Source organism: Kribbella sp. NPDC026611 (assembly GCF_040638345.1).
Lineage (GTDB): Bacteria > Actinomycetota > Actinomycetes > Propionibacteriales > Kribbellaceae > Kribbella.
This window is the reverse complement of the sequence record NZ_JBEZYC010000001.1, coordinates 446,167-669,465: the sequence shown is the minus strand read 5'-3', so window position 1 is coordinate 669,465 and position 223,299 is coordinate 446,167. Positions and strand designations below refer to the sequence as shown.

General features: G+C 68.8%; 226 protein-coding genes, 4 tRNA genes and 1 pseudogene (2 of these 231 cut by a window edge). 92 read left to right on the top strand and 139 right to left on the bottom strand.

Annotated elements, in window-relative coordinates; genetic code table 11:
- A protein-coding gene (locus tag AB0E69_RS03370; protein ID WP_360140381.1) for an epoxide hydrolase family protein crosses the window boundary here: on the top strand, nt 1-977 show its 3' portion. It extends 169 nt beyond the left edge of the window; only the last 977 of its 1,146 coding nucleotides appear in the window; its start codon lies beyond the left edge, outside the window; the stop codon is at nt 975-977.
- Here the strand turns inward: AB0E69_RS03370 and AB0E69_RS03365 are convergent.
- The 3 genes from AB0E69_RS03365 to AB0E69_RS03355 form a co-directional block, all read right to left on the bottom strand.
- Nucleotides 964-1,656, bottom strand: a complete 693-nt coding sequence (locus AB0E69_RS03365; protein ID WP_360138783.1) for a DUF4097 family beta strand repeat-containing protein — start codon at nt 1,654-1,656, stop codon at nt 964-966. The two genes, AB0E69_RS03370 and AB0E69_RS03365, sit on opposite strands and share 14 nt — an antisense overlap.
- The gene (locus tag AB0E69_RS03360; RefSeq protein WP_360140378.1) at nt 1,656-2,300 is read right to left on the bottom strand and encodes a response regulator transcription factor; all 645 of its coding nucleotides are present in this window, start codon (nt 2,298-2,300) and stop codon (nt 1,656-1,658) included. The genes AB0E69_RS03365 and AB0E69_RS03360 overlap by 1 nt, the downstream gene beginning before the upstream one ends.
- An 81-nt stretch (nt 2,301-2,381) precedes the next feature.
- Nucleotides 2,382-3,659, bottom strand: coding sequence for a sensor histidine kinase (locus AB0E69_RS03355; protein WP_360138780.1), 1,278 nt, complete (start codon nt 3,657-3,659; stop codon nt 2,382-2,384).
- 184 nt (nt 3,660-3,843) lie between these two features.
- Between AB0E69_RS03355 and AB0E69_RS03350 the strand changes: the two genes are divergently transcribed.
- Nucleotides 3,844-4,404 (top strand): hypothetical protein, encoded by a 561-nt coding sequence (locus AB0E69_RS03350; protein ID WP_360138777.1) that lies wholly within the window; start codon nt 3,844-3,846, stop codon nt 4,402-4,404.
- Here AB0E69_RS03350 and AB0E69_RS03345 read toward each other — a convergent pair.
- Nucleotides 4,401-5,519, bottom strand: a complete 1,119-nt coding sequence (locus tag AB0E69_RS03345) for a hypothetical protein (RefSeq protein WP_360138774.1) — start codon at nt 5,517-5,519, stop codon at nt 4,401-4,403. The two genes, AB0E69_RS03350 and AB0E69_RS03345, sit on opposite strands and share 4 nt — an antisense overlap.
- A 225-nt stretch (nt 5,520-5,744) precedes the next feature.
- On the opposite strand from AB0E69_RS03345, the gene AB0E69_RS03340 reads away from it, so the two are divergent.
- Both AB0E69_RS03340 and AB0E69_RS03335 read left to right on the top strand, forming a co-directional pair.
- A complete protein-coding gene (locus AB0E69_RS03340) occupies nt 5,745-6,788 on the top strand; it encodes an alpha-hydroxy acid oxidase (protein WP_360138771.1) in 1,044 nt (347 codons plus the stop codon).
- 16 nt (nt 6,789-6,804) lie between these two features.
- Nucleotides 6,805-7,665, top strand: a complete 861-nt coding sequence (locus AB0E69_RS03335; RefSeq protein ID WP_360138768.1) for a formyltransferase family protein — start codon at nt 6,805-6,807, stop codon at nt 7,663-7,665.
- A gap of 60 nt (nt 7,666-7,725) precedes the next feature.
- Here the strand turns inward: AB0E69_RS03335 and rplA are convergent, their stop codons facing one another.
- The 5 genes from rplA to AB0E69_RS03310 form a co-directional block, all read right to left on the bottom strand.
- Entirely contained in the window at nt 7,726-8,448 is a 723-nt protein-coding gene (rplA, locus tag AB0E69_RS03330) for a 50S ribosomal protein L1 (protein ID WP_360138765.1), read from the bottom strand.
- Nucleotides 8,449-8,534: 86 nt separating this feature from the next.
- Nucleotides 8,535-8,966, bottom strand: a complete 432-nt coding sequence (rplK, locus tag AB0E69_RS03325) for a 50S ribosomal protein L11 (RefSeq protein ID WP_141854886.1) — start codon at nt 8,964-8,966, stop codon at nt 8,535-8,537.
- A 12-nt stretch (nt 8,967-8,978) separates the two neighbouring features.
- Nucleotides 8,979-10,088, bottom strand: coding sequence for a transcription termination/antitermination protein NusG (nusG, locus tag AB0E69_RS03320; protein ID WP_360138761.1), 1,110 nt, complete (start codon nt 10,086-10,088; stop codon nt 8,979-8,981).
- Between the two features lie 74 nt (nt 10,089-10,162).
- Nucleotides 10,163-10,405 carry a preprotein translocase subunit SecE gene (gene secE / locus AB0E69_RS03315; protein ID WP_130384685.1) on the bottom strand — a complete coding sequence of 81 codons (243 nt, stop codon included), beginning with the start codon at nt 10,403-10,405 and terminating at the stop codon, nt 10,163-10,165.
- 55 nt (nt 10,406-10,460) lie between these two features.
- A tRNA-Trp gene (locus AB0E69_RS03310) sits at nt 10,461-10,533 on the bottom strand.
- Nucleotides 10,534-10,856: 323 nt separating this feature from the next.
- Here AB0E69_RS03310 and AB0E69_RS03305 point away from each other — a divergent pair.
- From AB0E69_RS03305 to AB0E69_RS03295, 3 genes are all read left to right on the top strand, one after another.
- Nucleotides 10,857-14,159 carry a S8 family serine peptidase gene (locus AB0E69_RS03305; RefSeq protein ID WP_360138758.1) on the top strand — a complete coding sequence of 1,101 codons (3,303 nt, stop codon included), beginning with the start codon at nt 10,857-10,859 and terminating at the stop codon, nt 14,157-14,159.
- 61 nt (nt 14,160-14,220) lie between these two features.
- Complete coding sequence (locus AB0E69_RS03300; RefSeq protein ID WP_360138755.1) at nt 14,221-15,255, top strand: adenosine deaminase; 1,035 nt, start codon at nt 14,221-14,223, stop codon at nt 15,253-15,255.
- A gap of 100 nt (nt 15,256-15,355) precedes the next feature.
- Nucleotides 15,356-16,726: a TrpB-like pyridoxal phosphate-dependent enzyme gene (locus tag AB0E69_RS03295; protein WP_360138752.1), complete on the top strand. Its 1,371-nt coding sequence runs from the start codon at nt 15,356-15,358 to the stop codon at nt 16,724-16,726.
- 12 nt (nt 16,727-16,738) lie between these two features.
- Here the strand turns inward: AB0E69_RS03295 and AB0E69_RS03290 are convergent, their stop codons facing one another.
- Nucleotides 16,739-17,242: a hypothetical protein gene (locus AB0E69_RS03290; protein WP_360138749.1), complete on the bottom strand. Its 504-nt coding sequence runs from the start codon at nt 17,240-17,242 to the stop codon at nt 16,739-16,741.
- 283 nt (nt 17,243-17,525) lie between these two features.
- Here AB0E69_RS03290 and AB0E69_RS03285 point away from each other — a divergent pair, with 283 nt between their 5' ends.
- Nucleotides 17,526-18,872, top strand: coding sequence for a hypothetical protein (locus AB0E69_RS03285; RefSeq protein ID WP_360138746.1), 1,347 nt, complete (start codon nt 17,526-17,528; stop codon nt 18,870-18,872).
- The gene (locus AB0E69_RS03280) at nt 18,853-19,464 is read left to right on the top strand and encodes a hypothetical protein (RefSeq protein WP_360138743.1); all 612 of its coding nucleotides are present in this window, start codon (nt 18,853-18,855) and stop codon (nt 19,462-19,464) included. The genes AB0E69_RS03285 and AB0E69_RS03280 overlap by 20 nt, the downstream gene beginning before the upstream one ends.
- On the opposite strand, the gene AB0E69_RS03275 is transcribed toward AB0E69_RS03280, so the two are convergent.
- The 5 genes from AB0E69_RS03275 to AB0E69_RS03255 form a co-directional block, all read right to left on the bottom strand.
- Nucleotides 19,428-20,228, bottom strand: coding sequence for a helix-turn-helix transcriptional regulator (locus AB0E69_RS03275; protein WP_360138740.1), 801 nt, complete (start codon nt 20,226-20,228; stop codon nt 19,428-19,430). The genes AB0E69_RS03280 and AB0E69_RS03275 overlap by 37 nt on opposite strands.
- The gene (locus AB0E69_RS03270) at nt 20,225-20,470 is read right to left on the bottom strand and encodes a hypothetical protein (protein ID WP_360138737.1); all 246 of its coding nucleotides are present in this window, start codon (nt 20,468-20,470) and stop codon (nt 20,225-20,227) included. The genes AB0E69_RS03275 and AB0E69_RS03270 overlap by 4 nt, the downstream gene beginning before the upstream one ends.
- Nucleotides 20,471-20,771: 301 nt before the next feature.
- Nucleotides 20,772-21,797 carry a UDP-N-acetylmuramate dehydrogenase gene (locus AB0E69_RS03265; RefSeq protein WP_360138734.1) on the bottom strand — a complete coding sequence of 342 codons (1,026 nt, stop codon included), beginning with the start codon at nt 21,795-21,797 and terminating at the stop codon, nt 20,772-20,774.
- Nucleotides 21,794-22,201, bottom strand: a complete 408-nt coding sequence (locus AB0E69_RS03260) for a MaoC family dehydratase (RefSeq protein WP_360138731.1) — start codon at nt 22,199-22,201, stop codon at nt 21,794-21,796. Before AB0E69_RS03260 ends, AB0E69_RS03265 begins: the two co-directional genes overlap by 4 nt.
- The gene (locus AB0E69_RS03255; RefSeq protein ID WP_360138728.1) at nt 22,198-22,620 is read right to left on the bottom strand and encodes a MaoC family dehydratase N-terminal domain-containing protein; all 423 of its coding nucleotides are present in this window, start codon (nt 22,618-22,620) and stop codon (nt 22,198-22,200) included. Before AB0E69_RS03255 ends, AB0E69_RS03260 begins: the two co-directional genes overlap by 4 nt.
- Nucleotides 22,621-22,689: 69 nt before the next feature.
- Here AB0E69_RS03255 and AB0E69_RS03250 point away from each other — a divergent pair, with 69 nt between their 5' ends.
- Complete coding sequence (locus AB0E69_RS03250) at nt 22,690-23,436, top strand: hypothetical protein (protein WP_360138725.1); 747 nt, start codon at nt 22,690-22,692, stop codon at nt 23,434-23,436.
- Nucleotides 23,437-23,510: 74 nt separating this feature from the next.
- On the opposite strand, the gene rpmG is transcribed toward AB0E69_RS03250, so the two are convergent.
- The 3 genes from rpmG to AB0E69_RS03235 all read right to left on the bottom strand — a co-directional run bounded on the left by rpmG (nt 23,511) and on the right by AB0E69_RS03235 (nt 23,934).
- Complete coding sequence (gene rpmG / locus AB0E69_RS03245; RefSeq protein ID WP_130384703.1) at nt 23,511-23,678, bottom strand: 50S ribosomal protein L33; 168 nt, start codon at nt 23,676-23,678, stop codon at nt 23,511-23,513.
- 62 nt (nt 23,679-23,740) lie between these two features.
- Nucleotides 23,741-23,817 (bottom strand) — tRNA-Met (locus AB0E69_RS03240).
- Between the two features lie 44 nt (nt 23,818-23,861).
- Nucleotides 23,862-23,934: transfer RNA gene (locus AB0E69_RS03235), tRNA-Thr, on the bottom strand.
- A gap of 184 nt (nt 23,935-24,118) precedes the next feature.
- Here AB0E69_RS03235 and AB0E69_RS03230 point away from each other — a divergent pair.
- Entirely contained in the window at nt 24,119-24,742 is a 624-nt protein-coding gene (locus tag AB0E69_RS03230) for a DUF899 family protein (RefSeq protein WP_360138722.1), read from the top strand.
- A gap of 256 nt (nt 24,743-24,998) precedes the next feature.
- Nucleotides 24,999-25,901: a M23 family metallopeptidase gene (locus tag AB0E69_RS03225; protein ID WP_360138719.1), complete on the top strand. Its 903-nt coding sequence runs from the start codon at nt 24,999-25,001 to the stop codon at nt 25,899-25,901.
- A 14-nt stretch (nt 25,902-25,915) separates the two neighbouring features.
- On the opposite strand, the gene AB0E69_RS03220 is transcribed toward AB0E69_RS03225, so the two are convergent.
- On the bottom strand, nt 25,916-26,422 hold the full coding sequence (locus AB0E69_RS03220; protein ID WP_360138716.1) for a GNAT family N-acetyltransferase: 507 nt from the start codon (nt 26,420-26,422) through the stop codon (nt 25,916-25,918).
- Nucleotides 26,423-26,526: 104 nt separating this feature from the next.
- Here AB0E69_RS03220 and AB0E69_RS03215 point away from each other — a divergent pair, with 104 nt between their 5' ends.
- A complete protein-coding gene (locus tag AB0E69_RS03215; RefSeq protein ID WP_360138714.1) occupies nt 26,527-27,093 on the top strand; it encodes a M15 family metallopeptidase in 567 nt (188 codons plus the stop codon).
- Here AB0E69_RS03215 and AB0E69_RS03210 read toward each other — a convergent pair.
- On the bottom strand, nt 27,090-27,596 hold the full coding sequence (locus AB0E69_RS03210) for an N-acetyltransferase family protein (RefSeq protein ID WP_360138711.1): 507 nt from the start codon (nt 27,594-27,596) through the stop codon (nt 27,090-27,092). The two genes, AB0E69_RS03215 and AB0E69_RS03210, sit on opposite strands and share 4 nt — an antisense overlap.
- Before the next feature lie 39 nt (nt 27,597-27,635).
- On the opposite strand from AB0E69_RS03210, the gene AB0E69_RS03205 reads away from it, so the two are divergent.
- On the top strand, nt 27,636-28,199 hold the full coding sequence (locus AB0E69_RS03205; protein ID WP_360138708.1) for an XRE family transcriptional regulator: 564 nt from the start codon (nt 27,636-27,638) through the stop codon (nt 28,197-28,199).
- Here the strand turns inward: AB0E69_RS03205 and AB0E69_RS03200 are convergent.
- Both AB0E69_RS03200 and AB0E69_RS03195 read right to left on the bottom strand, forming a co-directional pair.
- Nucleotides 28,166-29,668, bottom strand: coding sequence for an FAD-dependent monooxygenase (locus AB0E69_RS03200; RefSeq protein WP_360138705.1), 1,503 nt, complete (start codon nt 29,666-29,668; stop codon nt 28,166-28,168). The genes AB0E69_RS03205 and AB0E69_RS03200 overlap by 34 nt on opposite strands.
- 72 nt (nt 29,669-29,740) lie before the next feature.
- Nucleotides 29,741-30,343 carry a TetR family transcriptional regulator gene (locus AB0E69_RS03195; RefSeq protein ID WP_360138702.1) on the bottom strand — a complete coding sequence of 201 codons (603 nt, stop codon included), beginning with the start codon at nt 30,341-30,343 and terminating at the stop codon, nt 29,741-29,743.
- A 101-nt stretch (nt 30,344-30,444) separates the two neighbouring features.
- Here AB0E69_RS03195 and AB0E69_RS03190 point away from each other — a divergent pair, with 101 nt between their 5' ends.
- Nucleotides 30,445-31,653 (top strand): TerC/Alx family metal homeostasis membrane protein, encoded by a 1,209-nt coding sequence (locus AB0E69_RS03190; RefSeq protein WP_360138699.1) that lies wholly within the window; start codon nt 30,445-30,447, stop codon nt 31,651-31,653.
- Here AB0E69_RS03190 and AB0E69_RS03185 read toward each other — a convergent pair.
- The 5 genes from AB0E69_RS03185 to AB0E69_RS03165 are packed head-to-tail and all read right to left on the bottom strand — an operon-like array spanning nt 31,650 to nt 37,348.
- The gene (locus tag AB0E69_RS03185) at nt 31,650-32,492 is read right to left on the bottom strand and encodes a hypothetical protein (protein ID WP_360138696.1); all 843 of its coding nucleotides are present in this window, start codon (nt 32,490-32,492) and stop codon (nt 31,650-31,652) included. The two genes, AB0E69_RS03190 and AB0E69_RS03185, sit on opposite strands and share 4 nt — an antisense overlap.
- 14 nt (nt 32,493-32,506) lie before the next feature.
- On the bottom strand, nt 32,507-33,337 hold the full coding sequence (locus AB0E69_RS03180; protein ID WP_360138693.1) for a carbohydrate ABC transporter permease: 831 nt from the start codon (nt 33,335-33,337) through the stop codon (nt 32,507-32,509).
- A gap of 2 nt (nt 33,338-33,339) precedes the next feature.
- A complete protein-coding gene (locus AB0E69_RS03175) occupies nt 33,340-34,221 on the bottom strand; it encodes a sugar ABC transporter permease (RefSeq protein ID WP_360138690.1) in 882 nt (293 codons plus the stop codon).
- A complete protein-coding gene (locus AB0E69_RS03170; RefSeq protein ID WP_360138687.1) occupies nt 34,218-35,528 on the bottom strand; it encodes an extracellular solute-binding protein in 1,311 nt (436 codons plus the stop codon). The genes AB0E69_RS03175 and AB0E69_RS03170 overlap by 4 nt, the downstream gene beginning before the upstream one ends.
- 2 nt (nt 35,529-35,530) lie before the next feature.
- A complete protein-coding gene (locus tag AB0E69_RS03165) occupies nt 35,531-37,348 on the bottom strand; it encodes a beta-L-arabinofuranosidase domain-containing protein (RefSeq protein WP_360138684.1) in 1,818 nt (605 codons plus the stop codon).
- 100 nt (nt 37,349-37,448) lie between these two features.
- Here AB0E69_RS03165 and AB0E69_RS03160 point away from each other — a divergent pair, with 100 nt between their 5' ends.
- The 4 genes from AB0E69_RS03160 to AB0E69_RS03145 all read left to right on the top strand — a co-directional run bounded on the left by AB0E69_RS03160 (nt 37,449) and on the right by AB0E69_RS03145 (nt 40,989).
- Nucleotides 37,449-38,441 carry a LacI family DNA-binding transcriptional regulator gene (locus AB0E69_RS03160; RefSeq protein WP_360138681.1) on the top strand — a complete coding sequence of 331 codons (993 nt, stop codon included), beginning with the start codon at nt 37,449-37,451 and terminating at the stop codon, nt 38,439-38,441.
- 99 nt (nt 38,442-38,540) lie between these two features.
- Nucleotides 38,541-39,734 carry a hypothetical protein gene (locus tag AB0E69_RS03155; protein WP_360138678.1) on the top strand — a complete coding sequence of 398 codons (1,194 nt, stop codon included), beginning with the start codon at nt 38,541-38,543 and terminating at the stop codon, nt 39,732-39,734.
- A 9-nt stretch (nt 39,735-39,743) separates the two neighbouring features.
- Nucleotides 39,744-40,562: a TrmH family RNA methyltransferase gene (locus AB0E69_RS03150; RefSeq protein ID WP_360138675.1), complete on the top strand. Its 819-nt coding sequence runs from the start codon at nt 39,744-39,746 to the stop codon at nt 40,560-40,562.
- A gap of 25 nt (nt 40,563-40,587) precedes the next feature.
- Nucleotides 40,588-40,989, top strand: coding sequence for a VOC family protein (locus AB0E69_RS03145; protein ID WP_360138672.1), 402 nt, complete (start codon nt 40,588-40,590; stop codon nt 40,987-40,989).
- On the opposite strand, the gene AB0E69_RS03140 is transcribed toward AB0E69_RS03145, so the two are convergent.
- On the bottom strand, nt 40,954-41,766 hold the full coding sequence (locus tag AB0E69_RS03140) for a methyltransferase domain-containing protein (protein ID WP_360138669.1): 813 nt from the start codon (nt 41,764-41,766) through the stop codon (nt 40,954-40,956). The two genes, AB0E69_RS03145 and AB0E69_RS03140, sit on opposite strands and share 36 nt — an antisense overlap.
- 142 nt (nt 41,767-41,908) lie before the next feature.
- On the opposite strand from AB0E69_RS03140, the gene AB0E69_RS03135 reads away from it, so the two are divergent.
- Both AB0E69_RS03135 and AB0E69_RS03130 read left to right on the top strand, forming a co-directional pair.
- Nucleotides 41,909-42,205 (top strand): antibiotic biosynthesis monooxygenase, encoded by a 297-nt coding sequence (locus tag AB0E69_RS03135; RefSeq protein WP_360138666.1) that lies wholly within the window; start codon nt 41,909-41,911, stop codon nt 42,203-42,205.
- Entirely contained in the window at nt 42,202-42,954 is a 753-nt protein-coding gene (locus tag AB0E69_RS03130; protein ID WP_360138663.1) for an isocitrate lyase/phosphoenolpyruvate mutase family protein, read from the top strand. The genes AB0E69_RS03135 and AB0E69_RS03130 overlap by 4 nt, the downstream gene beginning before the upstream one ends.
- A 17-nt stretch (nt 42,955-42,971) precedes the next feature.
- On the opposite strand, the gene AB0E69_RS03125 is transcribed toward AB0E69_RS03130, so the two are convergent.
- A complete protein-coding gene (locus AB0E69_RS03125; protein WP_360138660.1) occupies nt 42,972-44,249 on the bottom strand; it encodes an AlkA N-terminal domain-containing protein in 1,278 nt (425 codons plus the stop codon).
- A gap of 114 nt (nt 44,250-44,363) precedes the next feature.
- Here AB0E69_RS03125 and AB0E69_RS03120 point away from each other — a divergent pair, with 114 nt between their 5' ends.
- Genes AB0E69_RS03120 through AB0E69_RS03110 form a run of 3 tightly spaced genes read left to right on the top strand, consistent with a single transcriptional unit; the run spans nt 44,364 to nt 46,516 of the window.
- Nucleotides 44,364-44,900, top strand: a complete 537-nt coding sequence (locus AB0E69_RS03120; RefSeq protein WP_360138657.1) for an AAA family ATPase — start codon at nt 44,364-44,366, stop codon at nt 44,898-44,900.
- A gap of 54 nt (nt 44,901-44,954) precedes the next feature.
- On the top strand, nt 44,955-45,638 hold the full coding sequence (locus AB0E69_RS03115; RefSeq protein WP_360138654.1) for an RraA family protein: 684 nt from the start codon (nt 44,955-44,957) through the stop codon (nt 45,636-45,638).
- Nucleotides 45,635-46,516: an aldo/keto reductase gene (locus AB0E69_RS03110; RefSeq protein WP_360138652.1), complete on the top strand. Its 882-nt coding sequence runs from the start codon at nt 45,635-45,637 to the stop codon at nt 46,514-46,516. Before AB0E69_RS03115 ends, AB0E69_RS03110 begins: the two co-directional genes overlap by 4 nt.
- Here AB0E69_RS03110 and AB0E69_RS03105 read toward each other — a convergent pair.
- On the bottom strand, nt 46,509-47,393 hold the full coding sequence (locus tag AB0E69_RS03105; RefSeq protein ID WP_360138649.1) for an LLM class flavin-dependent oxidoreductase: 885 nt from the start codon (nt 47,391-47,393) through the stop codon (nt 46,509-46,511). The genes AB0E69_RS03110 and AB0E69_RS03105 overlap by 8 nt on opposite strands.
- Nucleotides 47,394-47,485: 92 nt before the next feature.
- On the opposite strand from AB0E69_RS03105, the gene AB0E69_RS03100 reads away from it, so the two are divergent.
- A complete protein-coding gene (locus AB0E69_RS03100) occupies nt 47,486-47,995 on the top strand; it encodes a MarR family transcriptional regulator (protein ID WP_360138646.1) in 510 nt (169 codons plus the stop codon).
- 23 nt (nt 47,996-48,018) lie between these two features.
- Here AB0E69_RS03100 and AB0E69_RS03095 read toward each other — a convergent pair whose 3' ends face one another.
- The 4 genes from AB0E69_RS03095 to AB0E69_RS03080 all read right to left on the bottom strand — a co-directional run bounded on the left by AB0E69_RS03095 (nt 48,019) and on the right by AB0E69_RS03080 (nt 53,098).
- On the bottom strand, nt 48,019-48,543 hold the full coding sequence (locus tag AB0E69_RS03095; RefSeq protein WP_360138643.1) for a YciI family protein: 525 nt from the start codon (nt 48,541-48,543) through the stop codon (nt 48,019-48,021).
- Nucleotides 48,540-49,628 (bottom strand): hypothetical protein, encoded by a 1,089-nt coding sequence (locus AB0E69_RS03090; RefSeq protein ID WP_360138640.1) that lies wholly within the window; start codon nt 49,626-49,628, stop codon nt 48,540-48,542. The genes AB0E69_RS03095 and AB0E69_RS03090 overlap by 4 nt, the downstream gene beginning before the upstream one ends.
- Before the next feature lie 110 nt (nt 49,629-49,738).
- A complete protein-coding gene (locus AB0E69_RS03085; RefSeq protein ID WP_360138638.1) occupies nt 49,739-52,123 on the bottom strand; it encodes a PQQ-binding-like beta-propeller repeat protein in 2,385 nt (794 codons plus the stop codon).
- A 78-nt stretch (nt 52,124-52,201) separates the two neighbouring features.
- On the bottom strand, nt 52,202-53,098 hold the full coding sequence (locus AB0E69_RS03080; RefSeq protein ID WP_360138635.1) for a serine hydrolase: 897 nt from the start codon (nt 53,096-53,098) through the stop codon (nt 52,202-52,204).
- A 40-nt stretch (nt 53,099-53,138) separates the two neighbouring features.
- On the opposite strand from AB0E69_RS03080, the gene AB0E69_RS03075 reads away from it, so the two are divergent.
- Entirely contained in the window at nt 53,139-53,669 is a 531-nt protein-coding gene (locus AB0E69_RS03075; RefSeq protein WP_360138632.1) for a GNAT family N-acetyltransferase, read from the top strand.
- Here the strand turns inward: AB0E69_RS03075 and AB0E69_RS03070 are convergent.
- Together AB0E69_RS03070 and AB0E69_RS03065 are read right to left on the bottom strand one after the other, a co-directional pair.
- Nucleotides 53,666-54,034: a hypothetical protein gene (locus AB0E69_RS03070; protein WP_360138629.1), complete on the bottom strand. Its 369-nt coding sequence runs from the start codon at nt 54,032-54,034 to the stop codon at nt 53,666-53,668. The genes AB0E69_RS03075 and AB0E69_RS03070 overlap by 4 nt on opposite strands.
- Nucleotides 54,035-54,329: 295 nt before the next feature.
- Nucleotides 54,330-54,415, bottom strand: a tRNA-Tyr gene (locus AB0E69_RS03065).
- An 82-nt stretch (nt 54,416-54,497) separates the two neighbouring features.
- On the opposite strand from AB0E69_RS03065, the gene AB0E69_RS03060 reads away from it, so the two are divergent.
- A complete protein-coding gene (locus AB0E69_RS03060; protein ID WP_360138626.1) occupies nt 54,498-54,989 on the top strand; it encodes a YajQ family cyclic di-GMP-binding protein in 492 nt (163 codons plus the stop codon).
- A gap of 66 nt (nt 54,990-55,055) precedes the next feature.
- Nucleotides 55,056-55,994 carry a phosphotransferase gene (locus AB0E69_RS03055; protein ID WP_360138623.1) on the top strand — a complete coding sequence of 313 codons (939 nt, stop codon included), beginning with the start codon at nt 55,056-55,058 and terminating at the stop codon, nt 55,992-55,994.
- On the opposite strand, the gene AB0E69_RS03050 is transcribed toward AB0E69_RS03055, so the two are convergent.
- Nucleotides 55,978-57,228, bottom strand: a complete 1,251-nt coding sequence (locus tag AB0E69_RS03050) for a vanadium-dependent haloperoxidase (RefSeq protein WP_360138620.1) — start codon at nt 57,226-57,228, stop codon at nt 55,978-55,980. The two genes, AB0E69_RS03055 and AB0E69_RS03050, sit on opposite strands and share 17 nt — an antisense overlap.
- Nucleotides 57,229-57,256: 28 nt before the next feature.
- The gene (locus AB0E69_RS03045; RefSeq protein ID WP_360138617.1) at nt 57,257-57,541 is read right to left on the bottom strand and encodes a hypothetical protein; all 285 of its coding nucleotides are present in this window, start codon (nt 57,539-57,541) and stop codon (nt 57,257-57,259) included.
- 141 nt (nt 57,542-57,682) lie between these two features.
- Here AB0E69_RS03045 and AB0E69_RS03040 point away from each other — a divergent pair, with 141 nt between their 5' ends.
- Complete coding sequence (locus AB0E69_RS03040; protein WP_360138614.1) at nt 57,683-58,432, top strand: response regulator transcription factor; 750 nt, start codon at nt 57,683-57,685, stop codon at nt 58,430-58,432.
- 58 nt (nt 58,433-58,490) lie between these two features.
- Here the strand turns inward: AB0E69_RS03040 and AB0E69_RS03035 are convergent, their stop codons facing one another.
- Nucleotides 58,491-59,270 (bottom strand): AraC family transcriptional regulator, encoded by a 780-nt coding sequence (locus AB0E69_RS03035; RefSeq protein WP_360138611.1) that lies wholly within the window; start codon nt 59,268-59,270, stop codon nt 58,491-58,493.
- A 102-nt stretch (nt 59,271-59,372) separates the two neighbouring features.
- On the opposite strand from AB0E69_RS03035, the gene AB0E69_RS03030 reads away from it, so the two are divergent.
- Both AB0E69_RS03030 and AB0E69_RS03025 read left to right on the top strand, forming a co-directional pair.
- Nucleotides 59,373-60,242, top strand: coding sequence for a phytanoyl-CoA dioxygenase family protein (locus AB0E69_RS03030; RefSeq protein ID WP_360138608.1), 870 nt, complete (start codon nt 59,373-59,375; stop codon nt 60,240-60,242).
- A complete protein-coding gene (locus tag AB0E69_RS03025) occupies nt 60,239-60,553 on the top strand; it encodes a hypothetical protein (RefSeq protein WP_360138605.1) in 315 nt (104 codons plus the stop codon). Before AB0E69_RS03030 ends, AB0E69_RS03025 begins: the two co-directional genes overlap by 4 nt.
- Here the strand turns inward: AB0E69_RS03025 and AB0E69_RS03020 are convergent.
- From AB0E69_RS03020 to AB0E69_RS03010, 3 genes are read right to left on the bottom strand one after another with little or no spacing between them, the layout of a single operon-like run.
- A complete protein-coding gene (locus AB0E69_RS03020) occupies nt 60,550-61,563 on the bottom strand; it encodes a lactonase family protein (RefSeq protein WP_360138602.1) in 1,014 nt (337 codons plus the stop codon). The two genes, AB0E69_RS03025 and AB0E69_RS03020, sit on opposite strands and share 4 nt — an antisense overlap.
- An 18-nt stretch (nt 61,564-61,581) precedes the next feature.
- Nucleotides 61,582-61,803, bottom strand: coding sequence for a GNAT family N-acetyltransferase (locus AB0E69_RS03015; protein WP_360140375.1), 222 nt, complete (start codon nt 61,801-61,803; stop codon nt 61,582-61,584).
- Nucleotides 61,743-61,970 carry a hypothetical protein gene (locus AB0E69_RS03010; protein WP_360138599.1) on the bottom strand — a complete coding sequence of 76 codons (228 nt, stop codon included), beginning with the start codon at nt 61,968-61,970 and terminating at the stop codon, nt 61,743-61,745. Before AB0E69_RS03010 ends, AB0E69_RS03015 begins: the two co-directional genes overlap by 61 nt.
- Before the next feature lie 61 nt (nt 61,971-62,031).
- Here AB0E69_RS03010 and AB0E69_RS03005 point away from each other — a divergent pair, with 61 nt between their 5' ends.
- Nucleotides 62,032-62,595 carry a TetR/AcrR family transcriptional regulator gene (locus tag AB0E69_RS03005; RefSeq protein WP_360138596.1) on the top strand — a complete coding sequence of 188 codons (564 nt, stop codon included), beginning with the start codon at nt 62,032-62,034 and terminating at the stop codon, nt 62,593-62,595.
- 4 nt (nt 62,596-62,599) lie between these two features.
- Nucleotides 62,600-63,451: an arylamine N-acetyltransferase gene (locus AB0E69_RS03000; RefSeq protein WP_360138593.1), complete on the top strand. Its 852-nt coding sequence runs from the start codon at nt 62,600-62,602 to the stop codon at nt 63,449-63,451.
- Here the strand turns inward: AB0E69_RS03000 and AB0E69_RS02995 are convergent.
- From AB0E69_RS02995 to AB0E69_RS02935, 13 genes and pseudogenes are all read right to left on the bottom strand, one after another.
- A complete protein-coding gene (locus tag AB0E69_RS02995) occupies nt 63,438-63,671 on the bottom strand; it encodes a hypothetical protein (RefSeq protein WP_360138590.1) in 234 nt (77 codons plus the stop codon). The genes AB0E69_RS03000 and AB0E69_RS02995 overlap by 14 nt on opposite strands.
- A 355-nt stretch (nt 63,672-64,026) precedes the next feature.
- On the bottom strand, nt 64,027-64,494 hold the full coding sequence (locus AB0E69_RS02990) for a hypothetical protein (protein WP_360138587.1): 468 nt from the start codon (nt 64,492-64,494) through the stop codon (nt 64,027-64,029).
- Between the two features lie 54 nt (nt 64,495-64,548).
- Entirely contained in the window at nt 64,549-66,012 is a 1,464-nt protein-coding gene (locus AB0E69_RS02985; protein WP_360138584.1) for an NADH-quinone oxidoreductase subunit N, read from the bottom strand.
- Nucleotides 65,997-67,505, bottom strand: coding sequence for an NADH-quinone oxidoreductase subunit M (locus AB0E69_RS02980; protein WP_360138581.1), 1,509 nt, complete (start codon nt 67,503-67,505; stop codon nt 65,997-65,999). The genes AB0E69_RS02985 and AB0E69_RS02980 overlap by 16 nt, the downstream gene beginning before the upstream one ends.
- Nucleotides 67,502-69,265 (bottom strand): NADH-quinone oxidoreductase subunit L, encoded by a 1,764-nt coding sequence (locus AB0E69_RS02975; protein ID WP_360138578.1) that lies wholly within the window; start codon nt 69,263-69,265, stop codon nt 67,502-67,504. Before AB0E69_RS02975 ends, AB0E69_RS02980 begins: the two co-directional genes overlap by 4 nt.
- Nucleotides 69,262-69,576, bottom strand: a complete 315-nt coding sequence (nuoK, locus tag AB0E69_RS02970) for an NADH-quinone oxidoreductase subunit NuoK (protein WP_360138575.1) — start codon at nt 69,574-69,576, stop codon at nt 69,262-69,264. The genes AB0E69_RS02975 and nuoK (AB0E69_RS02970) overlap by 4 nt, the downstream gene beginning before the upstream one ends.
- Nucleotide 69,577: 1 nt before the next feature.
- On the bottom strand, nt 69,578-70,108 hold the full coding sequence (locus tag AB0E69_RS02965; RefSeq protein ID WP_360138572.1) for an NADH-quinone oxidoreductase subunit J: 531 nt from the start codon (nt 70,106-70,108) through the stop codon (nt 69,578-69,580).
- A gap of 134 nt (nt 70,109-70,242) precedes the next feature.
- Nucleotides 70,243-70,476: pseudogene (locus tag AB0E69_RS02960) on the bottom strand (4Fe-4S binding protein); the annotation flags it as partial.
- A gap of 198 nt (nt 70,477-70,674) precedes the next feature.
- Complete coding sequence (locus AB0E69_RS02955; protein ID WP_360138569.1) at nt 70,675-71,433, bottom strand: methylenetetrahydrofolate reductase; 759 nt, start codon at nt 71,431-71,433, stop codon at nt 70,675-70,677.
- 10 nt (nt 71,434-71,443) lie between these two features.
- Nucleotides 71,444-72,658, bottom strand: a complete 1,215-nt coding sequence (locus AB0E69_RS02950; protein WP_360140372.1) for an RNA polymerase sigma factor — start codon at nt 72,656-72,658, stop codon at nt 71,444-71,446.
- Nucleotides 72,658-72,999, bottom strand: coding sequence for a YciI family protein (locus tag AB0E69_RS02945; protein ID WP_360138566.1), 342 nt, complete (start codon nt 72,997-72,999; stop codon nt 72,658-72,660). The genes AB0E69_RS02950 and AB0E69_RS02945 overlap by 1 nt, the downstream gene beginning before the upstream one ends.
- 59 nt (nt 73,000-73,058) lie before the next feature.
- On the bottom strand, nt 73,059-73,886 hold the full coding sequence (locus AB0E69_RS02940; protein ID WP_360138563.1) for a hypothetical protein: 828 nt from the start codon (nt 73,884-73,886) through the stop codon (nt 73,059-73,061).
- A gap of 178 nt (nt 73,887-74,064) precedes the next feature.
- The gene (locus AB0E69_RS02935) at nt 74,065-75,012 is read right to left on the bottom strand and encodes a complex I subunit 1 family protein (RefSeq protein WP_360138560.1); all 948 of its coding nucleotides are present in this window, start codon (nt 75,010-75,012) and stop codon (nt 74,065-74,067) included.
- A 60-nt stretch (nt 75,013-75,072) separates the two neighbouring features.
- Here AB0E69_RS02935 and AB0E69_RS02930 point away from each other — a divergent pair, with 60 nt between their 5' ends.
- Both AB0E69_RS02930 and AB0E69_RS02925 read left to right on the top strand, forming a co-directional pair.
- Nucleotides 75,073-75,918 (top strand): NmrA family NAD(P)-binding protein, encoded by an 846-nt coding sequence (locus tag AB0E69_RS02930; RefSeq protein ID WP_360138557.1) that lies wholly within the window; start codon nt 75,073-75,075, stop codon nt 75,916-75,918.
- 81 nt (nt 75,919-75,999) lie between these two features.
- Nucleotides 76,000-76,137, top strand: coding sequence for a ribbon-helix-helix protein, CopG family (locus tag AB0E69_RS02925; protein ID WP_360138554.1), 138 nt, complete (start codon nt 76,000-76,002; stop codon nt 76,135-76,137).
- A 1-nt stretch (nt 76,138) separates the two neighbouring features.
- Here the strand turns inward: AB0E69_RS02925 and AB0E69_RS02920 are convergent, their stop codons facing one another.
- From AB0E69_RS02920 to AB0E69_RS02905, 4 genes are read right to left on the bottom strand one after another with little or no spacing between them, the layout of a single operon-like run.
- The gene (locus AB0E69_RS02920; protein ID WP_360138551.1) at nt 76,139-77,062 is read right to left on the bottom strand and encodes a GNAT family N-acetyltransferase; all 924 of its coding nucleotides are present in this window, start codon (nt 77,060-77,062) and stop codon (nt 76,139-76,141) included.
- The gene (locus AB0E69_RS02915; RefSeq protein WP_360138548.1) at nt 77,059-77,850 is read right to left on the bottom strand and encodes an NADH-quinone oxidoreductase subunit C; all 792 of its coding nucleotides are present in this window, start codon (nt 77,848-77,850) and stop codon (nt 77,059-77,061) included. The genes AB0E69_RS02920 and AB0E69_RS02915 overlap by 4 nt, the downstream gene beginning before the upstream one ends.
- A complete protein-coding gene (locus AB0E69_RS02910; protein WP_360138545.1) occupies nt 77,847-78,404 on the bottom strand; it encodes an NADH-quinone oxidoreductase subunit B family protein in 558 nt (185 codons plus the stop codon). Before AB0E69_RS02910 ends, AB0E69_RS02915 begins: the two co-directional genes overlap by 4 nt.
- 4 nt (nt 78,405-78,408) lie before the next feature.
- Nucleotides 78,409-79,257: an alpha/beta hydrolase gene (locus AB0E69_RS02905; protein ID WP_360138542.1), complete on the bottom strand. Its 849-nt coding sequence runs from the start codon at nt 79,255-79,257 to the stop codon at nt 78,409-78,411.
- A gap of 83 nt (nt 79,258-79,340) precedes the next feature.
- Here AB0E69_RS02905 and AB0E69_RS02900 point away from each other — a divergent pair, with 83 nt between their 5' ends.
- From AB0E69_RS02900 to AB0E69_RS02870, 7 genes are all read left to right on the top strand, one after another.
- Nucleotides 79,341-80,792: a cytosine permease gene (locus AB0E69_RS02900; RefSeq protein ID WP_360138539.1), complete on the top strand. Its 1,452-nt coding sequence runs from the start codon at nt 79,341-79,343 to the stop codon at nt 80,790-80,792.
- A complete protein-coding gene (locus AB0E69_RS02895; RefSeq protein ID WP_360138536.1) occupies nt 80,792-81,313 on the top strand; it encodes a cysteine hydrolase in 522 nt (173 codons plus the stop codon). The genes AB0E69_RS02900 and AB0E69_RS02895 overlap by 1 nt, the downstream gene beginning before the upstream one ends.
- Complete coding sequence (locus AB0E69_RS02890) at nt 81,313-82,020, top strand: GntR family transcriptional regulator (protein WP_360138533.1); 708 nt, start codon at nt 81,313-81,315, stop codon at nt 82,018-82,020. Before AB0E69_RS02895 ends, AB0E69_RS02890 begins: the two co-directional genes overlap by 1 nt.
- Before the next feature lie 35 nt (nt 82,021-82,055).
- A complete protein-coding gene (locus tag AB0E69_RS02885) occupies nt 82,056-82,277 on the top strand; it encodes a hypothetical protein (protein WP_360138530.1) in 222 nt (73 codons plus the stop codon).
- 259 nt (nt 82,278-82,536) lie between these two features.
- The gene (locus AB0E69_RS02880) at nt 82,537-82,665 is read left to right on the top strand and encodes a hypothetical protein (RefSeq protein WP_360138527.1); all 129 of its coding nucleotides are present in this window, start codon (nt 82,537-82,539) and stop codon (nt 82,663-82,665) included.
- A gap of 14 nt (nt 82,666-82,679) precedes the next feature.
- Complete coding sequence (locus AB0E69_RS02875; RefSeq protein ID WP_360138524.1) at nt 82,680-82,832, top strand: hypothetical protein; 153 nt, start codon at nt 82,680-82,682, stop codon at nt 82,830-82,832.
- Between the two features lie 113 nt (nt 82,833-82,945).
- The gene (locus AB0E69_RS02870; RefSeq protein ID WP_360138521.1) at nt 82,946-85,864 is read left to right on the top strand and encodes an AAA family ATPase; all 2,919 of its coding nucleotides are present in this window, start codon (nt 82,946-82,948) and stop codon (nt 85,862-85,864) included.
- A gap of 95 nt (nt 85,865-85,959) precedes the next feature.
- Here the strand turns inward: AB0E69_RS02870 and AB0E69_RS02865 are convergent, their stop codons facing one another.
- Together AB0E69_RS02865 and AB0E69_RS02860 are read right to left on the bottom strand one after the other, a co-directional pair.
- Entirely contained in the window at nt 85,960-86,166 is a 207-nt protein-coding gene (locus tag AB0E69_RS02865) for a hypothetical protein (protein ID WP_360138518.1), read from the bottom strand.
- A 201-nt stretch (nt 86,167-86,367) separates the two neighbouring features.
- Nucleotides 86,368-87,372 (bottom strand): dipeptidase, encoded by a 1,005-nt coding sequence (locus AB0E69_RS02860; protein ID WP_360138515.1) that lies wholly within the window; start codon nt 87,370-87,372, stop codon nt 86,368-86,370.
- Nucleotides 87,373-87,411: 39 nt separating this feature from the next.
- On the opposite strand from AB0E69_RS02860, the gene AB0E69_RS02855 reads away from it, so the two are divergent.
- Complete coding sequence (locus AB0E69_RS02855; protein WP_360138512.1) at nt 87,412-88,323, top strand: ornithine cyclodeaminase family protein; 912 nt, start codon at nt 87,412-87,414, stop codon at nt 88,321-88,323.
- Here AB0E69_RS02855 and AB0E69_RS02850 read toward each other — a convergent pair.
- The gene (locus AB0E69_RS02850; protein ID WP_360138509.1) at nt 88,293-88,649 is read right to left on the bottom strand and encodes an NADH-quinone oxidoreductase subunit A; all 357 of its coding nucleotides are present in this window, start codon (nt 88,647-88,649) and stop codon (nt 88,293-88,295) included. The two genes, AB0E69_RS02855 and AB0E69_RS02850, sit on opposite strands and share 31 nt — an antisense overlap.
- 10 nt (nt 88,650-88,659) lie before the next feature.
- A complete protein-coding gene (locus AB0E69_RS02845; protein WP_360138506.1) occupies nt 88,660-89,448 on the bottom strand; it encodes a hypothetical protein in 789 nt (262 codons plus the stop codon).
- A 281-nt stretch (nt 89,449-89,729) separates the two neighbouring features.
- Here AB0E69_RS02845 and AB0E69_RS02840 point away from each other — a divergent pair, with 281 nt between their 5' ends.
- Together AB0E69_RS02840 and AB0E69_RS02835 are read left to right on the top strand one after the other, a co-directional pair.
- Entirely contained in the window at nt 89,730-91,721 is a 1,992-nt protein-coding gene (locus AB0E69_RS02840; protein ID WP_360138504.1) for a 2-oxoacid:acceptor oxidoreductase subunit alpha, read from the top strand.
- Nucleotides 91,718-92,797: a 2-oxoacid:ferredoxin oxidoreductase subunit beta gene (locus tag AB0E69_RS02835; protein ID WP_360138501.1), complete on the top strand. Its 1,080-nt coding sequence runs from the start codon at nt 91,718-91,720 to the stop codon at nt 92,795-92,797. Before AB0E69_RS02840 ends, AB0E69_RS02835 begins: the two co-directional genes overlap by 4 nt.
- Here the strand turns inward: AB0E69_RS02835 and AB0E69_RS02830 are convergent.
- From AB0E69_RS02830 to AB0E69_RS02810, 5 genes are read right to left on the bottom strand one after another with little or no spacing between them, the layout of a single operon-like run.
- Nucleotides 92,790-93,536, bottom strand: coding sequence for an alpha/beta hydrolase (locus AB0E69_RS02830; protein ID WP_360138498.1), 747 nt, complete (start codon nt 93,534-93,536; stop codon nt 92,790-92,792). The genes AB0E69_RS02835 and AB0E69_RS02830 overlap by 8 nt on opposite strands.
- Complete coding sequence (locus tag AB0E69_RS02825) at nt 93,533-94,189, bottom strand: HAD family hydrolase (protein WP_360138495.1); 657 nt, start codon at nt 94,187-94,189, stop codon at nt 93,533-93,535. The genes AB0E69_RS02830 and AB0E69_RS02825 overlap by 4 nt, the downstream gene beginning before the upstream one ends.
- Complete coding sequence (locus AB0E69_RS02820) at nt 94,186-95,211, bottom strand: alpha-hydroxy-acid oxidizing protein (protein ID WP_360138493.1); 1,026 nt, start codon at nt 95,209-95,211, stop codon at nt 94,186-94,188. Before AB0E69_RS02820 ends, AB0E69_RS02825 begins: the two co-directional genes overlap by 4 nt.
- Nucleotides 95,099-96,745: a nitrilase-related carbon-nitrogen hydrolase gene (locus tag AB0E69_RS02815; protein WP_360138490.1), complete on the bottom strand. Its 1,647-nt coding sequence runs from the start codon at nt 96,743-96,745 to the stop codon at nt 95,099-95,101. Before AB0E69_RS02815 ends, AB0E69_RS02820 begins: the two co-directional genes overlap by 113 nt.
- A complete protein-coding gene (locus tag AB0E69_RS02810) occupies nt 96,729-97,313 on the bottom strand; it encodes a TetR/AcrR family transcriptional regulator (protein WP_360138487.1) in 585 nt (194 codons plus the stop codon). Before AB0E69_RS02810 ends, AB0E69_RS02815 begins: the two co-directional genes overlap by 17 nt.
- Nucleotides 97,314-97,445: 132 nt before the next feature.
- On the opposite strand from AB0E69_RS02810, the gene AB0E69_RS02805 reads away from it, so the two are divergent.
- From AB0E69_RS02805 to AB0E69_RS02785, 5 genes are all read left to right on the top strand, one after another.
- Complete coding sequence (locus AB0E69_RS02805) at nt 97,446-98,456, top strand: hypothetical protein (RefSeq protein WP_360138484.1); 1,011 nt, start codon at nt 97,446-97,448, stop codon at nt 98,454-98,456.
- Nucleotides 98,446-99,636: an MFS transporter gene (locus AB0E69_RS02800; RefSeq protein ID WP_360138481.1), complete on the top strand. Its 1,191-nt coding sequence runs from the start codon at nt 98,446-98,448 to the stop codon at nt 99,634-99,636. Before AB0E69_RS02805 ends, AB0E69_RS02800 begins: the two co-directional genes overlap by 11 nt.
- Nucleotides 99,637-99,671: 35 nt before the next feature.
- Nucleotides 99,672-100,919 (top strand): DUF445 domain-containing protein, encoded by a 1,248-nt coding sequence (locus tag AB0E69_RS02795; protein WP_360138479.1) that lies wholly within the window; start codon nt 99,672-99,674, stop codon nt 100,917-100,919.
- Between the two features lie 65 nt (nt 100,920-100,984).
- Nucleotides 100,985-101,521 carry a SigE family RNA polymerase sigma factor gene (locus AB0E69_RS02790; protein WP_360138476.1) on the top strand — a complete coding sequence of 179 codons (537 nt, stop codon included), beginning with the start codon at nt 100,985-100,987 and terminating at the stop codon, nt 101,519-101,521.
- Complete coding sequence (locus AB0E69_RS02785) at nt 101,518-102,891, top strand: hypothetical protein (RefSeq protein ID WP_360138473.1); 1,374 nt, start codon at nt 101,518-101,520, stop codon at nt 102,889-102,891. Before AB0E69_RS02790 ends, AB0E69_RS02785 begins: the two co-directional genes overlap by 4 nt.
- Here the strand turns inward: AB0E69_RS02785 and AB0E69_RS02780 are convergent.
- Nucleotides 102,888-103,640 (bottom strand): TIM barrel protein, encoded by a 753-nt coding sequence (locus AB0E69_RS02780; protein ID WP_360138470.1) that lies wholly within the window; start codon nt 103,638-103,640, stop codon nt 102,888-102,890. The two genes, AB0E69_RS02785 and AB0E69_RS02780, sit on opposite strands and share 4 nt — an antisense overlap.
- A gap of 105 nt (nt 103,641-103,745) precedes the next feature.
- On the opposite strand from AB0E69_RS02780, the gene rarD reads away from it, so the two are divergent.
- The 4 genes from rarD (at nt 103,746) to AB0E69_RS02760 (ending at nt 108,718) form a co-directional block, all read left to right on the top strand.
- Nucleotides 103,746-104,663, top strand: coding sequence for an EamA family transporter RarD (gene rarD / locus AB0E69_RS02775; protein WP_360138467.1), 918 nt, complete (start codon nt 103,746-103,748; stop codon nt 104,661-104,663).
- Nucleotides 104,664-104,763: 100 nt separating this feature from the next.
- Nucleotides 104,764-106,860, top strand: a complete 2,097-nt coding sequence (locus tag AB0E69_RS02770) for a hypothetical protein (protein ID WP_360138464.1) — start codon at nt 104,764-104,766, stop codon at nt 106,858-106,860.
- Between the two features lie 107 nt (nt 106,861-106,967).
- On the top strand, nt 106,968-107,117 hold the full coding sequence (locus AB0E69_RS02765) for a hypothetical protein (RefSeq protein ID WP_360138461.1): 150 nt from the start codon (nt 106,968-106,970) through the stop codon (nt 107,115-107,117).
- 86 nt (nt 107,118-107,203) lie between these two features.
- Complete coding sequence (locus tag AB0E69_RS02760) at nt 107,204-108,718, top strand: phospholipase D-like domain-containing protein (RefSeq protein WP_360138458.1); 1,515 nt, start codon at nt 107,204-107,206, stop codon at nt 108,716-108,718.
- Between the two features lie 31 nt (nt 108,719-108,749).
- On the opposite strand, the gene AB0E69_RS02755 is transcribed toward AB0E69_RS02760, so the two are convergent.
- From AB0E69_RS02755 to AB0E69_RS02680, 16 genes are all read right to left on the bottom strand, one after another.
- Nucleotides 108,750-109,772, bottom strand: coding sequence for a polyprenyl synthetase family protein (locus AB0E69_RS02755; RefSeq protein ID WP_360138455.1), 1,023 nt, complete (start codon nt 109,770-109,772; stop codon nt 108,750-108,752).
- Nucleotides 109,769-111,358, bottom strand: a complete 1,590-nt coding sequence (nuoN, locus tag AB0E69_RS02750) for an NADH-quinone oxidoreductase subunit NuoN (protein ID WP_360138452.1) — start codon at nt 111,356-111,358, stop codon at nt 109,769-109,771. The genes AB0E69_RS02755 and nuoN overlap by 4 nt, the downstream gene beginning before the upstream one ends.
- Complete coding sequence (locus AB0E69_RS02745) at nt 111,355-112,878, bottom strand: NADH-quinone oxidoreductase subunit M (RefSeq protein WP_360138449.1); 1,524 nt, start codon at nt 112,876-112,878, stop codon at nt 111,355-111,357. Before AB0E69_RS02745 ends, nuoN begins: the two co-directional genes overlap by 4 nt.
- Nucleotides 112,875-114,743 carry an NADH-quinone oxidoreductase subunit L gene (nuoL, locus tag AB0E69_RS02740; RefSeq protein WP_360138446.1) on the bottom strand — a complete coding sequence of 623 codons (1,869 nt, stop codon included), beginning with the start codon at nt 114,741-114,743 and terminating at the stop codon, nt 112,875-112,877. Before nuoL ends, AB0E69_RS02745 begins: the two co-directional genes overlap by 4 nt.
- Nucleotides 114,744-114,754: 11 nt before the next feature.
- Nucleotides 114,755-115,054 (bottom strand): NADH-quinone oxidoreductase subunit NuoK, encoded by a 300-nt coding sequence (nuoK, locus tag AB0E69_RS02735; RefSeq protein ID WP_360138443.1) that lies wholly within the window; start codon nt 115,052-115,054, stop codon nt 114,755-114,757.
- A complete protein-coding gene (locus tag AB0E69_RS02730; RefSeq protein WP_360138440.1) occupies nt 115,051-115,896 on the bottom strand; it encodes an NADH-quinone oxidoreductase subunit J in 846 nt (281 codons plus the stop codon). Before AB0E69_RS02730 ends, nuoK (AB0E69_RS02735) begins: the two co-directional genes overlap by 4 nt.
- Nucleotides 115,893-116,441: an NADH-quinone oxidoreductase subunit NuoI gene (nuoI, locus tag AB0E69_RS02725; protein ID WP_360138437.1), complete on the bottom strand. Its 549-nt coding sequence runs from the start codon at nt 116,439-116,441 to the stop codon at nt 115,893-115,895. The genes AB0E69_RS02730 and nuoI overlap by 4 nt, the downstream gene beginning before the upstream one ends.
- Nucleotides 116,434-117,762 (bottom strand): NADH-quinone oxidoreductase subunit NuoH, encoded by a 1,329-nt coding sequence (nuoH, locus tag AB0E69_RS02720; protein ID WP_360138434.1) that lies wholly within the window; start codon nt 117,760-117,762, stop codon nt 116,434-116,436. The genes nuoI and nuoH overlap by 8 nt, the downstream gene beginning before the upstream one ends.
- Nucleotides 117,759-120,188: an NADH-quinone oxidoreductase subunit G gene (locus AB0E69_RS02715; RefSeq protein ID WP_360138431.1), complete on the bottom strand. Its 2,430-nt coding sequence runs from the start codon at nt 120,186-120,188 to the stop codon at nt 117,759-117,761. Before AB0E69_RS02715 ends, nuoH begins: the two co-directional genes overlap by 4 nt.
- On the bottom strand, nt 120,185-121,486 hold the full coding sequence (gene nuoF, locus AB0E69_RS02710) for an NADH-quinone oxidoreductase subunit NuoF (RefSeq protein WP_360138428.1): 1,302 nt from the start codon (nt 121,484-121,486) through the stop codon (nt 120,185-120,187). Before nuoF ends, AB0E69_RS02715 begins: the two co-directional genes overlap by 4 nt.
- 2 nt (nt 121,487-121,488) lie before the next feature.
- On the bottom strand, nt 121,489-122,322 hold the full coding sequence (gene nuoE, locus AB0E69_RS02705; protein ID WP_360138425.1) for an NADH-quinone oxidoreductase subunit NuoE: 834 nt from the start codon (nt 122,320-122,322) through the stop codon (nt 121,489-121,491).
- Nucleotides 122,323-123,660, bottom strand: coding sequence for an NADH-quinone oxidoreductase subunit D (locus AB0E69_RS02700; RefSeq protein WP_360138422.1), 1,338 nt, complete (start codon nt 123,658-123,660; stop codon nt 122,323-122,325).
- The gene (locus tag AB0E69_RS02695; RefSeq protein WP_360138419.1) at nt 123,660-124,367 is read right to left on the bottom strand and encodes an NADH-quinone oxidoreductase subunit C; all 708 of its coding nucleotides are present in this window, start codon (nt 124,365-124,367) and stop codon (nt 123,660-123,662) included. Before AB0E69_RS02695 ends, AB0E69_RS02700 begins: the two co-directional genes overlap by 1 nt.
- Entirely contained in the window at nt 124,364-124,918 is a 555-nt protein-coding gene (locus AB0E69_RS02690; protein ID WP_360138416.1) for an NADH-quinone oxidoreductase subunit B family protein, read from the bottom strand. The genes AB0E69_RS02695 and AB0E69_RS02690 overlap by 4 nt, the downstream gene beginning before the upstream one ends.
- Before the next feature lies 1 nt (nt 124,919).
- Nucleotides 124,920-125,279: an NADH-quinone oxidoreductase subunit A gene (locus tag AB0E69_RS02685; protein WP_360138413.1), complete on the bottom strand. Its 360-nt coding sequence runs from the start codon at nt 125,277-125,279 to the stop codon at nt 124,920-124,922.
- A gap of 107 nt (nt 125,280-125,386) precedes the next feature.
- Nucleotides 125,387-126,700 (bottom strand): geranylgeranyl reductase family protein, encoded by a 1,314-nt coding sequence (locus AB0E69_RS02680; protein WP_360138410.1) that lies wholly within the window; start codon nt 126,698-126,700, stop codon nt 125,387-125,389.
- Nucleotides 126,701-127,035: 335 nt separating this feature from the next.
- Here AB0E69_RS02680 and AB0E69_RS02675 point away from each other — a divergent pair, with 335 nt between their 5' ends.
- The gene (locus tag AB0E69_RS02675) at nt 127,036-127,191 is read left to right on the top strand and encodes a hypothetical protein (protein ID WP_360138407.1); all 156 of its coding nucleotides are present in this window, start codon (nt 127,036-127,038) and stop codon (nt 127,189-127,191) included.
- Nucleotides 127,192-127,238: 47 nt separating this feature from the next.
- On the opposite strand, the gene AB0E69_RS02670 is transcribed toward AB0E69_RS02675, so the two are convergent.
- Nucleotides 127,239-127,940: a demethylmenaquinone methyltransferase gene (locus AB0E69_RS02670; RefSeq protein ID WP_360138404.1), complete on the bottom strand. Its 702-nt coding sequence runs from the start codon at nt 127,938-127,940 to the stop codon at nt 127,239-127,241.
- A 129-nt stretch (nt 127,941-128,069) separates the two neighbouring features.
- Between AB0E69_RS02670 and AB0E69_RS02665 the strand changes: the two genes are divergently transcribed.
- Both AB0E69_RS02665 and AB0E69_RS02660 read left to right on the top strand, forming a co-directional pair.
- Entirely contained in the window at nt 128,070-129,341 is a 1,272-nt protein-coding gene (locus AB0E69_RS02665) for an isochorismate synthase (protein ID WP_360138401.1), read from the top strand.
- Nucleotides 129,342-129,344: 3 nt separating this feature from the next.
- Nucleotides 129,345-129,962, top strand: coding sequence for an MBL fold metallo-hydrolase (locus tag AB0E69_RS02660; protein WP_360138398.1), 618 nt, complete (start codon nt 129,345-129,347; stop codon nt 129,960-129,962).
- Here AB0E69_RS02660 and AB0E69_RS02655 read toward each other — a convergent pair.
- The 3 genes from AB0E69_RS02655 to AB0E69_RS02645 all read right to left on the bottom strand — a co-directional run bounded on the left by AB0E69_RS02655 (nt 129,931) and on the right by AB0E69_RS02645 (nt 131,906).
- Nucleotides 129,931-130,206, bottom strand: a complete 276-nt coding sequence (locus AB0E69_RS02655; RefSeq protein WP_360138395.1) for a GNAT family N-acetyltransferase — start codon at nt 130,204-130,206, stop codon at nt 129,931-129,933. The genes AB0E69_RS02660 and AB0E69_RS02655 overlap by 32 nt on opposite strands.
- Before the next feature lie 295 nt (nt 130,207-130,501).
- Complete coding sequence (locus AB0E69_RS02650; RefSeq protein ID WP_360138392.1) at nt 130,502-131,017, bottom strand: GNAT family N-acetyltransferase; 516 nt, start codon at nt 131,015-131,017, stop codon at nt 130,502-130,504.
- Between the two features lie 67 nt (nt 131,018-131,084).
- Nucleotides 131,085-131,906, bottom strand: coding sequence for a GNAT family N-acetyltransferase (locus tag AB0E69_RS02645; RefSeq protein ID WP_360138389.1), 822 nt, complete (start codon nt 131,904-131,906; stop codon nt 131,085-131,087).
- 55 nt (nt 131,907-131,961) lie between these two features.
- Between AB0E69_RS02645 and AB0E69_RS02640 the strand changes: the two genes are divergently transcribed.
- The 4 genes from AB0E69_RS02640 (at nt 131,962) to mptB (ending at nt 136,861) form a co-directional block, all read left to right on the top strand.
- Nucleotides 131,962-132,591, top strand: coding sequence for a PadR family transcriptional regulator (locus AB0E69_RS02640; RefSeq protein WP_360138386.1), 630 nt, complete (start codon nt 131,962-131,964; stop codon nt 132,589-132,591).
- Nucleotides 132,592-133,621: 1,030 nt separating this feature from the next.
- Nucleotides 133,622-134,629 (top strand): ATP-binding cassette domain-containing protein, encoded by a 1,008-nt coding sequence (locus AB0E69_RS02635; protein WP_360138383.1) that lies wholly within the window; start codon nt 133,622-133,624, stop codon nt 134,627-134,629.
- On the top strand, nt 134,626-135,390 hold the full coding sequence (locus AB0E69_RS02630) for an ABC transporter permease (protein WP_360138380.1): 765 nt from the start codon (nt 134,626-134,628) through the stop codon (nt 135,388-135,390). Before AB0E69_RS02635 ends, AB0E69_RS02630 begins: the two co-directional genes overlap by 4 nt.
- Before the next feature lie 49 nt (nt 135,391-135,439).
- Entirely contained in the window at nt 135,440-136,861 is a 1,422-nt protein-coding gene (gene mptB / locus AB0E69_RS02625; protein ID WP_360138377.1) for a polyprenol phosphomannose-dependent alpha 1,6 mannosyltransferase MptB, read from the top strand.
- Here mptB and menD read toward each other — a convergent pair.
- Genes menD through menE form a run of 3 tightly spaced genes read right to left on the bottom strand, consistent with a single transcriptional unit; the run spans nt 136,848 to nt 140,487 of the window.
- Nucleotides 136,848-138,488 carry a 2-succinyl-5-enolpyruvyl-6-hydroxy-3-cyclohexene-1-carboxylic-acid synthase gene (menD, locus tag AB0E69_RS02620; protein ID WP_360138374.1) on the bottom strand — a complete coding sequence of 547 codons (1,641 nt, stop codon included), beginning with the start codon at nt 138,486-138,488 and terminating at the stop codon, nt 136,848-136,850. The genes mptB and menD overlap by 14 nt on opposite strands.
- Nucleotides 138,485-139,399: an o-succinylbenzoate synthase gene (locus AB0E69_RS02615; protein ID WP_360138371.1), complete on the bottom strand. Its 915-nt coding sequence runs from the start codon at nt 139,397-139,399 to the stop codon at nt 138,485-138,487. The genes menD and AB0E69_RS02615 overlap by 4 nt, the downstream gene beginning before the upstream one ends.
- Nucleotides 139,396-140,487 carry an o-succinylbenzoate--CoA ligase gene (gene menE / locus AB0E69_RS02610; protein WP_360138368.1) on the bottom strand — a complete coding sequence of 364 codons (1,092 nt, stop codon included), beginning with the start codon at nt 140,485-140,487 and terminating at the stop codon, nt 139,396-139,398. The genes AB0E69_RS02615 and menE overlap by 4 nt, the downstream gene beginning before the upstream one ends.
- Before the next feature lie 78 nt (nt 140,488-140,565).
- Here menE and AB0E69_RS02605 point away from each other — a divergent pair, with 78 nt between their 5' ends.
- The 3 genes from AB0E69_RS02605 to AB0E69_RS02595 are packed head-to-tail and all read left to right on the top strand — an operon-like array spanning nt 140,566 to nt 142,467.
- Nucleotides 140,566-141,438, top strand: coding sequence for a 1,4-dihydroxy-2-naphthoate polyprenyltransferase (locus tag AB0E69_RS02605; RefSeq protein ID WP_360138365.1), 873 nt, complete (start codon nt 140,566-140,568; stop codon nt 141,436-141,438).
- Nucleotides 141,439-141,460: 22 nt separating this feature from the next.
- On the top strand, nt 141,461-142,294 hold the full coding sequence (locus AB0E69_RS02600) for a hypothetical protein (protein ID WP_360138362.1): 834 nt from the start codon (nt 141,461-141,463) through the stop codon (nt 142,292-142,294).
- Entirely contained in the window at nt 142,228-142,467 is a 240-nt protein-coding gene (locus AB0E69_RS02595) for a hypothetical protein (RefSeq protein WP_360138359.1), read from the top strand. The genes AB0E69_RS02600 and AB0E69_RS02595 overlap by 67 nt, the downstream gene beginning before the upstream one ends.
- Here AB0E69_RS02595 and AB0E69_RS02590 read toward each other — a convergent pair.
- Nucleotides 142,457-142,900, bottom strand: coding sequence for an AAA family ATPase (locus AB0E69_RS02590; protein WP_360138356.1), 444 nt, complete (start codon nt 142,898-142,900; stop codon nt 142,457-142,459). The genes AB0E69_RS02595 and AB0E69_RS02590 overlap by 11 nt on opposite strands.
- 2 nt (nt 142,901-142,902) lie before the next feature.
- On the bottom strand, nt 142,903-144,072 hold the full coding sequence (locus tag AB0E69_RS02585; RefSeq protein ID WP_360138353.1) for an FAD-dependent oxidoreductase: 1,170 nt from the start codon (nt 144,070-144,072) through the stop codon (nt 142,903-142,905).
- A 74-nt stretch (nt 144,073-144,146) separates the two neighbouring features.
- Here AB0E69_RS02585 and AB0E69_RS02580 point away from each other — a divergent pair, with 74 nt between their 5' ends.
- A complete protein-coding gene (locus tag AB0E69_RS02580; protein ID WP_360138350.1) occupies nt 144,147-144,614 on the top strand; it encodes a MarR family transcriptional regulator in 468 nt (155 codons plus the stop codon).
- On the opposite strand, the gene AB0E69_RS02575 is transcribed toward AB0E69_RS02580, so the two are convergent.
- Nucleotides 144,583-145,209, bottom strand: coding sequence for a TetR/AcrR family transcriptional regulator (locus AB0E69_RS02575; protein ID WP_360138347.1), 627 nt, complete (start codon nt 145,207-145,209; stop codon nt 144,583-144,585). The genes AB0E69_RS02580 and AB0E69_RS02575 overlap by 32 nt on opposite strands.
- Before the next feature lie 108 nt (nt 145,210-145,317).
- On the opposite strand from AB0E69_RS02575, the gene AB0E69_RS02570 reads away from it, so the two are divergent.
- Complete coding sequence (locus AB0E69_RS02570; protein ID WP_360138344.1) at nt 145,318-146,295, top strand: NADPH:quinone oxidoreductase family protein; 978 nt, start codon at nt 145,318-145,320, stop codon at nt 146,293-146,295.
- Between the two features lie 621 nt (nt 146,296-146,916).
- Nucleotides 146,917-147,882, top strand: coding sequence for a hypothetical protein (locus tag AB0E69_RS02565; RefSeq protein ID WP_360138341.1), 966 nt, complete (start codon nt 146,917-146,919; stop codon nt 147,880-147,882).
- A 484-nt stretch (nt 147,883-148,366) separates the two neighbouring features.
- Here AB0E69_RS02565 and AB0E69_RS02560 read toward each other — a convergent pair whose 3' ends face one another.
- The 4 genes from AB0E69_RS02560 to AB0E69_RS02545 form a co-directional block, all read right to left on the bottom strand.
- On the bottom strand, nt 148,367-149,152 hold the full coding sequence (locus AB0E69_RS02560) for a hypothetical protein (protein WP_360138338.1): 786 nt from the start codon (nt 149,150-149,152) through the stop codon (nt 148,367-148,369).
- Nucleotides 149,149-149,709 carry an RNA polymerase sigma factor gene (locus tag AB0E69_RS02555; RefSeq protein WP_360138335.1) on the bottom strand — a complete coding sequence of 187 codons (561 nt, stop codon included), beginning with the start codon at nt 149,707-149,709 and terminating at the stop codon, nt 149,149-149,151. Before AB0E69_RS02555 ends, AB0E69_RS02560 begins: the two co-directional genes overlap by 4 nt.
- Before the next feature lie 145 nt (nt 149,710-149,854).
- The gene (locus tag AB0E69_RS02550) at nt 149,855-150,358 is read right to left on the bottom strand and encodes a hypothetical protein (RefSeq protein ID WP_360138332.1); all 504 of its coding nucleotides are present in this window, start codon (nt 150,356-150,358) and stop codon (nt 149,855-149,857) included.
- 465 nt (nt 150,359-150,823) lie between these two features.
- On the bottom strand, nt 150,824-151,942 hold the full coding sequence (locus tag AB0E69_RS02545) for a PLP-dependent cysteine synthase family protein (protein ID WP_360138329.1): 1,119 nt from the start codon (nt 151,940-151,942) through the stop codon (nt 150,824-150,826).
- A 106-nt stretch (nt 151,943-152,048) separates the two neighbouring features.
- Here AB0E69_RS02545 and AB0E69_RS02540 point away from each other — a divergent pair, with 106 nt between their 5' ends.
- From AB0E69_RS02540 to AB0E69_RS02530, 3 genes are read left to right on the top strand one after another with little or no spacing between them, the layout of a single operon-like run.
- Entirely contained in the window at nt 152,049-153,065 is a 1,017-nt protein-coding gene (locus AB0E69_RS02540; RefSeq protein WP_360138326.1) for a M48 family metallopeptidase, read from the top strand.
- A complete protein-coding gene (locus AB0E69_RS02535) occupies nt 153,062-153,673 on the top strand; it encodes a TMEM175 family protein (protein WP_360138323.1) in 612 nt (203 codons plus the stop codon). The genes AB0E69_RS02540 and AB0E69_RS02535 overlap by 4 nt, the downstream gene beginning before the upstream one ends.
- Complete coding sequence (locus AB0E69_RS02530; RefSeq protein ID WP_360138320.1) at nt 153,670-154,152, top strand: GNAT family N-acetyltransferase; 483 nt, start codon at nt 153,670-153,672, stop codon at nt 154,150-154,152. Before AB0E69_RS02535 ends, AB0E69_RS02530 begins: the two co-directional genes overlap by 4 nt.
- A gap of 3 nt (nt 154,153-154,155) precedes the next feature.
- On the opposite strand, the gene AB0E69_RS02525 is transcribed toward AB0E69_RS02530, so the two are convergent.
- The 10 genes from AB0E69_RS02525 to hemL form a co-directional block, all read right to left on the bottom strand.
- On the bottom strand, nt 154,156-156,582 hold the full coding sequence (locus AB0E69_RS02525) for a hypothetical protein (RefSeq protein ID WP_360138317.1): 2,427 nt from the start codon (nt 156,580-156,582) through the stop codon (nt 154,156-154,158).
- An 85-nt stretch (nt 156,583-156,667) separates the two neighbouring features.
- Nucleotides 156,668-158,221, bottom strand: coding sequence for an MFS transporter (locus AB0E69_RS02520; RefSeq protein ID WP_360138314.1), 1,554 nt, complete (start codon nt 158,219-158,221; stop codon nt 156,668-156,670).
- A 59-nt stretch (nt 158,222-158,280) separates the two neighbouring features.
- The gene (locus AB0E69_RS02515; RefSeq protein WP_360138311.1) at nt 158,281-158,877 is read right to left on the bottom strand and encodes a TetR/AcrR family transcriptional regulator C-terminal ligand-binding domain-containing protein; all 597 of its coding nucleotides are present in this window, start codon (nt 158,875-158,877) and stop codon (nt 158,281-158,283) included.
- 184 nt (nt 158,878-159,061) lie between these two features.
- On the bottom strand, nt 159,062-159,313 hold the full coding sequence (locus AB0E69_RS02510; protein WP_360138308.1) for a DUF4229 domain-containing protein: 252 nt from the start codon (nt 159,311-159,313) through the stop codon (nt 159,062-159,064).
- Between the two features lies 1 nt (nt 159,314).
- The gene (gene ccsB, locus AB0E69_RS02505; RefSeq protein ID WP_360138305.1) at nt 159,315-160,352 is read right to left on the bottom strand and encodes a c-type cytochrome biogenesis protein CcsB; all 1,038 of its coding nucleotides are present in this window, start codon (nt 160,350-160,352) and stop codon (nt 159,315-159,317) included.
- The gene (locus tag AB0E69_RS02500) at nt 160,349-161,947 is read right to left on the bottom strand and encodes a cytochrome c biogenesis protein ResB (RefSeq protein WP_360138302.1); all 1,599 of its coding nucleotides are present in this window, start codon (nt 161,945-161,947) and stop codon (nt 160,349-160,351) included. The genes ccsB and AB0E69_RS02500 overlap by 4 nt, the downstream gene beginning before the upstream one ends.
- Nucleotide 161,948: 1 nt before the next feature.
- Complete coding sequence (locus tag AB0E69_RS02495) at nt 161,949-162,692, bottom strand: cytochrome c biogenesis protein CcdA (protein ID WP_360138299.1); 744 nt, start codon at nt 162,690-162,692, stop codon at nt 161,949-161,951.
- Nucleotides 162,692-163,255 (bottom strand): TlpA disulfide reductase family protein, encoded by a 564-nt coding sequence (locus tag AB0E69_RS02490; protein ID WP_360138296.1) that lies wholly within the window; start codon nt 163,253-163,255, stop codon nt 162,692-162,694. The genes AB0E69_RS02495 and AB0E69_RS02490 overlap by 1 nt, the downstream gene beginning before the upstream one ends.
- The gene (locus AB0E69_RS02485) at nt 163,255-163,878 is read right to left on the bottom strand and encodes a histidine phosphatase family protein (protein ID WP_360140369.1); all 624 of its coding nucleotides are present in this window, start codon (nt 163,876-163,878) and stop codon (nt 163,255-163,257) included. The genes AB0E69_RS02490 and AB0E69_RS02485 overlap by 1 nt, the downstream gene beginning before the upstream one ends.
- A 37-nt stretch (nt 163,879-163,915) precedes the next feature.
- Nucleotides 163,916-165,238 (bottom strand): glutamate-1-semialdehyde 2,1-aminomutase, encoded by a 1,323-nt coding sequence (gene hemL, locus AB0E69_RS02480; protein WP_360138293.1) that lies wholly within the window; start codon nt 165,236-165,238, stop codon nt 163,916-163,918.
- A gap of 257 nt (nt 165,239-165,495) precedes the next feature.
- On the opposite strand from hemL, the gene AB0E69_RS02475 reads away from it, so the two are divergent.
- Complete coding sequence (locus tag AB0E69_RS02475; RefSeq protein WP_360138290.1) at nt 165,496-166,869, top strand: lytic murein transglycosylase; 1,374 nt, start codon at nt 165,496-165,498, stop codon at nt 166,867-166,869.
- A 96-nt stretch (nt 166,870-166,965) separates the two neighbouring features.
- On the opposite strand, the gene AB0E69_RS02470 is transcribed toward AB0E69_RS02475, so the two are convergent.
- The 3 genes from AB0E69_RS02470 to AB0E69_RS02460 form a co-directional block, all read right to left on the bottom strand.
- A complete protein-coding gene (locus tag AB0E69_RS02470; RefSeq protein WP_360138287.1) occupies nt 166,966-170,592 on the bottom strand; it encodes a S8 family peptidase in 3,627 nt (1,208 codons plus the stop codon).
- A gap of 143 nt (nt 170,593-170,735) precedes the next feature.
- Nucleotides 170,736-171,698 (bottom strand): LLM class F420-dependent oxidoreductase, encoded by a 963-nt coding sequence (locus AB0E69_RS02465; protein ID WP_360138284.1) that lies wholly within the window; start codon nt 171,696-171,698, stop codon nt 170,736-170,738.
- A 171-nt stretch (nt 171,699-171,869) separates the two neighbouring features.
- On the bottom strand, nt 171,870-173,705 hold the full coding sequence (locus AB0E69_RS02460; protein WP_360138281.1) for a hypothetical protein: 1,836 nt from the start codon (nt 173,703-173,705) through the stop codon (nt 171,870-171,872).
- A 280-nt stretch (nt 173,706-173,985) separates the two neighbouring features.
- Here AB0E69_RS02460 and AB0E69_RS02455 point away from each other — a divergent pair, with 280 nt between their 5' ends.
- Nucleotides 173,986-177,114 (top strand): glycoside hydrolase family 3 N-terminal domain-containing protein, encoded by a 3,129-nt coding sequence (locus AB0E69_RS02455; protein ID WP_360138278.1) that lies wholly within the window; start codon nt 173,986-173,988, stop codon nt 177,112-177,114.
- A gap of 53 nt (nt 177,115-177,167) precedes the next feature.
- Here AB0E69_RS02455 and AB0E69_RS02450 read toward each other — a convergent pair whose 3' ends face one another.
- The 3 genes from AB0E69_RS02450 to AB0E69_RS02440 form a co-directional block, all read right to left on the bottom strand.
- On the bottom strand, nt 177,168-177,833 hold the full coding sequence (locus AB0E69_RS02450; protein ID WP_360138275.1) for a hypothetical protein: 666 nt from the start codon (nt 177,831-177,833) through the stop codon (nt 177,168-177,170).
- 71 nt (nt 177,834-177,904) lie between these two features.
- Nucleotides 177,905-178,822 carry a DJ-1/PfpI family protein gene (locus AB0E69_RS02445; protein ID WP_360138272.1) on the bottom strand — a complete coding sequence of 306 codons (918 nt, stop codon included), beginning with the start codon at nt 178,820-178,822 and terminating at the stop codon, nt 177,905-177,907.
- A gap of 4 nt (nt 178,823-178,826) precedes the next feature.
- Nucleotides 178,827-179,426, bottom strand: coding sequence for an isochorismatase family protein (locus AB0E69_RS02440; RefSeq protein ID WP_360138269.1), 600 nt, complete (start codon nt 179,424-179,426; stop codon nt 178,827-178,829).
- Nucleotides 179,427-179,628: 202 nt separating this feature from the next.
- Here AB0E69_RS02440 and AB0E69_RS02435 point away from each other — a divergent pair, with 202 nt between their 5' ends.
- The 6 genes from AB0E69_RS02435 (at nt 179,629) to AB0E69_RS02410 (ending at nt 186,311) form a co-directional block, all read left to right on the top strand.
- Nucleotides 179,629-180,837 carry an aldose epimerase family protein gene (locus AB0E69_RS02435; RefSeq protein ID WP_360138266.1) on the top strand — a complete coding sequence of 403 codons (1,209 nt, stop codon included), beginning with the start codon at nt 179,629-179,631 and terminating at the stop codon, nt 180,835-180,837.
- Between the two features lie 210 nt (nt 180,838-181,047).
- Nucleotides 181,048-182,754, top strand: coding sequence for a histidine kinase (locus AB0E69_RS02430; protein ID WP_360138263.1), 1,707 nt, complete (start codon nt 181,048-181,050; stop codon nt 182,752-182,754).
- A complete protein-coding gene (locus tag AB0E69_RS02425) occupies nt 182,745-183,389 on the top strand; it encodes a response regulator transcription factor (RefSeq protein WP_360138260.1) in 645 nt (214 codons plus the stop codon). Before AB0E69_RS02430 ends, AB0E69_RS02425 begins: the two co-directional genes overlap by 10 nt.
- A gap of 186 nt (nt 183,390-183,575) precedes the next feature.
- Entirely contained in the window at nt 183,576-184,376 is an 801-nt protein-coding gene (locus tag AB0E69_RS02420; RefSeq protein WP_360138257.1) for a CPBP family glutamic-type intramembrane protease, read from the top strand.
- The gene (locus AB0E69_RS02415) at nt 184,373-185,089 is read left to right on the top strand and encodes a hypothetical protein (protein ID WP_360138255.1); all 717 of its coding nucleotides are present in this window, start codon (nt 184,373-184,375) and stop codon (nt 185,087-185,089) included. Before AB0E69_RS02420 ends, AB0E69_RS02415 begins: the two co-directional genes overlap by 4 nt.
- Nucleotides 185,090-185,108: 19 nt before the next feature.
- Nucleotides 185,109-186,311 (top strand): cytochrome P450, encoded by a 1,203-nt coding sequence (locus tag AB0E69_RS02410; protein ID WP_360138252.1) that lies wholly within the window; start codon nt 185,109-185,111, stop codon nt 186,309-186,311.
- 43 nt (nt 186,312-186,354) lie between these two features.
- Here AB0E69_RS02410 and AB0E69_RS02405 read toward each other — a convergent pair whose 3' ends face one another.
- The gene (locus AB0E69_RS02405) at nt 186,355-187,773 is read right to left on the bottom strand and encodes a hypothetical protein (protein ID WP_360138249.1); all 1,419 of its coding nucleotides are present in this window, start codon (nt 187,771-187,773) and stop codon (nt 186,355-186,357) included.
- Between the two features lie 193 nt (nt 187,774-187,966).
- Here AB0E69_RS02405 and AB0E69_RS02400 point away from each other — a divergent pair, with 193 nt between their 5' ends.
- From AB0E69_RS02400 to AB0E69_RS02390, 3 genes are all read left to right on the top strand, one after another.
- Nucleotides 187,967-188,170, top strand: a complete 204-nt coding sequence (locus AB0E69_RS02400; RefSeq protein ID WP_360138247.1) for a hypothetical protein — start codon at nt 187,967-187,969, stop codon at nt 188,168-188,170.
- Nucleotides 188,171-188,213: 43 nt separating this feature from the next.
- Nucleotides 188,214-188,654, top strand: a complete 441-nt coding sequence (locus AB0E69_RS02395) for a phosphotransferase (protein ID WP_360140366.1) — start codon at nt 188,214-188,216, stop codon at nt 188,652-188,654.
- A gap of 63 nt (nt 188,655-188,717) precedes the next feature.
- Nucleotides 188,718-190,169 carry a HAMP domain-containing sensor histidine kinase gene (locus AB0E69_RS02390; RefSeq protein ID WP_360138245.1) on the top strand — a complete coding sequence of 484 codons (1,452 nt, stop codon included), beginning with the start codon at nt 188,718-188,720 and terminating at the stop codon, nt 190,167-190,169.
- Here the strand turns inward: AB0E69_RS02390 and AB0E69_RS02385 are convergent.
- From AB0E69_RS02385 to AB0E69_RS02365, 5 genes are read right to left on the bottom strand one after another with little or no spacing between them, the layout of a single operon-like run.
- Complete coding sequence (locus AB0E69_RS02385; protein ID WP_360138242.1) at nt 190,111-190,632, bottom strand: GrpB family protein; 522 nt, start codon at nt 190,630-190,632, stop codon at nt 190,111-190,113. The two genes, AB0E69_RS02390 and AB0E69_RS02385, sit on opposite strands and share 59 nt — an antisense overlap.
- A 27-nt stretch (nt 190,633-190,659) precedes the next feature.
- Entirely contained in the window at nt 190,660-191,757 is a 1,098-nt protein-coding gene (locus tag AB0E69_RS02380) for a Gfo/Idh/MocA family oxidoreductase (RefSeq protein ID WP_360138239.1), read from the bottom strand.
- Nucleotides 191,758-193,068 carry a sugar ABC transporter substrate-binding protein gene (locus tag AB0E69_RS02375; protein WP_360138237.1) on the bottom strand — a complete coding sequence of 437 codons (1,311 nt, stop codon included), beginning with the start codon at nt 193,066-193,068 and terminating at the stop codon, nt 191,758-191,760.
- A gap of 26 nt (nt 193,069-193,094) precedes the next feature.
- On the bottom strand, nt 193,095-193,988 hold the full coding sequence (locus AB0E69_RS02370; protein ID WP_360138234.1) for a carbohydrate ABC transporter permease: 894 nt from the start codon (nt 193,986-193,988) through the stop codon (nt 193,095-193,097).
- A complete protein-coding gene (locus AB0E69_RS02365; protein ID WP_360138231.1) occupies nt 193,978-194,913 on the bottom strand; it encodes a sugar ABC transporter permease in 936 nt (311 codons plus the stop codon). The genes AB0E69_RS02370 and AB0E69_RS02365 overlap by 11 nt, the downstream gene beginning before the upstream one ends.
- 235 nt (nt 194,914-195,148) lie before the next feature.
- On the opposite strand from AB0E69_RS02365, the gene AB0E69_RS02360 reads away from it, so the two are divergent.
- The gene (locus AB0E69_RS02360) at nt 195,149-196,771 is read left to right on the top strand and encodes a hypothetical protein (RefSeq protein ID WP_360138228.1); all 1,623 of its coding nucleotides are present in this window, start codon (nt 195,149-195,151) and stop codon (nt 196,769-196,771) included.
- A 17-nt stretch (nt 196,772-196,788) separates the two neighbouring features.
- Here AB0E69_RS02360 and AB0E69_RS02355 read toward each other — a convergent pair whose 3' ends face one another.
- From AB0E69_RS02355 to AB0E69_RS02315, 9 genes are all read right to left on the bottom strand, one after another.
- Nucleotides 196,789-198,285 carry a P-loop NTPase fold protein gene (locus AB0E69_RS02355; RefSeq protein ID WP_360138225.1) on the bottom strand — a complete coding sequence of 499 codons (1,497 nt, stop codon included), beginning with the start codon at nt 198,283-198,285 and terminating at the stop codon, nt 196,789-196,791.
- A 64-nt stretch (nt 198,286-198,349) separates the two neighbouring features.
- Nucleotides 198,350-199,846 (bottom strand): hypothetical protein, encoded by a 1,497-nt coding sequence (locus AB0E69_RS02350; RefSeq protein WP_360138222.1) that lies wholly within the window; start codon nt 199,844-199,846, stop codon nt 198,350-198,352.
- A gap of 574 nt (nt 199,847-200,420) precedes the next feature.
- A complete protein-coding gene (gene hemB / locus AB0E69_RS02345; protein ID WP_360138219.1) occupies nt 200,421-201,398 on the bottom strand; it encodes a porphobilinogen synthase in 978 nt (325 codons plus the stop codon).
- A gap of 1 nt (nt 201,399) precedes the next feature.
- Entirely contained in the window at nt 201,400-203,127 is a 1,728-nt protein-coding gene (locus AB0E69_RS02340) for a uroporphyrinogen-III synthase (RefSeq protein WP_360138216.1), read from the bottom strand.
- Nucleotides 203,124-204,005 (bottom strand): hydroxymethylbilane synthase, encoded by an 882-nt coding sequence (hemC, locus tag AB0E69_RS02335; protein ID WP_360138213.1) that lies wholly within the window; start codon nt 204,003-204,005, stop codon nt 203,124-203,126. The genes AB0E69_RS02340 and hemC overlap by 4 nt, the downstream gene beginning before the upstream one ends.
- Nucleotides 204,002-205,279, bottom strand: a complete 1,278-nt coding sequence (locus AB0E69_RS02330) for a glutamyl-tRNA reductase (protein WP_360138210.1) — start codon at nt 205,277-205,279, stop codon at nt 204,002-204,004. Before AB0E69_RS02330 ends, hemC begins: the two co-directional genes overlap by 4 nt.
- On the bottom strand, nt 205,276-206,034 hold the full coding sequence (locus tag AB0E69_RS02325; RefSeq protein ID WP_360138207.1) for a redox-sensing transcriptional repressor Rex: 759 nt from the start codon (nt 206,032-206,034) through the stop codon (nt 205,276-205,278). The genes AB0E69_RS02330 and AB0E69_RS02325 overlap by 4 nt, the downstream gene beginning before the upstream one ends.
- Before the next feature lie 115 nt (nt 206,035-206,149).
- A complete protein-coding gene (locus AB0E69_RS02320) occupies nt 206,150-206,386 on the bottom strand; it encodes a glutaredoxin family protein (protein WP_360138205.1) in 237 nt (78 codons plus the stop codon).
- Nucleotides 206,383-207,831, bottom strand: coding sequence for an AMP-binding protein (locus tag AB0E69_RS02315; RefSeq protein WP_360138202.1), 1,449 nt, complete (start codon nt 207,829-207,831; stop codon nt 206,383-206,385). The genes AB0E69_RS02320 and AB0E69_RS02315 overlap by 4 nt, the downstream gene beginning before the upstream one ends.
- A gap of 354 nt (nt 207,832-208,185) precedes the next feature.
- On the opposite strand from AB0E69_RS02315, the gene AB0E69_RS02310 reads away from it, so the two are divergent.
- Nucleotides 208,186-208,758: a sigma-70 family RNA polymerase sigma factor gene (locus tag AB0E69_RS02310; RefSeq protein WP_328525886.1), complete on the top strand. Its 573-nt coding sequence runs from the start codon at nt 208,186-208,188 to the stop codon at nt 208,756-208,758.
- Between the two features lie 208 nt (nt 208,759-208,966).
- Complete coding sequence (locus AB0E69_RS02305; protein WP_360138199.1) at nt 208,967-210,085, top strand: DUF5667 domain-containing protein; 1,119 nt, start codon at nt 208,967-208,969, stop codon at nt 210,083-210,085.
- A gap of 92 nt (nt 210,086-210,177) precedes the next feature.
- Here AB0E69_RS02305 and AB0E69_RS02300 read toward each other — a convergent pair whose 3' ends face one another.
- From AB0E69_RS02300 to AB0E69_RS02290, 3 genes are all read right to left on the bottom strand, one after another.
- Nucleotides 210,178-211,416: a lysophospholipid acyltransferase family protein gene (locus tag AB0E69_RS02300; protein ID WP_360138196.1), complete on the bottom strand. Its 1,239-nt coding sequence runs from the start codon at nt 211,414-211,416 to the stop codon at nt 210,178-210,180.
- The gene (locus AB0E69_RS02295; protein WP_360138193.1) at nt 211,409-212,416 is read right to left on the bottom strand and encodes an NAD-dependent epimerase/dehydratase family protein; all 1,008 of its coding nucleotides are present in this window, start codon (nt 212,414-212,416) and stop codon (nt 211,409-211,411) included. The genes AB0E69_RS02300 and AB0E69_RS02295 overlap by 8 nt, the downstream gene beginning before the upstream one ends.
- A 63-nt stretch (nt 212,417-212,479) precedes the next feature.
- Nucleotides 212,480-212,581, bottom strand: coding sequence for an AURKAIP1/COX24 domain-containing protein (locus tag AB0E69_RS02290; protein WP_008356322.1), 102 nt, complete (start codon nt 212,579-212,581; stop codon nt 212,480-212,482).
- A gap of 110 nt (nt 212,582-212,691) precedes the next feature.
- Between AB0E69_RS02290 and AB0E69_RS02285 the strand changes: the two genes are divergently transcribed.
- Entirely contained in the window at nt 212,692-213,363 is a 672-nt protein-coding gene (locus AB0E69_RS02285; protein WP_360138190.1) for a class I SAM-dependent methyltransferase, read from the top strand.
- A 31-nt stretch (nt 213,364-213,394) separates the two neighbouring features.
- Complete coding sequence (locus AB0E69_RS02280; RefSeq protein ID WP_360138187.1) at nt 213,395-213,877, top strand: GNAT family N-acetyltransferase; 483 nt, start codon at nt 213,395-213,397, stop codon at nt 213,875-213,877.
- Here AB0E69_RS02280 and AB0E69_RS02275 read toward each other — a convergent pair.
- On the bottom strand, nt 213,874-214,044 hold the full coding sequence (locus tag AB0E69_RS02275; RefSeq protein ID WP_360138184.1) for a hypothetical protein: 171 nt from the start codon (nt 214,042-214,044) through the stop codon (nt 213,874-213,876). The genes AB0E69_RS02280 and AB0E69_RS02275 overlap by 4 nt on opposite strands.
- A gap of 134 nt (nt 214,045-214,178) precedes the next feature.
- On the opposite strand from AB0E69_RS02275, the gene AB0E69_RS02270 reads away from it, so the two are divergent.
- Nucleotides 214,179-214,394 carry a hypothetical protein gene (locus AB0E69_RS02270; protein ID WP_360138177.1) on the top strand — a complete coding sequence of 72 codons (216 nt, stop codon included), beginning with the start codon at nt 214,179-214,181 and terminating at the stop codon, nt 214,392-214,394.
- A gap of 90 nt (nt 214,395-214,484) precedes the next feature.
- On the opposite strand, the gene AB0E69_RS02265 is transcribed toward AB0E69_RS02270, so the two are convergent.
- Nucleotides 214,485-216,254 carry a BTAD domain-containing putative transcriptional regulator gene (locus AB0E69_RS02265; protein WP_360138174.1) on the bottom strand — a complete coding sequence of 590 codons (1,770 nt, stop codon included), beginning with the start codon at nt 216,252-216,254 and terminating at the stop codon, nt 214,485-214,487.
- A 56-nt stretch (nt 216,255-216,310) separates the two neighbouring features.
- Between AB0E69_RS02265 and AB0E69_RS02260 the strand changes: the two genes are divergently transcribed.
- On the top strand, nt 216,311-217,171 hold the full coding sequence (locus AB0E69_RS02260; RefSeq protein ID WP_360138171.1) for an alpha/beta hydrolase: 861 nt from the start codon (nt 216,311-216,313) through the stop codon (nt 217,169-217,171).
- A 56-nt stretch (nt 217,172-217,227) separates the two neighbouring features.
- Here the strand turns inward: AB0E69_RS02260 and AB0E69_RS02255 are convergent, their stop codons facing one another.
- On the bottom strand, nt 217,228-218,472 hold the full coding sequence (locus AB0E69_RS02255) for an amidohydrolase family protein (RefSeq protein ID WP_360138168.1): 1,245 nt from the start codon (nt 218,470-218,472) through the stop codon (nt 217,228-217,230).
- 64 nt (nt 218,473-218,536) lie between these two features.
- Here AB0E69_RS02255 and AB0E69_RS02250 point away from each other — a divergent pair, with 64 nt between their 5' ends.
- Nucleotides 218,537-219,019 carry a MarR family transcriptional regulator gene (locus AB0E69_RS02250; protein ID WP_360138165.1) on the top strand — a complete coding sequence of 161 codons (483 nt, stop codon included), beginning with the start codon at nt 218,537-218,539 and terminating at the stop codon, nt 219,017-219,019.
- Between the two features lie 52 nt (nt 219,020-219,071).
- On the opposite strand, the gene AB0E69_RS02245 is transcribed toward AB0E69_RS02250, so the two are convergent.
- The 3 genes from AB0E69_RS02245 to AB0E69_RS02235 all read right to left on the bottom strand — a co-directional run bounded on the left by AB0E69_RS02245 (nt 219,072) and on the right by AB0E69_RS02235 (nt 220,911).
- A complete protein-coding gene (locus AB0E69_RS02245) occupies nt 219,072-219,287 on the bottom strand; it encodes a helix-turn-helix domain-containing protein (RefSeq protein WP_012923942.1) in 216 nt (71 codons plus the stop codon).
- A gap of 119 nt (nt 219,288-219,406) precedes the next feature.
- A complete protein-coding gene (locus AB0E69_RS02240; protein ID WP_360138162.1) occupies nt 219,407-220,582 on the bottom strand; it encodes an acetoin utilization protein AcuC in 1,176 nt (391 codons plus the stop codon).
- 17 nt (nt 220,583-220,599) lie between these two features.
- Entirely contained in the window at nt 220,600-220,911 is a 312-nt protein-coding gene (locus AB0E69_RS02235; RefSeq protein ID WP_360138159.1) for a hypothetical protein, read from the bottom strand.
- A 76-nt stretch (nt 220,912-220,987) separates the two neighbouring features.
- Here AB0E69_RS02235 and AB0E69_RS02230 point away from each other — a divergent pair, with 76 nt between their 5' ends.
- From AB0E69_RS02230 to AB0E69_RS02220, 3 genes are all read left to right on the top strand, one after another.
- Nucleotides 220,988-221,545, top strand: a complete 558-nt coding sequence (locus AB0E69_RS02230) for a TetR family transcriptional regulator (RefSeq protein WP_360138156.1) — start codon at nt 220,988-220,990, stop codon at nt 221,543-221,545.
- Between the two features lie 69 nt (nt 221,546-221,614).
- On the top strand, nt 221,615-222,748 hold the full coding sequence (locus AB0E69_RS02225; RefSeq protein ID WP_360138153.1) for a GDSL-type esterase/lipase family protein: 1,134 nt from the start codon (nt 221,615-221,617) through the stop codon (nt 222,746-222,748).
- Between the two features lie 348 nt (nt 222,749-223,096).
- Nucleotides 223,097-223,299 carry the beginning of a hypothetical protein gene (locus AB0E69_RS02220; RefSeq protein WP_360138150.1) on the top strand. It continues 487 nt past the right edge of the window, so 203 of the gene's 690 nt are visible here — the first part of the coding sequence; the start codon lies at nt 223,097-223,099; the stop codon falls past the right edge of the window.

Here is a 223,299-nt window from a genome sequence, read left to right as displayed (position 1 = left end):
TGCAGTACTGGCAGGACAGCTACGACTGGCGCGCCTGGGAGGCGCGACTCAACGCCTATCCGCAGTACACGACGACGATCGACGGTGCGAACATCCACTTCCTCCACATTCGCTCGCCGCAGCCGAACGCACTCCCGCTGATCCTCACCCACGGCTGGCCCGGATCCGTCGTCGAGTTCCTGGACGTCATCGCGCCCCTGACAGATCCCACCGAAGGCCCCGCCTTCGACCTGGTCATCCCGTCCCTCCCGGGCTTCACCTGGTCCGGACCGACGCCGGACACCGGGTGGGGCCCGCAGCGGATCGCACGTGCTTGGGCGACCCTCATGGAACGCCTCGGCTATCACCGGTACGGCGCCGTCGGCAACGACTGGGGTTCCCACATCGCGCCAGAGCTCGGCCGCATCGCCCCGGACTGCGTCGTCGGCGTCCACGTCACGCAGCTCTTCTCGTTCCCGGACGGCGAATGGCTCGCCTACCCACCAAGCACCGAACCGGACCACGACGCGCTGACACCCGATGACCGGCAGGCGCTCAACGCACTCCGCGACCTCCAACACAGCCATGGCGCCTACGCACACGTCCACGCCCAGCGGCCGCACACCCTCGGCTTCGGGCTGACCGACTCTCCCGTCGCCCTGCTCGCCTGGAACGGCCAGATGATGCGCGATCTTGACCCCGACACCCTCCTCACCCACATCACCGCCTACTGGCTGACCCGCACCGCCACCTCAGCCATGCGCATCTACGCCGAGCACCAACGCCAAACCCGGCCAACCACCCCGACGACAGCACCACTTGCCCTGTCCCAGTTCAGAGACGACCTCCAGTCAATCCGCGCGTACGCCAACCGCGACCACGCCAACATCACTTCCTGGACCATCCACTGCGAAGGCGGCCACTACGCCGCCCACCAAGCCCCGGCCCTCCTCGCGCAAGACCTCCGCACCTTCTACGAGTCAGTTAGTGCACGGTGATGCTCCCGTAGCTACTCCGCAGGAACAGATGATGGGTTGCCGCCGAGTCGTTCGGAACCTGAACATCCGCGGTCCCCTGCGCCGAAACGGCATCGATCGAGTACGTCGTTGTCATAGGCAACTGCACCGCGATCGAACCCTCGCTCGCCGTCGCCGACACGTTCGTCGGCGGATCGTCGAACAGCATGCTCACCGACCCACGCCGCGCATCCACCGAAACCTGCGGGCTCCGGATCCGGCTCATGTCGATCGACCCGTCGCTCACGTCCACCTTCAACGGCGAATCCACCCCCACGACGGTGATCGAGTTCCCCGCCGTCTTGGCCTGCACGGCGGCCGACGCGGGCACCTCCACCGTCAGATCCACCGCGCAGCCACGATCCGGGCAGTTGACTCGCACCGCCAGCTGGCTGCCCACGGTCTTCACCTCGACGTCGGGCTGCGCCCTCTGATACGTCCCGTCGAGGGTCACGTGCACCTGGTCGTCCACGCTCACCATCACCAGCGTCGAGATGTCTGCCTCGATCCGCACTCCCTGCGACCCCGGCGCGAACGTACTCGAGTAGCTGTACGGCAGCTTCCCGCGAATCTGCGACACCACGAGCGAGCTCCCACCGGCCACCAGTACCAGCAACGGCACCAGCCCGATGATCAGCATGCGACGCTGCGCGGCGGTCATCACGACTCCAGGTACCTCAGCACCGCGAGCACCCGCCGGTGTTCCCCGTCGGTCGACGACAGGTCCAGCTTCTGGAAGATGTTCTTGATGTGCTTCTCCACCGCTCCTTCACCCACGACCAGCGCCTCCGCGATACCCACGTTCGACTTGCCTTCCGCCATCGCCCGGAGCACGTCCTGTTCCCGCGGACTCAGCAGGGCCAGCGGATCCACCCGCCGCGAACGCACCAGCAACTGCGAGATCACCTCCGGATCCAGCGCCGCGCCGCCGGCCGCGACCCGTCGCAACCCGTCGATGAACTGATCCACATCCGCGACCCGATCCTTCAGCAGGTACCCGACGCCGCCCGGATTCGACCCGATCAACTCGCTCGCGTACCGCTCCTCGACGTACTGCGACAGCACCAGCACGCCGACCTTCTCGTACTGCTCGCGGATCACGAGCGCGGCGCGCAGTCCTTCGTCCGTGAACGTCGGCGGCATCCGCACGTCCACCACACAGACGTCCGGCCGATGCGCCTCCACCGCCTTCAGCAACGCATCGGCATCCCCCACCGCCGCCACCACCGTGCACGCCTGCTCCTCCAGCAGCCGCACAATCCCTTCCCGCAACAGCACAGAATCCTCGGCGATCACCACCCGCACGGTCGCACTCTCCTCTTCGAACAACCCGCCACCGCTCGCACTGGGACCCGCTCACCTGTCGCTTGCCTCGTATCTGCGCCCTCAGCCACAGGGCACCTCCGCGACCAGTCTGGTGCCGCCGTCCGGTGGGCTGGTGACGGTGAGACGTCCATCGACGCCGGCCACACGATCCGACAGGCCACGCAACCCGCTGCCCAGCACCGGATCGGCACCGCCGCGCCCGTCGTCCCGCACCTCGACCCGCAGCACCTCGCCGAGACGCTTCACCGACACCTGGACGTGCGCCGCCTCGGCATGTTTCGCCACGTTCGCCAGCGCCTCCGTCACCACGAAGTACGCGATCGACTCGATCGTCAGCGACGGGCGCGGCTCCACGTCGACGCTCAGCCGCACCGGCACCGGGGACCGGGCCGCGACCGCTGAGAGCGCCGCATCCAGCCCGCGATCCGTCAGCACCGGCGGATGCAGTCCCCGGGTCAGATCCCGGATCTCGGCGATCGCCTGCAACGCCTCGGAGTGCGCCTCCTCGATCAGCGACCGGACGCTCGGCTCCCGGTCCGCCAGCCGGTTCTTCGCCCGCCCGAGCGTCATCGCCAACGACACCAACCGCTGCTGGGCCCCGTCATGCAGATCGCGCTCCATCCGGCGCCGCTCGGCCTCGACCGAGTCGACCACCTGCTGCCGGCTCTCGACCAGCTGCGTGACCCGCTCGGCCAGCACCCCGGTCTCGGACCGCCCCATCATGGTCTGCACCAGCCATCCGTCCAGCGCCGACGCCGATCGCATCAGCAGCGGCGTGACGATCAGCAGGAACAACGCCGAGATCACCGCAGCCACCGACGCATCGGTCATCGTGTCCACCGTGAACGGCCCGAGCTGAGCCCGTGCCGCCGCGAAGTCCGAGTAGTACGCCGGCAGCGCGATCAGGACCGGCGGGATCGACCAGGCGACCACGATCGCGACCAGCCAGACGAATGCCAACGGCAACAACGCGGTGTAGTAGGAGAACTGCCGCCACATCCCCGGATCGGCAATGGCCGTGAGTGCATCGGTCGTCCGTGAGCCCGTCCGCAGCGGCGGCACGAGCGGCAGCACCTCTTGTCCACGCGTGATCCGCGCCCGCCCGCGCTCCCAGCCGCCCAGGATGTAGACGAACCGGTTCGCGCCCACCGCCAGCGGGATCCCGATGAACGCGAACGGCCAGGTCAGCATCGCGACCGTGACCGCACAGAAGGCCAGCACGCCCGACGTGAGCACGACGAACGAGTCGCCGAGCAGGTGGATCGTTGCCAACCACAAGTACGGCGACCGCCAAAGACCCCACGGAGTGCGGGGCACGGGACTCACCGCAGTCGTCACCCGAAGCACCTCCCCGTGTCAGCGCGGTCGAGCTGCTCGGCCGCTGGTCGCACGAGACAACTTACGACGCCCGCGGTCCCGCCGACATCCGGACAACCCACGGGTCTCGTCGGGGGTTAACCCCACCTCCCTTCGTGGGCTGGCCGGACTGTGCGAAACGTCCCGAAACGGAATGCTCGAAGCCATGACGACGACAGCGATCAACAGCGGCCAGGCCGGTGATCTCACCGGCAGACTCGACCCCCGACTGAGCCACGAGCTCGCCCACGCGATCGACGGCAGGCTCGGCGACGCGATCGACGACCGCGTGGCCGACGCCCTCGAGGACTACCTCGCCGAGGGCCGGCTGGACGGCAGGATCCGACCGCGCCGCTCCCCCGGCGGCCTGGCCGCGCTGATCGCCGCCGGAGTGGCGGCGGTGCTGCTCCCATGGTGCCTGATCCTCGCGGCGACGCTGCCGAGCACGTACCAGGTGAATCACTGGAAGCTCGCCTGGATCGGTCTCGACTGCGGCACCGCGATCGCCGCCGGCCTCACGGCGTACCTGCTGCGCAAGGGCAACAGGTACGCCGTGCTGACCGCGATGGCGGCCGGGACCCTCCTGGCCACGGATGCCTGGTTCGACGTCAGCACGGCGGCTGCCGGGTTCGACCGCACCTTGTCCCTGACCGAGGCGCTCCTGCTCGAGCTGCCGCTGGCGCTGTGCGCCTTCGCGGTGGCCGCGCGCGAGCTCCGCCGGTCCTAGCCGATCAGTTCAAGGACCGGTCCCTCATGCAAAGCCCGATAGACCTTGTCCCGCAGCAGATTGGCCTCCGCGTCGGTGAGTGTTCGATCCACCGGCCGGAGGACCAGCCTGACCAGCAGGTTCCGCTGCCCCGGGCTCAGCTGGAGGCGCTCACGTGCGGCCTCGGGCAGCTCGTCGTAGGGCGTCTCGCCGAGGACCTCCAACGATTCCGCGGCGTCGGCGTCCGGGCCGAGTGCGTCGCGGACCTTGTCGCCAAGGACCTCCGCCGACACGTCGGCCGCTGCGCCCACCACCACGGACAGGTCGCGACGGACCGGCGGCATCGAGGACACGGACTTGTACGGCGAGAGGTCGAGCATCTGACTCGCCACCCGCGGATCGGCGGACCTGAGCAACCGAATGTCCCGGATGCCCTTGCGGAGCATCAGCAGCCGGTCGAGGCCAGGCCCCATCGCGAGCCCGGTCCAGCTGTCGTCGAGACCGGCTCGCCGAAGTACCTCCGGAGCGGCGACACCGCACTCGCCGATCTCGATCCACTGATCGTCCAGCAGCACGTCGATCTGCCGGCCGTGGATCGTGTACGGATGGACCGCGGGCACGGTCCGGTAGGTCTGACCAGGCAGGACCGTGTCGACCAACCGGGCGATCATGTCCTCGAGCTCCGGCTCTCCGAGGGAGACGTTGCGGCTGATCCGCCACAGGTCGAGCTGGTGCGGCGTGCCGGTGTGTTGCCAGTCGACCGAGTCCCGGCGGTAGCAGATACCGGCACAGATCATCAGCACGTCGGACGATTCCGACTGCGCCAGCTCCCGCAACGCGGGCGGAATCATCGCGGACGTGTGGCTGCGCAGTACCTCGTCCTCCGAGACGTACCGCGTGTAGCGGGCCTCGCGGGTCACCGCGTCGGCGGCATACCCGAGGTTGTCGTAGTTGTCGGCCATCGGCACGACGGGACTGTCGCGCCGGGTCCAGATCTCGGTGTATGGCCAGGCCGCACCGAGCGCCGACCGGATCGAGTCGACGATGAGCTGGAGGCCGTGCGGACCCTGCGCCGGATCCGTCAGGTCGCGCAGGTCAAGGGCAGCGTGCAGTTCTGCAGAAGTAAGAACGGACATGAGTTTCTCTCCACAAGGACGGTCTCGACGGGGGTCCACCCCGGTCGGCCGCGGTCACCTCAGGAGAGAGCGCAGCAGCAGCTCACCCCGTCGGCACCGTTGTGCCGGCCGGGGCGCAGAAATCGCCGCCCGTGCTGCGTCATATCGCTAGTGTACCGAGGCGGCCCCAGCCGGTCGCCGGGAATTCACCCGACAATGGATCGACCGGGTGCGACGATGGGCCGCATGCGATGGATCGACACGCTGGAAGCAGCAGCCGCCGAGAAGTTGCCTGAGGCAGCGCACCGATACTTCCGGCAAGGCTCGGCAAGCGGGATCAGCGTGCGGGAGGCCGTCGAAGCCTGGGCCGCGTACCGGTTCCGTCCCCGAGTGCTCAACGACGTCTCCGCGGTCGCGCTCGGCACCACCGTTCTCGATACGCCGGTGGACGCGCCGATCCTGGTCGCACCATCGACCCTGCAGCGAATGACCGACCCCGACGGCGAGCTCGCGATGGCACGCGGCGTCGGCGCGGCCGGCTCGGTGATGGGGGTGTCGAGCAACGCCGGCACCAAGTTCGCCGAGCTCGGGCAGACCGGGGTGCCGTGGTGGCTTCAGATCTACGTCGTCCGGAACCGGGAAATCACCCTGCGCATGCTCGATGCGGCGGTCGAGGGGAATGCGAAGGCGATCGTGCTCACCGTCGACACTCCTGTGGTCGGTCGGAAGGAGGACGACGGCGAATCGGTCTGGTCCCTCGTGCAACCCGGCCAGCTCCTCGCCAACCTCCCCGACGGCGACTGGACCGACGACGACCTGGACAAGGCCGACGATCTCACCCCGGACGTCATCGGCTGGCTCGCCGAGCGGACCAGCCTCCCCGTCGTGGTGAAGGGGGTGCTGCGCGGCGACGATGCCAAGCGCTGCGCGGACGCAGGCGCCGCCGGCATCATCGTGTCGAACCACGGCGGCCGGCAGCTCGACGCCTCGATCCCCACCGCGCAGGCGCTTCCCGAAGTCGCAGAGGCGCTGGCCGGCACCGACGTCGAGGTGTACGTCGACGGCGGCATCCGGCGCGGCGAACACGTCCTCGCCTCCCTGGCCCTCGGCGCTCGCGCGGTCTTCGTCGGGCGGCCGGCCCTGTGGGCGCTGACCGTCGGCTCGTCGGCCGGCGTCACGCGCCTGCTCACCGACCTCGCCGACGAACTGGACCACACTCTTCGTCTGGTCGGCTGCTCGACGCCGTCCGCGCTGACCCCTGACCTCGTCACCACCCGATTCGTCAACTGAGACCGAGGAGATCGTGATGGCCGGAGCGGACAGCCAGAGTCTGCGGATCGTCAGCCTGAATGCGTTCGGACCCGGGTTCCGGTTGGTGCACGAGTTCGCCGTCCGCAACGGTCACGAGCACCTGATGGTGGTGACGCTGCCCGAGACCAGCCGGTACGGCGCATCCGTCCAGCCGATGGTGACCGGGCTCCCCGACGACATGAACGTCCTGATCACCCGCAAGCTCCGAGCAGTCGCCGCCCCGGTGATCGACGCGCTGCGGCCGGACGTGGTGATCTCGGCCGCGTTCCCCCGGCTGATCCCGGCCGAGATCCTCGAGATCCCGAAGTACGGCGCGATCAACTGCCACCCGTCCCCGCTGCCGGCCGGGCGCGGACCGACACCGCAGCGACTGATCTACGAGGGCGACGAGCGCGTCGGAGCGACCGTGCACCGGACCGCGTCCGAGTTCGACACCGGCGCGATCCTCGCTCAGCGGATCGCCCCGCTCCCCGACGACCTCAACGGCACCGGACTCATGCAGTCCTGGCGAACGCTCCTCAGCGCCTGCCTGGACGAAGCCGTCCCGCGCCTGATCGCCGGCGACCCCGGCGAACCTCAAGACCCGGACAAAGCCACCGACGCACCGTTCTTCACCGAAGCCGAGCGCCTGCTCGACCTCACCGAGCCCGCCCAGGTCATCCGCCGCAAGTGCGCGGCCCTCAACGTCACGTCCCCCAGCGCCCAGGCCCACTTGGCCGGCGCCACCCACCTCATCACCCGCACTGACCCGGCCACCAGCAAGAACAGCACCGCCCAACCCGGCACCATCCTCGAAGAACACCCGGACGGCTGGACAGTCCAAACCGCCGACCACCCGCTCCGCCTCACCCGCTGACACAACAGAAAGACCCCGGGAACGGGTCCCGGGGTCTTTCTGGTGATCAGGGTGCTGTGATCAGGCTTCGGTCGGCTCGCCGAGCAGGTTCCGGGTCAGGTTGGGGTCAACCTGGACACCCGGGCCCATCGTGGTCGAGAAGACCGTCTTCTTGATGTAGCGGCCCTTGGAGCTGGCCGGCTTGAGGCGGAGGATCTCCTCCAGAGCGGCGGTGTAGTTCTCCACCAGCTGCGCCTCGTCGAACGACGCCTTGCCGATGATGAAGTGCAGGTTCGCGTGCCGGTCGACCCGGAACTCGATCTTGCCGCCCTTGATGTCGGTCACGGCCTTCGCCACGTCCGGGGTGACCGTACCCGTCTTCGGGTTCGGCATCAGACCACGCGGGCCGAGGACGCGACCGAGCCGGCCGACCTTGCCCATCAGGTCCGGAGTGGCGACGACGGCGTCGAAGTCGAGCCAGCCGTCGGTCACCTTCTTGATCATGTCGTCGTCGCCGACGAAGTCGGCGCCGGCAGCCTTCGCGGCCTCGGCCTTGTCACCGGTGGCGAAGACGAGGACCCGTGCCGTCTTGCCGGTACCGTGCGGAAGGTTGACGGTGCCACGCACCATCTGGTCGGCCTTGCGAGGGTCGACCCCGAGACGCATCGCCACGTCAACGGTGGAGTTGAACTTCTTGCTGCCGGCGGCCTCCTTGGCCATCCGGACCGCCTCGAGCGGGGTGTACAGGTGATCGAAGTCGATCTTCTCCGCGGCGGCGCGGTACGCCTTGCTGCGCTGTGCCATTACTGCTGTCCTCTCTGGGGTGTGGTCTCCCGGGCGGCGCTTCGCCCTGCCACAACTACTGAAAAGTGCTGAGTGGGTACGACGGCTCAGCCGTCGATCGTGACGCCCATCGAGCGCGCGGTGCCCTCGATGATCTTCATCGCGGCGTCGATGTCCCGCGCGTTGAGGTCGGGCATCTTGGTGGTCGCGATCTCGCGCACCTGGTCCTTGGTGATCTTGCCGACCTTGTCGCGCTGCGGCACGGCCGACCCCTTCTGCAGACCGGCGGCCTTCTTGATCATCTCCGGCGCCGGCGGCGTCTTGGTGACGAACGTGAAGGAACGGTCTTCGTAGATCGTGATCTCGACCGGTACGACGTTGCCGCGCATGGACTCCGTCTGGGCGTTGTACGCCTTGCAGAACTCCATGATGTTGACGCCGTGCGGACCGAGCGCGGTACCGACCGGCGGGGCCGGCGTCGCGGCACCGGCCTGGAGCTGCACCTTGACCAGTGCAGCGATCTTCTTCTTGGGAGGCATTCTGTCGGGTCCTTAGACTTTCTGGATCTGGTTGAAGCTGAGTTCCACCGGGGTCTCCCGGCCGAAGATCTCAACCAGGGCCTTGATCCGCTGGGCCTCGGCGTTGATCTCCGTGACTGTGGCGTGCAGGGTCGCGAACGGCCCGTCGACCACCATGACCGAGTCACCGACACCGAAGTCGGCGACCTCGACCTTCTTCTTGGCCGCGGTCTTGGCGGGTGCGGCGCCGGCTTCGGCAGCCGCCGCTTCGGCCGCCGCCACGACGGCCGGAGCAAGCATCTTCTCCACCTCTTCGAGGCTGAGCGGGACGGGCTTCTGGCTGTTCCCGACGAAGCCGGTCACCGACGGCGTGTGCCGCACGGTCGACCAGGACTCGTCGGTCAGGTCCATCCGGACCAGCACGTAGCCGGGGAGCACAGTGCGCTTCACCATCCGGCGCTGCCCGTTCTTGATCTCGGCGACCTCTTCGGTCGGCACGATGATCTCGAAGATGTAGTCCTCCATGTTCAGGGAGTTGATCCGGTTCTCCAGGTTGCCCTTGACCCGGTTCTCCATCCCTGAGTACGTGTGCACCACGTACCAGTCACCGATCTGCGAACGCAGCCGGCTGCGCAGCTCCTCGAGCGGGTCGCCCGGCTCCTCCGGCTCGGGCTCCGCCTCGACGGCCGCCACAGCGTCCTCGTCGACAGCAGCGTCCTCGGAGTCCTCGGAGTCCTCAGCGTCCGCGCCGCTCGAGAACACGACCGCGTCCGCCTCGGCCGGCGCCTCGGTGGTGTCCTCCGGCGCGGTCTCGGCGGTCTCCTCAGCGAGCTCCTCGGTGGCGTCCTCGACGTCCTCCTCGGTCACGACCTCGGGCTCCTCGGCCTCGTCGGCCGCCGCGACCACCACCACCGGCTCGTCGTCGGAGTCGTCCGCGTCCGCCGGCGGCTCCTCGGAGTCGTCGTCCGCGGCGTACTCGGCGTCGTCGGTGGCGTCGTCGTCATCGTCGTCGTCGGCACCGAAGAGGTCATCGTCGGTGTCGTTCTCGTCGAACTCGAGATCGTCGTCGGAGTCGGATACGTCGAACTCGTCCTCGAGCTCGAGGACCTCGTCGTCGCGATCGGACACGTCGTACTCCGTCATCTGTGGATCGGGGGTGGTCTGGCTTGCGGTCGGGCGCGGGCCCGGGACCTGCGGCGAAGGGCGGGTGGCGAACCTCAGCCGAAGATCTTGAACATCGCCCAGCCGAAGGCGAGGTCGAGGACCGAGACGATCGCGATGACGAACACCACGAAGGTCAGCACGACCACGAAGTAGGTGGACAGCTGCTTGCGCGTCGGCCAGACGACCTTACGGAGCTCGGCGACCACCTGGCGGTAGAAGCGCAGCAGGCCTCGGCCTTGCTTGCCTTCCGCCGGCTTGCCGGCGCCGGACGGTGCCGGGGTGCGCGTCTCCGTCACGACCTACCTCTTTCGCTAGCGGCGGCCTGACCGGCCCTGCGCCGGTCAGGATTTGCAGGGCACGAGGGACTTGAACCCCCAACCTTCGGTTTTGGAGACCGATGCTCTGCCAGTTGAGCTAGTGCCCTCTGCAATCCATCCGGACGCCGCGTTCGGACCTGATCTCGGGCATGCCGGATCAGGGCCACCAACGCCCGGACTAGAAGAGTGTACGGGGTCCGAGCCACCTGGTCGAACTCAGCCCTGCTGGGCGTCCTTCGTCCTGGCCCTGCCCGTACAACCCCCCAGGACCGATTTCTCGGCAGGGCGCCGCACCGCGGTCAGAACCATACAGCCTCCACCGGTTCCCAACGGACCACACCCCCTGCGTGTTCCCCGGCCGGCCTTTGCAGCCTCGTCGAATACCGGTACGCCCGGTAATCGGCCGGCGCCGGCCGGACAAGTGAGGAGTATGAGAACTCTTCGCATGGTGACCGGAGTGGGGTTGCTGGGGGCCGCGGTCGGTCTGCCGACAGTGCCGGCCGACTCGGCGCCGCCACCTGTTCCGGTAGCCAACTCGCCACACACCATCACCCTGATCACCGGGGACAAGGTGCAGACCTCACCGGACCTCCGGCAGGTCCGTTTCCTACCCGGCCCAGGACGCCACAGCGTCCGCTTCAGCATCCGTCGGCACGGCGACGACGTGACGGTCGTCCCGAGCGACGCTGCCGGTCTGATCGCTTCCGGCAAGCTCGACAGCCGCCTGTTCGAGCTGCGACAGCTGATGCGGTACGACGACAGCCGCAGTACGGCGCTGCCGCTCATCGTCACGTACTCCGGCTCGCCCGCCAACCTGCGGTCCTTCGGCGCGACGGTGCGCCCGCTGGCCGCGATCAACGGCGCAGCAACGCGACTGCCCAAGTCCCAGGCGGCTGGTCTGTACGGCGAGCTGACCGCGGCGCACTCACCGATCAAGAAGGTCTGGCTGGACGGTCTACGCAAGCCGCCGCTCGACCAGAGCACCGCACAGATCGGTGCGCCGGCCGCATGGGCCGCTGGACTCACCGGCAAAGGCGTGAAGGTCGCCGTACTCGACTCCGGTGTCGACGCAACGCATCCGGACTTCAAGGACCGGCTGACTGCTGCTGACTTCACTGGTGAGGGCCTGGTCGACAACGTGGGGCACGGTACCCACGTTGCCTCGATCGCGGCCGGCTCCGGCGCCGCGTCGGACGGAAAGTACCGCGGGGTCGCGCCGGACGCGCAGATCCTGGCGGGCAAGGTGTGTACGCCGGATGGCTGCCCGGACTCGGCGATGCTTGCCGGGATGGATTGGGCGGTGCAGCAAGGCGCCCGCATCGTCAACGTCAGCCTCGGTGGCGCTGATAGGCCCGACGAGGACCCGGTCGAGGCTGCGGTCCGCACTCTCAGCGCGGCCCACGGCACGCTCTTCGTGATCGCTGCCGGCAACGAGGGGCCCGGTGCCTACTCGGTCGACTCGCCCGGAAGCTCTCCGGCCGCACTGACCGTCGGCGCGGTCGACCGCACCGACCAGATGGCCGACACCTCGAGCCGTGGGCCGACTGTGGGCGATGGACCGGTCAAGCCGGACGTCACCGCGCCCGGTGTAGGCATCGTGGCCGCCAAGTCGGCTGAGTCGACGATCGGTGAGCCCGTGGGTACGTCGTACCTGCGTCTGAGCGGTACGTCGATGGCCACGCCGCACGTGACCGGTGCGGCCGCGTTGCTCGCGCAGGAGCACCCGGATTGGACCGGCGGACAGCTGAAAGCCGCGTTGATGGAGTCAGCGCACAGCGTGTCCGGCGTACCGCTGCTGGCGCAAGGCACTGGTCGCATCGACGTCGCTGCTGCCATCAAGCTGAAGGTGCTCGCCGACACCAGCGCAATCGGCTTCGCTGCCCAGCAGTGGCCGCACACCGACGACAAGCCGGAGGCCAAGACCGTCACCTACACCAACGACGGCGACGCTCCAGTGCAGCTCAGTCTCGCCACCAGCTTCAACGGACCGGACGGCAAGCCGGCGCCTGCCGGTGCGCTGCAGCTGAGTACGTCGTCGCTCGCAGTACCGGCCCACGGCGCCGCACAGGTCGTTGTCACGTCGAACACGAACCACACCGGCCCAGCCGGTCAGTACACCGGCACGCTGACTGCGACGCCGGCTTCGGGCAGCCCGTTGACCACCACACTCGCAGTACGCACCGAACAGGAGAGCTACAACCTCACCATCAAGCACCTGGACCGGGCAGGGAAGCCGACGACGGACTACTACGACTTCCTGCCTGACCGTGACGCGACAGACGGCCACGACAACACACAGATGTTCCTGCGGGGCGATGAGAACGGTGTCCTGCGGATCCGGCTCCCCAAGGGCCGCTACCTGCTGGAGTCGGTCTTCGGGCTGGCCGACGACGCCAAGGAAAGCAGCGACCTGGTCCTGCCGAAGCTCGACCTGACCGCGGACCGGACGTTCACCGTGGACGCGCGGGAGGCTCGCCCGCTGAAGGTCAGCGTCCCGGAGCCGGGCGCCCGACGCGGCTCTCTCATCAGCTCCTACGAGCTGGTGACGCCGATCAGCAACTACGGCGGCGGCATCGGCACGTTCGCCGAGGACGGGCAGCTGTACACCGGACAGCTGGGGCCGACCGTGCCTGGCCTGACCGGCAACCTGGTCGCCGACTTCGCCACGGTCTTGCCGGACGAGGGCGGGACGGTGCATGACAGCCCGGTGGTCTATCAGCTCAACTGGTCCAAGCTGGACGGGTACTTCAACGGGTTCACGAAGGCTGTCCGCGACGACGAGCTGACCACGCTCCGCCCGAAGCTGGTGGCCGGCGCTGCGGGAAGCGGGGCGGTCTGGTACGCCTGGCGCATCAGTCCCCGGATCAACATCGATTTCCCGCTGTCCTACTTGTACACGACGCTTCCGTACACCCCGACGATCCGGATGACGGTGGCGGACGACTTCACCTGGTCGCCACGCGTGGCCTACTCCGCGCCGGGCAGCGGTACGCCGGCGCTCCGCCTGAGCTCCGTCGCTGTCAGCTGCCGTGCGGGACGGTCCTGCGTCGACGTCTGGGGGCAGGCCGTGCTGACGCCAGTAGTGCCTGATGCTCGCGTCGCCGGCTTCGGCACTATCCCCGGTACCAACCTCACCGACCTGTCCCGCACCGGCGACAAGGTCGTGCTGTCTGCCGGCGGGGCCGACGCAGCAGGTCACGTGGGCTACGCCGCCGGCAGCGGCACATTCACGCTGACACCGGACGGTGGTACGCCGGTGGAGGTACCGAACGACGGCTCGGGTACGTCGGTCGACATGCCGACGAGCGAGGCGGCGTACCAGCTGTCGCTGGCTACCGACGGCGCCGCGGCCCTGGGGGTGTCGACCAAGTCGTTGACTACCTGGCGCTTCAAGTCGGGTACGACGACAGCGAAGACTGCGTTGCCGTTGTGGACCGTTCAATACCGGCCGGTGGTCGACCTGACCAACACCACGCGGAGCCTGGTGCTTCCGCTCCAGGTGCAGCCGGTCATCGGAGCCAAGGTCGGGCGATTGGCGACCGTGGGGCTGCAGACGTCGACCGATGATGGTCAGACCTGGCAGGCGGCCACGGTCCGGCGCGTTGGCGACGGGCGGTACGTCGCGGTGGTCGCGGCGGGTGCCGGAGCGGTTTCACTGAAGACCACGGCTGCGGACTCCGCTGGGAACAAGGTCGAGCAGGTCATCTCGCACGCGTACAACCTGTCTCGTTGATTGCTGAGCCCCCACCCACCCGGATTTCGCCGGGCGGGTGGGGGCTCGGTAACCTTCGGTAATGACGCAGCGGGATCTGCGGGTGCTGCCGAAGACACACCTGCATCTGCACTTCTCCGGGTCCATGCGGCACCTGACCCTGGTCGAGCTCGCCGACACGCACGGCGTGCGGCTGCCTGATGCGTTGCGTACCGAGTGGCCGCCGGACCTGTCGGCGGCGGACGAGCGGGGCTGGTTCCGCTTCCAGCGGCTGTACGACATCGCCCGCTCGGTGCTGCGGACCGAGGACGACGTACGGCGTCTCGTCCGGGAGGCGGCAGAGGACGACCGTGCGGACGGGTCGCGCTGGCTGGAGATCCAGGTGGACCCGTCCGGGTACGCGAACCGCTTCCACGGGATCACCGAGTTCACGGACCTCGTGCTCGACGCCGCGCGGGACGCGGCGGCTTCGACCGGCATCGCCGTCCAGGTGATCATCGCGGCGAACCGGACCCGGCACCCGCTGGACGCGCGCACGCTGGCTCGACTGGCCGCGCAGTACGTCGGGCGTGGGGTGGTCGGCTTCGGCCTGTCGAACGACGAGCGGCGCGGGACGACGTCGGAGTTCGCACCGGCCTTCCGGATCGCTCGGCATGCCGGTCTGCTCGCCGCGCCGCACGGTGGCGAGCTGTGTGGGCCGGCGACCGTCCGCACCTGCCTCGACGAGCTCGGTGCGGGACGGATCGGCCACGGTGTGCGCTCTGTCGAGGACCCTGACGTGTTGAAGCGGGTCGTCGACGCGCAGATCGCGCTCGAGGTGTGCCCCGCTTCCAACGTCTCCCTCGGCGTCTACCGCAGCGCCGAGGACGTTCCGCTGCGCCAACTCTACGAAGCCGGCGCCCGCATCGCGCTAGGCGCCGACGACCCCCTGCTCTTCGGCTCCCGCCTGGCCGAACAGTACGAAACAGCCCGCGCGGTTCACGGCTTCACCGATCCCGAGCTGGCCGACCTCGCCCGCGGCTCGGTCCTCGCCTCCACCGCCCCACCCGACCTCCAGCAGTCCCTTCTCACCGAGATAGACCAATGGCTGGGCACCCCGGCCGCAGTACCTGCGTAACCGTCGCCTCTCGGGCGTCCGGGGTGGGCAGAATAAGTGCGCAATGGGTTCCGGTTCGGGGCATTGTCCGGGCCTGGGGAGCGGACCTAACTTTGCTTGCATGACGCCGACGAAGATCCTGCTGCCAGAGGACGAGCTGCCGACCCGGTGGTACAACGTGCTGCACGATCTGCCCACCCCGCCACCGCCCGTGCTGCACCCGGGCACAGGGCAACCAATCGGGCCGGACGACCTGACCCCGTTGTTCCCGATGGACCTGATCCTGCAGGAGGTCTCGCAGGATCAGTACGTCGATATCCCGGGCGAGGTGCTCGACGTGTACCGGTTGTGGCGGCCGAGTCCGCTCTACCGGGCGCATCGGCTGGAGAAGGCGCTCGATACGCCGGCGCGGATCTACTACAAGTACGAGGGGGTGTCGCCGGCCGGTTCGCACAAGCCGAACACCGCCGTCCCACAGGCCTACTACAACGCGAAGTCCGGCGTCCGGAAGCTGACGACCGAGACGGGCGCCGGGCAGTGGGGTACTGCGCTCGCCTTCGCCTGCGCGCAGTTCGGGTTGGAATGCGAGGTCTGGCAGGTGCGGGCGTCGTACGACCAGAAGCCGTACCGGCGGACGATGATGGAGGTCTTCGGCGCAACCGCGCACGCGAGCCCGTCCGAGCTGACCGAGGCGGGGCGGAAGATCCTGGCCGGCGATCCGGACTCCACCGGCTCGCTCGGGATCGCGATCAGCGAGGCGGTCGAGGCAGCGGTTCATGATCCCGACGTCCACTACGCGCTCGGGTCGGTGCTCAACCACGTGCTGATGCACCAGACGATCATCGGTGAGGAGGCGCTGATCCAGCTCGCCATGGTGGGCGAGACACCTGACCTGCTCGTCGGCTGCACGGGCGGCGGGTCAAACTTCGGCGGCCTGGCGTTCCCGTTCCTGCGCGAGAAGTGGGCCGGGCGGATGTCGCCGGTCGTGCGCGCGGTCGAGCCGGCCGCGTGCCCGTCACTGACCCAGGGCACCTACGCGTACGACTTCGGCGACACGATCGGCATGACGCCGCTGATGAAGATGCACACCCTCGGGCACGACTTCGTCCCCGACCCGATCCACGCCGGCGGCCTCCGGTACCACGGTATGAACCCGCTGATCAGCCACCTCTACGAAACCGGCGAGATCGAGGCCGTCGCCAAGCCACAGTCCGAGTGCTTCGCCGCCGGCCTCCAGTTCGCCCGCACCGAAGGGATCGTCCCCGCCCCCGAACCCACCCACGCCCTGGCCGCCGCCATCGAAGAAGCCCAACACTGCAAGGAGACCGGCGAAGAGAAAGTCATCCTCACCGCCCTCTGCGGCCACGGCCACCTGGACCTGGCCGCCTACGACGCCTACCTCACCGGCACCATGACGGACCGAGCCTGGTCCGACACCGAAATCCAATCCGCCGTCGCAGACGCCCTTTCCCACCTGCCAGCCGTCAACTAACCCCGGAAAGGTTTAGCTGCCACCTCGTTTCCACCAAGGCTTGGGGCGCTTGGGGATTGCTGTCAGCCAGTCCGCTGGGATGGTCCAGTCGCGGGCGGTCAGCGCGGCGAAGTACTCGGCCTTGAGAGAGTCGGGAAGCCAGTAGGTGGCTTTGTGCGGAGCCACCGCCTCGAAGTACGTCGTGCGCTGGCGGCGGCTCCACACCGTCGCCTGCGCCGAGCAGTACGCGAGCCGCACGTAGTCCCACCGCGCCTGCTCGTCCGCCATGTCGAACCCGCGCTTGGCCACGCGTTCATTTCCCAGCGGCTCCCGTTCGATCTCCTCGATCAGCCCCAGCACAACCCCCCGGTCATCCGTCATCTCCTCCGGCAACCGCAACCCCACCGGATCCAGCTCCACCACCCCCAACCGCTCCCCCGCCACCTGAAGGAAAACCTCAAGCAACGCAAAAGCCTCCTCAGCCCGCCCGAACCGCGCCAACTCGGCGTGCAACGTGGTCACCGCTTCCTCGGCCATTCGCCTACCCTAAAAGGCCGCGATCCCGGCCGCGGCGCGCCATCTGCCCCGGATCTGCCCCGAGCTGCCCGCTGCTGCCCCACCTGTTCACGCTCAGCGAGCACCTCCCTGGCTCCAGATCTGCCCGAATCGGGCCTCCAGCGCATCGATCAGGGCCTGGAAAGCCCTTCCACAGCAGAAAATCCGGGGCATCCCGGGGCATCGTGGGGCAGCTCGGGGCAGATCATCCACAGCCCCCACGATCGGCGTCGCGGAGGGTGTTCGCGCACCTACAGTTACCGGCATGCCAGAGCCCAACGAACTTCTGCGAGCGGCCAGGGAGCGCACGCCATCGCGGCGCACACCCGGCGAGCAGATGTCCCGGGCCGAGCTCGCGGACGCGGTCTGCGACTGGCTGTGGGCGACCTCCGAGACGAAGTACGAGCTCGACGGGCACTACATCGCCAAGATGGAACGTGGCGCCGTGCGTTGGCCCGGCGCCGCCTACCGCTCCGGCCTGCGCGCCGTCCTCAACGTTCCGCACGACAGCGCACTGGGTTTCGTACCGCCTGGCGGCCCAGGTGTGTTCGATCCGGAGCCCGGGGTCAGCTCGGTCATCGACCTCGAGGACGATCTGGTGCAGGCAGGCGACGAGTCCGTGGCCCAGCTCGCCCTCGTCGAGGAGTCGAACGTCAGCGAGCTCACCGTCGAGCAGCTGCAGGCCGACCTCCTCCGGATCAGCGAGAACTACCTGCGCACCGCGACCAAACCGCTCTACATGCGCAGCCGCGCCATCCGCGACCGGGCGTTCCGCCTGCTCGCCGGACGACAGCAGCCGAACCAGACGCGCGACCTGTACTCCGCCGCCGGCTGGGCGCTCACCCTGCTTGCCTGGATCTCGGTCGACCTCGGGCGTCCGGACGTCGCGGAGAATCACGCCCGGACCGCCTGGGCGTGCGCCGAGGCGGCTGACAGTCACCATCTCCGGGCCTGGGTACGCGCCACTCAGCACACGGCGGCCTTCTGGCAGGACGACTTCGAGCACGCGGCGACGTACGCCGAGGACGGGCTTCGCTATGCCGTCGGCAGCTCCAGCCTCTTCCTGTCGAGCGTGAATGCAGTCGACCTCGCCCGCTCCGGCCGGCACGCGGAGGCGCGTGAGGCGTTGGTGATCGCCAAGCGCAGCAGGGTGCACACCTCCGTCACCGAGTTCGGTGGGCCGTTCCTCTGTACTCCGGAGCGGGCCGAGGGCATCTGGTCCGACGCCCATCTGGCCCTGGGCGAGGCCGAGCTCACCCTCGATCACGCCGACCGGGGCATCTCCCTCTTCGAAGCGACGCCGCATGCGGCCCGGAACTTCGGCTCCGAACGCATGGTCAGGCTCCAGCAGGCGAAAGCCCTGCTGTCCTTGGGCGAGCTCGACGGTGCCACCGAGGCCGTCGCGGTCGTCCTGAACACCCCGGTCGAGTACCGGGTCCGCCCACTGATTCATCGGATCAGCGAGGTTGCCGCCCTCACCCGGATGAGCAAACACGCGAAGGACCCGGAGGCGCGCGCCCTGCACGACGCCGTCCGCGCCTTTACCCGCCACCCGGCCAGCAGGACCAACCCAACGCCGGAAAGGACCGTCAATGTTCGACCCAGCTCCTGAGCACTGGTCCGCGCGAGCAGGCTTGCGACCCGGTCGATCCTTCTACTCCTGGCACATCGACTTCGCTGCCGCACCGCAGATCGTGGCGCTGCACGCGTCGTACGCCGATCTGCTGCACCGACTGCCCGATTTCACCCCGATGCCGCTGCAGCGGATGTTCCTCGACGTCCAAGGCATCGGCTTCGCCGACCGGGTGCCGGATCAGGATCTGGCCGGCATCGTCGAGGCAACGCGTCGCCGGCTCACCGATCTCGGCGCCATTCCGGTGACGGTCGGCCCTGCCGTCCTGCGGAAGGAGTCGATCCAGCTCCCGGTCCGCCCGGTCGCCCCACTGCAGCACCTTCGCGAGCTCACTCAGGCCGCCATCGTCGATGTCTGGGGCGACGACGCGATTCCGGAGCGCCCTGACCTCGACCCACACCTCACCCTTGCCTACAGCAACAACATCACCGGCACGGCCGCGGTGCCGCTGCAGCTGCCGGCCCATTCCCCCTACTCGACCGCGCTGTCGATCAGCGCAGTCACGCTGCTCTCGATCACCTACACCGGTCAGGTCTACGAGTGGACGCCGAGCCTCACGCTGGCCTGGTGAAGGCGCCGGCCGTCCAGAGTTCCGTCGTCGAGCCACTCGTCGCCTCGCAGCGTGCGGTGGCTGCCCCGGTGGTACTCCGAAAGCATGCAGGGGCGGGCCGACGGCTCATGTACGGCGTCGCACCTCTGCCCGCTGAGTCGCCTGAGCGCCGCGGCGAACTCCTCCCACTCGTCTCTGGTGGCCCCGAGGTCCTTGACCAGGGCTGCCAGCCGCTCGGCATCCGGCAGCCGGCGCGCGATCACCCAGTCGTGCACTGTCGTCTTCGGAACACCTCCGCGATCCGCGATCTGCCGTACGGACGTGTAGCCTGCCCTGCTCCCGAGCTCGAGCAGTGCGAGGCCCAGCTCGCGCTTCGTCGACACCATGCGGAGCTTGGTCACCAGCGAGTCCGGCCAGGACAGCTGTGCCTTGGCGCGCTGCCACTGCTCCTGGATCTCCGACCAGAACTCGGCATCCGGCTGCAGGCTCCCGCGGACCTGACCTTTGCGCCGCCGCTCGGCCTGGCGGGTGATGTCCCACAGCGTCGACCAGACGAGCAGCTTGTCGCCGCTGACACCGCACCGGCGCAGGAACTCGACCGTCAGCTGCCAGGTCGGTTGCGTCTTGCCCTGCTCGGCGCAAACGACCCTGCTGTGGTGATGACGGATCGCCCGACCGAGCGCCCGGACGGTCAGGCCGGCCTCCCAGCGGACCTCGGCCAGCATCCCCGCGAACTCCGACAGGTAGAACTCGGGCGCTACGGCCGATTTCACGGTGGTCGTCACCGCGACCGCCGCGGGGCATCGATGCCACACCGCGCGGTCACGACCCGGCCGGAGGCCACCGCGGCCGTCAACAATGCAGCGACCGCGGAGGTCGCCGAACCCAGGTCCTGACCACGCCGGAGTAAGGTCAGGACGAAGGCGGCCGCGGCGAGGAAGACCACAGCACGGATGATGACGATGATGATCACCACCGCAGGCACCGGACGGTACGGCGGCTGGGTGGTGTGGCGAGTCCGGGACATCTCACTCCTTCCAAATGCACGTGCAGATGCACGTGAATTCTCTTGGCGGAGAGCAACATAATCGGCACGGACAGCACCGGACAAGCGTCACCGGGCACCCGTGGTGCGACTTTCGGCAATCTGGTGCGGGGCGTGGTGCGCGACACCGACGCTGACCTGCAGAAACCTCAGCCGGGCTGTCCCATCGCCGTCCGGAGTCCCTTACCCCGTGCTTGACAAGCCTTCGACGACTCCGTTGACCACCCAAGGAAGGCTCCGCCTGCTGACGCCGGGGAGCACGACATCCGCAGCAGAGGGACGCTCAGAGGGAGCAGTTCACCAAGACTGGTTCGTTGGTGAGGGTGATGCCGAAGGCTTGTTGTACCTGGTTGCGGACGTGGGTTGCGAGGGTGAGGAGTTCTTTGGTCGTGGCTTGGCCGCGGTTGGTGAGCGCGAGGGTGTGTTTGGTGGAGACGGCGGCGTTGCCGATGGTGAAGCCCTTGCTGACGCCGGCGTGTTCGATGAGCCAGGCGGCGCTGGTCTTGACTCGGCCATCCGGCTGGGGCCATTGGGGAGCGCCGGCCGGGACCTCGGCAGGGGTGTCGAGGATGGGGTTGGTGAAGAAGGAGCCGGCGCTCCAGGTGTCGTGGTCGGCGGGGTCGAGGACCATGCCTTTGCTCCGGCGCAACCCCAGGACCGCCTCGCGGACCTCGGTCATCGGGGCACGGGAGCCTGGCTCGACGTCGAGGACGCGGGCGAGCTCGGCGTACCCGATCGGCGCGGAGAGGTCGCCCAGCCGGAGCTGGAAGGCAACGGCGAGGACGACGTACCGCGAGGGGTCGGCCTTGAAGCGGGAGTTGCGGTAGCTGAAGCCGCAGTCGGCCGCGAACAAGGTGCGAACCTCACCGAGCTCCCGGTCCCAGACGCGGACGGACGCGATCGTCTCCGCGACCTCGTGTCCGTACGCACCGACGTTCTGCACGGGAGTCGAGCCGGTGAGGCCGGGGATTCCGGACATCGACTCGAGACCACTCCACTCGGAAGCGATCGCGTGCTGTACGACGCCGTCCCAGTCCTCGCCGGCGGCGATGTGGACCATCGCACCGGAGCACATGTCGGCGTCGACCCGGATCCCGGAGGTGGCGATCTTCACCACGGTCCCGCGGAAGCCTTCGTCGCCGATGACGACGTTGCTGCCGCCGGACAGCAGCAGGACCGGTTCGCCGGCGGCGTCGGCGTCACGGACGGCGGTGATCAGGTCGTCCTCGGTGGACACCTCGACGAACTTGTCGGCCAGGCCGCCGATCCGCAGCGTGGTGTAGTCGGCCAGCGACACGTGCGTTTTCACTGGACGCGCACGACCGCCCTGGCCCGGCCGAGCACCTTCTCCTCGCCGGCGACCGCCGTGATGTCGATCTCGGCCCGCCCGTCCGCGACCTTGTCGACCCGCGCCGAGAACGTCACGCTCGCGCCCTTGTCGTCATCGGGTACGACGACCGGCTTGGTGAACCGGACGCCGTACTCGACCAGGTCGGCCGGGTCGTCGATCCAGTCCGTCACCACCCGGACCGCGGACGCCATCGTGAGCATGCCGTGCGCGATCACACCGGGCAGCCCGAGCGCGCCGGCCATCCGGTCGCTCCAGTGGATCGGGTTGAAGTCACCGCTGGCACCGGCGTACCGGACCAGGTCCTCGCGCCGCAGCGTCACAGTCAGCGGCGGAAGCTCATTGCCCACGGCCGCGGGCTTCATGCCGAAGCCCGGTTGTGCGAGATGGTCGACGTCGAGGTGGCGATCGGTTCGCCGTCGACGGTGCTCAGGGCGGTCTCGTACATGATCACCTCGACGTCACCGGCCTTGCGCACGGTGGTGATGGTGGCGGTCGCGGCGATGTCGTCGCCGGCCTTGATCGGGCGGGTGTAAGTGAACTTCTGCGCGCCGTGGACGATCCGGTCCAGCCGGAGGCCGAGCTCCTCGTCGGTCAGCAACTGCTCGAGCGCGCGGCTGCCGAGCATGAACGCGAAGGTCGGCGGCGCGACCGCGTCGTCACCCCGGTACGCCGGGTTCGGGTCGCCGATCGCGTCGGCGAACTCGCGGATCTTCTCCCGGCCGACCTGGTAGGACTCGGCGGCCGTGTAGCTGCGGCCGACCATCGTGGCGTCGATCGTCATATCCGCAGAGCCTACTGGCAGACTGTGCGCCGGGAAGCCGCCGCCCTTGGTCCGACTGGAAGGTTGAACGTGACGGCAGTGGCTGCGCTGGCGAACTACGCCCCGAGATATCAGCTGCAGATCGGTGCGCCGGAAGGCGACGAGTGGCTGCGGGTGGACCGGATCCTGGAGCCGGACGGTCCCGAGCTGACCGAGTTGCTCAAGCGCGACGACGAGGCGAGCTGTCACCGGACCGCGCATGCCAACGCGCTCAGCATGATCTCCTTCTACGCCGGCCGCGCAACCGCCACGGCGCTGCTGCTCTGGGCGCTCGAAGGCCACGTCCTCGACGTACGCCCGCACAACCTCTGGCTCCGACCGCACGTCGGCCATGGGATCGCGGCTGTGGCTGTACGGTCGGCCGACTTCCTCCCGGGCGGCCTCGAGACGCTTCACGACGTCGTACTGCGGCAGCACCTCCTCCCGCTCGCCGGGGAGCTGCACCGCCGGACGCGGGCCGGACTGCGACAGGTGTACGGCGGGGTCGCGGCGGGCTGCGCGATGGGGTTCTGCGCGGCCACGCGCGAGGAGGTGACGGTGAACGCCGAGTTCCTGCTCGATCGCTGGGAGACGTTCATCGCCAAGGCACCAGGCCGGCTCGCGCGGCTCGGCGACGTACAGCTCGCGGCCGGGAAGCTCGTCTATCTGCGGAACACCTGCTGCCTCTACTACACGAGCGAGGTCGGCAAGGGGACGGTCTGCGGCTCTTGCTGCCTGACGCCGCGTGACCAGCGCCTCACCGAGTACGAAGGCGGCCGCCCGATCCTCAGCGTCTAACCACGACACTGTGTAGACACGACGAAAGGGCCGCTTCGGTGATCCGAAGCGGCCCTCGCGAAGAAGTGCTGAGGTCAGCGGGTCTCGCGGTGGTCCGTGTGGTCGTTGCAACGGTGGCAGTACTTCTTCAGCTCAAGACGGTCCGGGTCGTTACGCCGGTTCTTCTTGGTGATGTAGTTCCGCTCCTTGCACACCGTGCACGCCAGCGTGATCTTCGGGCGAATGTCGGTTGACTTGGCCACTGCTGCCTCTTCTGTCAGGAGTGCGCAACTTGGGTGATCGCACTCTCGAGATACTGCGTCGGTGGTAGCGGGGGCGGGAGTCGAACCCGCGACACCACGATTATGAGCCGTGTGCTCTAACCACCTGAGCTACCCCGCCGCGTGAGTCCGGTATCCCACCCGGAGGTGGGACGCCGTGCTCAGAGCCCCTTTACGGAATCGAACCGTAGACCTTCTCCTTACCATGGAGACGCTCTGCCGACTGAGCTAAAGGGGCGGGCCGAGGAGAGAGATTACACGGTCCGTGGTCTCGATGGGAAATCGAGATGCACGCGCCTTGCAGGCCCCTCAGTCCGTCCCGGAAATCATACCGGTTCCGCGGAGTGCTCCCGACCAAATTTCGATGTCGAGAACCGTCGATCGGCTCCGTCATTCCAGTAGGACCTAGGAGAGGAGTACCGATGAGTGCACTACCACCGGTCGTGTCGGGTGACGAGTGGGAGAAGGCACGGGCCGAGCTGCTCGTGGCGGAGAAGGAGACGACCCGGACACTGGACCGGATCGCGGCACAGCGGCGACGGCTGCCGATGGTGCGGTTCGAGGAGTACACGTTCGCGGGGCCGGACGGTCCGGTGACGTTGCTGGACCTCTTCGGCGACCAGCAGCAACTGGCCCTCTACCAGTTCATGCACACCGGACCGGACCACTTCTGCCCGGGCTGCACCTACTTCACCAAGCAGGTGACAGACCTCAAGGGGCTGGCCCGGAACGGCGTCGCCTGGGCGACCGTTTCGGACATGCCACTCGACCAGATGGCCGGCTACTGGAAGCGGATGGGCTGGAACGTCCCGTTCGCCTCCTCAGCGGGTACGACGTTCTCCGCGGACTGCGGCGCGGGCGGCGGGTTCCTGCTGAACCTGTTCCTGCGGGACGGTGACACCGTCTACCGGACGTACTCGACCGGGCAGCGCGGCGTCGACCGGCTGCTGTTCGGCAACAACATCCTCGACCTCGCGCCGTACGGGCGGCAGGAGGACTGGGAGGACTCACCAGCCGGATGGCCGCAGCATCCGACGTACGGCTGAAACCCTTCTATATACAGGGCTCGAGGGACCGCGAAGCGCCAGTTTCGCCGTGATCCGCGTCACGCCCGGATTCAACTATCCGGGCGGGCGCGGCACGCCTGAGGTCGCACAGGGCGGCAGGGCGCGCTCACCGACGGTGTTCGTTTTCGTTCATCTTTTCGCAATCCGTGTTTGAGGGCTTCGTGACCTTCTCGTTATGGTCGATGAGCCGTCGTCCCCCCTCAACGACGGTCTACCCCTCCCTGGAAGGTTTCTCGTGCCCACTCACCAAGACGCGCCGGATGCAGATCGGCCGGCGTCACGTCGTCCCGGCGCACCGCGCCGGGTGGCAAAGCACCGCTCCTCCCGCCGAAGCTTCACCCGTCGTACTCAGCTCATCGGTCTGACGGCGGCGCTGGCCGCTGCGGCCGGTACCACCGCGGTCGGACTCACGTCGGACGCGGTCGGCTCGCAGGCGTCCGGGACCACCGGCCTGAGCCCCTCGCAGGCCGGCGCCCTGAGCTCTGCCCGGGTCGAGCGGCGTGACCTGGGGTCGCGGGACGCGTCCCGGATCGACCTGTCTCTCACGTCGACCAAGCAGGCACAGGCGACGAAGCTCGCACAGCAGCGGGCCGCTCGGCTCGCTGCCAACGCCACGTTGACGCAGCGCCGGGCACTTGCCCTAGCTGCGGCCAAGGCGGCGTCAGCACGCAAGGCGGCCGCTCAGGCCCGTGCACTCGCCGCAGCGAAGGCTGCCGCGATCGCCAAGGCCGCTGCGGCGCCGAAGATCGTGCTGCCGACCACCGGGTACCACCTGACCGCCCGCTTCAACCAGGCCGGCGGCCGCTGGGCCCACAACCACACCGGTCTGGACTTCGCTGCGCCCATGGGTACGCCGGTCCGCTCGGTGATGGCCGGCGAGGTCATCCAGGCCGACTTCGAAGGCGCGTACGGCCGCCAGGTCAAGGTGCGTCACGCCGACGGCACGGTCACGTCGTACAGCCACATGTCCGAGTTCGACGTCTCGGTCGGCGACCACGTCGAGGCCGGCTCGCAAGTAGGCGCCATCGGCATGACCGGCAACACCACCGGACCGCACGTCCACTTCGAGGTCCTCCCCGGCGGCGGCGCCCCCATCGACCCCGAGCCCTGGCTCCGGGAGCACGGCCTCAACCCGTAACAGCCCGTAACAGCTCAGTCCTGCAGCAGTTTCGCCATGGTGTAGTGACCGATCAGGACTCCGTCGATCAGGAACTCTGACGGGTGGGTGCCTTCGATGGTGTAGCCATGCTGTTTGTAGAGGGCGACCGCTGGGGCGTTGGTCATGTGGACGTGGAGCGTCAGTTTGCGCGCGCCTCGGCGGTGAGCCTCCGCCGTGGCCGCCTCCATCAGGGCGTTGGCCACTCCGCGGCGGCGAGCCGTCTCGGCGACGGCCAGGCCGTTGATGCCGAGGACGCCGGCGCCCTCGGGGAACTTGTACTTGTTCTCCAGACGGACGTAGCCGACCACCGCGCCGCCGTACTCGGCCACCAGGTGGGCGTCGGGGCCGGAGCGGGCGAAGAACGAGTCCTGCAAGGTCTCCTGGTACGACGGGAATCCGGACGACGCGTCCCACGCGGTCTTGTCGATCGCGAGCAGGGCGCCGTCGTCCTCCTCCACCGCTCGCCGGACGGTCACGCGCGGTGCTGCATCATCGGTCACCGAACCATCCTGACCCAGCAACAAGGTCAGCCGGCGCGGGCGTATCGGAAACGTATCGCGGAACGCAGACGCTGACGCAACGGCCGCCCAGGTGGAGTGGTGGCATGCTGACCGATCACCTCACCAGCGAACGTCTGCTGACCGCTCTGGCCGGCCTCGCGGTCGTCGCGCTCACCGTTTCCGCCTGTACGGCGGCAGTCTCCGGCCAGGACCAGTCGACCAGCAGCAACACCGCGACGAAGAGCGGCCCGCTGAGCGCCGCCGACGGCGTACTGCCCGACCACACCTCCGCCTACGACACCAACCTGCCCGGCGTCGCCAAGCTCGGCCCGGACCTCCGCAAGGCGGTCCAGCGAGCCGAGACCGCGATGAAGGCGGACGGCATCTCGATGCAGGTGACCAGCGGCTGGCGGAGCAAGAAGTACCAGAAAGAGCTGCTGGACAAGGCGATCCGCAAGTACGGCAGCCGGAAGAAGGCGCTGGAGTACGCCGCTGACCCGGACAAGTCGCACCACGTCACCGGGCACGCCGTCGACATCGGCCCGACCGCCGCTGACGACTGGCTGATCCGCAGGGGCAACCGCTTCGGCCTCTGCCAGACGTTGTCCAAAGAGAGGTGGCACTTCGAGCTGGTCACCACACCCGGTGCGCCCTGCCCGGCGATGAGCTAACGCGGCTCTGCCGGCGGGTCCGGGAGTACGGCGAGCGGCCGCTGCATCCAGGCCACGTCGTGCCAGCGGTCGAGCTTCCAGCCGATGTTCCGGTACGTGCCGATCGGCTCGAAGCCGAGCGCCTTGTGCAGGCCCTCGCTCGCGTCGTTCGGCAGCGTCATCCCGGCGACCGCGGTCCGGTAGCCGCGCTCGGTCAGCCGCTCGAACAGCGCCTCGTACAGCGCCCGGCCGCCACCGGTCCGGCGCCGTCCCTGCTCGAGGTAGACGCTCACCTCGCAGGACCAGCGGTACGCCGCTCGCGCCTTCAGCGGACCTGCGTACGCGTAGCCGACCACGCGGCCGCCCTCCTCGAGCACGACCCAGTCGTGCGCAGCCGCGATCCGGTCGGCCATCTCGGCCGCGGACGGCGGATCGAGCTCGAACGTGATCGCCGTACCGGTCACGTAAGGCGCGTAGATCGCCGCGCACGCCGCGGCGTCCGCGGCCGAAGCATCCCTGATCATGTGACGATAGTAGACACAACTGCGGCTATAGTGGCAAGCGTGTCCGACGAACTCTCCCGATCGCTCGCGGCGACCGTGCACGCGGCGCGGGTCGCGCACGACCTGTCCGTGAACGCGTTGGCCGAGCGGTCCGGAGTCTCCCGCGCGATGATCGCGAAGATCGAGCGCGGCGAGGCGCAGCCGACCGCCGTACTGCTCGGGCGGCTGTCCGGCGCTCTCGGTATGACGCTGTCGGAGCTGGTCGCCCGCGCCGAGAGCACGGGCGACCTGCTGCGTCGCGCTGAAGAGCAACCGATCTGGACCGACCCTGTCACCGGCTACCGACGGCGGGCCGTCTCACCGGTCACCGACGACCCGCTCGAACTGGTCGAGGTCGAACTGCCGGGCGGTGCGTCGGTGTCTTATCCGGCCGACGCGTACATCTTCAAGTACCAACAGCTGTGGATCCTCGACGGCCACCTACGCTTCCACGAAGGCACGCAGGTCCACGACCTACACCCCGGCGACTGTCTCCAACTCGGCCCACCGTCGCCCACCACCTTCCACAACCCAGGTACGACGGCATGCCGCTACCTGGTCGCACTCGTCAAAGGTCGCTCGTAAACCCCGAACCACTTGGCCAGCCCGTCGCGCAGCCCGTCCACATCACCAGCATCCGAAGCCGCCCAGGCGACGTATCCGTCTGGCCGAACCAGCATCGCGAACGCGCCTTCACCCACCGCGACGTCGATCCGCTCCGACGTGACGGACTGCGCGTAGGGCGAGCCGGGCAGCAGATCCACCAGCACGGGACGGGCGGTGCGCAGCAGCTCGGCCAACCGCTGTTCGCCAACCAGCAGGTCAGGGGCCCAGTGGCCGGTTAGGGGGTGGGGGCCGTTGAAGTAGTGGATGTCGGCGCCTGACATCAGGTTGGCGAGGCGCTGGATGTTTGCTGGGTCTTGCAGGAATTCGCCGAACAGTGAGCGGAGCGCGGTGACCTCGTTGCCTGGGGCAATTAGTGCGGACTGGGCCTGGGTGGACATGACGACCCGCTCGCCGACCGGGCGGCGCTCCGATTCGTAGGTGTCGAGGAGGTCGTCCGGTGCCCAGCCCTGGAGGACGCCGGCCAGTTTCCAGCCGAGGTTGACCGTGTCCTGCAGCCCGAGGTTCAGGCCGGGCCCGCCGATCGCGGAGTGGACGTGCGCCGCGTCGCCCACCAGCAGGGCCCGCCGGTCCCGGAAGCGGGACGCGAGCCGGCTGTTGCCGCCAACGACTCGGCGCAGCAGCCGCGGTCCGTCGCCCTCGGGCTCACTCAGCGGCAGGTGCACCCCGAGGACCCGATCAACACTCTCCTGCAACTCCGCAAACGTCATCGGCCCGTCGCCGGGTACGTCCCACTCTCCCGTGCTGATCGCCGGCAGCCGGTCCGGGAACGGCGCCCACACGAACAGCCCGCGCTCGGTCCGGTGGTGCAGGAACGGCCGGATCACGCCGTACCCCGGGATCCGCAGCAGGCCGTCCTCTACATACGCAGCCGCAGCAGATCCCGTCCGCGACACCATCGAATCGTTGGACACCCCCGGGAAGTCGATCCCGGCCAGCTTCCGCACCACACTGCGCCCACCGTCAGCCCCGACGAGGTACTGCGTCCGCAGCTCGTAAGCCCCATCCGGACCGGCAATCTCAACCGTCACCCCGTCCGCGTCGTGAGTGAAGCCGAGAAGCTCGTGGCCGCGGCGGACCTCGGCGCCCAGCTCCAAGGCCCGCTCCTCCAGCACCTCCTCGATCCGGCGTTGCGGCACCGGCAGCAGGTACATCGGGTTGTCTTCCAGCACGCTGAGATCCAGCGGCATCGCACCGAAGACGAAGCCGGGCTGCGGCCGCGGCGGTCCCGCAGTGCCGCTCAAGCGCTCAAACAACCCACGCCGGTCGAGCATCCGGACAACCTGCCCGACCAGCCCGTTCGCACGCGGCTCATCCGAATGCTCCGGCAATCGTTCCAGCACGATCGGTTGCACCCCGGCCAGCCGGAGCTCGGCGGCGAGCATGAGGCCGTTCGGTCCGGCCCCGGCAATGACGACGTCTGCATCCATGGCGGATGTCCTTCCAGAAAGTAGGCGTGACCCAGCACCCCGGCGACCAGCCAGGGGTAGAGCAGCAGAGAGTTAGTGAGGTTCGGGAAGTCCCGCGGCCAGCAGGTCGAGGGCTTCGTACAGGAGGTCACCCATCGACCGCGGCGGGTCGGCGCGCAGCCATTCGGCCGACACCACCGACCTGGCCGCACCGATGACTTCGGCGACCAGCCGTGGGTAGAGACCCGTGGCCCCGGTGCGCTCCGCGACCGCGGCGGTCAGTTCGTCCGCGGCCACGGCGTACGCCGCCGCGATCGCGCCTTGCAGCGCCGGCTCCGACATCATCAGCCGAATGCCGGCGACCCAGTGCTCGTCCGGCGGTTGGCCACCGTCGGACGCTCCGAGCGCGTACCGGGCCTCGATCGCGGCCCGGATCGCGACCCACAACGGCTCCTCGGCCGGGCGGACCCGGAGCTCTTCGGCGATCGCGTACATCCGGTCGACCTCGCGGGCCGCGATCGCCTCGGCCTTGCCGGCGAAGTAGTTCCGGAAGGTGCGCAGCGAGACCCCGGCCTCGGCGGCGATGTCCTCGATCCGCACGTTGCCGTACCCGCGCTCGACCGCGAGCCGGACGGCCGCCCAGCTCAGCGCGATCCGCGTCTCCTGCTTCTTCCGCTCCCGCAACCCGTCGGCCATACCTCGACCGTAGCAAACATTGCCGAAAGAGCAAAGATGCCTAATCGGCAAATTTCACCGATCCGGTGAGACCGGGCAGACGAGCATGGTTGGGTTGAGGCATGACCGTGTCCCCGCTGGTCTGGGTGCTGACCCTGCTGGCCATCGTCGGCCTGCTGTTGTTCGACTACTTCTTCCACGTCCGGTCGGCGCACGTGCCGACGCTCCGCGAGGCCGCGATCTGGTCCTCGGTGTACGTCGGCATCGCGATCCTCTTCGGACTCGGCACGCTGGTGCTCGGCGGCGCCGGCATGGGCTCGGAGTACTTCGCGGGCTACGTCACCGAGAAGGCGCTCTCGGTGGACAACCTGTTCGTGTTCCTGATCATCATGACCGGGTTCCGGGTGCCGCGGGAGAACCAGCAGAAGGTGCTGCTGGTCGGGATCGTGGTCAGCCTGATCGCGCGGGCCGCGTTCATCTTCGTCGGGTCCGCGCTGCTGCACGAGTTCGCCTGGGTGTTCTACCTGTTCGGGATCGCGCTGCTGCTGACCGCCGGCAACATGCTCAAGCCGGAGACCGAGGAGTCGCACCAGGCCCAGAACGTCGTCGTCCGGCTGGCTCGCCGGCTGTTCCGGACCTCCGACGACTACGACGGGGACCGGCTGACCACCCGCGTCGACGGCCGCCGGATGATGACCCCGATGCTGCTGGTGATGGTCGCGATCGGCGGCACCGACCTGCTTTTCGCGCTGGACTCGATCCCGGCGATCTTCGGCCTGACCCAGAACGTGTACGTCGTGTTCACCGCGACCGCGTTCAGCCTGCTCGGCCTCCGGCAGCTCTTCTTCCTGCTCGACGGCCTGCTGGACCGGCTGCTCTACCTGTCCTACGGACTGGCCGGGATCCTGGCGTTCATCGGCGCGAAGCTGATCCTGCACGCGCTGCACGAGAACAACCTGCCGTTCGTGAACGGCGGCGAGCCGGTCGAGGTGGTGGAGATCAGCACCGGGTTCTCGCTGGTCGTCATCCTCGTCGTCCTGCTGGTCACGATCTTCGCGTCGCTGTTCAGCACCCGCGGCCGGACGGTCACCGCGATGGCGCACATCCGCCGGGACGCGACGGCGTACCTCGACCCGGAGTACACCGACGACGCGGACGAGCGGGAACGGGTCTTCCAGCGGCTGCTCCGGGCCCGTGACCACATCAACGCGCTGGGACCGCAGGCCAAGCAGCAGGTCCGGAACGAGGAGGACCTGATGGCGCTCTGCCGGCAGGTCGGCGAGGCCCACGCGGCGGCCCACGCCGGCCACGAGATCCGCCCCAGCCTTTAACGCAGCAGCCCTTTGAGGAGCTCGTACGCCGCATTTGTGACGACGCCACCGGCCAGGACGCCGGCAGCCTTCGTCAACGCTGAGCTCAGCTGGAGAACGGAAAACCCGTCCTCACGGACCTCGCCGGGTGCGTAGTCCCGCAGCTCGGGGCGGTCCGCACGCCAGTCGCTCATGATCTCCACCATTGAGCCGAGACTCCGATCCAGGCTCACAGAGCGGAATGACTGCCAGTCGACCAGATCCGGTGCTCCCTGGTAGGCCATGAAGCTGACGAGCTCCGCGTCGCCGGAGTACCTCCACGGAGCCCGGGTTTCGACCGAGACCACGGTGGAGAGGAACCGCCGGGCGTCGAAGCGCCACAGCGGTACACCGAGGACGCTGGGTGCCTCGATCAGCTTCCCGGCGAGACTCTCGTACCCGACGAAGTGCAGGTCCCAGCGGGCGCCGGAGCGCAGGTTGAGGTACGAGAAGTTCCGCTCGAGGTCCTGGAAAACCAACGACCCCGGCGGACAGAACACGAGGCTGACCAGCACCGACCCGTCAGCAGCCTGGCCGGCCGCCTCGGCAATGTCATCCGTCAGGTGCTGCCAGGACGAAGTCGGGAGCATCGAGTGCAGCAGCTCGCCGCCGACCTCTTCCTCGACGCTCTCATAGGCGCGCGCGTACTCCTCCAGCTCCTGGTCGGATCCAGCTCGGTAACAGACGTACTCGTCCAGCCCGTCGCCGAGTCGACCAGCACACTCCGCTACCGCCGACGCCTCGACCTCGTGCCGCAACTCGTAGCTGCAGCTTCGGGTCAGCCAGGGGATCGACGGTGCGGTTCGCGCGAGTCTGACCATGACCGGACCCTACGTCAGCCTTTGACGGCTCCGGAGGCCAGACCGCTCACGTAGAACCGCTGCAGGCCGATGTACAGCACCACGCACGGGATCATCGCGATCACGGCGCCGGCGACCAGCGAGCCGAAGTTGATCTCGCCGTACGCACCCGCCTGGACGTTCACCAACGCGACAGGCAGCGTGTAGAGCTCGTCCTTGGTGAGGAAGGTGAGCGCACCGAGAAACTCGGTCCACGCGGCCAGGAACGCATAGAGAGCGACGGTCGCCGCGCCCGGCATGATCAGCGGGCGCAGGACCGAGCCGAGCATCCGGAGCGTCCCGCAGCCGTCCACCTGCGCCGAGTCCTCCAGCTCGACCGGCACCGAGGCGAACGAGTTCCGCATTACGAAGACCCCGAACGGCAGGTTGACCGTGGTGTAGAACAGCACCAGACCAAGCAGGCTGTCCGTCAGCCGGAGCGTGTTCAGCTCCAGGTACAGCGGCGTCAGGATCGCCTGGAACGGGATCATCATCGACACCAGGACCAGCGCGAACAGTACCGGCCCGCCACGGAACCTGAACCGCGCGAACCCGTACCCGGCGAAGGTGGCGAGCACCGCGGTCAGCACCGCGGTGCTCAGGGCAACGACCAGACTGTTGCCCACGGCCCGGATCAGATTGCCGGGCCCCTCGATCAGGGTCCGGAAGTTCTCCCAGGTCAGGTGGAAGAACGTGGCTGGGTTCGGCGCCGCGACGATCACGTCGTTCGGCTGCAGCGAGCGGAAAAGGGCCCACAGCAACGGTACGGCGAAGACCAGGAACGCACCGCCGCCACCGACCAGGTAGAACGTGTTCTTGAGTCGCATCGTCAGTCCTTCTCCCGGAGCAGCCGGAACTGGGCCGCGGTCACCAGCCCGACCACGATCACCAGCACGATCGACAGCGCGGTCGCGGCACCGAGCTGCAGCTGGACGAAGGCGCGGTTGTAGATGTACTGCACCACCGTCGTGGTGTCGGTCCCCGGACCGCCGCGGGTCAGGATGTAGAACTGCGAGAACGCGAGCAGCGAGCCGACCACCGAGATGATCACCGACATGGCGATCGTCGGACGCAGGATCGGAATCGTGATGTCGCGCTCCTGCTTCCACCAGCCGGCGCCGTCCAGCTCGGCCGACTCGTAGTACTCCCGCGGGATCGCCTGCATCCCGGCCATCAGCAGCATCATCGTCAGGCCGCTGACCGCCCAGATCACCAGCACACAGATCAGCCCGGTGGCAAGCGGGCCGTCCACCAGCCAGGCCGTCGTACCGTCGGTGATCCCGAGTGCGCGGAGCACGATGTTGATCACGCCGCTGTCCGGCTGGGCTTCGAGCACGGTGACGAAGCTGAGCGTGGACAGGCCGACGACGAACGGCAGGAAGAACACGGTCCGAAGCAGCGTTGAGCCGCGGCGCTTCCGGCGGACCAGGACCGCGAGGGCGTAGCCGAGCACCAGGATCGGCCCGGTCACGATGACCGTGTAGAGGAGGGTGTACAGGACGGCCTTCGCGAAGGCGGCGTCGGAGATGATCGCGGTGTAGTTCTTCACCCCGCTGAACTTCACCGCTCCGATCAGCGGCCAGTTGGTCAGCGAGATCACCAGGGCGAACGCCAGCGGGACCAGCACGAACACACCGACGAAGAGAACCGCTGGTGTGACCAACAACAGCCCGGTCCGGCCGGGATGCGTGAGCGAGCGCGGCGTACTCATGCTTGCCCCTGGCGGAGGATGCGGTCGTAGTTCTGCTGGGCTTCCTTCATGGCGGCGTCCAGTTCGCCGTCGAAGACCGCGCGGCGGAACATCTGCAGCCACGGACCGTCCGGCTGATTGTAGAGGAGGTTGTAGGAGAGCGTGGTCGGCGCGTACCCCTCCTCGATGCGCTCCAGGGGCAGCGTCGCCAACGGGTACTTCTTCGCAAACTCAGGGGTCCGGGCGTCCGATCGCACCGGCGTGTACCCACCGGCCGGCAGGTCGATCTGCTGCGGCAGGTCCAGCGCGAACCGGACGAACTCCCAGGCACCGGACGCGTTCTTGGCACCCCGCGGGATGCACATGTTGTCGCCGCCGTCGAAGAACGCCGCGCCGCCATCCGGTCCGGACAGCAGCCGCGGCGCGACCTTCTGGTGGAACTTCTCGTCGGAGGCCGAGACCACCACGCTGTAGTTGGACGGGAAGATCCCGATCTTGCCGGCCCGGAAGTCGCTCCCCCAGCGGGACGCGTCGTCGGAGAAGTTCGCCCGCGGGACCAGCTGATCCACCCACAGCTGCCGGTGCAGCTCGAGCATCTGCCGGACGGCGTCGTTCCCGACGATGTGCCCGGACTGGCTGCCGATCGTGCCCTGGATCAGATCGGTGTCGGCGGCCCACACCATCGGCTGTACGACGAAGCCGAGCGCGCCCGGGCTGTTCGCCGGGAAGCTCCACGCGTAGATGTCGTCACCCAGTTTGCGGAGCTTCTTGGCCGCGTCGAGCAGGTTGCCGAACGACTTCACCGCCTCGTCCGGATCGACCTCCGCCTGGTCGCAGAGCTCGGTGTTGAACCAGAACATCGAGTTGTCCGCGAGGTACGGGACGCCGTACACGCGCTCGTCCTTGGTCGCGAGCCGCAGGTGGCCGGGGCTCAGCTTGTCCCGGAAGTCCAGGGCGGCGAGCGGTTCGGTCAGGTCGGTGAACGCGTCGCGGTAGATGAACAGCATCGAGTTGATGTCGTCGATGTCGACCAGGTCCGGTACGCCGCGGCCGCGGATTGCGGTGGCCAGCTTGGTCACGTACTGCGCGTCCAGCACCGGCGTCAGCTCGACGGTGAGCCGGTCCTGGGACGCGTTGAACTTCTTCACCAGGTCGGTCAGACCGGTCTGCGTCGCCGCCCGGCACCAGACCTGCACGGTGCCCGTGGCGTCCTGCCCGAAGCCGGCCGCCTGGACGTCGGGTTCGGGCAGGACCGAGCTGCAGCTCGACGCGAGGCCGGCCGTGGTCGCAGCGGCCGTGAGGCCGAGGAAAGCCCGCCGGGTGAGCACGCTCAGCCCCTGGGCAGCCAGACGCGCATGGCACCCAGCTCGCGGTTGGCCCAGGCGTAGTACGGCACCGCGACCACCTCCACCTGCTCACCCGTGGAGTCGACCACGCCGGGCTCGAACGACCACCCCGGCCGGTGTCCTGTTCCGACCCGTCCCTGGGCCCTCAGCACGGTCACCCCGTCCAGCAGATTCGTCTCCTCCGCCACAGGGGTCTCAGGTACCAGATGCAGGTCGTCAACCTCAGCCTCGTTGTCCACCTGTTCGACGGCGTACACCAACGGACCACGCTCGAGCGCCACACACCCACGTACTGCGTCGATGCGCGGGTCGGCTGCTACCACGCGCGGGGTGAGCGGGAGGTGGAGCTCGATCTCGGCGGCTTCCACCCGGGCGTATCCACCTGCGGGGACAGATGCGCCGTTCACAGTCGCTCCCTCCGCCCACCCAGGAATGCGGAGTTCGACAGCAGTGGGCTCGGTAGCCGTGATGCGGACCGTGCCGTCCCAGGGGTACGCCGTCTCCACGTGGAGATCGCCGATATCACCGGTGACGTATTGGTGGATCTGAACCGCGTCATCCGACACCGTGGCGACGTACGCGTCCAGGCTGGCGAGCGTGCGCATGATGTTGGGCGGGCAGCAGGCGCAGTCGAACCAGCCGCGGCGCCCATGCGCCGGACTGCGCCCGTTGTCCGGGAAGGCGCCGCCGCGCAGCTGCAGCGGGTTCACGTAGAAGTACTCCGTCCCCCGCAACGACACCCCGGCCAGGAACCCGTTGTAGAGCATCCGCTCGATCGCATCGGCGTACGACGACTCCCCGGTGGCCAGCAACATCCGCCACGCCCATTGGATGCCACCGATCGCCGCACACGTCTCGGCGTACGCACGGTCCGTCGGTAGCTCGTACTCGTCGCCGAACGCCTCGCCCTCCCACCGCGCACCCAGGCCGCCGGTCACATACGTCTTCGTCGACCACATGTGGTCGAACTGCACCTTCAACGCGTCCAGCAGCTCGGTGTCCCCGGTCTCCAGCGCGACGTCGGTCGCACCGGCCGCCAGGTACACCGCACGGACCGAGTGGCCCTCGACGGAAGTCGCCTCGCGGACCGGGACGCGGTCGGAGAAGTACGCTGGCGCGTGGCCGTGGTTCTCGATGATCCCGTGGCCGCGCGCCTCCACGAACCAGCGCGCCAGCTCGAGGTACGACGCCGTACCTGTCTCGCGGTACAGCTCGACGAGCGCCATCTCGATCACCGGGTGTCCGTCGACGTCGACCGTCTTGCCGTCGCCGAACGTGGCGACCAGGTGGTCCGCCAGCTTCACAGCCACGTCCAGCAGAGCGGTGTCGCCCGTACAACGGACCTGCGCGACCGCTGCCTGGATCAGGTGGCCGGCGCAGTAGTGCTCGTGGCTCCAGACCAGCTGCTGGTACCTGCCCTCGTCGCCGTGCCGGAGCTGGACGACCGAGTCGAGGTACCCGTCCGGACGCTGCGCCGCGGCGACCACAGCGGTCAGGTCGCGGATCCGCTTGAGCAGCTCGTCATCGGGGTTGCGCCCGTACTCCCAGGCTGCGGCCTCGAGCCACTTGTAGACGTCGGAGTCGGCGAAGATCGGGCCGATCGCCTCGCCCTCCCCGATGCCGGCGGCGAGGCGGAGATTGTGCAGGTTGCCGGCCTGCTCCAGCTGGTCCTGACCGCTCGGGATCGCGTCGGCACCGTTGCGGGCCTGGCGTGGCGCCCAGAACCCGCCGGTGATCCGGACGTCGCCGCGGCCGAGCGGCCGCCGGCGTCCCTTGGTGGTCTTGGTCACGGCTGAACTCATGCGCAGACTCCTCGGGCCACGGAAAGATTCAGAATACGTTTTCCTGCACGACGTTAGGCGCGGTTGGCGGTATGGTCAACATCTCGGAAAGGAGTTGCCGATGGTTTCCCGCAGCGTTCCGCGGATCACCGACGTCGCCGCGCTGGCCGGCGTCTCGATCGGGACCGCGTCGAAAGCGCTCAACGACACCGGCCAGCTCCGCGCGGAAACCCGCGAGCGGGTACGGCGGGCCGCCGAGCAGCTCGGGTTCACCCCGGACGGCCGCGGGCGGGCGCTCTCGTCCGGGCGGAGCTTCACCGTCGGCATGATCACCACGGACAGCTCCGGACGGTTCAGCATCCCGATCATGCGCGGCGCCGAGGACACGCTGAGCGCCGGCGAGATGGCGCTCGTCCTCTGCGACACCCGCGACGACCCGCTCCGCGAGCAGCACTACCTGCGCTCGCTGGTGTCCCGCCGGGTGGACGGGATCATCGTCACCGGCCGCCGGACCGAGGCGCGGGCGCCGATCGACGTACCGATCCCGGTGGTGTACGCCTTCAGCCCGTCGACGGATCCGGGCGACACCTCGCTGGTCGTCGACGATCACGGCGGCGCGAGCTCGGCCGTGCGGCATCTTCGCGAGCTCGGCAGGTCCCGGCTTGCGCACGTGACCGGTCCGGATACCCACCAGAGCGCTCTGGCCCGGGCCGCGGCGACGGTCGAGGCGGCCGGCGATTCATTGATCGGACCGCCGATGCACGGCGAGTGGAGCGAGCGGTGGGGCCGGCATGCGGTCGACGTACTGCTGCGGACGCATCCGGAGCTGGACGCGATCTCGTGCGGCAGCGACCAGATCGCGCGCGGTGTCTGCGACCGGCTGCGCGAGCTCGGCCGGTCGGTACCGGACGACGTCGCGGTCACCGGGTACGACAACTGGTCGGTGATGGCGCTGGCCAGCCGGCCGCCGCTGACCACGGTCGACCTCGAGCTCGAGGAGCTGGGCCGCCGGACCGCGGGGCACCTGCTCGACGCGATCGGCGGTTCGACCCACCGTGGCCTGCTGGAGCTGCCCACGCGCCTGGTCACCCGGGAGTCCACTCTCGGCGCCTGAAACGCTGCGCGACCGGCCGGTCATCGACCGTGGCGCAGGTCTCCGGATGGTCATCCGTACGACTGCCGCACGTTGCCGAAGAACACTAGATTTCTTCAGGTGCTGCGCAAGCTCCTCATCGGCGTAGCGGTGATCGCCACTCTGGTGGCGGGGGTGGGCACCGCGCGTCTGGTCCTTCCACGGGCCGATCCCACCCGCGGCGTGGTCAAGCAACTGGCGTTCCTGCGGGCGGAGCTCGAGGGTGGCGCGGACCGCGCGGCCCAGGAGCAGTATCCGGAGGGGTACTTCTTCCTCAACGTGCTCTACGGACTGACCTGGGTGCAGGTCGGGCTGACCGATCCGGACCGGGCCGTCGACGCGGCCGGCGAGGCGCGCTGGGTGCTCGACCGGCTGACGTCCCCGGCCGGTACGGCGCCGTTCACCGAGTCGCTGCAACCGTCGTACGGCGTCTTCTACGCGGGCTGGACGAACTGGCTCCGCGGTGGACTGGTCGCGCTCAACCAGTCGAACGCCGGCGACCTGGACGCGTTCCTGAGCCAGTCGGTCGAGATCGCGACGGCGTTCCGGACCGCGAAGACGCCGTACCTCGCGTCGTACCCGGGACAGGCGTGGCCGGTGGACTCGGTGGTGGCGATCGCGTCGCTGCGGCTCTACGACTCGTTGGTCGTCCCACGGTTCGGGCAGATCGCACGGAACTGGGTCACGACCGTAAAGACCAAGCTGGACCCGTCGACCGGACTACTGCCACACCAGGTCGCGCCGTCGGCCGTCGGAGCGCGGGCGTCGTCGCAGGGGATCATCCAGCGATTCCTGCTCGACGTGGATCCGACCTTTGCGCGAGCGCAGTACGAGATCTTCCGGGACGAGTTCGTGACTCGGGTGGGCGTGCGCGAATACCCGAAGGGGTCGGGCGGCCCGGGAGATGTGGACTCGGGGCCGCTGGTGCTCGGGATGAGTCTGTCCGCGACGGTGGTGGCGATCGGGGCCGCGCAGGTGCACCACGATCCGTTGGCGGACCGGCTGACGCGCGAGGGCGAGCTGGTCGGACTGCCGTGGACGGGGTTGAAGACCAAACGGTACCTGTTCGGGGCGGTGCCGATCGGGGACGCGTTCCTGGCCTGGTCGAAGTCGGCGCGGCCGTTCGTGGCGGGTGAGCAGGCGAAACTCGCGGGCGGGTGGTTCTGGTGGCGAGCGCCCTGGCTCGTGTTGCTCTGGCTGCCCCCGTTGCTGCTCTGGGGGTTGTGGCGGTACGGGCGCCGGGGGCGGCGGCGCCTGCGGTCCCGTGGACCGTAGGGTGGTCGGGTGCAGCGGATCTCGTCGCGGAATGCTCGGTTCCAGGTCTGGCTGGCGTCCCTGGGGAACCGGAGCAAGCGGCAACGGGCCGGTGAGTTCCTGGTCCAGGGCGTGCGGCCGATTTCGGTTGCCGTAGACAACGGCTGGCCGGTGCGGACGATCATTACCGACTCCTCGCGGCCGCTGTCGCGGTGGGCGCAGGATCTGCTGCAGCGGCTGCCCGGCGCCGAGCGCGTCGCGATGGCTCCCGAGCTGCTCGCCGAGCTGGGCGAGAAGGACGACGCCGCACCCGAGCTGATCGCCGTGCTGGAGCTACCCGCCGACGACCTGTCCCGGATCCCGATCGGTCCGGACTTCCTCGGCGTGGTCTTCGACCGACCGAGCGGTCCGGGGAACATCGGTTCGATCATTCGATCAGCCGACGCGTTCGGCGCGCACGGAGTGATCGTGACCGGTCATGCGGCCGACATCTACGACCCCAAGGCGGTCCGCGCCACCACCGGTTCGCTCTTCGCGATCCCCGCCGTCCGCGTACCGTCGCACCGCGAGGTGATCGAGTGGGTCCGCCGATCACCCGTCGAGATCACCATCGTCGGCACCGACGAGGCCGGCTCGGTGAACGTCTTCGACCACGACTTCACCCGGCCGACGCTGCTCCTGATCGGCAACGAGACCAACGGCCTCACCGCCGCCTGGAAGCAAGCCGCCGACCACCTGGTCCGCATCCCGATCACCGGCTCAGCCAGCTCCCTCAACGCATCCAACGCCGCCACCGCGACGTTGTACGAGATCTCCCGCCAGCGCTCCCATTCGTTCAAGACAGACTGACCGCGGCGCCCGTAGCGTCGCGGGCATGAGGCCACAACCTTTGATCGCAGTCAGCGACGTGGAGAAGAGCAGCGCGTGGTACTGCGCTGTTCTGGACGCCAAGAGCGCGCACGGCGGACCGGAGTACGAGCGGCTCGAGGTCGACGGCGTACTGGTGATGCAGCTGCACAAGCTGGACGTCGAGCATCACCACGGACTCTTCGGCGATCCCGCGCATCCGTTGGGGAACGGGTTTGCCGTCTGGTTCGAGACGGACGACCTGGGCGCGGCGGTCGAGCGGGCGCGTGGGTACGGCGCGACCGTGCAGACCGACGTCCATCTCAACCCGAACGCTCAGCATCACGAGATCTGGTTGCGGGATCCGGACGGGTACCTCGTGGTGCTGGCGTCGTCACGCGGTGCAGAGGAGTTCGCCGTGCAGGATTGAGATCCAGGCGCCGGGTGTGGTGGACCAGGTCTTCCAGGCGGTCGAGATGTTGGTGAGGGTTTGGTCGGGGACGCCGGCGGCGCGGGCTTGGTCGGCGAGCGCGGATTTGAGGATCCGGTCGGCCCACATGCCGCCCCACCACGCGCGGTCCTCGTCGGTGGCGAAGCACCAGTTCGTGGCGCTCGGTTCGACCTTTTCGAAGCCGGCTTGGAGGGCCCAGGACAGCAGGCGGCGACCGGCGTCCGGCTCGCCGCCGTTAGCGCGGGCCATTCGCTGGTACAGCGCCATCCACTCGTCCAGCTCGGGCAGCTCCGGATACCAGACGAAGCCGTGGTAGTCCGAGTCGCGGACCGCGACCGTTCCGCCGGGCTTGCAGACTCGGCGCATCTCGCGCAGCGCCTGCACCGGATCCGCGACATGCTGCAGCACCTGGTGCGCGTGGACGACGTCGTACGTGTCGTCCGGGATGTCCAAGGCGTGCACGTCGCCGACGACGAGCTCCACCTCGACGTCGAGCGTGGCGAATGTCGCGCGGGTGATGTCGAGGGCATCGTCGTTCGCTTCCAGCGCGGTGATCCGGCCGGGCTCGACCAGCCGGGCGAGGTCGGCGGTGATCGTCCCGGGGCCGGCGCCGACGTCGAGCAGCGACATCCCGGGGCGCAAGTGCGGAAGCAGGTAGCGGGCCGAGTTCTCGGCGGTCCGCCAGCTGTGCGAACGCACTACCGACTCGTGGTGGCCGTGCGTGTAGACGTTGTTCATCCCAGGCTCCTTTGCCATCGATTCGACGTTAGCGCAGGATCTTGCTGGATGAGACATAACATCTCGAATAACAAGACAGCAGGTATGACCGGATATGGCCAGAACTGGATCGCCGGCTGGGCGACTCTGGATGGGCAAGAACCAATCTCAGGAGGATCCAGTGCTGGCAAAGGTGTTTCCGATCAAGCTGCAGGACGGCAACCAGGCGGTCGCCGAGGAGATCGTGCGCGAGTTCGCACCGCAGGGCCCGGGGGTCGAGGAGGGCACGCTGTCGTTCCGCGTCTACCGCGACCCGGCGAACCCGGACTACCTGCTGTTCGTCGAGCACTTCGCGGACCAGGCGGCGTACGACGCGCACACCTGGTCGGCGGCGTACAAGGAGCTCATCGCGGGCCGGTTCGCCGACCTGATCGTGGAGTTCGTCGAGATCGACCACGAGCTGCTGGTCGCGCTGTGAGCACCCAGATCGAGCTCGCGGCGCGGCTGCGCGAACTCCACGGGCAGCCCCCGCTGGTGCTGCCGAACGCGTGGGACGCGGGTTCGGCGAAGGCGATCGAGGCCGCCGGCGCGACGGCGATCGCCACGACGAGCGCGGGTGTCGCGTGGGCGGCCGGCGTGGATGACGCCGGTGGCCTCGACCTCACGTCGGCAACGACAGCGCTGCGGGAGATCTGTGCGGCGGTCTCGGTGCCGGTGACCGCGGACATCGAGGCCGGGTACGGCGATGTCGCGGCGACGGTCGCGAGCGTGATCGAGGCGGGCGTCGTCGGGATCAACCTCGAGGACAGCACGGCTCGGGTGCTCGACGATCCGGCAGTGCACGGCGAGCGGATCAAGGCGGCCCGTGCGGCGGCCGTTGCTGCCGGCATCGATCTTGTGATCAACGCGCGCACCGACACCTATCTGTACGGCGACAGGACCGGGACGATCGAGCGGGCGAAGGTGTACGCCGACGCCGGTGCGGACGTGCTGTTCGTGCCGGGTGTTGTCGACCTGCCGACAATCGTCGAGCTGGTCAAGGAGTCGCCGCTGCCGGTGAACGTGATGGTCGGGCCGGGTGCTCCGACGGTGTCCGAGCTGTTCGAGGCCGGGGTGACCCGGATCAGCATCGGGCCGGCGATCACGGTGGCGGCGTACGCGCTGGCGACAGCTGCCGCGAAGGAGCTGCTGACGAGTGGGACGTACGAATCCCTCACCGCCCGTTGAAGATCAGCGCTGACCGGTCAGACGGTGGCGCTGGTCAGTTGGTAGACGGCGGCGAGTGAGCGCCAGGGCGCGAGGCGTTCGGCGTCGCCGTCGAGGGGCCAGACGTCACGAGCGCCGAGCCGCAACGCGATGTGGCGGGCGGCTCGGAGGCTCGTGACGGCCTCCAGTTGCTGGACCAGCTCCTCCGGCTCCGTCCCGCCGTCGAGCCGAATGGTGCCGTCAGCAACCGCACGCGCCAGCGGCCCGACCCGCTCCGCACCGGTCAGCGCCTCCGGCCCGGGGAACGCGTGGGTCAGCCCGTGGTCCAGCCCAGGAATGGGTACGCCGTACACCTCGACGATCTTCTTCAACGCCTCCTCGGCGTCGTCGGGCGCGAGCTGGTCCCGCAGCGCCGCCTGCACCGCGACCTCGAACGGACCCCACGCCCCCGGGATCCGTACCCCAGGACGCGCCTCGACCAGCGTGGCGAACTCCGGATCGTTGGAGAGGTGGGTCCAGGCCCGCACCGGCTCGCAGTGCAGACTCACCAGCCGGGCCGCGCGGTCGACGACGTGCATCACACCCTCCCAGTAGGGCAGATGAGCCCGCAGCAGCAGGTAGTCCTCGCCACCCGGCCCGAGCTCCAGCACGCCAGGCTCGCCGTCGAGTGAGATGGTCCGCCGGTAGGTCAGGTCCTGGACCGACTCCACCCCAGGGATCGCGTGCGCGGCGAGGAACTCGGTCATCGCCTCCCAGTTGAGCGGTGGCGTGAACGGCAACCGCAGTACCAGACCGCCGTCCGCGACCAGCCGGTCGCCGCGGCGCCGGCGGTCGCGGAGCTCGCGCGGCGAGGCGCGGAAGATCTCGCGGATCGCCCGGTTGAACTGCCGCAGGCTCCCGAACCCCGACGCGAACGCGATCTCCGCGATGCCGAGGTCGGTGTCGTCGAGCAACCGCCGGGCGAAGTGTGCCCGCCGGGACCGCGCGAACTGGTCCGGTGTCACGCCGAGGTGCTCGGCGAACATCCGCCGCAGATGCCGCGGCGAGACCCCCAACCGCGAACCCAGCGCGTCCTCGCCGGACTTGTCCAGCAGACCGGCGATGATCAGCTGCACCGCGCGGCAGACCAACTCGGGCGCCTCGTCCGCGACGGTCCCGGCGACGCGGTACGGCCGGCAGCGCAGGCAGGCGCGGTACCCGGCCGCCTCCGCGGCAGCGGGCAGCTCGAAGGTGCTCACGTTCTCTGCGAGCGGTTTGGCGCCGCAGCCGGGGCGGCAGTAGATCCCGGTCGTCCGAACCGCCGAGTACGTCGTCACCAACCCCACCCTTCAACCGTCCCGAACACCGTATTCGGCCCCACCGACAGTTCCTGACCGAGCTCTTACACAGTTTTTTACCCACTGTCCGCGGTCATCGCTAAGGTACGGCGCGTGCAGTCCAAACCGATGCTGGTCGTGGTGAGTGGCCCGCCGGGCACCGGCAAGACGACGCTGGCGCACCGGGTCGCGGCCGCGATCGGCTGCCCGGCGATCTGCCGGGACGAGATCAAGGAGGGGATGGCGCACGCGACGCCGGGATTCGTGCCCGGACCGGGTGACCCGCTGACGATGCGGACGCTGTCGACGTTCTTCGACGTGATCGGGCTGCTGATCGGCCGCGGTACGACGGTGGTTGCCGAGGCAGCCTTCCAGGACCGGCTGTGGAGCCCCGGGCTGAGCCCTTTGCTGGGACGCGCCGACATCCGGGTCCTGCACTGCACGGTGCCGGCGGAGATCGCGCTGGCGCGGATCAACTCGCGCTCGGAGCTCGACGCGCGGCGGGCTGCGCACGAGGACGCGCAGATCAGCGCGGAGGCGCGGCTGCGGACGCACAACGCCTTCCAGCCGGTGGATCTGCCTGTCCCGTCGATGGTCGTCGATACCAGCAGGGAACCGGATCTGGACCAGATCGTTGCCTTCCTCTCCTGACCCCTGCGGCACTTTGCGGACGGACTAAGGTCGGGGCGACGAAAGGGGCTGCGGATGCTGGAGAGATTCGCGGAGTTGACGACGGCGCACATCGCCGATGCGTGCGTACGGGCCGGGGTGCCGGTGCGGACGGTGTCGTTGACCGCGGTGGTCGGCGACCGGGTTGCCGGGCGGGTGTTGCCGGCGCAGCACGTGGGCAGCGTGGACGTGTTCCTCGAGGCGTTCGAGTCCGCTGCCGAGGGCGACGTACTCGTGGTGGACAACGGTGCGCGGACGGACGAGGCCTGCGTCGGGGACCTGGTGGCGCTGGAGGCTCGAGCCGCCGGGATCGCCGGCATCGTGATCTGGGGCTTGCACCGCGACACGGTCGACATCCGGGCGATCGGGCTGCCGGTGTTCAGCCTGGGCGCATTGCCGACCGGGCCGTTGCGGCTCGACCCGCAGCCGGCCGACGCGTTGTCGATGGCAACGATCGGCCCGTGGACGGTGACCCGCGAGGACGTCGTACTGGCGGACGAGGACGGGGCGATCTTCGTACCGAGCGCGCGGGTCGAGGAGTTGTTCGCCTTGGCGGAGTCGATCCGGGACACTGAGCACCGGCAGGCGGACGCGATCCGCGGCGGGCGGACGTTGCGCGAGCAGGTCAGCTTCACGCAGTACCTCACTGGTCGGGCGGCGGATCCGTCGCTGACCTTCCGGCAGCACCTGCGCGCGGTTCGGGGAGCGATCGAGGAATGAGTCTTGCGGGTGCTTGGAAGCTGGGCGACGTCACGGTCGACCGGATGGGGTTCGGGGCGATGCGGATCACCGCGAACCCGGACCGCTCGGTGGCTGTCGACGTACTGCGGCGCGCGGTCGAGCTGGGCGTGAACCACGTCGACACGGCGGCGTTCTACGCGTCACCGGGTGGGACGTTGCGGGTCGGGTCCGGTGCGAAGCGGTCTGCGAACGAGTTGATCCGGGAGGCGTTGGCGCCGTACCCGAGTGGGCTCGTGATCACGACCAAGGTGGGGCCGGGGGAGGATCCGGAGCGCGGGTTCTACAACGCGACGACGGCCGCGGAGCTGCGGGCGCAGGTCGAGCTCAACCTGACGCAGCTGGGCGTCGATCGCCTCGACGTGGTGAACCTGCGGGTGCCCGGTGCGGGCTCCATCGCCGAGCGCTTCGAGTGGCTGGTGGCGCTGCGGGACGAGGGCCTGATCGGGCAGCTCGGCGTTTCGAACGTGAGTCTCGAACAAGTCGAGGAGGCGTTGGCGATCGCGCCGATCGTCTGCGTCCAGAACAGCTACGCGGTGGACCGCCGGCGCTCCGAGGACCCGCTCATCGACTTCCTGGCGGAGCGGGAGATCGCCTATGTCCCGTTCTTCGCGATCGCCGGCGCGGCTCGCGAGTCCGGAGCGGCAACGGACCACTCTGCCGAGCTCCAGGCCATCGCGACGGCCCACGACGCGACGCCGGCCCAGGTCCGGCTCGCCTGGACGCTGCACCGCTCGCTCAACATCCTTGCCATCCCGGGCACCGGTGACCCCGCGCACCTGGAGGAGAACATCGCCGCCGGCTCGCTGACGCTGTCGGCGGATGAGGTCGCGACTCTCAGCCTCGGGTCGGCTAGCTGACGGCGGACCGGACCGCCGGGACGATTTCCTGGGCCCAGCGGGCGACCTGCGTCTCGTACGGGTCCTCGCCGCCGAGGGGGAACAGGGTGAAGCCGGCTGCTTGGTGGTTGAGGACGGCGTCGGTCAGCTCCTCGATCCATTGGGCTGGGGAGCCGCCGAGCCAGCGGTTGTCTTCGTCACGGGTGCGGCGTACGTCAGTGCGCGTGATGGCACCGGGGAAGTTGTAGACGGTGGCGATGTCGGACGGCTTGCGGCCGGCTTCGAGGGCGGCCGCGTCGATGATCCGGCGGCCGTCGCGGTACCGCTCACTCAACCAGTCGGCGGCGCGGCCGGGGATCCAGCCGTCGGCCTGTCGACCGGTCGCGGCGAGGGACTTCGGGCCGTTGGAGCCGGTCCAGACTAGCGGCGCGGGTACGGCGGCCGCGCGGAGCTGACCGATCGGGTAGTGCTTCGTGGGCGCCGGATGACCGCCGTCGGACATCGCGTGCACCAACTGCATCGCCTCCTCGAACGCCTCGACCGCATCACGCGGACGCTGCTCGGGCACGCCCATCGTGGTGATGCGATCCATCGCCCCGCCCGCGCCGAGCCCGAGGATGAACCGGCCGCCGGACAGCACGCTGAGGGTCGACGCCGTCCGCGCGAGCATCGGCGCGGGACGCAGCGGCAGGTTGGTCACGTTGACGAACGCCGACAGCCGCTCGGTCCGGCCAAGCAGGAACGCGATGCCGGCGTACCCGTCGAGGAGGTCCGCGACGTACGGATGGTCGGACAGGCTGACGTGGTCGAGTCCGTCGCGGTCTGCCTGCTCGGCCAGGCGCAGGATCGCGTCCCGGTCGCCGAGGTGGTCGGGTGAGCCGTAACCGAAGACCGTCATTGCACGCTCCCTGTTAGTTCGATGTCCTAACTAGTTGTAGCACGAATTGTTAGAACACCAAACTATTAGGCTGACGGACTACTATGGCCGGTATGGCGACCACAGCTGCCGCACCGCGAACCTCAGCCGGCCTGGACCCGCGGACCTCGGCCGCCGCGCCGCGGACCCCAGCCGGCCGGGAGGCGCGGACCTCGGCCGGGCCGGACCTGGCCAGTTCGCTGGTCCGGACGATGCATCTCCTGCAGGACGTGCACGGCGAGGTCAGCCGCCCGCTCGGCCTGACCCCGCAGCAGGCTCACCTCATCTGCGTTCTGCTGTCCGGCCCGACCGGCATGACCGACCTCAGCCACATCCTCGGCATCGAACGCTCGAGCCTCACCAGCATGGTCGACCGCCTCGAACGCCGCTCGCTGGTCGCCCGGACGACGCACCCCACCGACCGCCGAGCCTGCCGCATCGAACTGACCCCCACCGGCGAAACCCTCGCCAACGAGTGCCACGCCCGGGTAGTCGCCCGCATCGACGACCTGACATCCACCCTCCCGCCCGCCACCCGCCGCACCCTCACCACCACCCTCCAGTCAATCCTCAACCAGGCCTAATGCAGTGAGGTACGGCTGGCTGGTTAGCGGCGGCCGCCGGGTTCCCAGGGGTGGACGTTCTTGAGTTCGGCGCCGACGAGATCTGCGGCGGCGGCTGCGTCGGGCGCTTCGACGAGGGCGGCCCGGCCGCGGTGGGCGTTGGTGTGGAGGTCGCGGAGGTCGCCGTACACGATCAGGTGGGGTGAGCTGAGCGGGCGCGGCTCGTCCTGCGTGAGGACGAGCCACCGGCTGTACTCCGGTGTTGCCGCGGTGAACTCCCACATCGTGCGGCCGGTGTGGTTGTCGAAGCGGTACGTGTCGACCGACTCGAAGACGCCGCCGACGTAGTACGGATCCTCGTCCGTGAAGACGCGCAACGCCTCCACGTCCGGGAGGTCGACGATGTGCATACTGCCGGTGGTCTCCTCGCGGTCCTCGGTGAGGGACGGGCCGCGGGCGACGAGTTCGTCGGCGTACCGGTCCATGAAGTCCCAGTGCTCCGGGGTCAGCCGTTCCTTGAGCTCGCCGGAGCCGGCGCGGTCGCGGGCGTAGACGAAGTACTGCGTCACTTGGCCGCCAGGTGCAGCCGCAGGATCGTGTCGTAGTCGACGATCTCGACGCCCGGCTGGCCCTTCGCGACCAGCTCGTGGCTGGGGACGATCAGCAGCTTGCGCGGGTCCGTGACGTCGACGTCGTACTTCGACTTGACCTCGGCGCGGTTCTCCTGGGACGTGAAGTAGTCGGCGTACCGCGTCAGGTTCTGTACGCTCTCGTTGGTGCGGAGCGAGCGGCGGCGCTTCTTGCCACCGGCCGTGTCGACGACCGGGAGCTGCAGGGCGCCGATCACGTGGCTGCCGTCCTCGCGCTCGAGGATGAAGTCGGGCTGCAGGTCGTCACCGAGCGACGGGCGGCGGACGAGCCGGCTCCCGCCGAACGCGGGCAGCAGGATCTCCTCGTGCCCGTCCAGGAACTCGTCGACCGTCACGTCCTGCAGACCGTGCGCGAGGTACGTGCTGGCGAACGCGTCCGGCTTCAGCTCCGCCGGATCGATCGGCAGGCTGATCGTGCCGATCGGGTCGAGGTGCGGGCGCGCATTCGAGTAGTTCTGCAGGTACTCGAGGTACTTGTCGGCGGGCTCCGAGCGGTGGATCGCGACCGCGAAGAACGTCCAGTGCACCCGGATCGAGTCGTCGGTGGTGTGCACGAGCAGGGTCCGGTCGAAGGTCGCGTAGTTCCCCGGGGCGAACTTCAGCAGCTCCTCGCCGGCCGCGACGTACTCCTGCCCGAGCATGCCCAGCGCGCTCGGGAGCCGCTCGACCAGGGCCCGCCGCCCCGCCTGCGTCGCCACGGTCGCGTCCTTGAACAGGCTCTCCCCCGGCAGCGTCATCACCGCGGGCGCCTCGGTCCCGACCCCGAAGTACTCCTCGACGGTCCGGACCTTCTCCCGCCGTACCTCGAGCGTCCGGTACTCCCGGCTCAGACCCACCAGCTCGAGAATGTTCCAGTCCGGCGTCTCGGTCAGCACCATCAACCGCGGAAACACCATCGGCCCCGGCAGCTCCGTGCGGTGACTCACCGGCAGGTGCCCACTGACCCCCTTCAGGTGCTCCCCCCAGAACGACCCGTTGACCTTCACGAACTCAGTGGGTTTCATCGCTCTCCTCGTAGTGGTCCCACAACAGCCAACCCCCAGCTGCTCCGACCCTATTCCCTGCCCGCCTCGGCAAGGCCCCCGAGGCTGGGGTCGGCTGGGGTCGGCTGGGCTCAGCGCAGGGCGATGATCTTGTCATTGCCGCCGGCAAGGACCAGGTCGCCGGCGGCGGTGATGCCCGCGTAGCAGTGGATCGCGTCCTGGAGCTGGCGGGTGGTGACGGCTTGCTGGGTGATGGAGGTGAGGCGGCAGTAGCCGCGTTGGTCCCAGAGGATGGCGACGCGGCCGTCGGCGGTGACGGCGTACCGCTGGTCTGAGGGGGCTGGTGCGGTCTGAGTCCAGGCGGGGCGGCCCGTGGCGGCGTCGAGGGCGGTGACGACGGTGGTTGTGCGCGCTTGTTCTTCGCTGGGACAACTGATGACCAGGAGGAGGTTGCCGGCCGGCTCGACGTTGGTGCGGCAGGTCCATTCCTTCGGTGGTGACCAGCGCCAGGTCTCGGCGCCGGACGACGGGTCGATACCTACCAGGGTGCTTTCGGCCTGTTGCTGGACGATGCGGTCGCCGGTGGTGATCAGGCGGCCGCCGTCGGTGTCGTGCGTCCAGAGCTTCTTGCCGGTCTTCAGGTTGAGGCCGACGAGTTGGTCGGGGTCGCCGCAGCTCTTGTCGAGTTCGGCGACGACCGTGTCCGCGGTGGCGGTTGCGTCGATGGCGGTGCAGGTGCCCGGTTTGAACGTCCAGCGGTCGGAGCCGTCAGGGTTGGCGCCGTACAGCTTGTCGGAGCCTTTGCTGACGGTCTGGCCGGTGAGCAGCGGGTCGGTGTTCTGGATGTCTCGGTCGTCCGTGGTCCAGGCGGCTTCGCGTTTGCCGGTGTCGGCGTCGAGGACGAAGTACCCGATGTCGTCGTACGAGGCGAGCAGCTTCTCGCCGCCCTTGAGCGCGTAGAGGTGCGGGCGGTCCTCGGTGTCGGACCGGGTGTAGGTCCAGCGGAGCTTGCCGGTCGCCGGGTCGAGCATCTCGATGCTGCCGGAGCTGCGGGGTACGGCGATCCCATGCGCGGTACCGATGACGCCTTCGAGGGTGCCGGAGGTGGTCCAGGCCAGCGCGCCGGTGAGGTCCGAGCGCGCGCTCATGTCCGCGGGCTGGTGTTGGCCGTCCAGGTACTCGTTGGCGCTGAGCAGGTAGGCGCGCTGCACCGGGTCGACGACGTAGGCGGCGAGCAGTACGACGACCACGAACGCTGCTGCGCCGGCCAGGACCTGACCTCTGGTCCTTTGGCTGGTTGGCCTAGTCAGCGTCGCACCGATCGCGACTGCGCCAGCGACGATGAGCAGGACCGATGCGATGACTAGCAGCGGTACGCGCGCGCCCACTCCGGACACCTCGTTGGTATCCGGCATGGTGATCCAGACCGTCAGCACGCCGACGATCCCCACCAGCGCCGGCACGGCCGCGACTATGCGCGCTCGGCGGTCGCTGCGGCGGACCGCCCAATAGACAAGAGCTACAGAGGTCGCCGCGACCAGCGTCAGCACCACCGCCGGCCAGTGTGAGTCCCCGCTGTACTTCGGCACCCGCCACGGCTCCTGCGCCGCGCCAAGTGCCACGACGACCGCGAGCACGGCCGTCAACACCGCCACCGTGCCCAGCCCGGCCCGCTGCCAACCACGCCACGGATGCGGAATCATCCCGTCGAGCGTCTCCAACTCCGCGGCAAGGTTGACCCGCGCATCCGCCTCAAACCGCTCAAAACCAACCCCAGTCCGAAAGATCCGCGCCGCCCCCAACACCCCCCGAACCTCCCCATACCGCCAAGCAACCGCATCACCCCCACCACGCGCATGACCCGCGCCCAACCCACCAGCGCCCCGCACGCCCCGGTCCCGCACGCCCGGCTGTCCATCGGCAGGCTGCTCTCCTGAGACCTGCTCGCCCGCGTTCCGCCCGGCTCTGGTCAGCTCACCCGCGTCCCGCTCGCCCGTATCCCGCTCGTCGGCGTCCCGCCGTACCGCGGCCTGTTCGCCCGCGTGCCGCCGTACCGCGGGTCGCTCGGCGGCGTCTCGGCGTAGTTCTCCTGCGTGGGTGAGGTAGTTCCTGTCCGCGAGCATTGCGTTGACCGCGTCGAGGAGCACGTCTCCGTTGGGATCCGGTGTGCGCGCGGCCCCGATCCCACCGCTCAGCCGGACCAGCCGCGCAACCTCCGCCACCCGGGCGTCGCTCACCCCGCATCCCGGCAACGACTCCTCCGCCAGCCGCGCCGACGCCTCGGCATCCTCAGCCGCCGTGTTCCCCCGCGCGTGCTCGGCCCGGTGCAACCAAGCCGCCAACCCCACCGCGACCGGGTCCGTCGCCAGCTGCTCCAACGCCCCCACAGCCTTCAACACGACGGCGAGATACCGCTCCCGATAAACACCCCGCCCCCGATACCGCCCCAGCAACTCATCCCCCAGCGCCCCCGCCCCAGGCACCAGCTCATCCCACGACTCCCGCAACGCATCCACCCGTCCGATGCTGGCAGAACCCCACCCGCCAACCAGCGCTTTCCCACCGATCAAGCGCTGGTTTCTCGCCGGTGGAGCTCAGTCGAGGCGGTCGAGGATGAGTTCGTGGATCGCGTCGAGGAGCCGTTCGTCGTCCTCGCAGTGTGCGGTGACGGTGACCGTGGTGGCGGTCCGCGGACTGATGACGGCGTACTGCCCGTACCGCCCGTCCATCCGGTAGTTGCCGCCCGGCTCGGTCCAGACGCCGAGCCCGTACCCGTTGGTCCAGCGCCCGTTGTACGTGACCTCGGACGTGTCGACGGTTTCCGCGGCCATCCGCCGTACATAGTCCGCCGGGACGAGTTGCCGGCCCTCCCACTCCCCCTCCTGCAGCAGAAGCCGCGCGAAACGCGCCAGCTCGTGCGTCCGCAGAAACAGATCACTCTCGGCGAACGGGAACCCGTTGGGACACGTGTGCCAAGCCGGGTTGTGCAGATCCAGCGGCGCAAACAACCGCGGCATCAAGTAGGCCCGGAGATCCGCACCGGTGACGCGCGCAATCACCCGCCCGATGGCATAAGGCCCCGACCCCGTGTACGAAAACTTGCTTCCCGGCGGAGCCTCGAGCGGCGCCGCCACAATCTCGTGCAACAGATCCGCCGCATCAATCCGCTCATCGGCGAACCACTTGTGACTCGTCCCGCTGGTCATGGTGATCAACTGCCGGAGCGTCACCTCCTCAACGCCGTCCGCCGCTTGTTCCCGCAACTCCGGGAAGTGATCCAGCAGCCGGTCGTCAACCCCGAGCCGTCCCTCCGCCTCGGCAATCCCCAACGCGACCGAGGTGAACGTCTTCGACGCCGAGTACAGATTGACCCGATCGTCCGACCGAGTACGCCGCTCGACGGCCTCCTGCCCGACCCGATGAACGTGGACGCCGTAGACCCCTAGCTCCCCGTCCTGAACAAATGCGTCAAGCAGCTCACCAGTACTCACGGCCCAGATCGTACGACCCTTGGGCTGTTAACTTGCGCGCATGGAAGATCTGGGACCCGTACCCTGGCCGCCCGCACCGATCAAAACCGAGCGGCTCGTACTGCGCGCAGCCGAGGCGCGCGACCGTACGACGTTCATCGACCTCTACTCCTCCCCAGAGGTCCACACCTACCTCGGCGGGCCGCAACCACGCGAAGAACTCGAGCGCGCCATCCCCGCCGTACCCGCCCAATGGCCCGGCAGCTTCGTTGTCGAACTCAACGGCTCCATGATCGGCCAGATCCTCCTCCGCAAAGCCACCGACCACCAACGCCCAGCCGCCACCGGCAAGACCGACCTCGGCTACCTCTTCCTCCCGACCGCTTGGGGCTCCGGCTACGCCATCGAGGCCTGTACAGCCGCCCTCACCTGGTTCGACATCGTTTTTTCTCCCCAACGAACCAGTAGTCCTCACCACCCAGTCCGCCAACCACGCCTCTATCCGCCTGGCCACCAAACTAGGCTTCACCGAACTAGAACGCTTCCAAGCCTGGAACACCGAACAATGGCTAGCCATCCGCCCACGTCCTAAGGCAGTCGTTGGCCGCGGTCGTACTTGACCGTGCAGGTCGTTTGCGCCTGGTGACCGGCACCTCGGACGGAGACCACGAGGAGCATCACGTCTACGACGAACATGCCGCCCTCGCCTTCGCCCGTCGCCGGTGTCAACAAGAAGGAATAGGTGCCGGCCGCGTGTGGCTGAGTGTGACCCTGAAAGTGGCTGATGTTGAGCTTCGAAATGTGCTGATCGACGCCCGTGAAGAGGCCGACCAGGAAGAATTCGGCCTGGAGCCCAAGGACCGGGAGTCCGCTGTCTTCAGTGACGGATGCGAACATCTCGGCCGGCTGAGTCGAGAACCGGAATTCTGGATTCGGTGCCAGCCACGACGCGCTCACGGAAAGGTGAGTCATAAGTTCCCCCCGAGGTTGATTTGCCAGCGATCATCCTCGGGCCCGGCGAGGGTATCAACCCTGTGGCCGACTGACCACAGACCAGATCGCAAAACGCCACGCACCAGCACAGCCCCAGCGACTGACGGCGCCGACCGACAAGCCCGAGCCGACCCCAGAGAACCAGGGCACGCTTAAGGCACCGAGGCTGGTCCCGGCCGGACACTGACACCCACACATGACGATGGCCCCTGGTCTGCGTTTCCGCAGGTCAGGGGCCATTTTCACGCTTGCTAGAAGCTGGTGGCGGGTGCAGGGTTCGAACCTGCGTAGGCTAACGCCGACAGATTTACAGTCTGCTCCCTTTGGCCGCTCGGGCAACCCGCCGGGGTGGTGCTGGTCCGAGGACCGGCGGGAGAGACTATACGACAGACAGTGCCCCTGACGGCAAATCGGAAAGGTAGTGCCCATGGCTTCGGAGTCCTCCTTCGACATCGTGAACAAGGTCGACCGTCAGGAGGTGGACAACGCCGTGAACCAGGCGGCGAAGGAGATCAGCCAGCGGTTCGACTTCAAGAACGTGGATGCCGGGATCAAGTGGTCCGGGGATGCGATCGACATGCAGGCGAACACCGAGGAGCGGGTGAACGCCGTCCTCGACGTGTTCAAGGACAAGCTCGTGAAGCGGCAGATCTCGCTCAAGGGGCTGGAGGCGGACGAGCCGAAGCTGTCCGGGAAGGTCTACAAGATCAACGCCACGATCGACGCCGGCATCACGCAGGAGAACGCGAAGAAGCTCTCCAAGCTGATCCGCGACGAGGGCCCCAAGGGCGTCAAGGCGCAGATCCAGGGCGAGGAGCTACGCGTCTCGAGCAAGTCCCGCGACGACCTCCAGGCCGTCCAGGCGCTGATCAAGAGCCAGGACCTCGACTTCGCGGTCCAGTTCGTCAACTACCGCTGACCGAAGTACGCCGGCACCCGCGTAATCCGGTCGCACGGAGCGCGCAAGGGCGGGCATGCTGGCGGCGTGGGCGAGACTTTGCTGCGGAAGTGGTTGCTGGCCGACTTCGATCTCGAGGTGGTGGAACTCACACCGGTCGCGTACGGCGCTGACATCGCCGCGCAGGTGTGGCGGGCCGCCACGGCGACCAACGTGTACGCCGTGAAGTGGAGCGGCGCCGGGACGAACACCGGCCACCAGGTGGCGGCGTACCTCGGGGACAGCGGGCTGCCCGGGGTACCGGAAATGGTCCGCACCATCGAAGGCGGCCTTTGGTCGGTTCACGCGAAGAAACGGTTGACCGTGACGCCGTGGATCGACGGGGTGCGGGCGGCGCAGAGTGGGCTGACCGAGGAGCAGTGGGCGGAGTACGGCGTACTCCTCCGGCGCGTGCACGACGCCGAGCCACCGATCAGGTTGCGGGACGCGCTGCCGAAGCACAGCCACATTGATGCGCGTACGCCGACGATCGCGGCCGAGGTGCGCGAACGCCTGGAAGAGCCGGAGGGCGAGGTCGCGGAAGAGCTGGCCGCGGTGTGGTCGCAGTACGAGCACGTCATCACCGACCTGTGCACCAATCGCCCGCCGGCGCCGACCGGACCGCGAGTGATCTGCCACGGCGATCCGCATCTTGGCAACGTCCTGGTCGACGACCAGCTGCACCTGATCGACTGGGACGACGTCATCTACGCGCCCCGGGAACAGGACTTGATGTTCATGCTCGGCGGCATGGGCGACGTCGGCCCCACCACGCCGACCCAGCTCGACGCGTTCCTCCGCGGCTACGGCCCGCACACCATCGACCAGGACGCCATCCATTACTACCGCCACGTCCGAGCGTTCGAAGACGTGGTCGGCTGGTCCCACCAGGCCATCACCGGCCCCGAGGAGCCCTACGCACTGGCCGTGGTCAAGGGCATCCTCGACCACGGCCTGGCGGCGTTGGCGGTCAGTGCCGAGCGCTGATCCATCCAGCGACCTGACTGCCCAGCGCATCGCCGTCCGTCATCGAGTGCCGGAAGTGCAGCCCTGAGACGATGCGGGCTTCCCGTACGTCGCGACGTACGGCGGACAGGTCCGGGTACACCCGCGTGGTGCCAGTGACCAGGCTGGACACCACCAACCGCACCTGCGACGTGTGGAAGAACCCCTGCAGCGCACCAGCTACACCAGCGGTGAAGCAGGCATGCCCGGATGGGTACTCCGGGTGGTTCACGTTCAGCAGCGGCTGCCAGCTCGGATCGGCCTGCGTACGCGGGTTGCCGTCGGTGTCGGCTCGCTGCACAGCATGCACAGGCCGCCACGACAGGTAGTGGAACTTGGCGTCCCAGCACGCGATCACCGAGTCAGCTGCCGACACGTGCACCAGTGCGAGCAGCTGCGCGGCCCCGGACAGTGAGAGCCGCCTGTCCTTCGCCAACTGCAGCAAGGCACGACTCCATTGCTGCGCAGTCTGCTCGGACCAGAACTGAGCCGTCTCGGTCTGCGCGGCAGTCCGTGTCGTACTGTCCTTCCGACCGAGCGAAGCGACCTCGGCCACGTCGCGCGCGTACCGGTTGCTCGTCAGCGAATCCGGCCCACCCGGACGGAACTGCGCCCGGTACCGCAACGCGAGCGGCCGGACCTGTGTCAGCACGATGTCGACCGGCGGAGTCGGCGCGGTGGGCTCCCACACCCCCGGCCCCGGCGTTCGCTGCACGTACGGCACTGTGTTGTCGAGCCCGTCTCCCGCCCGCCACGCCAGTACGGCGGCTGCCACGGACCGCCCCAACGCCACACCGCGGTCCTTCGCCCGCCCGGATCGCACGCCAGCCAGATAGTCCGCGTACGTGGCATCCAGCCCAGTCGCAGCAGGCACCCGAGCCCGCAGTACGTCGTACGCCGCCGTCGCGACCGCAGCCGCCGCGGATGCGTTCCGATCCGGCCGTACTGCGAACTTGAACGGCCGGCCGTACCCGAGCCCGGCCACCGTGTCCGCGATCGCGATGTGCACGATCCCGAGCAGCACCTCCGAACTGGCCGGCGGACGACCGGTCACGATCGCCTGCGTCGCGTACCGGCTCCAGTCGAGCACCGGCGCAGCATCACTCACCCCGGCCGAGCTCACCCCAGCCGAGCTCACCCCGGCCGTGCTCGGCGCCGGAGACAGCCCGGCAGCAGTCAGCACCAACGCTCCGGCAGCCAGCCATGCGGACTTCATGAGACCCTCCCTCCCGACCACAACCGCGTCACGACGCCGCGTGCAGGTGCGGCCGATGCACGACGAAGGCGGTCAGGACCGACGCGAAGACCGCCGCGCAGAGCATCAGTCCGATCACCTGCAGCGTCGACGGCCCGACCACCTGAACGATCGACGGCGCGGCAGCTGCCGGCGGCGGTCCGGCCGGGACGGTCGAACCGTCCGAAAAGCCTGCTGGATCCGGCGGGAGCATCGCGAACGCCGTACCGGCCAGGGCCACCCCGGACAGGACCAGCGTGCCGAGCAGAGCGGCAAGACGAGTCAGCAGTTTCATGGTCGTTCCTTCCCGAGAGTGAGCGGCGCGCTGCCGCCCTCCTCCACCGTTGCCGCGACCGGACCCGGCAGGCCATACGAAGTTCGGCGTATTGCCCCGGGGCGGATCGGGCCTAGGCTGAATTCCAGGGGGAGGGCGGCCATGGAACAGTTGACGATCACCGAACGCGATCTGCGCCGGATGCTCGACGTCGTCGATCGCCAGCGGTGGGGTGGCGCCGGCCGCGAGTTCCCGCGCGAGGTACTCCGCGCCCTCCGCGAGCTGATCCCGGCCGACGACATCACGTTCCAGGTGAGCCGGCCACAGGAACGCGTGTTCATCGGCCTGGAGGAGCTGACCGGCTCGCCTCCGGGCCTGGACGACGACTGCGACGAGCTGTTCTGGCAGTTGTACTGGCGGCACAAGATCTGCAGCCGGCCCCAGCAGACCGGCGACCACGAGAGCGTCTGGATGATGTCCGACTACCTGTCGGCACGCCAACTTGCGGACAGCGAGGCGGGCCTGTGGGAGCGGATGAGCGGCGTGCAGAGCGAGATCGCGGTGCCGTTCCCGGAGCACGACGGCGAGGACCGCCGGATGCTCCTGTTCCGCACGACCGGTCCCGATTTCTCCGAGCGGGAGCGGTTGATGCTCCAGTTGCTCCGGCCGCATCTGGTCGACATCCGGCGCGACCTGGAGCGCCGCCGCGCCGGCATCCCCGATCTGACCAGTCGCCAGTGGGAGTTGCTGCGCCTGGTCGCCGCCGGGCACAGCAACACGCAGATCGCCCGCCGGCTATTTGTTGCCGAGGGCACCGTTCGCAAGCATCTGGAGAACATCTACGAGCGCCTCGGCGTGAACAGCCGAACCGCGGCCGTCGCTTCGGCGTTCCCCGTCGCCGACTCGGCTTAGGCGTGCCGGAGCCAGATGTTGGGTTCGATGTAAGGGCCGGTGTCCACTTCGTACGGCGCTAACCGACCGCCTGCGTCCCGGCCAGCGCATTGCGGATCGCCCGCGGCGATGCGCCCAGCTCTCGCCGGCAGGTCTTGTTGAAGGCCTGCAGATCAGGGATACCGACCGAGGCGGCGACGGCCGGGATCGACAAGGTCGACGCGACCAGCAGGTGCCGAGCGCGCGTCATCCGCCGCTCCCGGATGTACGCGACCACGGTCGACCCCGTCTCGGCGACGAACAACCGGGTCAAATGGTTGTGCGAGATCCCCGCCAGCCGCGCCAACGAAGGCACGGTCAACGGTTGCGCGAGGTACGCCTCGATATGCGCGATCGCCGCAGCGACCGCCGGATGTCCTGTCTCAGAGCTACTGGCCGCGAGGTCGGCGATCCGCCACAAGGCCGTCCAGATCTCCGCCGTCGGCCGAGCCGAACCGGACGGCCACGACTCGATGGCCGAGCGGATCAGGCTCGACAACAGCGGCGCCGCCTCACCGGCGTCCTGCACCACCGGCACCTGCGTCGGCTCGCCAACCTGCCGAGGACGGAAGTGCGCGTACAGATGCTCCGACCGCCCGAGATAGTCGAACTGCACCATCGACCCCGCAGGCGTCAGCGAGACGAAGCCCGGCGAGACGGCGTACGTCGTCCCCGCGACCGTCAGCGAAGCCGAGTAGTTGTACACGTGCAGCTGCCACAGGTCCGGCAGCTGGAACACGTCCCGCCGACGCCGGACGCCGTGGATGCCGACGCCGACGTTCGCCAGCTCCGGCGGCGATTCGAGCCACAGCGCGATCATGGTGAGAAATTACCACTAGTGGTGAACACAGCCCACGCGAGACAACGACGGCCAATCGCAGAATGGAGGAGTAGTAACCACTACCCCAGACATGGAGTCTCCATGCCCCAGCCGCATCGCAAGCATCTGCTCACCTCGGTACAGATGGCGCACTTCGTGGCCACCGGCTCGCTCCGGATGGACGCCGTCGTACCCGACGACATGAACCAGCAAGCGCTCGAGGTCCTGCGGGCCGGCATCCCGGGCGTCCCGTACGGCACGCCGCTGTCGGAGGCGTTCGTGGACAGCGAGTTCGTCCAGCGGCTCGTGCAGCTGCCGGAGGTCGCCGGCGCGATCCACAGCCTGGTCGGGCCCGAGCCGACCGTGGACCACCACGCGATCCACATCCGCAACGCGCACGAGGGCGAGGCGCAGAACCTGCACGGCGACGCGATCATCGACGTCCGCACCGACGCGTTCGACGTGCAGCTCATGTACTACCCGCAGGACGTCACGCTGGAGATGGGCGGCACGCTCAGCGTCCCGGGCAGCCACCTGCGACGGACCAACGAATCGGACACTGGCCGGTACCAGAACCTGCTCGGCCAGACCCGCCTGGTCTGCCCGGCCGGCACGGTCCAGTTCCTGCACCACGGCATCTGGCACGGCGGGCGCAAGAACGACAGCGCGATCGACCGCTACATGTTCAAGATCCGCTTCAACCCGACCGTCCGCCAGGTCCGGCTCTGGAACCTCGAGGACCTGTACGACGAGCAGGTCGCGGCCGAGCTCGAGCAGAACTTCCCGTGGTACGAGAACGCCACCGGCCGGCTCGAGCGCTACAACCGGATCCTGCTGTGGCGCGCGATCAGCGGCGACGACACCTACGACCCGAACTACTGGGTCACCCGCGTCTCGAACCGCCCGCAACGCGTCATCGCCAACCGCGCCGACAACCCGCACGCCACGGCAGCCAAGAAGGAGATGGCATGACCGCCACCGCCGAGACCACGCCTCAGCAGACCACGTCTCAGCAGACCGGCCTCCGCCAGCAGGTCCTGGTGCTCTACCTGGCCTCGTCCGCGCTCGACGCGCGCGTGGTCGGCTGGTCGGAGTACGACGGCACCGGCGCGACCCACCCGACCACGGGCGACTCGGACGAGCCGCCGTACGCGACCGGGCTGGACGCACTCAAGGACGGCTGGCGCCTCTTCCAGGCCGCCCAGCTGCTGCCGCCGTACCCGGGCCACGAGTACGACGTCTCCTTCCTCAAGCACGAGTTCTTCTTCGAGAAGCTCGTCTAGGCAGGCAGCACACAGACCGGCTTCGGCCAGCTGACCGGTTCACCATCGGGGGTCAGCTGGCCGTTGTCGATGGTGAAGACGGCGATCTGGTCCGACCTCTCGTTGGCGGCGTACAGGCGGGTGTTGTCGTTGCTGAAGGCAAGGTGTCGGGGCCAGTCGCCGCCGGAGCCGATGGTCTGGACCAGCTCGACGGAGACGGCGTCGGCAGCGATCGCGAAGACGGCGATCGTGTTGTCGCCGCGGTTCGAGCCGTAGAGGAAGCGGCCGTCGGCGGAGATGAGCAGCTCGGCCGGGTAGTTCTCGCCAGGCGAGTCGGCCGGCCGGGTCGACACGGTCTGGACGAGCTGCAGCTTGCCGTCGGCGTACCCGCAGACGCTCAGCGTCGAGTCGAGCTCGTTGATGACGTACGCCGCACCCGCGGTCGGGTGGAACACGACGTGCCGCGGACCCGCGCCCGGGTGGATGTGCAGCCGATCGACCTCCTCGAGCTGTCCGTCCTCGGTCAGCGTCGACGAGTAGACCGTGTCCGAGCCGAGGTCGACATCGAACACGTACGCCCCGGCCGGGTCGAACGCGATCTGGTGCGCGTGCGGTCCCTCCTGGCGCTCCGCGTTCGGCCCGGTGCCCGAACGCTGCAGGTACTGCGTTGCCTCGCCGAGCGAGCCGTCGGCGGCGATCGGGTGGATCGCGACCGAGCCGGAGGTGTAGTTGGCCGACAGCAGGAACCGGCCCGACGGGTCGATGTCGAGGTGGCACGGGTGCGCGCCGTTGGTCGGCTGCTGGTTCAGCAGCTCGAGCCGGCCGGCCGCCTGGATCGCGAACGCCGAGACCTGACCGGCCTCCAGCTCGTTCGTGGCGTACAGGAACCGCCCGTCCGCGGACCGGACCAGGAACGATGGGTCGTCGGTCGTCGCCGCGGGCGCGAGCCCGTCCAGCGGCCCGAAGCCGATCCCGTCCCCGCCACCCTGCTGACTGGTGTAGCTGCCGACATAGATCCGCTCTGAAGTCATGAGCCATACCCTGCCAGGTCAGTCGTCGCCGGGCACGCGCCTGTCCAAACCGTAGAGCGCCGATCCCCAGCCGAGATCCGCGACCAGGACCTGCCGGCCCAACCGTCGGTACAGCCGCGGCGCCGGACGGTCGTCGACGTACGTCGTCAGCAGCGCCTCGCGATGTGGGAGGTCGGACATCAGCGCCTGCATGAGCGCCGTACCGAGGCCGCGGCCCTGCGCTTCCGGGCGGACCGCCAGCTCGACCAGCTTGAAGTCCTCGCGTGCGGCGTGGGTGGGGAGCTGATCGGTGGCGAAGTGTCGGCGTCGGCGCCCTCCCGGTCGTAGACCCGGAAGGCCGCGGCGAACACCTCGCCGAGCTCGCGAGCGTTGTCCAGCGCGGCAGCTGGGCCGAGGACGTCGATCACTCGGCCAAGCCTAAGCGCTCGCCCGTAGAGACCGATCGTTCTGTCTGCTACGCTGGCCAGCATGTCGGAAGCACGCACTCGGCTGCTCCAGAAGGCCTCCGAGCTCTTCTACGCCGAAGGAATCCACGCCGTGGGCGTCGACCGCGTCGTCGCCGAGGCGAAGGTCACGCGCGCCACGCTCTACCGGCACTTCCCGAGCAAGGACGACCTGATCGTCGCCTACCTGACGCAAGCGGACGAAGCCATTCGCGCCCGGCTAGATGCGCTGCGGAAGCCGGGCGCGACCGCCGACGAGCTCATCCGGGCGGTCGGCCGGTTCATCGCCGACGACATCCAGAGCCGCGGGTTCCGAGGGTGCGCGTTCCTCAACGCCGCCGCGGAGTACCCCGATCCGGCGCATCCGGTCCATCAAGCCGTGCTCCGGCACCGGAAGTGGTTCCTGGACACACTCACCGACCTCTTCCAAGGCACCGGGAAGAGCGACCCGGCGCCCGCCGCCCGGCATTTCGTGATGCTGCGCGACGGCGCGATGGCCGCCGGCTGTCTGACCGATCCGAAGCCCGTGGTCGAGACGCTGCTGCGCGGCGTCGAGGGCCTCCTCACGTACCGGAGTCACCTAACCTGAGCAGATGGACACCGAGGCCTTCCTCCGCCGGATCGGCATCAACGGGTACGACGGTCCGCCGCGGTTGGAGGCGTTGACGCAGCTCCACGAGGCGTTCGTCGACCAGGTGCCGTACGAGACCATCCAGTACCAGCTGACGCCGGGCGGACCGTTCGAGCCGGAGGATTCGGCGAAACGGATCATCGCCCGCGAGGCCGGCGGGTACTGCTTCCAGCTGAACGGCAGCTTGGCGCTGCTGCTGACCGAGCTCGGGTACTCCGTCCGCATGCACCGTGGCGGCGTCCAGACCATCAGCCGCCCGGGCGACATCGACGCCAGCCACATGGTCCTCACGGTCAGCGGCCTGATCGAGGACCCCGACCGCCTGTGGGTGGTGGACGCAGGCCTGGGCGACGGTCTCCGCCAACCGATACCGCTCGAGCCTGGCGAGGCTCACCAGTACCCGTTCACCCTCCGCCTCCGGCCGTCCGAGAAGGCTGACGGCTGGCGCCTAGACCACGACCCGCGGGCCAATATCGTCGGCATGGACTTCGAGTCCGCCGCGGTCGGCCTGGACGCGTTCGCTGCCCAGCACGCCTTTCTCTCCGCCGACCCCACGTCGCCGTTCGTCCGCGTCGCCTCAGCCTTCCGCCGTACGCCGAACTCAGTCGTCGTACTCCGCTCCGTCGAGCTGACAGAAACCTTCGCCGACCGGACCGACACCACCATCGTCGAAACCCCTACCGACTACTTCACCGCCCTGGCCGACCTCTTCCGCCTCCCGCTCCCCCACTACACCCCCGCCGACCAAGACACGTTGTGGCGCCGAGTATGGGCGCAGTACGAAGACTTCCTGGCGCGCACTACTCCGGCTTGATCCAGAGGGTGGCGTCGACGCCATCGTTGCCTTGAAGGGTGGCGGTTCGGACCGGACCGTTGGGCTCGTCGGACCAGGCCACCATCTCCAGGCCGGTCAGGGTGAAGTCGTAGCAGTCCGTGGGAATGTCCTTGGCGCAGGACAGCAGGCGGAGGATGCTGTCGGCGAGGGTGACCTGGAAGGTGAGCGCACCGACGGGAATCGTCGCAGCGCGGTGCACGAACACCTCGCAGTTGGCATCGGCGCAGGCCTGGTAGTCCTGGGGTCGTGACGAGTAGGACGGCTGTGTCGGCCTCGCCGTACTCCAGCTCGAGGATGCGGTTCACGCCGTCGGTGCCGGGCAGGGCGCCGTGACCGATGCCGGAGCCCGTCATGGAGACGGTGTGTCGACGGTCTCGGGAGTGCCTGGGGTGCCGCTCAGCCAGGCTGTCGGTGTGTCGGGCGGTGCGGAGGCGGCGGGAGCCGAGTCCGCGGCAACCGGCTCCGGCGTTCTCCTGTCCGTTCCGCGTCCGCAGGCGGTCAGCATGAGCAGCAAGACCAACCCCGCCATCCCCCGTCTGATCACAGGCCAGACGTTAGCTGGTTCGGAGGATCAGGATGGCGGTGTCGTCCTTGGCGGCTTTGAGGGTGGCTGTGTGGGTGGGGCCGCCGTTGCTCCAGCTGCTGTAGCCGGAGCCGGACATGCTCACGTAGCCGGTGGGGCTGGTGAGTTTGAGGGTGCCGTCGACGACGGTGGCCTTGATCTTCTCGCCGGAGATGGTGAAGGAGGCGGCCTTGCGGATGAGGACTTCGCAGTTGCCGTCGTTGCAGGCCTGGTAGTTCTGGCCGTCCTTTGCCGTGGGGAACGCCGAAGTGGAGGGCGGTGCAGGGGTGCTCGAGGCACCCGGCGGAGTACTCGAGGCCGGTGCAGAGCTTGACGCCGGCGGAGTGCTTGACGTGGTCGGAGTGCTTGACGTGGTCGGTGTAGACGGGCTTGCCGACGGGGAGCTGCAGGCGGAGGCAGCGGTGAGCAGCAGCAGGGCGAGCAGTCCTCGGGCGATCACCTGCGAAACGCTAATCGCCCGATAGCCCAGAGCCCGAACCATGGCCGCAAGCTGTCACGTCGAGAGTGTGAACAGCGTGCTCGGCAGCACCGACAGCACGGCGGCCGCCGCGGCAAACAGCGAGATCATCGCCACCGCCGGCGTCTCGATGTCGACCGAGAACGGGTCATCGGCCGGCAACCGGAACAGCTCCGCCACCCAGCGCAGGTAGACCGCCAGCCCGATCATCACGTTGACCGCCATCACGATCGCCAGCCACCCCAGATGCGCGTCGATCACCGCCTGGAACGCAGCAAACTTCGTGAACAACCCAGCCAACCCCGGCGGCAACCCAGCCAGCACCACCAGGAAGAAGATCAACGCAGCCGCCAGCCCCGGCTCGGAGCGAACCATCCCGCGGTAGTCCGACAGCAACCCACCAGGCCGATGCCGCTGCACCACAGCCACCGACCCGAACGCCCCCAGCGTGACCACGACGTACGCCGCCAGGTACCCGACCACCGCCTGCGCATCCCCGACCGCCAACGGCGCCAGCAAGAACCCGACCTGACCGATCGACGACCAGGCCAGCAGCCGCACCGCCTCGACCTGCCGCAACGCGGCCAGGTTCCCCACCGTCATCGTGACCGCCGCCAACACAGCAACGACCGTCCGCAGCGAGGACCCGTCCGGCGCCACCCCAGCCGTCACCAGCACGAGGAGACCGGCAACCCCGGCACTCTTCGACACCACCGCAAGGAACGTCGTCACCTCGACCGGCGCACCGACATACGTGTCCGGCAGCCAAGCGTGGAACGGCACCGCTGCGATCTTGAACGCGAACCCCACGATCACGAACAACCCGGCCGCAAAGGCAACCCGCGAAAGATCCGGATCCAGTCCACTCAACCGATTCGAGATCGTCGACAGGTACAGCGACCCGGTCACGCCGTACAGGTAAGAGATCCCGAACAGCATCACCGCGGTCGACAACACCGACACCAGGAACGCCTTCAGCGCGCCCTCGGACCCACGCCGATCCCGTCGCAACGCGACCATCGCAAACGAGGGCAGCGACACCACCTCGAGCGCGATCACCAACGTCGCCAGGTCCCGCGCTCCGGCCAGAACCGTTGCCCCGGTCAGCACGCTCAGGAGCAAGAAGTGGTACTCACCGATCGGCACATCCCGAGCCAGCAGCCGGTACGTCGACAACCCGACGACCCCGAGCCCACCGATCAGCAGCACCGCCCACAGCCCGGCAGTCAGCGGCTCGAACACGAAGCTGCACTCCGCCGGCCCTTCGACCGCCGGACGGCAGAACGCCGGCTTGAAGTCGTCCCGCTGCGCATAGACGAACACGAGCCCGAACAGGATCACCGCGCCGGTCAGCAACGTGATCACCACGTGCCGCAGCTCCTGCGTCGCGCTCCTCCAGAAGCTGTCGATGAGCAGCACGGCGACGGCGCCGATCGCGAGCACCAGCGGTACAGCGATCGCCTGCCAGTCGGTCCAGTTCAGCGTCACAGGCTCCCCCATTGGTGCAGCAGGAGACCCGGCCAGACCCCGAGCAGCACGGTCAGCGCGATCAGCGGCGCCCAGGTGATCAATTCGATCCGGCTCAGGTCGACCGCGAACGCAGCGGGCGGGTTCTCGGCCGGATCACCCTGGCAGAGGTTCCGCACCAGCCGCAGGAAGTACGCCGCGGTCAGCACGGTCCCGACGCCGGCGATCACCATGAACACCAAGAACGTTGTCCGAGGCAACAAATCGGAGGGGTGGTAGGCGCCGAGCAGCGCGAGCATCTCGCCCCAGAACCCGGCCAGCCCCGGCAGCCCGAGCGACGCCAGGCATGCGAACGTCAGCAGCGCCGCGATCCGCGGCAACCGCGCGTACAGCGCCCGGCCGAGCTCGCGTAGTGAACTCGTGTCGTGCCGGTCCTTGATCGCCCCGGCCAGGAAGAACAGCAGCCCGGTGATCAGCCCGTGCGCGATATTCGCGAACAACGCGCCACGCAGCCCGGCCGGCGACAGCGTCGAGATGCCGAGCACGATGAAGCCCATGTGACCGACGCTCGAGTAGGCGATCAGCCGCTTCACGTCCGTCTGCGCGAGGCACGCCAGCGATCCCGCGATGATCGCCACGGTCGCGAAACCCCCGAGGTACGGCGCGATCGTCACGGTCGCGTCGGGCAGCACCGGCACCAGGATCCGGATCAGGCCGTAGGTCCCCAGCTTCAGCAGCACCCCGGCGAGCAGCACCGAGCCGATCGTCGGCGCCTTCGCGTGCGCATCCGGCAACCAGATGTGCAGCGGCCACAGCGGCACCTTCACCGCCAGCCCGACCGCGATCAACACCGCCGCGGCGAGCGCGATCCCGTGCCCACCCTTCACCGGCGAGCCCGCGAGCAGCACCAGGTCGAACGTCCCCGCCCGGCGGTACACCAGCAGGAACCCGAGCAGCATCAACGCGGACCCGAGCACCGTCATCAGGATGAACGTCGTCGCCGCCCGGCGCCGACCGGCGGCGTCGTGGTGATCACCCCAGATGTCGATGACCAACCACATCGGGATCAGGACGATCTCGAAACAGACGAAGAACAGGATCAGGTCCATCGCCGAGAACGTCCCGATCACGCCGGCCTCGATCACCAGCACCAGCGCGATCAGCGACCGGGTCCGGCCGATCCGGGGCGTGATCTTCAGCGAGTACAGGCAGCACAGGAACGTCAGCAGCGCGGTCAGCACGATCAGCGGCATCGAGATCGAGTCCACGCCGACGTGGAACCGCACCCCGAGCGAGGGAATCCACGGTACGTCGGTCTCCGCGCGCAACGGGCGGACGTCGCGAGCGGTGTACGCGAACCAGCCCTCGGTCCGCGGCCACAGCAGCACCGACCCGACCAGCACCAGCCCCGAGATCACCGAGCCGTACGTCGCCGCCAGCCGGTCGCCGATTCCGGCCGGGACGGCCCACAACGCCCCCGCGGCCAGGATCGGCAGCGCGAGGATCGCCAGCAGGATCGCGTTCACGAGCCGATCACCCCTGCCAGTACGGCGAGCGCGACCACGCCGACGACGGCCGCGGTCAGGTAGCCCTGCGCGTTCCCGGTCTGCAACCGCCGGAACCCGGCCGACAGCAACATCCCGGTCCGGCCGGCCGCGCGCACGTATCCACCGATCACGTCCCGATCCCCCGCCACGGTCAACCGCGCCAGCCAGCGCACCGGTACGACGAACAACGCGTGGTACGCCGGATCCACACCGAGCTCACGCTCCAGCACCACCGGCCGCGGATCCGCTCCGCGCCGCCACAGCGAGTACGCCGGCAGCGCCCCGATGATCACGAGCGCGGTCGACACCAACCCGATGGCCCAGTTGAGATGCACGCCGTCGGCGTACCCGAGCGCGATCGCGGCGGCCGCCAGCAGGACCAGCGGAGCGAGCATGACCCAGGGCGCGTCGCGCAGCTTGGACGTGTCCGGCTCGTCCAGATCCGCGAGCGCGTCGTCGTCCTCGAAGGCGCCGATCCCACCGGCCAACGCCGGCGTCCGGAAGAACACCCACAGCCACAACCGCACGCAGTAGAAGGCGGTGAAGGCGGCCGTCACGCAGACCGAGACGAGCACGATCCAGCCGACGGTCGATCCGCCGTGCGCCTGCTCCCAGGCCGCCTCGATCACCGTGTCCTTGGAGAAGAACCCAGCGAATCCAGGGACGCCGGCCAGCGCCGCGAGCCCGATCGTCATCGTGATGAACGTGACGCGCAACGCCTGACGCAGCCGCCCGCGCCGCGTGTAGCGCCGCAGTACGACGAGGGCCGCGCTGCCGACCTGGTGCAGCAGGACGCCCGCGCACAGGAACAGCAGGCCCTTGAAGGCAGCGTGGGTGACTAGGTGGAAAAGGGCTGCATGCCGACCCTCAGCAGTGCCGAGGGACAGCGCGGAGAACATGATCGCGAGCTGGCTGACCGTCGACCAGGCAAGCACGCGCTTCACCTCGAGCGCCGCGGACGCGAACAGCGCGGCGAGCAGCATGCTCACGCAGGCGACGATCGCCAGCACGGTGAGAGTGGTCTGCGAGGCCGAGAACAGGGCGTACAGCCGGGCGATCAGGAAGACGCCGGCGGCAACCATCGTGGCCGCGTGGATCAGCGCGCTGACCGGGCTCGGACCGGGCATCGCGTCCGGGAGCCAGGTCTGCAGCGGGACCTGCGCGGACTTGCCGACGACGCCGACAAGCAGCAGGAGGGTCCCGGTCGTCAGGACACCCGGTGACATCCGAGCCGGATCGAGCGACGAGATCCGGAAGGTGCCCGCGCCGACCCCGAGCACGAAGATGCCGAACAGGAAGCCGACATCGCCGAGCCGTGTCATCAGGAACGCCTTCACCGCACCGGAGCGGGCGTCGCGCCGCTCCCAGTAGTGACCGATCAGCAGGTACGAGCAGGCGCCCATCACCTCCCACCCGATCAGCAGGAAGAACAGGCTGTCCGAGATGACAACGGTGACCATCGCCGCGGTGAAGAGCGTGACCAGCGCGTGGTACGACGCCGCGCGCTGGTGCAGGTATCCGAGCGAGTAGACCTGGACGCAGGTCGCGATCACGCCGACCACTGCGAGCAGCAGGACGGTCAGGTCGTCGGTCCGGACGGCGAAGCCGATCGTCAGGTCACCGATGCTCGAGTTGAGGAAGGCGGCCTGGTCGGGCGTCGCGCCGGACAGCAGGGCGGCGAACAACAGGATGAGCAGCGAGAAGCTGACGCCGGCCACTCGCCAGACAGTTGCGATCACGTCGGCCGTTCCTCCTCCACCAGGTCGCGCGCGGCGTCCGCGTCGACGTGACCGTGGCCGCGGAAGAGCAGCAGGACGATGGCGAGGCCGAGACCGATCTCGGCCGCGGCGAGCGTGATGACGAAGACGGCGAGGGTCTGGCCGGCGGAGTCGACCCGCCAGGCGTCGAAGGCGACCAGGTTGAGGTTGACGGCGTTGAGCATCAGCTCGAACGACATCAGCAGCGTGATCGCGTTCCGCCGGGCGAGGACGCCGTACACCCCGATGCAGAACAGCGCGACCGCGAGCAGCAGCGGCAGGATCAGCGGCATGTCAGTCCTCCTTCCCAGTGGACGACACCTTGCCAGACCCTTCCGACATTTTCCTTTGGGACAAGGCGATCGCGCCGATCAGTGCGGCCAGCAGGAGGACGGACAGCACCTCGAAGGGCAGCACCCACGTCTTGAAGATCTGCGTACCCAAGGCTTCCGCGGATCCGTCCGGCACCGGCTTGATCTTCTTGTTGCCGAAAGCAAGCACTACGCCAGAGCCGAGGAGCAGCGCGAGGACGACGGCGACCCCGGCGGCGAACGGGCTCCGGGCCGTCGTCAGGCCCGGCAGCGGGTTCGTCGGGGCCTTGGTGAGCATGAGCGCGAAGAGGACCAGTACGACGATGGCGCCGACGTACACCAGGATCTGGACCAGCGCGACGAACTCCGCGTGCAGTACGCCGAAGCAGCCGGCCACCGCGCCGAGGGCAACGACCAGCCAGAGCGCGGCGTGCACGATGCGGCGGGAGGTGACCACGATGACAGCGGCGACGACCGCCACCAGGCCGGCGACGGCGAACAGGGCGGTTGTCACGCGTCGTCCTCCGGGACTTCGGCGACGGCCGGGCCGGGGTCGATGGGCTGCGGCGCGGGAACGGTCCACATCCAGTCGCGGAGGCGGTCCTTCTCGTGCGTGAGGTTGCGGATGTCGGTCTCGGCGTACTCGAACTCCGGCGACCAGAACAGCGCGTCGAACGGGCAGGCCTCGATGCAGATCCCGCAGTACATGCAGAGGCTGAAGTCGATCGCGAACCGGTCCAGCACGTTCCGGCTGCGCTCGCGGGCCTGCTCACCGACCGACGGCGCGGTCTCGGTGTGCGAGTCGATGTAGATGCACCAGCTCGGACACTCGCGGGCGCACAGCATGCAGGAGGTGCAGTTCTCCTCCAGCAGCGCAATCACGCCCCGGGAGCGCGGCGGCAGCTCCGGCTGAACGTCCGGGTACTGCTCGGTGACGGACCGTCGGGCCAGCGTCTTCGCCGTGACCTTCAGCCCCTCGAACAACCCCTTGCCCGGTACCCCCACACTCCACCTCCCGTCAACAATCCCCTGCACCCAGGACCCTAGCCGCTCCGGTCGCGATTCGCCGCGACCCGGACCTCACAGTTCGCGTTCGAGGCGGGCGGCTACCTGGCGGTAGCGGCTGACCGGTACCAGGTGAACGCCGCTGAAGGCTTGGGAGTCACGGAGCTTCAGGATCTGCTCGCAGGCGTGGTCGACGCCGGCATCGGGATCGCGGTCGACGGCTTCGATCAGCGCCGGCGGGATCTTGAGCTGAGGCAGGGAGGCCAGGTTGTGGGCCATCTTCGCGCTGGCGAGCACCATGACGCCGGCGTACACCGGGATCTCCAGGCTGACGGTCTCGCGCCAGCGGAGCAGCTCGTCCAGGTCGTAGCTGACCTGCACGTAGAGGAAGTCGGCCTCAGCCTTCCAGGTGGGCACCGTGGTCAGGCGAGTGGCCGCGCCGACCTGGAAGGGGTTGCAGCCCGGGTACGACGTTTCGCGCGCCTGCTCGATCATCGTGCGGACCGTGAGCTGGCTGGTCCGAGCGCCCTCGGCCGGATCGTCACCGTGTACGAACAGGAACTGCTCCACGCCGTACGCCGCGGCCGTCAGCAGGTCGCGCCTGAAGCCGAGGAGGTTGCGGTCCCGTGAGTTGAGGCAGGCGATGCCGCGAGCGCCCATCAGCTGGACCTCGTTGGCCACCGCCACGCTCGACACGGTCGCCCGGCCGATGTGGTTGTCGGGGATCAGGAACGCGTCCGCGACCGGACTCATCACCCCGATCTGATGCCGCACCTTCTTCAGGTCCGGCCTGGTCGGGGGCTCTACCTCACAGATCAGCTCGAATCCGCGCACGGGTGCGACCTTACTGAAGGTCGGCGAGGCGGGTGCGAAGGAAGTGTTGCTCGGCTTCGTTGGTGGTCAGGGTCAAGGCGGTGGTGTAGGCGGTCGCTGCCTCGTCGCGGCGGTCGAGCTGGGTGAGGAGGTCGGCGCGGATGGCGTGGAAGAGGTAGTAGGGGGCTAGGTCGAGCTGGTCGATCACGGTGAGGGCGGCGGCGGGGCCCTCTACCTCGGCAAGGGCTACAGCTCGGTTGAGGGCTACTACCGGGGTTGGCTCGAGGGTGAGGAGGTGGTTGTACAGCTGGAGGATCTGGGGCCAGTCGGTGTCCTGCACGGTGCGGGCGTCGGCGTGGACGGCGTTGATGGCCGCTTGAAGTTGGTACGGGCCGGGGCGGTTGCGGCGGAGGCAACGGCGTACCAGGTCTTGGCCTTCATCGATCAGGGTCTGGTCCCAGCGGGTGCGGTCCTGGTCAGAGAGGCGGATCAGGTTGCCGTCGGTCGTGGTGCGGGCAGGGCGGCGGGAGTGCTGGAGGAGCATGAGGGCGAGGAGGCCGACGACCTCGGGTTCGTCGGGCATGAGGTCGACGAGGAGGCGGCCCAGGCGGATCGCCTCGGCGGCGAGCTCGTCGCGGACGAGGGTCGGGCCGGAGGAAGCGGCGTACCCCTCGTTGAAGATGAGGTAGACGACGGCGAGTACGCCGCGGACGCGCTCGGGGAGGTCGGCTTCGTACGGGACGCGGTACGGGATGTTGGCGTTGCGGATCTTGGCCTTCGCGCGGACCAGGCGCTGGGCCATGGTCGGCTCGGGGACCAGGAACGCGCGGGCGATCTCGGGCGTGGTCAGGCCGCCGAGCATCCGCAGGGTGAGCGCGACCCGTACGTTGAGCGCGAGCGCCGGGTGGCAACAGGTGAAGATCAGCCGAAGGCGGTCGTCCTGCACGGCACCCTCCTCTGGCCCGTCGACAGGCTCTGGTGCGGTCTGGGCTTGCAGCAGAGCCGCCTCGGCCTGCTTGTCCGCCCGCGCAGCCTCGCGCCGGAGACGGTCGATCGCGCGGTTGCGTGCGGTGGTGATGATCCAGCCGGCCGGACTCGGCGGTACGCCGCTCTCCGGCCACTTCTCGACTGCCGCGGCGAACGCGTCCTGTACGGCGTCCTCGGCGATCTCCAGATCACCGAACACACGCGTCAGCACCGCGACCGCGCGACCATGCTCGGCCCGGAACACCGCCGCCACGTCGATCACTGAAACGGCCGCACCTCGACCGCCAAACTCCGCAGCACCTTCGCAAGCCGCCGCGCCCAGTAGAGCGCCGCATCAAGATCCTCGACCTCGATCACGGTGAACCCCCCGAGATGCTCCTTTCCCTCGGTGAACGTCCCGTCGGTCACCAGCACCTCGTCCCCCCGAGCCTGCACCACAGTCGCACTCTCCGGCGGATGCAACCCAGCCGCAAACACCCAAACCCCCGCGGCCTGCATCTCCCCGTTAAGCACCTCCAACTCCCCCAAAATAGGCCCCAACACCTCAGCCCCAGGCGGCGGCCCATCAGGCTGATAAATACTCAACAAGTACTGCGTCATCGCACCTCCCGCTATGAGTTCTCATCCCCTACACGAACAACCAACCCTCCAATCGACACCTAGCCACTGATCGAAACCCGCTGCCACCCACCGCTCCGGCTCCAGGTCAGCGCTCCACCGCGGGACGGTGTAGTGAACAACCAGATGTTTCCTACAGCAGCAGGCAGTTGCGGCTCACGCGAAGGGAGCACACCCGTGCCTGGCCGATCCTCGATCGCGCTGCACACCGCCCACAGCTCGTCACTCAGGTGCGCGAACACGGCGAGGTGCGTCTCCGCCGCACCGGACCGTTCCAATTTCGCGAGGTTGTCCGCGCTGGCCGGACGTGCACAGAACTCCTCGATCCAGTCCACGACAAGGTCGGCTCCGCCATCCCAACTCCCCCCGCCGAGCTCCGGGAAGACTGCGATCGCCGGCGTCTCCGCCTCCGACGCCGACGCGCGGATGACTCCAACGGCGCTCAGTGCCCGCCAGGCTTCCAAGCCCGCGTTGTCAAGCTTCTGACCGGCGAAGCGCTCGTACGCCAACTGCTCTTGGAAGGTGTCGTCATCGACTGCCCGCAGGCCTCCGGCCTCGAAGGCTGCAAGGCTGTCTTCAACCACCCCCTCGAGCGCCTGCACCAACACATCCGATCGCGTGTGCAACCCCCAGGTCAGGCCGAGCCGTGGCGATTGCCAGAGGAACCGGCCACGTTTCGTCAGTGTGCCCAGGGTGCTCAGGGCGCGTTCATCAGCGTCGGAGGTGACCTCGATGGCGGCCCAGGGCCGGTCCTCGTAGCGGATCTCCAGGTCATACATCGACGGCCGGCTGTTGTCGTCGTGCTGTTCGACGCGAACGCCGAGGACCTTCTCGAGGGTCGCCTTAACCCGCTCCTCCTTGGCGCTCAAGTCTCGTGTCACGCAGTCAGCGTATGACGGGCCGCTGGCGACGACTGGTCAGCTGGCGGGTGGGTTGGGCATCTCAGCACAGTTCGTCCGCGGAGGGCGGGTTTGCCGGAGACGGGGAGCGGCGCCGCCGGAGGCGGCCAAATGGGCAGCCGCCGCGAAGCGGTGTCCTTTCGCGGACTCAGAACAGGACGACGCCGATGCCGGTGAGGGCTAGTTGGAGGAGGGCGGTGGGGACGAGGGCTTGCCAGGCTAGTTTTTGGAGTTGGTCGGCTCGGAGGCGGGGGAAGGAGACGCGGACCCAGATGACGACGACGGAGACGGCGGCGACCTTGAGGAGGGTCCAGATCCAGCCGATGGAGTCCGGGCCGGGGCCGGACCAGCCGCCGAGGAACAGGACCGTGGTGAGACCCGCGAGTACGACGATGCCGGCGTACTCGGCGAGCAGGAACATCGCGAACCGGAGGCCGGTGTACTCCGTGTACGGGCCGAAGATGACCTCGGAGTCGGCGACCGGCATGTCGAACGGTGGGCGCTGGAGCTCGGCGAGGCCGGCGATGAAGAAGACGACCATGCCGGGGAGCTGCCAGAGGAGCCACCACGGGTTCCAGGCGTGGGCGATGCCGGTCAGGCTCAGCGACCCGGCCGCGACCGCGACACTCGCGGCGGAGAGCACGAAGGGCAGCTCGTAGCTCATCAGCTGCGCGGCGACGCGGAGCCCGCCCAGCAGGCTGTACTTGTTGCCGCTCCCCCAGCCCGCCATCAGCGAGCCGAGTACGCCGATACTCATCACCGCGAGCACGAAGAACAACCCGGACTCGAGGTCGGCACCGACGACCCCCGGCGCCAGCGGGATCGCGGCCAGCGCGGCGAGGTACGGCAGGATCGCGACGATCGGCGCCCACTCGAACACCCGCCTGTCGGCGGCGGCCGGGACCACGCTCTCCTTCTGGACGAACTTCACCCCGTCCGCGACGAGCTGCGCCCAGCCGTGGAACGCACCGGCGTACATCGGGCCGAGCCGTGACTGCATGTGGGCCATCACCTTGTGCTCGGCCTGACCGACGAGCAACGGCGCCACCAGGAAGGCGACCAGAACGCCCACCACCCGCACCACGAACTCCAGCATGACGGCAGCCTATCGACTCCGACTTGACCTCAACCACCGTTGAGGTCGAAGGGTGGGGTCATGACTACCGTTCTTGTCACTGGTGCCACCGGCCGCGTCGGCCGCCACGTCGTTGCGGGTCTCCGCGCTGCGGGCGTGACCGTGCGCGCCCTTGTCCGTACGCCGGACCTCGCCGGCTTCCCGCCTGACGTCGCGCTCGTGCAGGGCGATATCCACGACCCGGAGGCGGTACGGCGTGCCGCGGCGGACGTGGACGCGGCGTTCTTGCTCTGGCCGGGGTTCAGCTCGGCTGGGGCCGCCGAGATCGTGGCTGAGCTGCCTCGGCGCGTCGTATACCTCTCGTCCTTGAGCGCGCCGTCCGGCGGGGTGTGGGGCGAGATCGAGGAGGTACTGCGGGGCGCGGGGAAGGATGCGACGTTCGTACGGCCGGGTGGGTTCGCCGTCAACGCGCAGGAGTGGGCGGATCAGTTCCGAACCGGTGACGTCGTACGGGTGCCGTCGCCGGAGGCTGCTCGTTCGCTGATCCACGAGCGTGACATCGCGGCCGTCGCCGTACTCGCGCTCCTCGACGACCGGCACATTGGCGCGACCTACGAGATCACCGGGCCCGAGGCACTCACGCAGGCCGAGCAGATCCAGACCATCGCCCGGGCAATCGGCAAAGACATCCACGTCGAGGCCCTGTCCGACGACGCCGCCCGCCAGGCCATGCTCGACCGGGGCGCCGACCCCGCGCTGGCCGAGAGCGCCGTCACCTACTGGGCTTCCCTCGTCAACAACCCCGAGCCAGTCACAACAACCGTCGCGAAGCTAACCGGCCGCCCACCCCTAACCTTCGCCGAATGGTCCGCCGAGCATGCCGACGAGTTCCGCACGTTACCCACCACCGAGGTCGCCCAGCAATAACCCCCGCCGCCTCGACGCCACGTCTTCTACTACGCGCCAGTAAGGTCCTGAGATCATCAGTTGGACGCCAGGAGGTGCGCGGTGAGCGACGTGCTTGTCAGCGACGTACCCGACGAGGTGCTTGCGGTGATTGACCGCCTAGCCGCCGGCGAGGGGTTGACGAGAGGCGAGTACCTGCGCCGCTGGCTCATTGAGGAAGCCCAGGGCTCAGCTGGTTGAGTTAGAGGGGGAGTTGGAGCCAGCCGCCTACGTCGTGGCGGCCGGCTTTGAGGGCGGCGGTGCGGGCGCCTTGGTTGGTGGCGTGGATGGTGCCGATGAGGACTCTGGTGGGGTCGGGGAGGGACTGGGCCAGGAGGGTGCTCAGGTGGGGGCCGTAGCCGTGGCCTCGGTACTCGTCGGCGAGGAGCATCTCGCGGACGACGTATGCGGGGAGGCCGAGGGCGTCGTCGGGTTTGATGATGGCGGCGGCGTAGCCGGCCCATTCGCCGTTGACGGTGATTTCGAAGAGGAAGCCGTCGTCGGCTGACTCCTGCAGATCCTCGAGGTCTTGGAGGGTGGCTTCCTCGGGGTGGTGCGGGTGGGCGGCGTCGACCGCGTCGTACGCGCGTTGGGCTGCTGCGAAGTGGTCGACGGTTTTGGCGGGGCGGAGTTCCAGGCCTGGGGGTACGGCGTGGGGCTGGAGCTCGCTGATCGGGGCGGCGAGGAAGCGGCGGTCGGGCTGGGTGCCTTCGACGGATTCCGCTGCGGACCAGAGGCGGAGGTAGCGGGGGTTGTGGATGCCGTAGTACTCGCGGGCCGCGTCGGCGAGCGGTTGCAGATCCGGGGGCTCAGGTGAGCGGGTCATCGGGGTGGCGTCGACGAAGGGTTTGGCAAGGTTGAGGTTCTCGAAGCGCATGCTGAACATGACTTCGAGGTCGTTGCCGACGGCAACCCATCGGTTGAGCATGGACTCGGCCGGCTTGCCCGGGGCGAGCCGGCCGGCGCGCTGAGCGGCGATCGCGAGGTCCTCGGCGAGCAGGATGTCCAGCGCCGCATGCTCCTCAGCCAGAATCGCAAGCCGCCGCCCGTCATCCACCCAGGTACGAGTCAACGGATGCTGCCGCTCAAGCGTGTACCGCGCCAACTCTTCCGCCGAAGGAATCACAAACCCTCCCCCTCCGGACCCGGGTCAGCCGAAGGCGCCGGGTCGTTTGCCTGGCCCGGGTCAGCCGGCGGCGCCGAGGTGGGGGTGGTGGCGTCGGATGGCGGGGCGTCGGCTGGTGGGGCTTGGCGGCGGGTACGGCGTTCGCCGCCGGCTGCTCGGCGGGGGCGGGTGGGGGTGGTGGCGGCTTGGGCGGGGGACAGGGGGTCGGGGGTGGGGGAGCCGGGTGGGCGGGGGCCCCAGGTTTCGGGGTCGGGGACGCCGGGGGGGAGGGTTCGGCGGCGGCTGGGGGCGCCGGCGTGGTCGGATTCGCCGGGTTCTTTGGCGCCGGGCCAGGGCTTGGCGACCCGGGAGGCGAGGATGAATTCCTTGCGGAGCGGGTTGCCTTCGAAGCCGTCGGGGAGGAGCAGGGGGATCAGGTTGGGGTGACCCTCGAAGGTGATGCCGAACATCTCGAAGGTCTCGCGTTCGTGCCAGTTCGCCCCGGCGTACAGCTCGCTCAACGAACCGAGCACCGACTGCGCCCGGGGCACCAGCGTCCGCACGAGCAAGTGCTCGACATGCGCCCCACCCCAGAAGTCCGCGAGGTGCGACACCACCCGAAAGCCGTCCGTCAACTCGTCCGACGCGCTCAAGAAGTCGAAGAACGTCAACCCGACGGCATCCCGCAGTACCTCGTGCGCCGCGACCCAGGACTCAGCAGGTACGTCGACAGCCGTCGGCCCGAAGCTGTCCGCGGCCGTGGCCGCGATCCCGGCGCTGGTCAGCGCCTCGAGTGCGTCCGAGCTCAAGGCTGCACCAGCCCGCGCGTCAGCGCCTCCGCGGACGGCTCGTCGTACCGGCTCGCGACGTTCTCACCGGCGATCTTCTCCTGCAGCTTCAGGATCCCCTGCAGCAACGCCTCCGGCCGCGGCGGGCACCCGGGCACGTACACATCGACGGGGATGATCTGGTCGACGCCCTTGGTCACGCAGTACGAGTCCCAGTACGGGCCGCCCGAGTTCGAGCAGGAGCCGAACGAGATCACGTACTTCGGCTCCGGCATCTGGTCGTACAGCCGCTTGATCGCCGGCGCCATCTTGTCCGTGACGGTCCCCGACACCACCATCAGATCGGCCTGCCGCGGACCGGGCGCGAACGGGATCACCCCGAGCCGGATGAAGTCGTGCCGCCCCATCGACGCCGCGATGAACTCGATCGCGCAGCACGCGAGACCGAAGTTGAACACCCAGAGCGAGTACTTCCGCCCCCAGTTCAGCAGGTACCGGACCGGCTCCGGCGCAAGCCGCGCCAACGCCCCCACCGCCGGCCGCACCGTCGGCATCCCCAGCTCGATCTCGGCCATATGGTCAGCCTAGACCGACAATCTCCTCGGCGAGGACCTCCGGGTACTCGAGCGGCGCGTAATGCCCGACGCCGTCCACCAGCCGTAGCCGGACGTCGCTGAAGAAGTCGTCGAGCCGGTCCGACCACGCCCGCGGGAACAGCGGGTCGAACTCCGGCCAGAGCACCACGGTCGGTACTGCGATCCGGTCGTACGACGGGGGTGCCGTCTCGTGCGCCGACACCGCGACCGACCCGGCCCCCGCCCGGTACCAGTTGAGCGACGCCGTGAACGCACCCGGCGCCGAGTAGACCTCCACCAGATGATCCAGCTCCGGCACGAACTCCGGCCCGGACCAGTGCGTCCAGAAGTGCATCAGGTACGCGCGGACCGCGTCCGGCTTCCCGTCGATCAGCTCCTCGATCACCGGCAGCCGGTGGAACGCCTGGTACCAGAACTCGGCCTGCGCGTGCTCAGAGAAGACCCGCTTGCCGATCCCCGGCAGCGGCGGCGCGATCACCAGCCCTTCCATGAGCTCCGGCCTAGTGCGGGCGATGGCCTGCGCGACCCGACTGCCAACGTCGTAGCCCACGAGCACGGGTCGATCGAGACCGAGCTCCTCGATCAGTGCGACTACGCTGCGCGCCTGCGCGTCCCCGCCGTACTGCGAAGGGTCCGCCGACACCCGGTCCGACTCGCCGAACCCGCGCAGGTCTGGCACGACCACCTCGCACCCGCGCTCCACCAGCAGCGGCGCGAGTAAGCGGTAGTCCGTGCGGTCCCCGGGCCATCCGTGGAGCAGCACGACAGCAGGCCCTTCGCCGTCGCGGTCGTACGCCAGCCGGAACCCGTCTACTGCCTCGCTGAGCGACATGGATTCATTGTTGACCACCGATCCGGTCAGGCTTACCGTGATTGAACAGGACTGAACAGGTCCATTCAGGGGTGGGAGCTCCGATGACGGAACAGCTCGACCAGCAGCAGACCCGCGCGCTCGCAGTGGAGACCAACGGGCTGAACGTGATCGCCGACGCGGATCGGAAGGGCCGGCCGAGCCAGCTGTTCTGGCCGTGGTTCGGAGCGAACGTGTCCGTGCTCGGGCTGAGCTACGGCGCGTTCGCACTTGGTTTCGGGATTTCGTTCGGTCAGGCGCTGATCGCCGGGGTCATCGGCGTCGTGTTCTCGTTCTTCCTCTGCGGACTGATCGCGCTGGCCGGCAAGCGCGGTTCGGCGCCGACGATGGTGCTTAGCCGGGCCGCGTTCGGGGTCCGGGGCAACAAACTGCCGTCGCTGGTGTCGTGGTTGCTGACGGTCGGCTGGGAGACCGTGCTGACGATTCTCGCGACCCTCGCCACCGCGACCGTGTTCGAGCGGCTCGGCTGGGGCGGCGGCACGATCACCAAGGTGGTCGCGCTGATCGTTGTCGGCGCATTGACGGTCGCTTGCGGCGTACTCGGTTTCGATCTGATCATGCGAGCACAAACGATCATCACGATCGTCACCGGCGTACTGACTGTGGTCTACATGATCCTGGTCGCGGACCAGATCCACTGGAGCACGGTGTCCGCGCTGCCGAACGGATCGACCCAGGCGGTGATCGGTGCGCTGGTGTTCCTGATGACCGGCTTCGGGCTCGGCTGGGTGAACGCGGCCGCGGACTACTCGCGCTACCTGCCGCGGCGCTCCTCGAGCCGAGGCGTGGTCGGCTGGACGACGTTCGGCGGGTCGGTGGCTCCCGTCGTCCTGCTGATCTTCGGTCTGCTGCTCGCCGGCTCCTCCGAGGACCTCTCGAAGGCCATCGGTGCGGACCCGATCGGCGCGCTCGCCGAGGCACTGCCGACGTGGTTCCTGGTGCCGTTCGTGATCGTCGCAGTACTCGGCCTGGTGGGCGGCGCCGTGCTGGACATCTACTCGTCCGGTCTGGCCCTCCTGTCGCTCGGTCTGCCGGTACCGCGTTACGTTGCCGCGTTCATCGATGGTGTGGTCATGATTGGCGGCACCATCTATGTGGTCTTCTACGGCGGCGAGTTCCTGGGCCAGTTCCAGGGCTTCCTGATCACGCTGGGCGTGCCGATCGCGGCCTGGTGCGGGATCATGCTGGCCGACATCGCCAGCCGTCACCGCGACTACGCAGAGGGTGATCTCTACAAACCGCAAGGCCGGTACGGCGATGTGAACTGGTTGCCGGTGGCGACGATGCTCGTTGCCACGGGCATCGGCTGGGGCCTGGTCACGAACACGTTCGCGTCCTGGCTGACCTGGCAGGGCTACCTGCTCGGTCCGTTCGGCCTCGGCGGGAAGGCCGGCGCCTGGGCGTTCGCGAACCTCGGCGTCCTCGCGGCGCTCGTGCTCGGCTTCGTCGTCCAGCTGTTCGCCGGCGCGCCCGCAGTACGGAAGCAGGAGGCCTGATGGTCCTGGCGCTCATCGACCTGCAGAACATCTTCGCCGACCCGTCGTCGGGCTGGGCGACGCCGGACTTCGCCCGGGTCATCGAGCCGACCCGTGAGCTGATCGCTCGCTTCTCCCCCGACGTCGTCTTCACGCGGTTCGTCGCGCCGGAGAAACCGACCGGTGCCTGGGTGCCGTACTACGACACATTCCCCTTCGCTCTGCAGCCCCCGGAGGCCGACGACTACCAGTTGGTGGACGAGTTCAAGGGCGCGCCGACCCTCGACAAGACGACGTTCGGGGCCTGGGGCCCCGATCTCGCCCGAACGGTCGAGCGGGACGGACGGCTGGTGCTCGGCGGGGTGACGACGGACTGCTGCGTGATCAGTACGGCGCTCGCCGCCGTCGACGCCGGAGTACAGGTGCAGGTGGTCGAGGAGGCATGCGCCGGGTCGACCGCCGAGAACCATCGCAAGGCGCTCGACGTGATGGCGTTGTACGCGCCGATGCTGGAGATCGTGAGCGTGGAGCAGCTGCGGTGATGCGCCGGACGTCACTGAAGCACGAGCGGGTCGCGCGAGTCCTGGCCAAGGAGATCAAGTCAGGCGTCGTCCGGCACGGCGCGCAGCTGCCCGGTGAGGTCGAGCTGGCGAAGCGGTTCTCGGTCAGCCGCAACACGGTCCGCGCGGCCCTCGCCGTACTGGCCGAGGAAGACCTGATCGCCACCCACACCGGCAAGGGCTCGTTCGTCCTGTTCGACGGCCGGCCGCTGGACGGGCGCCTGGGATGGACGCACGCCCTGTCCGAGCAAGGCGTAGATACCCGGCTCCGAACCATCCGCATCGAGCGCACCGAGGACCCGGACCTGGCGTCCGAACTCCACCTCGACTCACCCGGCTTCGTGGTGATCGAACGCGTTCGAGTGCTCACGAACGGTACGGCGATCTCGCTCGAACGCAGCCGGGTCCCGGCCACCGACGTACTCCGCGATCTGCCCGAACGCGGCCTCGACAACGCCTCGATCAGCGTCACCCTCAACCGAGCCGGCCTCTACCTCGACCACTGCGAGCAACGCCTCCGCGCCCGGCCGCTGAGCCCGGACGAGGCCGCGCTGCTGGATCGCCCGACCGGCACCTGGTTCCTGCACACCACCCGGACCAGCTGGACCGCCACCGACACCTTCGCCGAGCACGCCGACGAGCTCTTGGACCCGAATCACTACGAACTGAGCCTCTCCTACCGCACCTAAGGGTTTCGTTGCCCTCGGCATAGGGAGGAGTCCCGATGTGCGGGACCGCCTCAGACGCGCACTGTCTACTCATCGACAGCAAGCTTCTGGAGGCGATCATGTTCTTCTACTCGGCCGACTCGCTTCGGGCGGAGACGCGGTACCGGCAGGAGCGGATCCGGCGCGACTTCCAGCGTCCCTTGTGGTTCCTGCGGCGCCCGCAGCCACAGCCGCCGCAGCCTTGCGCTCCCGAGCTCCGGGCCCGGCCCGCGATGTGAGCGCCCGACCACCACCCCCACCCCCCAGCGGCCGGCTCTTCGGAGCCGGCCGCTCCGCGTGTAGGGCTCTTCGGAGCCGGCCGCTCCGTCGTGCAGGGCTCTTCGGAGCCGGCCGCTCCGTCGGGTAGGGGGGTCCTAGGGACCGTCTGAGGCCCCTAGGACCCAGGGATAGGGAGGACTTCCGATGTGCGGGCCTACCTCAGACGCGCAGATTAGGGGTGTCGGCAGGGAGCCGGCACCACCAGAAAGAGGAACGCGAATGTTCACGAACGACACGGTCAAGGCTGAGGTGGCGTACCGCAGGGAGCGTCTCAGCCGGGACTTCCGGCACCAGCGGGCGAACCGCGGCCGCCGGACCATCAGCAACCTGTTCAGCCGGAAAGCCTGAAGGGAGGGATGAACATGTTGAGCACTCCACTGGTTACCCAGGACTCCATCAAGGCCGAGACGGCGTACCGGCTCGAGCGGGCCAAGCGGGACTACCGCCCCTGGAGCCGCCGGCCGCGTAAGGAGCGGACGGCGCGCCGCACCCTTCGATACACCAAAGCCGCATGACCGCGCAGACCGCCGTCCCTGATCAGCTCTCAGCGATCAGGGACGGCGTTTCCACCTCCGGGGAGGCTCACCGGACGGGATGCCGTCGATTTGTGTCGGCGCCAGGGGAGAAGATGGACGACGTGCCCTGGAACTCGACACCTCTCGTCGGCCGCTCGTCCGAGCTGGCCGCCCTGCTGAGCGCCGTTGACGACGCCCGGACGCGGCGCGCCGGCGCCGTGCTGCTGTCCGGCGACGCCGGCGTCGGCAAGACCCGACTGCTGGACGAGGTGGCGACCGGTGCGCACGAGCGCGGCTTCGGCGTGCTCGTCGGGCACTGCACCGACTTCGGCGACGCCGGTCTGCCGTACCAGCCGTTCTCCGAGATCTTCGGCCGCCTGGCCGGCGACCGGCCCGACCTGGTCGACAGCGTGCTGACGAACTTCCCGGCGATCGGCCGTCTGCTCCCCGCGCACCGGCTGCTCAGCGCCCAGCCCGCGCCGCAGGAGGGCCAGCTCGACCGCGCCGCGCTGTTCGACGCGGTGCTCGGCGCGTTCACCGCGCTGTCCACCAGCGAGCCGCTGCTGGTGATCATCGAGGACGCCCACTGGGCCGACGACTCGACCCGGGACCTGATCGGTTTCCTCATCACCCGGCTGACGTCCCAGCGCCTGGCCCTGGTCGTCTCGTACCGCAGCGACGACCTGCACCGCCGCCACCCGCTCCGCCGTCCGATCGCCGAGTGGTCGCGGCACCCGCGCGTCCGCCGGGTCAACCTGCTCCCCCTCGACCCCAACGAGTCCCGCACCCTGCTCAACTCGCTGACCAGCCATCCGCTCCCCGAGACCGAGGTACGGCGGATCCTCGACCGCGCCGGCGGCAACGCGTTCTTCACCGAGGAGCTCGTCGCCGCGGCGTCCATGGGTGACGGCGAGGCCGTACCGCCCGATCTCGCCGATCTGCTGCTGGTCCGGCTTGACCCGCTGTCCGACGACGCCCGTCAGGTCGCGCGGGTGATCGCGGTCGCGGGCCGGCGCGTGCCGCACACGCTGCTTACCGCGGTGGCCGGCCTCCCGGACCGCGAGCTCGACGAGGCCCTGCGCGAGCTGATCGACGCGCACATCATCGACGTACCGGCCAACGACCGGTACTACTTCCGCCACGCCCTCCTTGCCGAGGCCGTGTACGACGACCTCCTGCCCGGCGAGCGGGTCCGGCTGCATTCGGCGTACGTGAAGGCCCTTGGCGACCAGACCGTCGCAGGTACGGCGGCCGAGCTCGCAGGGCACGCAACGCGGTCGCACAACCTGCCGGTGGCGTTTGAGGCCCGCGTGCGGGCCGGCGAGGAGGCCATCTCGGTCGCGGCGCCGCAGGAGGCGCTGAAGCACTACGAGCTGGCCCTGGAGCTGTACCCGAACCGCGCAGCCGACAGCCCGATCGACAAGACCTGGCTGATCGTCCAGACGGCAACGGCGGCGACGCTGTCGTCCCAGCACCTCCGCGCGGTCAAGATCCTCCGCAAGGCGCTGGCCGATCTGCCGCCGGACGCGCCGAAGCTCGAACGCGCCCAGCTGCTGCTGCCGCTGGCCGACATCGCGTTGGTGATCGACATGGACCACGAGTCCAGCGAGGCGATCTCCCAGGCGCTGAAGCTGGTGCACGACGAGCCGTCCAGCGTGTTCAAGGCCCAGGTCGCCTCGCTGTACGCACGCGTCGCGGACGCGCTCGGTCGCCCGATGGAGGCCGAGCGCTGGGCGCACCGGGCGCTCGAGATCGCCCGTGACGCCGGTCAGGAGTCGGCGGCCAACGACGCCGGGATCACCCTCGCCCAGCTGCGTCGCCGCGCGGGTGACCCGGAGACCGCCGCGAAGCAGCTGGAGGAGGCCGCAGTACGGTCGCAGCTCACCGGCGATCCGGCTGCCGAGGTGCGAAGCCGGTTCCTGCTCGGGTCGACCCACTACGAACAGGGCGACCTGCTGAACGCGAAGACCGCGCTGTCGTTCGCGGCCAAGCGGGCGGGCGAGCTCGGCCGGCAGTGGGCCGTGTACGGGTTCGACGCGCGCCGGATGCTGGCGCTGACCCAGTTCATGCTCGGCGAGTGGGACGACGCGACGGAGACCGCGCGGACGGACTCCTCCACGCCGGCCGCGGCGGCAGCGGCCCTGCGGGCGGTGGAGTTCTCGGTCCGCGGTGGCCGGGGTGACACCGCGGTGGCCGAGGAGTTCGAGATGTCCCGCAAGTGGTGGGACCTCGACGTGATGGTGGCGATCATCGGGCTGCAGCCCGCCGTGGAGGCGTACCGCGCGCTGGACCGCCCGGCCGAGGCCGAGCAGCTCATTCAGGACGTCAGCGCGCTGTGCACGGACCTGTTCCAGACCGAGTGGCACCTGGCCCGGATCCGGTTCTCGGCACTCGGTCTCCAACTGCTGTGCCACCGGGCGGTCGGCGAGCCGTCAGCCGCCGAGAGCCTGGTTGCCCGCGGCGCCGAGCTGGTCTCGATCGGGCAGACGACTGCGGAGAAGGGCCTGCCGCCGGGCCGGTTGATGGGCGTCGAGGGGCTCGCCTGGCTGGCGCGCCTGGAGTCGGAGTGGGAGCGGCTGCGCTGGCTGGCCGGGATCGACGCGCCGACGCCGGAGGAGCACGTGGCCGCGTGGGAGCGGACGGCGGACGCCTTCGGCTACGGATACACCATCGAGCAGGCGTGGTCGCGGGTCCGGCTGTCGGACGCGCTGCGCGCCGCCGGCCGGGTTGCCGAGGCCAACGAACAGGCCGCACTGGCGGCGGAGGTCGCCCGCGAGCTGCGCGCGCAACCGCTGCTCGACGAGGTCGGCGGCGTGGAAACGCACGGCGCCGGCGCGCTCACGTCTCGGGAGACCGAGGTACTGCGATTGCTCGCCGAGGGACGCACGAACCGGCAGCTGGCGCGCGAGCTGTACATCAGCGAGAAGACGGTCAGCGTGCACGTCTCGAACATCCTGGCCAAGCTCGGGGTCCGGTCGCGGACCGAGGCCGCGGCGGTCGCTCGGCGCGACGGGTTGCTGGACGGCAAATGAGAACCGCTCACGTTCGGCGCTGTGCGGGCCACCGAACGTGAGCGGGTTTGGGCGGAAATCACCCAGGTGTGGGGACCTGGGTGGCCCTGGAGTTGCTATCCGTGCCTGCGGCGGCGGTCTGGTTCGTCGGGCCGGGCGTGGCGCGCCCGGGCCTTGGCCAGCTCGTCACCGGTAGGCCGTGCGGGTCGATCGAGGTGGGTGATGTCATCGAAAACCGTGCGCGCGTGCCGCATTCGCAGTACGGCGAGCAGCACCAGGCCCGCCGCCACGAGGGCGATCAGTACCCACAGTTGCCAAGACATAGCCTCACCACCAGGTAAACACCCCGTTTCCCCGCGTAATCACCATAGCCCTGAACTCAGCGGTTGGCGACCGCTTGTACGCATTCCGTTATTCCGTACGCTTAAACTCACGTTTGTTGCTCCCCGCAATCACAATCGGTGACCGCGGCAACCAGTTCTCCGGCCACGCTCAGTCGCCGCGCTGCCCCCCGGTCGGGCCTCTCAGGACGAGAGGACGCGGACCAGGTTCTCGCCGAGGACCTTGCGGATGGTTGCCTCCGGTAGACCGCGGCCCTGTAGGGCCTCGGTGACCAGGGGCATGCCGGCCGGTCCTTCGAGGCCGGGGACGAACACCTCGGCGTCGAGGCCCTGGATGATCAGCGGGCGGTCGCAGGCGGGGATCTTCTCCGTGAACACCTCGGCGACGAAGTCGCTGCCCAGTCCGACGTGGTCCTCGCCGGCGACCGCCAGGATGTGCTCGATGTGGTCGGCGAGGTGGTCGACCGACGGCTTCTCCTCGGTGAGGAAGCCGGCGAAGAAGTTCACGCAGATCACGCCGCCGGTCGCGGCGATCCCACGGAGCTGGTCGTCGGTCAGGTTGCGGTGGTGCTCGCGGAGCGCGAAGGCGCTGGAGTGCGAGGCGACGACCGGTTTGGTGGCGAGCTCGAGGATGTGCTCGGTGCTGGCCCGGCCGACGTGCGAGACATCGATCAGTACGCCGAGCTCCTCGAGCAGACCGACGGCCTCGATGCCGGCGTGGGTGAGCCGGCCGCCGGTGTGGTCCTCGCCGGAGCCGTCCCCGAGCGCGCTGCGGCCGAAGTGGGTGAACGAGACCATCCGGACGCCGAGCCGGTGCAGCGTCTGCAGGAGCTCGAGGTCCTTGTCGATCTGCGGGCAGCCTTCGAGCGCGAGGACCAGGGCGATCCGGTCGCCGGCGGTCGCCAGGTCGGCCGGGGTCGTGCAGAGGACGACCTGGTCCGGGTTCGCCTCGGCGATGCGGTGCGCGGCCTCGATCATCCGGAGGGTCTCGCGGAGCGCACCCTCGGGGAGGAACTCGGCATCGAGGAACACCGGCAGGACCTGGACGTCGATGCCGCCGTCGCGCAGCTGCGGGATCCAGCGGTCGCGGAAGTAGTCACCCCAGACGGCCTTCGGGCGGCGGGCGACCAGCATCAGCAGGTCGTTGTGCGCGTCGGCGACGAGCGCGTCGCGGTGCAGATCGGTCATCGAACCCCCAAGCGTCGGCTCCACCCTATGCTCGGGACGGTGCAGGTACTTTCCGCCGACGACGTCCGCCGTCTGGTCCCGATGCGGGCGGCGATCGACGCCGTCCGGGACGCGTTCCGCGAGCTCGCCGCGGGGAACTTCGTGCTGCCGCCGCGGCAGATCTTCGGCGACGGCGCGGTGCTCGTGATGTCGGCGTACCACACGCCGACCGGGACCGCGGTGGTGAAGAAGATCGGCATCGACCTCGACACGGTACCGGCGATCCGCGCCACCGTGATCTGGACCGGTGGCGGGGACCAGCTCGTCGCCGACGGTACGTCGATCACCACGCTCCGGACCGGCGCGGTCGTTGGCGTCGCGACCGATCTCCTGGCGCCCGCCGACGCGTCCCGGCTGACCCTCGTCGGCACCGGCGCGCAGGCTCCCGACCAGGTCCGCGCGGTCCTCGCCGTCCGGCCGATCGCCGACGTCACCATCGTCGGCCGCTCGGCGGACCGGGCCACCGCGCTCGCTCGGCAACTGTCCGCCGAGTTCCCTGAGGTCAGGTTCACCCCGAGCAGCACCCTCGGCGACCCGCACATCGTCTGCTGCGCCACGTCGACCACCACACCGCTCTTCGACGCCGACGAGCTCCCCAGCCAGGTCCACGTCAACGCGATCGGCGCCTTCCGCCCCAGCATGCGAGAACTCCCCCGCAACCTCTTCATCGGGTCAACCGTCGTGGTCGACCAGCGCGAGGCAGCCCTGGAGGAGTCGGGCGAAGTCATCGACGCCATCGACTCGGGCACCCTGCGCGTCGAAGACCTGATCGAGCTCGGCCCCGCCCTCTCCGAGCCGCCGGTCCGGACGGGCCGCACGGTGTTCAAGTCCGTCGGCATCGGTCCACAGGACTGGGCGATCGCCGCCGCGCTCGCGCGCGCTCAGGTCCAGCGCAGTACGCCCTTGCGGTAGGCGTACAGCAAGCCCACCGCCACGAACGCCAGGAAGACGAACATCTCGATCAACGTGGCGACGCCCAACGTGGCGAAGATCGTCGCCCACGGGAAGAGGTAGATCGCGTCCACGGCGAAGATCACGTAGAGGTAGGCGAACAGGTAGTACCGGATGTGGACCTGCGCCCAGCCCTCGCCGACCGGGTCGACGCCGGACTCGTAGGTCTTGAGCTTGCCCTCGGTCGGGTACGTGATCGTGAGCGCCTTGTTGACCGCGAAGGCCCCCAGCAGCCCGACCAGGCCGAGCGCGACCACCGCGGCGATGACCCCATAGCTGTCGGACACGGTCAGCAGTTTAGTTCGTGCACAGCATGATGGAGTCGACCGCGACGTACGGCCCGTAGTGCGATGAGATGTCGGCGACCTGCAGGCGGAGCCGGGTGACGCCGAGGATCTTGTAGTTGAGCCAGGTCTCGGTCTCCTGCTTCATCCGGATCGACGTCATCGCCGTCGTCCGGTTGTGCAGCGAGACCCGGACCGTGCCGTCGGTCAGGTTGCCCAGCCAGTTCCGCACGTAACTGCATCCGGTCGAGTCCACGTCGCCCCAGACGTACCCGGCCTGGTCCGCCATCACGTCCGCCTCCGCGCGCCGCGGCCCCTCGCTCGGCGGGATCACGGTGAACGTCGGCCGGTGCATCCCACCGACCCCCAGCAGTCCTTTCTTGAACATCCCGCGCCAGACGTAGTGCTTGAAGCTGATCACCGGCGAGAGCGCGGCCGGGTACGGCGCCTGGGCCGCGACCGCGATCCGGTACGCCCGGATCGATCCGGGCTGGACCGTGGTGATCGTCACGCCGGCGCCGGACGAGTACCCGTGCGCGACCTCCTGCCAGCGCTTGAGCGACGGGATCCACTGGTGCAGCGGGATCCGCGTGCCGGCCTTCGGCGCCGGCGAGAGCGTGCCGACCACGGTGATCACGCCCTTGGTCGCGTCCGTGGTGCGGATGCTGTAGATCTTCGCCGCCCGCGCCACCGCCGCGGGCGTCACGGTGGGAACCGTGTCCGTCGGCGCGGCGCTCGCCGTACTTCCGAAACCCAGGGGAGCAAGGACGAGGGTGAGCAGTCCGACCAGCAACCGACGCATACCAGAACTCCCTGAACGACCCCGCGGGTCACGGCTTGATGACGACACCCTGCCCGGAACGGCTCCGGATCGCAAGCGAGCCACTGCGTACGGTAATGCACCCCGCCGGCGGCCCCCAGCACACTCAGCGGGTCCGGTAACACTGCGTCCCAGGCTGTGGACCACCGGGGCTTCCGCATGTTTCCGTACTAAGGGCGAACTAATATTGGGGTTATCGCCCTGACGGGGGGATCGACGCGTCGCACACACCGTGGCGGGCCGACCCAAGCTTGGACTTGGAGATGAACAGAACAGTGACCATCGAGGTCAAGCAGCTCGACCGCGTGGTGATCCGCTTCGCCGGCGACTCCGGCGACGGGATGCAGCTCACGGGGGACAGGTTCACCGCGGAAACGGCATCGTTCGGCAACGATCTGTCGACCCTGCCCAACTTCCCCGCCGAGATCCGGGCACCAGCCGGAACCCTGCCGGGAGTCTCCTCCTTCCAGCTCCACTTCGCCGACCACGACATCCTCACGCCGGGTGATGCGCCCGATGTGCTGATCGCGATGAACCCGGCGGCGCTCAAGGCGAACCTGAAGGACGTCCCGCGCGGCGCGACGGTGATCGTCGACACCGCGGACTTCACCGCCCGGAACCTGAAGCGGATCGGGTACGACGAGAACCCGCTGGAGACCGGCGAGCTGGACGCATACCACCTGATCCCGCTCAACCTGACCGGCATGACGGTCGAGTCGGTGAAGGAGTTCGGGCTGTCCCGCAAGGACGCGTCCCGGGCGAAGAACATGTACGCGCTCGGCCTGGTGTCCTGGCTGTTCCAGCGGCCGGTCGAGTCGACGATCACGTTCCTGGAGACCAAGTTCGCGTCGAAGCCCGACATCCGGGACGCGAACATCGCGGCCTTCCGGGCCGGCTACAACTTCGGCGAGACCGCCGAGGAGTTCTCCGTCCGGTACGAGGTGAAGCCGGCGCAGATGGCCAGCGGGACCTACCGGAACATCTCCGGCAACCTCGCGCTGGCGTACGGCCTGGTGGCGGGCGCCCAGCGGGCCGGCCTGCCGCTGGTCCTCGGTGCGTACCCGATCACTCCGGCCTCCGACGTGCTGCACGAGCTGTCCAAGCTCAAGCGGTTCAACGTCACCACGATCCAGGCCGAGGACGAGATCGCCGGGATCGGCGCCGCCCTGGGCGCGTCGTTCGGTGGCGCGCTCGGCGTGACCACGTCGTCCGGGCCGGGGATCAGCCTGAAGTCCGAGACGATCGGTCTCGGCGTGATGCTCGAGCTGCCGCTGGTCGTCTGCGACATCCAGCGCGCCGGGCCCTCGACCGGGATGCCGACCAAGACCGAGCAGGCCGACCTGCTGCAGGTGATGTTCGGCCGCAACGGCGAGGCGCCACTGCCGGTGCTCGCCGCCCGGTCGCCAGCTGACTGCTTCGCGATCGCGGTCGAGGCGGCCCGGATCGCGATCACCTACCGCACGCCGGTGATCGTGCTGTCCGACGGCTACCTGGCGAACGGCTCGGAGCCCTGGCAGATCCCGGTGGTCGACGAGCTGCCGACGATCGAGCCGAACTTCACCCTCGAGCCGAACGGGACCGATGACAAGGGCGCCCCGAAGTACCTCCCCTACCTGCGCGACCCCGAGACCCTGGCCCGCGCCTGGGCGATCCCCGGTACCGCGGGCCTGGACCACCGGATCGGTGGCCTGGAGAAGGAGGACAAGACCGGGAACATCTCCTACGACCCGGCCAACCACGACCTGATGATCCGCACCCGGCAGGCCAAGGTGGACGGCGTCGACGTCCCGCCGATCGAGGTCGACGACCCCGACGGTACGGCGAAGGTGCTGGTGCTCGGGTGGGGTTCGACGTACGGCCCGATCGGGGCCGCTGTCCGCCGGGTCCGCAGGGTCGGCGGCAAGATCGCGCAGGCCCACCTGCGGCACCTGAACCCGTTCCCGTCCAACCTCGGTGACCTGCTGAAGTCGTACGACAAGGTCCTGGTCCCGGAGATGAACCTCGGCCAGCTGGCGATGCTGCTGCGGGCGAAGTTCCTGGTCGACGTGGTCTCGTACGCGCAGGTCCGCGGGATGCCGCTCGGCGCGGCCGAGCTGGCCGAGGTGATCGGCAACCTGGTCGAGGAGACCGAGGGCATCGACGACGACGCCCGCCACCTCGGCGAGGCGGCCGCGGCCCTGAAGCACGGTGAGGCGCTGATCGACTCGAACGGTCAGCTGACGACGGATCTCCACCAGACTGGAGGAGCACGATGAGCACGGTCGAGCTCGGTATGCCGAGCCTGCCGAACGGTCTGAGCGGCGTACCGCTGGCGACCGACCCGCAGAACCGCAAGGAGTACGTGTCGGACCAGGAGGTCCGCTGGTGCCCGGGATGCGGTGACTACGCCGTACTCGCGGCCTTCCAGGGGTTCCTGCCCGAGCTCGGGATCAAGCGCGAGAACATCGCGATGGTGTCCGGCATCGGCTGCTCGTCGCGGTTCCCGTACTACCTGTCGACGTACGGCATGCACTCGATCCACGGGCGCGCGCCGGCGATCGCGACCGGGCTGGCGACGGCCCGGCCGGACCTGAGCGTGTGGGTGGTGACCGGTGACGGCGACGCGCTGTCGATCGGCGGCAACCACCTGATCCATACGCTCCGGCGCAACGTGAACCTGAAGATCCTGCTGTTCAACAACCGGATCTACGGGTTGACCAAGGGCCAGTACTCGCCGACCTCGGAGCCGGGCAAGGTGACGAAGTCGACGCCGATGGGGTCGGTGGACAACCCGTTCAACCCGGTCTCGCTGGCGCTCGGTGCGGAGGCGACGTTCGTGGCGCGGACGGTCGACTCGGACCGCAAGCACCTGACCTCGGTACTGCGGGCCGCCGCCGAGCACCGCGGTACGGCGTTCGTGGAGATCTACCAGAACTGCCCGATCTTCAACGACAACGCGTTCGAGGCGTTCAAGGCCCCGGAGACCCGGGACGACGCGATCATCCCGCTCGTCCACGGCGAACCGATCCGCTTCGGCACCGACGGCCGGCTCGGCGTCGTCCGGGACGGGTTCGCCTCGCTCGCGGTCCGCGAGATCGCGTCGCTGCCCGGGGGCGAGGCCGACCTGGTCGTCCACGACGCGCACACCGAGGACCCGGCGTACGCGTTCGCCCTGTCCCGCCTGACGGATGCGGGCGTGCTGCACCGGGCCCCGGTCGGCATCTTCCGCTCGGTCGAGCGCCCGGCGTACGACGACCTGGTCCGCCAGCAGATCACCACAGCCCAGGAGTCCCAGGGCACCGGCGACCTCCAGGCACTCCTCACCGGCGCTGACACGTGGACGATCAACTGACGAGGAACTCCCGGACGGCTTGCTGAAAGCCGTCCGGATCCTCCACCCACGGGTAGTGCCCGACACCGTTGAGCACTACCCGTTCCGCGTCCGGGAGTGCGGCCAGCAAGCTGTCGGTGACAGACGGCGGTCGCAGATCCTCCGCGCCGTGCACGAGGAGCGTCGGTACGGCGACCCGCGCGCACGCCCCGGCCCGATCCGGCAACGCGCTCAACTCCGTCAGTAAGGCCTCCGCACACACCGGGTTGGGCTCGAACCAAGGCGTGTTCAGCTTCCGCGCCTGATCCACGGCGATCGCTCGATCAGCAATGTTCGCGGAGATCCGGGCGATCCACGGATCGGCTTCCGACGTACTCACGAGGCGCTCGGCAACCCGCGAGCGGTAGTCGGCCGGCGGACCGTCGAGCCCGCCCGACGACACCAGCACCAATCGGGACAGGGCCTCCGGATGTGCTTGGGCAAACTGCAGTGCGAGCGAGGATCCCCAGGAATGCCCGATCACGATGCATGGTTCGGCGCCACAGACTGCGGCGAGATCGGCGACGAAGCGGGCCAGCGTGTACGGGCCGCGACGCTCCGACCGGCCACAGCCTCGTTGGTCCCACCTGTGCAGTGTGAAGCCGGGGAGCGACAGGTCGTGGAACACGTCCCACCACCCCGGACCACCATGCACGAGGACGACAGCTGGGCCGTTGCCGGTGACTTTGGTCCACAGGCGACAGCCGTCGTCCATCATCATTCGCCCGTAACCTCCAGGACGTCGAGCAGGGTCTGACCCGCGGTGCGATCCAGGTGGCGAGCGGTCAGGCCGGCTGCTTGTGCTCCTTCGATGTCTACGGCGAGGTTGTCGCCGATCATCAGTGCGTCGCCGGGATCGACTCCCAGCTCCGCGCAGATGACGCGGAACGCTTTCGGATCGGGTTTGCTGACCCCGAGCGACTCGGTCGTGCACACCACGTCGACGTATTCCGCCAGCCCGATCGCCTTGAGCTTCGCGTTCTGCTGAACCGTGCTTCCGTTGGTCAGTACACCCACCGGCCCGTTGCCGCGGGCAACTTCCAGCGCGGGCCGGGCATCCGGGTACGCCGACCATGCCGCCCGGTAGTGCTTCAGGTACCCCGCGAACAGCTCGTCCTGCTCCGCCTCTGTCGGCGGCACCGGAAACCCGATCACCGGCAAGAAGTCGTGCAACCGCCCCCGCCGCTGCCCCTGATGCGTCAACTCCCCCGCCAAGAACCGCCCGTACTGCCGGTCCTCGACCACGAACCACTCAGCCAGCAACTCCTCCGTCGGCGCCACCCCAAGCTCCGAAAGCCACCCCCGCACCGCCTGCACAGCGGACCCAGTGTGATCGAACAGCGTGTTATCCAGATCAAAGATGATCGCCTTCATCCGCGGGTGACCGAGTCGCGGTTCAGTTCTCGGTGGTTGGCGTGGCCGGTGAGGGCGAGGGTCAGGTCCAGTTCGGCCAGGAAGCAGCGGAGGACGTGTTCTACGCCGGACTGGCCGGCGAGGGCCAGGCCGTACAGCAGGGGTCTGCCCAAGAGGACCGCTTTCGCGCCCAGGGCGAGGGCTTTGGCGGCGTCGGAGCCGGTGCGGATGCCGGAGTCGAACAGGACGGTCAGTTGCTCGCCGACGGCGTCGGAGATCGCGGGGAGGGCGTCCAGGGACGCGATCGCGCCGTCCACCTGCCGACCGCCGTGGTTGGAGACGACGATGCCGTCGACACCGTGCTCGGCGGCGAGTTTCGCGTCCTCGACGGCGGTGATGCCCTTGAGGACGATCGGGCCGGTCCAGTTGTCGCGGAGGAAGGACAGGTCGTCCCAGGAGAGGCCGACGTTCGGGAAGATCTGCGCCCAGCGCATCACCGCGGCACCGGGGTCGTCCGCGATCGGCTTGGCCAGCTGCGCCTGGAAGGCCGGGTCGCTGAAGTAGTTCGCCAGCCCCTCCCCCTTGAGGAACGGGAGGAACCCACGGTCCAGGTCGGCTGGGCGCCAGCCGATCGTCCCCGTGTCGAGCGTGACCACGAGGACGGCGTACCCCGCGGCCTTGGCGCGCTGCAGGAAGCTGAGGCAGACCTCCCGGTCGGTCGGGTAGTACAGCTGGAACCACTTCGCGCCGGCAGTCTCGATCTGCTCGATCGTGTGGCTGGCCTGGGTCGAGTGCGTGTACGTCAGGCCGAGCGTCCCGGCGGCGCGGGCGGTCGCCAGCTCGCCGTCGGGATGCGCCAGGGTCTGTACGCCGATGGGCGCGACCAGCACAGGTGCGGGCATCGGCGTACCGAGGATGGTGCAGGAGAGGTCACGTTCGGTGCTGCCGCGGAGCATCCGCGGCACCAGGCGCCAGCGGTCGAACGCCGCCTGGTTCGCCCGCGCCGTCGCTCCCCCGCCCGCGCTCGGCGCGATGTACCCCATCGCTTCCACCGGCAGTTTCGCGGCCGCCTGGGACTCCAGCCGGGCCAGGTCGGTCGTGATCTCCGGCCTCGTCCCCTGCAGCATGCCCTGCAGGTAGATCTGCAACTGGTGGTCCCCAAAGTTGGCCATGCCGGATCGTTTCACGCCGACCACCCGACCTCAACCACACCGCACCCGCCAGCGCGAGCAGGCAGCACAGCCACGCGAACCAGTCACCCCAGGCGGTGTAGAGCGTGTGGATCCGGCCCGGGTGCAGCTCACCTTGGAGTACTGCGGGTGCGTCGGCCGGGGCCTCGGCCTCGCCGATGATCCGGCCGTTGCCGTCGGTCAGGGTGAGCCGGCCCTTGCTGCCGTCGCGCGCCATCGGGACGCCGTTCTCGATCCCGCGAAGGATGGCCATCCGGCTGTGCAACCACCCGTCGTCCTCGAAGTCGAGCGCGGGGACGAGGAGAAGACTAGTGTCGAGCTTGCCGTACTGCCGGGCGAGCGCCGGGAAGTCCAGGTCCTTGCAGATCTCCAGACCCCAGGTCCGGTAGGTCGCCAACTGGTCGCCGGGCGTGTACGGCTCGAGCCCCGGGATCAGGTGCTGCTTGTCGTACGACGTGGGCGCGCTGCCGTCGGGGTGGAAGATCAGGGCGCGGTTGTGGTCCCCGTCGCCGAGCACGGTCATCCCCACGACCAACTCAACTTTGTTGCTGATGGCAATGGTTTGGAACTGCTGGGATAGCTGCGGGAGTGCGGTCGTCTGCACGTCGATCATCTTCTCGGGCAACAGAACAACCTGCGCCCCCGCCTTCGCCGCGCTGGCAATCATCGGCTCGTACCGCTTGAGGATTCCTGGGCCGCCAGCCGAAGGCCATCCGGCGTCGTCGGCGCCTTCGGCGGACAGCACTGCGATTCGTAGTGCGTCGTTCCCGCCGGACTGCTGGAGGTGCAGGACGCCGTACAGGCAGACGCCCGCGGCAACGATCCCCACCATCAACCAGCGCCGAGCAGCCACGCCGGCCGCCATGAACAACAGCAGGAAGCTCAGCCCCCAAGGGCCGGTAAGCGACACGATCTGGTTCACGGGACGAACGCCGGCCTGCGTGTAAGCAAAACTCGTGAACGTCCCGTGCGGCGAAACTGTCGCCACCAGGTAGTCCAGCGCCGCCCACAAAGCCGGCGCCGCCACAGCCGCAACCACCGGATGCCCGCGCACAACCAATCCACGGAAGAACAAGGCGGTGACCATGAACAAGCCCGCCATCAACAGCAGAAAGGACAGCGCAACAGCAGGCAACTCGAGATCACCGAGCAGGTAGAGCGCCAGGTTGCTGAGCCCCAAAAACCAACCCACAAACGCAGTCAGAGCAGCAGCCCCGGCCCGCAGGCGACTCACCACAAGCAGCACCGGCAACGGCGCCCACCACGTCAACGCAGGCAAGGTCGACAGACCCGACCCGAAGTACAACAGGGCACCGGTGGCGACAGCAGCTACTGATCCCACGACCCACGCACGCGCGCCGGTGAACGAACTAGATGCGGATTTCATTGATGATCCTTTCGCCCAGGCGTTGGCAGAGGGCGCGGAAGTCGGGGGCGGGCATGGAGATGCGGGCGCCGTCGTGGAGTTGGAGGAGGCCGTGGAGGAGGGCGGCGAAGAGCAGCGCCGTTTCCCACAGGTCGAGGTCGGGGTCGAACAGGCCCTGGGTGATGCCGAGGGTGATTGCGTCGGCGACCAGGTTCAACGTTGGTGACTTGCGGGCCTGGAAGTCGGCGGGGAAGGTGCGGGCCTGGTCGCGGCGGTCCATGAACAGGTAGGAGTACAAACGCGGCTGCGCGAGCGCGAAGTCCACGTGGTCGATCAGCATTTCGCGGAGTTGCTCGTCGGCGGCAGCAGGGCGGGTGGCCGATTCCCAGCGGCGTACCAGCTCGACGAACGCCGCATCGGCGACCGCATGCAGCAGCGCCTCGCGGTCCGGGAAGTACTGGTAGATCGCCATCGGGGTGATCCCGACCGCGGCCGCCACCTTCCGCATCGACACTCCCTCGGCGCCGTCCGTCGTCAGCAGATACGTCGCAGCCGCGGTGATCCGGTCCTTCGTCGTCACTTCTCGCATGACACCCAGTCAAACGCAGATTGCCTATACGCTGTATAGGGAATAACCCCGAGTCATCCATGACATCCGTCAGCGCCGGATCGGGACGGATCGCATCCGCCCTCCGCGCCGCCGGCCGGGACAGTGATGACCATGACGAACCCGACCCTGACGACGCCCACTCAGCGGCGTGGAGTGAAGCGCGGCCTGCCCGCCCTCGGCCTGTTCTTCCTGTCTCCGCTGGTGGCGGAGTTCCTGCTCGGGAACATCCCGATCTCGGCGCTCTTCGCGCTGCTCACCCTGGCTCCGCTGTACGGCGGTGGCGCGGTCCTGATCCGCGAAGTCGTCCGGCGCCGCGGCTGGGGCTACCCGACCGTGCTCGTCTTCGCCCTCGCGTACGGCGTGATCGAGGAAGGCATCACCACCCAGTCCCTGTTCAACCCGAACTACGCCGGTCTCCGCCTCCTCGACCCCGGGCATATCGGTGCACTCGGCATGGGCGCGCCGTGGACCGTCCTCGTCCTCGGCCTGCACACGGTGTGGAGCATCACGGTCCCGATCGTGCTGATGGAGTCGCTGTCCCGCCGCCCGCGCGAACCCTGGCTCGGCAACGTCGGCCTCGGCGTGTACGGCGCCCTCTTCCTCGCCGGCGTGGTCGCAACCACCGCCTTCGGCTACACGAAAGACGCCTTCCGCGCCTCCACCGGGCAGGACCTCGGCACCGGCATCGCGATCGTCGCCCTCGTTGCCCTCGGCACCTGGATCGGCCAACGTACGAAGCACCGGACTGCCGTGCCCTCGGCATCCTCCGTGCCCTCCGCGTGGATCGTCGGCGCGGCCGGTCTGGTCCTCAGCTCCGCCTGGATGCTCGTCAACGACAACCTCCACAACCCCTGGCTCGAAGCGCTCCTGATGCTGGCCCTCGAAGTACTCGCGGCGTTCGTCCTCGTCACCTGGTCCCGCCGTCCCGCGTGGACCCGCATGCACGCGCTGGCCGCAGCCGGCGGCGCCCTCCTCACCTACGCCTGGCACGCCTTCCCCGAATCGCCGGTCTTCCCGGCCCCGCACGCCGTCGACCTGATCGGCAACGGCGTCTTCGCCCTCCTCGCCGTCGCCCTGCTGATCTCTGCGACAATCAGGTGTGACAAGTTCGGTGACTCCTGACACAACCGCCTCGCACGCCGGCCCGGCGCTGTTCGCCCTGGCGACCGGTGGTTTCGCGATCGGAACCACCGAGTTCGTCACGATGGGCCTGCTACCGCAGATCGCCGACGGCGTGCACATCTCGATCCCGACCGCCGGTCACGTCATCTCGGCGTACGCGCTGGGGGTCGTGGTTGGCGCTCCGGTGATCGCGGCCCTGGGCGCGCGGACCGGCCGGAAGCGGCTGCTGCTCGGTCTGATGGCGGTGTTCGTGGTCGGCAACGTACTGTCGGCCGTTGCCTCGAGCTACGAGTTCCTGATGGCCGCGCGGTTCCTGTCCGGCGTACCGCACGGCGCGTTCTTCGGGATCGGCGCGGTGGTCGGCTCCTCGCTCGTACCGGCCGATCGGCGGGCGCGGGCGGTGTCGATGACGATGGTCGGGCTGCCGGTCGCGAACATCATCGGCGTACCGGTCACCACCCTGCTCGGTCAGCGGCTCGGATGGCAGGTGCCGTTCCTGGCGGTCGGTGTGCTTGGGCTGCTGACGCTGGTCGCGGTCTGGTTCTGGGTGCCGCCGCAGCCGGTCGGCAGCGACGTGAACGTCCGCAGCGAACTGAGCGCGCTGGCTCGTCCGCAGGTGTGGATGGCGTTGCTCGTCGGCATGGTCGGCTTCGGCGGCATGTTCGCGACGTACTCGTACATCACCCCGACGATGACGGAGCTCGCCGGCTTCTCCGAGTCCGCGGTGACGCTCGTGCTGGCGGCGTACGGCGTCGGCATGACCTGCGGGACCGTGCTCGGTGGACGGCTCGCGGACCGCTCGCTGATGGGCAGCGTGTACGGCGGACTCGTCGCGGTCGCTGTCGTTCTGGGTACGTTCGGCTGGCTCGCGCAGACGCGGCCGGGCGCCTTGATCGCGGTGTTCGCGCTGGGCTGCTCGGCGAGCATCCTCGTCCCCGCGCTGCAGACCCGCCTGATGGACGTGGCGCACGAGGGCCAGTCGCTGGCCGCCTCCCTCAACCACTCCACGCTGAACATCGCGAACGCACTCGGCGCCTGGCTCGGCGGCGTCGTCCTGGCCGCCGGCTACGGCTACGAATGGCCGAGCCGGCTCGGCGCCGGGCTGGCCGTGGCCGGGCTGGTGCTGGCGCTGATCTCGGGCCTGATGGAACGTCGAGGGTCGACTCAGGTGCTTGCCTGAGGGTTTCGTTCCCACCGACTTGGTTAGATCAAGGTATGGCGACCTTGACGTTGAGTGCCGCCGACGTCGTCCGGCGGCAGGGTCTGCGGCGGATGCGATCGGTGGCGTTGGCGCTGCTGGCGCTCGCGGCGGTTGTATACGTATTCAGCCTCCATCACGAGGGTGGTTGGGCGTACCTGAACGCGGCGGCCGAGGCGGCGATGGTGGGTGCGCTGGCGGACTGGTTCGCCGTCACGGCGCTGTTCCGGCACCCGCTCGGGCTGCCGATCCCGCACACGGCGATCGTTCCGACCCGCAAGGACAGCCTGGCCGAGAGCCTGGAGCAGTTCGTCACCGAGAACTTCCTCTCCGAGGAGGTCGTCGCGGAGAAGATGCGGACCGCCGAGGTGAGCCGCCGCGCGGGTGAGTGGCTGGCCGCCGGGACGCACGCCGAGCGGATCGTGGCGGAGGGCGCGCGCACGATCGGTGCGGCCCTGCCGAAGCTCGGCGACGAGGATGTGGCCGCCTTCGTACGCGGGTCGTTGCTGCCGCGGTTTGTGAAGGAGCCGTTGAGTCCGATCGCCGGACACTTCGTCCAGTCGGTGGTGGAGGACGGCGCGCACCACGCGTTGTTCGACCTGCTGGTGGCCGAGGCCTACGACTGGCTGGCCGTCAATCGCGACCTACTGGCCGACGTCGTCGGTCCGCGGGCGCCGCGCTGGTCGCCGCAGTGGGTGGACCGGCTCGTGATCGACCGGATCCACCGCGAGGCGCTGGCGTGGCTGGCCGACGTACGCGACAACCAGTCGCACGCGGCGCGACGAGCCGTCGATCGGCTGCTGGGTCAGCTGGCCGACGACCTGCAGCACGACCCCGACACGATGGCCCGGTTCGAGGCGTGGAAGGCGCGGATGCTGACCCACCCCGACATGGGCAACAGCCTCACCGCCGTCTGGGACGCGATGCGGACGGCGCTCATCGAGGCGATCAACGACCCCGACAGCACGCTCCGCGCCCGCGGCGTACGCGCCATCCAGGACCTGGGCAAACGACTCCAGGACGACGAGTCGCTGCGCACCAGGGTCGACACCCGGGCCGCCGAGGCCGTCGGGTACGTCGTCCGCACGTACGGCCGGGAAATCGTCTCGGTCATCTCCGACACCATCGAACGCTGGGACGGCCGCGAGGCCGCCGCCCGCATCGAACTGCACGTCGGCCGCGACCTCCAGTTCATCCGCATCAACGGCACCGTCGTCGGCGCCCTCGTAGGCCTGCTCATCCACACCATCAGCCAACTGCTCTAGACCCCACACTCCACGTCCGGGCCGGCGGGGCAACCATTCGGTGGGGTCAGCTGGTCTGCCTGGATGTGACGATCGACGATGGCGTGCTGAGGACGGGGGTGACGGCGGTGCGGACCGCGGAGAGCTTCGATGGCTTCGTTGCGGCGCGGTCGCGGGCGCTCGTCCGGACCGCGTACCTGCTCACCCGTGACCACGCGCTGGCCGAGGACCTCGTGCAGACCGCCTTGGCCAAGGCGTGGTTCCACTGGTCCCGGATCCGCGAGGACAACCCCGAGCCGTACGTTCGCCGCATCCTCGTCACCACCTACGCGTCCTGGTGGCGGCGCCGCTGGCACAGCGAGATCCCGACCGACGACCTGCCCGATTCCCCGGCTCCGGCCGGCGAGGACGGCCTCGACCTCTGGGACGCGATCGGCCGTCTCCCCCGCCGCCAACGCGTCACGCTCGTCCTCCGGTACTACGAAGACCTCACCGAGGCCGAGACCGCCCGGCTGCTCGGCACCTCGGTCGGCACGGTCAAGAGCCAGACCGCCAAGGCGCTCGCCAAGCTCCGGCTCGACCCCGCCATCAGTACTCCGGCCGACCTGGAGACCCCGCGATGAACCTCCAAGACCTGCGCGACGAGCTGACCGCCCGCGCCACGACCACCGACGACCAGCACACCGACCTGCTCCCCGGCGTACGGCGCAAGATCCGCCGGACCAGGCAGCGGCGCTTCGCCACCGCGGGCGCGGCCCTCGTCGCGGTCGCGCTGGCGGCGATCGTCGTACCGCATGCCCTGATCAACGCGGCGCCCGATCCGGCCGAGCCGCCGTCGTTCACCCAGAACGGTTTCACCCTGCCCGGCGACCTCGAGGGCGACCAACTGCTGAAGGGGTTCGCCGCGAAGCCCGGCGAGCGGCATGCCGAGTTCACGTGGACGCCGACGAGCAAGCACGCGCGCTTCGACGGCCGCTGCCGCAAGGACGGCGAGGCGACGCTGTGGGTACGGGTGAACGGCTTCACGGTCGATTCACGCCCCTGTATGAAGGACAGCGGACCGATGGTCGCCACCGGGATCTCGAGCAACAGTGCGCTGTGGACGGACGCGCCGGTCGGCAAGCCGGCCAAGGTCACCCTCGATCTGGTGCCCTTTGAAGGCGCAACCCAGCAAGGCGATCAGCAGCTGGCAGTGGGCATCTACCAGGATCAGGCCAACGCCGGCCAAGACCCCGAGGGCCCGGATCTCCCCGGCGACTACGTGCGGGACGGTCTGCGCTTCCGGAAGCAGAACGGCTACCAGACCCGGCTCGCCGCGGTCATCGGCGATCGCGGCGTCACCGAGGTGAAGACCTCGTTCGTTCCGACCGGCCGCTCGGTCGTCGTCCAGACCCTCGGTACGCCGGACGACTACGCACTGAACGGCCCGGAGTACCGGGTGCAGGTCCGGATCAGCGACGGCACCACGGTGAACGGCAACACCGGGTACGGCGACGCGACGCAGGCGAGCACGGCCAACCAGCTGCAGCTGATGGCCACGCCGGGCAAGCGGCTGACCGTCACCGCTCGCGTGATCGTCTCCAAGGGCAAGGCTGGTCCGCTGTCCCGGGCCAGGATCGGTGTCGGCATCTACGACCCCGGCGAGCAGATCATCGAGCACGGGATCTCGTTCGACCGCGCGAAGGACTACGAGGGCACGAAGTACCGTTTCGTCCGCTCGATCGTGGTCCCGGCGACGCAGCGCAAGGTGCAGCTCACGACACCGGTGGGTACGCCGTTCCTCTGGGTCTACGGCAGCGTCGGGCTCGGCGACGGCGTCTGGACCCGGTGGGACAGCCTGACGGCGCACCAGGACGGCCCGATGTCGGGTGGCTTCCGGTGGAACGCCGAAGATCTCCAGACGACACCGAAGACGGTCGACTTCTACGTCAATGCCGGCACACCCGCCCCGGGCGGCAAGCTGGCCATCGCCCTCTACACGCCGGAGGGTTAGACCCAGCTGTGCAGGTTGGCTGCGTCCTTGGTGAACTGCTCCGGGGAGTCGTCGGCGACGAACTCCAGCAGGGCATTGATCTGCCGGGGTTCGGCGGCCAGGCGGTCCAGGACCGGGCGCCACAGCGACTCGCGGGCCTCGAGCGGGAGCCGGTTGTTCGACGGCCACCAGGAGAAGACGTGGACCGTGCTGAGCCACGGCATCAGTGCCTCGAGCTGGGCCAGGCACTGCGCGTCGTCCAGGTCGACGGGCGGCTGCCAGTACGTCTTCAGGTTCGGCGCGCCGACGTCGAGCAGCAGCGTGATCGTCGAGTCGACCTCGTCGGTCAGCGTGTTCCGGTGGAACTCCATCGCGATCTCGATCCCCGACGACGCAGCCATCGCGGCAAGCTCACCGAGTCCACGGGTCACCGCCATCCGGTCCCCGACCCCGGCGTCCGCCGTACCGACGTTGCCGGCCCAGACCCGGATCATGGGTGCACCCAGCGCCTCGGCGGTGGCGACTGCGGAGCGCATCTCCTCGCGGTCCACGTTGCCGGCCCGCAGGTACGACCCGTACGCCGCGACCTGCAGCCCGTGCACCTCGGTCAGGTTCCGCACCCGCTTGGCCGTGACGAGGTTGCCGAGCGGAACGTGCACGTCCCCACCCCACTCGACCGCGGACAGCCCGGCCTTGGCCGCGACCTCCACCACCTCGTCGACCCCCAGCTGCCGAAACGTCACCGAGACAAGCCCGGTCCTCACACTCACACGAGCCTCCTAGTCACGCCTCTATCCAACCCCATCGGACCAAGCCGTCTCACGTCATGAGCAAAGGTGTTGGACGGGGCTGACGGGCGGATTTAGGGTGGCGGGGTGCCGGAAGAGCGAAGAGGGTTCAGCTACGGGTTCGCGGCATACCTGATCTGGGGGCTCTTCCCGCTCTACTGGAAGCTGCTGGACAAGTCCGGTGCGATCGAGCTGCTGGCGCACCGGGTGCTGTGGTCGCTGCTGACGATCGTGGTGCTGGTCCTGGTACTGCGGAAGTTCGGGCAGGTGCGCGCGCTGCTCAGGGAGCCGCGGCGGCGGTGGCCGTTGATCGCGGCGGCGTTCCTGATCTCGATGAACTGGGGGACGTACATCTGGGGCGTCGGCCACGGGCGCGTGGTGGAGACATCGCTCGGGTACTTCATCACGCCGCTGTTCACCGTGCTGCTCGGCGTCTTCGTGCTGCACGAGCGGCTGCGGGCGCTGCAGTGGGTCGCCTTGGCGATCGCCTTCGTCGCGGTCGCCGGCCTGACGATCGAGAACGGGCGGCCGCCGTGGGTGGCGATCATCCTGACGTTCTCGTTCGGGTTCTACGGGCTGGCGAAGAAGCAGGCGGGCGCGGGCGCGATCGAGGGGATGGCGATCGAGTCCGGTACCGTCATGCCGCTCGCGCTGGCGGCGATCGTCGTCCTGGGCGCGCAGGGCAACGCGACAGTCACGCATCACGGGACCGGATACCTCGTGCTGGTGCTGCTGACCGGCCCGATCACCGCCGTACCGCTGCTGCTCTTCGGCGCGGCCGCGACGCGGGTGTCGATGACGACGCTCGGTCTGCTGAACTACATCGCGCCGATCATGCAGTTCGTCTGCGGGCTGGTGATCTTCCACGAGCGGATGACGCCGATGCGCTGGGCCGGCTTCGCGCTGGTGTGGGTCGCGCTGGCGCTCTTCACCTTCGACAGCATGCACACCCGCCGCCGCTCGATCGCCCTCGAACGCGCCGCAGTCACCGCCTCAGCCGTTTGATTGCCACTTGCTGCAATTTCCGTAACGGCAGGCGGGACCGCTCGATAAACGGACGAACGGGCGCCTACCGGGCTCCCGTCGTACCGATTCGAGGGATTCCTTGCGTACGACCTTCAGAGTCCTGGCACCGATCGTGCTGGCTACCGTCGGCCTGACCGCGGCGCTCCCAGCCGGCGCCGCCCCGCAGTACGCCGTCCGCGCGGCGAAACTGCCGTCCACTCCGCTGGACGTCAAGCTGGCCGGGACCCTCACCGGCGTCGACCTGCGCTGGACCGCGGCGCCGGACGCCAACGACGACGCCGTCACCGGCTACGTCGTCCACCGCGTCGCCGACGGGGTCGACACCGCTCTGCCGTGGCAGCCCGCGTGGAACGACGTCGGGTTCCAGTGGCACGAGTCCGAGCACCTCACCGGCGCGACCTACTCCGTTGCCGCGGTCAACGCCGAGGGCGAAGGACCGCGCAGTACGCCGATCACGCTGCCGCCGGCGCATCAGGCGATCACGGTCGGCCACACGATCTGGCTGCAGAACGGCAACACCCGGACGTACGCGGGACAGATCGCCGTACCCGACGGGCAGCAGGTCGTCCCGCTCGCACCGGACGGACCCACGCAGGTGATCGGCGACGTCGTCGCGGCCTCGCCCGACGGCCGGGAGATCGCGTTCGCCAAGGGGCAGCTCGCGATCTGGCGGGTCCGCGCCGATGTGCCGCACGCGACACCGGTGCAGATCCTCGACGGCTCGTCCGGCATCATCCGGCTGGCCTGGTCGCCGGACGGGTCAAGAATCGCCTTCGAACGGCTGCAGCCGACTGGAGGCTCCTGCGTCGAGATCGTCCCAGCCACCGGAGGGACGCCAGCGCGGGTCGGTTGCGACCTGCAGATGCCGACCTGGGTGACCAACTCCAACCTGATCGTCAAGGACGGCGCCAGCGGGCGGCTCGAGTTCGTCCAGGCCAAGGCCGACGGCGTCGTCACCGGCTCCATCGCCGGTACCGAGCAGAGCTCGATGCCGTCCGTGTCCCCGGACAACCGCTGGATCGCGTACATCGACGGCAACGCACCGGCGATCGTCCCGGTCAGTGGCGGTACGCCGAAGCTCGGCACCGCGACCGAGCAGCGTCCGATCGGTATCACCTGGTCACCCGACGGTTCGACGGTCCTGATGAACCAGCCGATCCGCTTCGGCGGCAGCGCACTGGTGTCCCTGCCGGTCGCAGCCGACGGCACGCTCGGGGCGGGCGAAACCGTGTACCGCACCCAGGGCACCGACCGCATCGGGTCCGCGGTGTGGCAGGGCGCTCGGGTAAGCCTGGGATCGACCTCGACCCCGATGGGCAGCACAGTCAGCATCCCGTTCGACACCAGCGGCATTGCCAGTCCGGTGACCACGACCTGTCAGTTCGACACCGAAGCGGCCGTCCCGTGCACGTCGCCGTACCAGCGGAGTGGGGTGCCTGCGGGCTCGCACAAGTTCCTGGTCAAGGCGGTGGACGCGGACGGGCACGCCAGCGTCGCCTTCCGGTATGTGCTCGTCGATCTCACCGCGCCCACCGTGCAGATCACCAGCCCGACGTTCGACGTCACGAAGGCGGCAACCGCGACTGTCACCTACTCCGGCTCGGACGACAGCGCCACGCCGGTCAGCTCGTACGACGTCCGCTGGCGCATCGCACCGACGGCCGGGAACTTCGGGAACTACGCCCCGGTCAAGTCCGGTACGACGGCGACCTCGGTCGCGATCGGCATGGCCGCCGGGTACGAGTACTGCGTCTCGGTCCGCGCAAAGGATGCCGCTGGCAACGTCTCCGGCTGGACCGCGGACCGCTGCTTCTCCCGGCCGTCGGACGACCGGGCGATGACCGCCACGACCGGCTGGACCCGCGCGAGCAACTCCGCCTACTACCTGGGCACCGCTACCGTCACCACCTCGAACGGGATCTCGGTGTCCCGCAGCAGCGTGCAGGCCAAGCGGCTCTGGCTGGTCGCGACGAAGTGTTCGACCTGCGGGAGCCTGGATGTCTACTACAACGGGAAGTCCGTCGGCATCGTCGACCTGAGCAACCCGTCGCTGGCCTACCAGTCGATCGTGCCGCTGCCGGTGCCGGCCACCTTCCTGACCGGTTCGGTGCTGCTGACCACGAGGACGGCCGGCAAGGTCTACCAGATCGACGGCCTGGCGGTCCGCCGTACCTGATCGCTCGAGGCCCGGCGCGCGGTCGGCGCCGGGCCTCTTGACTGCTCACCCGGGCCGGCATCCTCACCTCGGTCTCCGGACCGAAGGCCGACTACGTCAAGGTCTGCGTGATCTCGCAGGCGATGCGCGGCGCGGAACTGACCTACCGCCGCGAGCTCGCCGCCCGCACGATCGCCGACGTTGCAGCTGAGGTCGAGCGGACCAACCCCCAGGCACCGGAGAACACCCGCAGCCGTTTCCACAACCTGAAGTCCTGACACTTTTCTGAGGAGTTCAACCACTACACCGAAAGCCCCGCCTGGGAGCAGCGGTGAGGTGAGGTGGTCGTGGGCACCGGGGACGGGTGAGGCATGAGTGGTTCCTGTCGGCGGACGAGCGCGGTAACCCGGCCACCGACATCGACGCCGACGGCGCCTGGACCGAGGGCAACCTGGTCCAGCCGCTGATCCACGGCGCGACGTACTTCCGGCGGTTGTACGACGAACTGTGCGACCTGCGGCCGGGTGACCGGGTCTACTTCACCGACTGGCGCGGCGATCCCGACGAGATCCTGTACGACGACGGTCCGTCGATCGGCGAAGTACTCTGCGACGTCGCGCGCGCCGGCGTGGAGGTCCGGGGTCTGCTGTGGCGGTCGCACTCCGACCACCTCAGCTTCAACTCCCAGGAGAATCGGCACTTCGGCGCCGAGCTGAACGTGGCCGGTGGGGAGGTCCTGCTGGATCAGCGGGTACGCCGGTTGGCGTCGCACCACCAGAAGCTCTTTGTCATCCGGCATCGGGACGACCCGGCGACCGACGTCGCGTTCGTCGGCGGGATCGACCTGAGCCACGGTCGTCGCGACGACGAACGGCACCAGGGCGACCCGCAGACCGGGCCGATGGACGCGCGCTACGGGAGCCGGGCGCCGTGGCACGACCTGATGCTGGAGATTCACGGTCCGGTGGTCGGGGATCTGCTTCGAACGTTCGTGGAGCGGTGGGACGATCCGCATCCGCTCGACCGACGGACGCCGTACCGGATGGTGGTTCAGCGGCTGGCCCGGATGCCGCGGCATCCGGGCACGTTGCCGGAGGCGTTCCCGGATCCGCCCGCGGCGGGGCCGCATGCGGTCCAGGTACTGCGGACGTATGCGCACAAGCATCCGGGGTTTCCGTTCGCCCCGCGCGGTGAGCACAGCATCGCCCGCGCGTACCGGAAGGCGTTCGGGCGGGCGCGGAGGCTGATCTATCTCGAGGATCAGTACTTGTGGTCCGGCGCCGTGACCGAGAGCCTGCGGGAGGCGCTCGACCGGTCGCCGGATCTGCGGATCATCGCGGTCGTCCCGCGGTACCCGGACCAGGACGGCCGGTTCAGCGGGCCACCGGCCCGCTACGCACAGCTCGAGGCCCTCCGGCTGCTCGACTCGGACCGGGTGGCGGTCTTCGACCTGGAGAACGAATCCGGAGTACCGATCTATGTGCACGCCAAGGTCTGCATCATCGACGACACCTGGATGACCTGCGGTTCGGACAACTTCAACCGCCGTTCCTGGACCAACGACAGCGAACTCACCTGCGCCGTCGACTCCCCCGACCTGGCCAGGTCGCTCCGCGCCCGACTCTGGTCGGAGCACCTCGGCACCGGTACGCCGGACCTCGACCCGGTCACCGGCTTCGACGAGTGGCGCAGTACGGCGGCCGCCCTCGACCACTGGCACGAAACTGGTTGCCAAGGACAACGACCCGCCGGCCGCCTCCGCTCCCACCGCCCCCAGCCACTCACCCGCCCCCAAACCCTCTGGGCCCCCTGGCTCTCCCACCACCTCTACGACCCCGACGGCCGCCCCCACGCCGCCCGCCGCCACAACACCTTCTGACCAACCACCCCCGACGTACTCACGGAGTGCTTCAGACGGAGCGGGTGGCTACCAGGTCGCAGAGGGCGTCTAGGGCTTCTCTTGCGGTGCCTTCGGGGAGGGTGGTGAGGAGGTTGCGGGCGTCGGCGGCTCGGCGGCGGACGTCGTCTTCGGCTTGGGCGAAGGACGGGTGCGAGCGGAGGAGGTCGAGGGTTTCCGCCAGGCGGGCGTCGTCGGAGAGGTCGGAGTCCAGGAGCTCGAGGAGGCGGGCGTCGGTGGGGTCCGTGGGGTCGGCCTGGGCCCGGAAGATGAGGACCGGGAGGGTGGGGACGCCCTCGCGGAGGTCGGTGCCGGGGGTCTTGCCGGACTGGCCGGACTCCGAGGCGATGTCCAGGAGGTCGTCGGCGAGCTGGAAGGCCACGCCGATCTCTTCACCGAAGGCTCGCAGCGACTCCTGGATCTCCTCGGAGGCACCGGCGTACCGGGCACCGAAGAGGGCGGACGTCGCGATCAGCGAGCCGGTCTTGTCGGCGACCACCGACAGGTAGTGCTTGAGCGGGTCCTGGCCCTCGGCGACACCCATGGTCTCGCGGATCTGGCCCTCGACCAGCCGGCCGAAGGTGCGCGCCTGGATCCGGACCGCTTCCGGCCCGAGGTCCGCGACCAGGTCAGACGCCCGCGCGAACAGCCAGTCGCCGGAGAGGATCGCGACCGAGTTGTCCCAGCGCGCGTTCGCCGTCGACGACCCGCGCCGCAGCGCGGCCTCGTCCATCACGTCGTCGTGGTGCAGGGTCGCGACGTGTGTGAGCTCCACGACGACCGCGGCCTTCACCACGTCCGCGGACTCGACGTCCGGACCGAACTCCGCGCCCAGCAGCACCAGCAACGGCCGGAACCGCTTGCCGCCGGCAACCATGACGTGCTGCGACGCCGCGGTGACGAACGGCGCCTCGGACTGGGTCGCGTCCAGCAGCGCCTGCTCGACCCGCTCGAGCCCAGCACGAACCCGGGACTCGAGCGCCGCGTCGGCGAACTCGAATCCCAGGCTCTCGGCCGGCAGCGGGGTCGGACTCAACGGATGAACTCACCAGCTCGGGCCGCCAGGTCCAGCACCGGCCCGGGGACGAGACCGAGCACGACCGTGGCAGCAAGACCCAGTGCAACCGCCGAAGTGGTCTGCCAGCCCGGCAGCGCCACGTCCGGCGAGTCGGCCGGCAGGTCGGAGAAGAACATCAGCACGATCACGCGGACGTAGAAGAACGCGGCCACGAGGCTCGACAGTACGGCGACCACGACCAACGGCCACGCGCCGCCTGTCCACGCCGCGCTGAAGACGGCCCACTTGCCGGTGAAGCCCGCGGTCAGCGGGATGCCGGCGAAGGACAGCAGGAAGAACGCGAAGATCCCGGCCAGCAGCGGCGACTTCTTGCCCAGCCCGGCCCAGCGCGACAGGTGCGTCGCCTCGCCACCGGCGTCGCGGACCAGCGTGACGACCGCGAAGGCGCCCAGCGTCGGGAAGCCGTACGAGACCAGGTAGAACAGCACCGCCTGGGTCGAGGTGATCCCGCTGTGCACGCCACTCCCGGCCTGCGCGACCCCGACGAACGCGGTGAGCAGGAAGCCCGCGTGCGCGATCGAGGAGTAGGCCAGCATCCGCTTCACGTCGGTCTGGGTGATCGCGACGATCGACCCGACGACCATGGTGAGGATCGCGATGATCCACATCATCGGTGCCCAGTCCCAGCGCGTCCCGCCGAGCGCGACGTAGAAGACCCGCATCAGGCCGACGAAGGCGGCGATCTTGGTGCAGGCCGCCATGAACCCGGTGACCGGCGTCGGCGCGCCCTGGTACACGTCCGGCGTCCAGGAGTGGAACGGTACGCCGCCGACCTTGAACAGCAGGCCGACGCCGACCAGCCCGGTGCCGGCCAGCAGGATGGTGTCGCCACCGGTCTGGGTGGCCAGCGCGTCGGCGATCCCGCCGAGCGACATGGTGCCGGCGTACCCGTACAGCAGCGCGATCCCGAACAGCAGGAACGCGGACGAGAACGCGCCGAGCAGGAAGTACTTCATCGCGGCTTCCTGCGAGATCAGCCGGCGACGGCGGGCCAGGCCGCAGAGCAGGTACAGCGGCAGCGAGAAGACCTCGAGCGCGACGAACAGCAGCAGCAGGTCGTTCGACGCCGCGAACAGCATCATGCCGCCGACCGCGAACAGCGTCAGCGGGAAGATCTCGGTGTGCTCGATGCGGAGCGCCGTACCCTCGCGCTCGGCCTCGGACCCCGGTACGGCGGCCGCCTGGCCGGCGAACGCGGACAGCCCGCCGTCGACCGACCGCTCGGCGAACAGCAGCACGCTGATCAGCGTCAGCGCGAGCAGGATCAGCCAGGTGAACAGCGCCGGGCCGTCGACCGAGATCGCGCCCTGGGCCGCCAGCAGCTCCTTCTTGCCGTGCATCAGGATGCCGGTCAGTACGCCGGACACGACCACCGCGACGACGGTGATCGCCAGCTGGGCCAGGTGCCGGAGCGACCGGGGCAGGAACGCCTCGACCAGGACGCCGACGCACGCCGCACCGAAGACGACGAGCAGCGGAGCCAGCTCGTTGTACTCGAGCTTCGGCGCGACGAAGTCCGCCAGCGGCAGAATGTGCGGGATCACTTCTGTCCCTCCGTCACGGGGATCTGCGGAGCCTTGTCGGTCACGCCCATTTGCTGCATGGTCGATTCGACCGCGGGCTTGATGATGTCGACCACCGGCTTCGGGAAGATCCCGAGGCCGACGATCAGCAGCATCAGCGGCGCGATCGCGAGCACCTCACGCGGGTTCAGGTCCTTGAGCTTCTCGATGCCGTCGCGGACCGGACCGGTCATCGTGCGCTGGTACATCAGCAGGATGTACAGCGCGGCGAGCACGATCCCGAGCACCGCGATCACGGCGATCGCCTTGTGCCGGCTGAACGTCCCGGCCAGCACCATGAACTCGGAGATGAACGGCGACATACCCGGCAGTGCGAGGCTGGACAGGCCGGCGAACAGGAACGTGCCGGCCAGCACCGGGGCCACCTTCTCCACCCCGCCGTAGTCGGCGATCCGCGCGGACCCGCGCCGGGAGATCAGGTACCCGGCGACCAGGAACAACGCCGCAGTGGAGAGTCCGTGGTTGAACATGTACAGCGTCGATCCGGTCAGGCCCTGCGACGTCAGCGCGAAGATACCCATCACGATGAAGCCGAAGTGCGAGATCGAGGTGTAGGCGATCAGCCGCTTGATGTCGGTCTGGCCGATCGCCAGCAGCGCGCCGTACAGCACCGAGATCAGGGCCAGGATCAGGACGACCGGAGTCGCCCACTGGGACGCGTTCGGGAACAGGCCCAGGCAGAACCGGATCATCCCGAAGGTGCCGATCTTGTCCAGGATGCCGACCAGCAGCACCGAGGTGCCCGGCGTCGCCTCACCGGCCGCGTCCGGCAGCCAGGTGTGGAACGGCACCATCGGCGCCTTGACCGCGAACGCGAAGAAGAAGCCGAGGAACAGCCAGCGCTCGGTGTTCTGGCTCATGTCCAGCTTCACCATGTCGGCGAGCAGGTACGACGGGTTGCCGTGCTTGGCGGAGACGACGTACAGGCCGACGACCGACGCCAGCATCAGCAGACCACCGAGCAGCGAATAGAGCAGGAACTTCACTGCCGCGTACGAGCGCTGCGGGCCGCCGAAGCCACCGATCAGGAAGTACATCGGGATCAGCGTGGCCTCGAACAGCACGTAGAACAGGAACACGTCGGTCGCGGAGAAGACTCCGATCGACAGCGCCTCGAGGCCGAGGATCCAGGCGAAGAAGGACTTCTCCGACCAGCGGCCGTGCTGCGCGTCGTTCCAGGAGGCGATCAGCACGATCGGCGTCAGCAGCGCGGTCAGCACCACCAGCACCACGCCGACACCGTCCAGACCGAGCGCGTAGTGCGCGCCGAAGGCCTTGATCCAGGTGTGCGTCTCGGCGTAGTCCGCGGCGCCGTTGCGGTGGTAACCGATCGCGACGATCGCGGTCAGCACCAGCGTGACGAGCGAGAACCCGAGCGCGACCTGCTTGGACAGCAGGGCCTTCGCCTTCGGGACCAGCATCGTCACGATGGCTCCCACGAACGGCAGGAGCAGTAACAGGGTCAGCCAACCGATGTTCACGACAACCTCACCGCGAGGAGGGCGACGACCACGAATGCGGCGCCGAAGACCATGCTGAGTGCGTACGAACGGACGAAGCCCGTCTGGAACCGGCGGAGCCGGCCGGACAGCCCACCGAAGAGTGCGGCCAGCCCGTTCACCAGGCCGTCCACGCCCCGGTTGTCGAGCCAGACCAGCGTCCGGGTCAGGTACTGGCCCGGGCGCATGAAGAGCGCCTCGTTCAGCGCGTCGCCGTACAGGTCACGCCGCGCGAACGTGGTGACCGGGGAACCGGCCGGTGCCTCGCGCGGGATGTCCCGGCGGTACATCAGCACCGAGATCGCGATCCCGACGGCCACCACCGCGAGCGTGATGATCGTCATCACCAGCGCGCTGAGCGGGCCCTCTTCCTCCTTGTGCCCGACCACCGGCTCCAGCCAGTTCACGATCCAGTGGCCGGCGAAGTACAGCGCACCGCCACCGAGCGAGAGCGCGGCCAGGATGATCAGCGGCCACGTCATCACCTTCGGCGACTCGTGCGGGTGCACCTCGTCGTCCCAGCGCTTCGTGCCGAAGAACGTCATCAGCATCACCCGGGTCATGTAGAACGCGGTGATGCCGGCGCCGAGCAGCGCGCACAGACCGATCACCAGGTTGTCCGCGAACGCGGCCTCGATGATCTTGTCCTTGCTGAAGAAGCCGGCGAACGGCGGGATGCCGAGGATCGCCAGGTAGCCGAAGCCGAAGGTGACGAAGGTGACCTTCATCGCCGACCGCAGGGCGCCGTAGTGGCGCATGTTCACGTCGTCGTTCATGCCGTGCATCACCGAGCCGGCACCGAGGAACATGTTGGCCTTGAAGAAGCCGTGGGTGAGCAGGTGGAAGATCGCGAACACGTACCCCACCGGCCCGAGACCGGCGGCGAGCATCATGTAGCCGATCTGGCTCATGGTCGAGCCGGCCAGCGCCTTCTTGATGTCGTCCTTGGCGCAACCGATGATCGCACCGGCCAGCGCGGTGACCGTCCCGACGATCACCACCGCGGTGGAGGCCGCGTCGGTGACCGCGTAGATCGCGTGCGAGCGAACCACCAGGTAGACGCCCGCGGTGACCATGGTCGCCGCGTGGATCAGCGCCGACACCGGGGTCGGGCCTTCCATCGCGTCCAGCAGCCAGGACTGCAGCGGCACCTGCGCGGACTTGCCGCAGGCGGCGAGCAACAGCATCAGGCCGAGCAGCGTGGCCCAGGTCGCGGACAGGTGCGGGGCACCAGCGTTCACCGTGGCGAAGGCCGAGGAGCCGAAGAGCGCCCACATGCTCATCACCGCGAGCGAGAGGCCGATGTCACCGACCCGGTTCACCACGAACGCCTTCTTCGCGGCGACCGCGGCCGAGTCCTTGTGCTGCCAGAACCCGATCAGCAGGTACGACGCCAGACCGACGCCCTCCCAGCCGACGAAGACCAGCAGGTAGTCCGCGGCCAGCACCAGCAGCAGCATCGCCGCGATGAACAGGTTCAGGTACCCGAAGAACCGGCGCCGCCGGGCGTCGTGCTCCATGTAGCCGATCGAGTAGATGTGGATCAGCGACCCGACACCGGTGATCAGCAGCACGAACAGGATCGACAGCGGGTCGATCAGCAGCGTGAAGTCCACCTTGATGTGGCCGACCGAGAACCACTCGAACAGCTTGGCCGTCTCGGACCGCTCTTCACCCGACTTGCCCTGCATCTGGAAGAAGAGCAGGAGACCGCAGGCGAAGGAGATGATCGGGGCCAGCGTGCCCAGCAGGTGACCCCACGCGTTGGTGGCCTTGCCACCGAGCAGCAGGATCGCCGCGGACAGCGCCGGTACCGCGACCAGCAGCCACGTCAGCTCATGACTCATCGGTGCTTACCTCAGTACTTGAGCAGGTTGGCGTCGTCGACCGAGGCCGAGCGACGGGTGCGGAAGATGGCCATGATGATCGCCAGCCCGACCACGACCTCGGCCGCGGCCACCACCATCACGAAGAAGGCGGCGATCTGGCCGTCGAGGTTGCCGTGCTGACGGGCGAAGCTGACGAACGCGAGGTTCGTCGCGTTCAGCATCAGCTCGACGCACATGAAGACGACGATCGCGTTCCGGCGTACCAGCACGCCCAACGCGCCGATGCTGAAAAGGATCGCCGCGAGCACGATGTACGGCTCGGTCGTCACAGCTTGTCTCCTTCACCAAATCCGGAGAGGTCGGTGCTCTCGGGCTCGGACGGTACGTCGTCGCCGACGTTGCCCGCGTTCAGCTTGCGGACCTCGTCGATGTCCGAGCGCTCCTCGGCTTCGGGGAACACGGTGCCACGTGCCTGCAGCACCCGCGAAACCGAGGTCGGTGCGATCGACCCGTCCGGCAGCAGCGCCGGCGTGTCGACGGCGTTGTGCCGGGCCAGTACGCCGGGGGTCGGCAGCGGACCCGGGTGGATGCCGTGCTCGGCGTACTTGCGGATCCGCTCCTCGGCGTGGTCGCGCTGCGTACGCTTCTTGGTCAGCCGCTCGCGGTGCGCCAGCATCATCGCGCCGAGTGCCGCGGTGATCAGCAGCGCCGAGGTGACCTCGAAGGCGAACACATACTTGCCGAACAGCAGCTGCGCGATGCCCTTCGGGTTGCCGTCCGGCTGCGCGTCGGCCAGGCCGATCGGGTGGCCGTAGATCGCGTTGCCAACGGCCGCGACGAGCAGGATGCCGAAGCCCAGGAAGGCGAGCCCGGCCAGCAGCCGCTGGCCGCGGATCGTCTCGACCAGCGAGTCGGACGCATCGACGCCGACCAGCATCAGCACGAACAGGAACAGCATCAGGATCGCGCCGGTGTAGACGATGATCTGGACCGCGAACAGGAACGGTGCGTCCTGCGCGGCGTACTGCACCGCGAGGCAGATCATCACCGTCGCCAGCAGCAGCGCCGAGTGCACCGCCTTGCGGACCAGGACCATGCCGATCGCGGCCAGGATCATGATCGGCGCGAGCATCCAGAAGGCGACCTGGCCGCCGGTGACCAACGGCATCATTTGGCGTCACTCCCCTCGGCCGGTACAGCGGCACCGGTCAGCCCGAGGTAGTAGTCCTTCTCGGTGGCCCCGAGCTGCATGTCGTGCGGCGGCTCCTGCATGCCCGGGAGCAGCGGCGCCAGCAGGTCCTTCTTCTCGTAGATGAGGGACTCGCGGCTGGTGTCGGCCAGCTCGTACTCGTTGGTCATGGTGAGCGCCCGGGTCGGGCAGGCCTCGATGCACAGACCGCAGAGGATGCAGCGCAGGTAGTTGATCTGGTAGACGCGCCCGTACCGCTCGCCCGGCGACATCCGGCCGCCCTCGGTGTTGTCGGCGCCCTCGACGTAGATCGCGTCCGCGGGACACGCCCACGCGCACAGCTCACAGCCGATGCACTTCTCCAGCCCGTCGGGCCAGCGGTTCAGCTGGTGCCGGCCGTGGAACCGCGGGGCGGTCGGCTTCTTGTCGAACGGGTACTCCTCGGTGAACACCTTCCGGAACATCGTCCGGAAGGTGACGCCGAACCCGGCTACCGGGTCCCAGAGGGACTCTTTGACACTAGCCACGGCTGCCTTCCTTGCTGAAAGACTCCGTCGTGCTCTGGCTCGGAGTCTTGACGGCCATTGGTGGTGGCACCGGGAAGCCGCCGGCGAAGGCGTCGAAGTCCTTGCCGTCGTCCTCCGGAATCTCCTCGGTCTTGGGCTTCTGCGGAATCACTGCGGTGCCGATCACGAGGACCACTGCGACGATCGCGGTGACCACCAGCGTGGTCCGGCTGAAGGTGGTCTCCCGGCCGACCGCGCGGACGGTGGCGACCAGCAGGATCCAGGCCAGCGAGATCGGGATCAGGACCTTCCAGCCGATCTTCATGAACTGGTCGTAGCGCAGTCGCGGCAGCGTCCCGCGCAGCCAGATGTAGAAGAAGATGAAGCACATCAGCTTGCCCATGAACCACAGCACCGGCCAGTAGCCGGAGTTCGCGCCGTCCCAGATCGAGATCGGCCACGGGGCCCGCCAGCCGCCCAGGAACAGGGTGGTCGCGAGCGCCGACACGGTGGCCATGTTGATGTACTCCGCCAGGAAGAACATCGCGTACTTGATCGAGGAGTACTCGGTCAAGAAGCCGGCCACCAGCTCGCCCTCGGCCTCCGGCAGGTCGAACGGTGCCCGGTTCGTCTCACCGACCATCGAGATCACGTAGATCACGAACGACGGGAACAGCAGGAACGCGTACCAGCCCGGCAGCGTGACCGCGTGCCCGAACCAGTGCACGGTCTGGTGGCCCTGCGCCGCCACGATCTCCGAGGTGGACATCGAGCCGGCGAACAGGAACACCGTCACCAGCGCCAGGCCCATGCCGACCTCGTACGAGATCATCTGCGCGCTCGACCGCAGCCCGCCGAGCAGCGAGTACGTCGAGTTCGACGACCAGCCGCCGAGGACGATGCCGTAGATGCCGATCGAGGCGATCGCCATCACGTACAGCACCGAGACCGGCAGGTCGGTCAGCTGCAGCCGGGTGTAGGTGTCGGTCCACGGGATCTTCACGGTCGGCCCGAACGGGATCACCGCGAAGGTCAGGAACGCCGGTACGGCGACGATCGCCGGCGCCAGCACGTAGACGAGCTTGTCCACGCCCTTCGGCATCAGGTCTTCCTTGAGCATCAGCTTCACGCCGTCGGCCAGCGACTGCAGCAGACCCTGCGGTCCGTGCACGTTCGGGCCGATGCGCTGCTGCATCCGCGCCACCACCCGGCGCTCCCACCAGATGTTGAACAGCGTCAGCAGCACCAGGAAGACGAAGATGATCAGGACCTTGATCAGGATCACCCACCAGGGGTCATGCCCGACCCCGGCGTCCGGCACCGCGAGGGCGATGTTCGTCATGCGTTTCCTCCGGCGATCGTCACGATCGAGCCATGGTCTGCGTGCAGCGACCGGCGGACGTGCGAGTCGGCCGAGTTGGCCGGCAGCCAGACCACGTTGTCGGTCATCGGGATGATCACGACCGGCAGCCGGATCGACCCGGCGTCGGTGCTCACCACCAGCTCGTCCCCGTCGGTGACGCCGACCCGGTGCGCGGTGGTGACCGAGATCCGCGCCACCGGCTTGCGCGCGGTCGCGGTCAGGTGCGGCTCACCGTCGCAGGCGCGGCTGTCGTCGATCAGCATCCGCCAGGTCGCCAGGCGGGTGGAGTCGAACGCGCCGAGCGCCGGACCGGCCTGGTACGTCGGCTCCTGCGCGCGGTCGCCGTCCCAGCGGCCGAGCTCGTCGTACTCGCGCTTCGCGCCTTCCGGCGTGCTGAAGCCGAGCGGGCGGTCCATCTCCTGCGCCAGCGCGGCCAGCGCCCGGACGTCGGGCATCGCGGTCGGCAGCTTGAGCACGACCGGGAACGACCGCTCGCGGCCCTCCCAGTTCACGAAGGTGCCGGACTTCTCCGCCGGCGGAACCACCGGGAAGACGACATCGGCGTACTCCGTCACCTGCGACTTGCGGACCTCGAAGCTGACCACGAACGGCGCCGCCTCGAGCGCGGCCAGCGCCGCGGCCGGGTCGGGCAGGTCGTCGATCTCGACACCCGCGACGACCAGCGCCTGCAGCGATCCGGCGTTCGCGACAATCTCGCTCAGGTCCTTGCCGACCTCGCCGGGCAGGTTCTCGACACCCCACGCGGCCTGTAGGTCGACCCGCGCCTGCGGGTCGGTCACCAGGCGGCCACCGGGCAGCAGGCCCGGCAGGCAGCCGGCCTCGAGCGCACCGCGGTCACCCGCGCGCCGCGGGATCCAGGCAAGCTGAGCACCCGTGTCCAGAGCCAGTCGAAGCGCGGCGGAGTACCCACCGGACACCGTGGCCAGCCGCTCGCCGACGATGATCACCGAGTCCGCGCCGAGCGAGGCCCGCGCGGCCGCGCCGGTCTCACCGGCACCGCCGAGATCGGCCAGCACGGTCGCCTCGGTGCCGGGCGAGGCCGGTACGACGACGCCGTCCAGCTTCTCCACACCCCGCGAGCCGTACGCCGCGACCGTGAACACCTTGGTGCCGTGCGTCTTGAGGCCCTTGCGCAGCCGCAGGAACACGGCCGGTGCCTCTTCCTCGGGCTCGAACCCGACGAACAGCACCGAGCTCGCCTTCTCCAGGTCGGCGAACGTCGTACCGAGACCCGAACCCGCGACCGCGGCGGCGAGGAAGTCCGCTTCCTCACCGGAGTGCGGACGGGCCCGGAAGTCGATGTCGTTGCTGCCCAGGGCGACCCGGGCGAACTTCGAGTACGCGTAGGCGTCCTCGAGGGTCAGCCGGCCACCGGTCAGTACGGCCGCGTTGCCGCGGGCCGCGGTCAGCCGCTCGCCCGCGAAGGTCAGCGCCTCGGGCCAGGACGCCGGCCGGAGCTCGCCGTTCTCGCGGATCATCGGGTGGGTCAGCCGGTCGCCGGTGGTCGCGTACTGGAACGCGAACCGGTCCTTGTCGGAGATCCACTCCTCGTTGACCTGCGGGTCGTCGCCGGCCAGCCGGCGCATCACCTTGCCGCGCCGGTAGTCGACCCGGATCGCCGCACCGGACGAGTCGTGCTCGGCCACGGAGGGCACCGAGACCAGGTCGAACGGCCGGGACCGGAACCGGTACGCCGCGCTCGTGAGCGCACCGACCGGGCAGATCTGGATCGTGTTGCCGGAGAAGTAGCTCTCGAACGGCTCCTTCTCGTAGATCCCGACCTGCTGCAGCGCGCCGCGCTCGATCAGCGCGATGAACGGGTCACCGGCGATCTGCTCGGAGAACCGGGTGCAGCGCGCGCAGAGGATGCAGCGCTCGCGGTCCAGCAGCACCTCGGCCGAGATGTTGATCGGCTTCGGGTAGGTCCGCTTGATCTCGTGGAACCGGCTCTCGCCGCGCCCGTTGCTCATCGCCTGGTTCTGCAGTGGGCACTCGCCGCCCTTGTCGCAGACCGGGCAGTCGAGCGGGTGGTTGATCAGCAGGAACTCCATGTTCCCGTGCTGCGCCTTGTCGGCGACCGGCGAGGACACCTGGGTCCGGACCACCATGCCGTCGGCGACCGTGATCGTGCACGAGGCCTGCGGCTTCGGCATCCCGCGGCCGTTGCCGGCGTCGGTGATCTCGACCAGGCACTGGCGGCAGGCGCCGACCGGGTCGAGCAGCGGGTGGTCGCAGAACCGCGGGATCTGGATCCCGATCTGCTCCGCGGCCCGGATCAGCAGGGTGTTCTTCGGAACCTTCACCTCGATGTCGTCGATGGTGACGGTCACCAGGTCGGTGCGCTCCACCTCCGAACCGGCCGGCGGGTTCGCTTGGATCGTCATGCGCTAGCTCCAGCGGTCGCGAAGACAGTGCTTGCCATCGGGTCGAACGGGCAGCCGCCGTTCTCGAAGTGCGCCAGGTACTCGTCCTTGAAGTGCTGGATCGAGCTGCTGATCGGCGCGGTCGCACCGTCGGCCAGCGCGCAGAACGACCGGCCGGTGATGTTCTCGCACAGGTCGAGCAGCGTGACCAGGTCCTCCTCGGTGCCCTTGCCGTGCTCGAGCCGCTCGAGGATCTGCACCAGCCACCAGGTGCCCTCGCGGCACGGGGTGCACTTGCCGCAGGACTCGTGCTTGTAGAACTCGGTCCAGCGCAGGGCCGCGCGCACCACGCAGACGGTGTCGTCGAAGATCTGCAGCGCCTTCGTGCCCAGCATCGACCCGACCGAGCCGACGCCCTCGTAGTCCAGCGGTACGTCGAGGTGCTCGGCGGTCAGCAGCGGCGTCGAGGAACCACCCGGCGTCCAGAACTTCAGCGTGTGGCCCTCGCGGACCCCGCCGGCCAGGTCGAGCAGCTCGCGCAGCGTGATGCCGAGCGGCGCCTCGTACTGACCCGGGCGGGTGACGTGCCCGGACAGCGAGTACAGCGTCATGCCCTTGGACTTCTCGGTGCCCATCGAGGAGAACCAGTCGGCACCCTTCTTCAGGATCACGGGAACCGAGGCGATCGACTCGACGTTGTTGATGACAGTGGGGCAGCCGTACAGGCCGGCCACGGCCGGGAAGGGAGGACGCAGCCGGGGTTGACCGCGACGACCCTCCAGCGAGTCGAGCAGCGCAGTCTCCTCGCCGCAGATGTAGGCGCCCGCGCCGGCGTGCACGACCACGTCGAGGTCGTAGCCGGTGCCGAGGATGTTGGTGCCGATGTAGCCGGCGTCCTTCGCCTCCTGGACGGCCTGCTGCAGCCGCCGGACCACGTGCAGCACCTCACCGCGGACGTAGATGAACGCCACCGACGCACGGATCGCGTAGGAGGCGATGATTACGCCCTCGACCAGGGTGTGCGGCGAGGCCATCATCAGCGGGATGTCCTTGCAGGTGCCCGGCTCGGACTCGTCCGCGTTCACCACGAGGTACTTCGGCTTCGGGTTGTCCTGCGGGATGAACGACCACTTCATCCCGGTCGGGAAGCCCGCACCGCCGCGGCCGCGCAGACCGGAGTCCTTGACCGCGGTCACCACGTCGGCGGGCGCCATCGCGAGCGCCGTCCGGAGGGCGTCGTACCCTCCGGTGCGCTGGTACGCCGAGAGCTGCCAGGCGTTGACCTGGTCCCAGTTGTCGGACAGCACCGGGGTCAGCATGGTCAGTTCTCCTTCCGGGTGTCGTCCCCGTTGACCGCCTGGGACTCCTTGCCCGGCTGGTCGGACGGCCGCGGACCGGCCGCGGCCTCGGGGGACACCGTCGCCTCGGCCGCGCGGCCGGTATCGGCCTGGCCGCCGTTGCCGTTCGGTGCGGTCCAGTTGCGCTCTCGGGCCAGGCGGAGGCCGGCCAGCGAGGCCTTGCCGCCGGTCGGGCCCTCGTCGGCGCGGCCGTCCGGGAACCCGGCCAGCACCCGCTCGGCCTCGCGCCAGGTGCAGATCGTCGCACCGCGCGGCGACTTCACCTCGGTGCCCTCGCGCAGGTCGTCGACCAGCCTGGTCGCCGACTCCGGCGTCATGTCGTCGAAGAACTCCCAGTTCACCATCATCACCGGTGCGTAGTCGCAGGCGGCGTTGCACTCGAGGTGCTCGAGGGTGATCTTGCCGTCCTCGGTGGTCTCGTCGTTGCCGACGTCGAGGTGCTGCTTGAGCCGGTCGAAGATCAGGTCGCCACCCATCACCGCGCACAGCGTGTTGGTGCAGACGCCGACGTGGTAGTCGCCGACCGGGCGGCGCTTGTACATCGTGTAGAAGGTGGCCACCGCCGACACCTCGGCACCGGTCAGGCCGAGCAGGTCGGCGCAGATCTCGATGCCCTCGGGAGTGACCCGGCCCTCGACCGACTGCACCAGGTGCAGCATCGGCAGCAGCGCGGACCGGGCCTCCGGGTACCGGGCCGCGAGCTCGCGCATCTCCGCGATCGTGGTCTCGGTGATCTTCGAGTCACCGGTGCTGTACGGCACCGGCTTGTCGGTAGCAGTCGCGTGGTTCTCGGCCATCTATCGGTCCACTCCACCCATCACCGGGTCAAGGCTGGCGACGGCGACGATCACGTCGGCGACCTGGCCGCCCTCGCACATGATCGGCATCGCCTGCAGGTTTGCGAAGGACGGGTCACGGAAGTGCACCCGGTACGGCTTGGTGCCGCCGTCGGAGACGACGTGGCAGCCCAGCTCGCCACGCGGCGACTCGATCGCCACGTAGGCCTGGCCGGCCGGCACCCGGAAGCCCTCGGTGACCAGCTTGAAGTGATGGATCAGGGCCTCCATCGACTCGCCCATGATGTGCTTGATGTGGTCGAGCGAGTTGCCCATACCGTCGGAGCCGACCGCCAGCTGGCTCGGCCAGCCGATCTTCTTGTCCGCCACCATCACCGGCTGGCCGTCCATCTTCTCCAGCCGGTCGGCGCACTGCTCGATGATCTTCAGCGACTCCCACATCTCCTGCAGCCGGACCCGGAAGCGGCCGTACGAGTCCGAGCTGTCCCAGGTCGGTACGTCGAAGTCGTAGGTCTCGTAACCGCAGTACGGCTGGGTCTTGCGCAGGTCCAGCGCGTACCCGGTCGAGCGGACCGGCGGGCCGGAGATGCCCAGCGCCATACAGCCGGCCAGGTCGAGGTAGCCGACGTTGCCGAGCCGGGCCTTGAAGATCGGGTTCGCGTTGCAGAGCTCGGCGTACTCCGGCAGGTGCTTGTTCATCCAGGTGATGTACTCGCGGATCTTGTCCAGCGCGCCCGGCGGCAGGTCCTGGGCGACACCGCCCGGCCGGATGAACGCGTGGTTCATCCGCAGGCCGGTGATCAGCTCGAACAGGTCCAGCGTCATCTCGCGCTCGCGGAAGCCGATCGTCATCACGGTCAGCGCGCCGATCTCCATCCCACCGGTGGCGATGCAGACCAGGTGGCTGCTGATCCGGTTGAGCTCCATCAGGAGCACCCGCATCACGTTGGCCTTCTCCGGGATCTGGTCCTCGATCCCGAGCAGCCGCTCGACCGCCAGGCAGTACGCCGTCTCGTTGTAGAACGGCGACAGGTAGTCCATCCGGGTGCAGAACGTGACGCCCTGCGTCCAGGAGCGGAACTCCATGTTCTTCTCGATACCGGTGTGCAGGTAGCCGATGCCGCAGCGGGCCTCGGTCACCGTCTCGCCCTCGAGCTCGAGGATCAGCCGGAGCACGCCGTGCGTGGACGGGTGCTGCGGGCCCATGTTGACGACGACGCGCTCTTCCGGCTCCTCACCGAGGCCGGAGACCACCGAGTCCCAGTCCTGACCGGTGACGGTGAAGACCTTGCCTTCGGTGGTGTCGCGCGTGGTCGCGTAGGGGTCTGTAGTGGTCATCAGTTGTACGACCTCCGCGTGTCGGGCGGCGGGATGACGGCGCCCTTGTACTCGACGTCGATGCCGCCGAGCGGGTAGTCCTTGCGCTGCGGGTGCCCCGGCCAGTCGTCGGGCATCTGGATCCGGGTCAGCGCCGGGTGCCCGTCGAAGACGATGCCGAAGAAGTCCCAGGTCTCGCGCTCGTGCCAGTCGTTGGCCGGGTACACCGAGACGATCGACGGGATGTGCGGGTCGCTGTCCGGGCAGGACACCTCGAGCCGGATCCGCCGGTTGTGGGTGATCGAGAACAGGTGGTAGACGGCGTGCAGCTCGCGGTCCGTCTCGTTCGGGTAGTGCACGCCGCTGACGCCGGAGCAGAACTCGAACCGCAGGGCCTCGTCGTCGCGCAGGTGCTGGGCGACCTCGACCAGCTTCTCGCGCTCGATGTGCAGAGTCAGCTCGTGCCGGTCGACGACGACCTTCTCGATCGCGCCGTCACCGACCAGGCCCTCGAGCCGCTCGGTGGCGGCGTCGTACCAGGAGCCGTACGGCTTCGGCGTACCGCCGGGCAGTGCGACCTGGCGCTTGAGGCCACCGAAGCCGGAGGTGTCACCGGTACCGCGGACACCGAACATGCCCTGGCGCTGATCGATGACCTCCGCGCCCGGCGTCTGCGCGTCACCAGCGGCGGACGTCGCCGGAAGGTTCTCGGGTTGCGTGTCACTCACCGGAGCAGACCCTTCATCTCGATCGTCGGCGCGGCGGTCAGGGCCGCGGCCTCCTGCTCGGTCTGCAGCGCCTTCTTGTGCGCGCCGAGCTTCATGTGCTGGATCTGCTCGTGGATCTTCAGGAACGCGTCCAGCAGCATCTCCGGCCGCGGCGGGCAGCCGGGCAGGTACATGTCGACCGGGACGACGTGATCCACGCCCTGCACGATCGCGTAGTTGTTGAACATGCCGCCGGACGAGGCGCAGACGCCCATCGCCAGCACCCACTTCGGGTTCGGCATCTGGTCGTAGATCTGACGCAGTACTGGGGCCATCTTCTGGCTCACCCGGCCGGCGACGATCATCAGGTCGGCCTGCCGCGGCGACGCGCGGAACACCTCCATGCCGAACCGGGCCGCGTCGTACCGCGGGGCGCCGGTGGTCATCATCTCGATCGCGCAGCAGGCCAGGCCGAAGGTTGCCGGCCACAACGACGCCTTGCGCATGTAGCCCAGCAGGCCCTCGACGGTGCCGAGCAGTACGCCGGCCGGAAGCTGTTCTTCTAGACCCATGTCAGTCCCACTCCAGTCCACCGCGACGCCATACGTAGGAGTACGCGATGAAGACGGTGACGATGAAGATGACCATCTCGACCAGCCCGAACAGCGCCATCTGGTCGAAGGCCACCGCCCACGGGTAGAGGAAGACGATCTCGATGTCGAACACGATGAACAGCATCGCGGTGATGTAGTACTTCACCGGGAAGCGGCCACCGCCGACCGGCTGCGGAGTCGGTTCGATACCGCACTCGTACGAGTCGAGCTTGGCGCGGTTGTAGCGCTTCGGTCCGACCAGCGAGCTCACGACGATGCTGCCCGCCACGAAGAGCAGCGCGAGCACACCAAGAGCGATAATCGGTGTGTAGGGGTGCATCGGTTCGGTGCTCCCTCCTTCAGCCGGTGGTGCCTGTCTTTTCGGTCAGCCCGTTACTGGGACTGTGTTATCAGTACCGCTGTGGCGCAGTTCACCCGCCCCGCCGCTCAGGCGGCCGGAGCGAGTTTCGTGAGCCCGTTGATGATCTTGTCCATCACGTCGCCGTCGCGCGGGTCGGTGAGGTTGGCCAGCAACTTCAGGGTGAACTTCATCAGGGTGGTGCGCGGCAGACCGTACTTGGTGCACAGCCGCATCACCTCCGGATTTCCGATCAGCTTCACGAAGATCCGGCCGAGCGTGTAGTAGCCGCCGTACTCCTGCTTCAGCGCCTTCGGGTACGCCGACAACGCGCGCTCGCGCTGGTTCGGCTGCCGGCGCAGCGCCTGGGCGGCGACCTCGGCGGCGAACGCCCCGGACTCCATCGCGTACGGGATGCCCTCGCCGTTGAACGGGTTGACCATGCCGCCGGCGTCGCCGAGCAGCATCAGGCCGCGGGTGTAGTGCGGCTGCCGGTTGAAGCCCATCGGCAGCGCCGCCCCGCGGATCGGGATGGTCTGGTACTCGTCCCGGAACTGCCACTCGTCCGGGGTGACCTTCAGCCACTGCTTCAGCAGGTCGGCGTAGTCGACCTTGCCGAACGCGTCCGAGGTGTTCAGGATGCCGAGGCCGACGTTGACGGTGCCGTCGCCCATCCCGAAGATCCAGCCGTAGCCGGGGAGCAGCACCTTCTGCCCTGGCTGCTTGGGGTCCTCGGCCCACAGCTCGAGCCAGGACTCGAGGTAGTCGTCGTTGGTCCGCGGGCTGGTGAAGTAGGTCCGGACGGCGACACCCATCGGGCGGTCGTCGCGCTTGTGGATGCCCATCCCGATGCTCAGCCGGGACGAGTTGCCGTCGGCCGCCATCACCAGTGGCGCCCGGAACTCGAGGTCGGCACCGGCCCGGCGGCCGTTGTCGTCGACCGGCTTCGCAGTGACGCCGACGATGTGACCGCGGTCGTCGAGGATCGGGCCGCTGACGTTGGTCCGCTCGCGCAGCCGCGCCCCGGCCTTCACGGCCTGCCGGGCGAGCATGTCGTCGAAGTCCATCCGGTTCCGGGTCAGGCCGTAGTTCGGGTGGCTGGCCAGGTCCGGCCAGTCGAGCTGCAACTGGTGCCCGGCGCCCTGGATCCGCAGACCGTAGTTGCGGATCCAGCCGGCCTCTTCGGAGATGTCGATGCCCATGTTGATCAGCTGCTTGGTGCCGCGCGGGGTCAGCCCGTCGCCGCACACCTTCTCCCGCGGGAACGCGGTCTTCTCCAGCAGCAGCACGTCGAGGCCGGCGTTCGCCAAGTGGTACGCCGCAGCCGATCCGGCCGGGCCGGCACCGACGACGATCACATCGGCGGTCTCCACCTGCTGCGCGCTCGGCACGCTCTGGCTCATCTCGATTCCTGGCCTGGCTGGGGGCTGGTGCGCTCGTGAATCGCTTCACGAGCACTCGTCACTTGACAGTCTAGGACTGCCTGACACAGACACGAAACTCGCCCCAACCCCCTTGCAGGCAAGCGATTTACGCGCACCGAACCTTGCGAAAATCGATCTCCCAGCTTCGGCATACCAGTGGCGACACAGGTATGCCGAAGCGACCCACCTGACAAATACCTGACAGTTCCCGCGGCCACCCTGCCGAGCGCTGCTGCGCCGGTCTACGGTCCCGGTGACGGCCGGGACTTCGCGATGCTCGCGTCGGGCTCGGACGCCTTCTAGGGGAGGAACACATGAGCGATTGTGAAAAGTGCTACCGGACGCTTCAGGACTGCCAGGCCTGCAACGGCGGGCGTAACCGCGGCATCGCCGGGACCAGACTGACCTGCTCGAAGTGCAACACCACCGGGCAGGTCTGCTCGGAGCACGGCGGTCACTGGAAGCGCTGACCGGCGCGCGCCAGGTGGGGTCTTCCTCGAGCTCCGCCTGGCGCCGCTCAGTGGAGGGGTTTCACACCGCGGTGGATTGCCACCAGGCCGCCGGTCAGGTTGCGCCACTGGACGTGGGACCAGCCGGCCGACTGGATGGCTCGGGCCAGAGGTTCCTGGGGGAGCCAGGCGCGGGTGGACTCGGCGAGGTACTCGTAGGCCTCGGGGTTGGTGGAGACGACCTTGGCGACGGCCGGGACGGCTCGCATCATGTACTCGAGGTACACCACACGGAACGGCTTCCAGGTCGGGTGCGACTGTTCGAGGACGACGAGCCGGCCGCCGGGGCGGGTGACCCTCCGCATCTCCTCGAGCGCGACGGCGACGTCGTTCACGTTGCGCAGCGCCCAGGAGATCGTCACCACGTCGAACGTGCCGTCGGTGAACGGGAGCCGGAGCGCGTCGCCGGCGATCAGGTCGAGCTCGGGGTACCGGCGCTTGCCGACCCGGAGCATGCCGACCGAGAAGTCGCACGACACCACCTCGGCGCCCGCCTCGCGCAGCTTGATACTGGACGCGCCGGTCCCGGCCGCCAGGTCGAGGATCTTCATCCCCTTCCGTGGCGCGATCTCCTTGACCGTCTCCGGCCGCCAGTACAGCTTCTCCAGCCCCATCGTCGCGACCGCATTCGTCCGGTCGTACCCCTCGGCCACATTGTCGAACATGGCCGCTACGGCATGCGGGTCCTTGCTGAGATCTGCGCGGGTCACCTGTCTAGTTCATCACGCGGCTTCGAGTGAGTGGGTGGGCAGGCATACGCTTGCATCTCGTGAGTGCATCCACAGGGAGGTGTCCGGCTGCCGTGATCCGGGGTCGGGGCACGAGCGAGGAGTGGTGCCGTGAGCTTGTCTGACCCGGTCCGATCCGGTCATTCGCAAGCACCCCGGCTGGTGATTCGCAGCCAGCCCGTCGACGGCGTGTCGGCGCAGCTGCTGGACCACCTGCCGGCCGAGGGGGGTCTGGCCTGGGTACGGCGTGGCGACGGGCACGTCGGCTGGGGTGTCGCCGCCCGGCTGAACGTTGCCGGTGGCAACCGTTTCCAGGACGCCGTGCTCTGGTGGCAGCAGCTGACCGGCTCTGCCGTGGTGCGCGACGAGGTCGGCGTACCAGGCTCGGGACTGGTCTGCTTCGGATCGTTCGGTTTCACCGACGAGGACCCGGGTGAGCTGGTCGTCCCCGAGGTGATCGTCGGCCGCCGCGGCAGCACCACCTGGGTGACCACGGTCTCCCCCGCCAGCTCACTGGCCGCCGCCCCCGACCTGCTCCGCCACGAGCCCTCCCCGGTGTACGACGTGACGTTCGCGGACGGCGCCCGGACCGGAACGGACTGGTCAAGCATCGTCGCCGACGCGGTACAGCGGATCACCGCCGGCGAGCTGGACAAGGTCGTGCTCGCGCGGGACCTGATCGCGATCGCCGAGCAGCCGATCGACCTGCGCTGGCCGTTGCAGCGGCTCGCGACGTCGTACCCGAACTGCTGGACGTTCTCCGTCGACGGGCTGATCGGCGCCACCCCGGAGCTGCTGGTACGCCGGGAGAAGGGCCTGATCACGTCCCGCGTGCTGGCCGGGACCATCCGCCGTACCGGCGACGACGCGCACGACCTCGCGCTGGCCGCGTCGCTGGCGCGGTCGTCGAAGGACCTCGAGGAGCACGAGTTCGCGGTCCGCTCGGTCGCGGACGCGCTGAAGCCGCACTGCAAGTCGATGAACGTGCCCGAGACCCCGTTCGTGCTGCACCTGCCGAACGTGATGCATCTCGCCACCGACGTCGCCGGCGTCGCGAACAACGGCGCCTCCGCGCTCGGACTGGCCGCGGCGCTGCACCCGTCCGCGGCGGTGTGCGGTACGCCGACCCCGGCCGCGCGGGACCTGATCGGCGAGATCGAGGGCATGCAGCGCGGCCGGTTCAGCGGACCGGTCGGCTGGATGGACGCGTCCGGCGACGGCGAGTGGTGCATCGCCCTGCGCTGCGGCCAGGCCGACCCCGACGACCCACGCCGAATGCGCCTGTTCGCCGGCGCCGGCATCGTCGCAGGCTCCAACCCCGACGCCGAACTGGCCGAAACGAACGCGAAGCTCGTTCCCATGAGAGATGCGCTAGGAGACTGAACTGTGAAGCTGACGAAGTTTGCGCATGCGTGTGTTCGGTTGGAGAAGGACGGTAAGACGCTGCTGGTCGACCCGGGGTCGTTCAGCGAGGACGCGGTCTTCGAGAAGGCCGACGCGATCCTGGTCACGCACGAGCACGGGGATCACCTCGACATCGACCGGGTCGCGGCTCTCGACGTACCGGTGTACACGAACGCCGGCGTCGCGGCTCAGCTGACCGCGCTGGGCGACCGCGTGCACGTGGTGGCCGGCGGGCAGTCCTTCGAGGCGGCCGGGTTCTCGGTCAGTGCCTACGGCAAGGACCACGCGGTGATCCTGCCCGAGTGGGGCATCCCCTGCGAGAACGTCGGCTTCCTGATCGACGACGCCGTCTACCACCCCGGCGACTCCTTCACCCAACCCGACCGCGCCGTCCACACCAACCTGGTCCCGATCTCCGGTCCGTGGTTCTCCCTCCCGCCGGCGGTCGACTACGCCCGCGCGGTGAAGTCGGAGCAGCTCGTGGGCATCCACGACGGCCTGCTCAACGAGATCGGCCTGAGCATGTACCCCCGCTTCCTCAACTCCGACGAGCGCCCGTACCTGGGCCTCAAACCAGGCGACACAACCGAAATCGCCTGAAATCGGCAACTGCTTCGAACCCGATCCGCTGGTAGACGCGATGTGAGTCCGGATTGCCGAGGTCCGTCCTGAGGCAGACCTCGGCCGGTCTCACCCGCTTGGCCAACTGCGCGGTCAGCGCCGAACCGTAACCACGTCTTCTGAACTGTGGTGGCGTGTAGATCGGGCCCAGACGTACTACGTTGCGGCTCGGCAACCGGTGGGGCCGAGCGTCACCACCTGCCCGTCTGCCTCCAGCACCCACAACCGTTTCTCGTCCACCATCGCGCGGACTGCTCGGCTCAGCTCTGCACCCTCGACCCGGTCCCCCGGCACCCACCTCGCCGCGCGTCCTCCTCCCGGCTCATCTCCCCCAGCCGGTACAACCGCACCCCACCCAGCTCCTGCACTTGCTTGCCCACGGCAACTGCCCATTCCCGGGCAAACACACCAGCCGCATCCCCCGCGGCTCGCGCACAACCGCCAGCGCCCCGTCGGCGGTCTCGACCAGCATCCCGCCCCGATCCAGCTCCTCCAGCAGCACCACCTGCCACACCGGATCAGGCGAACGCATATCCGACAAAGTCCTGCACCGGCCGGAACCCAATGGCGGCGTAGATCTTGTTCGACGTCGGATTCGCCAGATCCGTGAACAAACAGACCTCGTCCACGACCTTCCGCAACCGCCCGGTCACCGCCGCCGTCAACGCGCTCGCGTACCCACGCCCACGAAACTCCGGCGCCGTGTCAACCGGCCCCACCCGAGCCACCCCGAACACCGGCGCCTGATGCCCGACGAAGCTGACAATCCGCCCGTCCTCCCAGACCCACAACCGCCCGCGCTCAACCCGCTGCTCCAACCACTGCCGGTCCGCCGCCGCCCGTTCGTCCGTATGCCCAACCTCCGCGCGATACTTCCCGAACATCGGGGTCAGCGCATCCAGATCCGCCGCGCCCGCCGGCCGCGGCGCCCCATCCGCCTGCTGCGCAACGAAGTCCCCCAGCCTGTGCAGCCGAGCCCGTTCCGTCTGCCGAAAGCTCCGCCCGGTCCGTACGCCGTACTCCTCGGCAAACACCCGCGCCGGCTCCGCGATGCTGAAACGAGCTCCTGGAACGCCTTCGGACCGCTGGTTGCGCGGGCGATCATGCGACGAAGTCCAGCTCGACGAAATCCGCGACCGGGCGATAGCCGGCCTGGTAGTAGATCTTGTTCGAGGTCGGGTTGGCGAGATCCGTGTACAGGCACGCTTCGTTGCCGTCAGCAAGGATTTGCGCGGACACCTGACTGGTCAGCGCCCCGGCGTACCCGTGCTTCCGGTGCTCCGGCGGCGTGTACACCGGCCCCACCCGGCAGACACCGAAGATCGGCAGGTGAAACCCGACCATGCTGACCGGTTCGCCGCCGACCTCCCACATCCACAGCGTGCCGTGCTCCAGCTGACGACGCGCCCAATCGCGCTCCCGCTTGAGCTCCTCGAACCCGTCACCAGCCCAGGCCGCGACCAGCTCGAGGTCGTCCTCCCGGACCGGACGGGCCGCGCCACCATCGGCGGCCAGCGGCGTGAGTTCGACCAGCTTGTGCAGCCGAGCCGCCTCCGCCTCGACGAACTGCCCGCCGCGCCGCTCGCACCACCTGCGCGCAAATCGCTCCGCCGCGGGCCGCACCCCACCGACACCCGGCGCCTCAGGCAGTACGTCGACGTACGCATCGGCGACGGCGTCGGCCAGCTCCTCCCGCAGCGCCCCGACGTACACCTTCCGCCCCGGCACCCGCATCGCGACGCCGACCACGTCCGGGTCGTGCACGGAGACGTAGTACGCCGTCCCGTCCTCGAGCGGCAGCAGACCGGTCGCGCGCTCGTGCACGTTGCTCATCACGACCGTGTGCAGCACCGGGTCCTGCTGGAGGAACCCGAACGTCGTGTCCTCGAAGGCCTGTGCATCACTGGTCACCCGGACGTCCATGGCCGCGAGCGTACGCCGCGACGCTGCACCGGTCGCGCGGATTTACACTGCGACCATGTCCACCACGCGGTTGTTGCTGCTCGGCGTCGTGCGGATCTTCCAGCCGGCGTACGGGTACCAGCTGCGCCGCGAGCTGATCACGTGGAACGTGCAGAGCTGGGCGAACATCAACCCCGGCTCGATCTACACCGGCCTGCGCACCCTGGCGAAGCACGGCTACCTCCAGGAGCTGGAACAAGACGGCGCCCACCGCCCCGGCAGGACGTCGTACAAACTCACCTCCGACGGCGAAACGGAGTACTTCTCCCTCCTCCGCGGCATGCTCTGGACGGTCGACGGCTTCCACCCCGACCGCATGCAAGCCGCCCTCAGCTTCCTCTGGTCCCTCCGCCGCGACGAGGTCCTGGCCGCGCTCGAGGCCCGCATCTCCCAGCTGGAAGCGTGGCAAAAATCCGAACCCTTCTCCGAACGCCAAATCCTCGAAGACCCCGGCACCCCCGACCACGTCGTGGAAATGTTCCGCATCACCACCGCCCGCGACAAAGGCGAACTCGAGTGGACCAAGGCCTTCCACACCAGAATCACCAACGGCGCCTACTCCTTCGCCGGCGAACCAGCCGACTGGACCCCCCACCCCGGCATGATCACCCACTGGGGCGAAATCCCCAACCCCCCGAACCCATAGCCCCCCGGCACGAGCGGGGCGGCGCGTAGTGCGGCGGCGAAGGAGCCGTACGTCGACCAGCTACACACGACACCACCAGCAGTACGACGAGGAATGCGCCCGCGCGCGGTAGCCACCCGCGGGCGGCAGCCGCAACAAGCCAGCGCCAGCTGACAGACGGCCGGCGCCAAGCCCCCCGCACGCCCCACCACCCGCGCGCATCCCCGGCGCCTACGTGCCTCGATCTCCGGAACAAAAATGCCGCGTAGTGACCCTTTTCCTCCGAAGATCGGGCCCACCCGAGCGAACCAACGCCCGTCAGCACGTCGAGCTAGCTACGCCGTCAGCCGGGCACCACCCGGTCGCCTCTCCCATATCGACGGGATAGCGGGACCGGCACGCACCACCGCGATGCACCGATCCCACCCGCCAGCATCACCGTCCGTTGACGTACGGAGGCCACCCCCAAGCAGCCACCACCAGCGCAGCGAGCGAACGCCCGGGCGCCAGTCGGGCGGCAGCCCCCGAGCTAGCAGGGTGGGTGGGGCGGCGCGTAGCTCGGCGACGAAGGAGCCGTGCGTAGCACCGCGCCGGGCTACCAGCAGCACCCGACATCAGCAGTACGACGAGTACGACGCCAGCCCGAGGAAGTCATCCGCGAGCGGCAGCGAGCAACCCGCGGCACAGCCGCGAACCGCGAGCGCAGCTCGCAATCCGCGAGCGTAGCGAGCAAACCCCCGGCGCCAGCCGGATGTACCGGGGCACTCGCCCTCGAACGGACGGGTGGGTGGGTGGGGCGGCGCGTAGCACCGCGATGGGACTACCACCAGCACCACTCACCAGCAGTACGACATAGGAGGGCGCCAGCCCGGGGTAGTCACCCGCGAGCGGCAGCGAGCAACCCGCCAGCGCCAGCTGGCAGACCAGCCGGCGGTAAGCCCGGAGGGTGGGTGGGAGCGGCGCGGCGCACGGCGACGCAGGAGCCGCGCGTAGCACCGCCGGGGAGCATTCAACATTGACTATTCAATGTTGATCACTCAGACTACCAACCATGATGATCGAAGCTCGCGGGCTTGTCCGCACGTTCAAGACCAAGCGGGGGCCGGTGCAGGCTGTGCAGGGGGTGGACCTCGATGTCGCCGACGGTGAGATCGTCGGGTTTCTCGGGCCGAACGGCGCCGGCAAGACGACCACCATGCGCATGCTGGCCACCCTCATCAAGCCGACCGCCGGCACCGCGACCGTCGCCGGTTGCGACCTCGCGAAGGATCCGGTCGGCGTACGCCGCGGCATCGGGTATGTCCCGCAGAGCGGCTCCACCCTCCCCGAAGCGGTCGCCGGCGACGAGGTCGTCGACCACGCGCGCCTGTACGGCGTACCCAAGGCGAAGGCGATCGCCGACGGTCAACGCCTCTTCGAGGAGCTCGACCTCCCCGGCCTCTGGCGCCGGCAGTGCAAGACGCTGTCCGGCGGTCAACGCCGCAGGCTCGACATCGTGATGGGCCTGATCCACGACCCGAAGGTCATCTTCCTCGACGAGCCCACCACAGGACTGGATCCGCAGGCCCGCGCCAACCTCTGGCAACACATCCGCGACCTCCGCACCCGGGGCGCCACGATCTTCCTCACCACGCACTACCTCGACGAGGCGGACGCGCTCTGCGACCGCATCCTCGTCATCGACCACGGCAAGATCGTTGCCTCCGGCACCCCGGAGGCGCTCAAGCAGCAGGTCTCCGGCGACGGCGTCCGCCTCAGCCTCGCGGATCCCACCCAGGGCCCGGCGGCAGCCGCCATCGTCGAGAAGCTCGACGGCGCAGTGGCGATCGAGACCGACGGTACGGCGGTCAACTTCCGCATCCCCAAGGGTGGCAGCATCCTCCCCGGCCTGCTCCGCTCGATCGATGCCCAGGGCATCGAGCTCGACGGTGTCGAGGTACACCGCCCGACCCTCGACGACGTGTTCCTCACCATGACCGGTCGATCGCTCCGCGACGAGGAAGCGCCCACGACAGAAGACAGCGAGCAGGACGAGAAGGAGAAGGAGGCCGTGGCATGACCGTGCTCCGGGAGACCTGGATCGTGTTCCACCGCGCCATGCGCCTCTCGCTGCGCAACCCGATGTGGTCGATCCTCATGCTCAGCCAGCCGCTGCTCTACCTGTTCCTGTTCGGCCCGCTGCTGAAGCCGATCACCGCCCAGATCAGCCAAGGTACGACGACCAACGCCTACCAGGTCTTCATCCCCGGCCTGATCGTCCAGCTCGGTATGTTCGGCGCGATGTTCGTCGGTTTCGGTCTGATCGCGGAGTACCGCGCCGGCGTCATCGAGGCGGACCGCGTCACCCCCGCGTCTCGCATGGCCCTGATGGCAGGCCGCGTACTGCGTGACGTCGTCGTCCTGGTCGTCCAGTCCGTCCTCCTCCTCGTCGTCGCGATCCCACTCGGCCTACGCGCCCCCTGGAGCGGCGTACTGCTCTCGCTCGTCATCGTCGCACTCCTCGGCGCGACCTTCGCCTCGCTGTCGTACTCCGTCGCGCTCATCACCAAGAGCGAGGACGCACTCGCCCCGCTGCTCAACGGCATCGCCATGCCGCTCCTGCTGCTGTCCGGCATCCTCCTGCCGATGCAGATCGGCCCGACCTGGCTGCAGCGACTGTCCGACATCAGCCCGCTGAAGCACGTCGTCACCGGCGTACGGGCGCTGTTCCGCGGCGACATCACCAGCTCGTCGTCGCTGTGGGGCCTGTTCTGGGTCGTGCTGCTGACCCTTATCGGTTTGACGGTCGGCGCGCGCACCTTCCGCAAGGAATCCGCCTGAGCAACCTGTTGTTCATCAGCGAGTCGCATGACCGGGCTACGGTCCGGTCATGCGCTCGCCGATGATCCGTGGGATCGTCGGCTCCATCGTCGTTGCCCTGGCGAGCCTGGTGACGTCGGTGGTGCCGCCGTCCTCGTGGGTGGCCGCCCTGCCGGTCACCGGGGACCTGCGCCACTCACTGGCCGGGCGCATGATCGGCCTGACGTTCATGGTCGCCGGCCTCGGCCTGATGGCGTGGGCCTGGCTGACCATCGGCAAGCAGGTCATGGCCGGTGCACGCCTCCCGCTGCTGCGGATGACGGCGTACTGGAGTGCTCCGCTGCTGCTGATCCCGCCGCTGTTCAGCCGGGACGCGTGGAGCTACGCCGCGCAGGGCGCACTGGTCGCCAAGGGCTACAACCCGTACGACGTGGGCCCGGGGGTCCTGTCCGGTCACATCGTCGAGGCCGTCGACCCGATGTGGATGCAGACACCAGCGCCGTACGGTCCGCTGCCGCTGGCGTACGGCGGTCTGATGGCCCACCTCACCATGGACCCGTATCTGCTGATGCTGGCGCACCGCCTGCTCGCAGTAGTCGGCATAGTCCTCATCGCCTGGGCTGTACCGCGCCTAGCAACCGCATGTCGCGTTGACCCGGCCTTCGCGACCTGGCTGGTCGTGCTGAACCCCATGCTGATCACCCACGGCATCGGCGCGGCCCACAACGACGTACTGATGCTCGGCCTGGCCTGCAGTGCCTTCGCACTCGCACTGACCGGCCACTGGGGTACGGCGGCAGTCGTAGCAGGAGCCGCCGCAGCAGTGAAGCTGCCCGGCGGCCTAGTGGTCATCGCTATCGCCGCAGTGATGAGCCCGCTGGCCGGACGCCTGCACCGCTTGGCCAGCCTGGTCATCGCTGGCTTCGTGTCCGTACTGACCCTCGTCACCATCGGCGAGCTCAGCGGTGTGGGCTCCGGCTGGATCAGTGCGCTCGACGTACCCGGACTGGTCCGCTCGCCCTTCTCCATCGCCAACCTGGTCGGCATGGCAGCGTCCGGCGTACTGGAGTGGCTCGGTGACGACTCTGCCGCGCAGCAGGCCCTCAGCATCGTCCGCCTGGTCGGCATGGTCGTTGCGGTCAGCCTCATCGTCGTGCTGAGCCTCAGGTCGTCCATCCACTACGCCGCTCGAGCTGTAGGCATCGCACTGCTCGCCGTGGTGGTGCTAGGCCCGAGCGCGCACGACTGGTACTTCCTGTGGTGCCTGCCGTTCCTGGCCGTCGCCCGACCGGGCCGCTGGCCGACGACGATCATGACTGCGGTCAGCCTGATCTTCACCCTGGCCGCACCGCTCAACTCGTCGCTGCGTGGTGCGACCATTCCCATCCTGACCACGCTGGCGCTGGTGATTGCGGTCGGACTCCCGCTGCTCAACCACCTCCGCACCATGCACCCACGCAAGGTAGAGAAGCTCCCCGTTACTGCTGCTTGAGCGCCGCCACCAGTGCCTCCCCCAGCGGCCGATGGTCGTCGCGTGACACGCGTGCCTCGACCACATCCATGCCGGCGACCGTCGACGCCAGTGCGGCCCGCAGCGCGTCAGCAGTCTCCGCCAACTGGTACGGCGTACCGGTAGCGGCGCACAATGCGGCCAGGTCGACGTTGTGCGGCGTACCGAAGACACGCTCGAAGTACGTGGCCTGGTCCGGATGACCCTGCTCCAGCGTCGAGAAGATCCCGCCGCCGTTGTCGTTGACGACGACGATCCGCAGGTCGGGCCGCGCCTCCTCCGGCCCGATGATCAGGCCGTTGCTGTCGTGCAGGAAGGCGAGGTCGCCGACCAGCGCGTACGTCGGTCCCGCGTTGGCGAGCGCCGCGCCGACCGCGGTGGAGATCGTGCCGTCGATACCCGCCAGGCCGCGGTTCGCGATCGTCCGGATCGGGACGATCGGCGCGAGGTCGAGGTCGCGGATCGGGTTCGAGGAGGCGACGACGAGCATGCCGTCGGCGCCGGCCGCCTCGCCGACGAGCTGCGCGATCCGCGGGCCGCTCAGCCCGTCGGTGAGCAGTTTGTCGATCGCCGGGCGGGCGAGCTGATCGGCCTGCTGCCAACTGTCCAACCAGTTGGTTGTGTCCGGCGCGAGCACCTCGAGCCCGGTCACCACCGACGCCGCCCGCCGGGCCGGGTCGGGCCACGAACCGGTCGGCGAGACCACTGTCACCTCGACGTCCGGCCGCGCCAGCAGCTTCGAGATCGGCCGGGACAGCGTCGGGTGCCCGAACACCAGCACCCGCTCGATCTGCTCCGCCAAAGAACTTGCCTGCAGCAACAAACGGTAGGCCGAGATGACGGCCGGCCCGGTCCGCGCCCGGCTGGACGGCTCCGCGAACAACGGCCACTGACCAGCCTCGGCCACCAACCGCGCTGCCTGCGACGCACCGTCACCGGCAACCACGACCGTCTTCGGTCCAGGCGACACGGCCGAGGGCTTCCCAGCGGCAGCATGTACGGCGGTCCACGGTCCGGTGCTGCGTCCGTCGAGCGGCTCCGGCCACTCCGGTCCGTCGGTGGGTACCAGCGGCTCCGTCAGCGGGCAGTTGAGCTGGACGGGTCCTGGGTCAGCTGAGCGAGTACCTGTCGCGTTGGCGACTGCCCGGGCGACCTGCGACCGCCAGTACGCCACCTGGCCCACCTCGCGCACCGGCGTACCCATCTCGTGGAACAGGCGGACCGCCGAGCCGAACACCTTGAGCTGGTCGGTCGTCTGGTTCGCACCGGTACCGCGGAGCGCCGGTGGGCGGTCGGCGCTCAGCACGATCAGGGGCAGGCCGCTGTGGCTCGCCTCGAGGACGGCCGGGTGCAGGTTGGCGACCGCAGTCCCGGACGTGGTGACGACAGGTACGGGCAGTCCAGTCCCCCGGATCAGGCCGATGGCCAGGAACCCCGCCGTACGCTCGTCGATGCGCACGTGGAGTCGTAGCCGGCCGCTGCGGTCGGCCTCGGCCAGTGCGAGGGCCAGTGGGGCGCTGCGGGATCCCGGCGAGACCACGGCCTCCCGTACGCCGTTGCGGATCAGCTCGTCGACCAGCACGGCCGCAAACGCTGTTGACGGGTTCATCCAGCACTCCTCACTCGCGCCAACCGCTCTTCCCACACCTTGGACCGTTCCTCGCTCGCCCGTGTGACCTGGTCCGGTTCAGGACGTCTGACAGGGAGGACGCCGTCTACTGGCACCAGTGGTTCTCGGACCACGTCGTGGATGAACATCGAGACTGTCGCCAACCCACAGGCGTACGGAAGCTCAGGTAGCGCCGCGGCCAGCGCTACGCCCGCAGCGATCCCCACCGACGTCTCCAGCGCCGACGACACCACTACCGGCAGGCCGATCCGCTCCGCTATCTCCAGACACGCCCGGACGCCACCGATCGGCTGCACCTTCAGTACGGCGATGTCCGCAGCGTCCAGCTTCTTCACCAGGTACGGGTCCTCAGCGCGCCGGATTGACTCGTCGGCAGCCACGGGTACGTCGACACGCCGCCGTACGGCAGCCAGCTCCTCCACAGTCGCGCAGGGCTGCTCGACGTACTCCAGCTCGAACCGCTGCAGCTCTCGCACGCTCCGCACCGCCTGGTCGACCGACCACGCGCCGTTCGCGTCGACGCGAACCCGGCCTGAGCCGATCGCGTCACGGACCGCCTCGACGCGGGCGAGGTCGTCGGCGAGGGTCTGCCCCGGCTCAGCCACCTTGACCTTCGCCGTACCGCAGCCGGACGCTCTGACGATCTCTGCCGCCTTCTCCGGACCGACCGCGGGCACGGTGCAGTTGACCGGTACGAGGTCGCGCACCGGCGCCGGCCAGCCGTCGTACGCCGCCTCATGCGCGGCCCGCAGCCAGGAGACGCAGGTCGCGTCGTCGTAGTCGAGGAACGGGCTCCACTCGGCCCAGCCCGCTGGTCCCTCGAACAGCATGCCCTCGCGGACGGTGATCCCGCGGAACTTGTTCTTCAGACCGAGCGAGTACGTGATCACCGCGCATCCTCCAGCAGGGACTGACGATCAACCTTGCCTGAGGCAAGCATCGGTAGCGCGTCCAGGGCGGTCACGTCCTGCGGCGCCCAGGTCCGCGGCAGCACCTCGGACACGAAGTCTCTGAGCTCTTCCCGACTCGGCGCGCCCACGACGAACGCCACCACCCGCGTCCCCCACTCGGCGTCCGGCACCCCGAGGACAACGGCGTCCTTCACTTCCGGATGCTCCAGCAGCCGCGCCTGCACGGTGGTCAGCGTGACGTTCACGCCACCCGAGATCACCACATCGTCGACCCGGCCAACGACCCGCAGCCGTCCGTCCACGAGCTCGCCCCGGTCTTGCGTGCGGAACCAGCCGTCTCGCAGTACCTCGGCCGTCAACTCCGGGCGCAAGCGGTACCCGGAGAACAGCGTGCTCCCCTTGATCAGGATCCGCCCGTCGTCGAGGTCGACCGCGGTCCCGTCGAGCGGGAGACCGGCGTACACACAGCCGCTGCCGGTCTCGGTCATCCCGTACGCCGGGATCGCCGTCACGCCCGCTTCGGACGCCTGAGCCTTCAACGGCTCGGGCATCGACGCCCCGCCGATGATGATCGCGTCGAACGACCGCAGCGCGTCGAGATCCGTCTCCAGGTACCGCGCCAGCTGGGTCGGCACCATGGCCGTGTACCGCCTGGCGCCCGTCAACCGCTCCGCGCTCGCGGTGAAGCTGTCGCCGAGCATCACCGGCGTCGTCCCCGCGACCAGCGACCGGGTGAGGATCTGCAGCCCGCCCACGAAGTACGGCCTCATCGGCAACAACCACTGCCCCGGGCCGCCCAACCGGTCGTGCGTAGCCTCCGCCGACGCCACCAACGCGTCCCGCGACAGCAGCACCCCTTTGGGCTCGCCGGAGGACCCTGACGTGGTCAGCACCACAGCTACGCCGTCCTCCAACGGCTCGTCCGGCCGAGCTGCCTGCCGCACCCGCGCCGCCCCGGCCGGATCCTCCGGCACCGGCGCAAACGCGGTACCGGTCCCGTCCAGCACCCCGCTCAACGCGGCCAGCACCACATCCGGCGTCCCCGAGACCAGCCGCAAGCTACCCATAACACCCCCGAGCGTACGACCAGCCCCCACCACCCCGGCCGCCCGGCCCGCCTCGAGTGGCTGACAGAATTGGTCCTCGTGGCTACCCCTGCGCAGTGGATCGAAGGCGCTCGCCCCCGCACCTTGCCCGCCGCGATCTCGCCGGTGCTGGTCGGAACCGGCGCCGCGGCGTACCTGGACGGCTTCGTCTGGTGGAAGGCCCTGCTCGCCCTCGGCGTCGCGCTCGCCCTGCAGATCGGCGTCAACTACGCCAACGACTACAGCGACGGCATCCGCGGTACGGACGAGAACCGCGTCGGCCCGCTCCGCCTCGTCGGCTCCAAGGTCGCCTACCCCGGCCACGTCAAGACCGCCGCCTTCACCTGCTTCGGCATCGGCGCCGCCCTGGGCATCGTCCTCTGCGCCACGACCACGTGGTGGCTCCTGGTCGCCGGCGCCGCGTCCCTGCTCGGCGCCTGGTTCTACACCGGCGGCAAACGCCCGTACGGCTACCGAGCCCTCGGCGAGGTCAGCGTCTTCCTCTTCTTCGGCCTGGTAGCAGTCCTGGGTACGACGTACGTCCAGGCCGAACGCATCACCTGGCCCGCGGTAGCCGGCGCCATCTCCATCGGCTCCATCGCCTGCGCCCTGCTGGTAGCCAACAACCTCCGCGACATCCCCACCGACACAGTCACCGGCAAACGCACCCTGGCCGTAGTCCTAGGCGCCCCCAACTCCCGCCGCCTCTACGCCGCCCTGATCGCCCTAGCGTTCGTCCTAGCAGCCGTCTCGGTCCTCGCGACCCCCTGGACCCTCCTGGCCTTCATAGCCATCCCCCTGGCTGTCCCCGCCACCCGCACAGTCCTCAGCGACGCAGTGGGCCCAGCCCTGATCCCCGTCCTCAAGAGCACCGGCCTCACCGAACTCCTGTACGCCGTGGGCCTCGGCATCGGCCTCGCCCTAGGCCGCTAACTCCTGTCGCTAGCGTCACCGCATGGTGCACGAGGTGCCGTCACCGAGACCGCTCAGGCCGGACGCTGAGGGTCAGTGGGTCCGCCGCTGGACGTCAGCGGAGTGGACCCAGACAGTCGACACCTGGGTGATCGACCGCCTGGCTGCACGCGGCCGTACAGTCACTGGCGACGGCATCACCTACCGAGCCCGTTTCTGGTCCGCAGTGCGGTGCTACTCGACCGCCGAGGGTCTGGTGTGGTTCAAGGAGAACAACCCAGGACATCGGTTCGAAGCCGACTTGGTCGCGGCCCTGGCCGAGCTGGCACGAGACGACGTACTGGTACCACTCGCAGTCGACCGCGATCGCAGCTGGCTACTCACCGACGACCAAGGCCCAACCCTCACCCACGCCGACGTCGCCAACCAGCAGACCCGACGCACAGTCGTCCGCGCACTGGCCCGCCTGCAACGCACCCTGGTCGGCCGTGTGACCGCCTCACTCCTGACACTCAACCCGCAGGCAGCCGGCGACGAACTACGCGCAATCACCCGCACCTGGGCTACGTTTCCACCCGACCACCCGCTCCACCTCTCCCCAGACACCCTCCGACGGGCCGAGCAAGCGGCAGCCGACCTGAACCGCCGTACCCCGTCGCTCACCATCCCGCTCGACCTGGACTTCAACGACGTCTACCCGGCCAACATCTTCGCCACCCGCATCGACGGTGACCTGAAGCTACGGTTCTTGACTTCGGGAACACGATCCGAGGACACCCGTTCGTCACCCTGCACGGTTTCCTTGACGCAGTGGAGGAGTGGACCTGCAAACCGCTCACTGCCGGCGACCGCGAGGAGCTGTACGCGACCTACCTGAGTGAATGGCCGGCAGATCCACAGATACTCCGCTCCGACCTGGAAGCGACCAAACCCCTGCTCGGCGTCCACCGGCTCGTCTCGTGGCTGCGGCTTGTTCCGTACGCCGACGCGGTCGAGCTTCGGTCCCGCGCCGCGATCCCGAAGGGCTACCTGGCCAGCGTCATCGGCTGAGCAGTGCCTCGATGTTGTCGGCGAGCGCTTTGACTGGCGCGCGGGCGTCCAGCTCGGCGGTGGCTCCCTTTCGTAGTAGGGGCTCGACGGTCTCGACGTAGCCCGTGATCTCGGAGCGCTGCTCCGGGGTGTGTCCGTAAGGATTGTTGGTCCGTTGGCTCACCCGCTCGATCAGGACCTCGACTGGTGCGCTGAGCAGCACGACCTGCTCGAAGCGGTCGTAGAAACGGCCCTGGTTTTCAACGGTTCCTGACACCACCACGTCGGCCTGCTCGGCCAGCAACGAACTCATTCGCGGTTCGTCCCAGGTGCCGTCGGTCAGGGTCCAGCCGTCGTAATCGGTGTCGACTGTGAGGTGGCCGCGCCGGCGAAGCTCGTCCAGGACGGTCGTCTTGCCGGCGCCCGACATACCGGTGATCAGGACGCGCGCCATGCTCAGCAGTATTCCGGCAGGACCAGCGCACTGTAAGCAGCCTTGCCTCCCGAACTCTTCAGCTTGCCACCGCGCAGCGCGGCGTTGCGGGCGTCGATCAGCTCCTGAGTCGCCGGCGCCAGCGAGCTGCGACCGAACTCGACCAGCGCCTGGTTCTGCTCGACAAACCCACGGATCCGCCGCTCGTACGCCGCACACGCCTCCGCGTGATCGGAGTACGTCGCCAGCTCACCCGCCAACACGTACGCACCGACGAGCGCAACGCTCGAGCCCTGGCCGGACATGAACGACGTCGCGTACGCCGCGTCCCCCACCAACGCGACTCGCCCGCGCGACCAGGTCGGCATGTGGATCTGGCTGACCACGTCGACGAACAGGTCGTCCGCATCACGCACGGCCTGCACCAGCCGCGGTATGTGCCAGCCCAGCTCGGGGAACTTGGCCGCGACGAGCTCACGCTGAGCCTCCGGGTCACGGAACGCCTCGTACGGCGGCTCCTCCTCCAGGAGGTTGAGGAATCCATGCACGGGCTCGTCCGGCTCGTGCGCGTAGAGGACGGCCGCGCGGCCGGGCGCGTTCCAGACGACACCCTCGTGCGCGAGGCCGAACTCGTTGGGCAGGGTGAAGCCGGCGAACGCATAGCCGACGTACCGATGAAAGCTCTCCTCCGGGCCGAACACGAGCCGCCGCGTGTTCGAGTGCAGCCCGTCGGCGCCGATGACGAGATCGAAGCTCCCGGTGGCGCCACTCGCGAACCCGACGTCGACCCGATCGCCGCGATCGTCCAGCGTCGCGATCGAGTCGTTGAACCGGAACTCGACGCGGTCCCTGATCGGCGCGTAGAGCGCGTCGGCCAGGTCACCCCGCCGTACCTCGAGGTCCCGGCCCTCGGTCCCGCCGACCATCGTCTCCGGCTGGATCGTGGCGATCGGCACCCCGTCGGAATCGACGAACGAGATCTTCCGGGTGCCGACGTGCGCCTTCTCGAGGGCCGGCAGCAGGCCCATCCGGTCGACGACGTCACGCGCCGTACCGCGGATGTCGATCGCGTACCCGCCGCCGCGGATCGCGTCCGCCTTCTCCACCACGGTCACTTCGAAGCCGTAGCGGTCCAGCCAGTAGGCCAAGGTCGGTCCGCCGATACTCGCGCCGGAGATCAGAACGGTCGTCATAGGGAGATCTCCAGAAGTATGTACCTTTGGTATCTAACTCCTGGATGATAAACATACCTAAGGTAGGTAATCAAGTGGCCGACTCTTCCGACGAGTTCGCGCTGCTGCCGCGCCTGGCTCAGCTGAGTACGGCGATGAGCCGCGGCCGGCTGGCCCAGCAGGCAACCGAGGCGACCGGCCTGTCCCTGGACCGGCCGGCGATGACGATCCTGCTGACCCTGTCGATGGCCGGCACCCCGCTCCGCGTCGGCGAGATAGCGGACCGCATGCAGGTCGTCGGCCCGCACGTCACCCGCCAGATCCAGTCCCTCGAACAACGCGGACTGGTCCGGCGAGTAGCCGACCCCACCGACCGCCGCGCCAGCTTGATCGAAGCCACCGAAACCGGCGCCGAAGCCGCCAAACGCTACACCGGCGCCATCGTCAGCTGGTTCCGCGAAGTAGTCGCCGACTGGCCCACCCACGACCGCACCGAACTAGGCCGCCTCCTCTCCAAACTCGCCGACGACGTCACGGCCCGGTTGTCGTCGGCTCAGCCGTAAGGGTGTCCCAGGCGGCCAGTGCGCAGGTGATGACGGTTTCGAGGTCGGCGCGGGTTGCGCCGTCGCGGGCTTGGATCGAGAGGCCTTGGACGACGGTGGTGTAGTAGCGGGCCATTGCGTCGAGGATCTCGGGCTGGTCGGGGAGGTCGCCGTCTTTGACGCCGCGGGTGAGGCGGTCGCGGTTCTCGTCGTACATGCTGCGGCGGATGTCGGCGAGATACTCCCGTACGGCGTGGTTCTCGAGGGCGCCCGTGGGTGCGGCGAGGATCAGCATGCAGTAGTGCGGGGCGTCGGACTGGGTGATCTGGTCGGCGGTCGCGCGCAGCATGGCGTGGATCGCTTCCCGGGCTGTCGGCTCCTCGCGCAGGGCCCGGCGGGGCGGCTCTCCCTGCGTGGCGCCGTACAGCGTCATGACTTGGCGGAACAGCTCTTCCTTGCTGCCGAAACACGCGTAGATGCTGGCCGACGCGATCCCCATCGCCTGGGCGAGATCGCTCAGCGACGTCCCCTCGTACCCGCGCTCCCAGAACAGGTCGAGCGCCTGCCGCAGCGCGACGTCCGGGTCGAACGTCCGCGGTCTGCCCCTGGTCGCCATCCGCCGCTCCTCGGGATTTGTTTGTCGCTCGACCAACTTTACCCTTGACCCCTCCCGGGCGCGCATGGCAGGTTTCTTTGTCAATCGACAAAGAAACCAGGAGCGACCGTGCGCGCACTTCAGCAGACCACCCTCAACGGCCCCGAAGACCTGCACCTGACCGAGGTCCCGACCCCCACCCCCGGCCCCGGCGAACTCCTGATCCGCGTCACCGCCGCCGGCCTCAACTACGTCGACATCTCCCAGTCCCGCGGCACGTTCCGCGGCGGCCCCCAGCCGCCGTACGTCGCCGGCATCGAAGCCGCCGGCGAGATCGTTGCCCTAGGCGACGGAGTGGGAGGTCCGGCGATCGGCACGCACGTCGTCGGAGCCACCATCCAAGGCGGCGCCTTCGCCGAGTACGCCGTACTCCCGGCCCAAGCCGCCATCCCCATCCCACCCGGCTGGACCGACGCCCAGACCCTAGGCCTCGCAGTCAGCTGGCCCACCGCCCTAGCCGCCCTAAAACCCCTAGGCGCCCTCCAACCAGGCCAAACCGTCCTAATCCACGCCGCCGCCGGCGCCACCGGCCAAACCGCCGTCCGCCTAGCCAAGCACTACGGCGCCACAGTCATAGCCGTCGCCTCCGCAGAGAAGCACGAGGTACTGCGAACCCTCGCCCCAGACCACATCCTCGACTCCCGCAGCCCCACCCTCGCCGACGACATCCTGCGCCTCACCAACAACACCGGCGTCGACCTAGCCCTCGAATCAACCGGCGGCCCCACCTTCGAATCCACCCTGAGAGCCACCAAGCGCATCACCGGCCGAGTAATAGTCTCCGGCCTCCCCGCCGGCCCCGCCTCAATCACCAACTGGGACCTCGTCTACACCCACCAACTCCATCTAATCGGCCTAAACCTAGGCGCCCTAATCCGCCACACCCCCCAAATCTTCGCCGAGCTAATGACCGAACTCTTCACCCTCATCACCACCGGCGTCCTAACCCCCACCAACCCCACCACCTACGACCTCGCAGACGGCCCCAAAGCCCTAACAGCCCTAGAATCCCGCACCACCACAGGCAAACTCGCCCTACTCCCCTAACCCCCAGCCCGATCTCGACCCCTAGGCCGACCTCACCGCGTGCCGCGCCCGTGTCGCGACCGATCAAAGGTCACCAACCTCGCACGCCGACACCCCGCAGACTGGCCCGCTCTTCGGAAGCCATCGCCGTGATCACCCGCGATTGCGCCTTGAAAGGCCACCCCGCCGCGACCGAACCAGCACACCTACTACCCGCAGATCGGGAATCCAGGCTATGGGCTGGTGTGCAGCGTCGTTCGGAACTTGCGTCTGACCTGGGAACTCTTACTCAGGGTGGCGCTCAGCGGCTCTCGTCGATTGGCATCGCTTCGCATCCAAAATGGTGGGCAACCTGGTGGGCGGATTCGGTTGGGCGGCCCGTGTGATCTACGTTCCGGACCATCGGGCAGGTCGTTCCGTCGAGGATAGGTTTGCCGACTACTACATACGACCGATCGATGTCTGGCCCAGCGAGGCGACGCAGCAGGCGGCGCGTCGTGGAACAAGCAGAGACTGAACGGGGCTAGTTTTCAACGGTATCGACGTTTGCTGCCGATCTTGGATGCGTCGAAGGCTCGCCTCTGTTGGCGGGCACCTGATTTGGTGCATCATGTCGGCGATGCCGGCACTTGGAGGGGGAGAATGCTCGCAAGTCTCTTGCCCGGATTACGAGATGTTCGGACACCGTTGGCTGTTGGTTATATCTGGATGTTCAACCTCTGGCTCCTCCTCGGTGACCGTGTAGTTAAGAACCTTCATGATGGTGCGGAATTGACATCCCATATAGCGAGCCTGCGTCATTACGTTGGGCAGGGAGCAATGCTGGCTGGGTTATCTTTTGCCGCGTTTGTGATTGGTTCGATGGCGACCGTCAGGTCGGATGCTTACACGCTCTTGTGGTCTAAGATTGTGGGTCGTGATCGGCGATCGAGAAGCGAACAGTTGAAAGAGTTCTTGGCTGACTCGTTGCGAGATCCCAACATTCTTGACACATATCACCTGATCGAAGCGCAGCTCTTTCCCGTTGAAGATTTCCGAGCAAGGCTCCTGATCGGCAATGCGGAAATGTACGGAGAATTTGATAGGTTTGAAAGTGAAGCTGTTTTCCGGATCAATATTTGTATTCCGTTGTTCACTCTCGGCTTGATCTCGATCCTTCAGGTCAACTTACCTTGGTGGTCTGACGTCGGGGTCGTGATCCTACTTGCGCTGTTGGCGGGTATCATCCTCACTCAAGGGCAGGCCAAGAGTGCATTAGCAGATGAGGTCCTGCTCAGGGCCGTCGTCTCTGGAATCATCGAACATCCAATTGCGACACGAGTTCATGCCTTCGAAGAGGAAAAAGCTCGGGCTCGGCAAGAGCGAAAAGAAGCTGAGATTGAGCGGCAGCGGAAGGCCAGGCTTGGATCGGAGAAGCGGGCTCGCCTGCTAACAACTCTTGATTCTCTGGAATCAGCACACGAGAATCTACATGGAGCAAAGGAACTCTCTGAACAATCAGAGGAGGGTAGTGAGGAAGAGCAGAAGTGGACCGGTCAAATTGAATTCTGGAGGCGACACGTCCAAGGTTTTCGTGATGACGTTTTGAAAGCCTTCGATGACGATTGACGGTTACGTGTCAACCGTGCGGGCACTCCTCCCGCATCGGCCCCGATAGCTGCCGACCTTAGGTTCGGTACGGTGCGGGTCAAGGGTCGAAGATCCCGGAGGGACGCCGTAGGTGCCCTTGACGCGTGCCGGGCCGGGCCGTCCCTTCCATGATTGCTAGCGGGGCGATGCGAGAACCCACGGACAGGCGGGAGCTGCGGGATCGCGCGCAAGGCGGTAGCCGGCCGTTCCGGCGAGAGGTTCACCGAAAGAGGGTGTCGAGCCTTGATGGCGAGTTTCTGCTGTCTCGACTCGGCACCCTGTTGGCACGTGCGCGCCAAGCCAGGGACGCGCGCGAAGCGAAGCGGAAGCAGGCGTCCCGCCGTAGCCGGGCTCTAGCCCGGCAACCGTCCGGGGGCGGGAGCACGCGTGGGAAGTACTCGCCCGCGGGCGGCGGCCCTCAACAAGCCGAGCACTCGCATCGGAGGTACTGCAGTGTGGCTGGCTACCCGCCGAGGGTGAGTTTGACGTTTGCTGTCGTGCCATCGCGATAAGTGATCCGGACCGGCACGGGGTGCAGGCCGTCGAACTCGCTTCCCGGGAGCCAGAAGGCGAAGTGGCCGTCCGAGACCGTCGCCGTGATCGTCCCGTGGTTCGGGCTTTGGTAGGTCATACCAACGATGTCGGAGCCGGCCTGACCGACTGCCTGGGTGAGGTACGGGAACTGGCCGCCGCCACTGACGCCCATCCCCGACGGGATGAGCTGCCGACGCCGCGGTGTCGCGACCCCGTCGCCGATGGCGCCGGAGCCCGGCCCGAAGCGCCCGCTGGCGATGTTGATCATGCAACTCGCCTCGAACCCGTTCTGCCCCACCAGAAACGCCAGCACCCAGTCGCCCCGGCGATCCACCATCGACGTACCGGCATGATCGAGCTTGTTGTCGTACCCCGTCCCCTTCAGCCGTTTCCGGCACTCGCCGGCGATCTTCGCGCGATCCTGCGCCGAGACCCCGGAAGGTTGCGCGGTCCAGCTCGCGTACGCCGCATCGCCACCAAGGCTGGGCCCGGACTGCCGAGGGATCAATATCGCCGCCACCGCTGCAACCGCGGCGGCAGCAACCGCGACCCGAATCACCGTCTTCCTCAACCGACGCCGTGGACGTACTCCGTCACCCGGATCGGCGGCAAGCACCCGCTCCAGCATCGCCTGCGCGGGCGCGCTGCCCGGATCGATGTCGTGGTTCGGCGGCTCCAGCGTCTTCAGGCCCGCGAATTCGTCCGAAATCTTCATGAGTGCTGCCCTTCGATCGCGTCCGCCGGAACGACCCTCGGAGTACGCCGGTGATCGAGCTGAGCCCGCAACGCGTGACGTGCCCGCGACAGCCGAAGCCGAAAAGCCACCGCGGTAATCCCGAGCACGGACGCGGCCTGGCGCGCCGAGAGATCCTCGACCACCACCAGAGCAAGCGCCTCCTGATGGACCGCCGACAGTTGCTCCCAAGCCCGCCCAAGATCCACCCGCCGCGCCACAAAGTCAGCGCTGTCCGGTGAGCACTCGGCAACGCTCCCAGCCAGCCGAACCGCAACCGCCCGCTGCCGCCGCACCCCACGCTCCGCGTTCAGGATCGTCCGCCAGACCACCCCGAACAGCCATGCCCGTGCCTCCCCCACCTCCCGAGGCACCTCCTCCAACCGCCGCCAAGCAGCCAGAAACGCTTCCTCAACCACATCCTCCGCGGCCCCCTCCACCACCCGCCGCCGCGCAAACCGCACCAGGTCTACGTACGTCGCCTCATACAACCCCACAAACCGCGCCTCCCGCCCAGCCCCACCCAAAAGCTCGCTCACACCCCCTCATGTCCATCACGGCCCAAGTCGTGTCGCAAACCGTACGACGTGGGCACCACGATCATCACGAGACACCGACAGCCTTCGCGGGCGACAACGGCAGGTACGTCGGGTGGATCGAGTCAGTTCTGACCGCTCGTGCCGCTCATTGGCGGCGACCGCGAGGAACAGCAAGTCCGCGGCGAATCTCGGCGACGAGCTTCGTTCGAGCAACCTCGAAGGTCTCCCAGAGGCGGGCTTCGACCTGCGTTGGCCGCGTGTCCGAACCGTCGAGTTCGGCGAGCAGTTCGGATGGGGAAGTCTTCCTGAGGCGCACCTCCAGTACGGGCTGGAGCGCGGCATTCCACTTCTCTCTGACCGGGCGGCTCGCGAAGATCTCGATGCGTGACGCAAGCTTCTCGACAAGCTTCGGATCTGGCACCGGCATGTCAGGGTCGACGCGAACCGGGTGCGTCAGCGCCAGGTAGGTCACGGTGTGACGGACCAACTGGTCGAGCGCATCCAGCATTTCGGGGTACAGGGTTTCTACCCTCGCGTGGTGGCGGGCTTCACGCCCTGGGAGCCTCGCGTTCGCGAAGCCGAACCACAGACCCGCTACCCCGACGACATACGGTCCAGCTTCCTTGACCACGTCGACCACGACACTCACGCGGGCACCTTATGTACAGATGACCGGATCGGCCTCCAGACTCGCCGCTGGTCGAACCTCCGCGGCACGTCAGCTGGTGGGAGCGCGCGTAGCGGGCGCTGTGAGGAGCGCAGCGACGAATGGCGGCTGCGTAGCACGCGCGGGGCGTGTCACGGTTGCCCGTAACCACCGTCGGCTTACTCACGGACGCCGGCCCGGGGTAGTCGCTCGCGAGCGCCAGCTCGCAACTCGCCGGGCGCTAGCCCGGCAGCAGACGGGTGGGTGGGAGCACGCGGAGCAGACGCTGTGAGGAGCGGAGCGACGAATGGCGGCTGCGTAGCACGCGTGGGGAAGTACTCACCCGCGGGCGGCAGCCCGCAACATGCCGGGCGCCAGCCCCGGCAGCACGCGGGTGGGTGGGAGTCCGTGGAGCAGACGCGTTGAGGAGTGGAGCGACGATGAGCGGCTGCGTAGCGGGCGTGGGGCTTACTCCGGCTCGATCCACCGGCCGGTCGTGGTGAAGGTTTCCAGCGTCTTGGTGTACGGCGTGATGTCGATCCCCGCCGTCCGCAGCCACGTGTCGTCGTAGTACGTGTTGCCGTAGCGTTCGCCGCTGTCGCAGAGCAGGGTGACGATACTGCCCTGCGCGCCCGTGCGGTGCATTTCGGCGGCCAGCCGCAGCGAGCCCCACAAATTGGTGCCAGTCGAGCCACCGACCAACCGCCCAGTCACCCGGGAGCAGAAGCGCATAGCAGCGATCGACGCCGCGTCCGGGATGGAGATCATCCGGTCCACAACGCCCAGGACGAAGGACGGTTCGACCCGTGGCCGGCCGATGCCTTCGATGCGGGAGGGGCGGCCGGTGGAGAAGTCGTGGTCGCCGGCTTCGAAAGCGGGGAAGAAGGCGGAGTTCTCGGGGTCGACGACCGCGACGCAGGTGTCGTACCGCTGGTAGCGGACGTAGCGTCCGATGGTGGCCGACGTACCCCCGGTGCCGGCCCCGACCACGATCCACGACGGGATCGGGTGCTGTTCGAGCGACAGTTGCCCGAAGATCGACTCGGCGATGTTGTTGTTGCCGCGCCAGTCCGTCGCGCGTTCGGCGTACGTGAACTGGTCCATGTAGTGCCCGCCGGTCTCCTCGGCGAGCCGCTTGGCCTCGCCGTAGATCTGGCCGGAGCGTTCGACGAAGTGGCAGCGGCCGCCGTAGAACTCGATCAGCTCGACCTTCTCGGGGCTGGTCGAGCGCGGCATCACCGCGACGAACGGGAGCCCGAGCAGCCGGGCGAAGTACGCCTCGCTGACCGCGGTCGAGCCGCTGGACGCCTCGATCACCGTCGTGCCCTCGTGGATCCAGCCGTTGCACAGCGCGTAGAGGAACAGTGACCGCGCCAGCCGGTGCTTGAGCGAGCCGGTCGGGTGCACGGACTCATCCTTCAAATACAGATCGACACCGATCCCCGCAGGCATCGGGAACACGTGCAGATGCGTGTCCGCGCTCCGGTTCGCGTCGGCGTCGACGATCCGGATCGCCTCGGACACCCAGGCCCGCGCCTTCTCGTCCCGCCGATCCACCTCGCGGCACACCCCGTCAACCTTACTCATGCGGGCCAGGCTAGGACCTTTACACCAATTTGAGTATTCCTACGCTGAGTGACGCGACCCAGCGACGAGCTAGGTTGGGTACCCACGACCAGCAGCAGGGGGAGCGATGACTGAGAACAACGATCGGCCGACGCGGCAACGGGTGACGTTGACCGACATCAGCTCGCGGGCGTGGGAGCACCCCGCGGACCGTGGTGCGCTGGTGGCGCTGCGGCAGCTGAAGGGGTTCGACTTCATCCTCCGGAAGATGTCCGGGCTGATCAACGAGCGCGCGTTCCGGCTGCAGTTCCTCGGGTCGGCGATCCGGGTCGACGAGCGGCAGTTCCCGGCCGTGCACCGGCTCTTCACCGAGGCGGCGGCGACCCTCGACGTCCGCGAGCTGCCCGAGTTGTATGTCACCAACAGCCCGATCTGGAACGCGGTCACCATCGGCATGGACAAGCCGTTCATCGTGGTGAACAGCGCCCTGATCAAGGGGATGGACGAGGAGGAGCTCCGCTTCATCCTCGGGCACGAGCTCGGCCACGCGCAGAGCGGTCACGCTCTGTACCAGTCCCTCCTGCTCTGGCTGATGCGCCTCACCGGTGCGATCGGCTGGATGCCGATCGGCGCGCTCGGCGTCCGGGCGATCATCGCTGCGCTGCACGAGTGGTCCCGCAAGGCCGAGCTGTCCGGCGACCGGGCCGGCCTGCTCGCCGTCCAGGACCCGGCGGTCGCGCTGCGTGTCCAGATGAAGCTCGCCAGTGGCGGCCAGCTCGAGGAGCTCGACACCACGGCCTTCCTGGCGCAAGGGACGGAGTACGAGAGCTCCGGCGACCTGCGTGACAGCGTCCTGAAGCTCCTGCTGCTCGAGGCGCAGTCGCACCCGCTCGCCGTCATCCGCGCGCACGAGCTGCGCCGCTGGGTGGACGAGGGCGAGTACACGACGATCGTCTCCGGCGACTACCCGAAGCGTCAGGACGACGGCGACGCCTCGATCTCGCAGGAGGCGAAGAACGCCGCCAAGTCGTACTCCGACGCCTTCAATCGCTCGCAGGACCCGCTGGCCAAGCTGCTCCGGGACCTCGGTGACGGGCTGGGCGGCGTCCGCGACTGGGTTTCGTCCAAGTTCCCACCGCGGTGAGCCAAGGCGTACTGAAGACCGCACGTCTGGAGGCGTTCAGCGACGGGGTGTTCGCGATCGCGATCACCCTGCTCGTGATCGAGATCAAGGTCCCCGAGGACACGTCCCACCTGGTGCGGCAGCTCGGCCACCTGTGGCCGTCGTACCTCGGGTACGTGATCAGCTTCCTGGTGATCGGTCTGATCTGGGCGAATCACCACGCGATGTTCGACCACATCGCGAGCGCGGACCGGATCCTGCTCTTCCTCAACACGCTGCTGTTGCTCCTGGTCGCGCTCATCCCGTTCACCGCCGGCGTACTCGCGTCCGCGCTCCGCAACCACGAGGGCGAGCGGACCGCGGTCGTCCTGTACGGCGCTGTGCTCGTCGCCGGCGGTCTGCCGTTCAACGCGATCTGGGAGTACGCGCGCCGCGGTCACCGACTCCTGGGCGACTCCATCAGCCCTGAGGAAGCGCGGACGATCAGCCGGCGCTTCCTCCTCGGTCCGCTGCTGTACGGCGGCGGCACCGTGCTCGGCGCGATCCTGCCGGTCCTCGGCATCATCGCGTTCTCGTTGCTCATCCCCTACTACTGGCTGCCGCCCCTGACCCGACGGATCAAGACATGATCGAACTGCAGCAGATCGGCCCGGACGACTGGAAGCTCTGGAGAGAGCTCCGCCTGGCTGCACTCGAGGAAGCGCCGTACGCGTTCGGCTCGCGCCTCGCGGACTGGGTCGACGCACCCGAGGCGCGCTGGCGGCAACGGCTGAGCGAGCCGACCGCGTACCAGGTCATCGCGTCGCTGGACGGTACGGCGGTCGGCATGGCCGGCGGCTTCCATACAGACGAACCCGGCGTCACTGAGCTCGTCTCGATGTGGGTCTCACCGGCCGGCCGCGGCCATGGCGTCGGCGACACGCTGATGCGGGCGATCGAGGACTGGTCCCGCGACCAGGGCGCCCACACGCTCCAGCTGTCCGTCGTCCCCGGCAACGAACCGGCGCACAACCTCTACCTGCGCAGCGGTTTCGCGGATACCGACATCGAGGGCGACCTGATGGCCGACGGCGTCACCCGGGAAATCGTGATGCACAAACCGCTCTGACCATCACCGCTCCATCGGCCCGCGCCGCCGGTTGTCCTGCCCGGCAGAGCGCGGCCGCGGGGCCGGCCCTTGGTCTGCGGCATCGCCTGGCTCCGGCGGTTCCATCGCGGGCGGGTGCAGCAGTTCGGTCGGGCGGTCGCCGAGCCGGTTCCGCATGCCGGTGAGGTGGTACCGGCTCTGGTCCGCCGTCCAGGTGCCGCGAAGGCGCTCGACCTTGGTGAGCCGCTCGTTCAGGACCGCGTCCTGGCCCCGCGCGGCAAGCTGCTCACAGAACCAGTACCGCGTGGCCTCCCGTGCGGTGAAGTCGTATCCGGTCGTGGCGACGTCCACGACCTCGAGCTGTCCGGCCGGCGTCTCGTCGAAGGTGAGGTACGCCGGTCCGTGCGCGTCGGACTGTGCGACGATCGTCACGCGGTTCCCGTTCACGGGCGGGACCGGCTCCTCCGGCTGACGGACGGGATTCTTGTCGAGCACAGCCCGCACGGTCTCCTCCGCGAGCTCCCGGTCGGCCGCGTCCGCATGGTCCAGCCGCACGACCGCCCCGTTCGCGTCCTGGAAATCGGTGAGTACCTCGGCGATCTGGTCGAGCCGCCGTCCGCCCGGCCAGCCCGTTCGCTCCTCCGCCGCGATGACCGCCTGCCGCCAGACCTCCGGAAGCCGGACCTCGAAGCGGCGGTCGTCGTCGAGTGCGCGAGCTCCGGTGACCTGCAGGCCGACGGCCGCGAGCTGCTCGGGCCGGACCTCGCCCTCGCGCGCGAACATGGTGACCGGCTGAAGGAGAGACGTCCGCCGGTACGTCGCCTCGACGACAGCGGCGACCAGCGCGTCATCGGCCTCAGGTACCGCGCCGAACGTTCCGAGCTCGGTCGCGCCCGTGGCGACGTTGACCCCAACGGCAGCGACCGGCGCACCGTCGAGAACGGCGACAGCAACCATCTGCTCACCCTCGCGGTCGGAAGTCTTCGAGTTGAGCGCCCGCCACATGTCGCTGGTACCGCGGTGCACGGCCCCGTCAGCGCTCACCGCCGCAACCCACAGCGTCTCGGACACCTGCTCCTGCATCGCCATGAACGCCGGCTCCGACGGCTTGAGGAACAGCACGTCCCCACCGGCTTCGCGGAACCGTTGCATGGAGGCCGCCAGCGCATCCGCGCCCACCGGCGGCTCGCCCGGAACTCCGTCCAGCACACCAAGTAGCCCGTCCAGCTTGGTCACGGTCGGCTTGTCCAGGTCTTCGAGGTGGCGCCGCACCCAGTAGGTCTCGTTGGCGACCTGCGCGGAGCTGAGCGAATGCTCCTCAGTCCCGGCGAACTCACGCGCGGCGATCGGCGAGAACGAGATCGCGCCACCGGTCCGGCGCGCTGCTTCCAGCATCGCCAGGGCGGCCGCCCGTCCCGCGCCGGGATCGCCTTGCCCGAAGCACCGCAGTACGTGCAGGTCGCCGTTCGCGTTCCGGCCGGCCGTGATCAGGGCTCGGGGCCGGCCCGCAACCGTCGCGACGATGGTCCGCACCCCGGGCCGATCCGGCAGCGGGTTCGCGGCGAGCAGATTGACGTCGGTGCCGATGGTCAGCAGCGCGAGCTCGGCCGCGTCCCGTTGCTCCGGGTCGCCGTGGTCGTATACCTCGAGGGTTCCGCCGCGGTCGATCCAGACCTTCAGCTCGGTCGACCACCGCCGCGGACCGTCCTCCACCCCGGACCCAAGCTGGGGGAACGGATGCCGGAGCGGCACCCGCTCGGTGAGGTAGCGCAGGTCCTCGGCCAACCAGGTCGGCGCCGTACTGCGTACCTGCCCTTCCTTCGAGATCGTCCGCCGGCCCCCGCGACTTCGGGGCCCGTGCCAGGTGTCCGGCGGAACCTCGTGCGACAGCGTCCGAGTCTCCTGTACGGCGATGGACGCCAGCGCGTACTGCGCAGCCCAACCGGCTTCCTCGCCGCTCGGCAGCGAAGCCGCCCCGAGCTCGCCGGACGGCGCCGACGGGAAGGTGGTCCCACCACCGACGACCACCAGCCCATCGTCGGTACGCCGGAACGTCACGACCGTGACCGGGCCGTCGTCGCCGGCCTCGACCACCACGGCGTCCTCGGCCTCGAAGTGCGCCAACGCGGCCACAGCCGCACGCTGCGACCGCCACCCCGGTCCGTGGTCGAGGCCGGGCAGTCCGCGTCGCAGCGTCTCGGTCAACTGGTTCGTCTCGGTGAACGTCTCCCCGACCCGCTGGGCGTAGCGCCGCCACTCGCCGCCGGACGCCCTGGAGATCACTCGCACCGTCGCGCCCGGCCTGCTGACGAAGGCGTTCACACCCTCGGTCATCGAGGTCAAGGTCTCGAGCAGGCGCCGGTTGCGATCGTCGAACCTGTCGTCGAACAGCTCGTCGGCCAGCGCCACGCCACCGTCTCCCGCCCAGATCGTTGCCTTGGTCCCCGACACGATAAGTCAGCGGCGGGGCGAGCCGGGACGACGAAGGGCCCGCTTCCCCCCTCCCGGGAAGCGGGCCCTTCTGTCCAGGGTGACCTCAGCCGATGTGGACCGGGCCGTTCTGGTTGTTGTCGCTGGCAAGGTCCTTGTGCTTGATCGACAGGCCGATCAGCACCACGACCGCCGAGCCCAGCGCCAGGAACGTCGACCACAGGAACGCCCGAGTGAAGCCGTGCGTGGTGGCCACCGCGGTGAACTGCGCCTGCAGCTGCTTGATCTGGTCCGGCGACTGGCCGGACTCGGCCGCCTTCTGCAGGCCGGGCGCCAGCTCGGCGAACCGGTCCTTGATCGCGCTGGTCGAGATCGTGCCGAGCAGCGCCAGGCCGACCGCACCACCGATCTGCTGCACCGTGTTCAGTACGGCGGAACCGACACCGGAGTCCTCGTTCGCGACCCCGCTGACCGCGGTCAGCGTGAGCGGCACGAAGATCAGGCCCATCCCGAACGACAGCAGCAGGATGAACGGCAGCAGGTGGGTCAGGTACGTCGAGTCCACCTGGAGCCGGCTGAAGCCGAACATGCCGGCCGCCACGAACACACCGCCGGAACCGGCGATCCAGCGCGGGTCGAGCCGCGACACCAGCTGGGACGCGACCTGCGCCGCAACCACGATGCCGAGGCTGAACGGCAGGAACGCGAAACCGGTCTTGATCGCGCTGTAGCCCATGATGTTCTGCACGAAGATGCCGAGGAAGTAGAACATCGAGAACATCGCCGCACCGACGACCAGCATCACGAAGAAGCTGACCCCGCGGGTCCGGTTGGCCAGGATCCGGAACGGCATCAGGGCGTGCTTCGAGCGCGCCTCGATCCCGAGGAAGACCCCGATCAGGGCCAGGCCACCGAGGATGAACAGCAGCGTCAGCGAGTCGCCCCAGCCGTCGGTGGCGGCGTGGGTCAGGCCGTAGACCAGCGAGGTCAGGCCGAGCGTGCCGGTGATCGCGCCGGGAAGGTCGAACTTGCCGGACTGCCGGGCCGACTCACCCAGGAAGCGGACGGCGAGCAGCGCGACGATGATGCCGATCGGCGTGTTGATGAAGAAGGTCCAGCGCCAGTCGGCCTGGGTCAGCGCGCCACCGAGGATCAGGCCGACCGCAGCACCGGCGCCCGACATCGCGGCGTACACGGCCATCGCGCGGTTGCGCTCCTTCCCGGCCGGGAAGGTGGTGGTGATCAGCGCCAGCGCGTTCGGCGAGGCGGCCGCGGCGGCCAGGCCCTGGGCGATCCGGCTGGCCAGCAGCACACCCTCGCTCTGGGCGATACCGCCGACGAACGACGCCAGGCCGAACAGCACGACGCCGAAGATGAAGACCTTGCGGCGGCCGAGGATGTCCCCGATCCGGCCGCCGAGCAGCAGCAGACCGCCGAAGGCCAGCGCGTAGGCGTTGACCACCCACGGCAGGTTCGCGTTGCTGAAGCCCAGGTCGACCTGGATGTGCGGAAGGGCGATGTTGACGATGGTGCCGTCCAGCACCACCATCAGCTGCGCCATGCTGATCAGCGCGAGCGCGATGCCCAGGTTCCGGTGACCGTGGCCGGCCTCCGGCGCCGGATCGGCCGGCGGATCGGCTCTGACGACGTCTTCGGACATAGAAGTATTTCCCCTCTTACGTGGAACTGCGGGTGGATCGCGGACCGGCCCCTCACCGGTCAGCTCACCTGCGACCCCCGCGCCGCAGGCATGATGACGTTGTCGATCACTCGGAGGATCAGGTCATCCGTCGGCTCGATGCCGAGGATGTAGGCGTGGTGCACGACGACCGCGGGCAGCGTCACCGACAGCAGCTCGACGTCGACGTCTGGCGCGATCTCGCCGCGGGCGACGGCCCGCTCGTAGACCTTGCTGGTCAGCTCCTGCCGCGGCGCCAGGAACCGCTCCTGGAAGGCGCGCTTCAGGTCGGCGTCGCGGTGCAGGGCGGTCAGCAGGCCGGCGATCACGCCCATCGGCAGCTCGTCGGTGAAGCCGCCGGCGCCGCAGGCCATCGCGATCAGGTCGCCGCGGAGGCTGCCGGTGTCGACGTCCTCCGGCATCGGACAGCCCTTGGCCCGGCTGATCGCGTCGACGACGAGCTCGGCCTTGGTGGACCAGCGCCGGTACAGCGTGGCCTTGCTGGCCTTCGCGGCCGCGGCCACCGCGTCCATCGTCAGCCGGTCGTACCCGAGCTCGGCGACCACTGTGACGGTGGCGTCGAGGATCTCGTCCTCACGCCCACCCTCGACCCGCGGCCGCTGCCGGACTGCATCCACGCTCATCACCCTGGGTAGCACCATCATCACCGATGGAACGAAACAGTTTCGTTCTATCTACGACTCTACGACTCATGTGAAGAGCTGCACAAACGATTTTCCGGGAAATTCACGAGTGGCGTAGGTCACTCTCCGTACCAGTGGTCCACTGGTACGGCGTTCTGCCGCGCGCGCAGGCGGCTGGCTAGTCGTCGTCCTCGGCGGTGCGGGCCTGGTCGAGGCGGTGCGAGATCTTCGCGGCGCGGGTCTCGATCTTGCCGGCGAGGCGGTCCCGGGCGGCCCGGAGGACGAAGATCGAGAAGATCGAGGACACGATCAGGGCCAGCAGCAGCAGCGGGAACAGGCTCAGCCAGGTGTGCAGGGCGAACCACAGGATGGCGAAGCAGACCGCGAACAGCCCGGCCCGCAGGCCGGAGTAGATAGCGAACTCCTTCACCTCACACCCCGGCGTACGAGTGCAGGCCGGAGACCAGCAGGTTCACCCCGACGAAGTTGAAGATGAACACGAACCAGCCGACGATCGCGATCGTCGCGGCCCGGCGGCCCCGCCAGCCGGCGGTGGCGCGGGCGTGCAGGTAGGCGGCGTACACGACCCAGGTCACCAGGGACCAGATCTCCTTGGGGTCCCAGCCCCAGTACCGGCCCCAGGCGTGCTCGGCCCAGATCGGGCCGGCGACCAGGACGCCGAAGGTCCAGAGCGGGAAGGCGAACGCGAGCACCTTGTACGCCGTACCGTCCATCGCCTCGGCGCTCGGGACGCGGCGCAGCCAGGCCGACATCGTGCCGCCGGCCAGGACCTTGCGCTCGGCGCGGGCCTTGACCAGATAGAGCACGGAGACCAGACCGCCGACCGTGAACGCGCCGCCGGAGATCGCGGCCGAGGAGACGTGGATGACGAGCCAGTAGGAGTGCAGGGCCGGGACGAGCGGGCCGGCCGGGGTGTAGAGCGCGAGCGCGGCGAGGCCGAGCACGGCGGCGATCACGAAGGTGACGCCGAGACCGAGCCACTGCAGCTTGTACTTCTGCACGAATGCCAGGTAGACGATCGCCACCGCCAGCGACGCCGTGATCGAGAACTCGTACATGTTCCCCCACGGCACCCGCTGCGCCGCAACACCCCGAGTGACCACCCCACCGAGGTGCAGCAGGAAGCCCAACCAGGTCAGCAAAAGCCCGATCCGACTCGCCGCCGCCATCCGCTCGACGGGGGCGGCGCCTGCGGCGCCGCTGGAGGAAGGGGAGGCGGCCGAGCCGCCCGCCGCGGAGGACCCGGCCGCGAGGGAGCTGGCCGTGGCGGCCACGCCGGAGGCGACGAGGGCCTCCACGGGCGCCTCCTGCTTCTCCTCCGTCGCGGTAGCGACGGCGGCGCGGCCGAGGGCCCATTCCATGGCGTGGGAGACCATGGCCAGGGCGTAGATCACCGTGGCGGTGGGGATCAGCAGGTTGGAGACTTGTGCGTAGGTCTCCGGGCTCATGGCTGCTCCTCGGTGTTCGGGCCGGCAGGTGGCACAGCAGGTTTCAAGCGTTCGGTGATGGCCTGGATCTCGTCGCCGAGCCCACGCTCGGGACCGCGGTCCAGACCCGCGACCTCGACCACGGTACGCCCGTCCTCGTCGCGCACGCGCACCCAGGTACGCCGTGGGTGGATGAACAGCGACCCCATCAGTCCGAGGATCGCCAGCAGGATTCCGGCGAGCGCGAGGTCGGTCCCGGGCGTGTGGCTGATTTGCAGCTTCACCCACCGGCTGTACCCGTCGAACGTGAGCGACCCGGCCTTGTCCGGCAGCGTGATGCTCTGCCCCGGCGCGAGCTGGAACCGCAGCTTGTCGCCGTCCTTCTGGAACTGGGTCAGCTTCGACTTGTCCAGCTGGTACACGGACTCCGGCTTCCCGGTCTCCGCCTGCGGGCGTCCGTAGTACCCGGTCATCACCAGCACCGGGTTCAGGTCGTCGGGGAACACCGATACCGGGCCGCGCTGGTCGATCACCGCGGTCGGCAGGAAGAACCCTTCGAAACCGAGCGTCTCGGGCCGCGCGTCCGGTGCCTTGATCACGCCGAACGACGAGAAGTTCGTGTCCTGCGGCAGGAACGGCGCCGGCCCGGAGAACGCGACGTTGCCCTGGCCGTCCCGCACCGTGACCCGGGGCGCGTACCCGTGGCCGAGCAGGAAGACACTGCTGCCGTCCAGCTCGAGCGGGTGGTTGACGCGCAGGTCGTACGTCTGCTCCGGCGCGTCCGGCGTCTGCTGGTAGGCCAGCAGCGCGTCGAACGACCGCGCTGCCCCGCGCTGTGGCCCGTCCTGCTGGAACGTCGCCTTGAAGTCCTTCACCGTCAGCGAGAACGGCGGCAGGTCGTCGTCGCCGCGGAACGCGCGCCCCGGCGTGAAGTCGTCGTACTGCGCCACCGTGTTCGCGAAACCGTTGCCCACGACAACCAATACGCTACCGCGGTACCCGAACAGGGCGCCCCACGCGACCCCGACCAGCGCCAGGATCAGCGAGAAGTGGAAGAGCAGGTTGCCCGCCTCGCGCAGGTACCCACGCTCGGCCGCGACGGCACCGTCGTACGTCTGCACCCGGAACCGGCGCTTCCGCAGCTCCCGCGTCGCCACCTCGAGCACGTCGCCGGCGGAGTCCAGCTCGAAGCGCTGGTACCCCGGCAGCCGGTTGAGGTTGCGCGGCGGCTTCGGCGGCCGGGACCGCAACGCCCGCAGGTACACGGACAACCGCGGGACGACGCAGCCGATCAGCGAGATGAACAGCAGCAGGTAGATCGCCGAGAACCAGGCGGACTTGTAGACGTCGAACAGCCCGAGCTTGTCGTACAGCGGCCCGAGCTTCTGGTGCGCCGCGAGGAAGTTCGAGACCTTGACCGGGTCGATCGAGGTCTGCGGGACGAGCGACCCCGGCACCGCGCCGAGCGCGAGCAGGAACAGCAGGACCAGCGCGGTCTTCATCGACGTCAGCTGCCGCCAGGTCCAGCGCAGCCAGCCGACCAGGCCCATCGAGGGTGGCGTGGTGGGTTCGTCCGGGCCGGAGGCGGCGGCGATGCGGTCCCTGACCTCGGTCACGTCACACCGCCGATCCGAAGTTGGCGACCCACTGCCGCAGGTCCGCGGTCATCGCATCCCACACTCCTGTCAACAGCAGCAGTCCCACCGCGATCATCAGTACGCCGCCGATCCGGATCACCAGCAGCTGGTGCTTGCGCACCCACCGCACCGCGGACAGCATCCGCCGGAACGCCAGCGCCGCCACGACGAACGGGATACCCAGCCCCAGGCTGAACACCAGCGCCAGCGTCGCGCCGCGGCCGGTACTGCCCTCGGTCGTGGCGAGCGTCATCACGGTGCCGAGCGTCGGGCCGATGCACGGCGTCCAGCCGAACCCGAACAGTACGCCCAGCAGCGGAGCAGCCGCGATCCCGACCGCCGGCACCCGGTGCACCCGCACGTCCTTCTGCAGGAAGCCGAAGCCACCGAGGAAGACGACACCCAGGACGACGGTCAGCCCGCCGAGCACCCGGGTGATCATGGTCTGGTGGTCGGTCAGCAGGTCACCGGCCTTGCCGAACAGCACGCCGGTCAGGATGAACACGGCCGAGAAGCCGGCGACGAACAACGCCGTACCGGCGAGCATCCGGCCGCGCTTCTCCGAGCCGAGCTCGGCCGCGGACAGCCCCGTCACGTAGGACAGGTAGCCGGGCAGCAGCGGTACGACGCACGGCGAGAAGAACGAGATCGCACCGGCCAGCACTGCGATCGGCAGCGCCACCAGCATCGACCCGTTCATCGAGTCCGCGAACCACTGGCCCATCAGCTTGCGTCTTTCACCATTCCTAGGAGGGTTTGCTTCGTCACTTCACCGACGACCCGGCCGGCGACCTTGCCGTCCTTGTCGATCACCAAAGTGGTCGGGATGGCCTTCGGCGAGATCTGGCCGCGGAAACGCAGCAGGGCCTTACCGTTCGGGTCGTAGATGCTCGGGAACGGTACGCCGAACTCCTGGACGAACTTCTTCGCCGGAGCCGGGTCGAGGTCACGGGTGTTCAACCCGACGAACTGCACCGACGGCCCGAGCTCCTTCGAAGCGGCCACCAGATCGGCGGCTTCCTTGCGGCAGGGTGGGCACCAGGAGCCCCACACGTTCAGGACCACGACCTTGCCCTTGTGGTCGCTGAGCGTCCAGGTCTTGTCGTCGAGGGTCTTGCCGGTCAGCTCGGGCGCGGGCTTGCGGTCCGCGGCGGCGAAGGTCGAGACGTTCCCGTTGCCGCTCACGAAGCCGGCCTGGCCCTGACGGTTCTGAGCCGACTGCTGACCGGAGCTGCAGCCCGCGACCAGGAGCAGTCCCGCAACGACCAACGACGTACGGCGAAACATCACGCGCCACCTACGAACTTCTTGGGGTTCTTGACCGGCAGCAGGTCCTTCGCCGGTTCGGAGTATCCGACGGACACGATCTGCTCGCCGTGGAAGGTGAACGAGGTGAGGCTGGCCAGGCTGCACTGGCGCTTGCGCGGGTCGTGCGGCAGCCGGCGGCCCTCGATCGCGGACCGGACGATCCAGATCGGGAGCTGGTGCGACACGATCAGAGCCTCGTGGCCGGCGGCCTTCTGCCGGGCGGTCTCCATCGCGTCGCGCATCCGGCGGACGATCTGCTGGTACGGCTCACCCCAGGACGGCTTCAGCGGATTCCGCAGCAGCCACCAGGCACTCGGCTGGCGCAGGGCGCCGTCGCCGACGCCGAACTTCTTGCCCTCGAACAGGTTCGCCGCCTCGATCACCCGCTCGTCGATGTCGGGCGTGAGCCCGAGCACGGACGCGATCGGCTGCATCGTCTCCTGGGCCCGCTCCAGCGGCGAGCTGACCAGGTGCACGATGTCGCGGCCCTTTACCTGTTCAGCAACGCGCAGCGCCATTGTCCGGCCGAGCTCGGAGAGGTGGAAGTCGGGGATCCGGCCGTAGAGCACTCCGGTCGGGTTGTGCACCTCGCCGTGCCGCATCAGGTGCACGACCGTGGTTTCGGTCACCGCTTTCCCTTCAGTTCTTGACGGCGGCAGCCGCGCGGGCCGCCGGGGCGAGGGCCGACTCCAGCGCGGCCAGCGCGTCGTCGTCGATGGCGGCACTGACGAACCAGGCCTCGAAGGCGCTCGGCGGCAGGTAGACACCGGCGTCCAGCATGGCATGGAAGAACGCGGCGAACCGGGGCAGCACCTGGGCGTTCGCCCCGGCGAAGTCCCGGATCTCGGCAGCAGCCTCCGAGGACTCCACGAAGAAGACGCTGAAGAGGTTCCCGGCGGCCTGGATGACGTGCGGCACACCTTCCTTGTCCAGCGCGGTCGAGACCAGCCGCTGGATGGTGAGCGAGGTCTCGTCGAGCTTGGCATACACCTCGTCGGTGGCCAGCCGCAGCGTGGTCAGGCCGGCCGCCGTGGCCACCGGGTTCCCGGAGAGGGTGCCGGCCTGGTACACCGAGCCCTCGGGCGCCAGGTGGGACATGATCTCGGCGCGCCCGCCGAAGGCCGCGGCCGGGAAGCCGCCGCCCATCACCTTGCCGAACGTCATCAGGTCCGGCGCGACGCCGTCGACGCCGTACCACCCGGAACGGGTGATCCGGAAGCCGGTCATCACCTCGTCGGAGATGAACAGCGCACCGTTCTCCCGGCAGATCCGCGCGAGGAAGGCGTTGAAGTTGTCGCGCGGCGGGACGACGCCCATGTTGCCCGGCGAGGCCTCAGTCATCACGGCCGCGATCTGGTCGCCGTACTCCGCGAACGCGGCGGCGACCGCGGCCTGGTCGTTGTACGGCAGCACGATGGTGTCGGCCGTGGTCGCCTCGGTGACGCCCGGCGTGCCCGGGATGCCCAGCGTGATGACGCCGGAACCGGCCTGGGCCAGCAACGCGTCCACGTGCCCGTGGTAGCAGCCGGCGAACTTGATGATCTTCGCGCGACCCGTGAACCCGCGGGCCAGGCGCAATGCCGACATCGTTGCCTCGGTCCCGCTCGAGACCAGCCGCACCTTGTCCACCGGCGTCCGGGCGACGATCTCCTCGCCGAGGAGCACCTCGTTCTCGGTCGGGGTGCCGTACGACGTCCCGCGGGCGACGGCGGCCTGGACCGCCGCGACCACCTCGGGGTGCGCGTGACCGAGCAGCAGCGGGCCCCAGGAGCAGACCAGGTCGAGGTAGCGGTTGCCGTCGACATCGGTCATGTGACATCCGTCACCGGAGGCCATGAAACGCGGTACGCCGCCGACGGCGCGGAACGCCCGGACGGGAGAGTTGACCCCGCCAGGGGTGACGGCGGAGGCCCTGTCGAAGAGCGCGGCGGACTGTTCTGTGTGGTCGGGCACGGCCGCCATTCTCCCCGACCGACCGGTGCGTCCGGCGGGCGGGCAGGGCGAAATCCGCCACCGGATCGTCGGCAAGGGGTGTACAGGCGTGTTGTTACGCGCCAGTATGGGTACTCGGTCACCGCGCGTGCACGGTCCGCGCCCGACGCGTAACCCACGCAACGGGGCGGGCGTTAGACCAGGTACGACGGCAACCGAGAACGACTAATAGACATGCCCGCTGCGTGGGGCCGGGCGAGTCGATGAGTCACGGAGGGGAATCATCGATGGCGAAGGGCAAGCGCCGCGCCACGGGAAGCGGGTGGCGTCAGGTGGCGCCGCTGATCCCGGTGGCGTTGTTCGCGAGCGCGTTCACCGTCAGCGCCACGGACGATCCGGCGGTCGCCACGGCGTCGCTGGAGCACGGCCTGTCCGGCAACAACCGGGTCGTCGTACCCAAGCAACCGATCGCCCAGCCGGCCAACCTGCCGGTCCCGGGCAGTGTCGGCCAGGGCATCGATCCGGGTGAGCAGCCGACCCAGGTGGTCTCGGGCCTGTCGAAGAACGGCATTCCGAACGCGGCACTGAAGGCGTACTCCCGGGCCCAGCAGGTGCTGGCCCAGGCCGACCCGGGCTGTCACCTGCCCTGGACGCTGGTGGCCGCGATCGGCCGGGTCGAGTCCAACCACGGCCGCTTCGGCGGCAACACACTCAATTCACAAGGTGTCGCAACGCCGGGGGTCTACGGCCCGCGCCTGGACGGATCGTCCGGGATGGCCAAGATCTCGGACACGGACGCGGGTGCGTTCGACGGTGACGGCGCGTACGACCGCGCGGTCGGGCCGATGCAGTTCATCCCGGGCACCTGGCGGGCCATGGGAGTGGACGGCGACGGCGACGGCGTGCGGAACCCGCAGGACATCGACGACGCGGCCATGACGACCGGGGTGTACCTGTGCGCCGGCAAGGTCGACCTGTCCAACGCGAGCGACCTGAACGCGGCGGTCCTGCGCTACAACCACTCACAGCAGTACGCCGACCTCGTGATCAGCATCGCCAAGGCGTACGCGGGCGGCAGCTGGATCGCGGTCGGCAACGACAGCTCGGGCGACGACTCCAACCAGGCCGAGAACCAGATCGGCGACCCGACGATCGACGCGCCGGCGGACCACAACCTGCCGCAGGCGACCGATCTGACCTCGTACCCGCCGGTCAAGCCGACGCCGACCGTGGTCGAGGGCCGGACGGACAAGCCGACGACCACGCCGACCAAGCGGCCGCCGACAACCAGTAGGCCGACGACACCGCCGACGACGTCCAAGCCACCGACGACCTCGAAGCCGCCGACCAGCAAACCGCCGACGAGCCAGCCGCCGACCACGAAGCCGCCGGCGGCGGACCCGGTCGCGAAGCTGACCACCGCGGTCGGGACCGTCGTCGGCACAGTCGGCAGCACGGTGACCGAGCTCAAGACGGCCACGAGCTACTGCCAGTCCGAGATGGCGAAGGTGACGATCACCAAGCCGACCCTGGACCAGCTGCAGAAGTGCGTGACCGCCTACCAGACCGGCGGCACCAAGGCCGTCGACCAGGTGATCCGCAACCTGCTCTCCGTGCTCGGGCTACTGGGCATTCTCGGTACCGGAGTCCTCGGGAGCTGATCCCCACAGACCGGCGCGCCTGCCCCCACCCCTCCCTCGGCGCGCCCCTGGCGACGCCACGAAGCATCCCCCCGCTTCGTGGCGTCGCCCTTTTGTTTATCGCTCTACCTGCCAAGCCTTCTCGATCGTCTGGCTGATGCTGTTGCCCAGGAGATCGGTCGCGGTGACTCGGACGGTCGCGTAGGAGCCCGCGGGTGCGCCCGGTAGCTGAGCCCGGCTGCCGCGGAGGTGCAAGCGCTGCCAGGTCTTCCCGTCGTACGAGATCTCGGCGGTCGTGCGGAAGATGCCGAAGCCGCGGTACCCCGGCTGGTAGCTCGGCCTCAGCGTGAGCCAGCCGTCCCTGTGCTGATAGTCGATCTGCACGAGCGGCAGCACCCCGCTTTGTCTCGAGTAGAAGTGCCACTGGGTGTGCGTGGCCGTCGACGTGGTCGCCCAACTGGCCGGCCCCCGCTTCTGATCGAGCGTCAGGTCGTACCAAGCCCCTTGCGCCGGTACTGCGAACTGCGCGACCGACCAGTCTTTCTTGCCGAGGAGAACGCCCTTGCTACTGAGCGCCAGACTCGTCGTATCCCCTCGATCGCCCCAGCCGTAGACGGAACGGTCTCCATCGACGTACTGCGGAATCGCCACCCGCAGCGCGTTCTCGAACCGCGCCGGCGGCCAGCCCTGCTCCTCGTCACCTGGAGCAGATGACAAACCCGGTACGGCGGGACGCATCAGCGGCTCCCACCACGACCGGTCCAGGTGCTCGCCGGGGCGGTAGCCCCGCGCGAGGGTGTGCTCGAACCCGCTCTCGTTCCACTCTCCCGCCGAGGTCGTCTCGTCCCAGGTGACTCCGGTCAGGTCAGTGGCGAGGTAATCGGTCCGATGCACGGGACCCTTCACGGACCGGGCCGCGGTCAGACCGGTCGCGATCCCCGGGAGGTGCGCAACCCGCTGCTCGGTGTGCAGGAACCATGCGTCGTTCCGCTCGAAGTCGGTGCTGATCACGGCCGGCCGCATCTTCCCGAGGTCGTACGTCAGCGGCCGGTTGATGACCGACGGCCCGACCGCGAGGTCGTACCGATAGGTGCTGTCCTGCACACCGGTCAGCTGCAGCGTCGCCGGGTGCTGGGCGAGAAGTTGCGCACCCTCCTCGGCCTTCAGCAGGTAGACCGGGATCTCTTGCTCGCTGCCTGTGGACCAGAAGCCAGGCGCCGGGTTGTACAGGAACACGACCTTCGCCCCGGCCGCCTTCGCTGCTTTCACCTGGTCATCCGTCTGGTCGTAACCGGTCCAGCGGATCAGGGCGATCTTGTCGCGCGCACCGGTCAGCTCAGCGGGTGTCCCGTCGCCTGCGTCGTACAGCGGCAGCTTCTCGTTGCCGACATAGACCGTTCGGTACGAGCCGGGACCGGGTGTCGGCAGCCGGCCGGCACCGGGGACGTCGACGGTCAGCTGCGGCTGCGCGAGGTCCCAGCGCTGCACGACCTGGAAGGTGCCGGAGGCAACCTTGCCGAAGTCTTGCACATAGACACCGTCGGCGATCTTCCCGTCGAAGCCCCAGCCCGACACCGCGTCCCGGGCGCCGACCTTGCGGTGCCAGGCGATGCCGATGCTGTGCGGATCGGCCCGCAGCGGGGTCTTCACCGTCACCTTGTTCGCCTTGCGGGCGTCGAAGGTGAACGTTCGGTCTCGGTCGATCCACTCGTCCGGGTCGCCGAGCAGGACGACCGAGTCCGTCCAGTCCGCCTCGTCGACACCCATCGCGAACGCCATCACGGAGTACCGACCGGTCGGTACGTCGAGCGTCTTGCTGCCGGTCGGCCCGAACGCGATCGCGGTCACGTCACCGGTGTCCTGGTTCCACAGCTGTACGCCGCTGACGTCTTTGCCGGCCGGCTGCCCGTCGCGACCGATCGCCTTCACGGTCACCTGGTTCAACCGCCCACCGGCGGCAAACCCCAGCCCGGTCCGGTACGCCGTCCCGCCCGACCGCGCGGTGAGCACGCCGGCGTACTTGGCGGGCTTGGTCTTCGCCAGGTCCAAGGTCACCGTCGCAGTCGCAGCCCCACCCGCCGGCACGACCAGCCGCGAGGGAGACACCGCCAAAGCCGCCCGCACGCCGGCTGGGGACTGGGCCTGCACGGACAGGTCCAGCGCGATCGGATTCTTCGTATTGTTGTGATAGGCAACCGTCTTGGTCACGGGCGGCGGCGCCTGACCCGTCCAGGAGAGATCGCCGAAGAACAAGTTGGCCGTGTCCGGCAACACCTTGGGGTCGAGGGCGTTCGGGATGTCGACCCGGCCCAGACCTTGCTGGTCGGTGCGAGCACCGCGCGAGGGCACCGCGGTCGAGGCGAGCGCGGCCTTCAGCTGCGGACCGGTCCAGTCCGGGTGTCGCTGCGCCAGGATCGCCGCAGCACCGGCGACGTGCGGCGTCGCCATCGACGTACCGCTCATTGCTATGTAGTACTGGTCGAGCACGCGACCTTCGTCGGTGCCGGCCGCCCGGGCGGCCGCGATCTCCACCCCGGGCGCGGTGATCTCCGGCTTCAACGCCCCGTCGCCGACCCGCGGACCGCGGCTCGAGAAGTTCGCGAGCTTGTCGTCGCGGTCCACTGCGCCGACGGTCAGTGCCTCGGTCGCCGCTCCGGGAGACCCGACGGTTTCCTCGGCGCCGGAGTTGCCGGCGGCGATCACGAACAACGCGCCGCTCGACTTCGAGAGCCGGTCGACTGCCTCGCTCATCGGGTCGGTCCCGTCGGACGGCCAGCCGCCGAGGCTCATGCTGACGACCTTCGCGCCCTGCTGGACGGCCCACTCCATGCCGGCGATCGCCTCGGAGTCGAGCCCGTCGCCGCCGTTGTCGAGCACCTTGCCGATCAGCAGGTCGGCGCCCGGCGCGACGCCCTTCCGCTTGCCGCCGGACGCCGTACCGAGGCCGGCCACGATCGACGCCGTGTGCGTGCCGTGGCCGTTCAGGTCCTGGACCGTCTGATCGGGGATGAAGCTTTGCGACGCGGCGACCTGGTGCGCGAGGTCAGGGTGCCCGGCGTCGTACCCGGTATCGAGGACCGCGACCTTCACGCCCCGTCCGTCGTACCCGGCCTTCCAGGCGGTCGGCGCGCCGATCTGCTGGGTCGACCGGTCGAGCGTCGCGTGTGTGCGCCCGTCGAGCCAGACCTTGGTGAGCTGGCTCGATGCGAAGGTCTTCGGCCCGCTGATACCTGCCCAGAAGGTCGACGCGTCGGACTTCCGCACAGTCACCGCCGTGCTGCCGACACTGGGCAGGGTACGGCGGAACGTCGCGGCCGCCGGGGTGGAAGGGGCGCTGCGCAGGGTGGACGGTGCAGTGAGGAGGAGGGGCAAGCGATCACTGCTGGCGTCGTCGTACCCCTGCGCAGCGAGCTCGGTGAGGTTGAAGAGCCGCTGGTCCAGGCGGCCCGAGGTGAGCAGCGGATAGGCCTTGGCCGGGACCAGGCTGAGCTCGCCGTCGAACGTGCCGAAGTAGTACGGCTCGTCGTCGGTCAGGTGGGCGGAGACCTGGCCGTTCGAGCTGGTCGTCAGCTCGGCGACGTCGCCGGTGACCAGGGTGATCCGCTTCGTCGTAGCGCCAGGGCCTGCCGGACTCGCGGCGGCAGGCCCTGGCCGTGATGGCTCCGCGTGGGCCGGGATCGTCGTCAGCAGCAGGGAACCGACGACGAGCAGGCTCGTGATGGTCCGGGACGCTCGAACAGACACTGGCGGACACCTCCCGAGGCCCCGACCCACGCGAGGCCATCGTCGGAACCCTGACAGTTGCCGTCAGCCCCGGTCCATCGATCCCGCTGACCTACATCCGCCATGACCGGATCCGGTCATGGCGGACGGAAGACCGCAAGGGGTCAGGCGAAGCGCTTGGCGATCTGCTCGACCCGGTCGACCAGGTCCAGGTCGTAGGCGACACCGGGCACGTAGAAGATCACGTAGTCGGCGCCGGCCTCGAGCGCGGCCTCCACCTTGTCCGCGATCTCGTCCTCGGTGGCGATGGTGTTGTCCCGGTCGAACTTCTCCCGGTCCATCGGACCAACGGCCTTCGCGGTCGCCTTCTGCGGGTCGTCACCCTTGTCGATCGGGAACACGTTCAGCCCGGTCGACTTGACGATCTCGTCGTAGTCGCGGCCGACCTTCTGGCAGTGCGCCCGGAGGATGTCGCACTTCTCCCTGATCACCTCGGGGTTGCCGCCGCCGATGTTCGCGGCGTCGCCGTACTGCGCGACCAGCTTCAGCGTCACCTTCGGGCCGCCGCCGCCGATCCAGAAGCTCGGGTGCGGCTTGCGGACGCCCTTCGGCTCGTTGATCGGCGCGTCGATCGAGTAGTACTTGCCGTTGTAGACCGGCTTGTCCTCGGTCCACATCTTGTAGATGATCTCGGTCGCCTCGCGGAACGCCGCCATCCGCTCCGGCACGTCGGTCCACTCGTAGCCGTAGGCCTTCCACTCGTGCTCGTACCAGCCCGCGCCGATCCCGGCGTACAGGCGGCCGTGGCTGGCGACGTCGACGGTGGACGCGATCTTCGCGTACAGCGCCGGGTTGCGGTAGCCGTTGCAGCCGACCATCTGGCCGATGTTCACCCGCTTGGTGTCACGGGCCAGGGCGGCCGTGGCTGACCAGCACTCGAAGGTGGTGTTGTCGCTCGGCTCCGGCACGGTGTGGAAGTGGTCGAACAGCCAGATCGAGTCCCACGACCCCTCGTCGGCCCGCTTGGCGACATTCGTCATCGCTTCCCACTGCTCGATCGGATCCGCGATCTGCGCCAGATCCATCTTCCAGCCCTGCGGGACGAAGATCCCGAAACGTGTAGTCATACCGCCATCCTTTCCGGCGGCGGCGGTCGTGGTCCATCCATCCGAGTACTGAATTCTGGATCAATCGGACCACTGGAACTTCTTAATTGGCCGGCGGTCCGGGAACGACCGGCGAGTCGGTCCCGGACCACTTCGCCACTGTTGTGCGCTTACTGGGCGATTACTGGGCTACTACTGCGCGCTGAGCACCCCGGCGCCGACACCGGGACCTGGGCGATGCACGGCCCGGGCGGCCAGGATCGCGTTCAGGGCGATCGGGGCCAGACGGCCGCCGAACTCCTGCCGGGTGAGGGCCGCGACCCCGACGGCGGTCGGCGCGGACGCCGACGTACCGAAGAAGCGGCAGGCCCCGGTCAGTGTGGTCGGGCAGGTGCCGGAGCCGAACCCACCGGCGCCGCTGACCGAGACGCCGTCCGACGCGAGCCAGTACGGCGCCGGGAAGCTCACCGTGCCCTTGCCGGAGATCCCGGTGCACGGACCAGGCTTGCCGCCCGGGCACCGGGTGGTCGTGACGAGCTGGATCGGACCGGCCGCGCTGTAGGACTCGAGCGGCGTGGTCTTCGGGTCGACCGAGACACTCGCGTTCACCGCTCCCGCGCTGGTGGCGAAGCCGAGGTAGTTCGCGTCGGGGTTCATCGAGCCGGCCCGCTCCGGCGGGTCGAGCGTCTGGACGCCGGCCGACAGCGCCCGCCAGCGCAGGTCCAGGGTCGGCGCCTTCGTCGCGGTCGACGTGCCCTGGACGTCGACGACGAGCTTCACGGTCTGGGCGGCACCGGTCGTGTTCTGGTAGATGAACTGCTCGATCGTGTCGCCGACGCCGTTGGCCTGGACCGCGTTGCTGTACGCGAGGCAGTTCGTGCCGGTGCTGTCCATCAGGTACAGGTTGAGGTCGGTGAAGCCACCCTGGCCGGCGGTCGGGTAGATCGCCCGCGGCTCGCTCCACTGCAGGGTCGGCATCACGGTCGCACCGGGCAGCAGGTTGAGGTTGTACGACGTGTCGTCGCCGCGCAGCTTCACCACGTTGTCCGGGTTCGTCGGGCAGTTGGTGAACGGACCGGTCGCACCGTCCGCACCCGCGCCGGTCCCGACCGCGGGCATCCGCGGCGCGTGCCGGGCGCCGAGGTTGCCGGCCGACGAGCTCACAAAGATGCCGTGCCGGGCCAGCGCCTCGGCGGTGGCGGCGCCGATGCCCTGCTGGAACACGGGCTCGTCGTCGAGCGCGATGTCCTCGGCGATCATCGTCACCCCCGCGTTGGCCAGCGTGTGGAACGCCTCGACGTACTGCGCGTTGGTGTCCTGCGTGCTGGCGTAGGCGAGCTTCGCGCCCGGCGCGAGGTCGTGGATGATCTCGAGCATCGCGGTGCCCTCGTCGTCGTCGTACGACGCGGCCTGCTGGAGGACCTGCACATCGGCCGGCAGCTCACCCTGCGCGATCGCGTCGGCGATGTGGTCCACGTCGCCGGAGATCGCACCGATCTTCTGTCCGCGGCCGGTGAGACCGCTCGCCTGTGCCAGGTCCGCCTTGTGCAACTGCACACCTTCGGTGGTCACCGGCCCGACGTCGACCTGCGGCCGGACCGAGGGCCGCAGCGCGGTCACCCAGCCGAGCGCCGCGACCGCGTCCAGCTTGTCCGGCGGGACCGAGGCCGAGACCAGTCCGGTCTCCGGCAGGTCCGCGCCCGGCACGCTCTTGAAGTTCGCGGAGTTCTTCAGCACCGCCACACCGAGCGACGTCAGGGCAGCTTCCTGCTGCGCGGTCACCGGCGAAGCGGCATAGATCTCGACCCCGAGCCGGCCGCTCCCGTCAACCTTCAGCGCCTTGGGCAACGCGCTCGCCGACTTGCTCTTGGCGGTGGCCTTGGCGGCGGCGTCCCGCAGCATCGACGGGACCTTCATCGAACCGGCACCAGGCCGCGCATCCTGCGCCGCGGAGGCCGGCGACCCCAGGGCCACCACCGCCAACGGCACCACCAGCGCGACACTGCTCAGCACATACCGAAGTTTCATCAGACTCCCCCACTCCAGGCGTCCCCGAGAGCCACACCCTCACAAACCAGCAACCCGGTGTCCAGATCTCGCAGCGGACCGCGGGCTAAGTCAAGGGTCCTCATTCGCGCTGTGAGAGCGCTCTAGTTCCGGAACCGCTGGAGCCTTGACTCGGGTCGCGGCAGCGCCGAGAGTCGGGCTCGACGCGGGTCCGTCCACCCTGCCTAGTCCCGCCCTGCCTTGTGAGGAGTCGCCCATGCCCAGGTGGCCTGCACGTTTGTCCCTTCGCACTCGAAGGAGGGTGGCCGGTGTCGTCGTGACGGCGCTGCTGGCCGCCGGCCTGGTCAGTACGCCCGGCATCAGCGCGGCCGCCGACGACCCCACGCCGAGCACGCTCGCCGCCTTCGAGGGCGGCGAGCCGTTCGCGTACCCGCCGAACGCGGGCATCTTCACCTGGGGCAGCGACGCCGACGACCCGCCGACGATGGAGCTGCAGGAGCGTGCCGACGCTCCGGCCGGGAGCAAGGTCCTGCACGGCACTTACAACATCAGCGGGTACGGCGGCTTCAGCCACGACATCACGTACGACGTCAACCCGGCCGACTGGTCGGCGTACAAGGGCATCCGCTTCTGGTGGTACGGCCAGAACACCGCGCCGCTGCCGCCCGGCTCCGGGAAGCGGATCTTCTTCGAGATCAAGGACGGCGGCGCGAACGCGGAGGCGTCGGAGCTGTGGAACACCAGCTTCACCGACGACTGGCAGGGCTGGCACCAGGTCGAGATCCCGTTCAGCCAGCTCGTGTACCGCGGCGACTACCAGCCGGTCGGCGGCATCGACCAGGTGCTCAACCTGACGCACATGTGGGGTTACGCGTTCACGATGCCGGTCGGGTCGCCGGGTGAGTTCGCCATCGACCAGGTCGAGGTGTACGGCAAGGCCGATCCCGCGCTGAAGGCAAGCGTGCTCACCGACGCCGGCGTCTACCCAGTCAAGGAAGGTGGCACGGCCCAGGTCAAGGTCTCGGTCGCGACCACGGACGGTACGCCGCTCGGCGAGCCGGTGACCGTGGACTACAAGACCGGGACGGGCAGCGCCTCCGCCGACGACTACACCCCCGTCAGCGGCACGCTCACGTTCCCGGCCGGCACCAGCTCCGGGAGCACCCAGACCGTCGCGGTGACGACTCGCAAGGACAACACGGCGGAGGCCGCGGAGACCATTCCGCTCGAGCTCACGGTCACCAACGCGAAGGCACCCACGACTCAGCCCGTCGCGGTGATCAACGCGCACGACCTGCCCTACCTCAACGCGAAGCTCCCGCTCAAGAAGCGCGTCGACGATCTGCTCGCTCGGATGACCACGGCGGAGAAGGTCGGCCAGATGACCCAGGCCGAGCGGAACGCCCTCCGCGCGCGCTCCGACATCGCGACGTACGCGCTCGGCTCGCTGCTCTCGGGCGGTGGATCGGTGCCGTCACCGAACACCCCGGCCGCGTGGGCGGCGATGATCAACACGTTCCAGCTGAACGCGCAGGCCACCCGGCTGCAGATTCCGTTGATCTACGGTGTCGACGCCGTGCACGGCCACAACAACGTGGTCGGGGCGACGATCCTGCCGCACAACATCGCGATCGGCGCCACCCGTGATCCCGATCTGGCCCGGCGTACCGGTGAGGTGACCGCGACCGAGGTCCGCGCCACCGGCATCCCGTGGGACTTCGCGCCCTGCGTCTGCGTGGTCCGCGACGACCGCTGGGGACGCGCCTACGAGGGGTACGGCGAGGACCCGGCCCTGGTCCAGTCGATGGAGACCGTCATCACCGGCCTGCAGGGCAAGGCGGACGGCAGTCAGCTCAAGCAGAACGACCACGTACTCGCCACCGCGAAGCACTTCGTCGGCGACGGCGGGACGACGTACGGCAGCTCGACAACCGGTTCGTACAAGATCGACCAGGGTGTCACGCAGGTCACGCGGCAGCAGCTGGAGACGGTGCACCTGCCGCCGTTCAAGACCGCGGTCGACCTCGGCATCGGCGCCGTGATGCCGTCGTACTCGAGCATGTCGATCGACGGCGCCGCGCCGCTGAAGATGCACGGCAACGGCGAGCTGATCAACGGCGTACTCAAGCAGCGGATGGGCTTCGGCGGGTTCGTGATCAGCGACTGGCAGGCGATCGACCAGCTGCCGGGCGACTACGCGAGCGACATCCGGACGTCGATCAACGCCGGCCTGGAGATGATCATGGTGCCGACCAACTACCAGGCCTTCACCCAGGGCCTGAGCACCGAGATCGCGGCCGGGACCATCCCGATGACCCGGATCGACGACGCGGTCCGGCGGATCCTGACCGAGAAGTTCAAGCTCGGGCTCTTCGAGCACCCGTACGCCGACACCTCGAACAGCTCCACCATCGGGTCGGCCGCGCACCGTGCCGTCGGTCGCGAGGCCGCCGCCAAGTCCCAGGTGCTGTTGAAGAACGACGACAACCTGTTGCCGTTGGCACCGACTTCGAAGGTTTACGTTGCCGGTAGCAACGCCAATGACCTGGGCAACCAGATGGGCGGCTGGAGCATCACCTGGCAGGGCGGTTCCGGCGCAACAACCACCGGTACGACGATCCTCGACGGGATCAAGCAGGTGGTACCGGACGCGACCTTCAGCGCGGACGCCTCCGCTCCGCTCGAGGGTCACGACGTCGGCGTGGTCGTGGTCGGCGAACGCCCGTACGCCGAAGGAATCGGTGACGTCGGCAACGGTCACGACCTGCTGCTGTCGGCCGCCGACAAGGCCGCGGTCGACAAGGTCTGCGGCGCGATGAAGTGCGTGGTGCTCGTCGTGTCCGGACGTCCGCAGGTCGTCACCGACCAGCTCGGCAAGATCAACGCGCTGGTGGCGTCGTGGCTACCGGGGACCGAGGGTGCCGGGGTTGCGGACGTGCTGTTCGGCAAGGTGCCGTTCAGCGGTCGGCTGCCGGTGAGCTGGCCGCGCACGGAGGCCCAGCAGCCGTTGAACGTCGGCGATGCGTCGTACGACCCGCAGTACCCGTTCGGTTGGGGTCTGACCACGCAGGCGGCGGCTCGACAGGCTCTCACCGAGGCCCGCAACAGCCTGCTGCGTAAGCACGACGCCTACTCGGTGGCGGCCGCGCTCGCAGCCTCCGTTGCGCTGGGTGTCAAGGACTGGTCCGGTCCGCAGGCTCCGATCGCACTTGCGGCGGCGGCTCAGTCGACCAGGCTCCTCGAGCGCACCACAGCCGACACCTTCGCCGAGGACGACGCTGTGGTCGGTGTGGCCCGGTGGGTCGCGCAGAACCACATCGGGCAGAACCAGACCGAGCCGACCTCCAAGCTGATCTCGGACGCCGACCACCTGGTGTTGTCGGGTCAGCCGAGCGGTGCGGTCGCCAAACTGATCGCAGCCTCGAAGTAGCAAGCTGATGGCCGGGACGGCGAACCCCTCGCCCGTCCCGGCCACCAGGTCTGTCAACGCGGCAGCTTGACCGCGGCCGCGCGGGCCAGCTTGTCGAAGTTCGGCGCGGCGACGCCCGGACCCATCTCGCGGAAGGCCAGGACCGAGACGTTGGTGCCCTTGAGCGTGACGGCGTACGGGAAGCCGCCGGCCTCGCTGCCCGGGTCACTCGGCTTCGGGTAGTCGTACCAGCGGATCACCTGGGTGAGGTCGCCGGAGGCGCCCTTGACCACGCGGTTCTCGGTGATCTTGCGGGCGTGCGTCGGCGACGGCTTGCTGTACGTGCAGGTCTTCAGCGTCGCGATCACCGAGTTGTACGCCGCCCGCGCGGTGGCGGCGTTGGCGTAGTGGCTGACGTACTGCGCGCCCCAGGCGGCCACGTCGTCGGTGTAGCCGCGGGCCATCCGGGACGAGACGTGCCTGCCCTCGGTCGACGCCGGTCCGCAGTAGGTCTTGGGCAGAATGCCCTTGTCGACCTGGATGCTCCACTTGTGCGCGGGGTCGGCCTTCCGAACCTCCGCGACCGTGAGCAGCTGGCTCCGGGCCGGTGTGGCCGTCGTGCTCGTGGTCTGTGCGTCCGCGGCGCCCATGTTCAGGACTGCGAAACCGCCCGCCGCCACCATCGCGGCCACTCCCCCGGCAACCGCCACCCGCAGCTTGTTGCCCATAACAACCTTCATGTCCTTCGTTCCCCTCGTCACCTGGTTGTGCCAGAAGAGACGGGCGAACGGACAGAAAAGTTCGTTCCGGTCTAGACAAACTGCCGGCTGCGCAGCCGGCGCAGCATGCGGGCGTCCTCGAAGCCGACGGTCCGGGCCGCCGACTCGATCGTGCTGCCGTGGCCGATCAGGTGCTCGGCGCGTTCCAGCCGGAGGAGTTGCTGGTACCGCAGCGGCGTGAGGCCGGTGGCCGCCGTGAAGAGCCGGGTCAGCGTCCGCTCGCTCACCCCGACCTCGCCGGCCAGGTCGGCGAGCAGCAGCCGCTCGGCGAACCGGGCGTCGATCACGTCCTGCACGCGGTGGGCGAGATCGCTGAGGTGGCCGCGGTGCCGGAGCATCGCACTGTCCTGCAACTCGTCACCGTTGCGCCGCGCGAACACGACCATCTGCCGCGCGACCCGCGCTGCGGCCTCGGCGCCATGCGCGGACGCGACCAGGTGCAACGCCAGATCGATCCCGCTCGCGATCCCGGCCGACGTGATGACGCGGTCGTCGACGACGTACAGGACGTCGCGCACGATCGTTGCTCGCGGGTAGCGGGCCGCCATCTCGTCGGTCAGGTCGTGGTGTGTGGTGTAGCGGCGGCCGTCGAGCAGGCCGGCGGCGCCGAGGGCGTCGGCGCCCGAGCACACGCTGGCCACGGATCCGCCGGCGGCGTGGTGGTCGCGGATCCGCTGCCGGGTCTCCGGCGCGATCGGCGGGACCGGCGACAACCGTGGCGAGCGCCAACCGGGGACCACGATCAGGTCGTCCGGTCCGAGCTCCGGCCACTCCAGCCGGGCCCGGATCGGGACGCCTTGCGCGGTCGGAATCTCTTCGACCTCGGCGACATAACTGACGTCGTACCCGTAGCCGAGGTCGTTCGCCGTACTGAACACCTGAGCCGGCCCGGCCAGATCGAGCAGGTGCAGTCGGGGCACCAAGACGAAGACGACTCGGGTAGGGCGCATCTGGTCAGGATGGCACGGGTACGGCGGTCAGCTCGTCGATCGTCCGGATGGTGACGAACCGTCCGGCCAGCACGTACTCCGTGCGCTCGGCGACAGTCTCCGCGCTGAGCGTCCGCGGGTCGGCCAAGATCTCGTCGACGGTGGCGTCGGCCGGCATCGACCGGTGCGGGAGCGCCATCGTCGCGGTGGCCTCGGTGACGAAGTCGACGGCGTACCCGAGGTCGGACCCGACCCGGGCCGTGGTCTCGCAGCACTGCTCGGTCCGGATGCCGCAGACAACGATCTTGGCGACGCCGTGCTCGGTGAGGATCTGCTGCAGGTTGGTTGTGGTGAAGGCGTTGTGCGAGGTCTTGGTAATGACGCATTCACCGTCGGCGGCTTCGAGGCCCTCCAGCAGGCGGACGTGACCGCTCGCCGGGTCGAACACCGTGCCGGTGCCGGGCTCGGTGTGCAGCACCCAGATGACGAGGTCGCCCGCGTTCCGGGCCGCTGCGACCAGGCGGCCGGCGCGTTCGGCGATGTCCGGATGGTTGACCAGCTGCCAGTTCGGGCGGACCCGGAACGATTCCTGGATGTCGATGACGACGAGTGCGGTTCGGCTCATGGCTCCATCGTCACCCGCGGCCGGCGCGCCGCAGAAGGCCCGATCGCGGCCGGCACCGGACCGATCCGGTCACGCGGGTCGAAACCTTTCGACGACCGCGCAGAGGTCGGACGAATTCACACCGTTCCCAACTATTCCAAACACTGGTCTGGCGTGCATATCGTGCCCAGGTCTTCTTTTCCATCGATTGAGGGGATGTGCGATGCCCGACCACCTGCCCCGCCGCCAGGTCCTGCGGACCGCCGGCGCTCTGGGACTCGGTGCCGCCGCCGCGGGCGCACTGAGCAGTACGGCAGCAGCCACGCCGGATAAGTTGGCCGCCATGAGCCACCATGCGCACGGCAAGCTCGAGATCCACTCGGAGAAGTTCGGGACGACGCCGGACGGCCAGCAGGTGGACGTCTACACGTTCACCAACGGCCGGATGACGATCTCGATGCTGACCTGGGGGGCGACCATCCAGAAGGTCGTGACGCCGGACCGGCGCGGCCGGTCCGAGAACATCAGCCTCGGCTTCGACAACCTGCCCGACTACGCCGCGCTCAGCCCGTACTTCGGCGCCACCATCGGCCGCTACGGCAACCGGATCGCCAAGGGCAGGTTCACGCTGGACGGGACGACGTACCAGATCCCGGTCAACAACGGCGAGAACGCGCTGCACGGCGGCACCATCGGCTTCGACAAGAAGGTCTGGAAGGCCAAGGTCGTCAAGACCGGCAAGGCGATCGGCGTCGCCTTCACCTACGTCAGCCCGGACGGCGAGATGGGCTTCCCTGGCGAGCTCACCAGCACCGTCACGTACACGCTGGACACCCGCGACAACCTGCGGATCGACTACCACGCGACCGTCGCGGGCAAGCCGACGATCGTCAACCTCACCAACCACGTGTACTTCAACCTGCTCGGCGAGGGCAACGGCACCATCTACGACCACGTCCTGCAGCTGAACGCGCCGAAGTACACCCCGGTCGACGCGGGCCTGATCCCGACCGGCGACATCGTCCCGGTCGCGGGGACGCCGTTCGACTTCAGCAAGCCGACCGCCATCGGGGCCCGGATCCGGGGCGACCACCCGCAGCTGGTGGTCGGCCGCGGGTACGACCACAACTTCGTCATCGGCGGTCACCCGGACAGCGACGGGATGCGGCTGGCCGGCCGGTTCTGGGAGCCCGAGCACGGCCGCACCATCGAGGTGCGCACCGACCAGCCGGGCGTGCAGTTCTACAGCGGCAACTTCCTCGACGGCACGTTCCTCGGAATCGGGAACAAGGCGTACCGCCAGGGCGACGCGTTCGCCTTCGAGACCCAGCACTTCCCCGACTCCCCGAACCACCCGAACTTCCCCGACACCACCCTGCGCCCCGGCCAGACCTACAAGTCCACCACCATCTACAGCTTCGGCACGAAGTAGCCCTCAGCCCGGGTTGGCCTCCTCGGTCATGACCGTCCTTGCGCAGTCTGACGAGAGCCGGCCCGGGCTGTTCGCTGAACTGAGGCATTGCCTGGAGTGAGCTGAGGGCGCACGCTGACGATCGGGGAAACGATCCAGCGATCGGCTCACTCGGACAGGCGGTGCGACCGTGGCCGTGGTGGGGGTTCGACATCGACGACTGGATCCGCCGTGCGTGGTCCTGGGCCGTGGGTGCTCTGGGGGACGGTCGTGCTGGGTCTCGGCACGTTGCTGGGTTCGATCGCTCTCGCCGTAGCGGGTGACGAGCTCGTCCGGCCGGGTCTGCAGGCGTTCCTGTTCAACTGGATCACCATCCCGTACCTGATCAGCGGTGCGCTGGCGTGGTGGCGCCGGCCGGAGAGCAGGCTCGGCCCGCTGATGATCGCGACGGCGTTCGTGATGGCGCTGACCGCTCTGCAGTGGTCGCAGGTCCCTGGGCTGTTCTCCCTCGGCCATCTGCTCGACATGGTGCCGTCCGCCATGTTCCTGCACGTATTCCTCGCGTACCCGACCGGACGGCTGGAGACGCGGCCGCGTCAGGTGGTCGTCAGCACCGCCTACGCGACCGTGGTGATTCTGCAACTGGCGAAGGTCCTGCTCGGCGCCTATCCGGACAGTCTGTTCGCGATCACCGCGCAGCCGGCACTCGCGGGCCGGATCGAACAGGCCCAGCTGATCCTCATGAGCGTTCTGCTGCTGTCCGGCACCGCACTGCTGCTGGTACGCCGGAGCCCCGCCCGCAGACGCCCGGCGACGCTGCTGGTGGACGCGTTCGGCCTCGCCCTGATCATGCTCGCGGTCCTCTACATCGCAGGACTCCGTGGCTGGAGCCAGATCGAGACCGTCCGGCACATCACGTTCGCCGCCCTCGGTCTCGCCCCGGTCGCGTTCCTGCTCGGCCTGCTGGACGCCCGGCTGGCCCGCACCGACGTCGGCGCGCTGCTGATGGAGCTGCGTGCCCACCCGACCAGTGATCTCCGCGAACCGCTGGCGCGCGCCCTGCACGATCCGTCCCTGACACTGGCCTACTGGCTTCCGCAGTACGACACTTGGGCCGATCCGGACGGACGGTCGGTCACTCTGCGAGGTGCCGAGGAGGGGCGGGCGACTCGCGTCATCTACCGCGACAACGAGCCCGTCATCGCGCTGGAGTTCGACCGGACTCTCGCCGACGAGCGGGAACTGCTCGACGCCGTCGCCGCGGCCGCCGGGATCGCCTTGGAAAACAGCCGGCTCGAGGTCGAGCTCCGCGCCCGCCTCCAGGAGCTCCAGGGTTCGCGGGCCCGGGTGATCGACGCGGGCCAGAAGGAGCGGCAACGACTGGAACGCAACCTGCACGACGGTGCGCAGCAGCGCCTGGTCGCGTTGGCGCTCGAGCTCCAACTGATCGCCCGCGGCTCGACGGGCGACCCCGAAACGTCGGCCCGGCTGCAGCAGGCCAAACGTGAGGTGACCGCCTCGCTCGACGAGTTGCGTGACGTCGCACGCGGCATCCATCCCGCAGTCCTCACCGGCCACGGTCTGGCGGTCGCGCTCGAGTCTCTCGCCGCGCAGGCCGCCGTACCCGTCGAGCTCGACGTCGCAGTCGAAGAACGGCTGGACGAACGGATCGAGGTTGCGGCGTACTACGTCGTCAGCGAGAGTCTCACCAACATCGGCAAGCACGCCCGGGCGACTGCGGCCTCTGTGCACGTCACCCGCTCGGGCGAGGTCCTCGTGGTCGAGATCGTCGACGACGGCGTCGGCGGCGCGGACACCGAACGCGGTACCGGCCTGCGCGGCCTCGCCGACCGGGTCGAGGCGGTCGGCGGCCGGCTGCGGGTCTGGAGTCCAGCCGGGCAGGGGACCCGGCTCGAGGCGGAGTTCCCGTGCAGGTAGTGATCGCCGAGGACAGCGTGCTGCTCCGCGAGGGACTGACCAAGATCCTCGCGAGCGCCGGTCTCGACGTGGTCGCGGCGTACGACAACGCCGACGACCTGCTGCGGTACGTCCGGAGCTTCCCGCCGCAGGTCGCGATCCTCGACATCCGGTTGCCACCGACCCACAACGACGAGGGAATCCGGGCCGCGCTGCGGCTCCGCGAGGAGCATCCGGAGGTCGGTGTCCTGGTGCTGTCGCAGTACCTCGAGCTCGGCCTGGCCCTGCGGTTGCTGTCGGACTCGGCCGAAGGTGTCGGCTACCTGCTCAAGGACCGGATCAGCGACGTCGACGACTTCGTCGATGCGGTACGGCGGGTCGCCGGTGGCGGCTCGGCCGTGGATCCGAAGATCGTCTCCACCCTCCTGAAGCGGCGGCGTGACGACGATCCGCTCGCCGCCCTCACGCCGCGCGAGCGCGAGGCCCTGGAGCTGATGGCGACCGGCGCCTCCAACCAGGGCATCGCGGACGCCCTGACGATCACGCTGCGCGCCGCGGAGAAATACGTCTCGGGCATCTTCACCAAGCTCGGCATCCCGACCACCCGCAACGAGTCCCGCCGGGTGCTGGCCGTGCTGCTCTACCTGCGGTCCTGACACACCAGAAACCCGAACCCCACCTCCACCGGTCGACCGGTCTCCCGAACGCGCCCGGCAACGGGAGTCTCGGACGTAGACCGAGTCCCTGGAGGAGCAATGCACAAGTCGCGCGTGATCCAGAACGAGCCCGAGCCCCGGCCCCGCCGGGAACCACCTGCTGATCCGTCGCACCGGAGATCCATCATGACGTTCGTCCGCAACCACCCCGTGGTGACCTTCTTCGTCCTCGCCTACGCACTGACCTGGGGCGCTGTCCCGTTCGGGAGCTTCTTCGCTCCCGGCGCCCTGGTCGCCGCCCTGGTCGTCGTCACCCTGACCGAAGGCGTGGCCGGCCTGCGCTCGGTCGGCGCCCGGCTGATCCGCTGGCGGGTCCGTTGGGTCTGGTACGTCGCCGCGATCGCGGTACCGCTGCTCGTGCACTTCGTGACCATCTCCGTGAACACGGCGCTGGGCGCGCCGGCGCCGGGGACCGGACAGTTCACGCCGTTCTACGGGCTCGCGATGGTCATCGGGATGAACATCGTCGACCCGATGGGCGGCCCGTTCAGCGAGGAGCCGAGCTTCCGCGGTTTCGCCCAGCCGAGACTCCAGTCCCGGCGTACGCCGCTGGCCGCGACCGCCGTGATGGCCGTCGCCATCACCGGCTGGCACGTGCCGCTGTTCCTGATCCCGTCGTTCGGCCTCCGGCCGTTCGAGGCGCTGACCACGGTCGCAGTCACCTTCTGGTACGCGTGGCTGTTCAACCATGCCGCCGGTAGCGCCCTGATCACGCTGATCGCGCACGCCACCGAAGGCAGCATCAACACCGAAGACCTCTGGCCGGCCGGCGGCGACGCAACCCGCGAGACCTGGCTCTACGTCGCGGTGTGGTGCGCCGTCGCCCTCATCCTCCTGATCGTCAGCCGTCGCTTCTGGACCAGCCCTGCACCAGCCACCGCAATCCACCCGCAGCAACCAGCACCCACCAAGGAGCCAGTCTCATGACGACCACCCTGCCCCCTCCAGTCCAGCGCCCGTGGAGCGGCGTACGCACGCTGCTCGTCATCGTCGGTGGCGTCCTCGGCATGGTCAGCCTCATCCTGTTCGCGATCGGCGGCGCCGGGCTGTGGGCTCAGCAGCAGCGCGACGGCAACGGTTACTTCAGCACCGGAACCGAGCACGTCGCGACGAGCTCGTCCGCGCTGCTCTCGCCATCACTCGACATCAACGGCGTCGGCCCGGACGCCTTCTACACCGACGACTTCCTGGGCAAGGTCCGGATCGACATCCGGTCGGACGACGACACCCCGGTGTTCGTCGGCATCGGCCCGGCCGCCGAGGTTGCGACGTACCTGAACGTCGTCGGGCACGACGAGGTCACGGACCTCGACGTCGATCCGTTCAAGCTGTCCACCACGACGCGGGCCGGAGACAGGCCCGCCGCCGCGCCTGCCGAGCAGTCCTTCTGGGTTGCGTCCGGCACCGAGTCGCTCGACTGGACTGCCACCGGGGGCGACTGGGCGGTCGTGATCATGAACGCCGACGGTTCGCCGAATGTCGACGCCGAGCTCAGCCTCGGCGCCACGCTGCCGGCGGTCGAGGGCATCACCATCGGCGCACTCATCGGCGCAGTCCTGCTGCTGATCATCGCCGCCGCACTGATCGTCCCTGCCGTCGCCAACAGGCCGACGCGCCGACCCCAAGCAAGGGTTACCTAACTCGCTTAGGGTCGGCGGTATGGCTGAGCCGGTGTTGCAGATTCCGTTCGAGGATGCGTTTCGGTTCGATCCGTCGCCGACGTTTGCCGAGCTTCGGGAGGAGCGGCCGGTGGCGCGGGTGCGGACGCTGGCGGGGGCCGAGGTGTGGCTGGTGACGCGGTACGACGACGTGAAGCTGGTGCTCGCCGATCCGCGGTTCTCGCGGGCCGCGGTCGTGAAGCAAGGGGCGCCCCGGGTCGCGCTGGCGAAGCCGATGCCGAACAGCCTGACCACGACGGACCCGCCGGAGCACACCCGGCTCCGGCGGTTGGTGGTACCAACCTTCGCGCACCGGAAGATCGAGCGGACCCGGCCGTGGGTCGCCGAGCTCTCGGCGCAGCTGGCCGGGGACGTGGCACGGGCCGGCGACGGCGCGGACCTCCGGCAGCTGGTCGCGTTGCCGCTGCCGATCCAGGTGATCTGCCAGCTGCTCGGCGTACCGTATGCGGACCGCGAGCAGTTCCGGGAATGGACCGAGCTCGGGTACAGCATGAAGATGGCCGAGAAGGACCTGGTCGAGGACGCGATGACCAACCTGACGGCGTACATCGAGGACCTGGTCGACCGCAAGCTCGCGCACACCACCGGCCCGGCGGAGGACCTGCTCGACGAGCTCGTACGGGCCCGCGAGGAGGGCGACCGGCTCAGCCAGGAGGAGCTGATCGCGTTCGGCGTGAACCTGCTCGTCGCCGGCCACGAGACGTCGGCGAACCAGATCTCGAGCTGCGTCGCGACGCTACTGCGCTGGCCTTCGAACTGGGAGCGGCTCGTCGAGGACCCGTCGTTGGTGCCGGCCGCGGTCGAGGAGCTGCTGCGGTTCAACCGGTTCAGCGAGGTCGGTCAGCTGCGGGTCGCGACCGAGGACCTCGAGTTGCACGGCGTCCAGATCAAGGCCGGCGAGGGCGTGATGGCCGCGCTCAACTCGGCGAACCGGGACCCGCGGGCGTACGACGCTCCGGACGAGCTGCGGATCGACCGGCCGGACAACAAGCACCTGTCCTTCGGCTTCGGCCCGCACTTCTGCCTCGGTGCGCAGCTGGCCCGGATCGAGCTGCAGGAGTCGCTGCTCGCGCTGGTACGCCGCTTCCCGCGGATGAGTCTCGCGAAGCCCGCCGAAGAGCTCGAGTGGCGTCGCGTGCTGGTCAGCGGACTCGCAGAACTGCCGGTGAACCTCGGTCTGTGAGGTCCACCGGCAGTTGCTGTTGCCTTACTTCCCCTGGTTCGGCTCAGTTCGGCGAGGTGAAGGCGAGACCGTGCTCGGCCTCGTACTGCTCGATGAAGCGGGCGGCCATTGGCTCGCTCGACGCGATCGCGTCGGCCAGCTTCTTCGCGGTCCGCTCGTGGCCCTCCGGCCAGTCCGACAGCAGGGCGTAGGCCCGCTGCCGCTTCTTCTCCAGCGCGGTCGGCTCCGGCTGGTCCTCGGCCGGCCGTGCCTTCTGCAGCACCACCGGCTCCGTGTCCGGCAGCACCGGCGTTACCGACGGCGTCGACTTGGCCGGCTGGGTCGTGATCAGCGCGGGCGGCTCGGTCGACGTCGGCTCGGCGAACGGCGACGGTGGCTTCGGCTTCTCCACCACCGGCTCCGCCTTCGACAACGGCGCGAACGGCTTGAGCTTGCCCGCGGAACCGTTGGCCGACCCGTTCACCACGTGCTGCTGCTCGCTGGCGTCCTCGACCACGACCGCCTCGGCGACCGGCTCGTCGCCTTCCTGCGGCTCGACGATCGCCATCAGCTCGCCGGTCCAGGCGTCCTCGTCGCGCAACGACACCCCGGTGCTGTCCGCGCGGACCTGCCGCGGCTGACCGCCCTCGAGCACCCACACGGCGGCGGGCACTGCGGGACGCTCCTCGGGCTCCGGCGGCGGCGAGATCGCCTTCGTCAGCTTGTTGGTGATGACCTCGTAGTTGATCCGCTCCTCGAGCATCCCGGCCAGCCGGTCCGGGTCGTACGTCGTCTCGGCGATCTTCGCCAGCCGCTCGTCCTGGTGCTCGGACCGGATGTACTCCGCGACCGTCCCGGCGATCGCCTCGCGGCGGCTCCGGTTCCGGATCTGGTGGTGCGCGGCGCGGAGGCTCTCGTAGAGCGTGTAGCCGTGCTCGATCGCGAGCGAACGGGCCAGCCAGGTGACCCGCGGCTCGCGGGCCCACTGGACGACGCCGTACACCGGGCCGGTCTCGCGCATCTGCCCCGCGCGGCGCAGTGCGTCGCGCCGGCGGGCCGAGCTGTGGATCAGCCAGAGCACGTAGGCGAACGCGGACAGGCCGCCGAAGCCGAAGGCGAGGAACCGCTCCTCCGGCCGCCAGTGGCCGACCACGTTGAACACGACCGCGACGAGCGCCGCGAAGAACGACATCGCGCGGTAGGCGTAGGCCTGCTCACCCTTGCGCCGGCGCAGGTCCGCGAGCGCGGCGGTGGCGACACCACCGAGCTCGAGCACCGCGACCGCGGGGGTGACGAGAAGGATCTTGAGCATCGGCGAGAAGCCGGTGTCAGGCCAGGGGATGTGGGTCACGCCGGCCCAGACCTGGCCGACCAGCGCCGCGGCAGCCGCGGTCGCGTAAAAGCAATAGGCGACTTTGTCCGCACCGGTAAGCGGTACGTTGACCAGTTCGCCAGTACTGGTGGTGCTGGTGTTCTCCTGCAAGACGTGCACTCCTGACCGGTTTGGGCTCTCCGGCAGTTCGTCGGGTAGGTGGTACGGCGGCCCGTATAGCGCGCTGCACGAGGCTACCGGTTTCCGGCCCCGATAGGGGAGGCGAATCCGGAAACGTCTCGAACCTCCCCCCTACCTTCGCGGTTCACACCTACCAATATCAAACGCTCGTAGTGTCGTCCGCATGCTCGCCACCCTCCGCTCCCTCCCCGACCCAACCGCCCTCGCCTCTCACCTGGCTCCCCGGTACGACCTCGACTTCACCAGCTGCACACTCCACCGAACCCTGGTGAACGACGTCTACCACCTGTCCGAAATCCTATGGGAGACAGGACTTTCGGCGCACCTCCGCAGCGCGGGAACACTCGTCCCCAAAGTCATCGACTGACCGACGGAGCCACGGTAGGAGCACTCGAAACACCCGAGGGACCCTGGAGCGGATTCTTGCGGTCGACAACACGGAGGAAAACCTGCTCAGGTCGCTCGCGGCCGCAGTACGGAACAACGTCGCGCAGTACTCGACGGCAGGAACCTGCCACGGTGACGTCACCCTGGACAACATATTGCTGACGAAGCAGGGACTTGTCCTGCTCGACTTCGACCTCGCCGCCGTCGGCCCGCTCGCGTCGGACTTCACCGGCGTCGCAACGACTCCGCACTGGGAAGCGTTCAAGACGGGCTACACCACCCGGCGGCCGATCACGGCCGCGGACGAGGCGGCGATCCCGTACCTGCAGGTCGTCGCGCGGATCTTCAACCTGCAGTTCCACCTCGTCGACAAGCCGCGCTTCCGGGGTGAGGAGTCGAAGGGCGAAGGCTGGGCGGCGGCCGAGTTCGACGGGCTGCGCGCGGCGGCCGCCGTACTGCTCTGACTTCACAGGAAGTCCACAGGGAACTGGGAGAGGGGGCGAGGGGTTGGCGCTGATGCTGGGGGTATGAGGTCGTTGAGTGTGCGGGTGGCGGCCGCGATGGTGGTGCTGGTTGCGGTGGTGAGTGTGGTTATCGGAGTACTGACCACGGCCGCGATCAGCTCCTACCTGACCAGACAGCTGGACGGGAAGGTCGAGGCGGCGCACGGGCGGGCGATCGGTGCCTTGAACAAGGGTCCGTGGAGCGCGCCACCGGACGCGCCGCGCGGGCAGGACGCGGGGACGGTCACCGTGTACGTCGCAGGCTCGCAGGCCGTCGGCAACGTGATCACGACCGACGGCCACCTCACCGACCTCTCGGACCAGGCCGTCGTCGCGCTCGACAAGGTGCAGGCCGGGCAGCAGAACACGAACCTGGACGTGCCGGGGCTCGGCCAGTACCGGGTGCACGCGTCGCAGATCGATGCGATCACCGTGATCACCGGCCTGCCGACGAAGGACATCCAGGACACCATCACCAGCCTGATCGGCTGGGAGGCGCTCTTCGGCGGCATCGGCGTACTCGCAGCGGGTGGCGTCGGAGTGTTCGTCGTACGGCGCCAACTGCGGCCGCTGCGCCGGGTCTCGCAGACGGCCCGCGAGGTGGCAGGGTTGCGCCTCGACACCGGCGAGATCGGGGTGACCGCACGGGTGCCCGATCAGCTGACCGACGAGCACACCGAGGTCGGTCAGGTCGCCGTCGCGCTCAACACACTGCTCGGGCACATGGAGCACGCGCTGGATGCACGGCACCGGAGCGAGCAGCAGGTCCGGCAGTTCGTCGCGGACGCGTCACACGAGCTGCGTACGCCGCTGACCACGATCCACGGCTACGCCCAGCTCAGCCTGCGCCAGCACGACCCGGAGCTGTTCGCGCACGCCATGGGCAAGGTGATGGTCGAGACCACCCGGATGGCCGCACTCGTCGAGGACCTGCTACTCCTGGCTCGGCTCGACGCCGGCCGCCCGCTCGACCGGCGTCCGGTCGACCTCTCCCGGCTCGCCCGGGACGCGATCGCCGACGCGGAGATAGTTGCCCCTAGCCACCATTGGCAGCTCGACCTGCCGCCGGACCCGATCGTCGTCACCGGCGACGAGCAACGCCTCCATCAGGTCCTCACCAACCTGCTGACCAACGCCCGCCGGCACACCCCCGCCGGCACCACCGTCACCGTCGCCGCAGCTGTCGCCGACCGCTCCGCCACTCTGACCATCCACGACGACGGCCCCGGCATCCCCGCCGACCTCCAGCCGACCATCTTCCACCGCTTCACCCGAGCCGACACAGCCCGAACCAGCACCACAGGCGGCACCGGCCTGGGCCTGTCGCTCGCCAAGTCCATCACCCAGGCCCACGAAGGCACGCTCACCGTCACCTCCACCCCAGGCAGCACGTCCTTCGCTCTCACCCTCCCGCAGGTCAGCTCTCCCAAACGGGCACCGACGGCAGCCCCAGCCGCGCGCGAGCCGCGTCCGTAAGCCGCTGGACGACCTCGGTCTTGGCCTTGGTGTAGTCGAACCCGCTCACCCCGTCCGCAGCCAGCCCCCGCTTGAGCGCGGCATACTCCGCGACCGCCTCAGGAGTCTCCCGCAGGTAGTCGCGCAGCATCCGCTGGTTGAGCCCGTCCCACACCTCACTCGGGAAGACATGCAGGTTGTGGGTAAGCACTCCGTCGACAACCCGCGTGTAGGTACGCCGCCCCGGCGGCCCGTCGGGCTGGTACTCGAAGCCGAGCCCGCTCAGGTCCCGGCCCGCGACCTCGTCCAAGCTCACCGCCCGAGCAGCTATGTCGATCACCGGCTTCGCCAGCAGCCCGGGAACAGCCGTGCTCCCGATGTGCTCGATCTCGGTCACCGTGTCGCCGAGGACAGGCCGCAGCCGGTCCGCCATCGCGAGGAACTCCTCGGGCCAGCACTCCTGATACTCCGCAAGGACCGTCATGGACGGCGAGGTTAGCCCGGCCACGAGTCAGCCGTGGGTAGTCCAGGGCGCTCTCAGCTCGCTGAACAGCTGTCGCTGGGCCGCTGCACGGTCGATCCAGGCTTCTACGTCGCGGACGATCGGGCGGCGGTCCGGTCCTTCGCCTTCCCACTGCACCAGGTCGGCCGGGATCTCGGCCGGGTCGGCGGCGGTCCGGATGGCCTCGACGACTCGGGTGAAGCCGCCGGTTGCTACCAATGGGCAGAAGAGCGGGACGCCGCGGTCGGCGCGGTGCGCCAGCAGGTTCTCGAGCAGGTCGGCGCGGTCGTACTTCGCGTCGTCGAGTTCGTCGGTGGCGTACCGCAGTGCCGCCTCACGCTTGCTGCCGTGGACGACGAGCTCGGGCTCCAGGTGCTCGGTCGCGCACAGCGTGACGGCGACGAGGATCGTCGTACCTCGGGTGGTGGTGATGCGGACTGTCGAGGTGTCGTCGGACTCGATGGGGTTGGCGCGGTAGAGGTCGGTCTCCACCCGGCTGATGTCGTCGACGCTCGTAGAGCCGTCCAGCAGCAGAGCTGCCGCGGTCGCGTGGGCGAGCGGGTTGGTCACGGCGCCGTCCACCACGGGTACGCCGTCCAGCGTCCGCCGCCCTGCCCAGCGCGCGCGGTCGAAGTACTTTGCCGTCCGTACCCACTTGCCGGTCGCGCTGATGCCGCGGATCTCGCCCAGGTCGCCTGCCGACATCATCGAGCGAAGCGTCAGCGTCGCCTCGGATGCTTGCGCCTGGAAACCGACCTGGCAGGCCCGCCCGGTCTCGTCCACGACCTTCAGCAGTTCCTCGAACTCCGCGAGAGACGCGGTGGGCGGCTTTTCCAGCAGCACGTCGGCGCCGGTCCGCAGGGCGAGGGTTGCCAGCGGGACGTGGGTTTGGATCGGGGTGCTGATGATCACCACGTCGACATCGGTTGCCTCGAGCAACTCCTGAAGACTGCCGTACGCCGGGGCGCCGAGGTCGGCGGGTCGCGGGTCCGCGACGCCGACGAGCTCCGCCTGGCCCGCTCCAGCCAGGCGGAGGACATTGTCGACATGCCGGGCGCCGTGGCCGTGGACACCGGCCACGGCCACCCGCGGTCTACCGATTGACACCTACTTGAGCTCCCCGTTGACCTCGTCCAGGAACGCCTTCGCGGCCTGGTCCGGCGCCTGCCGGCCGAACAGTACCTCGGTCGTGTAGCGCTGGATGATCTTCTCCACCTGACCACCACCGACCGGCGGCGCGGGGGACGGCTCGCCGAGCTCCTTGCCGATGTCCTGGATGAACTTCGCCGAGGTGGCGTCGGCCGGCTTCAGCTTGGGTGTCACCTCGGTCCGGATCTCGGTGTTCGGCGGTACGCCGCGCTCGGCCAGCAGGATGTTGCCGGCCGTGGTGCTGTTGGCCAGGTAGTTGACGAACTCCGCGGCCTCCTTCTGGTGCTTCGACCGCGACGAGATCGACCAGAACATCGACCCCTTGTAGTACGAACCGTTGTCGGCGGCCTTGCCGTCGGTGCTCGGGATCCGGAGCAGTTTCAGCTGCTGCCCGGACGCCTTGCTGAAGGCCAGCAACTGGTTGCTCCAGACGAAGCTCATCGCGAGCTTGCCGGTCGCGAACGCGGACTGGTCGAGCGGCGCATTCATGTCCTGCGCGGTGAACTCCGCCGACGGGATCGCCTTCGTGTCCCGCAGCTTCAGCACGTACTTGAAGAAGTCTGTGGTCTTGTCCTGGGAGACGCCGAGCTTGCCGTCCTTGGTCCAGAGCGACTCGCCGTTCTGCCGGGCCCACAGGTTCAGGCCCGCCTCGTTGGTCCCGATCGCGCCGGTCCCCCAGCCTTTGCCGTTCAGCTTGCCGGAGATCTCGGCGGAGATCCGGGCGAAGTCGTCCCAGGTCCACGTGGTGTCGTCCGGCATCGCCACCCCGGCCGCCTTGAACACGGCCGGGTTCGCGATCACCGCGAAGGAGTTGATGCCGGCATTCAGCCCGTACAGCCCGCCGTCGAACTCGCCGGCGCCGAGCGTGTCCGGCTCGAACTTGCCGGTGTCCAGGCCCTGCGCCTTCTTCAGGTCGAGCAGCGCGCCGCGGTCGGCGTACTCGCGCAGGTACTTCTCGTCCATCTGGATGATGTCCGGGGCGTCGTTCGCCGCGACCGTGGTCGCGAGCTTGTCCCAGTACCCGGCCCACTCGCCGAACTCGCCCTTGATCGTGACGTTCGGATGGTCCTTCTGGTACGCGTCGATGACCTGTTGGGTGAGCTTGGTCCGGGTGTCCGATCCCCACCAGGTGAACCGGAGGGTGACCTTGCCGTCGGCCGCCTTCGACGAGCCGCCCGGGCCACCGGAGTCGCCGCCGCAGGCGCTGGCGGCGAGCAGGGTGGTGGCGAGGGCGATCGCGGCCACGGCGCGGGGAATGTGCTGCCTCATGGTGGGAACCTTTCCGGGCGGGACTGCTACTTGATTCCGGTGGTCGCGATGCCCTTGATCAGGAACCGCTGGCCGAGCAGGAAGGCGAGGAAGACCGGGACCAGCGACACCACGGACATCGCGAACATCGAGCCCCACGACGTACTCGAGGTCGAGTCGACGAACGACCGGAGCGCGACCGGGACCGTGTACATGTGCGGGTCGGTCAGGTAGATCAGCTGGCTGAAGAAGTCGTTCCAGGTCCAGATGAACGTGAAGATCGTCGTGGTGGCGAGCGCCGGCACCATCAGCGGCAGGATGATCCGCAGGAAGATCGACGCCTTGCCGCAGCCGTCGATCCGGGCCGCCTCGTCGAGCTCGCGCGGGATGCCGCGGATGAACTGCACCATCAGGAAGACGAAGAACGCGTCGGTGGCGAGCAGCTTCGGCACGATCAGCGGCAGTACGGTGTTGATCCAGCCCAGGTGCGAGAACAGGATGTACTGCGGCACGATCACCACGTGGATCGGCAGCATGATGCTGATCAGCATGATCGCGAACCAGAACTTCTTGCCGACGAACTCCAGCCGGGCGAACGCGTACGCCGCCAGCGAGCAGGACACCAGGTTGCCGACGATCGAGCCGAGGACCACGACCGCGGAGTTCAGCAGGTACCGCGTGAACGGTTCGGTCAGCGCGTGCCAGCCGACCCGGTAGTTGTCGATCCGCAGGTCCTTCACCAGGATCCCGGGGTCGCGGAAGATCTCGTTGCCCGGCCGCAGCGAGCTGACCACCATCCAGATCACCGGGTACAGCATCACCAGGGCCGAGGCGGCCAGCACGACGTGGATCACCACCGGGCGCACCCGCGCCCAGGTGATCCGGACCGGCCGCCGGGCGGCGACCGTACGGGACGTACGGGACACAGTCTCAGTCGTCATAGAACACCCAGTACTTCGAGAGGAAGAAGTTCGCGGCCGTGAAGACGCCGATGATGACCAGGAGGAACCAGGCCATCGCGGAGGCGTAGCCCATGTCGAAGTTCCCGAAGCCGCGGTCGTACAGGTACAGCGTGAAGAACATCGTCGAGTCGGACGGTCCGCCGCTGCCGCCGGAGACCACGAACGCCTGCGTGAACGACTGGAACGCGTGGATGATCTGCAGCACCAGGTTGAAGAACACGATCGGCGTCAGCAGCGGCAGCGTGATGCTGAAGAACCGCCGCAGTACGCCGGCGCCGTCGACCGACGCGGCTTCGTAGTACATGGCCGGGATCTGGCGCAGACCAGCGAGGAAGATCACCATCGGCGAGCCGAAGGTCCAGACGTTCAGGACGACCAGCGTGCCGAGCGCCGTACTGGGGTCGGAGATCCAGCCCTTGCCGTGGATACCGACCACGTCGAGGAGCTGGTTGAGCAGGCCGGTGGTGCCGAAGACCTGGCGCCAGAGGATCGCGATCGCGACGCTCGAGCCGAGCAGCGACGGCAGGTAGAAGATCGACCGGTAGAACGCCATGCCGCGGACGCCTCGGTCGAGGACCACGGCCAGCAGCAGCGCGAGGCCGAGCTGCAGCGGGACCGAGACGAAGACGTACGTGAACGTGACCCGGAGCGAGTTGTGCAGGCGCTCGTCGGAGAGCATCCGGGTGAAGTTCTCCAGGCCGATCCACTGCGGGGCCTGGATCAGGTTGTAGTCCGTGAAGGACAGGTAGAGCGAGGCCAGCATCGGCCCGATCGTGATCAGGAACAGCCCCAGCAACCACGGGGTGAGGAACAGGTACCCCGCGAGGTTGTCCCGCTTGGATGCCTTCCCCGCCGCACCGGCCTTTCGCTTCCGGAGGCTGCCGAGTTCGCCCAGCGCGCTCAATGCGACCACCTCCGGAAAGCGCTTGCCTTGACGGGTGAAACTAGTCTGAGAAACCGGTTTACGCAAGGCTTCGGAAGGGTCCGTGCTGACCGGATCCGGACGTCGGCGAACTCTTGACAGCGGCTAAGGCGTGTCTCCCGATTCCACGCCGTAGCGAGCATGTGCTCGGTGCGGTGCCGTGCCGGGTGCAGCGCAGTAGGCGTGGGATTGGGAGACGCGCTCTAGCGTTACCGGTGTGGATCTCGAGTTCTTGACGTTGCTGACGCGGGCCAACGACGCGCAGGTGTCGGCGTTGCTGACCGACTACCGGGATCAGTCCGACAGCGCCCGGGCGGTGGCGCGGAAGGCACGGCGGCTGGCGGCCGGCTTCGTCTCGGACCGCTCGGCGTACCACCGCGACGGCGCGTTGCTCGAGTCGCTGGGATGGCTGATGGCCGAGCTGGTCGCGCGGCAGCACCCGGACGGGTTGTACGACGTCGGGAACCTGCACTCGCCGCCGGACACCGCGTTCGTGATCCAGGACGTGTGCATGGTCTACGCGTTGCTCGGCGGGACGCCGTCGCTCGGGGAGGTGATCCGCAGGGCCGGGCCGGCACTGGCGGCGGGTGGCGTCCATACCCCGAACCATCGGTGGGAGGTGTCGGCGGCACTGGCCCGGGTGAACGCGTTGTTCCCCGACCCGCAGTACGTTGCCCGGATCGACGAGTGGCTGGCCGAAGGAATCGACGCCACACCGGACGGCATCTACAGCGAACGCAGCTCGACGTACGCCGCCGAGGTGACAAACCCAAGCCTGCTCACCCTAGCCCGGCTACAGGATCGCCCGGACTTGCTGGCTTACGTCCGTCGCAACCTCGAGGCGACGCTCTACTTGCTGGAGCCGAATGGCGAGGTCGACACGATCGCCTCCCGCCGCCAGGACCAGAAGTCGATGCGGGACGTCTGGTGGTACCTCATGCAGTTCCGCGAGCTCGCACTGCTGGATGGAGATGGCCGCTTCGCCGCGGTTGCGCGCGCGATCGAAACCCGAGGGGTGGGCGAGCTGGGCGACTTCCTGGCCGACATCCTCGAACAACCCGCACTTGCTGCCGCTTTGCCGGCCGGCTCCGCACCAACGGACTTCGTGCACCACTTCCCGTCACAAGCCTCGGTCCGGATCCGCCACGACTCACGAACGGCAACCGTCTTCGGCGGCACCGACAACCTCGGCGTGATCGCCTCCGGCCTGTCCACCAACCCCACCTTCTTCAAGGCCCGCACCGGCAACGCAATCCTCGACTCGGTCCGCCTGTCACCTCAGTTCTTCGGCACCGGCCACTTTCGCAGTAAGGGTTTGCAGGTCCTGGGCTCGAACACGTACCGGCTGTTTGACGAGTCCCGGGTGCCGTATCACCTTCCACTCCCGCCGCAGCTTCGTCGCACCAATGGGCAGTACGAGTTGGGGTGGGACGGTCGCTTCTACTCCGCGATGGACTTCTCCGACCGGCCTCGCGAGTACCGCACGCTGCGCACCGAGGTCACGATCGTGGAGGTCGCGCGCGGCTTCGACCTGAGCTTCGAGTTCTCCGGCGACGAGACGGTGTACGCGATCGAGCTGTGCTTCCGGCCGGGCGGCGTACTGACTGGTGCCGATACGTTGGATGCCTCAGGCAACTATCAGCTGACGTCCGGGACCGGTTCGTACGCCGTGGGCACCGACCGGATCGAGTTCGGCCCCGGGAGCGGTCCGCTGCGGGTGGCGATGGACCCGGGTGAGGTCTACACCTACCTGGGCGCGGATCTGGTACCGGACGGGGTTCGCGTCTACCTCACCGGACGTACTCCCCGGCGCCAGATGCTGCAGCTGCGATTGAGCTGACCGAACGTCGCCGGCTGCTAGGTCATCGCCTCTTGGGCGATGGTGCTATGAGTCGCTGAAGCGCCGGCGCTGGTGACGCGGCGCAGCTTCGGGAAGTCGTCGATCAGCTCGATTGCCTCCGGCAACGCCTTCGACAACCAGATGGAGACGCCGAGCACCCAACGGCCGGTGGTGTCCTTGACCTCGAACCGGACGACAGTCTTGGCGATCCGCACCCGGTGGTACGGCAGGTCGCGGTGGACGTAGATCCCGGCTGCGCGGGCCGACTCGGTGAAACCTTTCGAAACCAGCGCGGCGCGGATCTCCGCGGTCGCGACATCTCGCAGTTCCTGGGCGCTGACGGTCTCGGCCGGGTAGAACCCGTTGAACGCCTCGGGCTGCGCGACGGTCTCGGTGAGGTGCATGACGGCGCGCAGCTCTTCACCGCGCGGCGCCGGCTTGAAGAAGGCCGTGGCGTACCTGCCCAGCTCAGGTTGGTCGGTCGACTGCAGCACGGCGAGCGGATCGTTGTCCTCGGCGTACACCGCGTTGGCGACGTCCTGGTACTCCGCCGGCCACCGGAGCTGGAGTCCGACCAGCCCGGCGATCAGCCGCGGACTGGCGGTGATCGCGCGCACGCCGGCAATCCGGAGCAGCAGCAGGAACGAGTTGATGAATCGTTTCACCTGCCGCGGGTTGACCGCGAGCCCGAGCGTGGCGACGTCGTACGCGATCGCGCTGAAGTCGTCGTCCGGCGGCCGCCACCCCGGCACGAGCTCGTCGAGAAACACCTCCGGCCGGATGTCCAGCCGCGGCACCCGGAACGGCACCTGCACCATCTTCTCGATGAACACATGCCCCGACGCGTGCGGATACTTCGCGGTCACCGCGCGCACCAGCACGTCGTAGTCCAGCGCCAGCACGAACACGAATCCCGGCACGTCCAGTACCAAGTTGATTGCCTCTAGCAATGACACGACCTTGTCCGGCGAGCACCGGTCCAGATCGTCCACGAGCACGACGATCCGGCGATCCCCGAGCGCACCGGTGAGCGCGTGCAGATCCTGATACGGGCGCACGTACGCCGAATTGAGCGCGTCGGCGTACCGCTCGTCGTCCCCCACCGACACGAACGCGGCGCCCGGATCGAACTTCACCGGCCCCAAGCTGATCGTCACGCTCCGCACCACCGACGCCAGCGCCGACCGCACCTTCTCGGTCAACTTGCGGTCGTTGAGCTCCGGGCTCGCGTTGTAGATCGCGTTCAGCATCGGCACGACGATGTGGTCGGCCCGCTCGTACCGCCAGGCATCGAACGGCACCGCGAGCACCCCCGGGTCCTTGGCCAACTCAACCCGGACAGCGTTCAGCAATGACGACTTCCCACTCCCCCAGGACCCATAGATCCCCACCGTGAACTGCGCCGGCCGCCCACCCCGGATAGCAGCCGCAATAGCCTCCCCATAAGCCCCGAACCCCATCCCCGGCCGCTCACTAGGAGTATCAGCCACAATCGGCAACAACTCACTACTCATACTTCCCCCACCCCCGCAAACAGTCTGCCGGAGGTCGGGCGCCGGGGGAACTGTCCGGCGTTGGTCAGAGACCGGGAACGTGCGGCGCTGTGCGAGCCTGATGAGTCGTAGGCCGAGCGGCGGGGCCGTTCTGCGGGGTACCGGACCGCGCGGCGCGCGTCGAGCCCGTCCCGAGCCCGGTCGGTGTCATCCCGACGGCCTGCGCGTGCTGGACCTCGCCGGCGGCCCGTTCGGCCCGTACCAACAGCCCCGGCTTCGCGCCCGGTGTCGGATCGGTGGCGAGCGACTGGAGATCAAGCGTCAACTCACGGTATTCCTGGGTGACGCCGTCAATCAGCTCCCTCGCCGTCCGGCCGGCACGCTGGACCTCGAGGTGTCTCCCGCCGAGACCATCTGCCGCGACTGGACGGAGGTCCTCCCGGACGGCAGCGATCGTCGCCCGGCCCTTGCCGACGACGTACTGCGCCGCCGCGGTGACGGCGGCGAGACGGTCGAAGCGCTCCTGGAGCGGCTCGCCTCGCCCGATGTCCATCAGGGTGTCCCGCCCGGCAGTCGCCGAGTCGGTCAGCTCATCCAGCGTCCGTTGTACGTCCTCCAGTTGCCAGTCGGCGTCGCCTAGCCCGTCGCGGACTTGGCTCGCCTCACGCTGCACGACGCGTACTGCTTCCTCGGCGGTCAGGCCCTCTCGGCGCAGGCCGTAAGCCTCCATACTCAGGAGCGGGTTGAACGAACGATCGACCGCCCGCGCCTGATCACGAACGGCCTCGGCCACCTCCGGCAGCGCCGCCTCCAACTCCCGCATCCGATCTCCTGCTGCGACCATCGTGGCCGTGGCCGTCGCCCAGCCGACCTCCGGATCAGCGCTCACGGCAGCGGCGGGATCCTGCTCGTCGGACCGCTGCGGCTCCGGCGGTGCCAGCTCGGCCAGGCCGTCCTGGAGCTGCACCATCTTGGCGCTGATCTCGTCGAACATCTCTGGGCCTTCGGCCGCGAGCTTGTCCGCGGCCTGTCGCCCGCTGTCGGCACCCCCGGTGCTGGCCCGCATGTTGTCCACGTGCTTGCGTACTTCGTCCAGCGCTGGTCGAGCCTGCTCGAAAAGCCCAGCGAACTCCCCGGCTGACTGCAGACGTTCGAAATCGCCAGGCAGCGCAGCGGCTCCATCGATCCGGGCGAGTCGCTCAGGACCCATCGCTTTCATCGCGTCGAGCCCTTCGCCGGCGCGACCGACGGCTGTCTCGAGCGACGTCCGGGCCGCCTGCATCGCATCCGTTGCCTGCTGCAACGCCGTACGCGCCAGCAACGCACTTCCCCGCAGATAGCCGGTGACCACCTGCTGATCGTGCTCCGGCGTCTTCGCATTCGTTGCCAAGCCGGCCGCGATCGCCATCGAGTTCAGCTCGCCCCGCTGCTCCTGAAGCAACTGCACGATCCGCCCCGCGGCCGCCCCGGCCGCGTGAATGTTCCGGACAATCCCGTGCCGAGATCCGGTGACCCGGTACGCCAGCTCACCCTGATCCCGAGTCTGTTCGTCGATCACCGACCGACCCGCAGGCTCGTCCACACCCATCCCCCTCATCCGGCCGACCGCCCGAATGTAACCCCAGCCAAGGTCACCTGCTGGGGACGTGGGACGGGCTACCGCAGCAAATGAACGGCTTCCGCGGCCACGCGGCCAGTAGGTGAGGATTGTGTCGGCGCCGGCATCAACGACGAACATCGCCACGCGCACCGTGCTGGACTACCACCAGGAGCACCCACTCACCAGCAGCCCGTCCGTGTAGTGCGCCAGCCCGGGGCAGTCACCCGCGAGCGCAGCGAGCAACCCCGCGGCGCCAGCCGGGAACCCCGGGGCGGCAGCCCCGAACAAACAGGGTGGGTGGGGCGGCGCGCAGCACGGCGACGAAGGAGCCGCGCGTAGCACCGCGCTGGGGTAACCACCAGCACCACTCACCAGCAGTACGACGAGTAGGACGCCAGCCCGCGGCAGTCACCCGCGAACGCCAGCGAGCAACAAGCGAGGCGCCAGCTGGCAGGATGCCGGCGGTAAGCCGGAGGGTGGGTGGGAGCTCGCGGAGTGGGCGCGTCGGAGGAGCGGAGCGACGACCTAGCGACCGCGTAGCGAGCGTGGGGGCGAACTACCGGAGTAGATGAACGGCTTCCGCAGCCCAGTAGGTGAGGATTGTGTCGGCGCCGGCCCGGCGGATCGACGTCAGGGTTTCCAGGATCGCGGCTTCCCGGTTGATCCATCCGTTGGCAGCAGCGGCTTCGACCATCGCGTACTCGCCGGAGATGTTGTACGCAGCAACCGGCACGTTCACGTGGTCGCGGACCTGGCGGATGATGTCGAGGTAGGCCAGCGCCGGCTTCACCATCACGATGTCCGCGCCCTCGGCGACGTCCAGGTCGACCTCGCGGATCGCGTCGCGGGCGTTGGCGTTGTCCTGCTGGTACGTCTTCCGGTCACCCTGGAGCGACGAGCCGACGGCCTCGCGGAACGGTCCGAAGAAGGCCGACGCGTACTTCACGGCGTACGCCAGGATCACGGTGTCGATGAAGCCGGCCGCGTCCAGGGCCGAACGGACCACGCCGACCTGGCCGTCCATCATCCCGGACGGGCCGACGACGTGCGCACCGGCAGAGGCCTGCGCGACCCCCATCTCGGCGTAGATGCGCAGGGTCGCGTCGTTGTCCACGCGGCCGTCGGCGTCCAGTACGCCGCAGTGACCGTGCGAGGTGAACTCGTCGATGCACAGGTCCGACATCACCAGCAACGAGTCGCCGACCTCGGACACCGCGTCGGCGATCGCGACGTTCAGGATCCCGTTCGGATCGACTGCACCAGACCCGACCTCGTCCTGAACGGCAGGTACGCCGAACAGCATCACGCCGCCGAGACCGAGCGATGCCGCCTCGACCACTGCCTTGCGCGCCGAGTCCCGGCTGTGCTGCACGACACCGGGCATCGACTTGATCGGGACCGGTTCGGTGATGTCTTCCCGGACGAACATCGGCAGGATCAGCTGCCGCGGTTCCAGCGTCGTCTCGGCGACCAGTCGGCGTACCGCCGCGGTCGACCGGAGTCGCCGTGGCCTCACTTCCGGGAATCCAGGCATTTCAGCTCTTCCGACGAGAGCCCGAGCGACGCTCGGACGGACGGGTGACCGGTTCCCCGGCCTCCACCATGGTGTCACGTCGGTCCGCACCGAACCGGGCCAGGGCGTCGGCCAGCTCCTCGGCGGACGGCGTCTCCGCCATCGCGTCGACGCGCAGCCCGTGCTCCTCGGCGGTCTTCAGCGTGGCCGGCCCGATCACCGCGATCACCGTCGAGGCGTGCGGCTTGCCCGCGATCCCGACCAGGTTCCGGACGGTCGACGACGAGGTGAAGACCACCGCGTCGAACTTGCCGGACTTGATCGCCTCGCGGGTCGGCGCGGGCGGCGGGGCGGCCCGGACGGTCCGGTACGCCGTGACGTCGTCGACCTCCCAGCCCAGATCGGTGAGCCCGGCGACGAGCGTCTCGGTCGCGATGTCGGCGCGCGGCAGGAAGACCCGGTTGATCGGGTCGAGCAGCTCGTCGTACGGCGGCCAGTCCTCGACCAGCCCGGCCGCGGACTGCTCGCCGGACGGGACCAGGTCCGGGCGGATGCCCCAGGCGCCGATCGCCTCGGCGGTCTTGTCGCCGACCGCCGCGATCTTCAGCCCGGAGAACGCCCGCGCGTCCAGCCCGTACTCGTCGAACTTCTCCCGCACCGCCTTCACCGCGTTCACGGAGGTGAAGGCGACCCACTCGTAGCGTCCCTCGACCAGACCGCGGATCGCCTTGTCCATCTGCTGCGGGTTGCGCGGCGGCTCGACGGAGATAGTCGGCACCTCTTCCGGCATCGCGCCGTACCGGCGCAGGCGGTCCATCAGCGGGCCGGCCTGGTCCTTCGTCCGCGGTACCAGGATCCGCCAGCCGAACAGCGGCTTGGTCTCGAACCACGACAGCGCCTCGCGCTGCTCGACCACCGCGCCGACCACGATCACGGCCTCGCCGACGACCTTCGCCGCCCGCAGGTCCGCGACGATCGTCTCCAAGGTCCCCACGACGCTGGTCTGCGCGGTCGTCGTACCACCGACCGTCGCGGCGACCGGCGTGTTCGAGTCGAAGCCGGCCTCGATCAGCGCGACCACGGTCTCCTTCAGCACCTCGGTCGCGTTCAGCAGCACCAACGTCTGCTTCGGCTGCAGCCGGGACAGGTCGAGCTTGGCCTCGAGCAGGTCGACGACGGTGACCTCGCGATCGCCCTTCATCGTCAGCGGGATACCGGCGTACGTCGGTACCGCGCTGACCTCGCTCACGCCGGGCACGATGTTGAACCCGATCCCCGCCTTCTTGCACGCGGCCGCCTCCTCGGCGCCGCTGGAGAAGGTGAACGGGTCGCCGGTCAGCAGCCGTACGACGTTCGCGGCGGTCTTGGCCGTCTTCACGACGAGCCGGGCCCGGGCCGCGACCTTCAGCGCCCGGCTGCCCTCGGCACCGGAGCCGTCGATGACCTCGACGCCCGGCCGGCAGTACGCCAGGAACGCGTTGTGCTCGGGGCCCTCGACAACGACCGCGTCGGCTCCGGCGAGCACGTCGCGGCCGGCGAGCGTCAGCAGCGCCGGGTCGCCCGGGCCGACGCCGACGAACGTGACGTGGCCGAGCGGTTTGGTCTGCTTGACGGTACTGGTCGCAGCCTTCTGCGGTGCCGCGGTGGCGGCTGTCTTCGCGCTCACGTCTGCCTTCGCCCTCGTCGTCGTTTTCCTGCTCGTCCTGTGGGCCGTCTTCTGCGTGGTACTCGTGCCCTGCGCCGGTGTCATGTTCGCTCCAGCAGCTCGTTCGCCAGCGCCTTGCCGAGGGCAACTGGGTCGTCCACCGGCCCGTTCGCGGAGAGCCGCCGTACGCCGTCGTCCTGGCCGAGCGCGCCCCGCAGCCAGAGCTCGGGGCCGTCCTCACCCTCGACCACCTCGGCGAGCGCGCCGACCGGAGCCGTGCACCCTGCCTCGAGCGTGGCCAGCAATTGCCGTTCCGCCGTCACCGCCGCGCGGGTGGCCGGGTCGTCCAGCGGAGCCAGCGCGGCCAGCACCTCGGTGTCGTCCGCCCGGCACTCGATCGCCAGCGCACCTTGGCCCGGGGCCGGCAGCACCTGGATCGGGTCCAGCGTCTCGGTCACCTCGGCGAGCCGTCCCAGCCGGGACAACCCTGCCCTCGCGAGCACCACCGCGTCCAATTTGCCATCGGTCACGAAGGAGATCCGGGTGTCGACGTTGCCCCGGATGCCCGTGCACTCGACACCCAGGCCGAGCGCGTCGATCTGCGCGACCCGGCGGGCAGCGCCTGTCCCGATCAGCGCACCGTGCGGCAGCTCGCCGAGCGTCAGTCCGTCGCGGGCGACCAGCACGTCCCGCGGGTCCTCGCGGACCGGGATTGCGCCGAGAGTCAGCCCCTCGAGCGGCGCCGTCGGCAGGTCCTTGAGCGAGTGCACGGCGATGTCGATCTCGCCCGCGAACAGGGCGTCGCGCAGCGCGCTGACGAAGATCCCGGTGCCGCCGATCTGCTCGACCGGGGCGCGGTTCACGTCGCCGGTCGTGGTGATCAGCACCAGCTCGACCTCGTGGCCGGCCGCGCGCAGCTGGTCGGCGACCAGCGTGGACTGTGCCGTCGCAAGCTTCGAACGCCGCGTACCAAGGCGGATCATGCGTGCTCACCGCCCTTCGGAGTGGTGACCGCCTCGACGGTCGCCTGGTCGAGCGCGAACAGTTGCCGCAGCGCATCGGCGTACGTCGGGCCGCCCGGATCGCCGCCGAGCTCCTTCACGCGGACCGTCGGGTTGTGCAGCAGTTTGTCGACCACGCGGCGGATGGTCCGCGCGACCTCGTGCCGCTGGGTCTCGTCCAGGCCGGGCAGCCTGCGGTCCAGCCGGGCCAGCTCGGAGTCGACCAGCTCGGTCGCCATCGACCGCAGCGCGACCACGGTCGGCGCGACGGAAGCGGCCCGCCGGGTCGCCTCGAACGCGCCGGTCTCCTCGTGGACGATCCGCCGTACCTCGTCGATGTCGTCCTGGCTGCCGCCCGCCGTACCGGCGAGGTCGGCGAGCGTGACCAGCGTGACGCCCGGGATCTGGGCCACCTCCGGCGCGACATCGCGCGGCAGGGCAACGTCCAGGACGCCGAACGGCCGCCCGTCGGACGCGTTCCGGATCATCTCCTCGGTCAGCACGACGCCGCGGGCGCCGGTGCAGGAGACGACCAGATCGGCGTCCCGCAAGGCATCCGGAACCGCGGCGAGCTGGATCGCCGTGCCACCGATCCGGTCGGTCAGCGCGACCGCGCGGTCATAGTTGCGGTTGGCAATCGTCACCGAGGCGGCGCCGCCGTTCATCAGCGTCTGCGCGGCCAGCGAGGCCATCGACCCGGCGCCGACGATCAGTGCGCGGCGGCCCTCGCCGCCGCCGACGGCTTCCAGCCCGGCCGAGACGACCGAGCGGCCGGCGGCGTCGATGCCGGTCTCGGCCCGCGCCCGCTTGCCGACCCGCAACGCGTGCTGGAACAGGGCGTTCAGCTCGGTGCCGATCGTCTCCAGGTCCTGGCCGACGCGCAGCGTTTCCTTCAGCTGGCCGAGGATCTGGCTCTCGCCGACGATCATCGAGTCCAGCCCGACGGCGACCTGGTAGAGGTGCGCGACCGCGCCTTCCTCGAAGTGCACGTAGAGGTGCTCGGCCAGGTCCAGCAGCGGTACGCCGGTGACGTCGGAGAGGATCGCGGTGACCTCGTCCATCCCGGCGTGGAAGCGGTCGACGACCGCGTAGACCTCGGTGCGGTTGCAGGTCGCGATCACTGCCGACTCCGCGGCGGCCGGCGTCTGCTTGACCGCCAGCGCGAGCTTGGTCGCCGCCTCCGGGTCGAGCGCGACCCGCTCGAGCACGTTGATGGCGGCGCTGCGATGACTGATGCCGACGACCAGGTAACTCATGCGCCCACACCCCCACCAACACTCGGCAGCTCAGGGGCCAGACCGTTCATCGTTGGTAGCTCGGGCACCTGGGGGAGCGCCGCCTCTCCGGACTTGCGTTGTTCGTGGTACGCCAGGATCTGCAACTCGATCGAGAGGTCCACCTTGCGGATGTCGACGCCGTCGGGCACGGACAGCACCACCGGCGCGAAGTTCAGGATGCTGGTGACCCCGGCGGCGACCAGCCGGTCGCAGACTTCCTGGGCCGGACCGGCGGGCGTGGTGATGACGCCGATCGAGACCCGGTCGCGCTCGACGATGTCCTCGAGCTCGGCGAAGTCGCGGACCTCCATGTCGCCGATCCGCTCGCCGACCAGCTTCGGGTCCGCGTCCAGCAGGGCGACGATGCGGAAGCCGCGGGTGCCGAAGCCGGAGTAGTTCGCCAGCGCGTGGCCCAGGTTTCCGATTCCGACGATGACCACGGCCCAGTCCTGGGTGACGCCGATCTCGCGGGCGATCTGGTACCGCAGGTACTCGACGTCGTACCCGACGCCGCGGGTGCCGTACGAGCCCAGGTAGGAGAGGTCCTTGCGGAGCTTGGCCGAGTTCACGCCCGCTGCGGTGGCCAGGTCCTCGCTGGACGCGGTCGCGATGCCGTTGTCCGAGAGCGCGGTCAGCGCCCGCAGGTAGACCGGCAAGCGCGCGACAGTCGCCTCGGGGATGCCGCGTTCGGTTCTCGTCGGCGGGCCCGGTCGACGGCTGCTGGCACGCGTCACAATTCTCCTGGGAGCGGTTGGTTCACACCGCGGTCTGACGGCCGGCGGCGTCTCTTACTCTAGGAGCTTGTGAACGTGAGAACAAAATCGGCGAGGGTGACGTCGGGAACACCGGCTACTTTGTCAAGGCCTTCCTGAGCCGACTTGGGTCCACCCGCCAGAAGTCGTGCTGCTTGCCGTCGACGAACGTGACCGGGATCTGGTCGCCATACTCCGTGAACAGCCGGTCATCCTGCGTGATGTCCACCTCGGACCACTCCACGCCGAGCTCGGCGCAGACCGCCTGGACGATCTCGCGGGCGTCGTCGCAGAGGTGACAGCCCGGCTTCCCGTACAGCGTGACCCGGCTCATCGCCCGCTCCCCCGCAACCGGCCCTTCGCCACCTTGCCGGTGACCGAGTGCGGCAGGTTGTCCACCAGCTCGATCTCCACCGGCGACTTGAACCGCGCCAAGCGGGTCTCGGCGTACGCGCGGACCTCGGCAACATCCAGCTCCGCATCCGGCTCCGGTACGACGAACGCCTTCACGGCCTCCCCAGTCTCCTGAGACGGTACGCCGATGACCGCCGCCTCCCGGACGCCCGGAGCCGCGACCAGTACGTCCTCGACCTCACTCGGGAACACGTTGAAGCCGGACACGATGATCAGCTCGCGCAGCCGGTCGACCAGGAACAGGTCGCCGTCGGCGTCGACGAACCCGACGTCGCCGGTCCGGTACCAGCCGTCCTGATCCGGACCGCCGACGCCGTCCGGCCAGTAGCCGGAGAACAGGTTCGCACCGCGGATCAGGATCTCGCCGGCGTCGTCACCCTCGACATCCTCGCCCTCGTCGTCGGCGATCCGCAGTTCGACGTTCGGCAGCGGGCGCCCGACCGAGCCGGGCTTCGGCTCGCTCTCGCCCAGCGTCGTGGTGACGCCCGGGGACGCCTCGGTGAGGCCATACCCCTGGTGGACGTGCAGGCCGCTCGCCTGCTCGAACCGGACCGCGAGCGCGCGGTCGAGCGTGGATGCCCCGGTCAGCACAACCTTGACGTTCTTCAGCGCGTCGCGCAGGTCGGACCTGGCCAGCAGCGCGTGCAGGGCGGGCGGAGCCAGCGGCAGCCGCGTCACGCCGTACTTGCTGATCAGGTCGAGGGCCCGGCCGGGCTCGAACCGCTGCTCGACGATCTGCGCCGCGCCGGTGGCGACGGCCCAGCCGAGGACGGCGTTCAGCCCGAAGGCGTGGAACATCGGGAGCACGCTGAGGACCACGTCCTCCGGGCCCATCCGGTCCTCGCCGAGGTCGGAGAGGTTCTTCACGTTGGCCCGCAGGGCCTGATGGCTGAGCATCGCGGCGCGGGGATCTCCACTTGTTCCGGACGTGTAGAGCAGCACCGCGAGCTTCTCCGGATCGCCCGTCGCCGGTAACTGTGCGTTACCTTCGAGGGTGCCCGGGGCAACCGTCCGGATCCCCTCGACGCGGTCCGCGAGGTCCGCGGAGGCGATCGCCAGCCGGGCCCCGGAATGCGCCACGACGGTGTCCACCTCGGGCTTGGTGAGCCCGGTGTTCAGCGGCACGGCAACCAGTCCGGCGCGGAGAATGCCCAGGTAGGACGTGACGAAATCGATGCCATTGGCAAGCAGCAGGAGGACCCGGTACCCCGGCACCAGGCCGGCCGCGGCGAGCCCCTGCGCGGTCCGGTCGACGGCCTGGTCGAGCTCGCCCCAGGACATTCGCCGATCCCCGTCGACCAGCGCGGGACGCTCGCCGTGACGTTGCGCTGTGTCACGAAGAAGGTCCGCGAAATTCACGTTCACCAGGCGAGTCTGCCACGGCCGAGTTCCGCTCCGGGACCGACCGGCTTGCCCGGAACGGTTGCAGCGGAGCGTAACGACAGATATACAGGTGAACTCGTGGGCGCGCTTCTGCTGAACCTCACACTGCAGAAACCGTCCGCGTCGGGGAACCATGCGCCTTGATCCCCGAACAGCAGACTGCTCCCGCCTGGGGATGTGGTCCGCTGGCGCATTCGTGACGATCGACCGGACGGAAGGCGGCACGCCTCAGGCTGTTGACAGCGCGTGATTCTCACGTAACGTTCGGTGCTGTCTCAGCCGTTGTGGCCATTCGCGGATGTGTCAGACGACGTGTCAGTTGAACGGGGAGAGATCTTGACCACGCCGGAGCCAAGCCCGGACGGGATGAGACGGGCAGAGCTCGTCGATCGCGCCCAGGCCGGGGACGTCGGTGCCTTCGGGGAGCTGTACGACGAGTACTCGCTCACCGTCTATCGCTACATCTACGCACGGGTGTCGTCATCGGCACTCGCCGAGGACCTGACCAGTGAGACCTTCGTCCGGGCGCTGCGCGCGCTGGACTCGTTCCGCTGGCAGGGCCGGGACTTCGGGGCCTGGCTGGTGACGATCGCCAGGAACCTGATCACCGACCACTACAAGTCCGGCCGGGTCCGGCTGGAAGTGGTCACGGACGAGATCGAGACGCACGACCGGCAGACCGAGGGGCCGGAGGTCGACGTACTGGCCGCCGCCACCGCCGAGGTCCTGCGGGACGCCGTCGCGGGCTTGCCCGACGAGCAGCGCGACTGCCTGACGATGCGGTTCTTCGCCGGTTTGTCGATCGCGGAAACGGCCAAGGCGCTGGAGAAGTCCGAAGGCGCCGTCAAGCAACTGCAACTGAGGGCCGTACGGCACTTGGCGAAGGTTATCCCCAAGGACTTGAGGTGAGGCGGATGACAACGAATGTCTTTCGTAACCCGTCAGTGAGTTTCCTCGTTCCTCTTCATGAGGACCCGTCGGTAATCCCGACTGGCCATTGAGGAGAACGAACATCATGAGTGACCTACACAGGGCTCGAGCGCGCGCGGAGGCATTCGCGCACGCCGTTGATCACGGGCCCCGTCACTCCACGCGACTGAGCGAAGACCCTGAGTTGATGGAAGCTGTGGAGCTGGTCGGACGGCTGAGGACCGCCGGCGCAGTGGCACCGCGACCGGAGTTCAGTGCCGAGCTGCGGCACCGCCTGTTGGAGCAGGCGGCGGCGCGGGCGGCGACGACTGCCACTCCGACCATGGTGCGCAGCACTCCGGAAGACTCGGACGACCCGCCGGGTAGCGAGGACGTTGGCGCGTCCGTGACAGATATCCGCCTTCGTCACGGCCGGCGGATCCGGCTCGTGGCCAGTACCGCCGCGCTGGTCCTGCTCGGAGGTGGCATCGGTTCCGCTGCCGCTGCGCAGCAGGCGATGCCCGGCGACAGCCTGTACGGCATGAAGCGCAGCATCGAGAACGTGTCGACCAACCTGGGCGTCGGCGACGACTCCCGCGGCCGGCGCGACCTCGAGCACGCGATGACCCGATTGTCCGAGGTCCGGCAGCTCGCCGATTCCGGTGGTTCTGTCGGCACGATCAACGCGACGCTGACGACCTTCTCCGGACAGTCCCGCAAGGGCGTGTCCCGGCTGGTCGCGTCGTACCAGCAGGACGGCGACACCAGCTCGATCGTGGCGATCACCAGCTTCATCACGAACGCCCGCCAGGCTCTTGGTGAGCTCGCCCCGAAACTGCCGCCGGAATCGCTGAAGTCCGCCGTCGAGGCGTTCTCCACGATCGAGGAGCTTCAGCGGATCGCCAAGGCAGCGTGTGCCAAGTGCGACGCGCCGAAGACGGGCGGTGGGACCCAGCCGGGCCGGACCAGTCCTGGCAACAACAACGGCAACCAGCCGAGCAACCCGGTCAACGGCAGCACGAGCACCAAGCCGTCGACCACGGTTCCGACGCCGGGGGTGTCCACCACGGTGGTCCCCAGCACCAAGCAGAGCCAGGTGCCGAACCCGACGATCCTGCAGCAGTCGGAGACCCCGCCGCCGACGTCGCTGAAGACACCGCCCAAGCCGTCGTCGTCGAGCTCGCCGATTACGACGCCAAAACTGCCCACCCTCCCGACCCCGTCGGCCACTCAGTCCTGGCCCTGGCCGTTCCCGACGCTGTCCTTGCCGACGCCGATCATCAACATCCCCGGCGTCCTGCAGACTCTCCTTCCACCCTGGAAGTAGAGCTCGCACAGCCCGGCCCCTCACCCCCTGCTTCGGGGATGTGTGGGCCGGGCTTTGCTTTGCGCCGCGGCCGGCGCAGTTCCTCCGGCCGGTCAGAAGAAGACGCTGCGGCGTTGCATCAGCAGGGTGTAGAGGGTCTGCTGAATGGTTTCGCGGACCTGGTCGGTGACGTTGAAGACGAGCATCGGGTCGTCGGCGGCGCCCTGCGGGAAGTCGTCGGTGCGGATCGGCTCACCGAACTCGATCAGCCACTTGGACGGGAGCGGGATCATCCCGAGCGGGCCGAGCAGCGGGAAGAACGGGGTGACCGGGATGTACGGGACCCCGACCAGGCGGGCGAGCGACGCGAGGTTGCCGACGAGTGGGTAGATCTCCTCGGCGCCGACGATCGAGCACGGGACGATCGGTACGCCGGTACGCATCGCGGCGCTGACGAATCCGCCGCGGCCGAAGCGCTGCAGCTTGTACCGCTCGCTGAACGGTTTGCCGAGGCCCTTGAAGCCCTCGGGCCAGACGCCGACCAGGTTGCCGCCGCGGAGGAGCCGCTCGGCGTCGTCGTTGTTGGCGAGGGTCGCGCCGCCCTTGCGGGAGAGCTCGCCGACGAACGGGGTCTTGAAGACGAGGTCCGCCGCAAGGGTCCGGAGCGGCCGGCCGGTGTGGTCGGCGACGATCAGCTGGGTGATGAGTCCGTCGAGCGGCATCGTGCCGGAGTGGTTTGCGACGATCAGCGCGCTGCCGGTGTCGGGGATGTTCTCGACGCCGCGCACCTCGACCCGGAACCACTTCTCGGCCAGCGGTCGCAGCAGCGGCAGCAGCACCTGATCGGTGAGGTCGGAGTCGTAGCCGAACTCGTCGATCTCGTACTCACCTGTCAGCCGCCGGCGCAGGAAGGCAAGCCACTGGGCGACCCGCTGCTCCCCCTCCTCACCGAACAACTCCCGCACAACTCGCTCGAGCCGAGCAAAATCAACCCCCGCGAACCCGGCGAGCCCTGGCTCGGACACCTCCGCACCACCGCTGGCACCGGGATCGGCCGCACCACCGCCGGCACCGAGATCCGCCGCATCGCCTGCTGCCCCAGGACCTCCTGCGCTCGCGGCGCCGGCGCCGGCTGCGCCCGCACGGGCTGCGCCGGTCGGTAGGTCCGTGATCGGCTCGACGGTCTCGCCCGCTCCGTCCGCGGGCCGGTTCTTGCCCTGGCGCACCTTCTTCTTCGAGCGCGCGTTCGGTCCCGCCAGCGCGCGGGCGGCGGCGGAGGGCGTCGTACGGCTGCCCGATCCGCGTCCCGGGCGGCCTCCCGAGCCGATGGGAATGACGTCCGCGTCAGCCACGCAGGGCTCCAAGCCCGGCGGCCAGCAAGCCCGAGGCTCGCGTCACCGCGCCGGTCCCCAGCGCGGCGCGGAAGTCGTCGAACGCCTCCGCGGTCGTGTACTTCGGCTCGAACCCGAACTCCGACCGCATCCGCGTCGTGTCCACACCCCGCCCGAACGTCAGGAACGTGATCTGGTCCGGCGAGAAGTCCGCCAACCGGGCCCGGCGGACGACGGCCGCGGTGCTGGACGCGGTGAACGAGGGCAACCGCAGCGTCGGCCGGCCGAGTCGCCGGATCGCCTGGGAGAGCGAGATCATCCCGTCGCCGGCGAGGTTGAACGTCCCCGGCAGATTCTCGACCGTCGCCAGCCGGATCGCCTCGACCCCGTCGTCCTCGTGCAGGAACTGCAGGCGGGCGTCGTACCCGAAGACGGTCGGTACGACGGGCAGGCCGAAGTACCGCGTCATCGGGGAGTCGGTCTTGGGGCCGATCCAGTTCGCCATCCGGAGCGTGGTGACGCAGACGTCGGGGCGGCGCCGGGCGAAGCCGCGCACGTACCCCTCTACCTCGACCGCGTCCTTGCTCAGTCCGGTCTGGTGGATCGCCCGCGGCGCCATCTCCTCGGTGAACAGGGCCGGGTCGCGCGGCCCCGCGCCGTACACGGTGGTCGACGACTTCACCACGAGCTTGGCCACGCCGGGCGCCTTCTGGCAGGCGGCGAGCAGCTGCATGGTGCCGATGACGTTGATCTCCTTCATCGACGACCGGCCGCCGGCGCTGCCAGGGGTCGCCACGACACCGGTGTGGACGACCGTGTCGACGTCCTCGGCGGCGATCACCTTGGCGATCACGGGGTTGCGGATATCGGCCCGGACGAACCGGACCCGGCCCAGCTCGGCCCGCGGCGGAACCACGTCCACGCCGAGCACGGTGTCGATCGACGGATCGTCAGCCAGTCTGCGGGCACACCAAGCACCGGCGTCCCGGGAGACGCCGGTCACCATTACCACCTGTGCCACGAGAGACCCCCAGCCAGACAGCAACCCCACGAGCGCCGCGCCGGACCGGCGCGGCCGGACTGCCTACTTGCCGAGCTTGCGGCGCTGCACCCGCGTCTTCTTCAGCAGCTTGCGGTGCTTCTTCTTCGCCATCCGCTTCCGGCGCTTCTTGATAACTGAACCCACAGTCGACCATCCAAACTCAAAGAGAACGTCGGCAAAGCTTACCCGCAGGTCCCATCCCCAACCTAAACAAGCCTCCCCCACTAGACTGGACCCGACCTGGGGAGGCCGGTTTGGGCACGATTCCGAAGGCACGGTACGACGGTCTGGCCGACTGGTACGAGGAACGCTTCGTCCAGGACGCTCCACCTCATCAGCCCGGTCTGCTGGACCTTCTCGGCCCCGGAACCGGACCCTGCCTGGACATCGGCTGCGGCACCGGCCGGAACTTCGAGACCATCCGCGCGACCGGTCGATCGGTGGTCGGGCTGGACTACTCACGGGACCAGTTGCGGGTGGCTCGCACCCGGACGGACGGCCCGTTGATGGTCGGCGACGCAGCTGCGCTGCCGTTCGCGGATGGTTCGTTCGATACAGCGATGGTGATGTGGATCTCAACGGACGTCGAGGACTTCGGTCGGGTGCTGCACGAGGCGACGCGGGTGCTGCGACCGGGTGGTCTGCTGGTCGCGTACGGCGTCCATCCGTGCTTCAACGGGCCGCACACGCTGTGGAACGAGGACGGCAGCCGACTGGTGCATCCGTCGTACACCGAGTCGGGTTGGCACCACGCGGCGCCGTACTGGGCTGCCGACGGGATCCGGCGGCGGATCGGCATGAACCATCTTCCGCTGGCTGCGTATCTCAATGCGTTTCTGGCGACCGGTCTGGTCCTCGAGCGGTTCGAGGAGCCGGGCGAGGGGGTGCCGCACAAGTTGGCCGTTCGGGCTCGGCGGGCGGGCTGAAACTGTCGGGGCCGGGTGGTGTACTTCCGGCATGGTCTCGTTGGTGGCGTGGGGTGCGGGCGACTTCTGGTTGCTGGAGCGGTGTAACGCGCCGGAGATGACGGCGTACCTCGGTGGGCCGGAGACGCCGGAGAAGCTGCGCGACCGGCACCGGAAGTACGTCGAGAACGATTTCGTCGGGGAGATGTTCGTCATCGTGACCGACGACGGCGAGCGGACCGGGCTAATCGGCTACTGGGAGCACGAGGAGGACAGCGGGACCGTCTGGGAGACGGGATGGTCCATCCTGCCGGAGTTCCAGGGCCGCGGACTGGCTACGGCAGCCGTGCACGAGGTGGCGAAGGTCGCTGGTGCGCACGACAAGCATCCGACGCTGCACGCGTACCCCGGCGTCGAGAACGCAGCCTCGAACGCGTTGTGCCGGAAGGCCGGTTTCACCCTGATCGGTCCGCGCGACTTCGAGTACCCAAAGGGCCACTGGATGCGCTGCAACGACTGGAGCCTCGCGCTCTAAGCTGCTTTGCGCGTGGGCACCTGGACGATCGGCTCGGTCAGCACTGCCAGGTGGGGGGCCGCGGTCCTGTCTACGTTCGCGTACGCCGCCGGCGTGAACGCGACCGCGGCCAGGCCCAGGGCCGCGATGGTGCCTACAGCAACGGTCTTGACGATCTTGATCGGCATGGTGGCCTCCTTGGTTGGTGCTCTCATCCTGGCGTTCCGGACTGGGACCGCACTTGGCGAATCCTGGGAGGCTGCTGGGAGTCCGGACTTCGTCGACCGCTGACGTGACCTAGGGCGCCGGGTACTTTCGAGGTATGGCGTACGTGCTGTTTCTCGGTGGACTCGTCGTGGTGCTCGCGGGGCTGACGTGGTTCGCCTCGTGGGCCAGGAAGCGCGGCCGCGGGTCCGCCGTCGCGGGCGCTCTCGCCGCTTACGAGGAGGCCTATCGGCCGACCTCGCACCACGCCCACCACGAGCAGCGCGCTGCCGCCGACCGCAAGTCCGAGCTCGGCTCTCCAGACGATCTGTAAGCGGACGATCTCCAGCTGGACGATCCCTAGCTGGACGATCCCTAGCCGGACGATCTCCAGCTGGACGGTCCGGAGCTGGACGGTCCGCGGCTAGAGGTAGGCGGCGACTGGGCCGAGGGTGAGGAGGCCGCTGCCGGCGGTTTGCTGGTCGGCTGCGGGTGACAAAGCGGTCTGGGCACGTGCCAGGACTTGCTCGTCGCGGGTCTGCCTGGCGACGAGTGCCCAGTGGAGCTCCAGCAGCAAGCCAGGCGGCGGATCTGGCACGTGGGCCGTCGCACGCACCCAGGGCCCGTGCGGGCCGTAGTCGACGTCGGGGATCGGCTCGTCGTGCCGTAGCGCGTGCGTGGCCAGGGCTAGCGGGAGGAGTCCGTCGCTGAGGCCGGGCATACCTGCGCCGTCGAGTAGTGCCGCGGCGGCCCGGTAGGACTCCGGGGTGTCTGCGCGGAGGGCGGCGTACCACCGGGTGAAGACGGCGACGAGTGGGAGTTCGTGGCGGGCGGCGAGGGCGTCGGCGGCTGCGGCGTGGTCGTCAGCGGCGGTGTAGTCGGCCGCGGCGCAAGCGGACTGCAGTTGGATGAGGTGGCCGAGCACCTCGTACGTGAAGAGGTCGTGGCGTTGCGACAGCGTGACGAGCTCGGCACCGATGGCGTCGCGTTCGACCGACTGGCCGGCGCGGTGGCAGGTCTGCATGAACACGCCATTGAGTGCAAAGGCCAGCAAGGCGGGATCGTCCAGGCCGCGAGCGAGCTGTTCGGCTTCGGCAGCGGCCTCGCGCGGCCGGGTCGAGTGGGAGCCGCGCGACTCGAGGGCGATGGTGGCGAGCAGACGAGCTCGGATACTCGGGTGGTCCTGGGTCGGCAGCACGCGCTCGGCCGCGGCGACGATGGCGGCCGCCTGCGCCTCGTCGTCGGAGCGGGTCCAGATCGCGGGTACGTCGTACGCGCCGATCACCCGCGCTGCCACGTCCGGATCGTCGGCGGCAGCGATTGCGGCGAGGCGGTGCCGGCGGGCGGTCTCGAGCCCTCCGCCGCCGGTGACGGCCAGGTTGCGGAGCAGGCCGACGGTCGATTCGAGTCGGGCTCGGGTGCCGCCGACGACGCGGTTGTACGCGGCGGCGGTGTCGGCCCAGACGTTCCCGGTCAGATGCTCGGCGTGGTTGAGGATGTCGGTCTCCAGCTCGGCGAGGGCTTTGCTGGGATCCAGGCCGAGTTGGCCGGTCAGCGTCGCGCGGGCGCGGCGCAGTACGGCGAGGGCTTCGGCCTGGCGGTCGCTGCGGTACAGGGCGAGGGCGAGCAGCCGCCAGGCGTCCTCACGCCACGGGTGGTCGGTCACGTGCGCGTCGAGGTCGGGCACCGCCTCGGCCGCCTGGCCCAGCTCGAGCCGCGCCTCGGCTACCCGCTCGATGCCGTGCAGGCGCAGCTCGGTCAGCCGCGTTCGCTCGGCTCGCGCCCAGCCCTCGTCGGCGAACTCCGCGTACGCCGGACCACGCCACAAACCCAACGCAGCAAGCAACTCCGGCAAGCGCGTCGCCTGCATCGCAGCTTCGAAGCGCCAAGCGTCGACTGCATCCGAACGCAACGCGTACCCAGGGCCTTCGGTGATCAGCAGCTTCGCCGGCGTGCGCGGCGCTCGGTCCGGCTCCAGAGCCCGGCGCAGCGCCGCGACGAACGTCCGTACTGCGCTCAACGCACCATCAGGTGGATCGGTCCACAGGTCGTCGACCAGCACGGTCGCGGGTACGACGCGACCGCGGGCGATGATCAGCCGGGCCAGCACCGCGCGGTGCCGCGGACCCTTCAGCTCGACCGGCCGCCCGGCATCGTCCCAGGCCACGACCGGCCCGAGCACCCCGAACTCCACCCGGACACGGTAGCGCGCTCATCGGATGCTCATCCGGGTCCGTCAGGCTGCCGGACGTGAAGATTCCTGGATTCGAGTACCACCGGGTGGGCGGCGTCGACGGCGTACAGCTGAATGTCGCGGTCGGTGGCGTCGGCGCACCGGTCGTCCTGCTGCACGGCTTCCCGCAGACACATCTGATGTGGCGCAAGGTTGGGCCGGCGCTGGCGGACAGTCATACGGTCATCTGCCCGGACCTGCGCGGGTACGGCGCCAGCGACAAGCCGCTGGACGGGTACTCCAAGCGCACCATGGCGGCCGACATCGTCGCCGTGGTGCGGGAGTTGGGGCATCCGTCGTTCGCGTTGGTCGGGCATGATCGCGGCGCATTGGTCGCGTTTCGGGCTGGGCTTGATCATCCGGAGGTCGTGAGCCACTTGATGTGTCTCGACGTACTGCCGACGCTCGACATGTGGGACGTGATGCACGGGACGAGCGCTGCGGTCGGGTTTCATCTGTATCTGATGGCGCAGGAGCCGGGGCTCCCGGAGCAGATGATCGCGGCGACGTCCGATGAGTTCTTCGGGCACTTCCTGGACGTGTGGACGAAGGATTCTGCGGCGATCCCTGCCGACGTGCGGGCGGCGTACCTCGCGGCGTCGAAGGGTGCGGTGCCGTCGATCGTCGCGGACTACCGGGCGTCGGCGACGGTCGACGTCACGCACGACCAGGAAGATCTTGCTGCAGGCAACAAACTGCTGATTCCGGTCACGGTGATCCAGCAGGACTGGGGCGCCGCCCTCGGCTTCGACGCCGCTGCTCGCTGGCAGGCCTGGTCCACCGACCTGGACCACCGAACCACAACCGCCGGCCACTTCATGGCAGAAGAGTCCCCCACCGAAATCACCACAGCAATCCAAACCCTCTTGAAACGCTGAACGGGAGAGAGGCGGGGGCGGGCGCCTCCGGGCCGGCGCGGGGCCAGGCGGCTGGGTTAGGCGGCCAGGGGGCTTGTGAGGTGTGCGATTGATGACGACAGGGCGTTGAGGGCTGCGGTGATCGGGGTGGTGGTCAGTTGGCCGTTGCGTTTGACTGGGGTGCCGGCGACCAGGACGGTGTCTACGTTGCCGGGGTGGGCGGCGGTGACGACTGTTGCCACGGGGTCGTGGAGGCCGCCGGCCAGGTTGAGGTCGGTGGTGCGGAGGAGGAGCAGGTCGGCCTTGTTGCCGATCGCGAGGGATCCGACGTCGGCGAGGCCGAGGGCGCGGGCGCCGCCGTACGTTGCCAGTTGGAGGATGTCGGCGGCAGTGAAGGATTGGTAGCCGAGGGCAAGTACTTCGTGCATCGCACGGAACATGTCGCCGCCGGACGTGGTGACCACGTCGATGCCGAGGCTGAAGTCGACGCCGGCGGCCCGGAGGCGACCGGCCAGCGGTTGGCCCATCTCCATCCGGGACTCGACGGTCGGGGTGACGGAGACCGCGGCGCCGGTGTCCGCGATGACCTTGAGCTGGGAGTCCGGCAGCAGATTGCCGTGCACGTACAGCGTGTTCGGCCGAGCAAGACCGGCATCGCGCAACCGCGTGACCGGGTCCGGAATGTCTGAACTGCTACTGATGTGTACGACGACCGGCACGCCGAGCGAGTCCGCGAGCTCCCAGTCCGCCTGGACGGTCTCGAACGGCGCGAACGACGGCCCGATCGCAGCAACAGCCAGGCTGATGCGCTCCGACTGGCGACCCATGAGCCGCCGCATCCCGTCGGGGTCAACCACACTTCCTCCGAGCGGCGACGGCCCGTAGCCGAACACAGCACGGATCCCGCTGCGCTCCAACGCGTCCAGCGCCGCGTCCGCGTGCTCAGGTGTGCGCGGCACGTGCGAGAAGTCCTGCACAGTGGTGATCCCGGCATCCAGGCATTCGAGCGCGCCGACGAGGTTGCTCGCCGCCACATCCTCCGGCCGGTACCGCGCGCCGTACCCGCCGAGCACGCGCTCGAAGTACACCCCGAGGCTCGCGTCCACGACCGTCCCGCGCAACGCGGTCTGCCAGAGATGCCGGTGCGTGTCCACGAACCCGGGCAGCACGATCCGCTCGCGCGCGTCGATCACCTCCGCATCCGCGGACAACCCCTCCCCGACCGCGACGATCCGCCCGTCGTCCACCAGCACGTCGGTCCCGCGCCGTACGACGACCTCCGGGAAGGTGTCGATCACGGTTCCACCCTTGAGCAACAGCATGCAGATCTCCCTCACTGGAAAGCTTTACTGAAAGCTATCACCAAAGCATCCTAGACTGTCAATCGTGAAAGACGACCCGGTAGATCGGTTGATCGACTCCTGGGGGCAGGAGCTGCCGGAGGTGCTCCATCCGACGAGTGAGCTGTCGAAGCGGATCATGGTCCTGGCCGGCCGGCTGAACGAGGTGACCAGGCGGGTGCTCCGCGAGCTGGAGCTGACGACCGCCGAGTTCGATGTGATCGTGTCGCTGCGGCGGAGCGGAGCGCCGTACCGCCAGAAGCCCTCGGACCTGAGCCGGAGCCTGCTACTGTCGTCCGGCGGTACCAGCAACGTGACGAATCAGCTGGTACGGCGAGGCCTCGTCGTACGCGAGCCGGATCCGGAGGACGGCCGCGGGACCCAGATCCGGTTGACGCCGGAGGGGGTCAAGCTGGCCGAAGAGGCCGTCAAGGCGAGCTCAGCCGCGCACCACGAACTGTGGTCCGACCTGCCGGAAGACGCCACCGAGCAAGCCGCCAAGGCGCTCCGCGGGCTGTTCCGGAGCTGAACATGCCGAAGGGGCCGGTCCCTAGACTGCGACCGGCCCCGACGGGTGAGTGTTATCCGGCCTGGAAGAAGGCGCCTTTGAGGTAGTCGTGCACGGCGTCCTCGGAGACCCGGAACGAACGACCCACCCGCACCGCGGGCAGCTCTCCGGAGTGCACCAACCGGTACACGGTCATCTTGGACACGCGCATGGCCGTGGCGACCTCCGCCACGGTCAGGAACTTCACCTCGGCGAGCGGCTGCTCACCACCGGACTTCTTTGATGCCATTTGCGCACCGCACTTCCAGCACGGATCGTGCGCCGGCTTCCCCTCCGGCACCTCCGCCCGTGCATGTCCCGAGCGTAGTGGCTGTTGGTACGAATGGGAAAGAGGGGGACTCCTGTGACTCAATAGGTTGGATCAAGACCTAACAAAGGAAACGAAGCGTCGCGTGTCGCCTTGATCGAGCGGTCGAGCCACGTGCCGGGGTTGTAGCCGGTGGACCAGGCGGCGTACGACGCGTCGTGACCGTCGGTCATCAGCCGCGGCGCAGAGCGACCGAAGCGGCGCTGGACGTCGTCGCGCCAGGACTCGGGGACCTCCGTGGACGGGTCGATCGGGGCGCCGGCGACGATCGCCAGCAGGTGCGTCCACGCCCGCGGGACGACGTCCAGGATCGCGTACCCACCACCACCGGTCGCGACCCACTTCCCACCGGCGACCTCGTGCGCGAGGTCGTGCAGAGCGAGGTACGCCGCTCGCTGCCCGTCGATCGACTTCGACAGGTGCGCCAAGGGGTCCTTCGCATGCGAGTCACATCCGTGCTGCGTCACGAGCACCGACGGCCGGAACGCCTTCACCACGTCCGGCACGACCGCGTGGAACGCCCGCAACCACCCGGCATCATCCGTTGACGGCGGCAGCGCGATGTTGACCGCCGTACCCTCCGCGTCCGGCCCGCCAGTCTCACCCGCGCCGCCCGTCCCTGGGAACAACGTCGTCGGCGACTCGTGCAGACTCACCGTCAGCACTCGCGGATCGTTGTAGAACACGGCCTGCACGCCGTCTCCGTGATGTACGTCGACATCCACGTACGCGACCCGCTCGGCGCCGTGGTCCAGCAGCCACTGAATCGCGATCGCCGGATCGTTGTACACGCAGAACCCGCTGGCCAGGTTGGGCATCGCGTGGTGCAGGCCGCCCGCGATGTTCGCCGCGTGCAGCACGTCGCCCTCCCACACCGCCCGCGCCGCCTCGACCGAGGCACCGACGATGTGCGCCGACGCCTCGTGCATCTGCGGGAAGCAGTACGTGTCGCTGGTCCCGAGCCCGTGCGTCGGATCCGACTCGGTCGGATCCAGCCCGGCCCGCTTCACCGCGTCGACGTACTCCGCCGTGTGCACGGTTTCGAGCAGCGCGTCGTCCGCGCTCGGCGCCGGTACGACCTTGAGCTCGTCGAGTACGCCGAGGGCCCGGGCGAGCTTGATCGTCAGCTCCACCCGGATCGGACTCATCGGGTGCCCACGGCCGAAGTCGTACGCCGTCAACGCGTCATCGAAAACCAGCAACGCCTCACCGCTCATGGCAAAGACCTTAGCCGTCAGACCTCCGGAAGAGGTTTCCCGAACCTTCTGCTCATCCAGAACGCACCGCGCCGGGCATGAAAGACCGACATCACCACGGTGCCCAGAGCCCCGGCGATCAACGCCGCCCACGGATGCCGATCGACGTGAGCCAGCGCGATCAGCACCCCGGCGATCGCGAACGCCGCCAGGCCGGCGACCGCGTTGTTGGTGGCCGAGTTCCCGGTCACGTTCGGGTACTCGCGGGCCGTGATCCCCTGGACGAAGTGCGGAATGCCGTTCGTCCCCATCAGCCCGCCCAGGAAGGTCAGCACGATCACCTGCAGCATCGGAAGCTCCTCAGTTTCGGTCTACAAGCGTTGACTGAAACTGTAACACCCGAGTCAACACCCGTAGACTGAAGCGATGACGACCCGGCTCGAGCAACGACGCCAGACCGAGGACCGGATCCTGACCGCGGCCCGGCGGCTGTTCGGCGAGCAGGGCTTCGACCGGACCACGATCCGCGCGATCGCGACCGCGGCCGGCAGCGACCCCGGCCTGGTGATGCGGTACTTCGGCTCCAAGGAGAAGCTGTTCGCCCAGGCGGCCGCGATCCCGGCCGACGGCCCGATCGACGGCACGCCCGACCAGATCGCCCGGCAACTCACCGAAGCCCTGACCAGCAAGCTGGCCGACGAGCCGACCGCCGCACTTGCGGCCCTGCGGGCGATGTTCAGCCATCCCGAGGCCGCCGACGAGGTCCGTACGGCGATGGCAGCCCAGCAACGGCAGGTCGCGGCGCTGCTTCCGGGCGAGGACGCCGTACTGCGCTCAGGCGTGATCGGCGCACTCACCCTCGGTCTGGTGATCAGCCGGCACCTGGTCCGGCTCGACGGGCTGGATGCTTCACCTGAGGAGCTGATGGCGGTCGCCGGGCCGCTGATCGACGAGCTGGTGACGGGTTCTAGGCCGATCGAATAGATTGCCCGCCCCCCAGCGCCGGATGACGATCGAGGGCAGTCCTCCCCCCGCCCCGAAGGAGTCCTGCCCATGCGTGCGATCGTCCGTGCACTCCCCGCGCTGGTCAGCGTGGCCGCGCTTGCCTTCACCCTGAGCCCCGCCACGGCGCCGGCCGCCAATCAGTCAGCCAACCTGCCCGCTGAGCTGCCCGCAGTGCCCATCAACGCCGCCACGCCGACCAAGATCATGCCGCTCGGCGACTCCAACACGGCCGGCGGCGACGCGCCCGGCGCGGCCTACCGGGCCGACCTGTGGCAGCTGCTGCGCGCCGACGGCCGGCCGATCGACTTCGTCGGCTCGGTGACCAGCGGGCCGGCCGGCGTGCTCGGCGACCGCGACCACGAAGGTCACGGCGGCTGGACGATCGGCCAGATCCAGGGCAGCGTCGTCGGCTGGCTGACCACCTACCGGCCGGACGTGATCACGCTCCAGATCGGCACCAACGACATGTACGACGACGCGTCGGCGGGCGCCGCACCGGGCAAGCTGTCCACGCTGCTCGACACGATCAGCAACACGCTGCCGAACGCGAAGGTGTTCGTCTCGAGCATCCCGCAGCTCGCCGACCCGAACCACTACAGCCGGGTGGCGGCCTACAACTACACGATCCCGGGTATCGTCGCCGCGAAGGTTGCCTCCGGCAAGCAGGTGAGCTTCCTGGACGCGAACTCCGGTCTCTTCCAGCCGTACGACTTCGTCGATATGTGGCATCCGAACTACGGCGCCGCATCCAAGGCCGCGATCCGCTGGTACGGCGCGCTGACCGGCGTACCGATCACCCGGCTCGAGGCCGAGCAGACCGCGAACGCGACCGTCACCAACGCCAAACGGACGCAGATCACCTCGGCATCGGGCGGCGCGAAGATCGGCTACATCGACTACCCCGACAGCTCGGTCACCTTCACCTTCGAGCTGGGCACCGCCGGCACCTACCGGGTCCGCGCCCGTGGCGCGAACGGGATGGGGACGGTCTGCAGCCACAAGGTGTCGGCGAACGGCGGGCCGCCGGCGACGATCAGCTATCCGTCGTACAGCTGGGACCTGCTCGGTGAGTCGGCCGTCGACCTGCCGCTGAACGCGGGTGTGAACACGCTGAAGTTCACCAAGGGCGACTGCTACACCGAACTGGACGCGATCGACCTCAGCCCGGTCCCGACCAGCTGAGCGGCGGCTGAGAGCAGGTCTCGAAACAACAACGGGCCGGCGCGACACCCCTCCTGGGTCGCGCCCGCCCGTCATAGGTTCAACAAGCCGTTCATCGCTCGAGGACTGCAAAGTGTTACAAGACTTGCAGGAACCTGCCGAGACGGACGCGATTCGGTTGCGGAGGGTTACGAAGCGCGGACTAGTCCTGTACCCTGCCCGCGATCACGGAGCGTGTCGCAGGTAGCTGCAAACCTGAGAACCGGACTTGCGCCTCTCGGCCCTCAGACCGCACAGTTCCGTTCCGTGAGGAAGCGTTTGTACTCGATGAAACCGAACCGACGGCAAATCTTTACGGCGGGAGCGGCCGTGGCCGCGTCGTCCGTTGCCGTCTCTGCCCTGCCGGCGGCGGCCGCCACGCCGACCGGCACCTATGGATCCGGCTCGCTCGGCCCGTGGTCGTCCGGCACGCGAGCTATCTCGACCGACACCCAGATCCGCAAGGTACTCGACACCAACGGCGTGTTCATGTTCGGCGACAGCATCGCCGTCCAGGACGGCAAGTCGCTGGC

What these genes read in the sequence shown, in the direction of transcription:
- AB0E69_RS03365 (WP_360138783.1), bottom strand. Translation starts at nt 1,656, where the DNA reads ATGACCGCCGCGCAGCGTCGCATGCTGATCATCGGGCTGGTGCCGTTG.
- AB0E69_RS03350 (WP_360138777.1), top strand. Translation starts at nt 3,844, where the DNA reads ATGACGACGACAGCGATCAACAGCGGCCAGGCCGGTGATCTCACCGGC.
- AB0E69_RS03345 (WP_360138774.1), bottom strand. Translation starts at nt 5,519, where the DNA reads ATGTCCGTTCTTACTTCTGCAGAACTGCACGCTGCCCTTGACCTGCGC.
- AB0E69_RS03340 (WP_360138771.1), top strand. Translation starts at nt 5,745, where the DNA reads ATGCGATGGATCGACACGCTGGAAGCAGCAGCCGCCGAGAAGTTGCCT.
- AB0E69_RS03335 (WP_360138768.1), top strand. Translation starts at nt 6,805, where the DNA reads ATGGCCGGAGCGGACAGCCAGAGTCTGCGGATCGTCAGCCTGAATGCG.
- rplA (WP_360138765.1), bottom strand. Translation starts at nt 8,448, where the DNA reads ATGGCACAGCGCAGCAAGGCGTACCGCGCCGCCGCGGAGAAGATCGAC.
- rplK (WP_141854886.1), bottom strand. Translation starts at nt 8,966, where the DNA reads ATGCCTCCCAAGAAGAAGATCGCTGCACTGGTCAAGGTGCAGCTCCAG.
- nusG (WP_360138761.1), bottom strand. Translation starts at nt 10,088, where the DNA reads ATGACGGAGTACGACGTGTCCGATCGCGACGACGAGGTCCTCGAGCTC.
- AB0E69_RS03305 (WP_360138758.1), top strand. Translation starts at nt 10,857, where the DNA reads ATGAGAACTCTTCGCATGGTGACCGGAGTGGGGTTGCTGGGGGCCGCG.
- AB0E69_RS03300 (WP_360138755.1), top strand. Translation starts at nt 14,221, where the DNA reads ATGACGCAGCGGGATCTGCGGGTGCTGCCGAAGACACACCTGCATCTG.
- AB0E69_RS03295 (WP_360138752.1), top strand. Translation starts at nt 15,356, where the DNA reads ATGACGCCGACGAAGATCCTGCTGCCAGAGGACGAGCTGCCGACCCGG.
- AB0E69_RS03290 (WP_360138749.1), bottom strand. Translation starts at nt 17,242, where the DNA reads ATGGCCGAGGAAGCGGTGACCACGTTGCACGCCGAGTTGGCGCGGTTC.
- AB0E69_RS03285 (WP_360138746.1), top strand. Translation starts at nt 17,526, where the DNA reads ATGCCAGAGCCCAACGAACTTCTGCGAGCGGCCAGGGAGCGCACGCCA.
- AB0E69_RS03280 (WP_360138743.1), top strand. Translation starts at nt 18,853, where the DNA reads ATGTTCGACCCAGCTCCTGAGCACTGGTCCGCGCGAGCAGGCTTGCGA.
- AB0E69_RS03270 (WP_360138737.1), bottom strand. Translation starts at nt 20,470, where the DNA reads ATGTCCCGGACTCGCCACACCACCCAGCCGCCGTACCGTCCGGTGCCT.
- AB0E69_RS03260 (WP_360138731.1), bottom strand. Translation starts at nt 22,201, where the DNA reads ATGAAGCCCGCGGCCGTGGGCAATGAGCTTCCGCCGCTGACTGTGACG.
- AB0E69_RS03255 (WP_360138728.1), bottom strand. Translation starts at nt 22,620, where the DNA reads ATGACGATCGACGCCACGATGGTCGGCCGCAGCTACACGGCCGCCGAG.
- AB0E69_RS03230 (WP_360138722.1), top strand. Translation starts at nt 24,119, where the DNA reads ATGAGTGCACTACCACCGGTCGTGTCGGGTGACGAGTGGGAGAAGGCA.
- AB0E69_RS03215 (WP_360138714.1), top strand. Translation starts at nt 26,527, where the DNA reads ATGCTGACCGATCACCTCACCAGCGAACGTCTGCTGACCGCTCTGGCC.
- AB0E69_RS03210 (WP_360138711.1), bottom strand. Translation starts at nt 27,596, where the DNA reads ATGATCAGGGATGCTTCGGCCGCGGACGCCGCGGCGTGCGCGGCGATC.
- AB0E69_RS03200 (WP_360138705.1), bottom strand. Translation starts at nt 29,668, where the DNA reads ATGGATGCAGACGTCGTCATTGCCGGGGCCGGACCGAACGGCCTCATG.
- AB0E69_RS03195 (WP_360138702.1), bottom strand. Translation starts at nt 30,343, where the DNA reads ATGGCCGACGGGTTGCGGGAGCGGAAGAAGCAGGAGACGCGGATCGCG.
- AB0E69_RS03190 (WP_360138699.1), top strand. Translation starts at nt 30,445, where the DNA reads ATGACCGTGTCCCCGCTGGTCTGGGTGCTGACCCTGCTGGCCATCGTC.
- AB0E69_RS03185 (WP_360138696.1), bottom strand. Translation starts at nt 32,492, where the DNA reads ATGGTCAGACTCGCGCGAACCGCACCGTCGATCCCCTGGCTGACCCGA.
- AB0E69_RS03180 (WP_360138693.1), bottom strand. Translation starts at nt 33,337, where the DNA reads ATGCGACTCAAGAACACGTTCTACCTGGTCGGTGGCGGCGGTGCGTTC.
- AB0E69_RS03175 (WP_360138690.1), bottom strand. Translation starts at nt 34,221, where the DNA reads ATGAGTACGCCGCGCTCGCTCACGCATCCCGGCCGGACCGGGCTGTTG.
- AB0E69_RS03165 (WP_360138684.1), bottom strand. Translation starts at nt 37,348, where the DNA reads ATGAGTTCAGCCGTGACCAAGACCACCAAGGGACGCCGGCGGCCGCTC.
- AB0E69_RS03160 (WP_360138681.1), top strand. Translation starts at nt 37,449, where the DNA reads ATGGTTTCCCGCAGCGTTCCGCGGATCACCGACGTCGCCGCGCTGGCC.
- AB0E69_RS03145 (WP_360138672.1), top strand. Translation starts at nt 40,588, where the DNA reads ATGAGGCCACAACCTTTGATCGCAGTCAGCGACGTGGAGAAGAGCAGC.
- AB0E69_RS03140 (WP_360138669.1), bottom strand. Translation starts at nt 41,766, where the DNA reads ATGGCAAAGGAGCCTGGGATGAACAACGTCTACACGCACGGCCACCAC.
- AB0E69_RS03115 (WP_360138654.1), top strand. Translation starts at nt 44,955, where the DNA reads ATGCTGGAGAGATTCGCGGAGTTGACGACGGCGCACATCGCCGATGCG.
- AB0E69_RS03110 (WP_360138652.1), top strand. Translation starts at nt 45,635, where the DNA reads ATGAGTCTTGCGGGTGCTTGGAAGCTGGGCGACGTCACGGTCGACCGG.
- AB0E69_RS03105 (WP_360138649.1), bottom strand. Translation starts at nt 47,393, where the DNA reads ATGACGGTCTTCGGTTACGGCTCACCCGACCACCTCGGCGACCGGGAC.
- AB0E69_RS03100 (WP_360138646.1), top strand. Translation starts at nt 47,486, where the DNA reads ATGGCGACCACAGCTGCCGCACCGCGAACCTCAGCCGGCCTGGACCCG.
- AB0E69_RS03090 (WP_360138640.1), bottom strand. Translation starts at nt 49,628, where the DNA reads ATGAAACCCACTGAGTTCGTGAAGGTCAACGGGTCGTTCTGGGGGGAG.
- AB0E69_RS03075 (WP_360138632.1), top strand. Translation starts at nt 53,139, where the DNA reads ATGGAAGATCTGGGACCCGTACCCTGGCCGCCCGCACCGATCAAAACC.
- AB0E69_RS03060 (WP_360138626.1), top strand. Translation starts at nt 54,498, where the DNA reads ATGGCTTCGGAGTCCTCCTTCGACATCGTGAACAAGGTCGACCGTCAG.
- AB0E69_RS03050 (WP_360138620.1), bottom strand. Translation starts at nt 57,228, where the DNA reads ATGAAGTCCGCATGGCTGGCTGCCGGAGCGTTGGTGCTGACTGCTGCC.
- AB0E69_RS03045 (WP_360138617.1), bottom strand. Translation starts at nt 57,541, where the DNA reads ATGAAACTGCTGACTCGTCTTGCCGCTCTGCTCGGCACGCTGGTCCTG.
- AB0E69_RS03040 (WP_360138614.1), top strand. Translation starts at nt 57,683, where the DNA reads ATGGAACAGTTGACGATCACCGAACGCGATCTGCGCCGGATGCTCGAC.
- AB0E69_RS03035 (WP_360138611.1), bottom strand. Translation starts at nt 59,270, where the DNA reads ATGATCGCGCTGTGGCTCGAATCGCCGCCGGAGCTGGCGAACGTCGGC.
- AB0E69_RS03030 (WP_360138608.1), top strand. Translation starts at nt 59,373, where the DNA reads ATGCCCCAGCCGCATCGCAAGCATCTGCTCACCTCGGTACAGATGGCG.
- AB0E69_RS03025 (WP_360138605.1), top strand. Translation starts at nt 60,239, where the DNA reads ATGACCGCCACCGCCGAGACCACGCCTCAGCAGACCACGTCTCAGCAG.
- AB0E69_RS03020 (WP_360138602.1), bottom strand. Translation starts at nt 61,563, where the DNA reads ATGACTTCAGAGCGGATCTATGTCGGCAGCTACACCAGTCAGCAGGGT.
- AB0E69_RS03005 (WP_360138596.1), top strand. Translation starts at nt 62,032, where the DNA reads ATGTCGGAAGCACGCACTCGGCTGCTCCAGAAGGCCTCCGAGCTCTTC.
- AB0E69_RS03000 (WP_360138593.1), top strand. Translation starts at nt 62,600, where the DNA reads ATGGACACCGAGGCCTTCCTCCGCCGGATCGGCATCAACGGGTACGAC.
- AB0E69_RS02985 (WP_360138584.1), bottom strand. Translation starts at nt 66,012, where the DNA reads ATGGGGGAGCCTGTGACGCTGAACTGGACCGACTGGCAGGCGATCGCT.
- nuoK (WP_360138575.1), bottom strand. Translation starts at nt 69,576, where the DNA reads ATGCCGCTGATCCTGCCGCTGCTGCTCGCGGTCGCGCTGTTCTGCATC.
- AB0E69_RS02945 (WP_360138566.1), bottom strand. Translation starts at nt 72,999, where the DNA reads ATGACGCAGTACTTGTTGAGTATTTATCAGCCTGATGGGCCGCCGCCT.
- AB0E69_RS02935 (WP_360138560.1), bottom strand. Translation starts at nt 75,012, where the DNA reads ATGCTGGAGTTCGTGGTGCGGGTGGTGGGCGTTCTGGTCGCCTTCCTG.
- AB0E69_RS02930 (WP_360138557.1), top strand. Translation starts at nt 75,073, where the DNA reads ATGACTACCGTTCTTGTCACTGGTGCCACCGGCCGCGTCGGCCGCCAC.
- AB0E69_RS02910 (WP_360138545.1), bottom strand. Translation starts at nt 78,404, where the DNA reads ATGGCCGAGATCGAGCTGGGGATGCCGACGGTGCGGCCGGCGGTGGGG.
- AB0E69_RS02905 (WP_360138542.1), bottom strand. Translation starts at nt 79,257, where the DNA reads ATGTCGCTCAGCGAGGCAGTAGACGGGTTCCGGCTGGCGTACGACCGC.
- AB0E69_RS02900 (WP_360138539.1), top strand. Translation starts at nt 79,341, where the DNA reads ATGACGGAACAGCTCGACCAGCAGCAGACCCGCGCGCTCGCAGTGGAG.
- AB0E69_RS02895 (WP_360138536.1), top strand. Translation starts at nt 80,792, where the DNA reads ATGGTCCTGGCGCTCATCGACCTGCAGAACATCTTCGCCGACCCGTCG.
- AB0E69_RS02890 (WP_360138533.1), top strand. Translation starts at nt 81,313, where the DNA reads ATGCGCCGGACGTCACTGAAGCACGAGCGGGTCGCGCGAGTCCTGGCC.
- AB0E69_RS02885 (WP_360138530.1), top strand. Translation starts at nt 82,056, where the DNA reads ATGTGCGGGACCGCCTCAGACGCGCACTGTCTACTCATCGACAGCAAG.
- AB0E69_RS02880 (WP_360138527.1), top strand. Translation starts at nt 82,537, where the DNA reads ATGTTCACGAACGACACGGTCAAGGCTGAGGTGGCGTACCGCAGGGAG.
- AB0E69_RS02875 (WP_360138524.1), top strand. Translation starts at nt 82,680, where the DNA reads ATGTTGAGCACTCCACTGGTTACCCAGGACTCCATCAAGGCCGAGACG.
- AB0E69_RS02870 (WP_360138521.1), top strand. Translation starts at nt 82,946, where the DNA reads ATGGACGACGTGCCCTGGAACTCGACACCTCTCGTCGGCCGCTCGTCC.
- AB0E69_RS02865 (WP_360138518.1), bottom strand. Translation starts at nt 86,166, where the DNA reads ATGTCTTGGCAACTGTGGGTACTGATCGCCCTCGTGGCGGCGGGCCTG.
- AB0E69_RS02860 (WP_360138515.1), bottom strand. Translation starts at nt 87,372, where the DNA reads ATGACCGATCTGCACCGCGACGCGCTCGTCGCCGACGCGCACAACGAC.
- AB0E69_RS02845 (WP_360138506.1), bottom strand. Translation starts at nt 89,448, where the DNA reads ATGCGTCGGTTGCTGGTCGGACTGCTCACCCTCGTCCTTGCTCCCCTG.
- AB0E69_RS02840 (WP_360138504.1), top strand. Translation starts at nt 89,730, where the DNA reads ATGAACAGAACAGTGACCATCGAGGTCAAGCAGCTCGACCGCGTGGTG.
- AB0E69_RS02835 (WP_360138501.1), top strand. Translation starts at nt 91,718, where the DNA reads ATGAGCACGGTCGAGCTCGGTATGCCGAGCCTGCCGAACGGTCTGAGC.
- AB0E69_RS02830 (WP_360138498.1), bottom strand. Translation starts at nt 93,536, where the DNA reads ATGATGATGGACGACGGCTGTCGCCTGTGGACCAAAGTCACCGGCAAC.
- AB0E69_RS02825 (WP_360138495.1), bottom strand. Translation starts at nt 94,189, where the DNA reads ATGAAGGCGATCATCTTTGATCTGGATAACACGCTGTTCGATCACACT.
- AB0E69_RS02820 (WP_360138493.1), bottom strand. Translation starts at nt 95,211, where the DNA reads ATGGGGTACATCGCGCCGAGCGCGGGCGGGGGAGCGACGGCGCGGGCG.
- AB0E69_RS02815 (WP_360138490.1), bottom strand. Translation starts at nt 96,745, where the DNA reads ATGAAATCCGCATCTAGTTCGTTCACCGGCGCGCGTGCGTGGGTCGTG.
- AB0E69_RS02810 (WP_360138487.1), bottom strand. Translation starts at nt 97,313, where the DNA reads ATGCGAGAAGTGACGACGAAGGACCGGATCACCGCGGCTGCGACGTAT.
- AB0E69_RS02805 (WP_360138484.1), top strand. Translation starts at nt 97,446, where the DNA reads ATGACGAACCCGACCCTGACGACGCCCACTCAGCGGCGTGGAGTGAAG.
- AB0E69_RS02795 (WP_360138479.1), top strand. Translation starts at nt 99,672, where the DNA reads ATGGCGACCTTGACGTTGAGTGCCGCCGACGTCGTCCGGCGGCAGGGT.
- AB0E69_RS02785 (WP_360138473.1), top strand. Translation starts at nt 101,518, where the DNA reads ATGAACCTCCAAGACCTGCGCGACGAGCTGACCGCCCGCGCCACGACC.
- nuoL (WP_360138446.1), bottom strand. Translation starts at nt 114,743, where the DNA reads ATGAGTCATGAGCTGACGTGGCTGCTGGTCGCGGTACCGGCGCTGTCC.
- AB0E69_RS02730 (WP_360138440.1), bottom strand. Translation starts at nt 115,896, where the DNA reads ATGATGCCGTTGGTCACCGGCGGCCAGGTCGCCTTCTGGATGCTCGCG.
- nuoH (WP_360138434.1), bottom strand. Translation starts at nt 117,762, where the DNA reads ATGACGAACATCGCCCTCGCGGTGCCGGACGCCGGGGTCGGGCATGAC.
- AB0E69_RS02715 (WP_360138431.1), bottom strand. Translation starts at nt 120,188, where the DNA reads ATGACGATCCAAGCGAACCCGCCGGCCGGTTCGGAGGTGGAGCGCACC.
- nuoF (WP_360138428.1), bottom strand. Translation starts at nt 121,486, where the DNA reads ATGCTGACCCCGGTGCTGTCCGACAACTGGGACCAGGTCAACGCCTGG.
- nuoE (WP_360138425.1), bottom strand. Translation starts at nt 122,322, where the DNA reads ATGGCCGAGAACCACGCGACTGCTACCGACAAGCCGGTGCCGTACAGC.
- AB0E69_RS02700 (WP_360138422.1), bottom strand. Translation starts at nt 123,660, where the DNA reads ATGACCACTACAGACCCCTACGCGACCACGCGCGACACCACCGAAGGC.
- AB0E69_RS02690 (WP_360138416.1), bottom strand. Translation starts at nt 124,918, where the DNA reads ATGGGTCTAGAAGAACAGCTTCCGGCCGGCGTACTGCTCGGCACCGTC.
- AB0E69_RS02685 (WP_360138413.1), bottom strand. Translation starts at nt 125,279, where the DNA reads ATGCACCCCTACACACCGATTATCGCTCTTGGTGTGCTCGCGCTGCTC.
- AB0E69_RS02680 (WP_360138410.1), bottom strand. Translation starts at nt 126,700, where the DNA reads ATGAGCCAGAGCGTGCCGAGCGCGCAGCAGGTGGAGACCGCCGATGTG.
- AB0E69_RS02675 (WP_360138407.1), top strand. Translation starts at nt 127,036, where the DNA reads ATGAGCGATTGTGAAAAGTGCTACCGGACGCTTCAGGACTGCCAGGCC.
- AB0E69_RS02645 (WP_360138389.1), bottom strand. Translation starts at nt 131,906, where the DNA reads ATGGACGTCCGGGTGACCAGTGATGCACAGGCCTTCGAGGACACGACG.
- AB0E69_RS02640 (WP_360138386.1), top strand. Translation starts at nt 131,962, where the DNA reads ATGTCCACCACGCGGTTGTTGCTGCTCGGCGTCGTGCGGATCTTCCAG.
- AB0E69_RS02635 (WP_360138383.1), top strand. Translation starts at nt 133,622, where the DNA reads ATGATGATCGAAGCTCGCGGGCTTGTCCGCACGTTCAAGACCAAGCGG.
- AB0E69_RS02630 (WP_360138380.1), top strand. Translation starts at nt 134,626, where the DNA reads ATGACCGTGCTCCGGGAGACCTGGATCGTGTTCCACCGCGCCATGCGC.
- mptB (WP_360138377.1), top strand. Translation starts at nt 135,440, where the DNA reads ATGCGCTCGCCGATGATCCGTGGGATCGTCGGCTCCATCGTCGTTGCC.
- menD (WP_360138374.1), bottom strand. Translation starts at nt 138,488, where the DNA reads ATGAACCCGTCAACAGCGTTTGCGGCCGTGCTGGTCGACGAGCTGATC.
- menE (WP_360138368.1), bottom strand. Translation starts at nt 140,487, where the DNA reads ATGGGTAGCTTGCGGCTGGTCTCGGGGACGCCGGATGTGGTGCTGGCC.
- AB0E69_RS02600 (WP_360138362.1), top strand. Translation starts at nt 141,461, where the DNA reads ATGGTGCACGAGGTGCCGTCACCGAGACCGCTCAGGCCGGACGCTGAG.
- AB0E69_RS02590 (WP_360138356.1), bottom strand. Translation starts at nt 142,900, where the DNA reads ATGGCGCGCGTCCTGATCACCGGTATGTCGGGCGCCGGCAAGACGACC.
- AB0E69_RS02585 (WP_360138353.1), bottom strand. Translation starts at nt 144,072, where the DNA reads ATGACGACCGTTCTGATCTCCGGCGCGAGTATCGGCGGACCGACCTTG.
- AB0E69_RS02575 (WP_360138347.1), bottom strand. Translation starts at nt 145,209, where the DNA reads ATGGCGACCAGGGGCAGACCGCGGACGTTCGACCCGGACGTCGCGCTG.
- AB0E69_RS02565 (WP_360138341.1), top strand. Translation starts at nt 146,917, where the DNA reads ATGCTCGCAAGTCTCTTGCCCGGATTACGAGATGTTCGGACACCGTTG.
- AB0E69_RS02560 (WP_360138338.1), bottom strand. Translation starts at nt 149,152, where the DNA reads ATGAAGATTTCGGACGAATTCGCGGGCCTGAAGACGCTGGAGCCGCCG.
- AB0E69_RS02545 (WP_360138329.1), bottom strand. Translation starts at nt 151,942, where the DNA reads ATGAGTAAGGTTGACGGGGTGTGCCGCGAGGTGGATCGGCGGGACGAG.
- AB0E69_RS02540 (WP_360138326.1), top strand. Translation starts at nt 152,049, where the DNA reads ATGACTGAGAACAACGATCGGCCGACGCGGCAACGGGTGACGTTGACC.
- AB0E69_RS02530 (WP_360138320.1), top strand. Translation starts at nt 153,670, where the DNA reads ATGATCGAACTGCAGCAGATCGGCCCGGACGACTGGAAGCTCTGGAGA.
- AB0E69_RS02520 (WP_360138314.1), bottom strand. Translation starts at nt 158,221, where the DNA reads ATGTCCGAAGACGTCGTCAGAGCCGATCCGCCGGCCGATCCGGCGCCG.
- ccsB (WP_360138305.1), bottom strand. Translation starts at nt 160,352, where the DNA reads ATGAGCCCGGAGACCTACGCACAAGTCTCCAACCTGCTGATCCCCACC.
- AB0E69_RS02495 (WP_360138299.1), bottom strand. Translation starts at nt 162,692, where the DNA reads ATGGGCCAGTGGTTCGCGGACTCGATGAACGGGTCGATGCTGGTGGCG.
- AB0E69_RS02490 (WP_360138296.1), bottom strand. Translation starts at nt 163,255, where the DNA reads ATGTTTCGCCGTACGTCGTTGGTCGTTGCGGGACTGCTCCTGGTCGCG.
- AB0E69_RS02485 (WP_360140369.1), bottom strand. Translation starts at nt 163,878, where the DNA reads ATGCGGCACGGCGAGGTGCACAACCCGACCGGAGTGCTCTACGGCCGG.
- hemL (WP_360138293.1), bottom strand. Translation starts at nt 165,238, where the DNA reads ATGGCGGCCGTGCCCGACCACACAGAACAGTCCGCCGCGCTCTTCGAC.
- AB0E69_RS02475 (WP_360138290.1), top strand. Translation starts at nt 165,496, where the DNA reads ATGGCGAAGGGCAAGCGCCGCGCCACGGGAAGCGGGTGGCGTCAGGTG.
- AB0E69_RS02465 (WP_360138284.1), bottom strand. Translation starts at nt 171,698, where the DNA reads ATGACTACACGTTTCGGGATCTTCGTCCCGCAGGGCTGGAAGATGGAT.
- AB0E69_RS02460 (WP_360138281.1), bottom strand. Translation starts at nt 173,705, where the DNA reads ATGAAACTTCGGTATGTGCTGAGCAGTGTCGCGCTGGTGGTGCCGTTG.
- AB0E69_RS02450 (WP_360138275.1), bottom strand. Translation starts at nt 177,833, where the DNA reads ATGAAGGTTGTTATGGGCAACAAGCTGCGGGTGGCGGTTGCCGGGGGA.
- AB0E69_RS02445 (WP_360138272.1), bottom strand. Translation starts at nt 178,822, where the DNA reads ATGCGCCCTACCCGAGTCGTCTTCGTCTTGGTGCCCCGACTGCACCTG.
- AB0E69_RS02440 (WP_360138269.1), bottom strand. Translation starts at nt 179,426, where the DNA reads ATGAGCCGAACCGCACTCGTCGTCATCGACATCCAGGAATCGTTCCGG.
- AB0E69_RS02435 (WP_360138266.1), top strand. Translation starts at nt 179,629, where the DNA reads ATGCCCGACCACCTGCCCCGCCGCCAGGTCCTGCGGACCGCCGGCGCT.
- AB0E69_RS02420 (WP_360138257.1), top strand. Translation starts at nt 183,576, where the DNA reads ATGACGTTCGTCCGCAACCACCCCGTGGTGACCTTCTTCGTCCTCGCC.
- AB0E69_RS02415 (WP_360138255.1), top strand. Translation starts at nt 184,373, where the DNA reads ATGACGACCACCCTGCCCCCTCCAGTCCAGCGCCCGTGGAGCGGCGTA.
- AB0E69_RS02410 (WP_360138252.1), top strand. Translation starts at nt 185,109, where the DNA reads ATGGCTGAGCCGGTGTTGCAGATTCCGTTCGAGGATGCGTTTCGGTTC.
- AB0E69_RS02400 (WP_360138247.1), top strand. Translation starts at nt 187,967, where the DNA reads ATGCTCGCCACCCTCCGCTCCCTCCCCGACCCAACCGCCCTCGCCTCT.
- AB0E69_RS02390 (WP_360138245.1), top strand. Translation starts at nt 188,718, where the DNA reads ATGAGGTCGTTGAGTGTGCGGGTGGCGGCCGCGATGGTGGTGCTGGTT.
- AB0E69_RS02385 (WP_360138242.1), bottom strand. Translation starts at nt 190,632, where the DNA reads ATGACGGTCCTTGCGGAGTATCAGGAGTGCTGGCCCGAGGAGTTCCTC.
- AB0E69_RS02375 (WP_360138237.1), bottom strand. Translation starts at nt 193,068, where the DNA reads ATGAGGCAGCACATTCCCCGCGCCGTGGCCGCGATCGCCCTCGCCACC.
- AB0E69_RS02370 (WP_360138234.1), bottom strand. Translation starts at nt 193,988, where the DNA reads ATGACGACTGAGACTGTGTCCCGTACGTCCCGTACGGTCGCCGCCCGG.
- AB0E69_RS02355 (WP_360138225.1), bottom strand. Translation starts at nt 198,285, where the DNA reads ATGAGTAGTGAGTTGTTGCCGATTGTGGCTGATACTCCTAGTGAGCGG.
- hemB (WP_360138219.1), bottom strand. Translation starts at nt 201,398, where the DNA reads ATGCCTGGATTCCCGGAAGTGAGGCCACGGCGACTCCGGTCGACCGCG.
- AB0E69_RS02340 (WP_360138216.1), bottom strand. Translation starts at nt 203,127, where the DNA reads ATGACACCGGCGCAGGGCACGAGTACCACGCAGAAGACGGCCCACAGG.
- hemC (WP_360138213.1), bottom strand. Translation starts at nt 204,005, where the DNA reads ATGATCCGCCTTGGTACGCGGCGTTCGAAGCTTGCGACGGCACAGTCC.
- AB0E69_RS02330 (WP_360138210.1), bottom strand. Translation starts at nt 205,279, where the DNA reads ATGAGTTACCTGGTCGTCGGCATCAGTCATCGCAGCGCCGCCATCAAC.
- AB0E69_RS02320 (WP_360138205.1), bottom strand. Translation starts at nt 206,386, where the DNA reads ATGAGCCGGGTCACGCTGTACGGGAAGCCGGGCTGTCACCTCTGCGAC.
- AB0E69_RS02305 (WP_360138199.1), top strand. Translation starts at nt 208,967, where the DNA reads ATGGAAGCTGTGGAGCTGGTCGGACGGCTGAGGACCGCCGGCGCAGTG.
- AB0E69_RS02280 (WP_360138187.1), top strand. Translation starts at nt 213,395, where the DNA reads ATGGTCTCGTTGGTGGCGTGGGGTGCGGGCGACTTCTGGTTGCTGGAG.
- AB0E69_RS02275 (WP_360138184.1), bottom strand. Translation starts at nt 214,044, where the DNA reads ATGCCGATCAAGATCGTCAAGACCGTTGCTGTAGGCACCATCGCGGCC.
- AB0E69_RS02270 (WP_360138177.1), top strand. Translation starts at nt 214,179, where the DNA reads ATGGCGTACGTGCTGTTTCTCGGTGGACTCGTCGTGGTGCTCGCGGGG.
- AB0E69_RS02255 (WP_360138168.1), bottom strand. Translation starts at nt 218,472, where the DNA reads ATGCTGTTGCTCAAGGGTGGAACCGTGATCGACACCTTCCCGGAGGTC.
- AB0E69_RS02245 (WP_012923942.1), bottom strand. Translation starts at nt 219,287, where the DNA reads ATGGCATCAAAGAAGTCCGGTGGTGAGCAGCCGCTCGCCGAGGTGAAG.
- AB0E69_RS02240 (WP_360138162.1), bottom strand. Translation starts at nt 220,582, where the DNA reads ATGAGCGGTGAGGCGTTGCTGGTTTTCGATGACGCGTTGACGGCGTAC.
- AB0E69_RS02235 (WP_360138159.1), bottom strand. Translation starts at nt 220,911, where the DNA reads ATGCTGCAGGTGATCGTGCTGACCTTCCTGGGCGGGCTGATGGGGACG.
- AB0E69_RS02230 (WP_360138156.1), top strand. Translation starts at nt 220,988, where the DNA reads ATGACGACCCGGCTCGAGCAACGACGCCAGACCGAGGACCGGATCCTG.
- AB0E69_RS02225 (WP_360138153.1), top strand. Translation starts at nt 221,615, where the DNA reads ATGCGTGCGATCGTCCGTGCACTCCCCGCGCTGGTCAGCGTGGCCGCG.